This is a genomic window from Herbiconiux sp. L3-i23 (assembly GCF_023734115.1).
In the GTDB taxonomy this organism is placed as follows: domain Bacteria; phylum Actinomycetota; class Actinomycetes; order Actinomycetales; family Microbacteriaceae; genus Naasia.
In genome coordinates, this window is sequence record NZ_AP025737.1 from 2,914,211 (window position 1) to 3,139,861 (window position 225,651).

Genomic DNA, 225,651 nt, shown 5'->3' on the forward strand with positions numbered 1-225,651 from the left:
GGGGGACCTCGTCGAGCACGGTCGGTTCAAAGAAGTAGCCGGCATCGAACGCCCCGCCGGTCACTCGCGATCCGCCCGAGACGAGCCGCGCTCCCTGATCGAGGGCGTCGGCGATGTGCGCCTCGGCGACGCCGATGACGGCGGGCGTCGTGGTCGGGCCGCCCGTGACGCCGTCCTCGACACCGTGACCGAGCGTGATGGCGCGGGCCTGCTCGGAGACCGCGGCGACGAACTCGTCGGCGATGGAGTCGGCGACGAGGATGCGGTTGACCGCGATGCAGATCTGGCCCGCGTTCGAGAACGACCGGCGGGCGGCCGCCGCGGCGGCGTCGCGGATGTCGGCGTCGTCGAGCACCACGAAGGGGCTTTGGCCGCCGAGTTCGAGCGAGACCCGCTTCATGGTGGCCGCGGCGGAGCGCATGATCGCCTGTCCTGTGCGGGTCGACGCGGTCGCGGTGACCATCCCGATTCCGGGGTGCGACGACAGCGCCTCGCCCGCCTCGAGGCCGCCGGGCAGGTCGGCGAGCACGCCCGCCGGGATGCCGGCGTCGTGCAGGCATTGCACGACGAGACCGACCGCGAGCGGCGACTCGAGGGGCGGCTTCACGATGATCGCGTTGCCCGCGGCGAGCGCCGGGCCGATCTTCCACGCGTACAGGTCGACCGGATAGTTCCATGGCACGACCGCACCGACGACGCCGATCGGCGCCCATTCGACGATCGAGCGGATGTCGGGGCGCTGCACCGGGCGGAGGCTGCCGCCGACGCGCTGCCCCTCCTCGGCGTAGTAGTCGAGGACCTCCGCCGCGAAGGCGATCTCCTTGACGCTGTCGGGGATCGGCTTGCCCTGCTCTCTCGTCAGCAGCTCGGCGATGTCGCCGATCCGCTCGCGGATGAGGGCGGCACCGCGGTGCATGATCGTGGCGCGGTCACCGGAGGAGAGTGCCGCCCAGGCACGCTGCGCGGGGATCGCGGCCTCGACCGCCCGGTCGACGTCCTTCGCCGACGCGACAGCCGTGCGGCCGACGAGGTCGCCGGTCGCCGGGTCGGTCACATCGAGCGTCTGGGCGCTCTCGGAGGCGACCCACGCCCCGCCGAGATAGAGCCCGCGGTCGTAGCCGGTGGTGCTCACTTGACGACCGGGGCCGAGAACTCGCGGCTGCGGAGGCGGCGCCACAATTCCGCGTAGTTGCGGTCGTTCTGCTGGTGCGCCTGCTTCGTGCGGTTCGAGTTCGTGTTGATCATGATCATCGGCTCGACGCCGCGCGAGACGAGCTCCGCCGCGGTCGACGCGTTGATCGCGTGCGAGACGGCGACGGCGATCGAGGTGGACGTGGGGCCGACGGGCTCGTCGAGGCCCTCGATGCGCTGCGACGCGTCCTCGAGCGGGATACCGGTGTCGATGGTGACGTCGGCGATCTCGAAGAGGCGCTTGCCGCTCGAGTGCCGGCTCGCGACCTGCGACGAGTGAGGCACGCTCGTGACGCCGATGACCTTGAGGCCGCGTTCCTGGAACTCGGTCGCCATGTCGAGGATCACCGGGTTGATGCCCGAGTGGCTGAACAGGATGATCGAGTCGCCGTCCTTCAGCTGGTGCGAGCGGAGGATGGCCCTGCCGTAGCCCTCCTGCGTGTGCAGGAAGCGGTACTGCGCGGTGCCCTGGTCGCCGAGCACGTGGTGCATGAGCGCGATCGAGGACTCGACGATGGGCCGGAATCCGGTGACACCACCGGTGCGCGGGAAGCTCTCGAGGGCCGCGAAGCCGCCGTGGCCGGTGCCGAAGGTGAAGACGAGGCCGTCTCCCGCGATCGAGTCGGCGCAGATGGCGGCGGCGGCCGTGATGTTCTCGGCCTGGGTGTCGCGCACCCAGGAGACCTTGGCGATGACGTCGTCGAGGTAGGTCTGTGCGATGGTCATGGTTCTTCCTTCTTCTTCGTCTTCTCGGTCGGGAGGGCGCCGCGCGATCGCTCAGACGCCCGCGGGCATGGCGGAGGCGGCGAGGGCGGTGAAGCCGGCCTTCAGCAGTTCCGCCTCGGATCGCACGCGGTCGGCGTGCGCCATCTTCTCGTTGGTGGTTCCCGCGACGCTCGCGAGGCACAGGGATCCGGCTGCGACACCGAGCGCGCGGGCGGCGACGAACAGGGCGCTCGTCTCCATGTCCGCGGCGACGACTCCGACCTTCGCGAGGCGGGCGTAGCGGTCGGCGACCCGTTCCACTCCGACGCCGGTGTCGAACATCTCGGTGTAGAAGCCGTCGTAGGTGGCATAGATGCCCGACCGGGTGGGCTGACCGGCGGCGCGGACGGCGGCCTCCAGCTGGGCGGTGAGGGCGAAGTCGGGCACGGCCGGGTACTCGACCGGCAGGTAGCTCGCCGAGGTCGACTCGCCGCGGATGGCACCGTGCGCGACCACGAGCTCGCCGAGCTGCGTCTCCCCCACCGTCATGACGGTGCCGAGTCGCACAAAACGCTTCACGCCGAGGTCGGCGAGCTCATGCATGACGACGGCGGCGATCGGAGCCCCCATGCCGAAGGCGCTCACGGTGATGCGCTCGCCCTCGTAGTAGCCGGTCGCGGTGGTGAGCCCCCGGTCCTCGTTGAGCAGGACGGAACCCTCCATCAGCTCCGCGGCGAGGTGGACACGGCCGCGATCGCCGACGAGGACGGCCGATGCTCCGACCTCGTCCGCGCTGCAGCGCAGGTACCAGGCGTTCTTGCTCGACATCAGAGGGTCTCCTTCAGTGGTGCACCGACCGTCGGGCCGGAGGTTGACCGGCTGCGGAGAAGATCCCCCGCGGCTCGGGACGATGAGGTGATGAGCGCGGCGACGTCCTCGTCGCTCTGCGAAACGAGGGGCCCGGACTGGGCGGCGAGACCGGCGAGCGTGCCGATGAAGGTGTCGCCCGCGCCGGTGGTGTCGTCGGCGGCGACCGGTTCGACCGGGATCGACCCGGCGCGCACGGCGCCGTCCGCCGATGCGAAGGCCCACGCGACACCGCGGGAGCCCCGTGTCTCGACGACCAGGGTGCCGGGCGTCGCGCGACGCTCGGGCGCGACGCCGTCCTGGCTCACGTAGGAGCGCTCGCCCTCGCTGAAGCTGATGACGTCGGCGCGATCGAGGAGGCGCGCGATGAGTTCCGCCGTGTAGGCGTCGTCGTCGTGCTTGACGGCCCAGATGAGCGTCGCCGTCTCGGGCACCGCGTCGAGGACCTGCTCGGTGAGGCGGCGGGGCGAGACGGTGAGGATGACGCAGGTGCTGGCCGCGAGGGCGTCGAGCTGCCCCGGCGTCAGGGAGTCGGGGTGGCAGTCGGCGGGATCGAACAGGCAGATCGTGCCGCCCGTCCCGATCTCGATGAGGGTCGCGCTCGGCGACCGGCTGCCGGTGACCGACACTCCCGCGGTGCCGCCGCCGGAGGCGATGAGGCCCTCTCGCCACCGCGAGCCGAGCGAGTCGGGGCCGACCCAACTGATCGCCTCGGTGTCCGCTCCGGTGGCCGTCGCGGCGCGCACGATGTGGGCGATACCGCCGACTCCCGGTTCGACCGAGGCGATGCCGCGATGCAGGATGCTCGTCGCATCGACGCCGCGGAAGTCGGCGGTCGACGTCGAATAGTCGAGGCTGGCGTAGCCGACGACGGCGAGGGTCACAGGCTCGCCTTCGCTTCGGCGAACGTCGGAACGCGGCCGATGTAACGCTCGATGTCCTCGAGGCTCGCCTCGGCGAGATGCGGTCGGTTCGAGTTGGTCGTCTCGCGCGGCACCCAGACCTCGAACCCGCCGGCGAAGGCGTCCTGCGCGCTGGCGCGGATGCAGACGTTGGTCTTCACGCCGACGAGGATCACGCGGCGGATGCCCTGCTCGCGCAGCAGCAGGTCGAGGTCCGTCGCGTAGAAGGCGGAGAAGCGGCGCTTGCCGACCTCGACCTCGCGTCCCGATGCGATCGGCTCGAAGCCGGGCACGTAGGCGGCGTCGCTCGCGCCGATCTGGTGGTGGCGGGGCAGCTTGCCGAACTCGAAGTCCTCGAGCCCCGGGTAGTGGCGCTCCACCGCGTGGATGACGAGGGTGCCCTTCTCGCGGGCGGTCTCGAGCAGCTCTCGGATCGGATCGAGCACGTCGAGGGCGGCCGGGTAGAAGTTGGCCTCCTTCGGGTCGAAGAACGACGCGATGACGTCGACGAGGACGAGCGCGGTGGGGACCGCCGGGTCGGGTGTCGTCTCCGGCGTGTGCTCGTCGGTGAGGGAGTCGGTGTTCATGGTGGAGTCGGTGTCGATGGCGCGGTCGGTGATCATGCTCAGCTCAGGGTGCGGGCGCCGCGGTAGTGCTGGCGGATGCCCGTGAGGGCCAGCACCACCACGACGGCGATGTACGGGAGGGTCGAGATGATGTCGGCGTTGAATCCGCCGGTCGTCTGCAGACGGATCTGCAGCGCGTCGAAGAAGCCGAAGAGCACGCACGCGAGGGCTGTGGGGAGCGGCTTCGACCGACCGAAGTAGAACGCGGCGAGCGCCACGTACCCGCGGCCGGCGGTCATGTTCTCGTTGAACAGTCCGACGGTGCCGAGACTCAAGGCCACACCGCCGAGAGCGGCGAGGGCGCCCGCGACGATGCCGGCGCCGTCGCGGATCGCGAGCGTGCGCAGTCCGAGCGAGGCGCTCGCGCTCTCGGAGGCGCCGGTGGCGCGGAGTCGCACACCCCAGCGGGTGGAGCGGAGCATCCAGGCGAGGACGGGGATGAGCACGATGCAGAGCCAGAACAGCGGGTCCTTGCCCGAGATCAGCGCGCCGAGGATCGGCACGTCGGCGACGCCCGGGATGACGAGCTTCGGCATCCGCTCGAGGCCCGGCACCTGCAGCGTGCCCGAGACGCCGAGGGTGGCGCGGAGCACGTAACCGATGACGCCGAACATCACGATGTTGTAGCCGAGGCCGACGATGATCTCGTTGCCTTTGAGACGCGTGATGATGACGTTCATCAGCAGGCCCGAGATGCCGCCCGCGACGAGGCCGGCGAGCGCGCCAACCGCCCAGTTGCCGGTCAGGCCGCTGAACACGGCACCCATCAGGGCGCCGAGGATCATGTGCGCCTCGAGGCCGATGTTGACGATGCCCGCGCGGCGGTGGATCGCACCGCCCAGCGCCGCGAGGACGAGCGGGACCGACAGGGTGATCGCCGAGGCGAGTAGGAGATCGATCACGAGCGCTTCCTCTCGACGCGGGCGGCCCGGAGTCGGCGGAGCCGCGGGAAGGCGAAGACGGCGACCGCGAAGATCATGACCGTGCCCTGCAGCACGTCGATGATCTGCACGGGCAGGTCGATGAACAGCTGAACGGTGGCGCCGGCGGCGTTGAGGGCACCGAACAGGATCGCGCCGACGAGGATGCCGATGGGGTTGAACCGGGCGAGCAACGCGATCGCGATGCCGGTGAAGCCGAAGTCGGCCGAGAAGCCTTCGGAGTACCGGTGCACGAGGCCGAGGGTGTGGGCGGAGCCGCCGACGCCGCCGATGAGACCGGCCCCGATCAGGGCGGTCAGCAGGACGGTACGGACGCGGAGGCCCTGCGCGACGGAGAACCGGGGTGCACTGCCGACCGCGCGGAACTCGAAACCGAGGGTCGAGTACCGCATCCACAGGGCGTAGGCGACCAGCAGGACGAGCGCGATAACGAGGCCGACGCTGGTCTGCCCGGGTGGGGCGAGCGCCGGGAGTTCGGCGTTCTCCGCCACGTACTCGGTGCTGGAGTTGGCCTGGCCCTTCGCGAGGAAGAAGGACTGCACCGCCCAGCCCGCCAGGCCGGCGACGATGAAGTTGAACATCAGCGTGGTGACGACCTCGTCGACCCGCCAGAACGCGCGGAGCACCGCGGGAACCAGGGCGACGAGGCCGCCGGCGACGGTGCCGCCGAGCAGCGGCAGCAGCACCGACAGGACCGGCGGCATGTCCGCCATGCCCGAGCCGATGACCGCGGCGACCAGGCCGCCGAGCACGAAGCTGCCTTCGACGCCGACGGTGAAGACGCCCGCCCGATACGCGAACGCGGCCGCGATGCCGGTGAAAAGGATGGGGGTGGTGGCGGCGAGAGTCGCGTTGATGCGGCTCGGGGTGCCGAAGGCCTCTTCGACGAGGCGCCCATACACGTCGACGGGGTCGTTGCCGGTGACGAGCAGCACGATCGCGCCGACGACCAGTGCGATGAGGACCGGCAGCCCCGCGGTCTTGAGCACGCGGAGGGCCGCGTCGATCACGCGTCGGCCGAGCGGGGTGCCCGACTCGGTCTGCGCCGGCGCGACCGGCGCCTCGTGGGTGGGGGTGGTCGTCATGCGGAGGGTGCCTCCCCTGTCCGATCGGTGGAGCGGTCGGTGTGGCCGAGCATGAGCTCGCCGATCTCGGCGCGGCTGCTCTCGCCCGGCAGGACCCCCGCTACGCGTCCGCGGTGAAGGACGACGATGCGGTCGGACAGCTCGCGCAGCTCGTCGAGCTCCTCGCTGAACAGGACGATCGATGCGCCTTCGTCGCGGGCCTGGCGGAGCAGTTCGTGGATGTAGCCGATGCCGCGGATGTCGACGCCGCGGGTCGGCTGGCTTGCGATGAGCACCCGCGGCTTGCCGATCGTCTCGCGGCCGAGGACGACCCGCTGCTGGTTGCCGCCGGACAGCGACGACGCCGGGTCCGACGCCGATCCGAAGCGGACGGCGGCGCGGCCGAGGACGGAGGTGACGAAGGCTCCGACGGTGCGGGGGCGCAGCCACCCGGCTCGCGCGAGCACGGAGAGCTTCGGGGTCGCGATCGAGTTGTCGGCGAGTGAGAGGCCGAGGGCGAGGCCCTCGACCTTGCGGTCGGCGGAGACGTAGCCGACGCCCGCGCGACGCCGCGCCCGCACCGACTTCCGCGTGATGGACATGCCGTCGAGGGTGAGCTCGCCCGACGAGACGCCGCGGATGCCGATCAGCACCTCCGCGAGCTCCTCCTGCCCGTTGCCGGCGACTGCCGCGACGCCGAGGATCTCGCCGGATCGGGCTTCGAAGCCGACACCGTCGAGTCGGGTGATACCCCTGTCGTCCTTGGCGGAGAGCGCGTCGGCGACGAGGACCACGTCGCCCGGGATGCCGCGCGTGACGGTGGTCGCCGCCCGCTCGCCGTCGCCGACGATGAGGGCCGCGAGGCCGGGACGGTCGATCTGCCCGCGCTCGACCTCGGTGATGGTGCGGCCGGAGCGCAGCACCGAGATGCGGTCGGCGACGCCGAGCACCTCGTCGAGCTTGTGCGAGATGAAGAGGACGGTGCGCCCCGCGTCGCGGAGCGACTTCAGCAGGCGGAGGAGTTCGTCGGCCTGCGCCGGAGCGAGCACGGCGGTCGGTTCGTCGAGGATCAGCACGTCGGCGCCCCGGTAGACCAGCCGAAGGATTTCGACCTGCTGTTGGATCGCGATCGACGTGCGCGCGGCGCTCGCGTTCCAGTCGATGTCGACGCCGACGGAGGAGCTCAGCTCGCGGGCCCGTTCGAGGGCCTTCTTCCAGTCGATGCGGCCGAGGGTCGCGGGCTCGTCGCCGAGCACCAGGTTCTCGAGGAGGGTGAGCTCGGGGATGATCGCCAGCTCCTGCTGCACCAGACCGATGCGACGTTCGATCGCGGCGCGCGGGCTGCTGAGGACGATCTCCTCGTCATCGATGACGACGGATCCCGAGTCGGGCTGATCGAGCCCGTAGAGCATCCGCATCAGGGTGCTCTTGCCTGCGCCGTTCTCGCCGACGATGGCGTGCACCGTGCCGGGACGCACCGACAGGGTCACGTCGACGTTGGCACGCACCGGGCCGAAGGAGCGGCTGATGCCCCGTGCCCCGATGCGGCAGCTCACGGCCGCCGGGTCGGGCCCCGGAACCCGCTCGGCACTCGCTGTAGTCATGCGTGGATCTCTTCCTCGGTCCGCTTCGAGAGGGGTCCCGGCGCCTCGCCTCGAGGGCGAGGCGCCGGGTGGGATGGTGCTCAGCTACCGGAGTAGTAGTCCGGGTAGCCGTCGGCGACCACGTTCCAGACCGTGATGTCGCCGTCGATGATCTGCTGCTTCAGCTCCTCGATGCGGTCGAGGGTCTCCTGGCCGATCGCGTCCTTCGTGTTCGCGAAGTCCGAGAGGCCGACGCCGTCTTCGGCGAGACCGAGGTTCAGGGTCTCGCCGCCCGGGAAGTCGCCGTCCTTGTACGCCTTGAGGAGGGTGTCCATGGCGACGTCGGTGCGCTTCAGCATCGTGGTGAGCACGAAGCCGGGGGCCACGTCGTCCTGGTTGGCGTCGACGCCGATCGCGTAGTGGTTGTTGTCCTCCGCCGCCTGGATGACGCCGGCGCCGGTGCCGCCGGCGACCGCGTAGACGATGTCCGCACCCTGGTCGAACATCGACTGCGCGAGCTGCTGACCCTTGGTCGGGTCCGCGAAGTCGTTCGAGTAGGCGGTGAGCACCGTGACCTCGGGGTCGGTGTCGCGAGCGCCCTGGATGTAGCCGACCAGGAACTTGTCGATGCCGGCGCTCTGCGCACCGCCGATGACGCCGATCACCTTGTCGGAGTTGATCTTCGGGTCACTGGTGTTGCTCGTCTGGATCGCGGCGAGCGCACCGGCGAGGTACGAGCCCTCCTGCTCCTGGAAGAGCACCGAGGCGACGTTGTCGCCCGCGGCCTCCGCGTTGACGAGCGCCCAGAAGGTGTCGGGGTAGTCCGCGGCGACCTGCGGAAGGATCTCGGCGTGCGAGTACTCGAGGTCGATCACGAGACCGAGCCCCTCGTCACCGGCGCGGCGCAGCACCTGCTCGCCCTGACCGACGATGTCGTCCGACTCGATCGGGGTTCCCTCGAGACCGTTGTCGGCGAGGCCCTTCTCGAAGCCCGTGTAGGCGTAGTCGTTGTAGGACTCGTCGCCGAGGCCTCCCTGCGCGACGACGAGAGCCGTCGACGCGAGCGAGTCGCCGTCGCCGCCGCTGGCGGAGCCGTCGCTACTCGCGCCCGAGCAGGCGGTCAGCAGCAGCAGCGAGGCCGCCACCGGAGCGAAGACCAGCGCGTGTCGTTTCTTCATGGTTTCCTCCATGGGGTTGGGGGGCGAATGTGATGTGGTACAGGTACTGCGTCCCGAGGTACCGGGCTCGGACGACCTCGACGAGGCGTCCGGTTGCGTCCCGCGAAGAGCGGACGATTTCGATGAGCGCGGTGCCCTCCTCGACTCCGAGGAGTTCGGCTTCGCGCTCGTCGGCGTTGATGGCGCGCAGCGTCTCCTCGCCGGAGGTGAGGTAGACGCCGCCCTGTCGGAGCGCCTCGTAGAGCGACCAGCCGCTGTCGGCGGCGACCGGCTCGGTGAGACCGATCCGGTCGGCCACGTCGGCGGCGATGAGGGCGCGCTGAATGCCGACGTGCTCCTTGCCGACGGTGCGCAGTCGCTCGAGGCGGACGAGGTCCTGCTCGTCGCCGGGCTCTCCGTCGAAGGCGGAGGCGGGACGGGCGGGGTCGCCCGCCGCCAGCATCTCGAAGGACAGCAGCGTGCTTCCGGGGGCGAGGCCGAGTCCGTGGACATGCTCGGAGAAGCTCGACAGGTCGGGGAGCTGGCGCTCCATCGGGCGCGCACTGACGAAGGTGCCGCGCCCCTGACGGCGGGTGACGACGCCCCGGTCGACGAGTGTGTCGAAGGCCTTGATGACGGTGGCGCGGCTCAGACGGTTCTCCGCCGCGAGCACCGTCTCGCTCGGAAGCAGGTCACCGGGCTTCAGCTCTTCGAGAGCGATGAAGTCTTCGATCGCGCGAGCGAGCTGCACATACAACGGCTGTCCGCCGCGTGCGTGGTCGAGTTCAACTCGCATGGTCAAAGATCTCCGTCGTTCGAATGACCGCTTGTCCGGTCAAGTGAACGCTAGGGGACGGCGTGGAGTCAAGGCCCTCTTTTCACAGGACCGTTACGCGCGGAAACGAGACGTTTACAAAAGCCCACCAAGCCGGGCCCGGCGGTGGTATCACCGCCTCACACCGATGCGTCGGGCGGATGGGTGGGCGCTCGGGTGAGTCCATGGGCGGCGGGCTTACGGTTGGGGCATGTCGACGGTCGCGCCCGCAGTGTCAACGACGCGGGTCTTCGCCATCGACCTCGGCCGGTTCGCGGCGCTCGCCGGGATGATGGCGGCGCACACCTGGAACCGCACGGCCGACGGCGAGCAGACCCTGATCGGCGAACTCGTCGCAGGTCGGGCCGCCGCGCTCTTCGCGGTGCTCGCGGGCGTCGGAGTCGTCTTCGTCACCCGCCGCGCGCTCGCTGAGGGGAGGCGCGGAATCGCCGCGCGACTTCTCCTCGGCAGAGCGCTCGCGATCTTCGTGATCGGCATGACCCTCGGCCTGCTCGGCACCAACGTGTACGTGATCATCGCCTATTACGGCCTGCTCTTCCTCGCGATGGCGCCCATCGCCGGGCTGCGCTCCCGGTGGCTGATCGGCATCGCCGTGGTCCTCGCCGTGGCGGGGCCGTTCGTCAACGTGTTCGTGCGCGCATCGCTCGGCGTCACCGAAGAGCTCGGCAGCCCGACGTGGGTCGATCTGCTCGACCCCATCGCCCTCGTGCGCGGACTGCTGATCACCGGCATCTACCCGGTCATCACCTGGCTGGTCTACGCGATCGTCGGAATGCTCATCGGTCGCGCGCTCATCCGCGCGGACACCGTCGACCGGGTCCGCCGGCTCGGACTCGTCACCGCCCTCGGAGGCCTGGTCTCCGTGGTGGTCGGATACCTCGTCAGCGCGCTCGTGCTCGACGTGGTCGGCGGACGCGCGGCCCTTGCGGAGCTCTACGGCGCTGACGGCCGCCGCATCGTCGACGAGTTGCTCGTCGACGGCGGAACCGGGTCGCCGCCGCTGCGCAGCCCGTACTGGCTCGCGACCGCCGCACCGCACACGGGCAGCACGCCCGACCTTCTCATCACCGCCGGTATCGCCGCCATCACGATCGGCGTGCTGCTCGCGCTGCTGCCCGCTCCGGGACGGACGCTGCGGAACGTCCTCCTGCCGATCGCCGGAGCGGGGGCGGCGCCGCTGACCGTCTACTCCGTGCACGTCGCGCTGACCGCCCTCGTGCCGCAGACGGCCACCCTGCTGAGCCCCGACGGGTTCGCCCCGTTCGAGTTCCGCTCGAGCCTGCCCCTGTATCTCGCCAACCTGGCCGTCGCGCTCGGCATCGGCACGGTGCTCGGGCTCTTGCGCATCCGCGGCCCGCTCGAGACCGCCGTCACCGCCGCCGGCAGCGCCACGGCTGGCATCCGGCGCTCAGGAAACCGCTCGTAGGCTCGGATTCCGCTGCGAATCGAAGGAGGGCCCTTGACCGCCGACCCCGCACCCTCCTCCCCGTTCGCCGGCGCCCCGTCCACGCGCGTCGACGGTTACGTCCCCCTGCGCGACTACGCCGCGATCGGAGACGGGCGCACCGTCGCGTTGATCGCGAGCGACGGCAGCATCGACTGGCTCCCCATGCCGGCGCTGCACACGCCCCCTGTCTTCGCCGCGCTGGTCGACGCAGCGAAGGGCGGCCGATTCGAACTTCGACCGACCGCCCCCTTCCGTACCGAACGCGCGTATGTCGACGGCACCAACGTCCTCCGCACCCGGTTCACGACGGCGGACGGCGTCGCCGACGTGACCGACGCCCTCGTCACGGGCGTCGCCGGGCGACTGCCCTGGGCGGAGCTCGCCCGACGGATCGACGGAATCTCCGGTGCCGTCGAGTTCGAGTGGAGGGTCGCCCCCGGCGCCGTCTTCGGCGGCGGTGAGGTGGACCGGCTGAACACCGTGCACGGCCCGATCCTGCGCGACGACGACATCAACTTCGCCCTCGTCGGCTTCGAGCACGGCCGCCTCGACGGCGACTCGACGACGGAGCCCGAGTTCTCGGGCCGATTCAGCACCACCGCCGGATCCCGTTCCCTGCTGTGCCTGTGCGGCACCGACGACGAACCCATCCACCTGCCCGATCCGCACATCGTCGACGAGGGCGTCGATCGCAGCATCGAGAGCTGGGCGACCTGGTCGCGCGAGTTCACCTGGGAAGGCCCCTGGCAGGAGTCGGTGCACCGCAGCGCCCTGGCCCTCAAGCTGCTGATCTTCTCGCCCACCGGTGCGATCGCCGCGGCGGCCACCTCGTCGCTGCCGGAGTCGCTCGACGGCGGCAAGAACTGGGACTACCGATTCGCGTGGGTGCGCGACCTCGCCTACACGACCCGGGCGCTCATCCGATTCGGTCTGCGCGAAGAGACGCATGCCGCCGTGTCCTGGATCCTCAAAGCGCTGAAGGACAACGGGCGCGAGATGCACATCTTCTTCGAGCTCGACGGCTCCCTCGCCGACGGCGTGCACGAGGCGAAGGCCGAAGGGTGGCGCGGCATCGGCCCCGTCGTCACGGGCAACCCCGCCGCCGATCAGCTGCAACTCGGCAACTTCGCCGACATCCTCGCCATCATGGCGGGCTACGTGGAGGGCGGGAACATCCTCGACTCCTCGACAAGCGAACTGCTCTGCGGCTTCGCGGACGAGGCCTGCGTGCGCTGGCAGAAGAAGGATGCCGGCATGTGGGAGCTGCCGAAGCAGCAGCACTACACGAGCTCCAAGATGGGTGTCTGGCAGGCGCTGACCGCAGCCATCCGGCTGTCGGAGCTGGGCGAGGTGCACCCGTCGCCGAAGCAGCTCGACCGGTGGAAGAAGAACCGCGACCTCATCGTGCAGTGGATCGATGAGAACGCGTGGGATGAGAAGCGCGGGGCTTACCTGATGTACCCGGGCGCCGACGCGCTCGACACGTCGGTGCTGCTGCACGCGCCGAGCGGGTTCGACCGCGGCGAGCGGATGTCGCGCACCATCGACGCCCTCCGCGCGGAGCTCGGCGTCGGGCCGCTCGTCTACCGGTACACAGGGATGGCCGAGGAGGAGGGAACGTTCGTCTCGAGCGCCTTCTGGGTGGTCTCCGCGCTCACCTGCGTCGGTCGGCGCGACGAGGCGATCGCCCTGATGGACGAACTGGTCGCACAGTCGAACGACGTCGGCATTTACGCGGAGATGATCGCCGAGAACGGCGAGTTCCTCGGCAACCTGCCGCAGGGGCTCAGCCACCTCGCCCTCGTCAACGCCGCCGCCGACATCGTTGCAACCGACCCCGCGCGCGAGGACTAGCCGTCGTCAGAGCGGCGGCCGGGTCACGGAGTCGCGACCGCGAAGGTGTCGCAGGCGGCGGGTCCGCCGTTCAGCCCCTGCGTGAACCACTTCTGGCGCTGGTCGCTCGAGCCGTGAGTCCAGCTCTCCGAGTTCGCCGTCGTGCCCTGGATGCGGTCGTCGCCGACCGCGGCCGCGGCGCTCAACGCGTCGGCGATCTGCGCGTCCGTGACCTCGTCGAGCAGCGGCTCACCATAGGTCCCGGCCGCTTCGGAGGCGGCGGCGACCCAGGCTCCGGCGTAGCAGTCGGCCTGCAGCTCGACCCGGACGCCGTTGGAGTCGGGACCGGTGTCGCCGTCCTGCGCGCGGGCGAGGACGCCGGTGAGATTCTGGATGTGGTGACCCCACTCGTGCGCGGCGACGTACATCTCGGCGAGCGGGCCGCCGCTCGCGCCGTACCGGCCGCGGAGATCGTCGTAGAAGGCGGTGTCGACGTAGATCGAGGTGTCCGGCGGGCAGTAGAACGGGCCGACGGCGCTCGTCGCCTGACCGCATCCGGTGCTCGTCGCGTCGTCGAAGAGGAAGAACTGCGGGTCGACGTAGTCGGTGATGCCGAGGGTCTGCGCCTCGGTCGACCAGTATCCCGACAGCGAGTCGGCGGCGCCCGCCAGGCGGCAGTCGATCGACGCATTGGCGTCGGCGCCCGTCTCGCAGTTCTGCAGCGAGTCGGCCTCCTCGGCTCCGCCGCCGCCGGTCTGCGGTGCGAGCCCGGTGAGGTCGACGCCCAGCACCTGCGAGAGGACGAACAGCCCGATGACCAGGAGGCCACCGCCGCCCGCGGCTCCGACGCCGATGGTGCGGCGGCGCCGCTTCACCTTGCTCGAATCGATCCGCGCGTCGTCGTCGAACGTCATGACGCGACCGTACAGAAATCGACCTGAGAGTGGGGCGAGTCGATGGAAGGATGAACGGGAACCGAGAGAGGGAGGCGATGGGCGGGCTCTACGGTGACGCCATGCTGGTCGTCGGCATGCTCGTGGCCGCATCGACCGTCGTCGCCGCGCTCATCGTGCTGATCCGTCAGCGCCGCGACCGGTGATGCCCGCCGGTGAGGCTCAGCCCGTGATCACGGCGAGGAGCTTCTCGCCGTAGCGGTCGAGCTTCGCCTGGCCGACACCAGTGATGCCGGCGAGGTTCTTCATGCTGGTCGGCCGGACCGTGGCCAACTCGCGCAACGACGCGTCGTTGAAGACGACGTACGCCGGCACTCCCTGCTCCTTGGCCTCGGCGGCACGCCATTCGCGGAGCTCCTCGAAGAGCGGCTGCGCCTCGGGCGGCAACTCGACGACCGCGCGCCGGGCACTGCTCGAGCCGCTCGATCGTCCCGCCCTCGCCGTGTCCTTCCGCATCGCCACTCGCCGCTTGCCCGAGAGCACATCGCCGCTCGTCTCGGAGAGGACGAGGGTGCCGTAGCCGTCGTCCGCGACCGAGAGCAGCCCCTGCGCGAGGAGCTGGCGCAGCACCCCGCGCCACTGCTGGTCGCTGAGATCGGCGCCGATGCCCCACGTGGCGAGCTGCTCGTGGCGGTGCTGCAGGGTGCGGGCGGTCTGCTTACCGCGGAGGATGTCGACGATCTGGCCTCCACCGAAGCGCTGCCCCCGCTCGCGCTGCAGGCGCACGACGGTGGAGAGGAACTTCTGCGCCGGCACCGTGCCGTCCCAGGTCTCGGGCTTCTCGAGGCAGGTGTCGCAGTTGCCGCACGCTTCGGCTCGCTCCTCGCCGAAGTAGGCGAGCACCTGACGGCGGCGGCAGTCGACGGTCTCGCAGAGCGCGAGCATCGCATCGAGATTCGCGGACAGTCGGCGACGGTGGGCGGCGTCGCCCTCGGAGCTCTCGATCATGCGGCGCTGCTGCACCACGTCCTGAAGCCCGTAGGCGAGCCAGGCGGTCGACGGCAGACCGTCTCGGCCCGCGCGGCCGGTCTCCTGGTAGTAGCCCTCGACCGACTTGGGCAGGTCGATGTGGGCGACGAAGCGGACATCGGGCTTGTCGATGCCCATGCCGAACGCGATCGTCGCCACCATGACGATGCCGTCCTCGCGGAGGAACCGGCTCTGGTTCACGGCGCGCACCCGGGCGTCGAGGCCGGCGTGGTACGGCAGCGCGGCGATGCCGTTCGACGCGAGGAACTCGGCGGTCTGCTCGACGCTGTTGCGGGAGAGCGCGTAAACGATGCCCGCATCGCCGGAGTGCTCGCTGCGCAGGAAGGAGAGCAGCTGCTTGCGGGGCTCGTCCTTCGGCACGATGCGGTACTGGATGTTCGGACGGTCGAAGCTCGAGACGAAGTGCTTCGCGCCGTCGAGCTGCAACCGATGGGTGAGCTCGCGGTGCGTGGCCTCTGTCGCGGTCGCCGTGAGGGCGAGGCGCGGCACATCGGGCCAGCGCTCGCCGAGATCGCCGAGGGTCAGGTAGTCGGGACGGAAGTCGTGACCCCACTGCGCCACGCAGTGCGCCTCATCGATGGCGAGCACCGAGAGCCCTGGCCCGCGGTGCACCGAGTCGAGCAGTCGGCGGGTGCTCTCGAGAGCGAGTCGCTCGGGAGCCACGTAGAGCAGGTCGACCTCGCCGGCGAGCAGCGCCTGCTCGACCCGGGCGCGCTCGCCCGAGTCCTGTGTGGAGTTGAGGAACTCGGCCCGCGCACCGACGGCACGCAGCGCCTCGACCTGGTCGTGCATGAGGGCGATGAGCGGTGATACCACCACACCCGTGCCGGGCCTCGCGAGTGCGGGGATCTGGTAGCACAGCGACTTGCCGCCGCCGGTCGGCATGAGCACGATGGCGTCGCCGCCACCCAGCACGTGCTCGACGATCGCGCCCTGCTGGCCTCGGAACTCGTCGTAGCCGAACGTGGACCTGAGTGTGGCGAGTCCGGATTCGAGGGTCAGAGCGGCAGCCACACGCGAAATGGTAACCGCGACCGCGGACAGTGGGGCTGCGTCGGCGAGTCCGGGGACGCGCGCGGGCGATCCGTGAATCGGGAGGAACTGTCGCCGTGCCTCGGCGTCAGGAGGAGGACTTGCGGCGCCGTGGTGCCGCCGACCGGGGTGGGGACGCCCGAAGATGCGTGCGTACCCGGCCGAGCACTCCGGCGAGCGCCTCGACGTCGCCGCCCGACAGCGGCTCGAACAGCAGCTCTTTCAGCACGGCGATGTGGCCGGGGAACACCGCGGCGAGCACGTCTCTGCCCGCGTCGGTGAGGGTGACCGTTGTGCTGCGCTCGTCCTCCCGTGACGGCGCGCGGGTGACGAGGCCGCGCTGCTCGAGGAGCTGCGCTTGGTAGGTGAGCCCGCTGCGGCTGTAGACGACGCCATCGGCCAGGTCGGTCATGCGCGAGCTGCCCGCCGGCGAATCCCCGAGCGTGGCCAACAGCTGGAACTGCACGTAGCTGAGGTCGCCCGCCTCCCGCAGCTGCTGCTCGACCGCGTGCCGCACGAGGCTGCTCACCTCGATGAGCGCGAAATACGCATCGAGCTCGACGGGCGAGAGCTGAGCGGAGTCCTTCGAGGGGGCGTCGGATGTCATGCACCGATCCTACTTGCTTCGAACTCGAAGCAGTGTTACGTTCTCTGCAGATGCTTCAAGTTCGAAGCAAAACAAGAAGGAGACAACGATGAAGGCAGTACGGTTCCACGAGCAGGGCGGCCCCGAGGTCCTTCGCTATGAAGACGTCGAACGACCCGAGCCGGGCGCCGGGCAGGTGCGGATCCGGGTCGCCGGATCGGCGTTCAACGCCGCCGACAACGGGATGCGGGCGGGCACGTTGCCGATCCCGATCGCTCTCCCCCACATCCCCGGGTATGACGTGTCGGGCACGATCGATGCGCTCGGCGAGGGCGTCGACGACATCGCAATCGGAGACCCGGTCGTCGGCTTTCTGCCGATGACCGCCGATGGCGCCGCCGCCGAGTTCGTGGTCGCGCCGCGCGAGGTCGTGGTCGCCGCACCGTCCCGCATCGACCTGTCCGACGCGGCGGCGCTGCCATCGGTGGGCCTCACCGCGTGGCAGGCACTCTTCGAGCACGGCCAGCTCACGGCGGGCCAGCGGGTGCTGATCGTCGGTGCCGGCGGCGCGGTGGGCGGCCACGCCGTCCGTCTCGCCAAGCGGGCCGGCGCCACGGTGATCGCGACGGCGAGCCCGGCGAGCATCGCCGCGGTCACCGCGGGCGGAGCCGATCAGGTCATCGACCACACGAGCGAGCCGGTTCTCGACGCCGTCTCGGAGCAGATCGACGTGCTGCTCAACCTCGCCCCGATCGACCCGGCGGAGTTCACCGCCCTCGTCGCCCTCGTGCGGTCGGGCGGGGTGGTCGTCAGCACCACCGCATGGATGCCCGCCCCCGGCGACGAGGAGCGCGGCGTGCGCGGCGTGGTGGTCTACGTGCACAGCGACGCCGCCCAGCTGGCGGAGCTGGTATCACTCGTCGACTCGGGCGAGCTCGTCGTCGACGTGACCTCCCGCATCCCCCTCCGCGACCTGATCGGGGTCCACGAGCAGGCCGCGCAGGGCCGCATCCGCGGAAAGGTCGTCGTCATCCCGAGCGCCGCGTGAGGACGACCGGTCACCTGGTCGGATCGGCGACCAGGTGACCATGGACCCTGCCGTTCATCCGCCCACCAATAGGCTTGCGGGATGCGACGCTCCACGACTCGGCTGCTGCTGACGTGCGCCGCCATCGGAGTCGCGGGCGGCATCGTGTTCATCCTCGAAGGGCTCGTCAGCGGCACCATCGCCGCGGTCGCGCCCTTCCTCTACGGCGCCACCCTCGGCGTCTACTTCCTGCCCGGCGCGATCGCCATCGCGCTCCTCCGACTGCCGGGGGTCGGTCTGCTCACGGCGACGCTCGCGGGTGTCGTCGTCAGTCCGTTCACCTCCATCTCGTTCCGCGCCATCGGGGCCGCCGCGCTCATCGGGCTGCTGCAGGAACTGCCCTTCGCCGCGACCCTCTACCGCCGCCGCCCCGTCTGGCTCCTCTACGTCGGAGCGGTGCTGGCCGGAGTCGTGCTCGGCTTCGTCGTCTACTTCGCGTTCGCCGTCGCAGCGCTCGCGACGTGGGCGCAGGTCCTCGCGTGGGTCGCCTCGATCGGCTCCCCCGTCATCTTCACCGCCATCGGGCACGCGGTCGCCGACGGGGTGCGGCGCACCGGGGTGGCGCGCGGACTGTCCGCCGCCCCAGAGGCGGTCCGGCCTGGTGGCACGAGGTAGGTAAGGCTAGGCTAAGCGGCGCTTCCTCCGGCTCCACGAAAGGCCCGCCCTGTCCAGCGCACGAGTCCCCCTCTCGCGCTCGGACGTGCAGTCTCCGCCGACATCGGGATCGCCCCTCATCGAGGCCCGCGGAGTCGCGATCCGGCATGACGGCGCCGACCGGAGCACACCGCACTCCCTCGACCTGAGCGTCCGTCCCGGCGAGGTGCTGCTCGTTCTCGGACCGTCGGGATCCGGCAAGTCGACCCTCGCGCTCGCGCTCAACGGGCTCATCCCTCACGCCGTGCCCGCCGAGCTCGACGGCGACGTCTTCGTCGCCGGCCGGTCAACCGCCGACATCACGGTCGCCGAAGCGAGCCGCACCGTCGGCATGGTCTTCCAGGACCCCGACGCGCAGATCGTCACCGGCACCCTCCTCGACGAGGTCTGCTTCGGCCCCGAGAACCTGCTCGTCCCCCGCGACGAGGTGCTTGCCCGCGCCGAAGAAGCCCTGCGGGCGGTCGGCCTGTGGGAACGGCGCGCCGAGAATCCCGACCGACTCTCCGGCGGCGGTCGGCAGCGGCTCGCCATCGCGTGCGCGCTCGCGCTCGGCTCGCCCGTGCTCGTGCTCGACGAACCGACCGCGAATCTCGACCCGACCGGCATCGACGAGGTCTACGCCGTGCTCGCCACCCTCGTGCGCGACTCGTCGCTCTCCGTCGTGCTCATCGAACACAACCTCGACACGGCGGTCGGCCTCGTCGATCGGGTCCTCGTGCTCGATGCGGACGGCGCGCTCGCGATGGACGGCCCTCGGGACATCATCCTCCGCGACCGCGCGGTGGAGGTCCGCGACCTCGGAGTCTGGCTGCCCACCGTGACCCTCGCCGCCCTCGCCCTGCGCGAGCGCGGCATCCCGATCGACGCGCTCCCCCTCAGCGGGCGGGAACTCGCGGCGGCGCTCGACGCCCTCCCCGAACTCCCCGGTCTCGACGACTCCTCGACGCACCAGCGCGACAGTCCGGTGACCGTCGAGGTCTGCGGGCTCACCGTCGCACGGCACGGCCGAACACTGCTCGATCAGGTCGACCTCACCCTGCACGCCGGCGAACTCACGGCGATCATCGGTGTGAACGGGGCCGGCAAGACCACCCTCCTGCAGGCGATCGCCGGTGTCGTCCCGCCGCCACGCGGCACCGTCTTCCTCGATGGGCTCGACCCCGCCCGCGCCGACGTGCGCGCCCTCGCCGCGCGGGTCGGCTTCGTGTTCCAGAACCCCGAGCACCAGTTCCTCGAACCGACCGTCGCAGACGAGCTCGCGCACGGCCTTCGCATTCGCGGACTCGACGCCGCCGAGATCGACGACCGGGTCGACGTGATGCTGCGCCGGTTCGGTCTCGCGGATCTTCGCGACCGGCACCCCTTCCTGCTCTCCGGCGGTCAGAAGCGCCGCCTCTCCGTCGGCACCGCGCTGATCGCCGGAGCCCCGATCCTCGCGCTCGACGAACCCACATTCGGGCAGGACCGGGCGCACGCCGGTGAGCTACTCGACATCCTTGCCGGGCTCCGCGACGACGGCACGACGGTCGTCATCGTGACCCACGACCTGCAGCTCGTCGCCGACTACGCGGACCGCGTCGCCGTCATGGGCGGCGGACGGCTACTCGGCGAGGGTCCGGCGTCGAGCATCCTCGGCTCCGATCTCATGGAGACGGCGGGCCTCCTGCGCCCGCCGCTCGCCCGAGCGATGCAGCGGCTCGAGAACCACCCCGACTGGCGCTCGGTGTCCCGGCTCGCCGACCTCCCCGGCGGCCGGCCATGAGCGCGACCACGATCGACCCGTTCGCCGACCGCTACGACGCGGCCCCCATCCGGTTCCTCTACCGCCTGAACCCGCTCGCGAAGATCGCGGCCCCGCTGCCCGCCATGGTCGCCCTGCTGTTCTCCCGCGACCCCGTCACTCCGGCCGCCTTCATCGCGCTGGCCTGGATCCTGCTGCTCGTCGGCGCCTCCCTGTCGCGCCGCGCGGCTCTCGCGATCTTCCTGCTGCTGCCCCTCGGCATCGCCGTGCTGAGCGGTAGCTTCGCGCTGTGGACCGACCCCGCCGCCGTCGCCGAGACACCGGTGCTGTGGAGCGTCGGCGACTACCGCTTCCACCTCGGCGCGCTCTACATCGGGGCCTCGACCGCGCTGCGGCTCGCGGCGCTGGCGACGCTCGCACTGCTCGGCGGACTCACGACCACCGGCCCCGACCTGGTGCGCGCGATGATCCAGCAACTGCGCGTGCCCTACCGGATCGGCTACACCACCCTCGCCGCGTATCGCTTCGTGCCCCGCTTCGCCCACGAGCTCGACGTCATCCGAGCCGCGCACCGCGTGCGCGGGATGGCGGGAGGACGCGGCCCCGTCCCGGCGCTGCGCCGATGGGTCGGATACGTGGTTCCCCTTCTCGCGAGCGCCATCCGGCACGCCGAACGCGTCGCACTGTCGATGGACTCGCGCGCGTTCGGGGCGCACCCCACGCGCACCGAACGCCACCTCGTGCCCTTCCGCACCCGCGACTACCTCTTCGTGATCGCCTTCTGGGCCGTCACCGCCACCCTCTTCCTCGCCGCCTCGAGCGCGGAGATCCCACCGATCGGAGTCCGATGACCACGCGACAACGCGCCAGCACCCGCTACCTGCTCACCTGCGCCGTGCTCGGCGTCGCCGGCGGGCTGCTCACCGTCGGCATGAACTGGGCGAGCATCGGTCTCGCCGCCGTCGCCCCCGCCTTCATCTCGGTCACCATCGGCGCGTGGATCCTGCCGTCGATGACCGGCATGGCGCTGCTGCAGCGCCCCGGCGCCGGGCTGCTCATCGCGGTGCTCGCCGGCCTCGTCAACGCGCCGCTCACCCCGTTCGGCTTCGCCCAGCTGCCCACCGTGATCATGGCCGGGGTGCTCTCGGAGCTGCCGTTCGCCGTGAGCCTCTACCGGGTGTGGAAGAAGTGGGTGTTCTACTTCGGCTACGTCGTCCTCATCACCGCGTTCTCGACGCTGTGGGTCGTCGCCGTCGATGCGGCGATGAGCTCGACCGCCGTGCTCATCGGCCTCTACGCCGCCACCGCGGTCGCCTCGTTCGCCTTCGTCTGGCTCGCGCTGTTCGTCGCCGCCCGCCTGCGCAAGGCGGGAGTCGGTCTCGCCGTGTCCGGATCCCGACGCCCTCGCGTGCAGCCGAAGTCCGCCGATGTCTAAGGGAGTCGAGCGGCGCATCCAGCCGCAGGAGAAGACGATGATCTTCACCGAGGTCATCCGCAACGAGTCGATCAGCCCGTCGTTCCGCCGCATCACCTTCGCGGGCGAGTCGCTGCGCAACTTCACCCCGCTCGGATTCGACCAGTGGTTCCGGCTCTTCCTGCCGTTGCCAGGGCACGAGGAGATGCGGCTGCCGAAGGACCTCAGCCTGCTCTCGTACGCCCGGTTCCTCACCATCCCGAAGCGGGAACGGCCGATGCTGCGCAACTACACGGTCCGCGCGTACCGCGCCGGCACAGCCGACTCACCGCCCGAACTCGATGTCGACTTCGTCGTGCACGGTGACGAGGGATTCGCGTCGGCGTGGGCGCAGACCGCCGGGCCGGGCGCCCGCGTGGCGATCCTCGACGAGGGCATCCTGTTCGCGCCCCCCGAGGACACCCGCTCGGTGCTCATCGTCAGCGACGAGACCGGTCTGCCCGCCATTGCCGGCATCATCGACTCGCTCGGGCCCGCCGCGGTCGGCGACGTCGTGGTCGAAGTGCCCGACGCGGGCGACCTCGCGCTGCTCGAGTCGCCGCCGATGCTGCGCCTGCACGGACTCGTCCGAGGGCACGACGAGAAGGTCGGGGCGCTCGCCGCGGCCCGCGTGCGGGAACTCGCCATCGCGCCGACCGGCCTGTACGCGTTCGCGATCGGTGAATCCGGCATTGCGACCGGGACGCGCCGGTTCCTCGTGTCGGAACGGGAGGTCCCGAAGACGCACGTCACCTTCTGCGGCTTCTGGCGCGAGGGCCACGCGGGGCGCTGAACAAGCCCTGGCACACTCGTACCGGTGGACGCTTTCGGACGGTTGCGCGACGAGGTCGCCGCGCATCCCTCCAACGCCTGGGCGACGGCGTTGGGCTGGCGGCCGCTGTTCGTCGCCGACCCCGCCGCGCGGGTGCTCATCATCAGCCAGGCGCCCGGTCGCCTCGCGCAGGAGTCCGGCATCCCGTGGAACGACCCGAGCGGTCGGCTGCTGCGGTCGTGGATGGGCGTCACCGACGACGAGTTCTACGACCCCCGCAACGTCGCCGTCCTGCCGATGGATTTCTACTTCCCCGGCAAGGGCACCAGCGGCGACCTTCCGCCGAGGCGCGACTTCGCGCAGCTCTGGCATCCACCGCTGCTCGAGCTGTTGACCGAGGTGCGGCTGACGATCCTCATCGGCTCGTATGCGCAGCGCCGCTACCTCGCCGGGCGTGCGGGGCCGACCCTCACCGACAACGTCCGGGCCGCGCCGAGCCTGCTGCCGCTGTTCCCGATCGTGCACCCGTCGCCGCTCGCCCGCGGCTGGCGCACCCGCAATCCGTGGTTCGCCGACGAGACCGTCCCACTGCTCCGGGCGCAGGTGCGGGAGGCGCTCGACGGCTGGCCGTGAACCGAGACTCGCGTCGCATCGCGACGGGCCTGGCGAATCCCCGGTCGCTGAGCCGCCGCGCAGCGGCCCAGCGATGCGACGAGTCGGCAGAGTGCGCTGAGGCTTCGACCCCGGTGCAAAGTCCCGTCATTTCGCGACGGGCCTGGCGGCCCTCCTCAATGACCAGGCATTCCCGGTCGCTGAGCCGCCGCGCAGCGGCCCTGCGATGCGACTAGTGGGCAGATTGCGGCCGGGTCCTGATGCCGGGGCAATGTCGGTGGTCACTGCTTCACTGTGGGTATGTCGAAGTCGCCCGCACCGCCACTGATGGCTGGTCCTTGGCCTGACTTGGAAGAGTTCGACGACCTCGACACGACCCCCGAGGACGAGTCCCGGCAGCACCTGAACCGACTCGCCGACCGGCTCCTCGACACCAAACGCGCCGAGGCCGCCGCGGCCGCCGACCGGTACAAGGTCGTGGATCAGTTCCGCCGCGAATGGGAGTCCTCCTCCGCGTCGAAAGCGTCCCTCGCGGGCATGCGGGTGAGGGCGATGCGCGCCGAACTCGCCGCCGCCCTCGGACTGTCCGAGCGCACCATCGAATCATTGATCGGCCGCGCCAAAGCGTTGACCACCGACCTTCCCTCGACCCTGATCGCGCTGCAGCGCGGGCAGGTGTCGGATCGGCAGGTGCAGGTCATCGTCGACGAAGCCGCCGGCCTCACCCCCGACGAAACAGCCGTGTTCGAGGCGGCGATCCTCCCCGAAGCCACAGCCTTGTCGGGTCCGAAGTTCGCCCGGAAGGCCCGCACCCTCCGCGAGCACCTCCGCGCAGTGGACCTCACCCAACGACACGCCACCGCGGCCGAGTTCCGCGACCTCGGCCTAGCCGGGCAACGGGACGGCATGGCCGATCTGCTCCTGCACGGCCCGGCTCAGCACTCGGTCGCGATCTACAGCCGGGTCGATCAGATCGCCCGCACCCTTACCGACCCGGAGGACAACCGCACCCTGGCGCAGAAACGCGCCGATGTGTTCATCGCCCTGCTCCTCGACCCCGGTGCCGTGTTCCCGTCCACCGACACCGACGCGGAAAAGGGGCCGCGGCAGCCGGTCTTGCACCGGGGTGTCCGGCCCAACGTGAACGTCACCGTCCCCGCACTGTCCATCCTCGGCAAGTCCGACGAACCCGCGAACCTCGAAGGCTACGGGCCGATCTCGGTCGACACCGCCCGGGAACTCGCCGGGGCGGCGACCGGGTTCCACCGCATCCTCACCCACCCGGAGACCGGCGTGATCCTCTCCTTCGGGCGCGACAAGTACGAAGTTCCCGCCGAGCTGAAGCGTTTCCTGCGGGCGCGGGATGAGACCTGCCGGTTCGTCGGCTGCAACCGGCCCGCCGTCGCGTCGGACCTCGACCACACCGTCGCCTGGGAAGACGGCGGCGGCACCAACGTCTGGAACCTCGGCTGCCTCTGCAAGGGCCACCACCGACTCAAACACAACACCGCCTGGGTGGTAACGCAGGCAAGGGATGGCACGGGCGATTACACCTGGACCTCACCCCTCGGCCGCGACTACACCACCAAACCCGCCATCAGAATCGGCGCCGGCGTCATCACCCAAACCGCCTGGCTCGACAACGACCCACCACCCTTCTGACGTCGCTCCGACAGGCGACCCTGCACACCTGGTCGCTGAGCCGCCGCGCAGCGGCCCTGGCGATGCGACGGGTCGACGGATCACGCTGAGGCTCCGAGCCCAAGCTCCGTTCCCGTCATTTCGCGACGGGCCTGGCGGCCCTCCGGGGTGACCAGGAAACCCCGGTCGCTGAGCCGCCGCGCAGCGGCCCTGCGATGCGACGGGTCGACGAATCGCGCTGAGGCTCCGAGCCCAAGCTCCGTTCCCGTCATTTCGCGACGGGCCTGGCGGCCCTCCGGGGTGACCAGGAAACCCCGGTCGCTGAGCCGCCGCGCAGCGGCCCTGCGATGCGACGGGTCGACGAATCACGCTAAGGCTCCTACCCCAAGCGCAACTCCCGTCATTTCGCGACGGGCCTGGCGGCCCTCCTCAATGACCAGGCGACCGCCGGATGCGGCAGTACGACCGCGCCGCGGTGTCGCGGTATCGCTTCGCTCAACGGGCGGATGCATCGGCCGAAATGTCGAAGTGGGCACCGCACCGAAGCTCCGATGCGAATGCCCACCCGTCTGGTTACTCCGGCTCTAGCGGTCGAGGAGTTCCGAGATGGTCGCGTCGCCCGGGGTCACCGGGGTGGCGGTCGCCGTGATCTCGGCGCGGCCGAGCAGCTCCTCCATCTTGCGGCGGCGGTTCTTGCCGATGAGGGTCACGACGATGCCCTTCTTGCCGGCGCGCCCCGTGCGGCCCGCGCGGTGAAGGTACGTCTTGTACTCCTCCGGCATGTCCGCCTGGATGACGAGGCCGATGTCGTCGACGTGGATTCCACGCGCCGCGACGTCGGTGGCGACGAGGACGTTGACCTTGCCGCTCGTCAGACGCTCGAGGCTGCGGGTGCGCTTCGCCTGGTTGAGGTCGCCGTGAAGGCTCGTCGCCGGCACACCCGCGTCGTCGAGCTCCTCCGCCAGCTGCTCGGCGAAGGCGCGGGTTCGTGCGAACACCAGGGTCTTGCCCGGGCCGCTGGCGAGTTCGGCGACGAGCGCCACCTTGTCGCGCTGCTCGATGAGCAGCAGACGGTGGTCGATGTCGGAGGTCTCCTGATTCTCACCGGCGACCTCGTGCACCGACGGCTCGGGCAGGAACTCGTCGACCAGCGTCGCGACACCCGTGTCGAGCGTCGCGGAGAAGAGCAGGCGCTGACCGTCGGGGCGGGTGAAGCGGAGGATGCGCTGCACCGGCTCGAGGAAGCCGAGGTCGCACATGTGGTCGGCTTCGTCGAGCACGACGATCTCGACGTCCGAGAGGTCGAGGTGCCCCTGCTGCTCGAGGTCTTCGATGCGACCGGGCGTACCGATCACGATGTCGACGCCGCGCTTCAGCGCACCGACCTGCCGGGCCTGCGGGACGCCGCCGTAGATCTGGGTGGTGAAGAGGCCGACGCTGCGGGCGATCGGCTGCACTGTGCGGTCGATCTGCAGGGCCAGCTCACGCGTCGGCGCCAGGATCAGCGCGCGCGGGGCACGACCGACGGCACGCTTGGTGCCACCCGAGTTCTCCATCAGGCGCTCGACGAGAGGCGCTCCGAACGCGATGGTCTTGCCCGAACCGGTGCGGCCGCGGCCGAGCACGTTGCGGTGGGCGAGCACATCGGGGATCGTGGCGGCCTGAATCGGGAACGGCGTCTCGGCGCCCAGCTCTGCGAGGGTGCGCACGATGTTGGTGCCGAGCCCGAGCGAGCCGAAGGTCGTGCCGACGACCTCGTCGGCGGTGATCGCCGACGCCTCGAGACGGTCGAGGACGACGTCCTCGATCTGGCTCATGTCGCGGTCGGGGCGACCGTAGAAGTCGGAGTGCATCGGCGTCGCATCGGTGTCGCGGTGCGGGGCGCGGTCGAAGCGCGGCGCGCGGTCATCGCGGCCGTACCGGGGAGCCCGTTCGTCGCGGTCCCGACGCGGCGCGCGGTCGTCGCGCGAGAACCGATCCTGACGGGGCGCACGGTCGTCGCGGCCGAAGCGCGAGCCGCGGTCGTCACGGTCCTGGCGCGGAGCGCGATCGTCGCGGCCATATCGGGGCGCACGGTCGTCACGGCCGAAGCGCGAACCACGATCGTCACGGTCCTGCCGCGAAGCGCGATCGTCGCGACCGTATCGGGGCGCACGGTCGTCACGGCCGAAGCGCGAACCACGATCGTCACGGTCCTGCCGCGAAGCGCGGTCATCGCGGCCGTACCGAGGAGCGCGGTCATCCCGATCCTGACGCGGAGCACGGTCGTCACGACCGTACCGGGGCGCACGGTCCTCGCGGCCGTAACGGGAACCACGGTCGTCGCGGTCCTGACGGGGCGCACGGTCATCGCGGCCGTAGCGCGAACCGCGGTCATCGCGGTCCTGGCGCGGCGCGCGGTCGTCGCGGTTGTAGCGGTCGCCGCCACGAGGGGCGTCGCCGCGGAAGCGGGAGTTCTGCTCGGCGCGGGCGCGGCGCTGCTGCGACGCGGCGGCTCCGGCGCGCTTCGGGCGGGCCTCCGGCGGAGTCCAGTCAGGACGACCGTCGCTGCGCTCGGACGCCGAGTCGGCTCCACGACGAGGGGCGGACCCGCGAGCCGCGCGCTCGTCGTTGTTCCACCGGTCCTTGCCGCGGGTCTCGGGCTCGGGTCGGTAACCGCGGTGCTTCGGGCTGACACTGCCGGCCTTGCGGCCCGCGGAGGCGCCGGGGCGGCGCGGATTCGAGTTGGAAGAAGGCATGAAGAAGTACTCCTGGAGAAGCCGTACGACGACGGCGGAAAACCCCGGACACCACTCTGGCCGGGCCGATTCGATGGATGATTTCCAGCGATCCGCTGGCGGAACCGGCCCTGCGTGATCACATCCTGAGAACCTCAGGCAGCACCGGCATCACCGGAGCCCTCGTCACGAGCCGACCGGGAAACGTTACCCGATCAGGGCGTATCTGTCACGCGGCCCTGCGGAGGCGTCCTTCGTATCGCTTCGCTCAGGCGGCGGGGGTGGGTGCGGGTTCCTCGGCGGCGGCGCGGGCCGCGCGACGGTCGCGTCGGCGCTCCCGCCCTCCTTCGACCAGCAGGTACAGCACCGGCAGCACGATGAGGGTCAGCGCCGTCGACGACACCAGACCGCCGATCACCACGAGGGCGAGCGGCTGCGAGATGAAGCCGCCACCGCCGGTGAGCCCGACCGCCATCGGCAACAGCGCGAAGATCGTCGCGAGCGCCGTCATGAGGATCGGCCGGAGTCTGCGGCTCGCTCCCTCGACGATCGCCTCCCGCACCTTCAGGCCACGGTCGCGGTACTGGTTGATGAGGTCGACGAGCACGATCGCGTTCGTCACCACGATGCCGATCAGCATGAGCACGCCGATGAGCGAGGCGACACCGAGCGGGATGCCGGTCGCCACCTGCAGCAGGATCGCTCCGGTCGCCGCGAACGGCACCGACACGAGCAGAAGCAGCGGCTGCAGCAGGCTGCGGAAGGTCGCGACCATGACGACGTAGACGATGAGGATCGCGGCGAGCATCGCAAGTCCGAGCTGCGAGAACGCTTCGTTCTGGTCCGCGGTCACACCGCCGAGCTGGGTGCCGACACCGGCCGGCAGATCGAGGTCGTCGAGCGCTCCCTGCACGGCGGCGTTCGCCTCGGCGAGGTTGTCGGAGGCCGGCGTCACCGAGACCGTCGCGTTGCGGGTGCCGTTGTTGGTGGTGACCGTCGCGGGCCCCTCGGTGATATCGACGCTCGCGAGCGTGTCGAGCGGCACGAGTCCGCGGGTCGTCGGCACCGGCAGGGCGGCGAGCTCGTCGCGGGTCGCGGGGCTCGTCTCGGGCTGGATGTAGATCGACAGCTGCTGCTCGTCGATCGTGATGGCCCCGATCGTCGACGGCTGCATCGCCTGCGAGACGAATCCGGCGAGCGCCGCCTCGGTGAATCCGGCCTGCGCTGCCGCTTCACGGTCGACGGCGATCTCGATGAACGGCTGCGCCGCGGCGAGGCTGCTCGTCGCCTCGGCGACGGCGTCGAGGTCGCGCATGGCCGCGAGGACGGTGTCGGTCGCGTCCTGCAGGTCGGACTGAGTGGTCGCGTCGATCTCGACGTCGATCGTGCTCGAGGCACCGAGACCGGCCGACTCGGAGATCGAGAAGTCGCCCGCGCCGTCGAGGCCGTCGAGCCGCTCGCGCACCTCGTCCTGCAGCGCCGCGGTGTCGGCGCCGTCCGCGGTGGTGATCGAGTAGCTCGCCGTGTTCGAGCCGCCGCCGAAACCGAAGCCCGCAGCGAGGCCGCCGCCGCCGATGGTGACCTGGACCGTCTCGATGCCCTCGATCGACTCGAGCTCGGCTTCGGCGCGCTGTGCGGCCTCGTCCTTCACGTCGAGGCTGGTGCCGGGCTCGAACTCCTCGGTCACCGACAGAGTGTTCTGTCCGCTGTCGCCCAGGAAGTTCGTCTTCATGAAGAACGAGAGACAACCGGAGGCGACGAGGATCATGCCCGCGACGATGATCGTGACGACGGGGCGGCCGAGAGTCGCCTTGAGCAGCGGCAGATAGCCGACCTGCAGACGCGACGGACGCTCCTCGCCGTCGGCCTCGGACGCGTGCCGATGCGGTTTCGGTGCCCGCAGGAACCAGTAGGCGAGAACGGGCACGATCGTGAGCGAGACGAGCAGCGACGCGACGAGCGCGATGGTGACCGTGAGGCCGAACGGACGGAACAGCTCACCGACCGACCCGCCGACGAACGAGATGGGCAGGAACACCGCGACGGTCGTGATGGTCGACGCGGTGACCGCGCCCGCGACCTCGCGCACCGCGTTCGCCACCGTCGCCGCCTTGCTCTCGTGGTCGATCGCGAGGTGCCGCTTGATGTTCTCGATGACGACGATGGAGTCGTCGACGACGCGACCGATCGCGATCGTCAGACCGCCGAGGGTCAGGATGTTCAGCGAGTAGCCGGCGAACTGCATCCCCACGAAGGTGATGAGAACCGATGCCGGGATGGAGATCGCCGTGACGAGCGTCGCCCGCACCGAGAGCAGGAAGACCAGGATCACGATGACCGCGAACACCAGGCCGAGCAGCCCCTCGGTCGCGAGCGACTCGATCGACTCCTCGATGTAGGGCGCCTGGTCGAAGACGGTGGTGAAGGTCGCATCGCCCAGTTCCGCCTGGATCTCGGGGAGCGCGTCGTTCACGAGGTGCGACACCTCGACCGTGTTCGCGTCGGGCAGCTTCGTCACCGCAAGGGTGAGCGCGGGCTCGCCGTTGACGCGCGAGATCGAGGTCGCCGGGTTGTCCGTCACCGCGACCGAGGCGACGGCACCGATGGTGGTCTCGCCCGATCCGCCGACGAGCGGCAGCGCGGCGATCTCATCGACCGACGTGAGGCGCGTGCCGCTCTGCACGGACAGGGTCTGGCCGTCTTGGGTGATCTGTCCGGCGGGGATCAGCACCCCGCTGCTGCTGATGGCGTCGCGGATGGCCGAGCTGGTCACTCCCGCCGCCGCGAGCTGCGCCTGGTCGGCGGCGATGGTGACCCGCTGACCAGGCGCACCGGAGACCGTGACACCGCGGACCCCGTCGAGCTCCTCGAGGGGCTGCACGGCGATCTGGTCGAGCCGGTCGGCGAGCGCGGAGGCGTCGTCACCCGACACGGCGAGCTGGATGATCGGGAAGTCGTCGATGCTGCCGCTCAGCACCTGGGGGTCGAGATCGGCGGGGAGGACCGACGCAATGCGGCCGAGGGCGGCGGAGACCTTGTTCTCGGCGGCGGCCAGGTCGGTGCCGTACTCGAAGGTCGCGCTGACGACCGACTGCCCGCTGCTCGAGGTGGCAGAGGTGCTCTCGACGTCGGCGATGCCGCGGATCGCCTGCTCGATCGGAGCGCTGACGCTCTGGTTCACGACCTCGGGCGATGCACCCTGGTAGGGAGTGATCACCGCGATCTGCGGGAACTGGATCGACGGGATCAGCTCCTGCTTCAGCGATGTGAGGGCGATGCCTCCGAACACGGCCGCGACGATCGTCACGAGCGCGATCAGGGCACGGTTCTTGAGGCTTGCGATCGCCAGTACGTGCACAGTGTGGATTATCGCGGACCGCGATATCGGTTCGGTTACGGAACCCTGAGCACTCCGTTTCCCTCCACCGCCGTTCCGACCGCCCTTCAGACCACCGCGGCCAGGGGCTGCTCGAGGCTGCGCGGCGCGTCGGCGACATCCGCCCACACGTCCGCGAGGATGCCGACGGCCTCGACCGCGGCATCCGCGCCGGGGCCGAACGGGATGCGGATGAACCGTTCGAAGGCGCCGTCGAGCCCGAACCACGGCCCCGCCGCGATGCGAAGCCCGCGGGCGCGGGCGCCGATCGCGAGCTGCGAACTCACCGGCGAATCGAAGCGCACCCATGCCGCGAGACCGCCGTCGATCGACGGCACCCGCCAGTCGGGGAGCCGCTCGGCGACCGCGGCGACGATGGCGTCGCGCGCCGCCCCGCTCTCGCGCCGCCGATGCGCGAGCACCGCATCGATGTCGTCGAACAGCTCGGCCGTCACGACCTGGTCGAGCACCGCGGTTCCGAGGTCGCCGATGGGGCGCGTCGCGGCGAGCGCGGCGATCACGTCTTCGGAGGCGCGGATCCATCCGACACGCAAGCCGCCCCACATGGTCTTGCTCGCCGACCCGACCGTGATCACCCGCGATCTGGTCGAGCCGAAACTCGCGAGCGGCGGGAATGATCCGACCCGGTCGATGTCGAGCTCGGCGGTCGTCTCGTCGACGATCACGGTGGCGCCGACATCGTGGGCGGCGCCGATGAACCGTTCACGGCCCTCGACCGACAGCGAGCGTCCCGTCGGGTTGTGGAAGTCGGGCATGAAGTAGGCCAGCGCCGGCGCCGCGCGGCGCAGGAGCTGCTCGCCCTCGCCGATGTCCCAACCGGTGTCCGCGTCGACGGGCAGCGGCAGCAGTCGCGCACCCGCCGCGCGGAGGGCTTCGTGGGCGTGCGGGTAGCCGGGCGTCTCGACGAGGGCGCGGTCGCCGCGGCTCACGAGCGTGCGGGCGAGCAGGGCGAGAGCGGGCTGCGCCCCCGAGGTGACCAGGATCTGCGACGGCCGCGTAGGGAGGCCTCGTCGCACGAAGTGGGCGGCGATCGCCTCGCGCAGCCGCGGCAACCCGATCAGCTCGTACCCCGAGCTCGTCAGCGCGGGGGCGAGCCCGGACAGCGCCCGCGCGGCGGCGGCTTCGAACGCCGGGGTAGCGGGCGACGACGCGGTGGCGAAGTCGAGCGCCGCGCCCTGCGGGGCGAGCTCGGAGCGGCGACCGTCGGGGACTCGGATCGCACTGCCGGAGCCCCGCCGGGTGACGATGTGGCCGGTGGCGCGAAGGTCGTCGAGGGCGGCCGCCAAGGTGGTGCGACTGACGCCGAGAGCGCTTGAGAGCTCGCGTTCCGCCGGAAGCCGCGTTCCGACCGCGATGCGGCCGTCGATCGCCAGCAGTCTGATGCGGTCGGCGAGGGCGCGATAGCCGACACCGTCGGTCGGCCGCCAATCGGACAGAAGCGTTCGCATCTGGTCCGCACTGATCGCCCTCGCCATCAGGCCACCTTATCGAGAGTGGCCCTGGTGGCCTGTACTCGAAGCCGATTGGCTTGCAGGATGCTCCGCTGGACCCACGCCACTCGCCTTCCCGTGCTGATGTTCGGCCTCGCCCTGTACGGCGTCGCCGACGGCATGATCGTGCAGGCAGCCATCGGCATCGGCCCCTGGGACGTCCTCGCGCAGGGCATCTCCCGGTCGACCGGCCTGCTGTACGGCGTGGTGACCATCCTCGTCGGGGCCGTGGTCCTCCTCTTCTGGATCCCTCTGCGCCAGCGGCCCGGCATCGGCACCGCGCTCAACGTCCTGCTCGTGGGCACCTTCGCGCAGTTCGTGCTGTGGCTCGTCCCCACGCCGACCCTCCTCATCGGGCAGATTGCGCTCTTCGCCGGCGGAACCGTCCTCCTGGCGGCGGCCACCGGCATCTACGTCGGCGCCTCCTACGGCGCAGGTCCCCGCGATGGCCTCATGACGGGACTCACCGCCCGGCTCGGCTGGCCCATCTGGCTGTCGCGCGGCCTCGTCGAGGTGACGGTCCTCCTCGCCGGATGGGCCCTGGGAGGGGACGTCGGCGTCGGAACGGTCGCCTTCGCGCTGCTGATCGGCCCGCTCTGCCACGTGACGATCCCGCTCTTCTCGCTCCGTCGTATCGCGCGGGTCGAACCCGAGACAGCGGAGGTCGTCCGGTGATCGCCCTGCTCGACTAAGGGCTTGCGCGTCATCCCGAACGCGATATATCGTGTCTAGCATTCGAGATATATCGCGTTAGGAGACGGTGATGGCTCAGGAGAAATGGCTCGTCGACGGGCCTCGCACGATCGACATCGAATGGGCGACTTCGATCAAGGTCGGCCTCTACGGCGGTCAGATCTCGGTCATCGCACAGGATGAGCCGGGGATCCGCGTTGACATCCACTCGGTGAGCGGCAAGCCGCTCCTCGTCTCGGTCGAGGGCGACGTACTCGAGATCGACCACCCGCAGATCGGCTGGGACAACTTCCTCGACGTCTTCACCTCGGTCCGCGGAACCGCTAAGGCCGACATCACCCTCACCGTCCCGCGCGACGTCGCACTCAAGCTCGGTGTCGTCAGCGCCGAGGCACTCGTGTCCGGGCTCGCGGCGACCGCGTCGCTCAGCACCGTCAGTGGTGACCTGGTGCTCGACTCGCACTCCGGCCCGGTCCAGGTCAATGCGGTGAGCGCCGAGGTGTCGATCCGCGACCATACGGGCGACATCGCAGTGCGCACCGTCAGCGGCGACGTGACCGCCTCCGGCGCCATCGAGAAGCTCAGCCTCGACGGGGTGAGCGGCGACGTGTTCCTCGACCTCGCCGGAGTGCCCGACTCGGTGAGGATCAACACCGTCAGCGGTGGTATCACGGCACGACTCGAGCCCGACGTGCCGATCCGCTATCGCATCAACACCGCGTCCGGGCGTCTGCAGCTCGACGGCGAGCACCTCTCGCGCGTCTACGGCTCCTACGACTCGAGCTTCGGCGCGCTCGACCAGCGGTTCGTCGACTTCCGCGCCAACACCGTGTCGGGCGGCATCTCGGTGCTGCACCAGGTGACGGCATGACCCCCGCCGTCTTCGGCCGCGGCCACCTGCGCCTCTACCTGCTCGCCCTGCTCGACGAGCAGCCGCGGCACGGCTACGAACTGATCCAGGCGCTGACCGATCGATTCGGCGGCACGTACGTGCCGAGCGCCGGCACCATCTACCCGCGGCTCGCGAAGCTCGAGGACGACGGACTCGTCACCCGGACCTCCGACGGGCGCAAGAGCGTCTACGAGATCACCGACGCCGGCCGCGAGGAGCTGCACCGCCGCGCGGGCGAGCTCGAGGGCATCGAAGGGCTCGTGACGGACTCGGTGAGGCACCTCGCCGACGAGGTCCGCCGCTCCGTCGACGACGCTATGAAGTCGCTGCGCGCCGAGCTCGCCGCCTCGACCCGTGAGGCGCGAGCCACCGCCAACGCCGACGCTCGCTCGGTGAAGCGCGACGAGGACGAAGCCCGTGTGGCCAGCCGGGTGCAGCTCCAGCTCGCCGAGGCGGCGCTCGCACGCTTCCGCGCCGAGCTGCGCACCGAGCTCCGGCAGGCCGTCGTGCATGACCGGGTCACCGCCGCGACCGTCGACGTGCTGCGATCCGGGCTCGACCAGGTGATGCGGAGTGTGCGCGAAACCCTGAAATGACGCCGCGAAGACCCCCGATGCGGGGTTCTTGACAGGCAACCGGCGCGGAGTAGTGTTCTCGCTCGTGACTCAGACCCCCGAGGTCGGCGAAGCCGCTGGCGGAAGCACGATCAAGCGCTGGCTGATCGGCGAGAAGCTGCCGAGCGATCAGCTCGAAGGCCAGCTGCTGTCGAAGCGATTCGCGCTTCCGATCTTCGCCAGCGACCCGCTCTCGTCGGTCGCCTACGCGCCCCAGGAACTGCTGATGCTGCTCCTCCTCGGCGGGCTCGCCTTCCTGAGCTTCGCGCCGTGGGTCGCGGCCGCGGTCGTCATCCTGCTCATCGTCGTCGTCGCCTCGTACCGGCAGCTCATCAAGGCCTATCCATCGGGCGGCGGCGACTACGAGGTGGCGAGTAAGAACCTCGGCGAGAAGGCCGGCCTGGTGGTCGCGTCGGCGCTGCTCGTCGACTACGTGATGACCGTCGCCGTGTCGGTGGCATCGGGCGTCGACAACATCATCTCCGCGCTGCCGTTCCTCGCCCCGGCACGCGTCGAGCTGGCCATCTTCTTCGTCATCGTGCTCGCCGCCGTGAATCTCCGCGGGGTGCGGGAGTCGAGCAAGGCGTTCGCGGTGCCGACCTACCTCTTCGTCGGCAGCGTCCTCGTCATGATCGTGACGGCGCTGGTGCGCACCGCTCTCGGCGACGCACCCGTCGCCGAGAGCGCCGACTACACCGTCCAGGCCGAGCAGCTCAGCCAAGCAGGGTTCGTCCTGCTCCTGCTCCGCGCGTTCTCGAGCGGCTGTTCCGCGCTCACCGGCGTGGAGGCGATCTCGAACGGCGTGCCCGCCTTCCGCACCCCCAAGATCCGCAATGCGCAGCTGACTCTCGTCGCGATGGGCGCCATCGCCATCACGCTCTTCGCGGGCCTCACCGCTGTCGCCCTCATCTCCGACGTGCACTACTCCGAGCACACCTGCGACCTCATCGGCTACGCGAACTGCGAGAGCGTGCCGCAACGCAGCCTCATCGCCCAGATCGCGGCGGCGACGTTCGGGGACTTCTCCGTCTTCTTCTTCATCATCCAGGCGACCACCGCGGCGGTGCTGCTGCTCGCCGCCAACACCGCGTTCAACGGATTCCCGCTGCTCGGCTCGATCATCGCCCGCGACGGCTACGCCCCCAAGGCGCTGTCCACCCGCGGCGACCGCCTCATCTTCAGCAACGGAGTGCTGATCCTCGCCCTCGCCGCCGGCGCCATCCTCATCGTCTTCCAGGCGAGCGTCACCGGCCTGATCCAGCTCTACATCATCGGCGTCTTCGTCTCGTTCACCCTCGGCCAGATCGGTATGGTGAAGCACTGGCTGCGCGAGCTACGCAAGCCGGGCGGCAGGGCTGGCTCCATCTGGGGCGGGCTCGCCATCAACGCCATCGGCGCCGCCATGACCGGCGGCGTGCTGCTCGTCGTTACCTACACGAAGTTCATCCACGGCGCGTGGATCGTCTTCGTCATCATGCCCATCCTGTTCCTGCTCATGCTCGGGGTGAACCGCTATTACCGCGACGTCGAACGCGAGGTCGAGGTCGATTCGCACACCACGTTCGGGTCGGCCCACGATCACGCAATCGTGCTCGTCGGGCGCATGCAGAAGCCGACCCTCAAGGCGCTCGACTACGCCATCGCCGCCCGGCACGAGAGCCTCGAGGCGGTGCACGTGTCGATCGACGACGACGCCACCGAACGGCTCGAGCTCGAATGGCAGCAGATGAACATCAAGGTGCCGCTGTGCGTGCTGCGCTCGCCCTACCGCGACATCGGCTGGCCGCTCGTGAAGTACATCCGGAAGCATCAGGAGCACGCCGGCGGCGAGGTCGTCACCGTCTATATGCCGTCGTACATCGTCGGACACTGGTGGGAGCGCCTGCTGCACAACCACAAGGCACGACGCATTCAGCAGAAGCTGGCGCTGCAGCACGGCGTCGCGATCGCGATCGTCCCCTGGTTGCTCGACTCGTCCGACCTCATCTACGGGCGCCGGTCGCGTCCGATCCCCGGTCAGGAGCGCCGCGGTGAGCCCGTGCGCCCGATGCCGCGCCGCCCGTTGCAGCCCGCCAACGACGAGGCCACCCGCTCGGCGGTGGCCACGGCCAACGCCCTCCGGCCGAAGGATCCCGACGTCGAACTGGTGAAGCAGCCCCCGCGCAACAAGCGCCAACCCCGCAAGAAGTAGCCGTTACCCCAGCGAGCGCGGTGTGTTGCTGCGAGCGCGCCTGTTCAGACACCCGCGGTCGGCGCAACACACCGCGCTCGCGAGGGTATAAGGGTTTCGACTCCCAGGCAGTCTGGGAGAATCTCGGGGGTTCGTTGAGAAGCGGTGCCTAGCGTTGGGTGCATGACCGATCTCTACGAGCCCACCGACGTCACCACCAAGTACCCGCAGCCGCCGTTCAAGGCACAGCAGCAGCCGGTGCCCGGCAGCATCTTCGACATGGAGCCGCGCCCCGACCACGGCGAGGACAGCTACACGGGCTCGGGCCGACTGAAGGGCCGCAAGGCGCTCATCACCGGCGGCGACTCGGGCATCGGCCGCGCCGTCGCGATCGCGTTCGGCCGCGAGGGCGCCGACGTCGCCCTCAACTACCTCGACGAGGAGGCCCCCGACGCCGAGGACACCGCGAAGTACGCCGGCGACACCGGCAGCAAGGTCGTCCTCATCCCCGGCGACCTCACCGACGAGGCGTTCAACTCCGAACTGGTGGAGAAGACGGTCGCCGAGCTCGGCGGGCTCGACATCCTCGTGATGATCGGCGGCAAGATGCCGACCGTCTCCGGCATCGACGACTTCGACACCGCGGTGTTCGACGACCTGCTGAAGCTCAACATCCACTCGCTGTTCTGGCTGACGAAGGCCGCGAAGCCGCACCTGAAGCCGGGCGCCGCAATCATCACGACCTCGTCGATCCAGGGCTTCCAGCCCTCGCCGACGCTCGTCGAGTACGCCGTGACGAAGGCGGGCATCGCGAACTGGACCCGCGCCATGGCCGGACAGCTGGCCGAGGACGGCATCCGTGTGAACGGCGTCGCGCCGGGCCCGTTCTGGACTCCGCTGCAGCCGTCGAGCGTGCCGAACGAGAAGATCGAGAGCTTCGGCGAGGAGTCGACCTACGGACGTCCCGGTCAGCCCGTCGAGCTCTCGTCGACCTACGTGTACCTCGCCGAGCAGGCGTCGAGCTACACCAGCGGCGAGACCATCGCCGTCACGGGCGGCACCCCCGTCCACTGACCCACAGTCTCACCGCCATACCCCTGCGAGCGCGGTGTGTTGCATCGAGCGCTGGTGTTTGAACATCCGCGCTCGGAGCAACACACCGCGCTCGCGGGGGTCTATTGCTGTCGGGTGTAGCCGCGTTCCGGGAAGCCGCCGGCGAAGGCGAGGATGCGGGCGCTGACGAACGAACCCGCGTACTGCGAGATCGCCTGGAACTTGTCGGCAACGGCTCCCTCGCGCGCGACGCCCGCCTGCTCATACGCGCCCGTGGCCAGCACGGTGTCAGTCCCCTCCGCCGCCAGCACGCCGATGCCCTTGCCGAGCTGATCGCGACCGAGGTCGAGCGCGCGAGTGAGGATCGTGTCGGATCGGACGCCGACCAGGGCCAGGTTCTCGTCGAGGACGCCGTTGTTGTAGTACTTCTCGATCAGCACCGCATTGCGCGCGTAGTTGACGTAGCCGTAGCCGAGCGCCGCGTAGCTCGCGTTCGGGCTGTCGCCGATGTAGTCCTGGATCGCGGGCAACGACTGCTGTGCCGTGAAGGCGAGGGCGACCTCCAGGTCGACCGACCCGAGCAGGCCTCGGTAGACGTCGTTCGACTCTCCCCGTGACTGCGCCGCGGGCTGGATGACGCCCGTCTCGAACGCCGCCCAGTTGGCGTCGGCGGCGCGGCGGAAGAAGGACGAGATCGCCTCGAGGTCGGCGTCCTCAGCGATCGGCGCGCCGCCGTTGTCACGGCCCACCTCGAAGACGGCCTTCGAGAACTCCAGCTGACCACGCGCGAAGTCGTAGTAGATGAGCGGCATCAACGCGTCGGTGAGGACCTGCTCGGGCGTCGTGTACGCGGCGGACGAAATGCGATCGGCGATGGTCTGCAGCGACGCCGTCGCGTACTGCAGCAGGGCGAAGGCGTCGAACGCGTTGCCGTACGCGGCGATGAGGCCCTCGGCGTCGTTCAGGGTCTCGGGCGAGTAGGTGCCGAGCTGGTCGATGAACGCGTTGAACTCCGCCTCGGCCGTGGCCGACGCGTTGAGACGGCTGCCGATCACGTCGCCACCCTGGGTGAGGAGCTGCTGCAGCGTCGTGAAGGTCTCCGCGACCGCCTGCATGTAGAGCGCGGCGCTCGACGCCTCGAAGAACGCGCCACCCTGCAATCCCTGCGTCTGCAGATCGCGGGCACGATCCGCGTATCCCTGCGCCTCGGCGGGCAGGGTGCCCGCGCCCGCCTGGATGAGCGGATCGAGACCGGCGAAGTCGGCCATCGACCGGTCGAACCGGGCGAGCGCGGCATCGGTCGCGCTGCGGAACTTGTCGTAGCCGACGCCCGCCACCTTCGGCGTCACGCCCGCCTGAGGCGACGGCAGTTCCGCCCCGGTCAGCTGCCGGTACGCCTCGTAGATGTCGGCCACCTCGATGACCTCGACGTCGTTCTGGGCGCCGAGCGCGACGACGTCGACGAGCTCGCCCGCGGCGTTCGGCGAGTTGCGCTGCCCCGCGGGGATCAGGACGCGGGTCAGCTCCCCGGCGTCGATGACGCCCTGCAGCTTCTCCGGGATGCCGCCGACCGTGCCGACCGTACCCGTCGGGTTGATCGTGCCCGTCATCGTCGCCTCGGGGTCGATCTCGTCGCCGTAGAACATCGACAGCACGCCGACCGTGGTGAGCGCACCCGCACTCGGTCCGTCGATGCGACCGTCGAACGCGAAACGGTAGGCGACGTCGATCGGCGCTCCGGTGAGCAGGGTCGCGACCGACACGGCGTTCCACGACGCGGCGCGGGTCATGTCGCCGATGCCGGCGACCTCGTCCTCGGAGATGTCGATCGCGAGTTCGCCGTCGTCGGACTCGCCGACCGAGATGCGCTGGGTCGCCACTCCCCCGGTGTCCCCCGCGGCGTAGAGCACCTTGAGTTCGACCGACTCGCTGCGGTAGCCGCCGTCGCCGCCGCTTCCGCCGAGCAGTTGCGGGATGTTCACGCAACCGGTGAGCGAGACGACGAGGACGGAGGCCAGGACTACGGCGAGGGAACCCCGCTTCGACGTTCGCTTCACTGAGGTGGATCCTCTCGCCGCGCATGCACTGGTGGGTTCGCAGGGCGCGCCAGCGGCTCGCCTGCGACCTCCATCAACCTAAACGGCGATCGGTCGACCGTCCAGCAAATGTCACATGAATGATGCGGGCTATGTGGGCTAGCCCTTCTCGGCGCCGCCGGTGGTGTTCATGATGCGGCGCTGGAAGATGAAGAACAGCACCGCGACCGGGATCGACATCAGGACCGCCGCCGCGAGTTGCAGGGGGTACTGGTTGCCGCTGCCCAGCTGACCCGAGACCAGGGAGGCGACACCCGTCGTCAGGGTGTTGAGGTCGGAGTCCTGGCGCGAGATCACGAAGTGCGCGAACTCGTTCCACGATCCTTGGAAGCTCAGGATGAAGAGCGTGATGATCGCGGGGCGCGCCATCGGCAGCACGATTGTCCAGAACGTCCGGAAGATGCCGGCGCCGTCGATGCGGGCCGCCTCCTCGACGCTCTCGGGGATCGACTCGAAGAACTGCTTCATGATGAAGATCCCGGCCACGTCGATGACGAGCGGCACGATCATGCCCGCGTACGAGTTGTACATGCCGAGCTCTTTGAGGATCAGGAACCGTGGGATCAGCAGCACGACGTTCGGCACCGCCATGATTGCGATGAACGCGGCGAAGATGACGCCGCGGCCGCGGAAGTGCAGGCGCGACAGCGCGTAACCGGCGAGGGAGTCGAAGAAGACACGGCCGAGGGTGACGATGACGGTGATCAGCGCCGAGTTGCCCGTCCACTGCAGCAGCGGGACCTCGGTGAAGAGCCGCTCGTACGCGGCGAACGACCACACCTCCGGCAGGAGGGACAGCGGGTTCTGCGTCGCGTCCGCGTCGGTCTTGACGCTGCTCGCGATGGAGATGAGGAACGGGTAGATGTAGATCAGCGCGAGCGCGATCAGCATCAGATAGCTGAGCAGGGCGGTCGCCCGCAGCTTCGCGGAGATGCCCTTCCGTCGGGGCGACGGGGTCACCGCGTTCTCGCCGATCGCCGCCGTGGTGAGGTTGCTCCCGCCGATCGCCGCGCCGCTCATCGTGCACTCCCCTTACCCGCGGCCGCCAGCTTTCGGAACCTCTCATCCGCGCGCGCGGCCCGCCGGGCACCGGACCGTCCGAGATCCCGGTCGCGCAGCACCCAGCGCTGGAAGAGGGTGAGGGTCACGATGATGCCGAACAGGATGAACGAGATCGCGGCGCCCTGCCCCCACCGGAGATCGCTGAACGAGCGGTCGTAGGCGAGGAACGCGGGCGTCAGCAGTGTCTTGCCGGGAGCGCCGGCGCCGGTCAGGTAGATCTGGTCGAACACCTGCCACGTGCCGATGAGCCCCAACGTCAGCACGGTGAACAGGGTGGGCTTCAGCATGGGCAGCGTCACCGAGAAGAAGCGGCGGAAGGATCCGGCGCCATCGACCATCGCGGCCTCATCGATCTCGGCGCCCACGTTCTGCAGCGCGGCGAGGAACAGCAGCATGAAGGTGCCGGAGGTGGTGAAGATCGCGAGGATGATGAGCACGCACATCGCGACCGACGGGCCGCTCAGCCAGTCCCACCAGGTGAGGCCCAGCAGGTTGCCGGAGTCGAGGAACGCGGGCGCCGACGTCACGCCGAAGGACTTCAGCAGGTTGTGCAGCACTCCGCTCGGGTCGGCGAACCAGTTGGGCCCGGAGACCCCGATCCAGGACAGCACCGCGTTGACCGCGCCGGAGCCGGTGAAGAGGAAGAGGAAGATCGTCGTGATCGCGATCGAGCTCGTCACCGACGGGAAGTAGAAGGCGGTGCGGAAGAATCCGCGGCCGCGGAGGATGCGCCGGTTGACCTGCACCGCGAGGAAGAGCGCGAGCGCGGTCTGCAGCGGCACCACGAGGATCACGTAGTAGAAGTTGTTGCGCAGCGAGACGCCGAAGTCGGTGCGTCCGAGGCCCTCGTCGAGCAGCACCTTCGAATAGTTCTCGCCGCCGACGAACGAGGAGTTCCCGAGCGGCGAGCCGAGCCCGTTCCAGTTCGAGACGCTCACGTAGAGGGCGAGCAGGATCGGGATCGCGAGGAACAAGCCCACGATGATGATGGCCGGCGAGACGAAGAGCCAGCCGTAGAGGCCCTCTTTGCCGCGGATGCCTTTGCTCACTCTCGCTTCGCTCCTTCTCGTGTCCAGGACGGATGGGGTGGGGTTCCGGGCCGGGGCGACGTGTCAGCCCCGGCCCGGAAGTGATCAGCCGTTCGCTTCGTCGAGCGCGGCCTGCAGCGACTCCTGCAGCGACGCGAGGATCGACTGGGCGTCGCCGCCCACGAGTCCTTCGAGCTGCGAGTTGAAGTCGGCGATGACGGTCGCGGAGCCGGCGAAGTTCACCGGGCTCACCGCGTAGTCGTTACCGGTCACGAACGAGGCGTTCTCCGGGTAGTTCTCGGCGTAGGTCGCCGCCGCCGACTCGGTCGACGGGATGACGCCGAACGCGTCCGCGAACTCGAGCTGCTGGTCATCGCCGGTCAGGTACTCGACGAGCGAGGTGGCCTGGTCGGCGGTGTCCGAGTTCGCCGGGATTCCCCAGCAGTTCGTGAAGGTGAAGGTCGACTTGCCCGAGGGCCCCGCCGGCAGCTCGTAGGCCGCGTAGTTGGTGTCGGGGAAGTCGCCCGCGATGCCCTTGATCCACGGACCCTCGATCACCATGGCGGCCTTGCCGGCGCCGAGCGCCTCTCCGGCCCAGCCCGCGTCGAGCTCGGTCGGGAAGCGGAGCGCGCCGCTGTCGTGCAGAGCCTGCACGTACTCGAGGCCTTCGACGTTCTCGGCACTGTCGGCGGTGACGGTGGTGCCGTCCTCGTCGACGAGCGTGCCGCCCGCCTGGTTCATGAACACACCGAGGCGCGCGTACTCGAGACCGAACGACAGGCCGACCGTGTCACCGGTGGTCAGTCGCTGCGCGGTGCTCTGCAGAGTCGCCCAGTCGGTCGGGACATCCGCATCGGTGAGGCCCGCTTCGGCCCACTTGTCGGTGTTGATAATGAGGCCGAGGGTCGAGAAGTCCTTCGGCGCACAGGTGAAGGTGCCGTCGTAGGTGAAGGTGTCCTTCAGCGTCGGGTAGAACGCGTCGGCGTTCGAAAGGTCGTCGCCGTAGGCGTCGAGGTAGCCGTTGCTGGCGTACGTCGAGAACTGGTCCCAGCTCATGTAGAACACGTCAGGGGCGTCGTCGCCCGCGAAGCCCTGGCTGAGCTGCTGCGTGAGGTCGCTGGCCGCGATCACCTCGACGCTCGTGTCGTTGTCCGCCGCCCACGCGTCGGCCGCGGCCTGAACGGCCTGGGTCTCGGCGTCGCCCGACGAACCGATGAGCATCGTGAGGCCGTCGCTCGACGATTCGTCGCCCGATCCTCCTGCGCACCCGGTGAGCGCGACGGCGACGCCGGCGACGAGCGCCAGGCCTCCGAAGCGCAGGGCACGGCGATTGTGCTGCTTCATTGCGGTTTCCTCTCTGGTGTGCTGTGCCGACCGGAGTCGGCGGGTGGTGCGCGCCGGTGTCATCCGGCGGGTGCGTCGTCTCCGACGAGCCCGAGGGACCGACGGACGACGAGTTCGGGGGTGACGAGGCGATGCGCCTCGCCGGGGATGGGTGCGCCGAGGGCGATGTCGCTGCCGGTCGCGCCGAGCAGGAGGTCGAGCACGCCTTCCGCGACGAGGCCGAGCCGCTGCTCGACGCTGGTGAGCCCCACCGCGCGGGCGACGGGGGTGTTGTCGAAGCCGGTCACGGGGATCTCGTCGCGGCCGGCCGCCGAGGCGGCCATGATGGCCCCGAGCGCCAGCGAGTCGCTCGCGCAGACGATGCCGTCGACGTCGTCGTGGGCGTCGAGGTAGGAGGCGACGGCCGCACGCGCGGCGCTGACGTCCTCGGCGGCGAGGATGACGAGGTCGTCGAGCTCGACGTCGGAGATGCCGGCCTCGCGCATCGCGTCGCCCCAGCCGGATCGGCGGTCGTCGCCGGTCGAGGACGGACTCGGCCAGCCCAGATAGGAGATGCGGCGGCGTCCGCCTGCGGTCAGATGCTCGGCGGCCGCGCGAACCCCCGCGCGACCATCGACGTCGACCCAGTGATGCTGGGGGTCGTTCATGTCGTCGTCGCCCCAGGGCCGCCCGAAGGTGACGAAGGGGATCTTCTCGTCGAGCAGGGTGCGGGTTCGCGCGTCGCCGTGCCATGTCGAGGTCAGGACGAACGCGTCGCAGTCGCGGTCGTCGCGGAGCCGCTTGATCTGCTCGAGCTCGGCCGCGTCGTCGTCGGCCGTGAAAAGGAGGACGCGGATGCCGCGGGTGTGCGCGCCTTCGGTGAGCGCGTGCAGGAACTGGTCGAGCACCGAGCCCGAGATGCCGTCGCTCATGGGAGAAAGGCGGATGCCGATCGTCGAGGACTTCTGGCTGCGCAGCCGCCTCGCCGACGCGTTCGGCCGGTATCCGAGCTGCGCGATCGCGTCCTCGACGCGGGCGCGGGTCTCGGGCCGCACCACCTCGGGCGAGTTGATGACGTTCGACACGGTCTGGCGGGAGACGAGTGCGACGCGGGCGACGTCGTCGACCGTCGGCATGTGGGACATCCGGCCTCCTCGCCTCGCTCGCACCGCATTTGATCGTTCAAACGCGGGTCTACGATAACTCCCGATCGACTCGTGTCAACTCGGCTCGATGTGCGATTCGCGGGCGATTCGCAGATTGCCCTTTCATCACACATTTGGGTTTGGATCGTTCAAATGGGGCTGGGTAGAGTGGTGCGCGGATCGGGCGCACCGGTTTCACACCCCTTTGACGGACGTATCGACGAGGAGCCCGCCGTGACCGGTCTTCAACCGCTGCTCGACCAGGCCACGGTCGCCCTCTCCGCTCCTGCGCAGGCGTGGTCGACGGACTCCGGCGCGTTCAGCGGGCGCGGCATCCACGGCTTCTACGTCGGCGATCGTCGGATCATCTCGGTGCTCGACGTGAGCGTCGACGGGGCGGATCCCGAGACGATCTCGACCGCGACGTCCGGCGCCGATCGCGCCGAATTCGTCTCGTTGCTGCGCGGAGTCGACGACAGCTCGGCCGACCCTCGGGTGCGCCTTCGCCACTCCCGGCTCGTCGCGCCGTCGTCGTTGCGCGACACCTACCTGCTCGAGTCGACCCTGTCCTCCGCCGTCACCGCGACGCTCACGGTTCGACTCGGCGTGGACTTCGCCGAGATGGACGCGGTCAAGGCGGGCCTCGCCGAGCACGGCGCCGCCATCGAGGCGGTCGTCGACGGCGACGGGTCCGCGACCTGGACAGGAGACGGCATCGAGGCGCGTCTCACCGCGGCCGGAGCGTCGCTCTCCTCGGATGCGGGGCTTCTCGTCCTGTCGTGGCCCGTCGAGATCCCGGCGAAGGGGAGCACGAGCGTCACCCTCGAGGTCTCCGCCCTCGTCGCCGACGCCGTCGTCGGGCCGCCGGTGTCGCCGTCGCCGTGGAGCGAGGTGACGCTCGAGGCCGAGGACGTCCGACTGCGCCGGTGGGTGGAGCGGGCCCTCGACGACCTCGCCGCCCTGAGGATGAGCGTCGCGTCGGTCGACGACGCCGTCTTCCTCGCCGCCGGGGCGCCGTGGTTCTTCACCCTCTTCGGCCGCGACTCGATCTGGGCGGCGCGCATGCTGCTGCCGCTCGGCACCGGTCTCGCCGCGGACACGCTCCGTGTGCTCGCGACCATGCAGGGGACGAAGCGCGACCCCGAGACGGCCGAACAGCCGGGCAAGATCATGCACGAGCTGCGCGCCGCCGCGCTCGAGATCCCCGCGGAAGGCGTCGTACTGCCGCCGCTCTACTACGGCACGGTCGATGCGACGGCGCTCTGGGTGAACCTGCTGCACGACGCGTGGCGGTGGGGTCTCGCCGACGAGGAGATCGAGCCGCTGCTCTCGCACCTCGAAGCGGCGCTCGCGTGGCTTCGCGACTACGGCGACTCCGACGGAGACGGCTTCCTCGAGTACATCGACGAGAGCGGCCGCGGCCTCGCGAACCAGGGGTGGAAGGACTCCGGCGACTCGGTCCAGTGGAACGACGGCCGCCTCGCCGACGGTCCCATCGCTCTCTGCGAGGTCCAGGCCTACGCGTACGAGGCCGCGATGGGCGGCGCCGCCCTGCTCGACCACTTCGACCGCCCCGGCGCTGCCGAGTGGCGGTCGTGGGCGGCGGAGCTCAAGCGCAAGTTCTCGGAGCAGTTCTGGGTCGACGGGCCCGACGGCGCCTATCCCGCGATCGCGCTCGACGCGGCCAAGAAGCCCGTCGACTCGTTGACGAGCAACATCGGCCACCTCCTCGGCACGGGCATCCTCGGCCGCGAGCAGGCCAACCTCGTGGCCTCGCACCTGGTGTCGTCGAAGCTCAGCTCGGGCTACGGACTGCGCACCATGTCGACCGACGCGGCCGGATACTGGCCGCTCAGCTACCACGGCGGGTCGGTGTGGGCGCATGACACCGCCATCGCGGTGCTGGGCCTTCAGCGCGAGGGGTTCGCCATCGAGGCGGCGACCCTCAGCGAAGGGCTGCTCGCCGCGGCGGAGGGCTTCGGCTATCGCATGCCGGAGCTGCACTCGGGCGACTCGGCCGCCGACACGTCCCGGCCAATCCCCTATCCCGCCGCCTGCCGCCCGCAGGCGTGGTCGGCCGCCGCCGCCATCGCGGTCCTGACCGCCTCGCTCGGGCTCGCCCCCGAGGACCGCGAGTCGCTCGCCGTCGATGCATCGGGCTCGACCATCGCCCGCGGCGTGCGCTTCTCGGGCGCGCGCGTCGGTGAGGCGGAGTACACGGTCGAGGTCACCGCTGACGGACGGGTTTCCGCTCGCAGCAACTGACCGACCTCGCGGTCCAGGCCTGTGCACGGATCAGGATGAACGCCCCGGACTGTCGGCGTGTCGGGGCCATCCGGTCCTGATCCGTACGCGAACTCCTGATCCGCGGACAATCTCCTGATCCGTGCACACCCGAGTGTCAGCGGCCGAGTGTCGGGGTGCGCCGGGGTTCAGGCGGGCGGGGTGACGCGGGAGGCGAGGAGCAGCCACGACGAGGCGCCGCGGTCGACCGTGATACCACCGGCCAGCTCAGCACCGGTCACCGTCGTCGGCGCGATCGCTCCCGTCAGATCCTCGACGATGAAGGAGTCGTCGTCGCCGAGTCCGGTCCAGCACAGGGTGGGCGCTTCGTCGTTCGAGTCGAGCGCGAACGCGGCGACGAGGTGACGGTCGCCCGCGTCGAGCTGGAAGACCGGCACCCTCTCGCCCGATCCGCCGCGCTGCGGCGCCGCGGACAGCCGCCGCAGCACGCCGGTCCGGATCAGCGGAGCGAGACGTTCGCGGTAGAGGCTCACGTGCTCGGCGACCCGGGCCAGCAGATGCGGGGGCAGCTGCGTCAGCTTCATCGAGATCCCGAATCGGTGCAGCATCGCCGCCCGCAGCATGGTGTCGAACCGCTCGGACGACAGGGGGCCGAAGTCGACCGCCTGGTCGGGGTTGTCGCCCCGCCACTCGGACCAGCTCCAGTGCAGCATCGCGGCGGGAGGAAGCATGAGGCTCGCTCCCCACAGCACCTGCAGGTGGTGTTCGCTCCAGTCCGGGTCGGAGAGGAAGCTGCAGTGCACGTGCCGGGCGAGCCCGAGGTCGAGGCGCAGCCCGCCCGACGAGCAGGCCTCGAGCACGACCTCGGGGTGGCGCTCGCGGAACCGATCGAGAGTGTCGTACAGGCCCTGATAGTGACGGAAGAGCCCGTCACCGGCGCCGTGTCCGTGGTCGGTGCGGTCGCAGCCGGCTCCGGGATCGATGTTGAAGTCGAGCTTCAGCCAGCGCGCACCCGTCGATCCGACCGCGGAGTCGAGGGCGTCCGACACGAATTCGCGCGCCGCCGGCGAACCGAGGCAGAGGTAGCCGAGGAAGGTCGGATCATCCGGGTCGAGCGACACGGTGATGTTCGGGAACGACGGGACGGGACTCGATCGCAGGGCGAGCAGCTCCGGTCGCTCGCGGCGCAGACGGGAGGACGCCCCGACGGCCTCCGCTTCGAGCCAGATGCCGAACTCCGGTCCCTTCTCCCGTACACGGTCGGCGAGGGCGGGCAACCCCGACGGGAAGCGTGCGGTGTTGACCTCGGCCCAATCGCCGCGCTCCGCCTGCCAGTCGCTCGACGCCTCGGGTCGGCCGAACCAGCCGGCGTCGAGGGTCGCCACCTCGAGCCCCACCGACGCGGCGGCCTCCGCCTCGGCGACGACGATCGCCTCGTCGATGTCGGTGTCCTCATAGGGCCACCAGTGGTTCCACTCGGTGGGCAGGGAGTCGGACCATTCCGTGCGCGGCAGAAGCGCCTCGCCGACCGCTGCGGCGAGCCGGCGCCCCGCGTCGTCGATGTCGGCACCCACCGCGACCACGACGCTCGGGAGCTCGACGCTCTCACCCGGCGCGAGCGTCACCGAGAAGTGCTCCGCCGAGAGGCCCGCGCCGATGCGTCGCGACCCGTCCACGTCGATGTGCCAGTTGCCGCTCCAGGCGACAGTCACGATCAGGGCCGCTCCGTCGCGGTCGAGCGCGAGGAAGGGGTGCAGGCCGTGCGACGAGCGACCCGCGGTGCCGACCAGCGAGAGGGGCGAGGGGAGCGGTCCGTCCACGGGCTCGAACTCGGCTCCCCACCTCGAACGGAAGTGCAGGCTCGACCACCGCGCGTCGGCGAGCACTCCCGAGAACGCGTCACCGGACCCCACCTCGACCGGTCCCGATGAGGTGTTCGTGAGGGTGAGGCAGAACTCCCACACGCCGCCGCCGGTGCCGAGCGCGACCGCTCGCCGGTCGACGTTCACACCCGCGGCGATGGGAGGTGCGGGGGCCACGGTGACGACGGGGAGCGCACCGAAGCGCAGCTCCCCGTCGTCGATCGTCGGAAGAGTCATCGACCGAAGCTCGCTCCGAGTCCGCTCATCACGTACTTCGCAGCGAACGACAGCAGCAGCAGTGGCGGCAGCGCGGTGAGGATCAGTCCGACGGCGACGAACGGCTGATCGTTGGTGAACCGGCCGCCGATCTGCGCGAGCGCGGGGGTGATGAGCCGCAGCTGGTCGTTCGGCAACAGGATGTAGGCGAACAGCAGCTCGTTCCACATCGAGATGAACTGCAGCACCAGCAGGGTCGCGATCCCAGGTACCGCCATCGGGCTCGCGACGCTGAAGAAGGTGCGCCAGAAGCCCGCCCCGTCGACCCGGGCCGCTTCGAGCACCGCGGTGTCGAGCGAGCGGTAGGTGACCGTCATGAAGAACACCGCGAACGGCAGCCCCGTGGCGACGTAGACGAGTATCAGGCCGGGCAGCGACCCCACCAGTCCGATGCGCGAGAGCAGCAGGTAGATCGGGATGATCAGCACCTGCGCCGGGATGAGCATCACCGAGACCAGGGTGCCCGAGATGTACTTCGCCCCCGGCACCGGGTACTTCGCCAGGCCGAAGCCGGCGAGCCCCGCGATGAGCAGCTGGATCGCGAGTCCGAACGCCACCACGATCACGGTGTTCAGCAGTGCGCGGCCGATGCCGTAGTTGTTCCAGACGGCGACGAAGTTCTGCAGCGTCAGCTCGCTCGGCAGACCGAACGGGTTGGCCAGGTAGTCGGCCCTCGTCCGGAACGCCGTGAAGGCGAGGTAGAGGATCGGGTACGCGATCGAGATCCCGACGAGGACGAGCACCACGAAGATCGGCACGCGTGCCTTGCGCGGCAGAGTCGCGCTCACATTCGACATCAGTCATCCTCCGATGCTCTGAAGAAGCGGAGCTGCACAGCGGTGAGGGTGCCGATCAGCAGGAACACCATGACGGCCAGCGCCGAGCCCTCGCCCAGTCGAGTCGACGAGAAGGCGAGCGTGTAGATCAGGTAGTCGAGCGTCGTGGTGTCGTAGCCGGGTCCACCGGCGGTCATCACGAAGATGAAGCCGAAGAGCGCCGTGAACGTGTAGAGCACGTTGAGGATCGAGACGAGCGCGAGGACACCGCGGATGTTGGGCAGCGTGATGTACCAGAGGCGCTTCCACCAGCCGGCACCGTCGACCGTGGCGGCCTCGAAGATCTCGGGGTTGATGGAGCTGAGGCCGCTCAACAGGATGATCGTCTGATAGCCGAAGCCCGACCAGACGAGCGCGATGATGATGACGAAGATCGCGGATCCCGCACCGGAGAAGAAGTCGACCGGCGGGATGCCGAACTGCTGCAGCACCGCGTTGATGGGGCCGCGGTACGAGAACAGCGACTTGAACATGAGGCCGATGACGGCGGTCGAGAGCACGTTCGGAACGAAGAAGAGCACCCGGAACAGACGCCAACCGCGGATGCGCTCGTAGAGCAGCACCGAGCAGACGAGGGCCGCGAGGATGACGAGCGGCACCGAGATGAGGAAGATCAGGTTTGTCAGGAAGACCTTGTGCAGCAGCGGGTCGGCGAGCAGCTTGGTGTAGTTGTCGAGGCCGACGAAGTCGAAGCGCACGCCGTTGGTCTTGTTGAACGAGATCCAGACGGCGTACGCGACCGGGTACACCATGAACCCGAGGACGAGCACGATCGCCGGGGCGACGGCCGCGAGCCCGATGAGCTTCTCGCGGCGCCGCCACGGTGCGGAGCGAGGGGGCCGCCCCCCGGTCGTCGACGCGTCAGCGGCGACGACCGGGGCGGCGGCGACGACCGGAGTCGTCATCCGCGCTCGCTGTCATAGGCGTCCTGCAGCTGCTGCACCGCGTCCTCGGGGTTGGTCTGCCCCGTGTACACGGTGTTGTTCAGCCGGTAGAACAGGTCGATGACCGACTGCGGCATCACGTTGTCGAACGGGTAGACGACCTCTTCGCCCGCCTCGGCCACGTACGCCGCCTCGCTCTTGAGGTAGTAGTTCGTGATCACCGACTGGTCGGCCTGCGCGCTGTTCGACGGCTCCGTCTGGAACAGCTCGACGTACTCGTCGATCGTCGACGGCTCGGCCAGCTCGTTGAGGAACTCCTTGGCGAGGTCCTCGTTCTGCGAGTAGTTCGTGATCGCGACGCTGACGTTGGGGCCGCCCGCGACCGTGTTCGGGTAGGCCGCGCCCTCCATCATCGGGATGGGGAAGACGCCCGCGTCCTCGCCGAGGGCCTCCGCGAGCGCGCCGTTCTCCCAGGCGCCCGAGATCATGAAGATGCCGTTGCCCTGGATGAAGCCGGGGAGCAGGTCGGCGTTGCCGATGCTGCCCGCGTCGGGGTTGGTGAGGCCGCGGGAGTACAGCTGCGAGTACGCCTCGTAGGCCTTCACCATGGCCGGGTCGGTGAGGTCGGTGTCGCCGTTGTACATGTCGGTGAACGCGGTCGGGCCGAGTTCGCCGCCGACGAGGGCCGCGACGGCCCACGCTCCGACGTAGCCCTCCTGGTTCGGGGTCCAGAACGGCACGGCGTCGGTCTTGCCGAGGGCGTCCTCGCCGAGGGCCACGAGCTCTTCCCAGGTCTCGGGCGGGGTCGACAGGTCGAGACCGGCCTCGTCGGCGAGAGCCTTGTTGTAGAAGACGTAGAAGTACGAGCCGCCGCCGTAGGGCAGCGCGAGAAGGGCGCCGTCTTCGGAGTAGCCCTCGCGGACGGTGTTCCACCCGGTGAGGTCGCTCATGGTCTCGTCGCTGAAGGTGCCGTCGAGGTCGAGCAGGAAGTCGGCGTAGTCGACGGTGTTGCCGCCGGTGTAGCCGATGCGGATGTCGGGGCCGTTGCCCGCGATCGACGCGGCCTGGAACTGGGCGGCGTCGGCGGCGATGTCGCCCGAGGTGCTCACGATGTCGACGGTGACACCCTCGTGGTCGGCCTCGAACCGCTCGGCGACCTTGTGGAGGAACGAGTTGTCCGCGACCGAGCCGTCGTCGGTCTTGCGGGTCAGCTGGCCTCCGTCCCAGATGGTCAGAGTCGTGCCGCCGCCACTGCCTCCGTCGGAGCAGGCCGCGAGGCCCGCCACGAGTCCGGCGGCCACCACGATGGCCCCGATACGGGTTGCTTTCATTGCTGGTCCTTCCTGTGCTGCGTTGCGATTGCGGTTCGGCTGCCGGTGCGGCAGCCGCTTGGTGCGGCGGTTCCGGGGCGGCGCGTCGACGTCGACGGCCGTCGGAGCATCCGACGTTTGAACGATCCAAGAGCGGGCGCGGCCATCAGAAGGTCGCCGTCAATCCGCCGTCGACCGGGATGATCGCCCCCGTGACATAGGTGTTGTCCGCGGAGACGAAGAACTCGGCCGCCATCGCCACCTCGTGCGGCGACGCGGGCCGCCGCAGCGGGATGCGGGCGTGCTCGACGTAGACCGACTGGAACCACTCGGTCTCGTACTCGGTGCGCCCATCGGCCATCACGGCCATCGGGGTGTCGACGAAGCCCGGCGCCAGCGCGTTGACCAGGATCCTGTCCGACGCCAGGTCGACGGCCAGCGCACGGGTGAGGCTGTGGACGCCGCCCTTGCTGGCGGAGTAGGCCGCAGCGCCGGCCGCCGAGACGGCGCCCTGCACGGAGCCGATGTTGAGCACCCGGGGCGCCGGGGAGCGCCGCAGCAGGGGAAGCGCCGCGGCGGTGACGACGGCCGTGCCGACCAGATTGACCTCGAGCGCGCGCCGGAGGAGCGGCAGCTCGTCGATCGGCCCTTCGGGTGCGATGCCGGCGCAGTTGACGACCGCATCGAGTGAGGGGAGAGCGCGGATCGCCTCGGATGCGGCGGCCTCGTCGGTCACGTCGAACTTCAGCGCGATGCCGTCCACCTCGGTGGCGAGCGCCGAGACCGCCGCTCCCGGTCGGTCGGCGGCCACGACGGAGTAGCCGACGGCTGCCAGCCTGCGGGCGATGGCTGCGCCGATGCCGCTGGCAGCACCCGTGACGAGCACGGTGCGGGCGGGTCCGGGCATCTGCATCCTGTCGGAACGTCAGTGGTCTCAGGGGGTGGGCGCCGGCGCCGGCCGTGACCCGCGAGTCACTCTAGCGCCTCGACGGCAAAGATAATACCTTTCGTGGACAGGTCAACCCGTTTCGCGCTGTGTCTTTGATATGACGTAACGGCCGCGTGCTCACGACGCTAGGCCGGCGCAACTGGGGAGATCGTCCTTAACGTATGATCTAACGACTTCCGTCGCCGTAAGAGAGGACCGCCCGTGCGCATCGACTCCGTCGACTTCTTCTACGCGAGCATGCCCGACGTCACACTCGAGGCCGACGGAAGTCAGGACGCGCTCCTGGTCCGCGTCACCACCGACGACGGCCATGTCGGATGGGGCGAGTGCGAGGCGTCACCACTGGTCTCGGTCGCCGCGTTCGTCACTCCGCGATCGCACGGGGTGTGCCAGCCCGTGTCCGCTTCGGTGCTCGGCGAGCGTCTCGACGGTCCCACGGACATCGCTCGCATCGCCTCCCTCGTCGAGCGCAACAGCATGGATCTGCTGCAGGCGCCGCACACGTTCTCGGGAATCGAGATCGCGCTGTGGGACCTTCTCGGCAGGGCCCGCGAGGTGCCGGTCTGGTCGCTTCTCGGCTACGAGAGGAGCGAGCCGAAGCTCCCCTACGCCTCGATGCTGTTCGGCGCGACCCCGGCTGAGACGTTCGAGCGGGGAACGGCGGTCGTCGCCCGCGGATTCCGCGCGGTGAAGTTCGGGTGGGGTCCCTTCGGCACGGCCGGTGCAGGGATCGACGCGGAGCATCTCGACGCCGCCCGCGCGGCCCTGGGGCCCGACCGTCACCTGCTCGTCGACGCCGGCCAGATCTGGAACCGCGACGTCGACGCCGCCGCCGAACGTCTCGACGCGTTGGAGCGCAACGGCGTGACCTGGCTCGAGGAGCCGTTCGGCGCCTCCGAGTACGACGCCTACGCCGACCTCGCCGCTCGGGCCGCGACGGTGCGCATCGCCGGTGGGGAGGGCGCCCACGAGGAGGCCATGGCGCGCAACCTCATCCGCTTCGGCGGGGTGGGCTTCCTTCAGATCGACACCGGGCGCATCGGCGGCATCGGCCCGGCCAAACGAGTGGCGGATGTCGCGGTGGCCTCCGGCGTCACCTACGTCAACCACACCTTCACGTCGCATCTCGCGCTGTCGGCCTCGCTCCAGCCGTACGCGGGCCTCGCGGAGCACCGCATCTGCGAGTACCCCGCCGATCCGAAGCAGTTGGCCGTCGACATCACCCGCAACCATCTGCTGCCCGACGCGAACGGCGAGATCGCCGCGCCCGACTCCCCCGGTCTCGGCATGGAGGTCGATCTGGCGGCGATCGAGCCGTACCTCCGCACGGTCGAGCTCACCGTCGACGGCGAGACGCTGTACTCTAGCCCGCAGCCAGGGCCTGTTCTGCTGGCCTGAAAAGTACCGTCGGAGGCACCGTGAGCAGTCCTGCCGTTCCGCCGGACATCCAGTCCGGGTACTCGATGCGGGGCCGCCAGGGCCACGTCATCGAGGCGATCGGCCGGGCCATCGTCGGCGGCGTCTACCGCCCAGGCGATCTGCTGCCGCGCGAGGCGGAGTTGACCGCGGAGTACGCCGTCAGCCGCACCTCGGTGCGCGAGGCGATGAAGGTGCTGGCGGCGAAGGGCCTCGTCGACATCCGCCCGAAGATCGGCACCCGGGTCCGGTCGCAGGAGCTGTGGAACACCTTCGACTCCGACCTGCTCTCGTGGACCCACAGCGAGGGGCGCGGCACCGAGCTGATGCAGGATCTGGTGGAGCTGAGACAGATCGTCGAACCGAACGCGGCACGCCTCGCCGCCGGCCGCGCCTCGATGAGCGACCTCGGCGCACTCGAACGGATCGCGCAGGCGATGGCGGCGAGCGCCACCGACCATGTGGCGTACGCCGAGTGGGACGTCGCCTTCCATCTCGCCGTCTACTCCGCATCGCACAACGCGCTCCTCGCCCGTTTCGGGATGCTCGTCGCCGACTTCATGAAGCTCGCCTTCGACATGCAGCAGGCGGCCGCGAGCGAGTCGCTCGACTTCGCCGATGACGCGGCCCGTCACCTCGCGGTGTTCGAGGCCATCAACAGAGGGGACGCCGAGGGCGCATCGGCGGCGATGCTGGCGGTGGTCCTCGACGGTAAGAGCGCGCTGATCGCGGCCCTCGCAGACCCGGCCCGCGGGGTGACCGCCGAGTGACGGCGGAGCTGTCTGGGCCGGCGCAGTCGGCGGCCGACTGGTTCGTCTGCCCGATCTGCGGCCGCGACCTCGCCGCGATCGCCCCGTCGACCCTGGGCTGCCCCACCGGCCACTCCTTCGAGGTGAGCCGACGCGGCTACTTCGCGTTGGCGAGCGGATCATCGGGCCTGATGCGCAGCGAACCCGCCGACGCCCTCGACGCCATCGACCGACGGTGGAGCGCCGACCGCGCGCCGGTGCTCGAGGCCCTCGACGCGGCGACCCCGACGGCGACGGGCCGACGAGTCCTCGACGTCGGTTCCGATCTCGGCCACGCGCTGTCGCGGGTGCTGGGCGGTCGTCCGGGATGGCGCGCCCTCCACGCCGGACCGTCGCCCGCGGGCGTGGCACGCACGATCGCGAACGCCGGCTGCGACGGCCTTCTTCTCGATCCGATCCGGCCCTGGCCGATCCGCGACGGTGCCGCCGACGTGGCGCTCGCCGTGGGCGGGGTCCCGTCACCGGTGGAACTGCATCGGATCCTCGCGCCTGGTGGAGTGCTCGTCACCGCGATCGATGGCGGCGACGTCGACCCGGCGCAGGTGATCGACGATCTCTTCCCCTGGTTCGAGCACGATCAGACGCGATCGGTCTCCGGCGGGGTGGTGCTCCGCCTGCGCCGCCGACGTCGGGTCTGGCATTGACGCCGCCGCTGTCGCGAAGGCCTCGGTCAGACGGCTTCGCGGACCCGGACCCAGCCATCGCCGTGCCGCTCGATCGCCCCCGCAGCGGCGAAGCGCGAGATCCAGCCCTCCATCGGCCAGACCTCCCACCGATCGGCGAAGAGCCGGCCGTTGCGGAGGATGTCGTCGAGGTGCTGCCACGGGGGCGATGACGTCGGATGATGCTGGTGGTAAGCGTGGGCCCCGCCCACCCACACCAACGGGACGCCGCGTTCGTGCGCGGTGAATGCGTAATCGGTGTCCTCGCCGCCGTAGCCCTCGAACCGGTCGTCGAAGCCGCCGAGGTCGCGCCAGGTGGTCGCCGTCACTGCGAACGACAGTGACCAGAACAGCGGGTACTCGTCCGAACCCGCGACGACGGTCGTGCCGGACGGCGGAGCGGGCCTCGCCGGATGCGGGGCGGTGGCCGCGCGGAGATCCGTCTCGTCGCTCGGAACCGACCCCTCCGGGAGGTACGTGACGGGCCCGCAGAGGAGTGCGGGGGAATGGATCGCCGCGGCGGCGGAGTACAGCCCGATCATGTCTGGTCCGGGGATGCAGTCGGCGTCGAGGAAGACCAGCAGATCGGCCCCGGTGTCGAGCGCGGCGTCGGCGCCGGCGTTGCGCCCGGCGGCGAGCCGCAGACCGTCCGCCCCGGGCGGCAGATGCAGGATGGTCGCACCGTCGAGCCCGTCGATGTGCGGTGGCGCGTCGGCATCGAGCCACACGAGGATCCGCAGACCGACCTCGGGACGGTCGCGGAGCTGCGACTGCTGCCGCAGCACGTGGGCGATGCGAGTCGCCGAGAAGAGCGTGACGGTCGCGATCACCGCCGCGCCGCCACAGCCGTGATCACCGCGGCCGCTCGGGCCGCCGCACCGCGCACCTGCCATTGCGACCATCGCGGGGTGAGCGCGCGGGCCCGGTCGAGGAGACCGCCCCACAGCGCGTCGGACGGCCAGGTGTCGTGCACGACCGCGAGTCCCTTCGCGGCGAGATGGCGACCGGTGGCGTACTGCTCGTCGAACGGTCGTCGCTGCGGGATGACGACCGCTCGCGCGTCCGCCGCCGCCAGGTCGGCCACGCTGTTCTGCCCCGCCGCCGACACGACGACCTCGGCGCTGTGCAGCACCTCCCACGGGTCGTCGACCCAGGAACCGTTCGAGACTCCGACACCGTGCCAGAGCGAGCCCGGTGTCGCCGCCGCGGCGCGGGACAGCAGCTCTGACGCGCCCGACCGGTCTTCCGGCGCGCCGAGCACCAGCACCGAGCCGGGCTCGGGCTCGTGCGCTCTGCGGCGCGAATCGAATCGGGAGATGCCGCCCACCTCGATGACCCGCTCGGCCACGCGGTCGAGCGCAGCGGACCGGTGGGCGCCCGCCGGCCAGGGGGCGATGATGCGTTCGGCGACGTCGTAGGCGAGACGGTGAGCCGCGTCGGTGCGCTCGCCCGGCTGCGTCATCACGATCGGAGGCACGCCGAGCAGACGGACGAAGAGGGCCACCTCGACCGAGACGTCGACGACGAACGCCGCGAACGTCCGGGCGGCGAGGTGCGACGCGATGGCCGCCAGGCGGCCGGTGTGCCCGGGGTGTCCCAGCGGCGCCCAGTGCAGCATGCCGCGCACGGTCGGCTCGGCGTCCTGCGGGGAACGCATCGTCCCGTCGGCGTCCCGCGTCGGGTCGTCGTCGCGGGCGAGCTGCACCCAGGTGGTCGCTGCGGGAAGGGCGGCCGGAGCCGCCAGCGAGCTGAAGACGACCACCTCGTGGTCGAGGTGGGGGCGGATGGCGAGGAACCGGGTGAGGTGGCCGTGTCCGTGATGGTGCACGTACCAGCCGACGACGCTCATGCTCCCACCGCCGCGCGCACCGCCGGCGACGAGGCGACCGACCGCAGCAGGCTCTCGAGTTCGTCGGAGCGGCGCTCGATGGAGAATCGGGCCAGCGCATCCCGCCTCGTCCGGCGTCGCGTCGACGCCCGGATCCCCGCGGTGTCCGCAAGCGCCGTCACGGCCTCGGCGAGCGCATCCACGTCGCGGACCGGGACCAGCCGGCACGCGCCCGAGTCGCCCGTCACCTCGGCGACGCCGCCGATGTCGAACGCGGCGACGGGCGTGCCCGTGGCCAGCGCTTCGGCGATGACCATGCCGAACGGCTCCTCCCAGACGGGTGTGACGAGCGCCGCAGCGCTGCCGCCGACGAGCTCGGCGAGAGCGGGTTGCCGCAGCGCCCCGACGTAGCGGATGTCCGCGTCGAGCTGCGGCGCGATCAGCTGCTCGAAGTAGTCTGCGTCGCCTACCCGTCCCGCGATGTTGAGACGGCGTCCTGCCGCCCTCGCTGCAGCGATCGCGAGATGCGTGCCCTTCTCGGGCACGATCCGCCCGAACCAGACGAGGTCGATGCCGCCGGACCCGAGAGTCCAGCGCGCGGGATCCACCGAGTTCGGCAGCACCGGCGCCGAGACACCGGCGGCGGCCCACTCGGATGCCGTGTGCGCGCTGACCGCCGAGAAGAGGCTCCCGCCGCCGCTCGCGTGCGCGCCGAGCATGTCGTCGAGTGGCGGCGTGTGCAGCGTCGTCAGCATCGGCACTCCGAGCCGACCCGCGCGGGCGAGCGGCGGTGCGTGCAGGCAGTGGTTGTCGATCACGTCGAACGAGGCGGCGTTGTCGGCGATGAAGTCGAGCGCTCCCTCCAGCGCGGCGAGGGCACGCTCGAGGTGGCCGGGCGGATAGGTGGTGTCGGTCGCGAGCTCGGCAATCGGCCACACGGCGGCGGGGAGCACGAACTCGTCGGGTCCGCCGTCGAGGAAGTCCGACCCTTCGACCGCGCAGAGCACGACGCGGTGCCCGCGAGCGCGCAGCGACCGCACCCGATCCCACACCGCCGCCTCGAGACCACCCGCGTGCGGTTCGCGGATCGGGTGCCGCAGCGGCGCGAGCACCGCGATCGTGAGCGGGGCGGAATCGCGCGTCACGCGCGCACCCCCGCCGACAGCGCACGGGCGTAGGCGTCGGCGTGCTGGCGGGCCACGCGTTCGCGTTCGACGACCCGGGCCGCACGACGCTCGCGCACCAGAGTCGCGCGCCGCTCACCGCCCGGGCGGCTGCCCTGCCGCGAGCGCAGTTCGAGAGCGGCAGCGGCCAACGAATCGCCGTCGTCGAGGTCGAAGGAGGCGAGATCCTCGGGATGCTGCTCCGCGATGAATCCCACCCGAGGAGCGGCGACCGGAACGCCGAGGTCGAAGCACAGTTCGACCCACCCGGAGTGGGTGCCGAAACGGTAGGGCAGCACCGAGACGTCCAGTTCCGCAAGCGACAGCGCGAGCTCCTCGTCGCTGAATCGCGGGGACCGCACCAGGGTCACGTCGGATCCCGCGGCATCGACGATCAGGGCGATGCGCCGGGCGGCCTCCTCGTCGCGAACGGCTTCTCGCAGATGCACACGCGCTTCGGCCGGGACGCCCGCCCGTTGCAGGGCGGCGACCGCGTCGACCAGCGCGAGGGTGGTCGCCACCCCGTCGATGTTCGGGCGCAGGTCGCGCAGGTGAGCACCCAGCACGAGCTGCTCGCGCGGCCCTGCGACCGGCGCTTCGAGCTCGAGCGGCCACAGATGGGGATGCGAGACGACGGCGGGCCGCCGCCCCCAGCCCCTCTCGACGGCATCCGCGGCACCCGGGGTGAGCGTGAGCAGCTCGTCGGCGGCCGGGATGAGGAGATCGAGGTGAGCGCGATGCGGTTCCTGGTCGACGAGCTGCGGGTTCGTCAGATCGTGCACCGTATAGACGAGCCCTTTGCCGTTGGCCTTCACGGCACTGACGACCTCGGCGAGCCGCTCCGCGGAGAAGGACTCGGCGCCGAAGTGCAGGTGCAGCACGTCGAAGTCGTTCGCGTTGGCATCGATCCACGCCGGGTCCAGCATGACGGGCGGCCACCACTGACCCGCGGGAGCGCCGGGCGGGGTCGGGTCCGGCAGCAGCACCAGCTCGGCGTCCGCACGGGACACCGTCGAGTTGACGACGTACAAGTGGCCCGACGGGACCGATGCCACACGGATGGCGGGGTGCAGGGCGTTCACGGGCAAGGGCCTCCACGGCGTGGGGAAAGACAGGACAGGTGCCGGGCGGGGGCCGATGCGGAGCCTGACGGCGACGTCGGTCGGCGAGATGCGGGCGATGGGAGCGCCCGTTGGTGAGAATATCGCCCTTCTCGCTTCGAAATCGCCGTGAACGCAGCGCCGCCACTTGCCCCGATTCGCGAGGAGCCGGTCGACCCTGCACAGTTGACCCGTGCCGCCCGTCCCCTCACCCGACCCGTCGGACCCCCGCACCCGCCACTTCGGCACGTTCTACGGTCTCGACGACGTCGCGACCGACGCAGATGACGACCGCCCTGTCGCACTCGTCATCGGCAACTGTCAGGCCGAATCGCTGCGCATCATGCTCGATGCCGGTGACCTCGTCACCGTGCGCGTTCCTGCGGTGCACGAGTTGACGGAGCACGACCTCCCCCATCTCGACCGCTGGCTCGCTCGCACCGACCTGCTCATCTCGCAGCCGATCCGCGACGACTACCACTCGCTGCCGCTCGGCACCCGCCAGCTCGCCGCCCGTCTCCCCACAGGGGGCCGCCTGCTGCGCGTGCCCGTCGTGCGCTTCGCCGGGCTGTACCCGTGGCACGTGATCGTGCGGCCTCCGTCCGACCCGGGTCTCACGCCGCCGGTAGTCGAGTATCACGACGTCCGACTGCTCCTCGAAGCGGCGGGCGAAGCCGCGCTTCCGCCCCTCGACCGGCGCCGCGTGCTCGGGATCGCGGAGGCGTCCCTCGAACACCTGGCCCGCCGCGAGCAGGCGCACGGCACGATCGTGCTGTCGGACCTGTTCGCTCGCCCCCGCTTCGAGCAGATGCGCACCCTCAACCATCCGGGCAACTCCGTCTGGACGGCCGCCGCAGCGCGTGTTCGCGACGTGGCGGGACTTCCCGAGAACGACGTCGACCCGGGCCGGCCACTACTCGACTCGGTGCATGCTCCCCGTGACCCCGCCGTGGTCGACGCCTTCGCTCTCGGGGACGAGCCGACGCGGCACTGGCTCGTCGGAGGCACTCGCATCGACCTCGCCGACGTGCGGGAGGCTCACCTCGAGTGGTACGCCCGAAATCCGGAGGCCGTCCGCGCGGGACTCGATCGCCACGTCGACACCCTTCGGGTCCTCGCCGCATGAGCGCGTCTCGACTCCCCGCTCTCGCCCTGCTGGGCGACCCCCGCCACGGGGTCGCCATCGCCGCCCGCTCGATCGCGGACGCCGTGGTTCGGATCGACCCCGAGGTGGCGATCGTCGACCTGGGCCCCCGCGACGAAGCCCCCGCTTCTCGGGTGCATGTGCATTTCACCGACCGGCTTTGGGCCTCCTCACCCGAGGCCGCCGCCGAGCGATTCGAGACCTTCGCCGCCCGGTCGGCGGTCACGGTCACCCTGCACGATGTTCCGCAGCCGAGCGACGGGCCGCGCAACCTCCCCCGCCGCACCGAGGCCTACCGTCGCGTCGTCGCCGCCGCACGCGGAGTGGTCGTCAATTCCGAGCACGAAGCCGCCCTGCTCGACGAGGCGGGCATCGTCGCCGGCTCCTCGGCCGTCATCCCTCTCGCGGTCGACATGGTGCCCGGAACCGTGGACATCGACGGACTCGATGGCACGGTCGGTGTGCTCGGCTTCTTCTACCCCGGCAAGGGGCACGCCGAGGTGGTGGAGGCCCTGGCCGGCATGGAACGCGGCCCTGCGCCGCGCTCCATGGTGTCGATCGGCGGTGTGTCGCCGGGACACGAAGAAGAGCTCGCCGACCTGATCGAGACGGCGTCGTCACGCTCCGTCAGCGTGGAGGTCACGGGCTTCCTCCCTGACGCGGAGCTGCATCGGCGCTGTCGCGCCGTCTCGGTGCCGGTCGTCGCTCACCGTCACTTCTCGGCGTCGGCGTCGCTCGCCACCTGGATCGCGACGGGCCGCCGCCCGATCGTCGTCTCATCCCGGTATGCCCGGGAGATGGACCGGCTGCGCCCGGGCACGATGACCCTCGTCGGCTCGGTCGGACTCGCCGACGCGATCGCCCGCGCGATCGCGGAGCCGGCCTCGACCGTCCTGGCGGAAGACGCCGTCCTCGCCCCGGCGCCGGAGGACACCGCTGCGGCGTATCTCGGCTGGTGGAGAGGTGACACCCCGTGATGCCCGGCCGCTCGGTGCCCGGGAACCGCTTCGACCTGCTCGACGGTGTCGCTCCCGAGCGCGCCCCGTCGGTCTCGGTGGTCGTCGTGCATTACCGGCAGCAGCGGGAGCTCGATCGCACCCTCGCCGCGCTCGTGCGCCAGACCCACCCGGCCGACCGACTCGAGATCGTGGTCGTCGACGACGGATCGCCCGAACCTCCGAAAGTGCCCGACGGGGTACGACTCGTGCGGCAGGAGGACGACGGGTTCCGGCTCGCGGCCGCGCGCAATCTCGGGGTCCGCGAGTCGACCGGCGACGTACTCTGCTTCCTCGACGCGGACACCGTGCCCGAGCCCTCCTACGTCGAGCGGATCACCCGCCTGCCGGCGCTCCTCCCCGAGGCGGTGACCGTGGGGCGGCGACGTCACGCCGCGCTCGACGGCCATCCCACCGAGGCTCCGATCGAGCAGATAGGGCCACTCTCGGAGCTGCCCGAACCGGGGTGGCTGATCGACGAGTACCGGCGTTCGAGGAATCTGCTCGATGCCGATCATCGGTCGTACCGCTTCATGATCGGCGCGGTGATCGCCTGCAGCCGCTGGCTGTTCGAGCGCACCGGCGGGTTCGACGAGTCGTTCCGCGCCTACGGCGGCGAGGACTGGGAGTGGGCGCACCGCGCCTGGCTCGAGGCGGCGATCTTCGCTCACGAGCCGGAGGCCGTCGCCTGGCACGACGGCGCCGAGTGGTCGAGCCGCGACGTCGCGAGCGACAGGGCCCGCAAGAACGACGAGACACTGCGGCTCGCAGGGCGGATCCCGGTGACGGGCTCCCGCGGGTGGGCTGTGCGCAGCGGCGTGGCCGACGTGCTGGTGCGTCTGCTTTCGGCTCCGTCCGACGCTGCCGCCTACGTCTGCGTCGACTCGGTGCTGGCTGCGCTCCCCTCGGCCCAGGTCGTCGTTCCCGACGACGTGCTGCGGGTGTTCGCCGACGACGACCGCGTGCTCGGCGCCGATGACCCGAAGCTCACCCCGCGACCGCGCGTGGTGATCGACCTGCCAACCCCAATGCGAGTGCGGCGCGGGTCGACGGAGCTCGTCGCAGCGACCGATGAGGTCGGCTGCGGAGATCTCGGGAGGGTGGAGTTGTCGACCGAGGCGGGAGTCGCGGCCGTTGTCCGATCGCGGCGCGGCGATCTCCGGAGCGACAGGTGGGGCGACGGACTGTTCCGCACGGAACGTCGCGGTGCCCCCTGGCTCCGCGAGGTCCCGGAGGATCCAGGGCTCGCCGCGTACCTCGGCGGCTGGGACGGCGACTGACCGCCGGCGTCCGGGTTGCGCTCCTACGATGTGCGTCGAGGCGAGGAGGCTGCGGATGAGCGAGCGGTTGTCGATCGGATCGATCGTGTGGGGCGTCAAGGACGTGCCCCGCGCGATGCGGTTCTGGATGTCCGCGCTCGACTACGTCCCCCGCGACGAGCCGGACGACGACTGGGTCGTCCTGATCCCGCGCGAGGGCGTCGGCGCGCAGATGGCTCTCATGCAGGTGAAGGCGGACGCCGGCGAGCGGCGGCGCCACCACCTCGACCTGTACACGTTCCATCAGGCCGTCGAGGTCGAGCGTCTACTCGGGCTCGGGGCCGCCGAGGTTCCCGACTGGGTCTACGAGCCCGACGCCGATTACGTCGTGCTCGCAGACCCGGACGGCAACTACTTCTGCGTCGCTCAGCGCTGACGCGCCGTTCGCCTCGAGGTCAGGCGAATTTGACGGCCGTGCCGTAGGCGACGACCTCCTGGAAGTTCTGGGCGACCTCGCTGGCGTCGAAGCGCATCGCGATGACCGCGTCGGCACCCATCGCGGTGGCGGCTTCGACGAGGCGCTGCTTCGCCTCGTCACGGCTCTCGGTGAGCTGCTTGGTGAGGCCGGCGAGTTCGCCGCCGACGATCGCCTTGAGGCCGGCGCCGAACTGGGCGCCGATGTTGCGGGAGCGGACGGTGAGACCGGTCACCTCGCCGAGGACTTCGGAGATCTGGCGGCCGGGGACATCGTTCATGGTGGAGATGAGCATGCGACGAGTATCGAGCGGGCGTGCCGCGCGTCGACAGTTCCCAACCCGGGTGCCACTCGGTCAGGTGACGTGGCGCACCGCGAAGTCGATCGCGTCCGCGGCGATCTCCGGTGTGAGGGTGTGGCGGACCCCCGGGTACTCGTGCAGCTCGACTGCGGTGTGGCGCTCGAGCCACCGCTGCGCCGAAACGATCATTCGACGGGGGATCACCTCGTCGTCGGTGCCGATGCCGTAGCGGACGGGGATCCGACGAGACGCGAGACCGCTGTGATCGCGCAGTTCCCAGACGAACCCGCCGGCCATGGAGACCGCGGCGAATCGGTCGGGCCGCGGTCGCGCGAGATGGATCGCCATCGCCGCACCCTGAGACCAGCCGACCAGGGCGACACGCTGTCGCGCCACCCCGTCGAGCCAAGCGTGCACGCCGCGACCGGACGCGCTGAACGCACCGATGCCCTCTTCACCGAAATGCGCCCACGCCCATCGGTCGCCGAGCGCCCGAGGTGCGCGTATCGCAGCCGCCGAGACACCGTCGGGAACCATCGGCAGGTACGGGGTCCAGTCGTGCTCGTTCCCGCCGAATCCGTGCAGGAACACGAGGAGCGGTGAGTCGACGGACCGCGATCCGCTCCACACGACGGCGTCGGCATCGATGTCACGAATCGGGCGCATGGGGACCTCAGCCGTGCGCGAGCAGCTCGAGTGCCACCACCAGGACGCCGAGCGCCACCTCGACGCCGAGGACGAGCAGCTTCTGCCAGCCGGGGATGCGCACCCGCCGGACCGCGAGGAATCCCCCGACACCGAGGGTCGTGATCAGCGCGATGCTCGAGGCGCGGAGGGCGCCGTCGACGGTCCAGATGTCGAACCCCGCCAGCGCCATGAAGATGAGCGGCAGCACCGCGGCGCCGAGTGCGCCGAAGGCGACCTGCAGCATGTGCCGCACCTCCCCCGCGGACGGAAGCGACCCGTGGGCGACGAGGTGCGACACGAAATCCGCGACCAGGATGGCGAGCAGGGCACCCACGACCGAGATCACCAGGGTGAGAGCCGCCGACCCGGCTGTCAACTCGTCGGCGTGCGAACGCAGCGCCAGGACCACGGCGAGCGCCGTGAACGTGATGTAGACCCGCTCCTTCAGCCGTTCCGCTCGTAGTTCCGCGTCGGATCCGGTCTGTTCCGCCGCCGTGTCGCCCACCTCAGCACCCTACGGCGCGACGGGACGCGAGAAACGCGTCGCCGCCGGCGATGCGCTCGTGGAAGTATCCGGAGTATGACGGCGCTGCCTGCAGACGCGCACGTGCACAGCGAGTGGTCGTGGGACACGGGCGGGCACGCCCACGCGCCAGGGCGCATGGCGCTCGCCTGCGAGCGGGCGCTCGCCATCGGAGTTCCCAGCATCGTGTTCACCGAGCACGTCGAGTACGAGCAGCGATGGCGCAGTGATGTCGAAGATCTCATGCCGCATCAGCGCCACCTGCTCGACGCCGACGGCTACGTGCGGCCGCCCGCTTTCGACGTCAACCGCTATCTGGCCGCTGTCGAGGAGTGCCGAGCGCGGTTCCCCCAACTGCGGATCCTCACCGGCGTCGAGCTCAGTGAACCGCATCGGCACATCGCCGAGTCCCACCGACTGTCCGCCGTCGTAGACCGCGTGAACGGCTCGGTGCATACGCTCCCGACCGGCGGGCACGACGACCGGAGCGAACCGAACACGATGTTGCGCGACACCGATCCCGACGAAGTCGTCATTCGCTACCTAATGGAAGTCGTCGCGCTCGCCGAGTCCGCCGCCGCGTTCGCGACACTCACTCACATCGACTATGCCGCCCGCGCGTGGCCGGCAGATCGCGGCCGCTTCGACGCGAGACGCTTCGAAGGCCACTTCCGAGCCGCAATGCTGGCCCTCGCTCGCAGCGGCAGAGCCCTCGAACTGAACACCCGACGCTTGGAGCCGTGGGTTCCGCTCTGGTGGGCCGAGGAAGGCGGACGTGCCATCACGTTCGGGCGCGACGCCCACGAGCCATCGGAGGTCGGTGCGCATTTCTCAGCTGCGACCGCGATGGCTGCCGCCGCCGGGTTCGCTCCGGGACCCGAGCCGCATGACTTCTGGACCCGCTGACCACACTACGACGGGGAGCCCCGACGCGGGGGCTCAGCCCATGGGTGGGGAGATTCAGTCGTCGGCGAAGAAGCGGGACAGGATCGAGACTCCGTCGTCGGCTGCTGCGGTCTCCGCGGAGCCCGCGGGATCGCCCACCGGGGCGGGCGGCGTGAAGCTGGCTCGGGACGCCATCGGCTCCGAGTAGCGGTTCTCGCCGATCGCCGCGAACACCTGCCGCGCCACGGTACGACCCGCCCGGTTCGCCCCGATGGTGCTCGCCGTGGGGCCGTATCCGGCGAAGAAGATGCGCGGATCGCGTTCCGCCGCTCCCGTCGACACGGTGATACCGCCCTCCTTCTCGTGCAGGTGGAGAGGGCTCAGGTGTCGGACGTCGGGCCGGAACCCCGTCGCCCAGATGATGGCGTCGATCTTCTCCGTCGACCCGTCGGGCCACACCACCCCGTCCTCGGTGAGCCGGGTGAACATCGGCCGGGCGTCGAGAATCCCTCGCTCGATGCCGGCGGCGATCCGTCGCGTCTTCGGCACACCCGTGCCGCTCACGATGCTCGGCAACGCGAGGCCGCGCCTCGCGGCCTCATCCTGTTGGGCCACCGCGTTAACGGCGTCCTCCAAGTCGAGGGCTCCGTGATCGAGGTAGTCGATCGGCCGCCGCGAGGTCCAGTAGGTCTTGGCCGCAACGCCTTCCAGCTCGAGGAGGAAGCCGATGGCGGAGGTGCCGCCGCCGACCACGAGGACCCGCTTGTTGCGGAACTGCTCCGCCGACACGTAGGTCGACGTGTGCACCTGCGTTCCCGTGAACTGCCAGGCACCCGGGTAGTAGGGCACGAACGGCGCACCCCAGGTGCCCGTCGCGTTCACGACGGCCGACGCGGTGAGCTCGCCCTCGGAGGTGCGGAGCACGAGGTCCGCCCCGCGGTCGTAGACGGCGGCGACGGAGACCGGGCGACGCACGCGCAGGTCGTAATGCTGCTCGTACTGCCGATAGTAGTCGGCGACGACGTCCTTCGCCGGCAGCGAGCGGTCGGCCGTGTCGAAGCTGATGCCTAGATTACGCATGCCTGGAAGGTCATGAACGCGATGCGCGGATCCGAGCCGCAGCGATTCCCAGCGGTGCTGCCAGGCTCCGCCGGCGTCCGGTCCGCGGTCGAGGACGACGAGGTCGAGCCCTGGTTTGAGGCCGAGCTTCTGCAGGTAATAGGCGACCGAGAGACCCGATTGGCCGGCCCCGATCACGACGACCGAGGCGCCTGAATACTGAGACATCGTCCACCTCCACCGTTCGAGTGATGCTCACGAGCATCCACCCCATCGTGCCGCATCCCGCCCGTGCTAAAGTAGGCGCGAGTTTTTCGCATTCCCTGTTGAAGTCTGCCGAGGCATCTGAAGCCCGGCGAAGAGTGGTGAGGGGGTCACGCACATGGGGCGCGGCCGTCAGAAAGCAAAGCACACGAAGGTGGCGCGCGAGCTGAAGTATTTCAGCCCCGCGACCAATTACGACGCGCTCGAGCGCGAGCTCGGGTCGCCGGCTCCGGCACACGACAGCGAATACGACAAGTGGGCCGAATACGCCGACGACGACGCTGACGACCGCGACGAGTCCCGCAGCGCCTGAGCCGCGACTCATGACGAGCCGCCGGTGATCGCCGACTGGTCCGACTTCTTCGTCGCGACGGTCGGAGCCGCCGCGGCGCTCGCCGGCCTCATCATCGTGGCGATGTCGGTCAACATCACGACGATCGTGAAGTCACCGGCGATGCCGTCGCGCGCCGCGCTCACCATTGGAGCACTCATCGCGCTCGTCGTCGTCGGGGTCGCCGGCCTCATCCCGGCCGTGACGGCCCCGGCCCTTGGCGCGGTGACGTCGATCGGCGGAGTCGGGCTGCTTGCCCTCTCGATCCACTCAGCACGGCTACTGATGAGCTACCGCGCCGACGCTCCGACCGGGGCCAACCTTGCGAAGTCCGTCGTCGGGCTGCTGCAGGTCCTCCCCTTCCTCATCGGCGGTCCGCTCCTGATCGTCGGCTACGGCGCCGCCGGGCTGGTGAGCGTCGCGGTCGGCTTCCTGCTCGTGTTCGTCGTCTCCGCGTTCAACGCCTGGGTACTGCTCGTCGAGGTGCTGCGCTGATCGGTATCCGTCACCGCCCGGTTTAGAATCGTTCTCAATATGGCGGCGCCGAACCGGAGCATCGTGCGATCACCACGATCGCCCCTTCCCGGCGACCCCGGGCCTCGGCGCAGCCGGTGGAAGACCGGACTCGGCATCGGCGTGCTCGCCTTCGCGCTCGCGATGGCCCTCCGCGCCACGGCCCCCGAATCGACCGGCGAACTGCTCGGAGTCGCGGCCCGAGACGCGGTGACACTGGCGATCAGCGTCATCATCGAGTCGCTGCCGTTCGTCTTCCTCGGTATCGTCCTGTCGATCGTCGTGCAGGTCTGGCTGCCGCCCCAGCTCCTTCTGCGGAGGCTCCCGCGCAACCCGGTGCTGCGCCGCGCGACGCTGTCCCTGCTCGGTGTCCTGCTCCCCGTCTGCGAATGCGGCAACCTGCCGCTCGCGCGTGGATTGATGTCGCGCGGGCTCTCGGTCTCGGACTCGATGACCTTCCTGCTGGCGGCGCCCATCCTGAACCCGGTCACGATCATCACCACCTACCAGGCGTTCGGATGGTCGGACGGCATCCTCGCGAGCCGCATCCTCGGCGGCTTCGTCGTCGCGAACCTGATCGGCTGGCTCTACAGCCGCAATCCACGACCCGAGAGCATGCTGACGAGACAGTTCCAGGACGTCTGAGCGGTGGAGCGTGCGACGCCGAAGAGCGGCGACCGGGTGCGGCGCTCGGTGCGACTCTTCGCCGACGAGACCTCCGCGATGCTCCCCGCCCTGTTCGTCGGATCGGCCATCGCCGGCATCATCCAGGTCGCGGTGTCGCGCGATCTCCTCGTGACCCTCGGCGGCAACCCGGTCTGGTCGGTCTTCGCCCTCATGCTGCTCGCGTTCGTCGTGGCGCTCTGCTCGAACGTCGACGCCTTCTTCATCCTCGCCCTCGGGTCGGCCTTCACGCCCGGCGCCGTCATCGCCTTCCTCCTGTTCGGACCCATGATCGACATCAAGATGCTCGCCATGATGCGCACCACCTTCACGACGCGCACCCTCGTGCAACTGACCGCGCTGGTGGCGCTGCTCGTCGCCGCGATCGGGCTGGGGGTGAATCTCCTTGCTTGAGCGCATCGTGTTCCGCTGGCGCGGAGTGCTGCTGAGCCTCGTCGGCATCGCCGCCACCCTCTGGCTGGGCTGGTCGGGCCAGCTGGGGCTGTACATCCACCCCCGCTACTTCGTCTTCACGATGGTCGCCGCGACGGTGGCCGGAGTCCTCGTCGTCGCCGCATTCGCGTTCGTCCCGCTCGCACGCGACGAGACGCACGACGAGGAGACCGACGAGCATCTGCATGAGCAGCGTCGGTGGCCGCTGCTCGCCGCCGTCGCGAGCGGCGCCCTGATCATCGCCGCGACGGTGAGCCTGCTCGTGCTGCCTCCGACCAGCCTCAGCACCGGTGGTGTGAGCGCGGCCGACCTCAGCACCGGAACCGCGGTGGGAGCGTCGCTGGAGAATCCGGAGACCCTCGTCGGTGGCGACTACGCGTCGTTCACGGTGAAGGACTGGTCGGCGCTGCTGCGGCAGGGCGTCGACGAGCAGTTCCTCGCCGGCAAGGAGGCCGACGTCATCGGCTTCGTGACCCCCGACGAGAGCAACCCCGAGAACCTCTTCTACCTCGCCCGTTTCGCCGTCACCTGCTGCGCCGTCGACGCCCAACCCGTCGGCATCGCCGTGCACTCTCCGGGCTGGAGCGAGGACTTCGCCGCCGGAGACTGGGTGCAGGTGGCCGGCGGCTTCGTGACCAACCCGAGCACGTCGAGCGCGACGCCGATCGTGCTCGACGCCGCGGAGATCGCGGTCATCGACGAGCCGAGCGAGCCGTATGTCTATTGAGCGGTCGTCTGCCGATCACCCGTCGATCGTCGTCGTCTCCGTCGAGCACCGGGATGTTGATGCGGCGCCGCCGAGGCGCTTCGGACGGTGGATCGCCGCCGCCACCGCGATCCTCGTCGTGCTCGTCGGTGCGCTCGCGGTGGTGAACTCGGTGCAGGGGCCGCGCATCAGAACCGCCGAGCTGAACCCCGCCGCGCTCGTCGACCGGTCGGGCGGGCGCATCGTGCTGACGCTCAGCCAGCGGCTCTCCTCCGAGTCGCTCGACCGCCTCTCGATCGAGCCGGCCGTGCCGATGACCGCGACGGCGGCGGGCAACACCGTCGACGTCGCGCTCGACGACACCCTCGCCTACGGCACCGCATACACGATCGGGCTGCCGGACGCCGTCGGCGTCTACACCGCGAACCGGTCCGATCTGAGCTACACGTTCACCACGCCCGACGCCGATCTCTACACGCTGCTTCGCGATTCCCGCCTCGGCGACGACGGCCTGAAGCGCGACGACACGATCCGGCGCGAGTCGCTCGATGCGAGCGTCGAGGCGACCGTCGTGCTAAGCGCGCCGCGGATCGAGGAGTACACGACGCTGCCGCAGCATCTGGCCGCGGTCGTGCTCGCCGACGACGGCAGCGCGTCGGTGGTCGCCGCCGACGCCGACGGAGGCGGTGCGCACTCGGTGCTTCTCCCGGGCGTCGGGACCGTCCGCCAGCTCTACGGATCAGGACGCAGCGAGCTGATCGGGTTCTCCTACACGGGCAGCACCCCCGACTCCTCCATCGAGAACGTCCTCCTGCTCTACGACCCCCGCGACGGTTCGGGGGTCGCTCGACCGGTCACCGGGCTCGACGGCGGGGCGCTGCAGGTCATGGACTGGGCGTTCGTCCCCGGCTCCACCTCGCTCGTCGCCCAGAGCTACGACGGCTCGCTGTACCTGGTCGATGCCCTCTCCGCCACCACGCTGAGCGCGCTCGGCCAGCACGGCGAGCTGCGGGGATTCCTGCCCGGTTCGAGCCGCCTCGTCGTCGCGGATCCCGACGGCGACGCGGTGCTCGACCTCGCCGGGGGCGAGACCGCGCCGCTCGAACCGGCACGTCCGGCAGAAGGTGCGGGAACCTATCCCGGCCCGCGCATCTACCTCGACGACGAGCGCGCGACCGCGCAGCTGTTCACCTCGCCCGTCGGCGACACCGCCGAGAGCCGGTTCTCATCTCGGATCGCGGTCACGGATACCGCCGGGACGCGCGTCGTCTACGAGCCCGCCCTGCCCGACACCCGCATCCGCGACTTCTGCGCCTCACCGAACGGTCAGTACCTCGCCGTCGAGACGGCACCGGCGGAGGCGACGCTCGACGATTATCCGTCGGTCGCGGCCTACTCGGGGATGACGACGGCGATAGTGGAGGTCGCGACGGGGGACACCGTCCGAACCGTCTACGGCTTCCTCCCCGGCTGGTGCCGCTGAGCGTCGGGGTCGCATCCGCTCACCCGTCGTGCGAACATCGACGCGTGACGACAGGCCACCGGCGAGAGACCGACGGTTGCGTGTTCTGCGACATCGTTCGGCATGATCGCAGCAATCAGATCTTCGACTCGGATGATGACACGGTCGCTTTCCTCGACATCGCGCCCGCTGCGCGAGGGCATTCGCTGGTCGTCCCTCGACGCCATGCGCAAGACATCTTCGACATGTCCGCAGTCGAGTACTCCGTCGCGGCACGCGCAGTGCACCGCGTTGCGAACAAGCTCGAGCGATTGCTGCACCCCGAAGGGCTGACCGTCTTCCAAAGCAATCGATCGGCGGGCTGGCAGGACGTCATGCACCTGCACTTCCACGTGGTTCCCCGCTTCGCCGACGATTCACTAATGCGACCATGGACGGTGTCGGCCGGGTCGGCCCATGACCTGGCAACGCTCACCGAATCGCTGCGCGAGCCCGGGTGATCACGGGGTCGGCATGCCGCCGTTCACGTTGAGGGTCTCGCCGATGACGAAGCTCGACTCGGGTGAGGCGAGGAAGACGTACGCGGGGGCGATCTCCGCCGGCTGACCGGCACGGCCGATCGGCGCCTCGCTCGAACCGAACTCCGGCAGGGTCTCGGGGTCGACGCCGCGGGTGACCTGCAGCACCGTCCAGGTCGGGCCGGGCGCGACGACGTTGACCCGGATACCCTTCGGCGCCAGCTGTTGGGCGAGCCCCTTCGAGAAGTTGTTGATCGCCCCCTTCGTGCTGGCGTAATCGAGTCGGTCCGGGGCCGGGGAGTAGGCCTCGGCCGATGCGGTGTTGATGATCGTCGATCCCGGGCCGAGGTGCGGCAGCGCGGCTTTGATGATCCAGAACGGCGCGAACACGTTCGTCCTGTAGGTCGCCTCGAACTGCTCGTCGGTGATGTCGCCGATCTCGGTCTGCCAGACCTGCTTGCCTGCCACGTTGACGACGGTGTCCAGGCCGCCGAGACCCTCGACCGCGCCGGCGACGAGGGCGCGGCAGTACTCGGCGTCGGTGAGGTCGCCGGGCAGCGGCACGGCCGTGCGGCCCTCCGCCTCGATCAGCTCGATGACGTGGCGGGCGTCCGACTCCTCCTCGGGGAGGTAGGACAGGGCGATGTCGGCGCCCTCCCGCGCGAACGCGATGGCGACGGCGGCACCGATCCCCGAGTCGGCGCCCGTGATCAGGGCACGGCGCCCGGTGAGCTTGCCGATTCCTCGATACGACTGCTCGCCGAGGTCGGGCACCGGCTCCATGCGCGATTGGACGCCCGGCTCCGGCTGCTGCTGCACCGGCGGTTCGATCTTCGGGTAACGGGTGACGGGATCACCGAAGGTGTACTGGTCGTCGGCCATGGTCGTCCTTCTTCCTCCGGCTCTCGGTGAGCGTTCGACGCCACTCAACCCCGACGACCTGGGAGGCGGATGGCCGGATGTCGGCGGCGAGGCGTACCGTCGGCACCGGATGAAGGGAGCGAAGCGATGAGGCTCGCCGTCACGACCCCTACCGGCAACGTCGGATCCCGCGTGATCCGGCTCCTGGTGCAGGCTGGAGCACGTCCACTCGCGCTCATGCGCGACCCCTCGCGTCTCGATGCCGACCTCGCGCCGTTCGTCGACGCCGTCGCCGTCGATCAGGCCGACGCTGACGCGGTCGTCGCGGCGACGCGCGGGGTCGAGGCCCTGTACTGGGTCGACCCGACCACCGATCACGACGATCCGCTCGACGGGTACGCCGCGATGACTCGCAGCGTCGAGCGGGCGGTGCTCGAGAACGGCATCGCCCGTGTGGTGTTCCAGTCGAGCGTCGGTGCCGAGAAGCGGCACGGTGCCGGCGAGATCGACGGTCTGGCGCTCACCGAGGTCGCGCTCGAGCGCACCACCGCCTCCGTCACGCATCTGCGCTGCGGCTACTTCTTCACGAATCTGCTGATGTCGATCGACTCGCTTCGCGAGGGCGTCATCATGACGACGTTGCCGCCCGACCGGCCGCAGGCGTGGGTCGCTCCCCGCGACATCGAGGATATCGCTGCCGCGCGGCTGCTCGACCAGAACTGGGCGGGCACCACCACGCAGGGCGTGCTCGGTCCCGCCGACCTCACGTACACCGAGGTCGCCGAGATCCTCACCGAGACGACCGGCCGCGCGATCGAAGCCGTGCAGATCAGCGACGACGAATTCCGGGCGGGCCTGCTCTCCGTCGGGATGACGCCGGCGCAGGCCGACGGGTTCGTCGGCATGTCCGCGGGACTGCGCGACGACTTCACTCCCGAGAACGCGCGGGATGCCCTCAGCACGACGCCGACGACGCTCGCCGAATGGGCGTGGGCGACCCTGCGCCCCGCGCTCTGACGAGATCCGTCAGGCGCTGAAACGCTGGAGCGCGGCGATCACCGGGGCGTCGAGTCCGACGCCATGGCCCGCCTCGTCGATGTGGAGCTCCGAGCCTGGCCACCGGCGGTGGAGATCCCAGGCGATGCGCACCGGGCTGCTGACGTCGTGCCTGCCGTGCACGAGAACCGCGGGGATGTCCGCGATGGCGTCCACCCCGGCGAGCAGCTCACCATCTCGGCGCCAGGCAGCGTGCGACCAGTAATGGGTCACGAGCCGCGCGAAAACGGCACGGAAGGACGGGTCGTCGAAGCGAACGTCATGCCGATAGCCGGGGGCGAGCGAGACGTGAGTGTCCTCCCATTCGCACCAGCGGAGCGCTGCCGGCTCCCTGACCGACGGATCGGAGTGGGCCAGGAGGCGCGCATAGGCGCCGGCGATGTCTCCCGCTTCGCGGACCTGCGGCACGAGTTCGATGAACCGCTCCCACTCGTCGGGGAAGAGCCGGCTCATCTCACGTGTGATCCATTGCACCTCGTCGCGCGTGGTGGTCGTCACGCTGAAGAGCACGATCTCCGACACTCGTCCCGGATGCGCCTGCGCGTATGCGAGCGCAAGGGTCGCCCCCCCCCCCCCCCCCCCACGAGGCCCCCAGCACCAACCAGCTGTCCACACCGATCAGGGCGCGCAGCGCCTCGATGTCGGCGATCAGGTGGTCGGTGGTGTTGCGGGTGAGATCGGTTTCGGGGTCACCGGCCGACGGGAGGCTCCGACCGCAGCCCCGCTGGTCGAAGACGGTGACGTCGTACCGCTCGAGGTCGAACAAGCGAGTCCACCCCGTACCGGCACCCGATCCCGGGCCGCCGTGCAAGACCACCGCTGCCTTGCCGGACGGGTTGCCGTGGCGCTCCCAGTGGATGAGCTGACCGTCGTCGGTCGAGAGGACACCCGAGCTTCGCGGACCCTGCCCTGACATCAGCCCGCGTAGGCGCCGATCAGTCTGACCGCGCCGCCGTCGACGCCCTTCGCGCCCTGCTCGAAGCCGGCGAAGTCGCGGGCGGCGGTCGAGACCGTCCCGACCTGCCATGTCTCGATGCCGTGGGCCGCGAGACTGCCCGCGGCGGCTCCGGCGAGATCGGAGTCGACGATCGCGAACATGCCGATTCCGAGGTTCCACGTCGCCTCGTGGTCGCCGACGCGGCTGCCGCCGAGGTCGCTCAGCACCTGGAAGACGGTGGGCGGAGTCCAGGTCGACCGGTCGACCTCGACCCACGCGCCGCGCGGGAGCACCCGCGCGAGGTTCGCGGCGATCCCACCGCCCGTCACGTGACTGAACGCGTGAACTCCCGGCCCTGCGACCGAGTCGGCGAGCAGGTCGAGCAGGGCGGCCGTGTAGAGGCGAGTCGGCTCGAGCAGGGCGAGGCCGACCGGTCCGCCCAGTTCATCGACCGTGTCGCCGTACTTCAGACCCGCGTCGGCGAGGATCTTGCGCACCAGCGAGAACCCGTTGCTATGCAGCCCCGACGAGGCGAGGGCGAGGACGGTGTCGCCGTCGCGCACCCGATCGGGCCCAAGGAGGGCGTCGGCTTCGACGACACCGACCGCGGCGCCGGCGAGGTCGTACTCGTCCACCCCGAGCAGGCCGGGGTGCTCGGCCGTCTCGCCGCCGACCAGTGCCGTTCCGGTCGCTTCGCACGCGCGTGCGACGCCGGCGACGATCTCGGCGATCCGCTCGGGGACGAGCTTGCCGCACGCGATGTAGTCGGTGAGGAACAGCGGCTTCGCGCCGACCACGACGATGTCGTCGACGATCATGCCCACCAGGTCTTGCCCGACCGTGTCGTGCTTGTCGAGGGCCTGCGCGATCGCGACCTTGGTGCCCACCCCGTCGGTGCCGGACGCGAGCAGCGGCTTGCGGTAGCCGAGCAGAGCGGACGCGTCGAACAGGCCGGCGAAACCGCCGACTCCGCCGAGCACCTCGGGACCGTGCGTGCGGGCGACGGCCGCCTTCATCAGTTCGACGGCGCGATCACCGGCAGCGGTGTCGACTCCGGCTTCGGCGTAGCTGTTCGCCATCGGGGAAGCTCTCCATTCGCCTCGACCCTCACGGGTCATGGCAGACTTGCGCGGTAAGCCACCACTCTACGGTCTGGAGCACCCGCCTCAATGTGCGGCATCGTCGGCATCGTCTCGTCCGAGCCGGTCAACCAACTCGTCTACGACTCCCTCCTCCTCCTGCAGCACCGCGGCCAGGATTCGACAGGAATCGCCACTGTCGACGGCAGCACCCTGCACATGGTCAAAGCGAAGGGCCAGGTGCGCGAGGCGTATCGCACCCGCGACATGCGTGCGCTGCCCGGAACCTTGGGTCTCGGTCATGTCCGTTACGCGACCAAGGGCTCCGCCGCCAACGAGGAGGAGACACAGCCGTTCTACGTGAACGCGCCGTACGGCATCGTCCTCGTGCACAACGGCAACCTCACGAACACGCGGGAGCTCACCGACGAGCTGTATCGCGTCGATCGTCGTCACCTGAACACGACGAGCGACACCGAGCTGCTGATCAACATCCTCGCCAACGAGCTGCAGGCGCAGATCGGCCCCGGTGACCTCGACCCCGACCAGCTGTTCACCGCCGTCTCGCGAGTGCACGAGCGCGTCGAGGGCTCGTACGCGACCATCGCGCTGATCGCGGGTCACGGGCTGCTCGCGTTCCGCGACCCCTACGGCATCCGCCCGCTGGTGCTCGGTCGGCGCCCGTTGGGCTTCGTCGGGTTCGAGTGGATCGTCGCCTCCGAGACCGTCGCGCTCGAGAGCCAGGGGTTCGAGTTCGTCCGCGACGTCGAGCCCGGCGAGGCGATTTTCATCACGATGGCCGGCGAGCTGTTCTCGCGCCAGTGCGCGTCGAACCCGACCCTCATCCCGTGCTCGTTCGAGTACGTGTACCTCGCCCGTCCCGACTCCGTCATCAACGGCATCTCGGTCTACGAAGCGCGCCTGCGTCTCGGCGACCGACTCGCGGACACCGTCGCCGCGTACACGCCGATGGGCGACATCGACGTTGTCATGCCCATCCCCGACTCGTCGCGTCCCGCCGCGATGCAGGTGGCGCAGAAGCTCGGCATCGAGTACCGCGAGGGCTTCTACAAGAACCGGTACGTGGGCCGCACGTTCATCATGCCGGGGCAGGCGCAGCGCAAGAAGAGCGTGCGTCAGAAGCTCAACGCGATGAGCTCCGAGTTCAAGGGCAAGAACATTCTCATCGTCGACGACTCGATCGTGCGCGGCACCACGTCGAAAGAGATCGTCGACATGGCTCGCCAGGCCGGCGCCAACAAGGTGACCTTCAGCTCGGCCGCTCCCCCGGTGCGCTTCCCGCACGTGTACGGCATCAACATGCCGAGCCGCAAGGAACTCGTCGCGTTCGACCGCAAGATTCCCGAGATCGCCCGCGAGATCGGCTCCGACTACCTGATCTATCAGGAGATCGAGGACATGCAGTCCGCGATCCTGCAGGGCTCGAACGTCGCCGACCTCGAGAGGAGCTGCTTCGACGGCCGCTACATCACCGGCACCGTCACCGAGGAGTACCTCCGCTGGGTCGAGCAGACCCAGCTCTCCTAAGATCCGATATTCCGGGCACAGACGCACGTTCCGGCGGGCCACTCTGCCCGGAACGTGCGTTCTCGAGCGGCGGCACCGAGCCACCCTGCGCGAGATCCGACCCGTACAGGGCAGGATGCGAGAGTGACCCGACCTGAGTCGTCGTCTAGCGGAAGCGTGCTTCTGCGATCCGCGGGCGTCGCGATCGGAATCGTCGTGCCGGGATTGGCCGCCCGGTTCCTGCTCCCGGATCCTGCTGGCGACCTCGCTGGCGGGGTGCTCTACGCGGTCCTCGTGACTCTGATCGTCGACTTCGCGCTGCGTCCAGTGCGTCCGCTCGTCGTCGCCGTGATCGCCTTCGGATGCTGCGCGCTGATCGAGTTCACTCAACTCGCCGGCGTCGCCTCCGACCTTGCCTCCGTCTTCCCTCCAGCCGCTCTCGTCCTAGGCACCGGCTACTCCGCGGTCGACCTGGCCGCGTACGCGATCGGCGCCCTGACCGGAGCAGCAGTGCTTCCGCCGCTCCTCGGCCGAAACGGACGTAAAGGGGCGATTACCGTGTCAGGCCCGCCGCTCACGTTCCGGATCCGCCTCGGCGTCGCAATTTTCTTCGGCGCCGCGACCGCCGGGCTCGGCGGCATCCTCTTTCTTCGCGCGGCGGCTGCCAAGGATGGCTACGGCGCGGGGTGCCGTATGTCTGGCCCTGCGCCGCGGACACTCAGTCCCGAAGCGGAGGTCACCGGCGGTTTCTCGTGGTGGCCGGTCGGGCGCTCCTGCTTGTGGACCGACACCGGGCAAGGGACCGTGCTCTCACTCCCCGAGTCCTTCGTGCCGACCGTGGTGATCTACGGACTGATCATCCTCGCTGTGTCGGGTGCTGCCGCCGCAGTCTTCGCGGCCCATCGGCACCGCCGCGCGCGATGACTAGTGCCGTCTCCTCAGCGGGAATCGAGCTCACGAAAACGCACGTTCCGGGCTTGTGCGCCCGCCGGAACGTGCGTTCTAGCCCGCAATATCGGATCTGCGGCGGAGGTTCACGGCGGTGACCGCGGCGGCGCCGGCGAGCATCAGGAGGGCCGCGAGCGAGCCGAACCCGATGATGTCGAAGCCCGTGTCGGGGAGGCGGGGTGCGCCGGTCGGGGCGGCCGGATCGGCGGCGCGGTAGGCGCCGATCCCGTGGCGGTTCGCCGATGCGATCTCGACCGTATAGCGCTGCGCAGGGTCGAGGCCGGTGATGTCGGTGCTCGTGGCGCCACCCGCGAGGTTGAAGCGCTGCACCACCGCGCCGGAGGAATCGCGGACCCGTACGAGACGGTCGGTGACGGAGGTCGACTCGAGGTCGGACCACAGCGCGGTGAGCGCGCCCGCGATCGTGGAGGCGACGCTCACCGTCGCAGGAGCGGCCGGAACGGTGCCGTTCGTCGTCACCCGGATCTGTCCGGTCGCGTAGTCGTAGCCGACCGTGCGGTCGAGGAAGAACCGGTTGCCGGTGTTGAGGTGACCGTCGGTGATCGTGTTGTAGTACGAGAACGAGCCGGGACCCGAGTCGACCGCGAGCCAGCTGGCGAACGGGGCGGCCCCGCTCGCGGTCGCGAACGCCACCGACGTGCCCGAGTGCAGGTGCCCGATCCGAGTCTGCGTGGTCGCCGTCGTCGGGGACGTGACGTGCGCGTACGGAGCGAAGGCGACTCCCGCGACGATGCCGCCAGGCGCGCCGGTGTCGATCGTCGTCGCCTGGCAGACGGAGGACTCCTCGACCTGCCAGCACAGGTCGATCGGCTTCTCGTACACCGTGTAGCCCGCGGTGTTCGGATACACGTTCGCGGTCGTCGCAGCCTGCAGCACCGCAGTCGACGACCCTGCGGCGGCGGGTGCGCCGAGTGTCAGCGTTCCGCTCGTCTGCGTGAAGGCGAGAGTGTGCCCCGCCGAGAGCGTGGTGTCGTCGAACTGGAGCAGCGGGCTGTACCACTCGACGGTCGTCGAGGTCGACGAGTCGGTCCACCGGTCGAGGCCCTGACCGATGCCGAGGATGCCGTCCACCCCGGCGAGCGCGCATCCGGTGCAGCCGCTGCCGTCGAGGAAGTTGACGGCCGTCGCCGTGTTGCCGCCGATCGAGAAGTCCGCGGTCGACACGGTGCCGGTGACACTGGATCCGACGTAGTTCACCGTCGCGGTGGCGGGCGTCGCCGTCGCACCGGCAACCGGTGCGTACATGACGAGCGCCTCCGATCCGGTGTCGAGGATCACGGTGTACGGGTCGGGATCGCTGCCGAGCTGGATCTGCACCGTCGGCTGGAACTCGCCACCGCTGCCCGCGGTGAGGAACGTGACCGGGATGGGTGCGGGCGCCGCGGTGGCAGGCGCCGTGGTCGCGACCGCGGAACCGGCGACGATCACCGCCCCCAGCACTGCAGCGGACACACGCGCGACACGGCGCTTCGACATCATGGCGATTCCCCCGGCCCGCGCCCCCGCGGACATCTGCGCCCGGAACCGTTCTCGGGCGCTCGTCACGCTAGCAGCGCCCCAACGGGGGCATCGCGCAGCGACACGGCCCGCCGACGCCCCGCCCGGCCGACGGCGGTCGGTGGCACCGATCTCGTGAAAGAGGGCTCAGTCCCGCCCGGAGGCCTGCCCGGTAGGCGCCCGCGATCCCGGTCGACCACAGCGCCCAGAGAACGAGCAACGGCTGGAAGGGGAGCCGCAGCAGCCGCTTGCGGTCGGTGTCGAGGCCGAACGCACTGATCTTGCGCCGCCACTGTGAGATATTGCCGGGGAAGATGGCGGCGAAGAAGACGGCGGCGGCGATGCCGGCCAGCTCCCCGCGGCGCCGAGCCGCGATCAGGGCGCTGCCGAGGCCGATCTCGACGACTCCCGAGGCGAGCACCACCGTGTCGTCGCTGGCGGGCACCCACGGCGGCACCTGGGCGGTGAACGCTTTCCTCGCGAAGGTGAGGTGGCTGATCCCTGCGAAGACCAAGGTCGCGCCCAGGACGATCCGGCCGACGGTGCGGGCAGTGCTCATGGATCGCCTCTCATTACGAGGGTCGTGACCCTCACTCGTCGGGGTCGGTTCCGATCACCGTCTCACGGTCGACCTCGATTTCACGTGCGCGTCGGCGGGATCGACGGTCGACGACGAGTGCGACGACGGCGCCGAGAGCTCCGAAGACGACGCCGATGAAGAGGAACAAGAAGCCGAAGATCTGCGGCGCCGTGAACTCGCCCTCGATGGGGAAGGCGAAAGTGAGGATCAGCGCGACGACGGCGCCGACGATCACGCCGGCGAGGACGAAGTTCCAGATGCGCGGCGAGCGCCGCACCCGCACGGTTTCGTGGCGCTCGGGCGGCGGCGCCTGTTCGTCGGTCATGATGGGTCTCCTCCACGGGGCAAGCCGGGCAGCGGCAGCACGGCGGACAGGTCGGCTCGCGTGCCCGACGCCGTCACGATGGCGTCGTCGACCGCGTCGGCGAAGCGAATGCGTCCCGTCGCGAGCCCGAGCCAGGTGGCGGCGTCCATCTCAACGACGTTGGGCGGCGTGCCGCGCGTGTGGCGGGGGCCGGGGATGCATTGGACGGCTCCGAACGGCGGCACCCTCACCTCGACGGTGTTGCCTTCGGCGCGCTCGGCCAGGAGCTGCAGCGTGTACCGCACCGCCGTGGCGAGCACGGGACGCGCCGGCGGTGTGGCGCCGACGGCGGCGGCGACGGCCGAGAGGCCCTCGTCGTCTGCGATGCGTACTCGTGCCACCCCTCAACGGTACCCTCCGCCCGCCGATAGCCTGGTCGGGTGCGAATACTCGTCCTCGGCACCGGCGCCCGCGAACACGCGATCGCCGACGCGCTCCTGACCACTCCCGGCGGCCACGACGTGGTGGTGTCCCCCGGCAACGACGGCATCGCCGAGACGACGTCCCTCGTGCGCCTGTCGGACATCACCGACGGGGACGCGGTCTCGGAGTTCGCGTTGGCGAACGACATCGACCTCATCGTCGTCGGACCCGAGGCGCCGCTGATCGAGGGAGTCGCCGACGCCCCCCGTGAACGCGGCATCCCGGTCTTCGGCCCCGGTCGCGCGGCCGCGCAGATCGAGGGCAGCAAGGCGTTCGCGAAGCGGATCATGGAACTCGCCGGAGTCCCGACGGGGCGGGCGGAGCGGGCCGGCACCCTCGCAGAGGCGGAGGCCGCGCTCGACGATCACGGGGCCCCCTACGTGGTGAAGGCCGACGGACTCGCCGCGGGCAAGGGCGTGCTGGTCACGGAGGACCGCGACGCGGCGCTCGGTCACGTGCGGCACTGGCTGCCGTCGGGACCGGTACTGATCGAGGAGTTCCTCACCGGCGACGAGGTGTCGCTGTTCTTCCTGAGCGACGGCCACGACGTGCTGCCCCTGTCGCCGGCGCAGGACTATAAGCGCCTGCGCGACGGCGACCTCGGCCCCAACACCGGAGGGATGGGCGCCTACTCCCCCCTCCCCTGGCTCGCCGACCGCTTCGGCAGCGAACGCGCTTTCGTGCAGCGGGTGCTCGACGAGGTCGCGCAGCCGGTAGTCCGTCAGCTGGAAGACGAGGGCACGCCCTTCATCGGCCTGCTTTACTGCGGCCTCATCCTCGACGGCGACCGCATCAGCGTCATCGAGTTCAACGCCCGCTTCGGCGACCCCGAGACCCAGGTCGTGCTGCCCCGCCTTCGCTCCCCGCTCGGCGAGCTGCTGCACGCGGCCGCGTCCGGGGAGCTCGGCGGCCGCGACTGGCCCGAGTTCGACGACAGCGTCGCCGTAGGGGTGGTGCTCGCGAGCGAGGGCTATCCGGAAGCGCCGGTCGTCGGCCGACCGATCACCGGCTTCCGCGAGGCCCTCGAGGTGCCCGGCACCCGGATCGACCACGCGGCCACCGCGTGGAGCGACGATCATGAGGCCATGGTCAGCGCGGGCGGACGGGTGCTCACCGTCGTCGCGGTCGGCGACGACTTCCGAGCGGCCCGGGACCGCGCCTACCAGTCGATCTCGCATCTGCGGCTCGAGGGCGCCCAGTACCGACACGACATCGCCGAGAAGGTGACCCGATGAGCGCAGAGATCCCCGGATGGGAGCACATCTACTCGGGCAAGGTCCGCGACCTGTACCGCCCCGACGGGCATCTCGACGGTGACGGCGCCCCGCTGCTCGTCGTCGCGAGCGACCGCGTCAGCGCCTTCGATCATGTGCTCGAACCCGGCATCCCCGGCAAGGGCGACCTTCTCACCACCCTCAGCCTCTGGTGGTTCGCGCATCTCGGGGTCCCCAACCACCTCCTCGACGAGCAGCAGGTGCCCAGCGAGGTCGCCGGGCGCGCGATGCTGGTGCGCGACCTCGAGATGTTCCCCATCGAGTGCGTCGTCCGCGGGTATCTGTCCGGCAGCGGCTGGGCCGAGTACCAGCAGACCCAGAGCGTGTGCGGCGTCGCACTGCCCGCCGGGCTCCGCAACGGCGACCGTCTTCCCGAGCCGATCTACACGCCCGCCTACAAGGCCCCGCTCGGCGAGCACGACGAGAACATCACCTTCGAGCGCACGGCCGAACTGGTCGGAACCGAGGTCGCGTCCGAGCTGCGGCGACTCTCGCTCGAGATCTTCCGCGCCGCGTCGACGACCGCGGCCGCGCGGGGCGTGATCCTCGCCGACACGAAGTTCGAGTTCGGTCGCGACGCGGACGGAGTCATCCGCCTCGCCGACGAGGTGCTGACGAGCGACTCGAGCCGGTTCTGGGACGAGGAGGCCTGGCTCGCCGGCGTCCGCGATCAGAGCTTCGACAAGCAGATCGTGCGCGATTGGCTGAAGGCGCACTGGGACGGCACCGGGCAGCCGCCCGCGCTTCCCGCCGAGATCGTGGAGCGCACCTCCGCGCGGTACGCCGAACTGATCGACCGCATCACCGCCTGACCGTCCTGGTTCCGGCACTCAATCACTCGCTCGCCAGGTCGCCCGCGGATCATTGGCCGACTTGCCGTCCCACTTCACCAGTCCTTCATCTCGTAGCGCGTTCAGCTGCTTGATGAGGGTGGGTCGGCTAAGGCCAGTGAGCTGACGGAGTTCACCAGTGCCGAGAGCTGATGCTTCCCGGCGCAACACTGCTAGCGTCTCGAGGGAGTTGCGGGGCAGCCGCTCGATAACGTCTGCCGAGATCCTTGATACCGCCGACAAGGTGAGATGTACTCCCCCGCTGGTCTGCACGTAGGCCGGATCGGTTAGTCCCCGGGAACGCATCTCATCGAACATTCGTCGGATCCCCTCCCCCATCTCCTGAGTGATGCGAAGATCAGTGCACACCCGAGCGATGCGCGGATTTCGTGCGTAGCGACTGATATCCAGGGGATTCCTCGGATCGGCGAGTCCCGGAAATCGACCGGGACTCGACACTTCGATCCTGTTCGGGAATATCTCGACTCGAACGTGGTCGCCGACAAGGCTGTAAGAGCGGTGCACAACGGCGTTCACAAGTCCTTCCAACCAAGCATCTCGGGGCACAATCGGAATGTCATCGAAGCGACCGTCGTCACTCAGCGCGCGACGTTTGGGCTGCCAGTCGTCGATCACACGCCGGGCCTCTTCAATCACGTACGGGATTGGTCCCTCGACCCTCACGTCATATCCCGCATCGACGTTCATATCCGCGCCTGACCCTCTTCGCTCGTCTCGATAACGAAGGATGCGGACATACGCCTGTGGGAACCGCTCACTCGGATTCGGCGAGAACAGCAGATATCCGGCCACAGTGACGACACCGTCGGCCGTAAGCAGCCCCCTGTTACGCAACATCTGGGTGTGAGTTCCCGAGAAACCCGCGCTGCCCCGGTAGTGGCCGAGCAGATCGGCGTCTAGGTCTTTCACCCCGACGCTCGCGACGGATGTACCGTCGAATTGGGAAGCTCCACGATCGAAGTGCAGCTCCTGTCGCTGAGCGAAACCGAGTTTTCGAGATTCGTCGCCGACACGCAGATAGCAGTCGCCGTTCCTCAACTCGTGCACCATTTCGCCCGGCTCGACCCGGAAGGCTAGGAGCACGTCGGTCTCCCCCTGCTGGTTGATGCACGCGACCTGGCTCGCGTGTACCCGAACGGGAGGCGAGGTGAAGTCGATCGACGCCTGCCGCAGCGCGTTGGTCTTCTGTGGATCTGACTTGGTCCCTTCGACAACTCCGTCGTGGACACCTACAAGCACAGTGCCTCCCTCCGCGTTCGCTAGAGCCACCAGTGCCACAGCCAAGTCGCGGGGTTGGATTCGCGCTGATTTCCGCTCAAACCATTGATCCTCGATGAGGGCTATCACAGCGGGCCCCGTCTCGCGGATTGATGCCCCTAGGGCTCGATCCACCTCGTTGGAAGACATGCAGGTACTCTAAAACCTTTACAGTACGAGCGAGCTGCCAGCATCGGCGTGGCGCAAAGCGCATCACCCGCCGACCGCTTTCGCGGTGTGCGCCTCGGGCGCGATCAGCCCTTCACCGCCTGCAGTGTGTAGGTCAGCGGGATGCTCGGCCGTTCGGGGATGAGCGCGAACTCGTCGAACTCCTCCCTCTCGACCATCTGCCCGGGCAAGGCGAGCCAGGGCACCGTGTCGTGCTCGATGAGCATGGTGAGTCGCATGCCGTGCCGCAGCAGGGCGGTGACGATCTCGCCGATGCCGTGATTCCACTCGTACGTCTTCGTCGCGGTGAGCGGACGATCGGTCTCGACGTAGCTCTCGTCGCCGTCGAAGATCAGCGGCTCCTCCCGTTCGAAGTAGGGGTACCCGAACGCGAGGACATCGGAGCGCGAGTCGTCGAGTGCCCACAGCACCGGATGTCCTTCGCGGATGAAGAGCCTGCCGCCCGGCTTCAGCAGCGCCGCGACCGTCTGCGCCCACCGGTCGATGTCCGGCAACCAGCAGAGCGCACCGACCCCGGTGTAGACGAGGTCGAAGGACCCGGGCTCGAGCAGGTCGGTCGCCGCATAGACGTCGGACTGCACGAACTCGACCGGGTCACCCGTGCGAGACACCAGAGCCCGCGCCGCCTGCACCGCCTCGCCCGAGAAGTCGAGGCCGACGACATCGGCGCCGAGTCGCGCGAGGGAGAGGGTGTCGGTGCCGATGTGGCACTGCAGATGCACCGTTCGCGCCCCGCGGATGTCGCCCAACCGTCCACGGTCGAACCGCACCACATCGGAGAGCAGCGACGGATCGTCGGCGAAGCGCCCGACACGGTAGCCGGAGTCATCCGACGCGGAATGCAGCACCGCCCGGTCGTCCCAGTTTGCGCGGTTCGTCTGCTGATACGTGTCGTCCCACTGGCTGTCCACGGCGATCCCTCCGCCCGGGCGCCTCCGCGTACCGAGCCGACCAGAATACCGGGGCGGCTCCGATCCGGCGAGGGTCAATTCATTCAGCTTCTTAGCGAATTCGCCCCGTATGGTGAGCGCGACCGGAAGGACTGCAATGCTCCGACAGATCGCCGTGGCCGTCAGCGCGGCCGTCGCCCTCATCGCCTCGTTCATCGGCTCGGGAGCCGCGGGCGGGACGCCGATCGCCGAAGCGGCCGGAGGCGCCTTGGCCGCCGACGCCACCGTGATCGCACCCGGCGGCCCCGCCTTCGGCATCTGGAGCGTCATCTACGCGGGCCTCGTCGCCTACGCGGTGTGGCAGCTTCTGCCCGGCCACCGAGACGACCTCCGGCAGCGACGGCTCGCACCGTGGGCGATCGCGTCACTGCTGCTCAACGGGGCGTGGATCCTCTGCGTGCAGTTCGATCTGCTCTGGCTGACCGTTCCCGTGATCGCGGCTCTCCTCGTCGTGCTCGCCCGCATCTTCCTGCTGCTCGTCTCCTCGCATCCGAGCAGCAGAATCGAGGCCGTGCTGGTCGACGGCACCTTCGGGCTCTATCTCGGCTGGGTGAGCGTCGCGACCATCGCGAACGTCGCCGCCGCGCTCACCGCAGCGGGCTTCGACGGCTTCGGGTTCCCCGCGGACGCGTGGGGAACCGCGGTCGCGCTCGTCGCCGGCACGGTCGGCGTTCTCCTGGCGGTCCGCGGCCGAGGTCGATTGGCTCCCGCACTGTCGCTGTCCTGGGGACTCGTCTGGGTCGCCGTCGCGCGACTGACCGACGCGCCGGAGGCGCCGCTCACCGCGATCGCCGCTCTCGTCGCCGTCGCGGCGACGCTCCTCAGCACCGTCGCGATCCGCGCGCGTGCCGGCTGGATCGCGCCGCCGACGCCCGTCGCCCGCCCTTCCGAGAGGTCGAGCACGCGCGTACAATAAGTGACGTGTCAACCAAATCCGGAGCGGACTCGCTCGCCTCTGCCACCGATGTCGGCGCCGTCACCCTCAAGGTCGCCGATCTCGACGCCATGATCGGGTACTACCGCGACGGCGTCGGTCTCGAGCTGCTCGAGCAGCAGGGCGACGGCGCCGTGCTCGGTCGCGGCGAGCGCCGCGCACTGGTCCTGCAGCAGGACCGCACGCTCCGTCACGCATCCCCCAGTCAGGCCGGGCTCTATCACACCGCCTTCCTCTTCCCGGAGGCGAGCGAGCTGGCTGCGTCGGTGTACTCGGTGGCCCGCAAGTACGGCACCTCGTTCACTGGCAGCTCCGATCACCTCGTCTCGAAGGCGCTGTACTTCAACGACGTGGAGGGCAACGGCGTCGAGCTCTACTGGGACCGGCCGCGCGACGAGTGGCAGTGGGACGGCGACACCGTGCGCATGGGCACCGTGTACCTCGACCCCAACCGCTTCCTCCAGGAGAACCTGACCGAGGCCGGCTCGGTGCAAGGCGTCCAGGGCGACGCCGGAGTCGGCCACGTGCACCTGAAGGTCGGCGATATCGCGACCGCGAAGGCCTTCTACGTGGACACCCTCGGCTTCGATGTCACCGCCGAGTTCGGCGCGCAGGCCTTATTCGTCTCCGCCGGCGGCTACCACCACCACCTCGGCATGAACACGTGGGAGAGCGCGGGTGCCGGCCAGCGCACTCCCGCCCTCGGACTCGGCGAGATCAGCATCGAGGTTCCGTCGGCCGACGACCTCGGAGCGTTGCGCGAACGGCTCGGCTCCCGCGGTGTCGCGATCCGCGAGGTGGGCGACGCCGTCCGGTTCGACGACCCGTGGGCGAACCAGATCACGGTGCGGTCAGCGGCGAGCTAGCCGGAAGGCGCAGACCCTCGACGATCCTCACTGCGGTCAGAGCGTCTTGACGAGCCCTCCGTCGATGAGGAAGTCCGCGCCGTTGACATTGCCGGCACGGCCACTCGCTAGTAGCAGGACGAGGTCGGCGACCTCACCGGGCTCGGTGAAGCGTCCGGTGCTGAACCCGCCCTGACTCTCGACGACTCGCGCCTTCGCGGTCTCGAAGTCGACGCCCAGGTTTCTGGCGGCGGTCGCGGCGACACCGGAGTCACCGAGCCAGAGGTCGGTGGCGACCGGCCCGGGGCTGATGCTGTTGAAGCGGATGCCGCTCGGGCCGAACTCCTTCGACAGCGCCTTGGTCAGGTTCCACAGCGCCGCCTTCGCCGCGCTGTAGTCGATGACGCCGGGGTCTGGAAGAAACGCGTTCACCGACCCGATGGTGACCACCGTGCCGCCGCCGCGGGCGCGTATCGCCGGGATCGCGGCGCGGGTGGATCTCAGTGCCGAGAGGAAGCTGAGGTTGAGGGTCGAGAGCCACTCTTCGTCGGAGATCGCGAGGAACCCTCGTTGCGCACCGTCACCGCCCCGACGTTGTTGACCAGCACGTCGAGCCCACCTAATGAGTCGACGGCAGCGTCGACCAGCCGCGCCGGACCGGCCGGGTCGGAGAAATCGACGGGGACGAAAACGACCCGGCCTCCTTCGACCAGCTCCGTGATCGCGGCCGTCTCGGACCGAGCTCCGGCGACGACGACCGCGCCCTCGTCGACCAGCGCCCGGACGACGGCGAGCCGATGCCCTTGCTCGCGCCCGTGACGATGGCGATCTTGTCGGTCAGACCCAGATCCATCAGTCGACCGCGTTCGTGAGTTCTGCTCGAATACCGATCATGGCGGTGACGATAGAGCACCCTGCCGCCCGCGGAAAGGGCCGACCGTCCCCGACCGCCGACATCGCTCACGGCGCAATATCGGCGTCGACACTGTCAGCGGAGCGGGGCACACTGGGGGCGTGCCAGAACTCCCCGAAGTGCAGGCGCTCGTCACCGACCTCGACGGCCGCCTCCGTGGACGCGTCATCGACCGCGTCGACATCGTGTCGTTCGCCGTGCTGAAGACCTTCGATCCGCCGGTGTCGGCTCTCGCAGGCGGCGTCGTCACCGGGGTCACCCGCCACGGCAAGTTCCTCGATATCGAGGTCGGCGAGCTGCACCTGATCACGCATCTGGCGCGTGCCGGCTGGCTGCGGTGGCGCTCCGCCGCACCCGCCCCGATGACGCGGCCGGGCAAGGGGCCGCTCGCCGCGCGCCTCGTGCTCGATGACGGATCCGGATTCGACATCACCGAAGCGGGGACGAAGAAATCGCTGGCGATGTACGTCACCCGCGACCCGGCGTCGGTGCCCGGCATCGAGCGACTCGGCCCCGATCCGCTCCAGCCGGAGTTCACCGAGGAGGTCTTCGCCGGCATCCTCGCCGCCGCGGGGCGCGCGCAGATCAAAGGCGTACTGCGCAACCAGTCGAACATCGCCGGAATCGGCAACGCCTACTCCGACGAGATCCTGCACGTCGCGCGGATGTCCCCGTTCAAGCCGGCGTCGATGGGCGCCGACGAGGTGCACCAGCTCTACCTCGCCCTGCAGGACACCCTGCGGCAGGCTGTCGCTCGCGCCGACGGGGTCGCCGCCTCCGAACTGAAGAAGGAGAAGAAGGAGGGCCTGCGGGTACACGGCCGCACCGGGCAGGCGTGCCCGGTCTGCGGTGACACCATCCGTCAGGTCATCTACTCCGACTCGACCTTCCAGTACTGCCCCACCTGTCAGACCGGCGGCAAGCCGCTCGCCGACCGGGTGCTGTCGCGCCTGCTCAAGTAGCGCTCACCCGGCCCTGCCGAGTCGTGGGCGTCCGATCGCGAACCACAACACCGCGCCGACCACCGGCACGATGAGGACGACGAGCACCCAGATGGCGCGCTCCGCACCCGAGATGCCGTCCGCGCGCGCGATGCTGACGAATGCCAGAACCCAGACGGCCGCGAGGGCGAGGACCGCCAGGATGATGAGCAGGTGCCATCCGGCGAGATTCGAGAACATGCACGACAGTCTCGCCGGGGCCGCGTACTGTCGACAACCTCGCGGCGACACGGTCGGACGCGCTCGCTAGGGTCGAGGTCATGGCTGCACCTCGCGTTCTGTTCATCGGCGGCAAAGGGATCATCAGCACCGCCGCCGGCCGCCTCGCCGTCGAGAGGGGCATGGACCTCACACTCCTCAACCGCGGAAAGGACACCACCCGCGCCGTCGCCGACGGGGTGAAGCAGATCATCGGCGACGCCACCGACCCCGATTCCATGCGCGCGGCCATCGGCTCCGACGAATACGACGTCGTCGTCAACTTCCACTCCTTCACCCCGCAACAGGCGGCCGCTGACGTCGAGCTGTTCTCGGGCCGCGTCGGCCACTACGTCTACATCTCCTCGGCGTCGGCGTACCAGAAGCCCGTCGAGCACCTTCCGATCACCGAGTCGACGCCGCTGCGCAACCCGTACTGGCAGTACTCTCGCGACAAGATCGCGAGCGAAGAGGTACTCACCGCCGCCTACCGTGAGTCCGCGTTCCCGGTCACCGTCGTGCGCCCCTCGCACACGTACGACCGCACTTCGATCCCGATCGTCGGGCACTGGACCGCGGTCGATCGCATCCGACGAGGCAAGCCCGTGATCGTGCCGGGCGATGGCACCAGCCTCTGGACCCTCACCCACACCGACGACTTCGCTCGCGCGTTCGTCGGGCTGCTCGGTGAGACTCGAGCGGTCGGCGAGGCGGTGCACATCACCTCCGACGAAGCGCTGACCTGGAACCAGATCACCACCCTCGTCGCGCGCGCAGCCGGGCGCGAGCCCGAGCTCGTCCACATCGCCAGCGAGTCGATCGGCGCCGAGCTGCCCGACATCGGCCCCGGCCTGGTCGGCGACAAGTCGAACTCCGTGATCTTCGACAACAGCAAGATCAAGTCGCTGGTGCCCGGCTGGGTCGCGACCATCCCCTATCGCGTCGGGGTGCACGAGGCGATCGACTGGCACGACGCCGACGAGTCCCGCCGCGAGGTCGACCCCGAGCTCGACGCCGCGTTCGACCGCCTCGTCGAGCGCCACACCCGCTGAGCCGACCGCACCGTCTCGTAGACTGGTGCGGTTCGCAACGAGAGCCCGCTCTGAGAGGTGGCCAGTGCCCACGATCGTCGTCGAAGTCATGCCCAAGGCCGAGCTCCTCGACCCGCAGGGCAAGGCGGTGACCGGAGCGCTGCACCGCCTCGGCAAGGCCGAGTTCACCGGTGTCCGCATCGGCAAGCGCTTCGAGCTGACGGTCGACGGGCCGGTCGATGACGCGGTGCTCGCCGAGGTGCGCGGGATCGCCGAGAGCCTGCTCTCCAACTCCGTCATCGAAGACGTCGTCGCGGTCCGCGAGCTGGAGCGCGTCTGATGCGCATCGGCGTGATCACCTTCCCCGGGTCGCTCGACGACCGGGATGCGCAGCGCGCGATCCGCATCGCCGGAGGCACTCCAGTTCCGCTCTGGCACGGCGACCACGACCTGCAGGGGGTCGACGCGATCGTGCTGCCCGGCGGGTTCAGCTACGGCGACTACCTGCGCTGCGGCGCGATCGCCGCGGTGTCGCCCATCATGACCGAGGTCATCGCCGGCGCGAACGCGGGTCTGCCGGTGCTCGGCATCTGCAACGGCTTCCAGATGCTCACCGAGACCCACCTGCTGCCCGGCGGCTTGATCCGCAACGAGGCCGGGCACTTCGTCTGCCGCGACCAGACCCTGCGGGTCGAGAATGCATCGACGACCTGGACCAACGGGTTCACCGAGGGCGACGAGATCGTGATCCCGCTGAAGAACGGCGAGGGCGGCTACATCGCCGACGCCGAGACCGTCGCCCGTCTCGAAGGCGAAGGCCGCGTGGTCTTCCGCTACCTCGGCGCGAACCCGAACGGGTCGGTCAACGACATCGCGGGAGTGAGCAACGAGCGCGGCAACGTCGTGGGCCTGATGCCGCATCCCGAGCACGCCGTCGAACCGGGATTCGGTCCCGACACCAGCGCGGCGATGCGGTCGGGCGTCGACGGCCTCACGCTCTTCCGCTCCGCCCTCGAGAGCGTCCTGGCCGTCTGATGTCGTTCCAGGCGTACCTCGACAACATCGAGACGAAGACCGGCCTGACACCGCGACAGTTCGTCGAGCTGGCGCACGAGCGCGGACTCGATGCCCCCGGCACCAAGGCCGGCGCGATCGTCGAATGGCTGGCCGCCGACTACGAGCTCGGTCGCGGCCACGCGATGGCGCTCGTGCACGTCATTCAGAAGGGGCCGAAGATCTCGGCCAAGCACGTCGGTCGTCCGGGTACCCACGCCGACGAGACGGACGAGCTGTGGCTCGACGGGCAGGCCACCCGCCCCTGGTGAGCCACGTGCGCTGACTCCCGAGATCCGATATTGCGGGCAGGAACGTACGTTCCGGACCGTCCTCGCGCCCGGAACGTGCGTTCTCAGCGGCGTGGACGCCGGCGTACGCGGGCTGACGCCCGTCAGGCGGTGCCGGCGGAAGTCGTCGGTGCACCATCCGCCGACTCCGTCGCTGCGGCGACCACGTTGCGCACCAGGGTTTCGAGCACGGCGATGTCGACGTCCTCGAGCCGCTTGAGGTACACGCACCCCTTGCCCGTCGTATAGGTGCCGAGCTGTTCGAACAGCGGGTCGGGTTCGTCGTCGTAGGCCGAGTACAGGCCGTAGAGCGTGAGCTGCGTCTTGCGCGGGGAGAACCCGACGAGGAACGTGTCCCCCTCGCGCCCGCTGGCGTATTTGTAGTGAACGGCGCCGAAGCCGACCATGCTGGGACCCCACATCACCGCGGGCAGGCCCGTCACGTGCTCGAAGAGGTCCTTGAGTCGGAATCCTTCAGCCCTGCGGCGTTCGTCCGGAACCGCGCGGAGGAACTCGTCGACGTCGACCGGGGTCGGGGCGGTGGCCGCACTCATGGGCGAAAGGGTAGACCCCCGCGCCGAACGTCGCCAGATTCGGCGCGATCGTCGCGAGGGTCATTCACCGTGCTCATTCGGCGAGAGTGCCGTACATCTCCTTGCGGAGAGCGTCCAGCTTGCCCGCGAACGCGGTGCGCTGCTCGGGAGTCGCCTCCGTGTAGAACTGCTTGGTCGCCTTGGCGAGCTTCATGAACGCCGTCCAGAACTCGTCGACGTCGCCGTCGCGGCCGGGAAGGCCACCCAGTGCGGCCTCGACCGCCTCGGCGTTGTCGGCGAGGAAGGCGCGGCCTTCGTCGGTGAGGGAGTAGACATCGCCGCGGCCGGAACCGGCGCCGGTGACGAGGCCCTCGTCGACCAGCTGCTGCAGCGTGGGGTAGACCGAGCCCGGGCTCGGGCGCCAGCGTCCCTCCGTCTTCTCGGAGATGGCCCGGATGAGTCCGTAGCCGTTGGACTCCTGCTCGCCGAGGAGCGAGAGAATCACGAGGCGGACATCACCGCGACGGGCGCGCGACCGGCCTCGAGGGCCGCCGAACGGACCGAAGTCAGGGCCGAAACCTCCGAAGCCAGGGCCGAAGCCCCCGGGGAAACCGTGGCCGTGCGGGCCCCGGTGAGCGAAACGTGCGCCACGTCGGGCGTCTTTCTGAGTGTTGGGGTCGAACATCGCGTTCTTCCTTCCTGATCTGTTGTGATACATAACGATATATCGGAACAGTCGGAAGTGCAAGAGGTCTTCTCCTCCAGCCGCCGCAGTGGTTGAGTACCCGTGAGAACCGCACGGCGACGATCGACGGAGGCGACCATGGAGATCTCGGCCGGAACGACCCTCAGCGCGACGCCCGCGGGCGTCGACCTCGTGCTCGTGCGCGGTGTGGCCCGTCCCATCCAGGACGTGTGGCGCGGCGTCACCGAGCCCGACCGGACCGCCGCCTGGTTCGGCACATGGCGCGGCGACGCCCGGCCCGGCGAGGCCATCGAGGTGCAGATGGCCTTCGAGGAGGGGGCACCCTGGACCCGAGTCATTATCGAGCGATGCGATGCGCCGCACCTGCTCGCGGTGGAGACGGAGCCCGAGGTCGGGGGCTGGAAGCTCGAACTGCAGCTGACGGAGATCGATGCCGGCACCGAGGTGCGCTTCATCCACCATCTCGCGTCGTCCGACGGCATCGGCGAGATCGGGCCGGGATGGGAGTACTACCTGGATCTGCTCGCCGCCTCGTTCACGGGAGTTCCGCGGCGGACGTTCGACGACTACTACCCGGCATTGCAGGGCGACTACGAGGCCCTCGCGCGGAGCACCCCCGACGCCTCGTAGACTCGACTGGTTCGGCGTTCGCGAGCCCCGAGGAGCACCTGCCACCGTGACCGGATCCGCCCCCACCACCGTCGTCGACTCGGTCGAGAATGCGCAGAGGACTCCTGAGAAGGAGCAGCCGTACGCCGCCCTCGGCCTGAAGGACGACGAATTCGCGAAGATCCGCGAGATCCTCGGCCGCCGTCCCACGAGCGGCGAGCTCGCGATGTACTCGGTGATGTGGAGCGAGCACTGCTCGTACAAGAGCAGCAAGGTGTGGCTGCGGCAGTTCGGGCAGAAGGTCAGCCCCGCCATGAAGAAGGACCTCATGGTCGGCATGGGCGAGAACGCCGGCGTCGTCGATGTCGGCGGCGGCTGGGCCGTCACCTTCAAGATCGAGAGCCACAACCACCCGAGCTACATCGAGCCGTTCCAGGGCGCGGCCACCGGCGTCGGCGGCATCGTGCGCGACATCATCTCCATGGGCGCGCGCCCGGTCGCCGTCATGGATGCGCTGCGTTTCGGCGCGATCGACGACCCCGACACCGCCCGCGTCGTGCATGGCGTGACGAGTGGTATCAGCTTCTACGGCAACTGCCTCGGCCTGCCGAACATCGGCGGCGAGACCTACTTCGACCCGGTGTACCAGGCGAACCCGCTGGTCAACGCGCTCGCGGTCGGCGTCCTCCGCCACGAGGACCTGCACCTCGCGAACGCGCGCGGTGTCGGCAACAAGGTCGTGCTCTTCGGGGCTCGCACCGGCGGCGACGGCATCGGCGGCGCGTCCATCCTCGCCTCCGACACCTTCGCCGAGGGCGGCCCCACCAAGCGTCCCGCCGTGCAGGTCGGCGACCCCTTCGCCGAGAAGGTGCTCATCGAGTGCTGCCTCGAGCTGTTCGCGGGCGACCTCGTCGAGGGCATCCAGGACCTCGGCGCCGCCGGCATCAGCTGCGCGACGAGCGAGCTGGCCTCGAACGGCGACGGCGGCATGTCCGTCGACCTCGACTCCGTGCTTCTTCGCGACCCCACGCTCACGGCTGAGGAGATCCTCATGTCCGAGAGCCAGGAGCGCATGATGGCCATCGTCAAGCCCGAGAAGCTCGCCGGATTCATGGCGGTCGTCGAGAAGTGGGATGTCGAGACCAGCGTGCTCGGGGAGGTCACCGACACCGGTCGTCTCGAGATCCGCTGGCGCGGCGAGAAGATCGTCGACGTCGACCCGCGCACCGTCGCCGTCGACGGGCCGGTCTACGAGCGACCCATCAGCTACCCGACCTGGCTCGACGCACTGCAGGCCGACAGCGCCGCAGGGCTCACCCGCCCCACTGACGGCGACGAGCTGCGCGAGCAGATCATCCGTCTCACCGCGAGCCCGAACCTGGCCGACAAGAGCTGGATCACCGACCAGTACGACCGATACGTGCTCGGCAACACGGCGCTCAGCTTCCCCGACGACGGCGGCATGGTGCGCGTCGACGAGGAGAGCGGGCTCGGCTTCGCCGTCGCGACCGACGCGAACGGCCGCTACTGCCAGCTCGACCCGCGTCGGGGAGCGCAGCTCGCGCTCGCTGAGGCGTACCGCAACGTCGCCGTCACCGGCGCGACCCCGGTCGCCGTCTCCGACTGCCTCAACTTCGGCTCACCCGAGAACCCCGAGGTGATGTGGCAGTTCTCGCAGTCGGTCGAGGGTCTCGCCGACGGCTGCCTCGAGCTCGAGATCCCCGTCACGGGCGGCAACGTGTCGTTCTACAACCAGACCGGTACGCAGCCCATCCACCCGACGCCCGTCGTCGGTGTGCTCGGCGTCATCGACGACGTGGCCCGTCGCGTTCCGTCGGGATGGCAGGACGAGGGCCACAACATCTACCTGCTCGGCACGACCGCGCTCGAGCTCGACGGCTCGGCGTGGGCGGGCACCGTGCACGGCCACCTCGGCGGACGTCCGCCGGCCGTCGACCTGCCGCGGGAGAAGCGCCTCGCCGGGCTGCTCGCCGCGGGTGCGAAGGAGGGCCTGCTCGGCTCGGCGCACGACCTCGCCGACGGCGGCCTCGCGCAGGCCATCGTCGAGTCGTCGCTGCGTTTCGGTGTCGGTGCGCGGATCTGGCTGACCGAGCTGTGCGAGCGCGACGGCATCGACGCGGCGACCGCGCTGTTCAGCGAGTCGACGGGACGCGTGCTCGTCTCGGTGCCGCGTGAGGACGATGTCCGCTTCGTCGGGCTCTGCGAGGCCCGTGGTTACCCGGTGCTGCGCATCGGCGTGACCGACGGGGGTGCGGGCGACGACCCGGCCATCGAGATCCAGGGCCTCTGCGGCATCGGCCTAGACGAACTGCGTACCGCCTCCGAGGCCACCCTCCCCACCCACTTCGCCTAGGTAGGGCGTTCCGGGCTAGGCCGAATCCCGGGCTCATCAGACCCGCTCGGTCCTTCTCCGGTCGTCGGGCTTCTCGCGATGGATGCTACGCGCACGTTCCGGCGCGAATACCGCGTCAGAACGTGCGCGCTCGCCCGGAACGCCCTACATGCCTGGGGCAGGGACGTGAGAACGCACGTTCCGGGCTTATGTGCCCGCCGGAACGTGCGTTCGTGCCCGCAATATCGGATTCAGCGGGTCGGATCTAGTGGGTGGCGGCGGCCGATGAGGTGTCCTGGGTCCAGGACTCCGAGGCGTTCTGCTTGGGCTTCGCGAAGAAGGCCACGATCAGTGCGCCTACCAAAGCGATCGCCGCCGGCAGCAGCAGGGTCTGGCCCATCGCGGTCGCGAAGCCGGCCTGCAGCGCCTCGGGCAGGGCGCCCGACCCGAACTCGGCGTTCGCAGAGCCGCCCGACGCTCCCGCGGGAAGCTCGGCCGCGAGGCGCGACTCGATGAGCACCGCGATCGAGGCGCTGCCGAGCACTGCCCCGATCTGACGGGTCGTGTTGAACACGCCCGACCCCGCACCCGCGGAGCGCGGCGGGAGGTTGCGCGTCGCCGTGTTCGAGATCGGCGCCCAGATGCCGGCGTTCGCGAGGCCGAGGACGGCGCTCGGGAACAGCAGCGCCCAGATCGGGGTGTCCGGAGTGAGGATCAGCGAGTACCAGCCGAGCGCGACCGCGAGCAGCACCAGACCGGTCACCGCGAGGTTGCGCGGGTTGATGCGGTCGATGAGGCGGCCGACGACCGGTGCGAGGCCCGCCGAGATGACGGCCATCGGCACGAGCATCAGCGACGACTCGGTCGGGGTGAGGCCCCGGACGGTCTGGAAGTAGAACACCAGCGGCAGCGACATGCTCGTGATCGCGAAGCCGACCGCGGTGATACCGGCGTTCGCGAGCGAGAAGTTGCGGTCGCGGAACAGACCCAGCGGCAGCAGCGGCTCACCCTTGCCGACGCGCTGCCAGACCACGAACGCGGCGAGCACGACGACGCCCGCGATGATCAGCGACCAGACGGAGATCGGGCCGGCGATGGTGCCCCAGTCGTAGGTCTCGCCCTCCTGGATGCCGAAGACGAGCAGGAACATGCCGACCGCGCTTAGCACGACGCCGAGGATGTCGAACTTGTGCGAGTGGGTCGCGAGCTTCGGCACATTGCGGGCCACCAGCACGAAGGCGACGATGCCGACGGGCACGTTGATGAAGAAGATCCACTCCCAGCCGAAGCCGTCGACCAGCAGGCCGCCGAGGATCGGGCCGACGAGCGTCGCCACACCGGCGGTCGCTCCCCAGACGCCCATGGCCGCGCCGCGGTTGTTCGGCGGGAAGATGCGGGTGATGACGGCCATCGTCTGCGGCGTCATCAGCGCCGCGCCGAGTCCCTGCACCACGCGCGCGGTGATCAGCATGCCGATGTCCCCGGCGAAGCCGCACCACGCGGACGCCGCGGTGAAGACGACGAGCCCGGCGAGGTAGAGGTTCTTCGGCCCGAATCGGTCGCCGAGGCGGCCCGTGATGAGCAGGGGCACCGCGTAGGGGAGGAGGTAGGCGCTCGTCACCCAGATGACCGCGTTGATGTCGGTGTCGAGGCCGCGGAGGATGGCCGGGTTCGCCACCGACACGATCGTGGTGTCGATCAGGATCATGAAGAATCCGAGCACCAGCGACCAGAGCGCCGGCCAGGGACGGACACCGGGGGCGATGTCGGGGGTGGGGGACGCGGTCGTCCCGGTCTTGTCACTCATCGAACGTGTCTTTCGTAGAAGGGGTGTGAAGGAGGAAGGCGTGTGTGAGCGCTGGCGGCGCAGGCGTCACCAGGCGATATCGCCGGATTCGATGCGGGCGAGCGTGGCATCGATCCAGTCGACCTGTGCGCGCAGCATGGACCGGCGGTAGGTGAGGTCGATCCAGATCTTCTCGTCGAGCGATTTCTGCCGCACGGCGGCGATCCCGTGGTCGATCGTGGCGAGCTCCTCGTCGATCCGCCGGATGCGGGAACGCAGCAGCAGCACCACGTCGGTGGCGGGAAGCAGATTCGCCTCGCTCAGGGCGAGGGCGAACTCGGGGAACTCGACGGCGGGAGTGGCGAGCATCGACGCGATCGCCGCGTCGAGTTCCTCCCTGCCGCGCTCGGTGATGCGATACGTGGTGCGTTCGGGCCGGTTGCCCTCACGGTCGACCCCCACCTCGTCGGCGAGCCCGTCGGTGTTGAGCCGTTCGATGGTTCGGTAGAGGGTTCCCGCCGAGACTCGAACGACCCTGTCCTCGCGCCGCTTCAGCATGAGCTGGAACATCTCGTAGGGGTGCATCGGCCGCTCGCTGAGAAAGGCGAGCGCCGCGACGGCGAGGGTGGGGAGGGACATTGCGTCTTCCGGTCGAACTATTCCGCATGGAATATACCCGTGGAAGCCGACGATGTCGACACCCCGCGCCTAGGCTCGGAGCGTGCGACTCGACACCATCCACCACATCGCGATCATCGCGAGCGACTACGAGCGCTCGAAGGACTTCTACACACGGGTACTCGGGCTCGAGCTCATCGAGGAGTTCTACCGCGCCGAGCGCGACTCATGGATGGGCAAGCTCGCCGTCGGCGGACGCTACCTGGTCGAGCTCTTCTCATTCCCGTCCCCGCCGCCGCGGGCGACGTGGCCCGAGACCACAGGGCTGCGCCATTTGGCGTTCGAGGTCGACGATGTGGAATCGACGCTCGCCGAACTCGACGAGGCCGGAGTGCGCCACGAAGAGCTGCGGACCGACCCGCACACGGGCAAGAAGATGGCGTTCTTCTTCGACCCCGACGATCAACCGCTCGAGCTCTACGAGCGCTAGCGCTCCTCGCCCGCGGCGATGCGCTCGTGGTGGTGGATGACCTCGGCCACCACGAAGTTGAACCACTTCTCGGCGAACACCGGGTCGAGGTTCGCCGTCGACGCGAGCGCCTTGAGTCGCGCGATCTGCTGACGCTCCCGGTCGGGATCCGCCGGGGGCAGCCCCCGCGCGGCCTTCAGCTCGCCGACCTTCTGGGTGGCCTTGAACCGCTCGGCCAGGAGGTGGATCAGCGCGGCGTCGATGTTGTCGATGCTCTGCCGCAGCGACAGCAGCTCATCGATGGCGAACTGATCCTCGGGCGACAACGGCTGATCCGACAGGCTCATGCTCCGAGGTTACTGGCAGGTGCGATGCGGAAAACTCGGAACTCCGCGCGCCTGAATGTCGGCCGTAGGAGAAGTGAAGGACTGCTATGACAACCGATGCGACCGAGTCGGAGACCGACACCAAGCTCAAGAAGGGCATCACCGGGCTGCTGCTGTTCGTCTTCATCCTCGGAGACGTGCTCGGCGCGGGGATCTATGCACTGATGGGCGTGCTCTCCGCCGAGGTCGGCGGCGCCCTGTGGGCACCCCTGCTCGCCGCGCTCCTCCTGGCCCTCCTGACCGCCGGCTCCTATGCCGAGCTCGCGACGAAGTACCCGCGAGCCGGAGGAGCCGCGGTCTTCGCCGAGCGGGCGTTCAAACTGCTGTGGCTGTCGTTCCTCGTCGGCTTCTCGATGCTCGCCGCCGGCGTCACCAGCGCGGCGGGACTCGCCCTCGCGTTCTCGGGCGACTACCTCTCGACCTTCATCGACGTGCCACCGGTGCTCGCCGCGATCGTCTTCCTCGCCGCCGTCGGCGCACTGAACGCGCGCGGCATCTCCGAGTCGATGCGCACGAACCTCGTCATGACGGTCATCGAGCTGAGCGGCCTCGTCATCGTGGTGATCGCGGGGGCGGTCGCGCTCGGCGGCGGCACCGGCGACGTCAGCCGTGTCGGCGAATTCCCGTCCGGGGTGAGCCCGGCCCTCGCCGTGCTGGGCGGCGCGATCATCGCCTACTACTCGTTCGTCGGGTTCGAGACGTCGGCCAACGTGATCGAAGAGGTCCGCAATCCGTCGAAGGTCTACCCTCGGGCACTGTTCGGCTCGTTGCTCGTCGCGGGCGCCGTGTACATCCTCGTGGGTCTCGCCAGTTCCATCGTGCTGCCGACGGAAGAACTGCAGGACTCGAGTGGCCCGCTGCTCGAGGTGGTCGCCGCGAGCGGTATCGCGGTCCCCGACTGGCTGTTCAGCGCGATCGCACTCGTGGCGGTGGCGAACGGCGCCCTCCTCACGATGATCATGGCCAGCCGTCTCGCGTTCGGCATGGGCGAGCAGGGGCTCCTGCCCGAGGTCTTCGGCCGTGTCCTTCCGAAGCGGCGCACCCCGTGGGTCGCGATCCTCGTGACCACCCTCGTCGCAATGGGACTCACCGCCGTCGGCGACCTCTCCACCCTCGCCGAGACCGTCGTGCTTCTGCTGCTCTTCGTGTTCCTGAGCACCAACATCGCGGTGCTCGTGCTGCGCCGCGACACGGTGGAGCACAAGCACTTCAAAGTCTGGAGCTTCGTCCCGGTCCTGGGCGCACTGTCCTGCGTCGGCCTGCTGACGCAGCAGGCGCCCCACGTCTGGCTGTTCGGCGGCATCCTCCTCGCCGTGGGCTTCGTCCTCTACCTCGTCGCACGATTCGCCCGGCGGAAGAGCACCGCGGAATGACGAGTGGCCCGGACTCCGCGAGTCCGGGCCACCGTCTCGTCGTCAGGAGACGACGGTGAGTGTCACGTCGATGTTGCCCCGCGTCGCGTTCGAGTAGGGGCAGATCTGATGCGCGGCCTCGGCGAGCTGCTGCGCCTGCTCCTCCGACACGTTCGGCACGTAGACGTCGAGTTCGACGGCGAGGCCGAAGCCGCCCTCGCCGTTGCTGCCGATGCTGCCGATGCTGACGCTCGCCGACACCGAGGCATCGGTGGTGTCGAGCTTCTCCTGGCGGCCCGCCGCGTGCAGAGCGCCGAGGAAGCACGCGGAGTAGCCGGCGGCGAAGAGCTGCTCGGGGTTGGTCCCGTCGCCGGATCCGCCCATCTCCTTGGGCGGTCGGGTGTCGAAGTCGAGTCGGTCGTCTTCGCTGCGGATATGACCGTCGCGGCCTCCGCCGGTGGCGTGGGCGATCGCGGTGTAGATGGCTTCCATTCGCGTCACCCTAATACCGTCCGGCAGTCGCCTTTCTGAGAGCCCGCACGGGATGGGACGCCACCGTCAGGCGCGCAGCGCGTCGATCCGGGACACCAGATTCGCGCGCACCTCGGGCCATTCGTCGACGATGATCGAGAAGACCGCGGAGTCGCGCCACGTGCCGTCGGCGCGGATCTTGTCGCGGCGCGCGACGCCCTCGAAAGTGGCCCCGAGCTTCGCGATCGCGGCGCGCGAGTGCGTGTTCACCATGTCCGCCTGCAGCTTGACCCGTCCGAAGCCGTGCGCGAACGCGTGGTCGAGCATCAGCAGCTTCGCCTCGGGATTGACGGCGGTGCCCCACACGGAGGGCGCCCACGCCGTCCAACCGAGGTGCACGGCCTCGCCCACGAGATCGAGGTCGCTGAGCGTCGACGTGCCGACGACCTCGCCCGATTCGACCGCTCGCGCGACGAATGTGGTGCCCGGGCCACCCCAGACGTAGTATTCGTGTGCGAAGTCGACGAAGCCCTCGAGGGTGTCGCGGTAGCCTGCCGGCCCTCCGCCGTAGCCGCTCGCGAACACTTCGGGACGCCCGATGGCGGCGTAGAGCTGTAAAAGATCCGTTTCGGCGATCGGCGACAACTCGATGACCCGCCCCCGCAGGACGGCGGGTTCGGGGATGCGGGCCGTCATGTCAGTCGAGCAGGTCGTGCCGGACGACGATCTCGTCACGTCCGGGTCCGACGCCGATGGCCGACATCCGCGATCCGCTCATCTCCTCGAGGGCGAGGACGTACTCCTGCGCCGCCCTCGGCAGGTCTGAGAACTCGCGTGCGCCGGTGATGTCCTCGTCCCACCCGGGAAGCTCTTCGTAGATGGGAACCGCGTGGTGGAAGTCGGTCTGCGAGACGGGGACCTCGTCGACACGGGTGCCGTCGACGTCATAGGCGACGCAGACGGGGATCTTCTCGAGCCCGGTGAGCACGTCGAGCTTCGTCAGGACGAAGTCGGTGACCCCGTTGATACGGGCCGAGTAGCGGGCGATCGGCGCGTCGTACCAGCCGGTGCGACGGGGGCGGCCGGTGGTGGTGCCGAACTCGAAGCCGCGGGCGCGCAGCCACTCGCCCGACGCGTCGAACAGCTCGGTCGGGAAGGGTCCGGCGCCGACGCGGGTCGTGTAGGCCTTGACCACGGCGATGACGCGGTCGATGCGGTTGGGGGCGACTCCCGAGCCGGTGGCGGCGCCGCCGCTCGTCGCGTTCGACGAGGTGACGAACGGGTAGGTGCCGTGGTCGACGTCGAGCATCGTCGCCTGGCCGCCCTCGAAGAGGACGGTCTTGCCGTCCTCGAGTGCGCGGTTCAGCTCGAGCGACGTGTCGGCCACCATGGGGCGCAGGCGATCGGCGTAGCTCAGCAGGTCGTCGACGATCTCGTCGGCCGAGATCGCGCGACGGTTGTAGACCTTCACGAGCAGGTGGTTCTTCTGATCGAGGGCGCCCTCGACCTTCTGGCGGAGGATGCCCTCGTCGAAGATGTCCTGGATGCGGATGCCGACCCGGTTGATCTTGTCGGCATAAGTGGGGCCGATGCCGCGCCCGGTGGTACCGATCTGCCGATTGCCGAGGAACCTCTCCGTCACCTTGTCGATCGTGCGGTGGTAATGGGTGATGACGTGCGCGTTGGCGCTCACCAGCAGACGCGAGACGTCGACACCGCGGGCACTCAGCGCGTCGAGCTCGGAGAACAGGACCTCGATGTCGACGACGACGCCGTTCGCGATCACCGGGGTGACTCCGGGGCTGAGGATGCCCGAGGGCAGCAGGTGCAGCGCGTACTTCTTGTCGCCGACCACGACCGTGTGGCCCGCGTTGTTGCCGCCGTTGAACTTCACGACGTAGTCGACGCGGCTGCCGAGGAGGTCGGTCGCCTTGCCTTTGCCTTCATCGCCCCACTGGGCGCCGATCAGCACGATGGCCGGCATGGGCCTCCCCTTCCGGTCTGGTCCGTGTACACCTGATCTTACCGAGCGCCCACCGACCATCCGTATAACTTGCACACCGCTGTGCAAGTTAGGTGTATCGTTGGCCGGTGCCCGCCTCCTCTCCGCCTCGTCCGCTGCGACGCGACGCCGCCGCGAACCGCGACGCGCTTCTCCTCGCGGCGCGCCGCGTGCTCGCCGCCGATCCCGAGGCGCCGCTCGAGGCGATCGTCGCCGACGCCTCCCTCACGCGTCGAGCCTTCTACGGCCACTTCCCCTCGCGAGACGCGCTGCTCGTCGAGCTCGCCCGCCGCGGGGCCTCCCGCGTGGCCGACGCGGTGCGCGACGTCGAACGCGATGACACCCGCCTCACCATCGCGCTGCTCGCCGCCCGCCTCTGGCGCGAAGTCGCCGATGTGCGTGTACTGACCCAGCGCACCCTGCACGGCCCGCTCGCGGCGGAGATCGCCGAGCCCCTCGCCCCGGTGCGTGCGCTCCTCGTCCGCACCGTCGAGCGCGGCATCGCGAACGGCGAGCTCCGCCGCGACATCCCCGCCGAGACGCTCGCCCGCCTGCTCGAATCGGCCGCCCTCGCGGTGCTGGACGAGGCGGCGACCACCGGCATGGCGAGCGACGACGCCCGGACGCTCGCGATGCGATCGACTCTGTCGACCGCCGGCCTTTCGTGGGCCGAGGCCGCGTCGTTGCTCGAAACGACCCCCGAGCTACAGGAGGATGCGTAACCGATGCGTATCACCGCCGACGAGATCGCGATCGGCAGCGGGATCGCCGCCGCCCTCCCTCCGACCAGCTTCAGCTTCGCCGACGGCGAGCCGATGAGCGTCGCCGTCGACACCGCCGACCGCCCGACCGTGCTCGCCCTCGCGACGACGGGACGGATGCGGCTCGACCGGGGCAGGATGCTGGTCGACGGGCGCGTGCAGGCCTCCGAGCTGCGCCGCGCGAGTGCGATCGTCGACGCCCCGTCCGTCGCGGAACCGTCCGACGCCGTCAGCACCCGGCATGTGGTGCACGAGGAACTCGTGATCTCGGGGCAGCCGAACTCACGCGGCGACGTCGACGCCCTCCTCGACCGCGCGGGCGCTCTCGACTACGCCGACGCCCCCCTCGGCGCCCTCCCCGGGGCGCTGCGCATCCGGCTGCTCGCCGAGTCCGCCGCGTCACGTCCGGGGGTGCGTGCCCTGGTGCTCACCTCGCCGGAACGACACGGCGGCGATCCTCGGGACCTCGCCGGGCTCGTCGCCGAGCTCTCCGACCGCGGCTTCGCCGTGCTCACCCTCACCTCGGCCGTCGCCGCCCGAGCCCTCTCCTGAACCAGCACGACTTAGGAATCGACGGATGACGATCCTCAATCTGATCGGCGCCGAGCTGCGCCGTCTTCTCGCGACCCCGCTCGCTCGCCTCGCGTTCGTGGCGCTGATGATCGTGCCGCTCATCTACGGCGGCCTCTATCTCTGGGCGAACCGCGACCCCTACTCGGCGCTCGACCGGGTGCCTGCCGCGCTCGTCGTCGAAGACACCGGCACCACCGTCGACGGGGAGGCCGTCGACTACGGCGCCGACATCGCCTCGACCGTGGTCGACGGCGGCGACTTCGACTGGACGCAGACCTCGGCCGAGGACGCCGCGGCGGGAGTGCGAAGCGGCGACTACGACTTCAGCATCACGCTGCCCGCCGACTTCTCGCGCGACCTCGCCTCCGCTTCGACCGACGATCCCACGCAGGCGCGGGTGGTGCTCACCACGAGTGATACCAACAGCTACCTCACCAGCACCATCGCGGGTCAGGCGGCGCAGACCATCCGCACCCAGATCGCCGAGCAGGTCGGCGAGGAGGCCGCGGACCGCTTCCTGGTCGGCTTCGCGACGATCCGCGAGGACCTCGGCACGGCGCTCAACGGCGCGACTCGGCTGGCCGACGGTCTGAACCAGAGCGCGGCGGGCGCGTCGACGCTCGCCGACGGCACCGTCGCCCTTTCCGACGGGGCGGCGCAGCTCGCAGGCGGGCTCGACGCGCTCGACGACGCGACGGCCGGACTGCCGGCGAGCGCGAACCAGCTGTCCTCCGGCGCCGCGCAGGTCGCCGCGGGCAATGCGGAGCTGGCGACGCGCGGATCCGCCGTGGCGGCCGCGTCGGCGCAGGCCGCGGCACGGGTGCCGCAGGCGCGCGCCGACCTCGTCGCGCTTCTCGATGCGACGGATCTGACCGCCGACCAGAAGGCCGAGATCCTCGCGGCGGTCGATCCGATCGGAACGGATGTGGAGACCGCGAACGCGGCGATCCAGACGGTGAACGGCCAGCTCGGAGCGCTCGCGGCGGGAAGCACAGCCGTCGCCCAGGGCGCCCGGCAATTGGCGGCGCAGGCGCCCGCACTGGCCGACGGGATCGGCTCCGCCGCGTCCGGCGCCGACGATCTGGCTTCGGGTGCGGCGAGCGCCCGCGATGGCGCGGCACAGCTCTCGACCGGGACCGCTCAGTTGGCAACGGGTGCCGCCGAGCTGCGCGACGGGCTCTCCTCCGGACTCTCGGCGATCCCGGACGCCGACGACGCCACCCGCACCGCGCAGGCGTCGACGATCGGCGACCCGGTCGACCTCGCCACCGACGATCTCGCGAAGGCGACCGATTACGGCGCCGGGCTCGCCCCCTTCTTCCTCAGCCTTGCCGCATGGATCGGGCTCTACGCCCTGTTCCTCATCATCAAGCCGCTCTCGAGGCGCGCGATCACCGCCCTGACCGCGCCGTGGAAGGTCACGCTCGCCGGCTGGTTGACTCCCGGGCTGCTGGGTGTGGTGCAGTCCGCGATGCTCGTCACCCTTGCGGGAGCGGTGCTCGGTTTCGGCATCGTCGAGCCGCTCGGGATGTTCGGCTTCGCCGCACTGGTATCACTCACGTTCGCCGCGATCCTGCTCGCCCTCAACGCCCTGCTCGGGTCGGTGGGCCAGTTCATCGGACTCGTCCTGATGGTCGTGCAGCTGGTCACCGCGGGCGGTACCTTCCCCTGGCAGACGCTGCTCGAACCGCTCGCGTGGCTGCACCGGCTGCTGCCCATGAGCTACTCGGTCGACGGCTTCCGGCACTTGATGTACGGGGGCTCGACGGGCGCGGTCGTCGGCGACATCGCCGTGCTCCTCGGCTGGCTGCTCGTCAGCCTGCTCGCCACCTACCTCACGGCGTCCCGCATGACGCGGTTCCGCACGCTGCGGGACCTGCGCCCGTCGCTGATCGGCTGACCTCCCCTTCTTGCCGGTTCGGCAAGAAGGGGCTGCCGGGCGCCGCGCGATTCGTACTCTGACGTCGGAGGTACGAGATGGACGAGCGGCACGAGCACGGGGCGAGCGGGGCGAGCGGCGAGGCGACGGAGATGTTCGAGCCCGAGGCGTGGGAGCAGCGCTACTCCGGCGACGAGGCGGTGTGGAGCGGCCGTCCGAACCCTCAGCTGGTCGCCGAAGCGGAGAAGCTGGACACGGGCACCGCGCTCGACGTCGGCTGCGGCGAGGGCGGCGACGTCATCTGGCTCGCCGCCCGCGGCTGGCGGGTGACCGGAGCGGACTTCTCGGCCAACGGCTTGGCCCGAGCCGCCCGCAATGCCGAGGCCGCCGGTGTCGCCGACCGCACCGACTGGTGGCAGGTCGACGCTCGCGAGTTCGACGCGGCGGGGCGCTCGTTCGACCTCGTCACGACCCATTTCCTTCATCCGCCGTCGGGCGGGATGGTCGAGGTCACCCGCCGTCTCGCGACCGCCGTCGCGCCCGGCGGACACCTGCTCGTCGTCGGTCACGCCCCGTCAGCGAGCTTCACGGGGCTGAGCGCACGGCACCGCGACGCGATGTTCGTCGCCGAGGATCTACTGCCCGCGCTGCCCGAGGACTTCGAGCCGCTCGTCGTCGAGCAGCGGCTGCGGACCGCCGTGCGCGACGGCGTCAGCATGGACGTCCACGACTCGACCCTGCTCGCCCGGCGTCGCCCCTGACTCCGCGACCGGTCAGGGCGTGGCGTGCTGCACGATCCAGGTGTGCATCACGATCGCGGCCGCGGCGGAGGCGTTGATCGACCGCGTCGACCCGAACTGGCGGATCTCGACGGCCAGGTCCGCGGCCGCCAGCGCCTCGGCGCTGAGCCCTGGCCCCTCCTGGCCGAACAGCAGGACGCACCGCTCGGGCAGTGTCATCGTCTCGATGGGCACCGACCCGGGCAGGTTGTCGACGGCGACGATCGGCAGATCCCTCTCCCGAGCCCAGGCCACGAGATCGTCGATGGTCTCGTGGTGCAGCACGTGCTGGTAGCGGTCGGTGACCATGGCTCCGCGCTTGTTCCACCGCCGCCGACCCACGATGTGCACCGTCTCGGCGAGGAACGCGTTGGCGCTGCGCACGATCGAGCCGATGTTGAGGTCGTGCTGCCAATTCTCGATGGCGACGTGGAACGGGTGCCGGCGGCGATCGAGGTCGGCGACGATCGCCTCCATCGTCCAGTAGCGGTACCGGTCGATCACGTTGCGGGTGTCGCCGTGGGCGAGGAGCTCGCGATCGAAGCGGGGGTCGTCGGGCAGCTCGCCGGGCCAGGGGCCGACTCCGTGCGTGCTCAGCTCGGGGGTTGCGGGCGTGCCGTCGTCGATGCGCTCGCCCTCCACGAGCGTCAGGTTAGCGGAAGCGGACGCACGGCTGAGTCGGGTGCACCGCGTAGCGTTGACGGTATGGCGAGGGAACGTGGTCTTCAGGCTCCGAAGCTGCACCCGCTCCCCGGGTTCGAGCTCGAGGAGGTCGACGGCGACCGGCTCGCCGCCGAGGAGAGCGTCGACCGAGCCCGGCTGCGATTCGGCGCACGCGGTGAGGCCCGACTCGATTTCGCCGCACTGACCGAGTGCGACCTGCCCGAACCGCGTCTCGAGTCGCTGTCCACCCGGGGCGCGCGGTTGAACGAGGTGCGCCTGAGCGACGTCGACATCGTCACCTGGCACAGCCGCGATGCGTCCTGGCGGGACGTCGAGCTCGGACCCGGTCGCGTCGGATCGCTCGATCTGTCCGACGGCGAGGTGCGCGCCGCGACCGTCTCCGGGTTGCGGATCGGCTACATCGACCTCCGCGCGGCGACGCTCTCGGACGTGCTCTTCGAGGGGTGCAGCATCGGCTCGCTCGACCTGCCTTCGGCATCGCTCACTCGAGTGCGTTTCGTGGACTGCACCGTCGATGAGCTCGACCTGCGGATGGCGCAGTGCTCGTCCGTCGATATCCGCGGCCTGACGATCGGCGCCCGATTCGAGATCTCCGGCCGGGCCGGCCGACCACCGCTCGAGGGTCTCTACGCGACGCCCGAGCAGGCGGCCGAACTGGCGCCAGTACTCGCTCGCACGGTAGGCCTCACCCTTCTCTGACGACTGCTCGGGCTACCCATACCGTTCTCGGCATGTGAGCCGCGGGCACGCCTCGGTCGTACGCTGGCGGGACACGACGGCCCGGGAGGTACCGATGCGCGCAGTCTCCGTCTCCGAGTACGGCGGCCCCGACGCCCTTCATCTCGTCGACCGCGGCGAACCGACGCCGGGTCGCGACGAGGTCCTCGTGCGCACCGACGCGACCGGCGTCAACTTCATCGAGACCTACCAGCGCAGCGGCATCTATCGAGTCCCGCTGCCCTTCACCCCCGGCGCTGAAGCGAGCGGAACCGTCATCGCCGCCGGCGACGACGTGACGACCTTCTCCGTCGGAGATCGCATCACCACGGCGGAGGCGCGGGCGACCTACGCCGACGCATTCGTCGTCGAGGCGTCCAAAGCCGTCCGCGTTCCCGACGGCGTCGATGCCGAGACCGCGGCGGCCCTCCCCCTGCAGGGCCTCACCGCGCATTACCTCTCCCGCTCCGTCTTCCGCGCGGGCCCGGAGCATACGGTGCTGCTGCACGCGGGCGCAGGCGGCGTCGGCCTGCTGCTCACCCAGCTGCTGACCGCGGTCGGCGCACGGGTCATCACGACCGTGGGCGACGACGCCAAGGCAGAACTGTCGCGCCAGGCGGGCGCCGACGTCGTCCTCGGATACGACGGCGTCGCCGATCGGGTGCGGTCGCTGACCGACGGGCGCGGCGTCGATGTCGTCTACGACGGCGTCGGTCGTGCGACGTTCGACGACTCCCTCGCCTCGCTCGCGGTGCGGGGAACGATGGTGCTCTTCGGCGCATCGTCGGGCCCGGTGCCTCCGTTCGACCCTCAGCGCCTCAATGCCGGCGGGTCGCTGCTGCTCACCCGCCCGACGATGGGTCACTTCCTCCGCACCCCCGAGGAACGCGCGAGCCGGTATCGCGACCTGTTCGACGCGGTCGCCGGCGGTCGACTGCGCGTGCGAGTCGGCGAGCGCTTCCCGCTCGCGGAGGCATCCCACGCGCACCGCGCCCTCGAGTCGCGGGCGACGACCGGCAAGGTCCTCCTCCTGCCCTGACCGACGCGGCCCAGCGCATAGGAGCCACCCCCGTGCCCATGCCCGCTAGCGTTGACCGGAAGCGGGACCGTTCCCGCCATTCGATGAAGGCGGGAACCGTGGCACGCGAGGACATCGACTGCTGGCTCACCGACATGGACGGCGTGCTGGTTCACGAGAACCGCGCCATCCCCGGTGCGGCCGAACTGCTCGAGCAGTGGTCGAACCAGGGCGCCCCCTTCCTGGTGCTCACCAACAACTCGATCTTCACCCCGCGCGACCTCAGCGCCCGGCTACGCGCCTCGGGTCTGATCGTGCCCGAAGAGGCGATCTGGACCTCCGCACTTGCGACCGCCGACTTCTGCGCGTCGCAGATCCCGGGCGGCAGCGCCTTCGTGATCGGCGAGGCCGGTCTCACGACGGCCATGCACGAGGCCGGCTTCATCATGACCGAGACCGACCCCGACTACGTGGTCGTCGGCGAGACCCGCAACTACTCGTTCGAGGCGATCACCAAGGCGATCCGCCTCATCGGCAACGGCGCGCGCTTCATCGTCACCAACCCCGATGCGACCGGACCGAGCCAGGAGGGTCCGCTGCCGGCCACCGGCGCGATCGCCGCACTCATCGCCAAGGCGACCGGCCGCGACCCGTACGTCGTCGGCAAGCCGAACCCGATGATGTTCCGGTCGGCGATGAACCGCATCGGAGCCCACTCCGAGAACACGGCGATGATCGGCGACCGCATGGACACCGACATCATCGCCGGCATCGAAGCGGGCCTCCACACCATCCTCGTGATGACCGGCATCAGCGACCAGGCCGAGATCGAGCGGTACCCGTTCCGTCCCGACGAGGTCCTCGGTTCCGTCGCCGAACTCGTCCTCGCCACCCCTCAGGAGACCGAGCTCTGACCTCCCAGCGGTACCCTGAGGGGGTATCGGAGGACACCATGAGCGAGCACGACCACGCCGGCCACGGCTATATCCAGAACAAGGACGACTACCTCAAGCGCCTCCGGCGCATCGAGGGTCAGGCGCGCGGTCTGCAGGGCATGGTCGATGACGAGAAGTACTGCATCGACATCCTCACCCAGGTCTCGGCCATGACGAAGGCGCTCGAGTCGGTCGCCCTCGGCCTCCTGGAAGACCATCTCGCGCACTGCGTGAAGGAGGCGGTCGCCGCCGGGGGCGACGAAGCCGACGCGAAGATCGCCGAAGCGTCCGCCGCGATCGCCCGCCTCGTGCGCAGCTAGCGCGGAACCGCGATGCTGCCCGTGATCGCACCGCCGCCGGCGAGCGAGGCGAAGCAGAAGTAGTCGCGGTCGCCGGCCACCCACCGCTGCTCGTTCGCCGGGTACGACGCCTGCAGTTGCACGTCGGGGTAGGCGCCCGCGAGCCCGTAGTCGATGACGCTCGGCGCCGAGCAGAGCAGATTGAGCTGCGCCACGAGGGCCGGTTCGCCCGGGTACGGCGCCGCCGGATCCGCCCCGTAGCTCCCGCGAGCGACCAGCTGCGCCGGATGCGGGACGGCGCAGTCGACCACGGTGAACGTCCGTTCCCACGGAGAGACGTAGGGGTCGATGCACTCGCCGCCGCCGAGCGCATCCCAATCGTGCTCCCCGGGAGCGACCGGTCCGACGATGGCCACGGGCGTGGGGGTCGGAGTCGGAGTGGGGGTCGGTGTCGCCGTCGGCGTGGGAGAGGGCGCCGGCGCGGGCGTCGAGCCGAGGATCGAGCCGAGGAAGAATGCGAGGGCGATGCCGAGCACGGCGATGGCCGCCACCGACACGATGATCACCGTCCGCCGGCGTCGATCCCCCTCGTCGGATGTCGCAGCGGGCGGTTCGGTCTCGTTCGCTCCCGGTTCGGGCGCGAGCGAGCTCTCGGCCGAGGCCGGCCGGTCCGCCTCCCCCGGGTGGGTCACGTCACGCGAGTCCGAGATCGGAGAGATCGATCGCCGCGTAGTACGGGTATCCGGCCGCTTCGATGATCTCCTTCGCGCCCGTCGCGCGGTCGACGACGACGGCGACCCCGGCGATCTCGGCACCGGCAGCGATCAGTGCGTCGATCGCCTTCAGCGGCGACCCGCCGGTGGTGGAGGTGTCTTCGACCACGATGACACGCTTGCCGGCGACGTCGGGCCCTTCGACCTGCTTGCCGCGGCCGTGGTCCTTCGGCTCTTTGCGCACGACGAACGCGTCGTAGGCGAGCCCGCGAGCGGCGCCCTGGTGCAGGATCGACGAGGCGATCGGATCGGCACCCATGGTGAGCCCTCCGACGGCGTCGACCTCGGGGATGTCGACGATCAGGTCGAGCATGACCTGCCCGATGAGCGGGGCGACGCGGTGGTCGAGGCTCACGCGGCGCAGGTCGACGTAGTAGGTCGCCTTCTTGCCGCTGGTGAGCGTGAAATCGCCGTGGAAGACGGCGTCGGACTTGATGAAGTCGATGAGTTCTGCGCGCGCGTCGGTCACGAACGACAAGCCTAGTTCGCCGCCCTGAAATGGAACTCCCCCGTCACGGCGGGGAGCGCGTGACGGGGGAGGGTCGGATCCGAGGAGTGTCGTCTCGGAGGATCAGGCGGCGTCGGTACCCGCGAGGTCGGCCTCGGCCTGCTTCTCCTTGGCCATGCGGCGCAGCAGCGTCGCGACCCAGGGCAGGTAGACGAGGGCGAGCAGGGACACGATGCCGTAGAACAGGTCCGGCCCGCCACGCCAGGTCGCGATGAGCACGATGCCGCGGGCGAGGTCGAGGACGGCCGCCGCGTAGAGGACCCAGCTGATGGTCAGCAGGGTCTTCGCGCTGCGGCTGTTGATCATCCGGTACGCCGGAGTCTTCTTGTAGATGTCGGTGAGCGCCATGGGACAAGCCAATCGCGCACGACCTGACGGCGGCAGCCCCACTGCGTGTGCCACTCGGTCGGGGGTGTCGGCGCGAGTGGATATCGTGGAGCCATGCGGGTGGCCACGTGGAACGTGAATTCGATCCGAGCACGAGTCGACCGCGTGGTCGACTGGCTGGTGCGCGAGGACATCGACGTTCTGGGCATGCAGGAGATCAAGTGCAAGCCCGAACAGTTCCCGGTGCAGCAGTTCCACGACGCCGGATACGAGCTCGAGATCCACGGCGCCAACCAGTGGAACGGCGTCGCGTTCGCGAGCCGACTGCCGATGACGGACGTCGAGCAGGGGTTCCAGCACATCCCCGGATTCGGCAAGCCGCATGAGGACGGCTCGCTCCCCGTCGAGGCGCGTGCGCTCGGGGTGACCGTCGAAGGCCTTCGCCTCTGGAGCCTGTACGTCCCGAACGGTCGCGCGATCGGCGACCCGCACTACGACTACAAGCTCGACTGGCTCGGTCGCCTCGCCGCCGAGACGACGGCGTGGCTCGCCGCCCACTCCGATGTCCCGCTGGCGCTGATGGGCGACTGGAACATCGCCCCGACCGACGAGGACGTGTGGGACATGTCCGTCTTCGAGGGCTCGACGCATGTGACCGCACCCGAGCGCGCGGCGTTCGCAGCGTTCGGCGAGCTCGGCCTCACCGACGTCGTCCGCGACAGGGTGCCCGTGGGGTACACGTACTGGGACTACAAGCAGCTCCGCTTCCCCCGCAACGAGGGCATGCGCATCGACTTCATCCTCGGATCGAAGCCGTTCGCCGACCTCGTCACCGACGCGAGCATCCACCGCAACGAGCGCAAGGGAACCGCCCCGAGCGACCACGTGCCGGTCGTGGTCGACCTCGATGTGCCGACGAGCCTCGACGACGACCGCCCGATGATCTTCTGACGCGTCCGGGGAGATGCCACCCCGGGGAGCCTCGTGATTCACAGAGCTCTCACATTTCGACCCATGATTCCTCCGGTTCGGTCGCGTACGGTCCTGCCGTATGGCCGTCACTCGACCACAGTCCTTCTCGCCCGTCATGCCTGCTCACCGCCTCGAAACCCCGCACCTGCGCGAAATCATCAGCAACACGCGCTCGATGCTCGGCTTGCGTCGTCCGCGGTTCCTGCGTGGCCCGCGCCTGCCGAAGCCGGCGGTCGCGCCGATCGTGGCGACCGAGCGGCTGCGGCTGCGTCCGCACGAGATGAAGGATGCGGGCGACTGGCTGCAGATCCAATCGAACCCCGACGTCGTGCGGTACCTCGACTGGCCGGTCAGGAACGCCGTCGAGTCGCGTCGCCACCTGAAGCACCGCACCCGTCACACCGTGCTGCTGCAGGCCGACGACTTCCTCGCGCTCGCGGTGGAGCGCGAGGGCCAGGTCATCGGCGACGTCTCGCTGCACCTGCGCGATGTGCACTCGAAGATCGTCGAGATGGGCTGGGTGCTCAACCCCGCGCACGGACGCCACGGCTACGCGACGGAGGCGGCCGCCGCGCTGGCGATCTTCGCGTTCGAGCACCTCGGGGCCTGCGAGATCACGGCGGTCATCCACGAGAAGAACGAGCGCTCGATCGCGCTCGCGAAACGGCTCGGCTTCGTCGGCGACCCGCAGCGGATGCTGCTGACCCGCGAGCGCTTCGACAGCAGGCCCGCTCTGGCGTACCTCACCGACGAGACCGAGCGCGTGACGACCGGTCAGATCCCGATAGTCTGGCCGCAACCCATCGCCGAGTAGCACCCCGTCTCGCCAGCGCTGTCGAGGCGCCCAGATCTGCGGGTCTGAGCGCTGAAACACCCGCAGAAGTGGGCACCTCGCGCTGGGCGTCAGGCCGCGGCCACCGCGGTGACCTCGATCTCGATGCGCGCCGTCGCCGGCACCATCGCGTCGACCTGCAGCAGAGTGCTCGCAGGCCGGGCCACACCGAAGGCGCGCGCGTGGACAGGGGCGATCAGGTCGTAGTCGCCGAGGTCGACGAGGTACACGACGCAGCGCACCACATCGTCGAGCGACGAACCGAGTTCGGCGAGCGCCGCCGCGATGTGCTCGAGCGCGTCCACCATCTGCGTCGCGGTATCACCCTCGAGGGCATCGCCCCGCGCCGTCGTACCGGAGACGTAGATGTGGTCGCCGGCGCGCACGGCACGGGAGTAGCCGTACTCCTCCTCGAACCGATAACCCGAGGACAATCGCCGTCGCTGCATGTCTCCCTCTCGTGGACGTCCTGCGTAGGCTACCGGCACTGCCGCCGCCGCTCCTGACGCCCTCTGTCGGGGGCGGCTGGTAGACCAGAGGGATGAGCGCACAGGTCGACCGACGGCGAGCGCTGGTCGACATCCACCGGATCTACGCCGAGCCGGCGGCGGCCGAGTCGCCACGGGGACAAGAGATCCTGGCCCGGTGGCCCGACGCCGAGGTCGTGCCGGTCGAGTCGCACTGGCAGATCCCCGAAGTGCACGGGGATGAGCGGAACGTCTCGCGGTGGGTGCGTATCAAGTCCGAGGCGCTGGTGCTGGGGGTGAAGAAATCGGTCGTCACCCGGCCGAACGGCCGATCGGCCGACTTCATCGCTCCATCGACCGCGAACGGCTGCGCGATGGCGTGCGCCTACTGCTACGTGCCGCGCCGCAAGGGGTACAGCAACCCCGTGACCGTGTTCACCAACATCGAGCAGGTCACCCGGCACCTCGCGCGGCACGTGCACAAGCAGGGCCCGAAGACCGAGCCGAACCAGTGCGACCCCGAAGCGTGGGTTTACGACATCGGCGAGAACAGCGACTGCTCCGTCGACGCGATGCTGAGCGACAACGTGCGAGACCTCTGCGAGCTGTTCCGCATGACTCCGACCGCCAAGGCCTCGTTCGCCACGAAATACGTCAACCGAGACCTCCTCGATTGGGATCCGCTCGGCCGCACCCGCATCCGCTTCTCCCTGATGCCGCACGACATCGCGAAGGTGACCGACATCCGCACCTCGCCGGTGGCCGAGCGCATCGCGGCGATCAACGACTTCGTCGAGGCGGGCTACGAAGTGCACGTCAACTTCGCCCCCGTGATCATCGCGCCCGGGTGGATGGAGGCCTGGGCGGAGCTCCTGCACGAGCTCGACGACACGTTGACCGAGCCCTCGAAGGCGCAGCTCGCCGCCGAGGTGATCTTCCTCACCCACAACGAGCGTCTGCACGAGGTGAACCTGGGCTGGCACCCGAAGGCCGAGGACCTGCTGTGGCGTCCCGACCTGCAGGAGCAGAAGCTGTCGCAGAACGGCATGGTCAACGTCCGCTACCGGGCCGAGATGAAGAGGCGACACATCGACGACTTAACCGCGCTGGTGGCGAGCATCGCCCCCTACTGCCGCATCCGCTACGCATTCTGAGCGGTGCGGTGCTGTGCTGTACGGCGTCAGGTCAAGTCGTCGAAGTCGCCGCGCGCCCAGGCGGCGTGACGCTCGGCCGAGGTCGAGATGACCTGCTTGGCGCTGTCCGCGATGACGTTGTCGAAGTTGCCGTAGAGCCGGTCGAAGTCGAGCCGGTTCAGAGAGTCGGCGATGCGGAGCGCGACCGGTCCCGAGAGCGGGATGCGGTTCGGGTAGCTGCGCATGAAGCTCACCGATGTACGGTCCGGATTCGGGAAAATGGTGTCGCCGACGAGTAGTGCACCTCGACCCTCCGCGCCGTCGCGCCACTGCAGCACCGCGCTGCCGGGGAAATGCCCGCCGATTTGATGCAGCGTGAGGCCGGGCGCGATCTCGACTTCTCCGCTCCAGATCTCGATGACGGGGTCGTCCCGCCGCACCCAGTGCGCGTCGGCCTCGGCGATGAGTACGGGAGCGTCACCGAGCCGCCGACTCCACTCGACCTGCACCCCGTACATGTGCGGGTGGCTGGCCGCGATCGCGAGGACGGGCCCGTGCGAGGCGATGCGCTCGACGGCGCTGTCGTCGAGGTAGCCGATCGGATCCCAGAGCACCGAGCCCTCGGCAGTGGTCACCAGTTTCGACCACTGTCCGATGCCGACGTTCGGCGAGGAGGTGATGCCGATCAGTCCCGGCTCGAGGTCGACGACGCGGGTCTGCTCGCCGCGGGCGGCGAGCTCCTCGAGGGTCGTCCACTTCTGACCGGACTCGGGCACCCATTGGCGCTCGTCGGCGCAGATGTCGCACACGGCGGTCCGCTCGGCGTGCTCGACGCCGCAGGTCGCGCAGATCCAGAACCTCATCGATACGCTCCTCGCATCCTCGCCACACTCATCGTCGAGCCAGGGAACGACGCACCGCAAGCCTTCAGCGTCGACCATTAGCTTCCGAGCCATGCGAAAACTGATCGTCTCCGTGCTCACCTCGCTGGACGGCTACTACGAGGGGCCCGACAAGCGGCTCGACGGTATGCCGTTCGAGGACGCGTTCAACGACCACAATCTCCGCCTGCTCCGCGAGGCCGACACCCTCGTGTACGGCAGTACCTGGTTCCGCGACAACTGGGAGCACTGGTCGGACGTCGCCGCCGATCCGAGCCAGGGCGAGCGTGACCGGGACATCGCCGCCCAGGTGCTGTCGAAGGAGATACTCATCATCAGCGACTCGATGACGATCGATCCGGACGCCCCATGGGCATCGGCTGCCGCGGTCGTCGCCCGAGCCGACGCTGTGGCGGAAATCACTCGCCGCAAGCAGGGCGGCGGCGGCACCCTGCTCATGTTCGGCAGCTCCACCACGTGGAACCCGCTGCTCGAGGCGGGAGTCGTCGACGAACTCATCGTCTTGGTCGGGGCGGCCCTGCTCGGTGACGGGTCGAAGGTCTACGACGGCGCTCGCGCACCTCTGCACCTGCTCGGGGCGGACGTCCTCGACGGTTCGCAGCTCGTCGCACTCCGCTACGGCGTCGGCGACCGCCAGGAGTGACGCGGAACGACGAAGCCCCCGCCGACCCGGTGGTCGGCAGGGGCTCCTTCAAGTGAACGCTCGAACGCGCTTAGAACTCCCAGTCCTCGTCCTCGGTGGCGACCGCCTTGCCGATGACGTAGCTGGAGCCCGAACCGCTGAAGAAGTCGTGATTCTCGTCGGCGTTGGGCGACAGCGCGGAGAGGATCGCCGGGTTGACGTCGGTCACGGTGCTCGGGAAGAGCGACTCGTAGCCGAGGTTCATCAGCGCCTTGTTCGCGTTGTAGTGCAGGAACTTCTTGACGTCCTCGGAGAGGCCGACGGTGTCGTAGAGGCTCTCGGTGTACGCGGCTTCGTTGTCGTAGAGCTCGTACAGCAGCGAGAAGGTGTAGTCCTTGATCTCCTCGCGCTTCGACTCGGAGACCTTCTCGAGCCCCTTCTGGAACTTGTACCCGATGTAGTAGCCGTGCACGGCCTCGTCACGGATGATGAGGCGGATCATGTCGGCGGTGTTGGTGAGCTGCGCGCGGCTCGACCAGTACATCGGCAGGTAGAAGCCCGAGTAGAACAGGAACGACTCGAGCAGCGTCGAGGCGACCTTGCGCTTCAGCGGATCGTCACCGTGGTAGTACTCGAGGACGATCGCCGCCTTCTTCTGCAGGAACTCGTTCTCCTCCGACCAGCGGAACGCCTCGTCGATCTCGCGCGACGACGCGAGGGTCGAGAAGATCTGCGAGTAGCTCTTCGCGTGCACCGACTCCATGAACGCGATGTTCGTGTAGACCGCCTCCTCGTGCGGGGTGATCGCGTCGGGGATCAGCGACACCGCGCCGACCGTGCCCTGGATGGTGTCGAGCAGGGTGAGGCCGGTGAAGACGCGCATGGTGAGTTCGCGCTCTTCGGGCTTCAGCCGCGCCCACGACTGCACGTCGTTCGAGATCGGCACCTTCTCGGGCAGCCAGAAGTTGTTCGTCAGACGGTTCCAGACCTCGAGGTCCTTATCGTCGTGGATGCGGTTCCAGTTGATCGCGCTCACGCGATCGATGAGCTTCAGCTTCTCGGTCATCTTCTTCGTTCGTGTGTGAGAGGGTCGGCGGGCGTCACAGCATGCAGCTGACGCAGCCCTCGACCTCGGTGCCCTCGAGCGCCATCTGACGGATGCGGACGTAGTAGATGGTCTTGATGCCCTTCTTCCACGCGTAGATCTGGGCCTTGTTCACGTCGCGGGTGGTGGCGGTGTCCTTGAAGAACAGCGTCAGCGACAGCCCCTGGTCGACGTGCTGCGTCGCCGCAGCGTAGGTGTCGATGATCTTCTCGGGGCCGATCTCGTACGCGTCCTGGTAGTAGTCCAGGTTCTCGTTCGTCATGAACGGCGCCGGGTAGTAGACGCGACCCAGCTTGCCTTCCTTGCGGATCTCGATCTTCGAGGCGATCGGGTGGATCGACGAGGTCGAGTTGTTGATGTAGCTGATCGACCCGGTCGGCGGCACCGCCTGGAGGTTCTGGTTGTAGATGCCGTGCTCCATGACGCTCGCCTTGAGAGCCTCCCAGTCGGACTGGGTGGGGATCTCGATGCCGGCGTTCGCGAACAGCTGGGCAACGCGCTCGGTGGCGGGAGCCCAGACCTGGTTCGTGTACTTGTCGAAGAACTCGCCCGACGCGTACTTCGAGTTCTCGAAGTTGTCGAACGTCGACCCCGTCTCGATCGACAGGTTGTTCGAGGCGCGCAGCGCGTGGAAAAGGACCGAGTAGAAGTAGATGTTCGTGAAGTCAATGCCCTCGTCGCTGCCGTAGTGGATGTGCTCGCGGGCGAGGTAGCCGTGCAGGTTCATCTGGCCGAGGCCGATCGCGTGGCTGCGGCGGTTGCCGGCGGCGACCGAGGGGACGGCCTGGATGTCGCTCGCGACCGAGACGGCCGTGAGCGCGCGGATCGCGGTCTCGACCGTGCGGCCGAGGTTGCCGCCGTCCATCGCGAGGGCGATGTTCATCGAGCCCAGGTTGCAGGAGATGTCCTTGCCGGTCTCGAGGTAGCCGAGGTCCTCGCCGAGGGTGCTCGGGGTGTTGACCTGCAGGATCTCGGAGCAGAGGTTGCTCATGTTGATCCGGCCCTCGATCGGGTTCTCCTTGTTGACCGTGTCCTCGAACACGACGTACGGGTAGCCCGACTCGAACTGCAGCTCCGCGAGGGTCTGGAAGAACTCGCGGGCGTTGATCTTGGTCTTGCGGATGCCGGGGTTGTCGACCATCTCCCGGTACTTCTCGCTGACCGAGATGTCGGCGAACGGCTTGCCGTAGATGCGCTCGACGTCGTACGGCGAGAACAGGTACATCGGCTCGTTGTTCTTCGCGAGCTCGAAGGTGATGTCGGGGATGACGACACCGAGCGAGAGGGTCTTGATGCGGATCTTCTCGTCGGCGTTCTCACGCTTGGTGTCGAGGAAGCGCATGATGTCGGGGTGGTGGGCCGACAGGTACACCGCGCCGGCACCCTGGCGGGCACCGAGCTGGTTGGCGTAGGAGAAGGAGTCCTCGAGGAGCTTCATCACGGGGATGACACCGGACGACTGGTTCTCGATCTTCTTGATCGGGGCGCCGTACTCGCGGATGTTGCTGAGCAGCAGGGCCACGCCGCCACCGCGCTTGCTGAGCTGCAGCGCGGAGTTGATGCCGCGGCCGATCGACTCCATGTCGTCTTCGAGACGGAGCAGGAAGCAGGAGACCAGCTCGCCGCGCTGGGCCTTGCCGGCGTTGAGGAAAGTGGGGGTCGCGGGCTGGAAGCGGCCCGAGACCATCTCGTCGACGAGTTCGTTCGCGAGCTGCTCGTTGCCGGCGGCGAGGGTCAGCGCGGTCATGACGACGCGGTCCTCGAAGCGCTCGAGGTAGCGGGTGCCGTCGAAGGTCTTCAGCGTGTAGCTGGTGTAGTACTTGAACGCGCCGAGGAAGGTCGAGAAGCGGAACTTCGCGGCGTACGCGCGGTCGTTGAGCGCGGCGATGAAGTCGAACGCGTACTGGTCGAGCACGGCCTTCTCGTAGTAGTCGTTCTCGACCAGGTAGTCGAGACGCTCCTTGAGGCTGTGGAAGAAGACCGTGTTCTGGTTGACGTGCTGCAGGAAGTACTGACGAGCGGCCTGTCGGTCGGCGTCGAACTGGATCTGACCGTTCGCGTCGTACAGGTTCAGCATCGCGTTCAGCGTGTGGTAGTCGAGCTGAACCGGCGCCACCGTGGGGGCGGGCAGTGTCGTGCTCACAGGGTCTCCATTCCTTCCCTGACGACGCGCACGTCGTCGGGGGTTCCGAAAAGTTCGAAGCGGTAGAGGTGGGGCACCGCGCACTTCGCGGCGATGATGTCGCCCGCGAGTCCGTATGTCTCACCGAAGTTGGTGTTGCCGGCGCCGATGACGCCGCGGATGAGAGCGCGATTGCTCTCGTTGTTGAGGAAGCGGATGACCTGCTTGGGCACCGCCCCGTTGCCGTTGCCGCCTCCGTAGGTCGGCACGATCAGCACGTAGGGCCGATCGACCAGCAACGGCTCATCCCGCGCGTAGAGCGGGATGCGCCGTGCCGGCAGGTCGAGCTTCTCGGCGAATCGGTGCGTGTTGCCCGATGCGCTCGAGAAATACACGACCTCGTTCATGACTGTGGCCTCGTGATGGACGCTCGCGACGCGGGACCCGAGGGTCACGCGATCTTCGCGGCGAGCTCCTCGATGCGGTCGGGGCGGAAGCCGGACCAGTGGTCGTCGTCGGTCACGACGACGGGAGCCTGCATGTAGCCGAGCTCCTTGACTGCCTGAAGCGCCTTCTCGTCGATCGACACATCGAAGATCTCGTACTCGAGACCCTTCTTGTCGAGCGCGCGGTAGGTCGCGGTGCACTGAACGCAAGACGGCTTGCTGTAGACGGTGATGGCCACTCTGGGCGCCTCTCTCCCCTTTGGTGTCCGAGCTGCCGAACCTTCGACAGGTGTCTTCAGGTACAACATCTCGGACTCCACCCGTATGCCCGATCAGCCGACCGGACAGCGGCTCCCCAGCCGCAGATCGATACTACATATGCGCACCGACATTGGATGGGACCACAAGATGATGTGGTCGGCGTGTCGCACCTCGGCGCCCCCTCTGTGGAAGGAACCTGCCCTTCGGTCAGGGCTTTCTTCCTGCTGGGGACAGGTTTGTCCACAGGGGTCAGTATCTGTGGAGGGCGTTTCGGCGGCGTGTCGCCCCCACATGGACACAATGTCTTGTGGTCGGGATGAGTCGTGTCGTCGGAACGAGCGGAAGACGCGAGGACCTGGGCGGCGACGCCGGGGCCGACGGCCTCGTCACGTGGCGACTGGCCGGGGTGGCGGTCTGCGTCGCGCCCGACGCCGATCTCGCGGGTGGCTCTGTCGATCGGCTCGGCCTCGAAGAACGCATCCGCGACGAGTCGACCCCGTCCGACCGCAGGCCCGCTTACCGCGCCGGTCGGCTGCTGCTCCGCCACGCCGTCGCGCAGCTCGGCGAGGACCCGGGGGAACTCGCTCTCTCGGCGCGGTGCGAGACCTGCGGCGGACTGCACGGCCGTCCGCGGGTGACGCATCCCGTCGCGCTCCGCCACCTGTCCCTGTCGGTGAGCCATTCCCAGGGGGTCACGGCGGTCGCCGCCGCGACCGGCCGCGCGATCGGCATCGACCTCGAGGCCCGAAGCGATGCCGGCGTCCCGGCGATGCCCGACGGGTTCTCGACACTCGCCGAGTGGACCCGCGCGGAAGCGGTGCTGAAGGCCGACGGCCGCGGGCTGCGGGTCGACCCGCTCGCGGTGGCCGTGATCGAGGACGCCGAGGGGGTCCACGCCACCATCGGAAGCGATCGGCGACGCTACCGGCTCGTCGAGCCCGCACTCCTCGCGACTCACCACCTCGCCGTGGCGCTCGCGATCGACCCGCCGTCGGGCTAGCGCGGCAACCGGGGCAGAGCCGTGCGGAACAGCCAGAGGTCGAAGAACGCCGCGGCGCCCGACCCGTGCCCGTCGAGGCCGTGCCGCCCGGCGAGCTCGACGAAGTCGGCGGTGGAGGCGACGCCGTGCCGGTGCGACCGCGTCCACTCCTGCACCAGCGCCCAGAAGGCGTCGTCGCCGATCGTCAGGCGGAGAGCGTGCAGCGTGAGCGCGCCTCGCTTGTAGACGCGGTCGTCGAACATGTCTGCGCTGCCGGGGTCGCCGATCAGGATGTCGGCCGGCAGTGAGCGCAGCGCCACCGCGAAGCGGCGCGCCAGCGCGTCGGCGGTCGGTCCGCCGGCGTGCTCCGACCAGACCCACTCCGCGTAGCAGGCGAAGCCCTCGTTCAGCCAGATGTCCCGCCATTGCGCGACGCCCACACTGTTGCCGAACCACTGGTGGGCGAGCTCGTGCGCGATGAGGCGCTCGGAACCGGACCGTCCGTCGACGTGGTTCGCCCCGAAGATGGCCATCGACTGCGCCTCAAGGGGGATCTCGAGCGGATCGGCGGTGACGACAGCGGTGAACTGCTCGAACGGGTAGGGCCCGAAGCGCGAGGAGAAGTGGCGGATCATCTCGGGCAGGGGGGCGAAATCGTGCTCGACGCGGCGCAGCAGAGCCGTCGGATGCACGATGCGCACCCCCACTCCGTCGACGTCGTCGCGTCGAGACACGTAGCGTCCGATCTGCACGGTCGCGAGATAGGCGCTGGTCGGCTCGGGCTGCTCGTAGAGCCGCGAGATCCGGCCGCCCCGGTCGGAGGATTCGCGGAGGTAGCCGTTCGCGACCGCGTCGTATCCGGCGTCGGTGCGGATGCGGATCCGATATGCGGACTTCTCGGCCGGATGGTCGTTGCAGGGGAACCAGGTCGACGCGCCCGAGGGCTGGGCGGCCACGAGCACCCCGTCCTCGAGCTCCTCCCAGCCGAGCGGGCCCCACGGGGACCGGCGCGGAGCGGGAGAACCCCAGTACTCGACGACGACGACGACCTTCTCGCCGTCGGGCAACGGGGTCGCCGGGCGCAGGACGAGCTTGTGACCGGTGTGCCTCACACCGGCCGGGCGCTCGCCGTCGATGGTGACCTTCGCGACCCGAAGTCCGGAGAAGTCGAGCGAGAGCTCGTCGACCGTCCGCCGAGGGAGGATCGTCAGTCGCGCGACGGCCTGCAACCGGTTGCCGCGGACCCGGTAGTCGAGATCGAGGTCGTAGCCGACCACGTGGTAGCCGTCGTCGCCCATGCCGGGCAGATAGCCGTCCACCGGCGACGAGGCGGACGCGCCGGTCACGCCGTCCGAGCCGACCGGGCCGATGCATCGCGGTACTCGCGCACCCGCACCTCCCGCCACGGACCGATCGGATTGCCGCTCCACCTGGTGCCCTGCGGCACGAGTTCGCCGCGCATGACGAGGGACGCGGGACCGACCACCGCCGAGCGTCCCACCGTCGCGGCGGGCAGCACGACGCTGTGCGGACCGAGCGTGGCGCCGGGCTCGAGTACTGCTTCGTCGATCGTCATGATCCGATCATGGAACAGATGCGTCTGAACGACGCATCCGCGCCCCACACTGGAGCCGGCTCCCAGCGTCACGAGGTCCGCCTCGGGCAGCCAGTAGGTCTCGCACCAGACCCCCGCCCCGATGCGCGCACCGAGGCTCCGCAGCCACCAGACGAGCGCCGGCGTGCCGCCCGCACTGTTCGCGAACCACGGGGCGGCGACCGTCTCGACGAAGGTGTCGGCGAGTTCGCTGCGCCAGATGAACGACGACCACAGCGGGTGCTCGCCCGCGCGGATGCGACCGACGAGCAGCCACTTCGCCGCGGTCGTCACGGCCGCGGCAGCGGCCCCGGCGCCGATCAGGACGAGGCCCGAGAGCAGCGCGGCGAGCCAGGGCGACACGGTGGCGAGCCCGACCAGGGCGGCGACCGCGAGCACGCCGATGGCCCACGACGCGAACACGGGGACGATGCGCAGCGCTTCCCATCCGCCCCGGGCCAGACGCAGCGACGGGGTCGGCCGGTAGGTGCGCGACGCCTCCCCCTCGGTGGGCGTGCGGCGCAGCCGCACCGGCGGGGACCCCATCCACGACGACCCCGGCTTGCTCTTCACCGGCGCCGACGACAGCACCGCGACCAGGCCGTCCTTCGGCACGATGTGGCCGGCGCCCGCCATGCCGGAGTTGCCGACGAAGGCCCGCTTGCCGACTTCGGCGCGAGCGACGCGCACGTAGCCGCCGCCCAGGTCGTAGCCCGCGACCATGGTGTCGTCGGCGAGGAAGGCGCCGTCCTTCACCGTGGTCATCGCGGGGATGAGCAGCACGGTCGACGCTTCGACGTCGCGGCCGACCTGCGCGCCGAGCAGACGCAACCACGTCGGGGTGAACCACCCCGAATAGAGCGGGAAGAGCAGAGTGCGCGAGAGGTCGAGCAGCCGCTCGGTCGCCCACACCTGCCACCCGACGCGGCCGCGGACGGGGAACACGCCCTCCGACAGACCGATGCCGAGCAGGCGGACCAGTCCGACGACGAGAGCGGCGAGCACGGCGCCGGCGACCAGTACCGCGGGTGCCACGGCGAGCAGCGCAGGGCCTAACGCAGCGGCGGCGTCGGGTGCCGGGCGCACCGCGGCGAGGATCACGGCGGCTCCCGCGATCAGCGCGAGCACCGGCACCAGCGAGATACCGACCGAAGCGCCCGCGTAGGCGGCGATCCACCGCCGGCGGCGCGCGGGACGCTCGGCGGGCCACCACGGCTCCGCCGACCCGATGCGCGCCGCCGGCGACCCCGCCCACCGCTGTCCCGCCCGCACCCGGCCGAAGACCGCGGATCCGGGATCGATCTCCGCCCGCTTGCCGATGCGCGTGCCGGGGAGGAGGGTCGATCGGGCGCCGACCCGGGCATCGGCACCGATGCGGATCGCTCCGAGTCGGAGGGTGTCGCCGTCGATCCACCACCCCGACAGGTCGACCTCGGGCTCGATCGAAGCGTGTGCGCCGACGCTCAGCATGCCGGTGATGGGCGGCAGCGAGTGGAGGTCGGCGTCGTCGCCGATCTTCGCCCCCAACGCCCGCGCGTAGTAGACGATCCATGGCGCTCCGGCGAGGGAGGCGGCGCCGACCGCCGCCGCGATCGATTCGGCGGCCCAGAGGCGCAGATGCACCGATCCGCCGCGCGGATGGTCGCCCGCACGCACGCCGAGAAGCAGCAGCCGGGCGGCGACGACCGCGATCGCCATCCGCCCGAACGGCGTGCCGAGCAGGACGAAGGCGGGCGCGAGCAGCCACCAGGAGGCCTGCGGCAGGAAGTCGAAGCCGAGTGGCGCGAGCAGCGTGCCCGCCGCCAGGAGATAGACGAGGTAGCGCAGGCCCTCGACGGTGCGGATGAGCACGCTGGAGATGGTCTGCAGCACCTGGGCGCGCACCGGCACCGGGTCGACCCTTTCGACCTCGACGGGCGCGGCCACGGTCGACGCGCGAGATCGGAGGTAGTCGAGCATCGCGCCGAAGCGCGGGTGGGCGTAGATCTCGGCGACCGCGAACTCGGGGTCGCGTTCGCGGAGGCGGGCGACGAGACCGGCGGCCGCGAGCGAGCCGCCGCCGAGGTCGAAGAAGTTGGCGTCGGGGCCGTCGACGGGCACACCGAGCACGATCTGCCACTCCGCCCGCAGCCAGGATTCGTCCTCATCGGCCGACTCGGCCCCGGGTTCGGCAGGCAGCGGCCACGGCAGCGCCGCCCGGTCGACCTTGCCGGAGGTGCGGACGGGCAGCGAGTCGACGACGGCGAGCACGGGCACGAGCGCCGCGGGGAGTTCGCTGCGGAGGCGGGTGAGGGCGTCGGCGCGGTCGAAGGCGAGCGGATCGGGGAGGGCGAGATAGCCGACCAGCACCTGGTGCCCGGCGGCGGTGGTGCGCACCGCGGCGGCGGCACCGGAGACGCCCGGAAGATTCTGCAGCGCGTTCTCGACCTCGCCGAGCTCGATGCGCCGCCCGCCGACCTTCACCTGATCATCGGCGCGCCCCTGGAAGATCAGCCCCTCGCGATCGAAGCGGACGAGGTCGCCGCTGCGGTAGGCGCGATCCCAGCCGAGGGTCGGCGCCGGGGCGTACTTCTCGGCATCCTTCGCGGGATCGAGGTAGCGGGCGAGCCCGACACCACCGATGACCAGTTCGCCGATCCCGCCGTCGGCGACCGGCTGCCCGTCGGGGTCGACGACCGCGAGCTCCCACCCGTCGAGCGGCAGACCGATGCGGACCGGCCGGCCGGGGAAGAGGCGGGCGCCGCAGGCGACGACCGTCGCCTCGGTCGGACCGTAGGTGTTCCACACCTCGCGGTCGTCGGTGGCGAGGCGGTCCGCGAGCTCGGGAGGGCAGGCCTCGCCGCCGAAGATGAGGAGCCGCACGTTCTCGAGCGATTCGGCCGGCCACAGGGCGGCGAGCGTGGGCACGGTCGAGACGACGTTGATGCGCCGGGTGGTCAGCCACGGGCCGAGGTCCATCCCACTGCGCACGAGGTCGCGCGGCGCGGGCACCAGGCAGGCGCCGTGCCTCCAGGCGAGCCACATCTCCTCGCACGACGCGTCGAAGGCCACCGAGAGACCGGCGAGGACCCGGTCGCCGGGCCCCAGCGGCGCGTCTTGGAGGAACATCCCGGCTTCGGCGTCGACGAAGGCGGCGGCCGAGCGGTGCGTCACCGCGACGCCCTTCGGGGTTCCCGTCGAGCCGGAGGTGAAGATGATCCAGGCGTCGTCGCCGACCTCTGGGGCGGACACGGACACGACGCCACGGCGGTCCCGCTCGGAGAAGAGAGGCGTCGCGCCTCGTCCCGGTTCGCTCGGCACGAAGTCGCCGCCGCCGAGGATCACCCCGGTGACGCCCGCTTCGCCGAAGACGAGGAGGGCCCGTTCGTCGGGATCGTCGACATCGACGGGCACGTAGGCGGCACCGGCCGCGAGGACTCCGAGGATGGAGAGGTAGAGCTCCCGGCGGCCGGAAACCATGCGCACTCCGACACGGTCGCCCCGGCCGACCCCCGCACCGTGCAGCGCGGCGGCGACCGCGTCGACCTCGGCGATCAGCTCGCGGTAGCTGAGCGCCCCGCGGTCGTCTTCGAGAGCCGAGGATTCGGGATGCGCTTTCGCCGTCGATCGGAGGATGTCGAGCAGGGTGCGCGGCGCGGGCGTCGGACCTGCACCCCGGAGGATGCTCGTGCTGTCGTCGATGTCCGGGTCCTCCGTCGCCTGTGGCCGCGCGCCGGACGAGGTGGGCGCGCGGGGCCACAGGGTAACGGCGGCAGGTTAACGACGAGTGCCTCAGCTCGCGTCGGTGTCGGCCTGGCCGTCGGTCTGCCCGCCCGGCGCGCCCGGGAACCCGCCGTCGGGCATCTGCCCGCCTCCTGGCCCGAACCCGGTCTGTGACGAGCCGACGCCGGAACCGCCGAGTGCGAAGCCGATGGCACCGCCCGCGATGGCCCCGATGCCGATGCCGGCCACGAGGGTGGCGGCGATCGCCACCGGAAGCAGCCAGCGGGGCCGCACGCTGCGCGGGTTCGCCCCCGACGCCCGTCCCGCCGGCGGGCTGGCGTGGACGTCGGCGGCGGAAGCCGAGGTGGGATGCTGCGGGGTGGCAGGTCCGTGTGCCGCGTCGGTCTTTACTGGTGTCGTCATGTCGTTCTCTCCTGATCCGGCTCGCGCCTTCGGTGGAGGGTCGACGGTAGAACCCGCGTCTCGCAGCGGCCCGGCAGAGCGCGAAGAGCCGGCGATGCGTCCCCTCGCAGGCGAGCCGGAGCACGCCATGAGGATCCGATGCCGCTCAAGCGAGCAGCAGCGAGACCACGAGAAGCACCGGCAGCGATCCGACGGTCGTGACGAACACCGAGTCGCGGGCGATGACCTCGCCGCGTCCGTAGCGCTGGGCGAAGTTGAAGACGTTCTGGGCGCACGGGAGCGCGGCGAGCACAACGACGGCTCGCAGGGTCGGTGCGTCGAGGGCGAGCAGGGTGCCGACGATCCATGCGATGACCGGCATGATCGCGAGCTTGATGGTGGACGCGAGGATCACATCCCGGCGGTCGGTGCCCGGCGCGAGGACGCGTTGACCGTGCAACGACATGCCGTAGCCGATCAGCACGACCGGGACGGCGGCGGCGCCGATGATGCGGAACGGCTCCATCACCGGCTCGGGGATCGGCAGGCCCGTCACCGAGACCAGCACTCCCAGTGCCGAGCCGATCAGGATCGGGTTCGTGAGCGGCTGGAGCAGGATGCGGCGCGGCGACACGTTGCCCGAGGTGGTGAGGTCGAGCAGGGTGAGCGAGATCGGCGCGAGCACGAGCAGCTGCAGCAGGAGCACGGGCGCGGCGAACGCCGGGTCGCCGAGCACGTACACCGCGACCGGGATGCCGATGTTGTTGGCGTTGACGTAGCCGGCGGCGAGCGACCCGACGATCGCCTCGGGCAGCTTCCGCCGGAACACCAGCAGCGCGATCCCGACGAACAGCAGAGAGCAGGTGATCGCGGCGACGGCGGCGACCACGAGGCTTGTGGAGAAGAGGCTGTGCACCTCGGCATCGGCCAGCACGGTGAAGAGCAGGCAGGGCGAGAGGACGAAGAAGACGAGCCGGCTGAGCGCCCGCGGAGCGTCGGGACCGAGCAGGCCGATGCGGCCGACGAGGTAACCGATGCCGATGACGACGGCGATGATCCCGAAGCCCGTCAGCACACCCGCCACGGTCATAGTCTGCCGGACGCCGCTCCGATGCCCTCCCGGGCCTTTCTCCCGCGGGCGCGGGTGCCTACAGTCGGAGCGTGAGCACCCGCACCGCCGCCGAACCGGTGTCGACGAGGCGCCCGGTGAAGATCTGGGACCTCGTCCTCACCATCGTGCTCGTGCTGCCGCTCCCGGTGCTCGGCGTGCTGACCGCGATCATGGCGGGCCTGCTCGTCATGGTGAGCGACCCGTGCACCGCGCAGACCTGCGACTACGCGCGCATCGATGCCGGGGTGATCGTCGCCTTCATCGCGCCCATCGTGATCATCGTCCTCGGCGTCGCCGCCTCCATCATCGTGCTGGTGCTGCGCCGACTGGCCTTCTGGATTCCGCTCACGACCGCGCTCCTCGCCGTCGCGGCGTGGTTCGGCGGCTTCCTCCTCGCCGGAAGCGGTGTGCCCGACTTCTTCTGATCCGGCACACCGCTCCCCTGACCGATCAGCCGTCGATCACCGCGAACCCCTGCGCGGGCAGCAGCACCTGCCGAGACCGGTCGAGCGCGCGCTCGCGAACGAGCGTCCCGTTCGCGTCGTAGATCCGCACCACGGAGGCGCGGTCCTCGAACCCCGCCGGGGTGGGAACCGGGACCCCCATCCCGTTGACGAGGAGCACCGACCGCTGGTCCCCACCCGTGGTCTCGAGACGGGAGACCGCGGGGCGCACGAGGATGCCGTCGAGGTCGACCACCCCCTCGATCGCTCGCACCTCGACGGAGGCGCGCGCCCCGGGCAACGGGAGTGTCAGGCGCTGCGGCAGCAGCGCGCCCGACGCCCCGGTCACGCCCTGCGCGCCGACCTCGTGTCGCAGCAGGCCGAGAGGCAGAGACTTGCTGCGCCACAACGATGACGCCGAGGGATCGACGCCCGACTCGGGGTTCCAGGTGACCGGCTCGAGGATGCGGACTCCATCGGCCTCGCCCAGGTCGAACGTCGCGGTCCGTCCGCGGTCGAGCCGCAGGAAGTCCCCGTTCCAGGACGACTCCTCCGTCCACGACGACTCGGGGGTGACGATCTCGCCGTCGGTCGACACCGCGTCCTCCGCCTGGACGAAGGCGAGTCCTTTCCGCGCGGTCTCGGTGGTCAGGGTCTGCGCCCGCGCCGCGACGTCGGGGTGCGCGTCGAGCGCCAGCATCGCGAGCAGTCCGTGGATCGTGCTCTCTGCTCCGGAGTTGCGGTTGATGCGGCCGTCCGCCTCGATGCCGTCGAAGGTGACCCCCGTGGCGCTGTCGTAGACCGCCTCCCTCGCAGGGTTCTGGCCGAAGAACCATGCGCCCTGCAGTGCGGCGAGGTCGGTGAAGGCGCTCGACCCGGTCGCGTCGGCGAGCGCGAGAGACACTTGCAGCCGCGAGTCGGCGCCGTAGGCGATCTGCACGCGCTCGGTCGGGCTCGGATACCAGCCGTTCTGCGGGCCGCCGGCGGCGAGGAGGATCGGGGCGAAGCGAGCCCCTTCGACGATCGCAGGCTGGAGCAGCTCCGGGTCGCCGAGTGCGGTCGACGAGGCGACGAGAGCGGTCGCCATCTGCGACGACCACGCGTGCCACATGCTGCGCGATTGTGCCCACGGGAGCGCTGCACCGTACGGCCACTGGGTGGTGGCCGCGTCGGTGGTCGTGCGAGCGAGCGACGCCACACCGTCGGCGAGCTTCGCTGTGGTCGCCCGTACCGCCTCGTCGTCGGGCTCGGCGACGACGTAGGCGGAGAGACCGAGCAGCGATTCGGCGGTCGCGTCGGCGCCGTCGGCGATCAGCCATCCCGGCACCTCGACGCCGTCGGCGATGTCGTACTCGCCGTACCGGGTGAGCACCTCGCGCTCTACCGCACCCGTCGAGAGACGCAGGCGCTCCTGCAGGAACGCGGCGAACTTCGGGTCGGCGTCGCGGAATGCCGCATAGCCCTCGCCGAGCGCCCACAGGGTGCGGGCGAGCCAGTAGCTGTCGGCGGAGTCGCTCGGGTCGGGGAGCTCGACCGGTTCGGCGCTCGGGTTGAGCGTGCCGTCGGTCTGCATCCAGAGCACGACGTTGCCCGCATCCTCGCCGGTGGTGGTCTGGAAGTAGGCGAGCGCGCGCAGCACTTCGTATGCCTTCTCCCGGCTCCCCTCGTCGCCCGTCTGCTGCCAGTGCCGCAGGTAGACGACGGCGGCTCGCGCGACATCGTCGGTGTTGTAGGCGCCCTGAGCGTAGTCGCCGGTCGCCTCGTCGAGCGGTCCGCCGCCGATGCGCTCGAAGGCGCCTCCGTCGCGGGCGTCGGCGTAGGTCCACGGCAGGGTGATGGACGGCTCCTCCGCGAGCCGGTAGGTCGTGTGTCCGTCGACCGCCGGAGGAGCGGCGGTGTCGAGCAGGAAGTCGAGGTGGGCGGTGTTGGTGAGCGGGGCCGCCTCATCGGTGGCGTGGGCGGGCACCGCGACGGCGGTGAGCAGCGCCGCGGTCACGGCGGTGATGGCAGCGGCTGCGGTGCCGCGGCGTAGGACGTTCGCCATCGAACGTCTCCTTTCGTCGGAAGTCTCGTCTCGTCGGGGTCTCATCGGGTGCGCGGTCGGCCGGGCGGAGGATCAGGTCGCGGTCCTCCGCCCGGCCGGGCGCGGCGATCATCCGGTGGTGCGGATGAGGCGGGCTGCGCCGATCTTCGAGTCGGCCATGCCGTAGAAGACGAAGTGCTGCCCGTCGATCTCCTCGATCGCGGTCGGGAAAACGACGTTCGGCACGATGCCGCTGCGCTCGTCCTCGGTCTCGGCGCTGAGCAGCGGCTCGGACGTGCGGGCGAGCACCTTCGAGGGGTCGTCGCCGTCGAGCAGGATGGCACCCGCCGCGTAGTTGACCTTCTGCTGTTGCGCGAACGCGCTGTCGATGACGCCGGTCACTCCGTGGTGCAGCAGCAGCCAGCCTTCGGGCACCCGCAGAGGGGCGGGGCCGCCGCCGATCTTGACCTCCTCGAACGGGAACTCAGGGCCGACGAGGAAGCGGTGCCGGGTCCAGCGGGTGAGGTTCGCGAGGTCGCGTTCGACCTCCTCCACCGGCACGTAGCTGATCCATATGCTCTGTCGGGAATCCTCGATGCCGGCCGGCAGCCGCACCCCTTCACCCGGCTTGGTTTCGCCGATGTCCCACATCGGTCGATGCAGCACCGCATACGATCGCGTGCCGTCCGGCGCGGTCACCTGCTCGGGGAAGAACACGGTGTCCTTGTTGTGGAACAGGTTGAGGTCCATGTCCAAGGTGTCGTCGTAGGCGAAGGACACCGGGCCGAGTCGCGTCCATTCGCGCAGGTCGGAGGAGACGGCGATCGCGGTGCGGGGCCCGAGCGGGCCGTAGGCGACGTAGGTCATGACGTGCAGCCCGAGGTCGTCGAGGAACGTCACGCGTGGATCCTCGACGCCGGCGTTGTTCGCGCCCCGTTCCCATCCGCGATCCGGCTCGAGCACGACCGCCTCGCGTTCGACCGCGACGGGCGCCCCGTTCTCGACGACGACACGGGCGAGTCCCACCCGGGAGACGTTGCCGTCCGCGACGAGACGAGGAAGCAGATACACCTCGCCGTCGGGGCCGCGGCCGCTGCCGGGGTTCAGCACCCCCTCCGCTTCGAACGGGTTGCCGGGCTCCGGCTCCATCACGACTCCCGCGCGCTCGAGGCGGTAGGGGACGGTGGTGGGATCGGTCATGGTCATCCTTTCACTCCGGAACCGAGGTCGGTCGAGACGAAGTAGCGCTGGAACACGATGAACAGCACCACCACGGGGACGGCGAGCACGACCGCGCCCGCCAGGATCGCTCCGAACGGGTTGTCGGTCGACGACGCGACGTTCGAGATGTAGTTGGCGAGGGAGACGGCGAGCGGCTGCTTCGTCGCGTCCTTGGTGATAAGGAACGGCCAGAGGAACTCGTTCCAGGGGCCGATGAAGGTGAGCAAAAGCCCGGTGACGAGCGCCGGGCGCACCAGCGGCAGCGCGACGCTCCACAGCAGCTTCAGCTCGCCGGCGCCGTCGATGCGGGCGGCTTCGAACAGCTCCTTGGGCAGCTGCAGGAAGTACTGCCGGAAGATGATCACCGCTGTCGAGTTGATGAGGAACGGCAGGATCATGCCGAGGTGGTTGTCGGCGAGCCCGTAGTCGCGGGCGATCAGCACGTACAGCGGGATCTGCAGCAGCTGGAACGGGATCACCTGCACTAGGAGCACCAGCGCGAAGGTCGCCGAGCGGCCGCGCCACTGCAGCATCGCGAGCGCGTACCCCGCGAGCACCCCGAACACCACGGTGCCGAGCAGCACCCCGCCGGTGAAGATGCCCGAATTGACGAGCCCCGACACCAGGTTGATGCGGTCGTTGACGTTCGCGTAGTTCTCGAGCGTCAGGTTCGACGGGTTGGGCACGGCGCCGGCGATGGTCGGATCGGGGTCGGTCTGCAGCGAGCCGATGACCATGTAATAGAACGGGAAGAGGAACGCGGCGGCACCGAGACCGAGCACCACCCCTCGCAGGACGACCTGGAATCGGGTCATCCCAGCCGGCCGGCGGCGCGGTGCGGCCGACCCGCGGTCCGGTGAGAGCGCGGCGGTCTGCGTCTGCGCGGTCATGACTCCCTCTCCCCCGCGAAGCGGTTCTGCAACCAGGCGACGATGAGCACCGCGATGACGAGGACGACTCCGATCGCGGAGGCGACATCGGGCTGCCCCTGCTGGATCCCGAGCTGGTACATCAGCAGCACGGGCGACGCCGACGCTCCGTTCGGTCCTCCTCCGCCGGTCAGCAGGTAGGGCTCCGTGAAGAGATTCGCCCCGGTGACGGTCGAGACGAGCAGCACCAGCACGGTCGCCGGCCGCACGCCGGGCACGGTCACCGAGAAGAACTGCCGGAGCTTGCCCGCCCCGTCCGTCGACGCCGACTCGTACAGCTCCTTCGGCACGTTCTGCAGCGCCGCGAGGTACAGCAGGATGTAGAAGCCGAGCTGCTTCCAGGTCACGTAGAGCGCGATCACCGGCATCGCCAGCTGCTCGTTGATCAGCCAGCTCGGGTCGGGTGCGAGCGGACCGAGGATGCTGTTGACCAGGCCGTTGCCGTTGAAGAGGAACAGCCAGACCGCGACGACCGCGACGCTCGCCGTGACGTAGGGGACGTAGAAGCTGACCCGCAGGAAGGTGCGGGCGTGCACGACCTTGTTGAGCGCGGCGGCCAACACGATCGACAGCACCACGGTGAGCGGCACGTTGATGATCAGGAAGATGCCGATGTTGCCGAACGATCGGAGGACCTGCGGGTTCGAGAAGGCGGCGACGAAGTTGTCGAAGCCGACGAACGGCCGGTCCACCTGCGCACCGGGCGCCGCGAAGAAGAAGTCGTGGAACGAGATCCACACCGCGTAGACGATCGGGAACGCGAAGACCAGGATGACGAACGCCAGGTAAGGCGTGCTGAACAGCAGTCCGAGCGGCTGCCGACCGAACACGCGTCTCAGCAGACCGTGCTTCGCGACGGGCGGCTCCGGTGCCCCGGCGCGCTGCGGCGCCGGGGCCTTCGGAGAGGGGGCGAGGGTGCTCATGGGGTCACTGCTGTCCGGCCAGGTCGGTGACCTCCTGCGCCGCGCCGTCGAGCGCCTCCTGCGGGTCGCCCTCGCCGAAGATCACCGACTCGCTCCACGCGTCGCGCACCGCCTGCAGCATCTGCACGGTGTTGGGCCCGGACGGGACCTCGATCGTGCGTGCCGCCTGGGCGCCGAATGCCTCATAGGCGGGGTTGGCCGAGAAGTAGTCGGCGTAGGTCTCCTGCAGGTTCTGCCGCAGCGGCATCTGCCCGGTGGTCTCGAGGAGCGCGCCGTCCAGCTCCTCGCTAGTGGCGAACTTCAGCACCTCCCACGCGGTGCCCTTGTTCTCGCAGGCGGTGAAGAGTCCGACGTTCTTCGCGTCGCTGAAGGTCCAGGTGTCCTCCGCCGGGGTGCCGTCCGGGGTGGGCACGGCCACCGAGCCCCAATCGATGTCGTCGTAGACCGAGATCGCCCACGGTCCCACAATCGCCATCGCCGCCTGGGTGTCGGCGAACGCGTCGCCCTGCCACTGCTCGCGCCCCGCGAGTCCCTCGTCGTAGAGGGTCTTCCAGAAGTCGGCGACGCCGTAGCCGGCCTCATCGGCGAAGGTCGCCTCGCCGTCGACGACGAGTCCCTCTCCGCCGGTCGCGGCCGCGTAGAGCGGCATGAAGTCGAACTGGGTCTGGAAGAACTCGCTGGTGGGCGCGGGCCAGATCGCGTACTGCGCCGCGCCCGAGTCGACGATGGTCTTCGAGGTCGCGAGGAAGTCGTCGTAGGTCGACAGGGCCGGGTTCTCGGCGTCGAGACCCGCCTGCTGGAAGATGGCCTTGTTGTAGAAGATCTGCACCGGGTTGCTCTTCCACGGCATCTGGAAGTACTCGCCGTCGGCGTTCTGATACTGCTCCGCGAGGTCTCCGCTGCGTTCCTCGATGTACGAGGCGCCGTCCTCGAAGTCGGAGAGGTTCACGAGGCCGCCCTGGCGCTCGAACTGGCCGACCGCGCTCGGGGCGGTGTTGAAGACGAGGCACGGGGCGTTGCCCGCGGTGATCGCCGCGCCGATGACCTCCTCGCTGCTCTTGCCCGCGGGGATCTCCTGGCCGGTGATCTGCTCATCCGGGTGCTCGGCGTTCCAGGCTTCGACCATGGCCTCACCCCACTCGACCTCCTGCTCGTTGTTCGAGTACCAGATGGTGATGGGCCCAGTGGCGGTCAGGTCGGTCGACGCAGCGCCGCCCCCGCCGCACGCGGTGAGGCCCAGCAGGCCGACGGTGGCGAGGCCCGCTCCGGCCAGCCACCTCGTCTTCGAGGAAGTAATCACTGTCTCTCCTTCTGTCGAACTTCTTCGCTGAAAGGCGGCGGCGACGCCGCCTTCGTCGGTCACGACCGCGGCGGTGCGGTCGAGTTCCTGACGACGAGCCCCGCGGGGGGCAGGTCGAGGTCGGGTGCGGCGCCGTGGTCGACCAGCTGCAGCAGGGTCGCCGCGGCCGCCTCGCCCCACTGGCCAGGTCGAGTGCGCACCGAGGTCAGCGCGGGGTAGATGTAATCCGCGATGTCCGAGTCGTCGAAGCCGGTGATCGACAGGTCCGTCGGCAGGTCGAGGCCGCGGCGGTGCGCGACCCCGAGACCGGCGATCGCCATCGGGTCGTTCGCGTAGACGATCGCGGTGGGGCGGTCGTCGAGATCGAGCAGCGCCGCCGTGGCGGCCGCACCGTCGGCGGCGCTGAAGTCGGTCTCGACCACGAGGGTCCCGGGAAGCCCCTGCTCGGCCGACGCCGCGAGGAACGCGTCGCGCCGGTGGAGGGCGTGCAGCATCCGGGCGGGGCCCGCCACGTGCGCGATACGGCGGTGTCCGAGGCCCGCGAGATGACGGACGGCGTCGGTGATGCCCGGCGTGTCGTCGAGCGTCACCGCGGCCATCGGTCCGCCGCCGTCGACCCTGCCGAGGGAGACGGCCGGAAGCCCCAGCTGCTCGAGCAGCGCCGGGCGGAAATCGTCGGTGCGGAGGTCGGTCAGGAAGACGCCGTCCACCCGCTGGTCGGCCGCCAAGGTGCGGTAGGTCTCGGCCTCGGCCTCGTCGTCGGGGACGAAGCTCAGCACCAGCGCCCGGCCTCGCTGCGCCAGCACCTGCTCGACGCCCGAGATGAAGCCGGGGAAGAAGGGGTCGGCGGCGATGACGTCCGGGTTCCTCGCGACGACCAGCCCGAGCGCGAACGAGGTGCGCGTGGACAACGAGCGGGCGGCGATGCTGCGGCGGTATCCGAGTTCGTCGGCCGCGTCGAGGATGCGCTGACGGGTTCCCGCTGCGACGCCCGGGCGGTCGTTGAGCGCGAACGAGACGAGTCCCTTGCTGACACCGGCGGCGCGGGCGACGTCGAGGATGGTCGGTTTGCGCGCCATCGCCGTCACCTCGCTCATCGTCGAACTCGTGGACCGGTCGAACTGAACCGGTTTAGTCGACGGTAAGAAGGGAACCTCAGTTTTCCCTGTGAAGAATCGCGACGTGTCGCTTCGGAATCAGCGCGCCGAGCGCACGGTGTCACCGATTCCAGGCGGAGCGGCGGCCAGCAGCTGATCGACGGTCACCAGGGTGAAGCCTCGTGCGTGGAGGCCGTCGAGGATGGCGGGCACCATGCGGGCGGTGTTCTCGTGGATGTCGTGGCAGAGCACGATGTCGCCCGGGACCGGCCGGTCGACCGTGCGCTCGAGCAGCGTGGCGTCATCCGGGATCCGCCAGTCCTCGGGATCGACGCTCCAGAGGATCGCCGGCATGCCGGCGAGGCGCTGCACGCGATCGTCGATGTCGCCGTAGGGCGGCCGGTAGGTCATCGAGCGCTGGCCGGTGATCGCGACGATCGCCGCGGTGGTCTCGCCGAGCTCGCGTCGGACGTCGGCGTCGCTCAACCCGGTCAGGTGCGGGTGCGCCCAGGTGTGGTTGCCGATCTGGTGGCCCTCGTCGAACGCCCGGCGCACGAGGTCCTCGTCGCCGCCGATGTTCACCCCCTGCACGAAGAAGGTGGCGGCGTCCCGGCGGGAGCGGAGCTCGTCGAGCACGCCCGACGTGTAGCGTCCCGGGCCGTCGTCGAAGGTGAGCGCGACGCAGGCGAAGAACGCACAGTCGACCGGTTCTCGGCCGCGCGCCTCGGCGGCGGGAAGGTCGAGGGGCGCGCCCACGGCCAGTGCCGCCGCGATCTCGGTGCCGCGCGGCGTCAGGTACTGACCGGCCGATACCGCCGGCACGGTGACCACCAGCGGCGGGTCGTCGGGAAGGGCTCCGAGGGCATCCAGCTCGTCGGTGCGAAAGTCCCTCGGCAGCCGCACGACGAGCGACCCGTCCGGTGTCAGCTCGACATCCGTGAAGAGGGCGGTCAGCCGGTCGGGCGGCCATCCAGAGGGATCCTCTTGCATCGCGGGCTCGAACGCGCCGGCAGCGATCTTCAGGGTCTCGACGATCGAGCGCAGCAGCTGCGGCGTCTGCCCTGCGTCGAGGAGGTCGGCGGGCTCCGCCACAAAAGCGCCGTGGGTGTCGGCGTAGAGCGTGCGGACGGTGTCCGTCTGCACCTCGGCGCCGTCAGCGACCACGATCCGGATCTTCTGCACGACCAGACGGCCGGTGGCGGCAACGATCTCGCAGACGACGCTCACGGAACGCCCGTCGCCCGGCGCCGTCGAGACCGGGTCGGCGAGCAGCTCCCCCACCGGGCCGCTGGCCGAGCCCGGCTGACAGACGACGCCAGCGCCGGAGCGAGGTCCGTCGGCGCGCGGCACGTAGGCGACGCCCGTCGCGGCGGCGTTCTCGTCGATGAGTCGCCGGACCTCGCCGCGCAGGAGGGAGTTGAGGACGTCATTGCCTGGGATCTCGATCCAGCGCGCCGCGATGCGAGCGCCGGGGGCGTCCGAGTAAATGACGCGAGTCTCGAGTCCGAGGGCGGGCGCGTCGGGTGCGAACTCCGCGGAATTCGGTACGCCTGCGTCGTTTCCCGCATCTGCCTCGGGGCCCGCGGCGAGCGCCACCGCCCCAGTGGCCGCCGGACGGGGATGCCAGGTCGGGTCGGCGAGGTCGACCTTGCATCCGGAGAGCGCGACCAGCACGCCCGCGGCGAGCGCCGTCGCGGCGAGAACCGGCGCGGCCGGCCGCCTCACGGCGTCACCTCCATCGACGCGACGATGGCGGCGACCTCGGTGCGATAGCCGTCGGGGTCGGTGCCGCGGATCTCGGCGACGACGGCGATGGGGACGCGGTGACCGGGGATCTCGACGACGGCGAGGATCGATCCGCCGCCGTCCTCGTCCTTCCGGGTCGTGTGCTGGACTCGCGCGCCGCTCGACAGCGTCTCGGTGCGCCACCGCGGCTCCGTCCCATCCGAGAGGTCGGCCGGCAGGTCGTCGCCGCGGTCGTTCAGCGACAGTGTGACGTGCATCCGGTCGTCGGGTGAGGCGAGCAGCACGCGCGAGGGGTCGGGCAGCAGGCCGAGGCGCGCCCATCCCTCGTCGACGGCGACGCCGATCCTGTCGTGTCCGTCATCGAGCGTGAGCACCGCCGCCCGATCGAATCGCTCGACGGGGAACCCGGCCAGAGGTCCCGCGGCGAGCAGGAACGCGCCTCCCGCGAGGATTCCGGCGCCGGCGGCCACCCCGCCGACAACGACCGCCGCCCGGCGCCCGCGGCGGGAGCGCTGGAGCCGGTCGCGACCGTGCGAATCGTCCATCGAGCGCACGTTAGCGCTCGGTTCGCAACGAATCGGCGCAGCGCGCAGCAAAGCTGCGCATCGGTGCAATCATCCACCCGCCCGACGCTCCATAGTCTCGGAAGGCAGCAGTCTCGGAAGGGAGCGGGTGCGGCGCCATGCCGGACACCCGGACACCAGACGCAGGACATCGAACACAGGAACTAGGGCCAAAGGAGGCGAACACATGACGGATGCAGTGCGCACGGCGATCATCGGTGAACCCGAGGTCGTCGAGGACAGGGTCGTCGAGGACAGTGACGAGCTGCCCGCCGACTGGTTCTCCCTCAAGGCCGCCGCCACCGCGTTCCAGAGCCTGCAACGCCACGACGGCGCACTCGACGACGGCGCCGATCCGGCGGAGGCGTCACGCCTCCTCGACCGGGTGGTCTCGTCGGTGCAGGCCCTCGCGCCGCTGTTCCCGCACGACGCGGCGTATCTCGACGCCCTGGTGACGGATCTCGGGGCGTGGCGGGACGGCGGATTCGGGGTTCCCGACTTCCTCGACTCGCTGGTCGCCTTCCAGCCGCAGCTCGACCGGCGCGACGGGGTTCGCCACCTCGTGGTGTTCCCCATGTACACGCAGAACGGCAGCACCGACCGACTGCTCGAAGCGGTTCTCGTCGAGACGCTGTGGCCGGACTTCGTCGACGCGCTCGAGTCGGGCCCGTACTCGAACGCCCTCTTCGTCCCCATCCGGTTCCTCGACTTCACGCCCGGGTACGACACCAACTCGGCGGTGCTGTTCCCCGAGACGGTCGCGATGCGGGCCGTGCCGGCGTTCACATGGGGTGCGATCTTCGCCGACCGCGAGGCGGCTAGGTTCCGGGTCGTGACGCGCGCGGCGGCGCGGATCACGAAGCTCGGGCTTCCCGCCGACACCGAGCGGCTCCTCGCCGACCAGCGCCTGGCGGAGGAGACGTTCGTCATGTGGGACCTCATCCACGACCGCACCCACATGCGCGGGGACCTGCCGTTCGACCCATTCATGATCAAGCAGCGGATGCCGTACTTCCTCTACTCGCTCGAGGAACTGCGGTGCGACCTCACCGCGTTCCGCGAGTCGGTGCGGCTCATGCGCGACCCGGGCACCGACGAGCTGACGCGCGACCGGGCGCGGCTCGTGCAGTACGCGGTGCTCTTCGACCGTCTCTTCCGCTTCCCGCTCACCGGCACGCGGGTGCGCAACTACGACGGGCTGGGCGGTCAATTGCTGTTCGCCTGGCTGCACCAGCGTCGCGTGCTGCACTGGACCGACACGGCGCTCGCGTTCGACTGGGAGGCGGTGCCCGACGCGGTCGTCGCGCTCTCGGACGCGATCGACGAGTTGTACTGGAGTTCGATCGACCGGCCGAAGACGGTGCACTGGCTGGCGGCGTACGACCTGGTGCGGTCGGTGCTCGCCCCTCATCCGGCGTCGGCGTGGGCTCGCGGCTTGTCGGACGAGATCCTGTCGGGTCCGCCCAAGGGGATGACGGACGCCGTCCTCGACGACGAGTTCCCCCTGTCGATGTTCTACGAGGCTCTGGCGAAGAAGATGACCGGCGTCATCGAGAGCACTGCCGGCCTCCGCCCCTAGGTCGGATATTACGGGCACAGACGCACGTTCCGGCGCGGCGTGTCGCCCGGAACGTGCGTTTCCGCGTCGAGTGCTCGGGTGAGGCGTCTCCCGTAGGCGAAGAGCGTGGCGATGGCGCGGTCATCGGAGAATGAAGCATCCTGCCGGGGTCACTAGCGCGGGTACGCACGTTCCGGGCGAAGTGGCCCGCCGGAACGTGCGTTCCTGCCCGCAATATCCGACCTGGGAGGATGTGGGGGTGAGTCTGCATGATGCCGAGAGTCGTACGTTCGCTTCCGACAACTACGCGGGGGTGCATCCCGAGGTGCTCGCGGCCCTGGCTGCGGCGAACGGCGGACACCAGGTCGCGTACGGCGGCGACGTCTACACCGCCCGGCTCCAGCAGGTCGTGCGCGAGCACTTCGGCGAATCGGCCGAGACGTTCCCCGTATTCAACGGCACCGGCGCGAACGTCGTCGCCCTGACGTCGATGATGCCGCGGTGGGGCGCCGTCATCGCCGCCGACACCGCGCACATCAACACCGACGAAGCCGGTGCGCCCGAGCGGGTGAGCGGACTCAAGCTCCTCACCGTGCCGACGCCCGACGGCAAGCTCACCCCCGACCTCGTCGCCACCGAGGCGTGGGGCTGGGGCGACGAGCACCGCGCCCAGCCGCTCGCCGTGAGCATCACGCAGACCACCGAACTCGGAACCCTGTACTCGCCCACCGAGGTGCGGGCCATCGCCGACTACGCCCACGACAACGGCATGGCCGTGCACATGGACGGGGCGCGCATCTGGAACGCCGCCGCTGCCCTCGGCGTCGACTTCCGTGCGTTCACCGCCGACGCCGGCGTCGACGTGCTGAGCTTCGGCGGCACCAAGAACGGTCTCCTCGGCGCCGAGGCGATCGTCGTACTCGACCCCGCCCGAGCCACCGGACTCACCTATCTGCGCAAACTCAGCATGCAGCTGACCAGCAAGATGCGCTTCGCGAGCGCCCAACTGCTCGCCCTGTTCGACGACGACCTCGGCATCCGCTCCGCAGCCCACGCGAACGCCATGGCAGCCCGCCTCCGCGCCGCCATCGAGGATGTTCCCGGCCTCTCGTTCAGTCAGAGCACCGACGCGAACGCCGTGTTCGCCGTGCTCGACAACGCCGCCGCCGATCGGATCCGCGAGCGGTACCGCTTCTACGACTGGGACCGGGCCGCCGGGCAGGTCCGGTGGATGTGCGCGTTCGACACCACCGAAGCGGATGTCGACGCCTTCGCCGCCGCGATCCGGGAGGAGCTCGAGCGCTAAGCCGCGGGCCCGCGCAGACTCCGCATCCGCTGGGAGGCCGATGGACGCACGCCGGAAAACAGGGTGATACCAGCTCCCGCTTCCTAGCGTGATGGCATGCGCACCTCCCGTCTCTCCCTGGTTCCGCTCGCCCTCGCCGCCACGCTGCTCGCCGGCTGCACGGGGCAGAACGCACAGCCCGTCGGCGCCCAGACGCCGGAGCCGATCGACGACGACGCCCTGCTCGTCGCGCTCGAGGACATCGCGCCGGGACTCGGCGGCGAGGGCTCCATCGAGGCCGCCGACGCGATCTGCGCGGCGATCGACGACGGCGACGACAGCGAGGCGGTCGACGAGCTCGCGCTCGAAGAACTCGGCGGGGTCGCGGACGAAGAGCTCACGGAGGAGCAGGTGCAGTCGGCGGTGCGGTACATCGCCACCGAGTACTGCGCGTAACGACAGGCTCAGAAGGTTCAGCCGGTCAGGGCCGACCGGCGCGCCGCCGTGCTCAGCGCTGGGATAGCGGGAGGAGACGGGCGAAATCGACGGCCACCGGCAGAATCCTGTGAATCAGCCGGAGATTGGGGTTGACCCCCGTTCGCGGAGTGTTTGCTGTTGCCCAGCTGAGAGCGGCCTCGGTACGTCGGCCCTCGACGCTCGGCGCTGCACCGGGGTGACCCGCCCCGGTGGCCGGACCCCCACCCCTACCCCGAAGGCCACACCCATGACCCTCTCCCGCCCCTGGCGGGGCGCCCTCGTCGTGCCCGCCACCGCTCTTCTCACGCTCGGAGGCGCGCTCTTCGCGGCGCCCGCGCACGCCGAATCCGAGCCGTCCACCAGCTCGATCGTCGTCGAGACCTCCCCCACCGGCGCAGAGGCCGACGAGTCGACCGAGGCCGAAGGCACCGCCCCGGCTGACACGACCGAGCAGCAGGACGAGACCACTCCGTCGGGCGAGTCCACTCAGCCCGAGGCGACCGCGCCGTCGGAAGAGGACGCGCAGAGCCCCGAGGCCGCTCCGGCGGACGACACCGACCAGGCCGACGACGGCGGACAGCAGGGCGTCGACGACTCTGAGTCCACTCCCGTCCCCGCCGGCACCATCGAGATCACGAGCCCGCTCGAGGGCGACACCGCGGACACCCGCACGGTGACCTACACCGGAACGGCGCCCCTCGGGTCGAGCATCACGGCGACAACGGAGTACCCCCTGCTCGGCGACCTGGCGCTGGGACCGATCCCCGTCGATGCGGACGGCGAATTCGTCGTCATCATCCCCTTCGCGCCCGCCACCGAGAACCCGGTGAGCGTCACCTTCTCGGGCACCGACGCGACCGGAACGGCGCTCGAGCCGGTGACCGTCTCGATTGATCTCCCCGATCCGGTCGACACCCCGGTCATCACCGCTCCGACCGCGACGAGCATCGTCGGCACCTCCGTGACCTTCTCCGGTACCGGGATCCCTGGCAACGGCATCGCGATCGTCATCGTCCCGGCCGACGAGGCGAGCCTCGCCGCGCTCGCCACGGTCGACCCGCTCAGCCTCGCGGCGCCGATTCTCGTGCAGCCCGACGGGACGTGGACGGCCACGTACACGCTCGCGCTCGGCACCTTCGCGGTGACCGCCGTGCACATCAGCGACCCGAGCACCTCGCTGATCCCAGAGATCCTGTCCCTGCCCTCGGCGCCGGTGACCTTCAGCCTCGTCGCACCGCCGATCGTCACCTCGTCGATCAACACGACGCCCGTGGCGCCCGTCCTCCCCGACACCGGTCCCTCCGAAGCGGCGCTGATGGGTCCGCTGGCCCTCGCGCTGCTCGCGGTGGGCGCGATCATGCTCGGGGCACGCCGCCGCCTGGCAAAGGTCGCCGCGCGCTGACCGAACGAGGTGCCCGGTTCTGCGGGTCTCGAGCGCCGAGAACCCGCAGAACTGGGCACCTCGGTGTCAGCGGTCGAGGTCGGTCAGGGCGCGCTCCGCTTTCGCCAGCGCGTCGGCCGCCGCCGCCCTCGCCGCGACCAGGTCCTCGAGCTTCTCCTCCTGCGCCTCCAGCGCGTCGGCGACCTCGTCGAGGCGGCGCTGCAGGTCGGACTGCTGATCGAGCAGGTCGTCGCGCTCCGCTCGGGCGGCGTCACGGGCGGTCTTCGCCTCGGCGAGCGCCGCAGCCGCGTCATCGCGTGCACGCGTCGCCTCCGCTCGGCGCTGTTCGAGTTCCCGCCGCTCGGCCTCGGCCCGCTCGTCGTCCCGTTTGCGCCGCGCCGCGTCGAGGTCGTCGACCCGAGCTCCGCCACCCTTCGTCCGCCGAGCCCGCGGCGCCGGCGGCGCGTCGCCCAACGCCACGGCGCCCGCGAGGTCGACGGCATCGAAGCCCGTCGAGCTGATCGCCCGGATGAGTCGACCGGAGCGGACGGCGGCTCCGGCGTCCTCGTCGGCGAGCGCCGCAAGGAGGGTCTGCTCGATCTCATCGCGCGCGGACGGCCCCACCTTCTGGCCGAGTTCGGCGCCGAGCGCCTCGGCCTGGTCGGCGAGCTGCTCGACGACCTTGCGCCGCTGCGCGGTCAGTTGGCGCAGCGCGGTGGCGTCGAGGTCGTCCTGCGCGCTCCGGAGCGTCTCGCCGAGTTCGAGGAACGAGGCGATGTGGTCGGCGCGGTGCCGCGCCAGCATGTTCACCGCCCACGCCGAGACCGACGGCTTGCCGAGGCGGGCGATCTCCGCGGAGGCCTCCCGGTCGCCGTCGGCCTTCGCGCGCTTCGCGGCGGCTCCCCGCTCGGCGATGAACCGGGCGGGGAGCTGTGCGTAGAGGGTGTCGGCGATTGCGCCGAGATCGGCCACGGTCAGGCCAGGGCGCTCTCGAACTTGACGACGTCGAGTCCGTCGCCGTCGGCGCCGACATCGACGCGCACGGTGTCGCCGTCGCGGATGGCGCCCGCGAGCAGTGCGTTCGCGAGCCGGTCGTCGATCTCGTGCTGCATGAGGCGGCGCAGCGGCCGCGCGCCGTACACCGGGTCGTAGCCGCGCTCGGCGAGCCAGGTGCGGGCGTCGGGCGTGACGGCGAGCTGCAGACGACGCCCGGAGAGGCGCCTCTCGAGCCGGTCGATGTAGAGAGACACGATCGAGCCGAGGTCGTCGGCGGACAGCGCCTGGAACACGACGATGTCGTCGAGACGGTTGACGAACTCGGGCTTGAAGGCCTGACGGACCACCGCCTGCACCGCCTCCTCCTTCTGCTCGCTCGTCAGCGACTGGTCGACGAGGAACTGGCTGCCGAGGTTCGAGGTGAGGATCAGGATCGTGTTGCGGAAGTCGACCGTCCGCCCCTGACCGTCGGTGAGACGTCCGTCGTCGAGCACCTGGAGCAGGATGTCGAAGACCTCGGGATGCGCCTTCTCGACCTCGTCGAGCAGCACCACCGAGTACGGGCGACGGCGGACCGCTTCGGTGAGCTGGCCGCCCTGCTCGTATCCGACGTAGCCGGGAGGAGCGCCGACGAGGCGCGAGACGGCGAACTTCTCGCCGTACTCGCTCATGTCGATGCGCACCATGGCCTTCTCGTCGTCGAAGAGGAATTCGGCGAGCGCCCGCGCCAGCTCGGTCTTGCCGACGCCGGTCGGTCCGAGGAAGAGGAACGATCCGGTCGGACGATCGGGGTCGGAGATGCCCGCGCGGGTGCGGCGGACGGCGTCGGCGACGGCGTGGACTGCCTTCTTCTGGCCGATGAGCCGCTTGCCGAGCTCCGCCTCGAGGTTCAGGAGCTTCTCGGTCTCGCCCTGCAGCAGACGCCCCATCGGGATGCCCGTCCACGCGGCGACGACGGCGGCGATGTCCTCGTCGGTGACCTGGTCGTTCACCATCCGCGGCTCGGCCGGCTCGGCTTCGGCGCGCTCCGCCTCGGCGAGCTCACGCTCGATGACCGGCAGCTCGCCGTAGAGCAGGCGGGACGCCTCTTCGAGGTTGCCCTCGCGCTGCGCCCGCTCGGCCCGCATCTGCAGGGCCTCCACACGCTCCTTGAGGTTTCCGACCCGGTTGAGGTCGGCCCGCTCGCGCTCCCACCGCCGCTCGAGTTCGGCGAGCCTCGCCTGACGCTCCGCAAGATCTTCGCGCAGCTTCTCGAGCCGCTCCTTGGACGCGTCGTCCTTCTCGCGCTTCAACGCGAGCTCCTCGAGCTTCAGCCGGTCGACGGAGCGGCGGAGCTCGTCGATCTCGACCGGTGCCGAGTCGATCTCCATGCGCAGTCGCGACGCGGCCTCGTCGATCAAGTCGATGGCCTTGTCGGGCAGCTGACGGGCGGTGATGTAGCGGTTGGACAGCGACGCCGCCGCGACGAGCGCCGAGTCGGCGATCGCCACCTTGTGGTGCGCCTCGTAGCGCGGCTTCAGCCCGCGGAGGATCGCGACGCTGTCCTCGACGCTCGGCTCGCCGACGAAGACCTGCTGGAAGCGCCGCTCGAGCGCGGCGTCCTTCTCGATGTACTGGCGGTACTCGTCGAGCGTGGTCGCGCCGATCATCCGCAGCTCGCCGCGAGCGAGCATCGGCTTCAGCATGTTCGCGGCGGCCACGGAGCCCTCGCCGCCGCCCGCGCCCATCAGGGTGTGCAGCTCGTCGATGAAGGTGATGACCTGGCCGTCGGAGTCGTTGATCTCCTTGAGGACCGCCTTGAGGCGCTCCTCGAACTCGCCCCGGTACTTCGCTCCGGCGATGAGCGCCGAGATGTCGAGGGCGACGAGCTGCTTGTCCTTCAGCGAGTCGGCGACGTCGCCCGCGACGATGCGCTGGGCGAGGCCCTCGACGACGGCCGTCTTGCCGACGCCGGGCTCGCCGATGAGGACGGGGTTGTTCTTGGTGCGGCGGGTCAGCACCTGGCTGACGCGCCGGATCTCGGAATCGCGTCCGATGACGGGATCGAGCTTGCCGCTGCGGGCGATCTCGGTGAGGTTGATGCCGTACTGCTCGAGGGCAGACTTCGGCTGCTCGTCGCTCGAGGGGGCACCCTGCATCCGTGCCATCGATACCTCCTGATCTTGTCGACCGATGACGATAAGTTGAGTCTTGGTGACTCAAGTTTATTGCTCAGGTGCCCCGGGGCGCTAGAGGTTCGCGCCCGGCCGCGCTCGCCCTCAGCGAACCGGCTCCTCCATGGCGTCGATCAGACCGGACTGCAGCCAGCCGAGCCAGCCGTAGATCTCACCGGTGGCACCGAGGTCGGAGGCCTCGAGCCGCTCCGGTCCGATGCGCTCGGCGAGGGCGAGGCGGATGTCGTTGAGCGCGAGCAGCCAGTCCTGCGCCTCCTGGGGGCCCAGAGCGAGGAAGTCGGCGCGCTCGAGGCCGGCGGTCAGCGCGGCGAGCCGTTGGCGCTTCGCGTCGAGAATCCGCTCACGGGTGAACTCGGCGAACTCCGCCGACGCCTCGGGGTCATCGGCGCCGTAGGCGTCGGGCACCAGGCGGGCGAGGACCGGGTCGCCCGCCTCGGCCTGGGACACGGTGCGGTCGAGGCCCTCGGCGAGGCCGCGCAGCACCCGGATCTCGTCTTCCGAGAACGCCCGGTAGATGCCGTCGCCCCGCCGGACGAATCCCGCGGTCACTCCTCGGACCGGCGAAGCGTCGCCCAGAGTCCGTAGCCGTGCAGCGCTTCCACGTGCCTCTCCATCTCTTCGCGCACCCCGGACGCGACGACCGCCTTGCCGTCGTTGTGCACCTGCAGCATCAGCCGCTCCGCTCGGTCCCTCTGCATGCCGAAGTAGCTCGTGAACACCCAGGTGACGTAGGTCATGAGGTTGACCGGGTCGTCCCAGACGATCACGACCCACGGCGACCCGAGCGAGAGCTCCTCGTCGAGGACCACCTCTTCGACGCCCGTCGGTTCGATCCGGGTCCCCTCCAGGACGTCGCTCATCTCTGCACCCTCATGTCTCCACCCTCACATCTCAACCCTGTCACGGTCGACCTCGGGGCGGGCCTCGCCGTCGGGCGGCTTCGGCGGGTAGACCCAGGTGACGAGCACGACCGACACGATCATCAGCAGGAACCAGGAGACCAGCTTCGACGCCGATACGGGCTCCCACCCGTCGACCTGATCGGGATACGCCCACGCACCCGCCCACGTCGCGACGTTCTCGGCGATCCAGATGACCGCCGCGAGTCCCGCGAACGCGGCGAGAAGCGGAAGTCGGAAGCTGCTGCGCAATGACCGCACCACCATCGTGGTCCGCCACCACAGCACGGCGACCAGCACGAGGAGGAGGTAGCGGAGATCGACGACGAAGTGGTGGCTGAAGAAGTTCAGGTAGATCGCGGCGGCGACCACCGCGGTGGCCCAGACCGGCGGGTAGCGCACGAAGCGCAGGTCGAACAGCCGGTAGACGCGCACCATGTACGACCCGACCGCGGCGTACATGAAGCCGCTGAACAGGGGAACCGCGGCGATGCGGAGCACGCCGCCCTCGTCGTAGTTCCACGACCCGACGTCGGTCTTGAACAGCTCCATCACGGTGCCGACGACGTGGAAGAGCACGATGACCCGGAGTTCGCGCGCGGTCTCGAGGCCGGTGGCCACCATGAGGATCTGGATGATCACCGCCACGACCGTGAGCACGTCGTTGCGGGCGATCGCCGCGTCGTCGGGGTGGAGCAGCCGGGCGAGCACCAGGGCGACCAGCAGCAGGAAGCCGAACACCGACGACCACGCCTGCTTGGCGACGAACGCTGCGAACTCGATCAGCCATGCGCGCACGCCGCGGTCGGCCGCACGGTCGAGCAGCTCGCGGGCCCAGGCATCGAGGCGGGCCTCGAGGCGCGTGAAGCCGAACCGTCGTCCCCCGCTCGCCGCCTCGCCCACCGACAGCAGGCTACGTCGTCGGCTCCCGCGTCGGCGCGAGCGCGGGTGGATCGCGGGCCGGGTTCAGGCGCGCGACTGAGTGATTCGCAGCATGTTGCCCGACGGGTCGCGGAAGGCGCAGTCCCGCATTCCGTAGGGCTGGTCCACCGGTTCCTGCAGCACCTCTCCACCGGCGGCGCGCACCTGTTCGAACGCGGCATCCACGTCGGCCGCGGTGAAAATGGCGCCCCGGAGCAGCCCCTTCGCGAGCATCTCCGCCATGGTCTGCTTGTCCGCGTCGGAAGCGGTGGGGTCGGCGAGCGGCGGTTCGAGCACGATGGAGACGTCGGGCTGGGCGGGCGAGCCGAGCGTCACCCAGCGCATGCCCTCGAAGCCGACGTCGTTGCGGACCTCGAGTCCGAGGGCATCGCGGTAGAACGCGAGCGCCTGATCGAAATCGGAAGTGGCGATGAAGCTCTGCGAAAGCGTGATATCCATGGTCGCCACGTTAGGCAGGCCGGTCGGCCGACGCTTCTCGGATCCTGACCGGTCTCGTCGCGACCTTCGCGACGCAGGCGGGGATGTCGGCGCCGGCGTCATGGGCACGCGACCGGTAGACGCTCGGACTGACGCCGACCAGTTCGGTGAACCGCGTGCTGAACGACCCGAGCGACGTGGCGCCGACGGCGACGCACACCTCGGTCACCGACAGGTCACCACGACGCAGCAGCGCCTTGGCCCGCTCGATACGCCTCGTCATCAGGTAGTTGTACGGAGTCTCGCCGTAGGCGGCGCGGAAGCTGCGGGAGAAGTGCCCGGGCGACATCAGCGCGGTCCGCGCAAGGGCGGGGACATCGAGCGGCTCCGCGTACTCGCGGTCCATCCGGTCGCGCGCCCGCCGCAGCCGTACGAGGTCGTCGAGATCCACGCGACCACCATCCCACAGGCGGATCCGCACCGGAACAGGGGCGTCTCAGACCATCCGGTAGGTCAGACCATCCGATACGACTGGGGGCCGTTCGCCGCGGGGCGGGACGAGGCGGTCGCCTCTGCGGCGGCGAGCCGCTTGCGGGCCTTCAGATACCAGCGGATCGCGGCCCCGAGCATCCCGAGCAGGCCGAGGAGACCCGCGCCACCGGCGAGGACCTCGGTCGGGGCGGTCGCCGCGGCGGGAGCGGGCTGCGCGGCGGCGGCATCGGGGGCCGCAGCGGCGGCGATCGTGCCGCTGTCGGTGACCGACGAGGTCCCCCCGGACACCGTCACCGTGTTCGTGCGCGCCCCGGATCGCGTCTCGGCGGAGGCGGCAGCGGTGGCCGCAGCGGAGCCCATCGACGCGGTCGTGCCGCGGGTGACGAGTACCGAGGTCCCCGTGGAGGTGACGGTGGTGACGAGCTCGATGAGAGGTTCCTCGGGGGCGGCGCTCGGCGGCGCGGGCTCGGCCGTCGGTGCGGCCGCGACCGGGGGCCGCAGGGGTGCGATGCTCCCCGCGGTCGTCACCCAGGCGCTCGTGCCGGTTCCGTTCGCCGCTCGGACCCGGACGGTGTAGCCCTGATCGCTGGTCAGACCGCCGAGGCGGAAGACGTTCCCGGCGAGCTCTTCGGCGCCGACCGAGCGCCACACGCCCGCACCGGGTCCGCTCGTGGCGGCGACCTGCCAGCCGACGGCGACGACCGGCCGATCGACGCTCGAGGTCGCAGCGAGTCGCACGGTGAGGGCGGCGATCCCCGGTTCGGCGGCGACGATGATCGGGGCGACCGGGGACGACACCGGAGTCGTGGGCTCGGAATTCGTCGAGACGGTGCTGCCCGTCGGGTTGGTCGCCACCACCCGCACGGAGTAGGCGGCACCGTTGGTGAGGCCCGAGAAGACGTAGCGGCCGCCGACGATGGTCGGGGTGGCGTCGGACCAGGAGCCGATGCTCGTCACCCAGCCGTAGGGCGGTGCGGCGATCGCCGCCCCGGATCGCAGCTTGCCCTGGGTTGCGGGACCGTTCGGGCTGCCCTCACCCGCGGCGGTCGCGGGCGCGAAGTGGACGGCGGCGATCTGCCAGACGGCGCCTGCGAGCGGCGCGGCGGCCGTGTCGGGCAGGACGGCCTCGATGCTGAGGCGCCCGTCGCCGGGGATGACCCGACCGATCGCGGGCGTCGTCGGTGCGGCGATCGGTCGGAAGGCGGCCGGCGAGGTCCATGCGGAGACGCCGTAGGCGTTGGTGGAAGCGACCCGCAGCAGGTAGTCAGTACCGTTCTGCAGGCCCGCGAGCACGAACCCGCCCGCGCTGACGGCGACGACCTGCGCCGTGGACCAGTCGTCGGGGTCGGCGGCCCTCGCGACCTGCCAGATCGCGTCCGCCTCGTCGGCGGGTCGACCGTCGGTGGACGGGAAGTCCACGGTGAGGTCGGCACCGGAGGACTTCGGCGTGACGACCGGTGCGGTCGGCGGCGTCGGCGCTCCGACCGCGAGGAAGGCGGAGGATTGCGTCCACGCGCTCGCACCGACGTCGTTGCTCGCCCGGACGCGCACACGGTAGGTCGTTCCCGACTCGAGGCCGTCGAAGAGGATCGAGCCGCCGTCGGAGGTGGGCACGACGTCGGTCCACGCGTCGCCGGATCCGTCGGTCACGGCGGCGAGCTGCCATGAGGTGCTCGCGACCGGCGCGGCGGCAGACGACGGGACCGTCACGTCGATCCGCGCGGAAGAGTCTGCTCGCGTGATCGCGCCGAGTGCGGGCGCGGCGGGTGCGGCGACGGGAGTGACGAGGACCCACGCGCTGGCCGGCGCCTCGCCGATCTCGTTCGCCGCCGTCACGCGGATCCGCTGCGCGACGCCGTTCTCGAGGCCGGTGACCGTCCAGGTGTCGGCGGCGCCGGTCGCCGGGACGACGCGCCAGGACCCTCCGGAGTCGGTCGACACCTCCCACACCGCGTCGGCGCCGAGGCTCGGCCGCGCTGGCATGGAGCGGAAGTCGACGACCGCGGTGACGCCGCCGTCGACGCGCGTCGTCGTGCCGATCACGGCGCGCGAGGGGCGGTCGATGGTGCGCACGGCACCGCTCTCGGACCAGGCGCTGAGGCCGACCTGGTTCGTGGATGCGGCGCGCAGTCGGTACTCGACACCGGTGGTCAATCCGCTGACGGTGTAGCGACCGGCGCCGGACGTCGCGGGGAAGACGGGCGTCCAGCTCGTTCCGGACGGGCCGACCGTGCCGAGCTGCCAGAAAGTGCTGGTCACGGGTGCCGCGACGGTGCCGCCGAAGTCGGCGACGATGCTGATCGAATCCGGGGTGCGGGCGACGCTGCCGAGGACCGGAGCGGCGGGCGCGGCGATCGGGGTGATCGCCGTCTCGACCGTCGCGCTCTCGCCGATGCGGTTGACGGCGCGAGCGCGGAGCGCGTAAGGGGTCCCGTTGACCAGTCCGGAGAAGGTCCACGAGGAACCCGTTCGGATGGGGGCGACGCGCACCCAGTCGGTGGTGCCGGCAGGAGCGAGGTCGAATAGCGCCGATGCCGGGTCGCTCGGCGCCGCATCGGTGCTGACGAACGTCGGAGACCAGATGGCGCCCCCGTTCAGCGGGACAGGGGTGGCGTTCGCGGGAGCGGCGGGAAGACCGATCGGGCGACCGGATACGGCCTCGGAGGTCTCGTGCTCCACTCCCGCGACGATCGTGGTGACCGTGAAAACGTAGTCCTGACCGTCGACGAGTCCGCCGACATCGGCCTGAGCGGTCGTGCCGCCGCCGATGTTCACGGGCGTCCAGGTGGCCGATCCGAGGGCCCGCCACTTCACCCGGTAGCCGGTTCCCGGCGCGATGACGGCGGGAGGCGTCCAGGTGAGACGCACCACACCCGCAGCGAGAGGCGCCGCGGCCACACCGGTCGGCGCCCGGTAGCCCAGGTAGCGGGTCTCGGTGACCAGGTCGAACCGGGTCGACTCGACGCCCCACTGACGCTCTTCCACCCAGACCCGGTAGTTGCCGAGCGGGAGGCCGGTCATGCTGAGGGTCGCTCCGGTCCAGCCGACGGAGTTGTCGAGGGTGACGCTGCGCTGGTCGGTGGCGTTGGTCGCGAGGTTCAGATACCTCAGTCGGTACTCCCACTTGCCACCGACCTGGGCACCGAGCGCGATCTCCGCACTGAAGCCGGTCTGGCCGATGGTTGTGATCGTGGCGGTCGAGGCGGCCGCGTTGGCAGCGGGTGCGGGCGCGACGACGATCATCGCCAGCACACCGATGACGGCGAGACCGGCGACGAGCAGAGAGCGTGCCCGCCGGATCACCCGGCGCCCCGCACCTTGGCGACGAGGTCGAGGATGCCGCCGAGGACTCCCTTTCCGCCGCCGCTTCCCGTTCCCGGGTATTCGAGGTCGAGCAGGCGGGTGAGCTTGAGGCGTCGGATGCGGATGCTGACGCTCGCCGCGGCTCCGGCGACCGCGCCGGTCGCGGCGGTGGCCGCGACGGCGCCTCCGACGAGGTACGGCACGGCGGCGTCGCCCTGCAAGGCGAGGATCTCGGCGAGCCCGCCCTCGTCGGTCGGCGCCGGGGCGACCGGTGCGACGACGGCCTCGTCGGCCGCCGCCTCGATGGTGATGGTGTACTCGCCGGTCGCGGTGCCGCCCGCGAGGTCGGTGCCGGTGAAGACGAGGGTGTGCTGCCCTGGGGCGAGGTCCGCGGGGAGCGGGAACTGCGCGTCGACGGCGCCGCTGTCATCGGTCGTCCCCTCGACGAGCTTCGTCTCGGCGATCGACAGCCGCACGTTGAAGGGCGTCGACGGGGCGAGCGAGGCGCCGGTGACGCGGACGCCGGCGCCCACGATCGTTCCATCGGGCCCCGGAACGAGCGAGAACGAGAGTTGAGCTGCCGCTGCCGCGGTGGCCGCGGGCGTCGGCGCTGCGGCCGTCGGGGCCGGGGCGATGGGGGCAGGAGCGGACGGTTGCGATGCACCGGAGTCTCCCGTGACGGAGATCCAGACGGGTACCGCCGAGGACCGGGCTCCCCCGGCGATGGCGACGACCGAGGCGCTCCACGAGCCGGGCCGCTGACCGATGAAGGTCATCGAGGCCTGCGAGGCGGGCGCGGTGCGAGTGGAGACGGCACCGGCCGCGTCCGTTGCGGTGACTTCGACGGTGTCGACGTCGGCGGTGGTGTACCAGTCGAGGTAGACGGCGCCGTTCTCTCCGTGGGTGGAGGCGGAGACGATCGGTTCGTCGACCATGACCGCGGCGGCCGCGGCGGTCGGCGCGAACAGCGCGACGAAGCTCAGCGCCAGCACGGCGATGAACGCGTTGAACGGTCGCTTCACGACTCCCCTTCCCGCGGACAATCCTGACGGGCGCCGCGAGAATGCGCCTCCCCCCTTACGGGACGGTGTTCGCTGAGCGAACACCGGGCTCGCTGAGGGGCGGGCCCGCCCGTTGAGCGGAGCGATACGAAGGGACCCGCTCCCCCTGCTCGCTGAGGAGGCCCGCCAGGGCCGTCGCGAAGCGAGGAACCGCCCATCCAGCCGAACTTCGAGCCCACCGACCAACCCGCGTCGCATCGCGACGGCCGTGAACGGCCTCCTCAGCGACCAAGTGTCAGCCGCCCGTTGAGCGGAGCGATACGAAGGGACCCGGTCGCCCTGCTCGCTGAGGAGGCCCGCCAGGGCCGTCGCGAAGCGAAGAACCACCCCATCCGGCCGAACTTCGGGCCCACCGATCAACTCGCGTCGCATCGCGACGGCCGTGAACGGCCTCCTCAGCGACCAGGTGAACGAAGCGCGTCGACCTCGGCGCTGCGCTCTCGATACGCTCGTTCCTCGCTACTCGAGCCGTCTCGATACGGCGCTGGCGCGCCTACTCGACGACCGGTGGCGCACCCATCCGCCCGTTGAGCGGAGCGATACGAAGGGACCCGCTCCCCCTGCTCGCTGAGGAGGCCCGCCAGGGCCGTCGCGAAGCGAGGACCGGACTTCGAGCCCGGTCAGCGCTCGAGGGGGCGCCAGACCACGACGGCGTTCTGCTTGCGCACGCGCGCCCCCGCCCTGAGCGAGATGACGTCGCCCTCGGTGCCGGCGGCGAACACGCGGCTGCCGGGTCGACGCAGCAGCTCGTCGGCGAGCGCCGACTCGAGCTCGCGCACCCGTCCGCGCAGGCTGCTGACCTCGTTCTCGAGTTCGAGGATGCGCCGTATGCCTTCCAGGCTGATGCCCTCGGCGCCGAGACGGGCGACTTCGCGCAGCTGCACGATGTCGCGCATCGAGTAGCGGCGGGACTTGCCGGCGGTGCGGGTCGGGGAGACGAGGCCGATGCGGTCGTACTGGCGGAGCGTCTGCGGGTGCATGCCCGCGAGCTCGGCCGCGGCGGCGATGGCGAACAGCGGCGCCTCGATCATGTCGTCCATCCCCTCCCCCGTCACGCCGTTCTGGCCTTGCTGAGCAGGTCGTCGCGCGGGTTCTCGCTCGGGCCGGCGGCCTCGAACGCTTCGAGCGCCTCGCGTTGGGCGTCGGTGAGTCGGTTCGGCACCGCGACCTCGATGCGGGCGAGGAGGTCGCCGGTGCCCTTGCTGGTGGTGACGCCGCGGTCCTTGACCCGCAGCACCTTGCCGCTCGAGGTGCCGGGCGCGACGCGCAGCTTGACGGGGTCGCCGCCGAGCGTCGGCACCTCGATGGTGGCGCCGAGCGCCGCCTCCGCGTAGGTCACCGGCACGGTGATGCGCAGGTTGAGGCCGTCGCGTTCGAAGACCGGGTGCTTGCGCACGGTGACGGTGAGGACCAAGTCACCGGCCTCGCCGCCGTCGGGGCTCGGTTCGCCCTTGCCGCGCAGCTTGATCTTCTGGCCGTCGCTGACCCCCGCCGGGATCTTGACGTTGATCGGCTTGCCGTCGGCGCCCTGCAGGCGCACGGTGTCGCCCTTCGTCGCCGTCAGGAAGTCGATGATGGTGGTCGCCGAGACATCGCGACCCGGAGTCGGGCCGCCGAACCCGCGATAGCCACCGCTGGTCTGGCCGAAGCCGCCCTGGCCGAAGCGCCCGTTGCCGGGTGCTCCCCCGCCGAACATCGAGAAGATGTCGCCGAAGTCGGCCTGCGAGTATCCCGCGCCCGGTCGTCCGCCCCCGCCGCCCCCGAACATGCCGCCGAAGACGTCCTCGAACCCGCCCTGGCCTCCGCCGCCCGCGGTGAAGCGAGCGCCGGAGCCCATGGCGCGGATCTGGTCGTACTCGGCGCGCTGCGTCGAGTCGGAGAGCACCGAGTAGGCCTCGGAGATCTCCTTGAACTTCGCCTCAGCCGCGTCGTTGCCGGGATTCGAGTCGGGATGGAACTGCCGCGCGAGCTTGCGGTAGGCCTTCTTCACCGCCTGCTCGTCGGCGTCCTTGGACACGCCGAGCACCTTGTAGAAGTCCTTGTCGAACCAGTCTTGGCTTGCCAATGGCGTCCTGTGTGCTTTCTGACGTGGGCGTCGAGCCCGTGCGAGTTACGGGGACCCGATGCTATTCGGAAGGGGTGTCGACGACGACCTTCGCCGCCCGGAGGGTGACATCGCCGATGCGGTAGCCGCGTTCGACGACGTCGGCGACCGTCGGTGCGGTCACCTCGGGGTTGGGCTTCTGGAAGATCGCCTCGTGCTGGGTGGGGTCGAACGCTTCGCCCGGCTCGCCGAATCCGACGAGACCGATGCGCTCGGTGGATCCGCGCAGCTTCGACGCGATCGTGGTGAGCGGTCCGCCCTCGGCGAGGTCGCCGTGCTTCTCGGCACGGTCGAGGTCGTCGAGCACCGGGAGCAGTAGCTTCACGACGTCGCCGACCGCACGGTCGCGCTCGATCTGCCGGTTCGCCTCGGTGCGGCGGCGGTAGTTGGCGTACTCCGCCGACACGCGCTTCAAGTCGGCGAGGTGTACGCTCTCGGCCGACTCTGCCTCTTCGGCGCTCGCGGTGCCGGAGGACACGTCCTCGAGGAAGGACAGGTCCTCCTGCGAGAATCCGCCGTCCTCGTCGGCGCCGCCCGCATCGGGCGCGGCTCCGCCGGTGGGGGTCTCGATGTCGGGTCCCTCCATCGAGACGAAACCGGGCTCGGCCGGAGCCGACGAGGCGGTGTTTTCCGCGTCGTCGGCTCCGTCCTGCTGCGGGCTGCGGTCCTTCGGGTCTTCTTCTTCCTTGGGGGCCATCTGCAGCGGTTCCTTACTTCTTGTCGTCTTCGTCGTCGACGACCTCGGCGTCGACGATGTCCTCGTCGTTGCCGCTCGACTCGCCCGCCGGCGCACCGTCGGCCGGAGCCTGCTGGTCTGCCTGCGGCTGCGAGTAGATCGCCTGACCGATCTTCGTCTGGCTCTCTGCGAGCTTGTCGGCAGCGGTCTTCACCGCATCGTCGTCGTCGCCTGCGAGCGCCGTCTTCAGAGCGTCGACGTCGGCCTGCACCTCGGTCTTGACGTCCTCGGGCAGCTTGTCGTCGTTCTCCTTGATGAGCTTCTCGATCGAGTAGACCATCTGCTCGGCGCTGTTGCGGACCTCGGCGGCCTCGCGGCGGCGCTTGTCCTCGGCCGCGTGCTCCTCCGCCTCGCGGACCATGCGCTCGATGTCCTCCTTGGGCAGCGACGAGCCGCCCGAGATGGTGATGGTCTGCTCCTTGCCGGTGCCCTTGTCCTTCGCGGAGACCTGCACGATGCCGTTGGCGTCGATGTCGAAGGTCACCTCGACCTGCGGCACGCCGCGGGGGGCCGGAGCGATGCCGGTGAGCTCGAAGGTGCCGAGCGGCTTGTTGTCGCGGGTGAACTCGCGCTCGCCCTGGAAGACCTGGATGGCGACCGACGGCTGGTTGTCGTCGGCGGTCGTGAAGGTCTCGCTGCGCTTGGTGGGGATGGCGGTGTTGCGCTCGATGAGCTTCGTCATGATGCCGCCCTTGGTCTCGATGCCGAGCGACAGCGGGGTGACGTCGATGAGGAGGACGTCCTTGCGCTCGCCCTTCAGCACACCGGCCTGCAGGGCGGCGCCGACGGCGACGACCTCGTCAGGGTTGACGCCCTTGTTGGGCTCCTTGCCGGTCTCCTGCTTCACGAGCTCGCTGACGGCGGGCATACGGGTCGAGCCACCGACGAGCACCACGTGGGCGATGTCGCCCACCTTGATGCCGGCCTCCTTGATGACGTCCTCGAACGGCTTCTTGGTGCGGTCGAGGAGGTCCTTGGTGAGGTCCTCGAACTTGGCACGGGTGAGGGTCTCGTCGAGGTTGGCGGGGCCGTTCTCGGTGAGCGAGAGGTAGGGCAGCTGAATGCTCGTCGAGGTCGAGCTCGACAGCTCCTTCTTCGCCTGCTCCGCGGCCTCCTTGAGGCGCTGCAGCGCGATCTTGTCCTTCGAGACGTCGACACCGGTCGAGTCCTTGAACCGCTGGATCAGCCACTCGACGACGCGCTGGTCCCAGTCGTCGCCGCCGAGGCGGTTGTCACCGGCCGTGGCACGGACCTGGATGGTCGAGAAGTCGTCGTCCTTGCCCACTTCGAGCAGCGAGACGTCGAAGGTTCCGCCACCGAGGTCGAAGACGAGGATGAGCTCGTCCTCCTTGCCGCGGTCGAGGCCGTAGGCGAGGGCGGCCGCGGTGGGCTCGTTGATGATGCGCAGGACGTTGAGTCCCGCGACCTCGCCGGCCTCCTTGGTGGCCTGACGCTCGGCGTCGTTGAAGTAGGCGGGGACGGTGATGACCGCGTCGGTCACCGTGTCGCCGAGGTACTGCTCGGCGTCGCGCTTGAGCTTGCCGAGGATGCGAGCCGAGATCTCCTGCGGGGTGTACTTCTTGCCGTCGATCTCGGTGGTCCAGTCGGTGCCCATGTGGCGCTTGACGCTCGAGATGGTGCGGTCGACGTTGGTGACCGCCTGACGCTTGGCGGTCTCGCCGACAAGGACGTCGCCGTCCTTCGTGAAGGCGACGACGGAGGGGGTGGTGCGGAAGCCCTCGGCGTTCGCGATGACGACGGGCTCGCCGCCTTCGAGGACCGAGACCACCGAGTTGGTGGTTCCGAGGTCGATGCCTACTGCACGTGCCATGTTGTGTGTTTCTCCTTCTGTGGCCTTCGAGGCCGTCGGTCTTTCGGTCGGAGCGACCCGGGGGTCGCGGAAGTCGGATCGGGCACGAGCCTGACGGGCAGACTTGAGCCTTGATGACTCAACGCTAGTACGCGACCGTTTCCGGGTCAAGACGAGGAGCGAAAAACTTGAGTCGGGCGGACTCAAGTCGAGTCGAGTCGGGCATACGGCGGAGGCCCCGCACCACGCCGACGCGGTACGGGGCCTCTCGAGGATGCGCTCCGATCAGATCTGCTGCTTGCGGCGGGTGCGCGCGGCACCGATCCACCACGCGGCTGCGCCGAACAGGGCCATCAGGATCAGGAGTCCGATTCCCCCGGTCACCAGCATGTCGGTCGCGCTCGTCGCCGAGGACGCGGGCGATGCCGCGGCGTCGTCCGCCGACTCGTCGCTCGACCCCGCCGACTCGTCGTCCGCCGTGTCGGTGCCGATGACGGTTCCCTTCACCGGGGCGGCCAGTGTCGAGGCTGCCGCGGCGGGGGCCGCCTCGACGAGAGCGCGGGTGCCACGTCCACCGTTCGAGCCTGAGCCGCTGCCCGACCCGCTGCCGGAGTTCGAGCCGTTGCCGGTGCCGTTGCCGTTGCCGTTACCGTTGCCGCCGCCGTTTCCGGTGGCCGGGTTCGGGCCGGTGGGAGTGCTGTCGCTGACGTCGGGCGTGCCGTCGTTGTCGTCGTCGGGATCCGTGATGTTCGGGATCCCATCGCCGTCGACGTCCGGGTCCGACGCGTTCGGGATTCCGTCGCCGTCGATGTCGGTGTCGAGCTCGTTGGGGATGCCGTCGCCGTCGATGTCACCGGGGGTGCCGATGCCGTTCGGGGTCTCGTCGGAGCCGTTCGGGATGCCGTCGCCATCGGCGTCGGAATCGGAGCCGTTCGGCACACCGTCACCATCCACATCGGGGTCGAAGACGTTGTTCACGCCATCGCCGTCCACGTCCGGGTCCTGCCCGTTCGGGATGCCGTCACCGTCCACATCGGGATCGGATCCGTTCGGGATGCCGTCGCCGTCCACGTCCGGGTCGAGTCCGTTCGGGATGCCGTCGCCGTCCACGTCCGGGTCCTGCCCGTTCGGGATGCCGTCGCCGTCCACGTCGGGGTCGGATCCGTTCGGGATGCCGTCGCCGTCGATGTCGTCTGAGGTGCCCACACCGGTGTCGCCGGGCTGCGAGCCCGGGCCGGCAGGCGTCGGGTCGGACCCGTTCGGAACGCCGTCCCCGTCGATGTCGTCGTCGTTCGCGTTGTTGCGTCCGTCGCCGTCGATGTCGGAGTCCTGGTCGTTCGGGATGCCGTCGCCGTCGATGTCGCCGGGCGTGCCGATGCCGTTCGGGGTCTCGTCGGAGCCGTTCGGGATGCCGTCGCCGTCGGCGTCGGGGTCCGAGGCGTTCGGAACGCCGTCACCATCCACGTCGGGATCGAAGACGTTGTTGATGCCGTCGCCGTCCACATCCGGGTCGGAGCCGTTGGGGATGCCGTCGCCGTCCACATCCGGGTCGGAGCCGTTGGGGATGCCGTCGCCGTCCACATCCGGGTCCGAGCCGTTCGGAAGGCCGTCGCCGTCCACATCCGGGTCCTGCCCGTTGGGAATGCCGTCACCGTCCACATCCGGGTCCGAGCCGTTCGGAAGACCGTCGCCGTCCACATCCGGGTCCTGCCCGTTCGGGATGCCGTCACCGTCCACGTCGGGGTCGACGCCGTTGGGGATTCCGTCGCCGTCGATGTCGTCGTCGATCGCGTCGGGGATGCCGTCGCCGTCGATGTCACCGGGGCGACCGGGGCCCGTGCCGGTGGGCTGCGAGCCGGGGCCGGCAGGCGTCGGGTCCGAGGCGTTCGGGATTCCGTCGCCGTCGATGTCGTCGTCGAAGACGTTGTTCACGCCGTCGCCGTCCATGTCGGCGTCGTCCTCGTTGCGGATGCCGTCACCGTCGATGTCCTCGGGGGTACCGATGCCATGCGGGGTGCTGTCGGACCCGTTCGGGATCCCGTCGCCGTCGGCGTCCGCGTCGTCCTCGTTGCGGATTCCGTCGCCGTCGATGTCGTCGTCGAAGACGTTGTTCACGCCGTCGCCGTCGATGTCGGGGTCGAGCTCGTTCGGGATGCCGTCACCGTCGATGTCGGAAACCGTGCCGGTGCCCGTGCCGCCCGGCTGCGAGCCGGGGCCCGCAGGCGTCGGGTCCGAGGCGTTCGGGATTCCGTCGCCGTCGATGTCGTCGTCGAACACGTTGTTCACGCCGTCGCCGTCCATGTCGGCGTCATCCTCGTTGCGGATGCCGTCGCCGTCGATGTCCTCGGGGGTGCCGAGACCGTTCGGGGTGCTGTCGGAGGCGTTGGGGATGGCGTCGCCGTCCGCGTCGGAGTCGGATCCGTTCGGGATGCCGTCGCCGTCGATGTCGTCGTCGAACACATTGTTCACGCCGTCGCCGTCGATGTCGGGGTCGTCCTCGTTGCGGATCCCGTCGCCGTCGAGGTCGTCGGAGGTGCCGAGACCGGCGTCCCCGGGCTGTGAGCCAGGGCCGGCAGGAGTCTCGTCGGAGGCGTTCGGGATTCCGTCGCCGTCGATGTCGTCGTCGTTCGCGTTGTTGCGACCGTCGCCGTCCATATCGACGTCGTCCTCGTTCGGGATGCCGTCACCGTCGATGTCGCCGGGCGTGCCGATGCCGTTCGGGGTGCTGTCCGATCCGTTCGGGATGCCGTCGCCGTCGGCGTCGGAATCGATCCCGTTGGGGATGCCGTCGCCATCGATGTCGTCGTCGAACACGTTGTTCACGCCGTCGCCGTCGACATCGGGGTCGATGCCGTTCGGGATGCCGTCGCCATCGAGGTCGCCGGTGTCGCCGAGGCCGTTCGGGGTCTCGTCGGAGCCGTTCGGCGACCCGTCGCCGTCGGCGTCGTCGTCGTCCTCGTTGCGGACGCCGTCACCGTCGATGTCGTCGTCGACCGCGTTGTTGCGCCCGTCGCCGTCGATGTCGGCGTCATTCTCATTCGGGATGCCGTCGCCGTCGATGTCACCGGGCGTGCCGATGCCGTTCGGGGTCTCGTCGTCCTCATTCGGGATTCCGTCGCCGTCAGCGTCGGGGTCGGAGGCGTTCGGAACGCCGTCGCCATCCACATCGGGGTCGAAGACGTTGTTCACGCCGTCACCGTCGACGTCGGGGTCGGTGCCGTTCGGGATGCCGTCGCCGTCGATGTCGGGGTCGATCGCGTTGGGGATGCCGTCACCGTCGGTGTCGGGTCCTGTGGCGGGCGTCGGGTCCGTCGCCGGCAGATGGTCGGGAGTGGTCGCCGCGCTGGGCGTGACGGTGCTGTTCCACGCCGTCCACGAGCTCGCGCCCATCGCATTGCGGGTGCGAACGCGCAGCTGGTAGCCGGCGCCGTTCTCGAGGCCGTCGATGCGGAAGGCGTTGTACTCGATCGAGGAGACGCCGTTGTGGTCGACCAGGACGGTGCCCACGTCGGTCGCCGATGCGGCGGTCCAACGTCCGGCCGTCGCGCCCGTTGTGCGGGCGATCTGCCACTCGAGCGACGTGACGGGCCGCGCCGCGGTCGACGTGCCGGCGAGGCTCGACACGATCGCGCCGTCCTGCGGGCCGGCGATGACGAATCGCGGAGCGTCGGGAGCGGCGATGGGAGCCACGGTGCCCGAGGTGGAGCGAGTCGTGTCCACCCGGTTGGTGGCTCGGACGCGCACACGGTAGGTCTCGCCGTTGGTCAGCCCGCTGAAGACGTAGGTGCCGCCGATGAGAGTCGGGGTGGCCACGACCCAGCTCCCGGAGTGCGTCCAGCCCCCGTCGTGTGCGGGCGAGGCGCCGCCCTGCAGCAGACCCGGGCTGGCGGGCGCGGGCTGGCTGTTCGGCGAGGGGACCGGCTGGAAGTTCAGGCGCGTGATCTCCCAGGTCAGCGAATCGATCGGAGCGGCATCGGTCGCGTGGGGGTCGATCGTGACCGACAGGGTCGAGTCGCCGGCGGTCATCGAGGTGAACTCCGGCCCCTCCGGCGCGGTGATCGGTCGGAAGGAGGAGGTCTGCGCCCACGCGCTCGGACCGCTCGCGTTGTTCGCGCGAACGCGGACCAGATAGTCGGTCCCGTCGATGAGCGGCTGGATGGAGAACAGGCCCGATCCCGAGGTCGGGGTGACGCTCTGCCAGGTCGGGTTCGACCCCGCAACGGCGTACTCCCACTCGGCGTCGGCGGCTGCGCTCGGGTTCGCGGCGGACGTCGGGAAGGTCACCTGCAGGCGCACCTCTCCGTTCGCCGCGGCGACCGTGCCGATCACAGGGGTTCCCGCGGCGGCGATGGGGCGCAGCGTGGCGGTCTCGACCCACGAGCCGGCGCCCGACTGGTTGATCGAGCGGACGCGCAGTCGGTAGTCGGTGCCGTTGGCCAGGCCGGAGAAGGTCGACAGGCCGGACGCCACGGTGGGAGTGACGGCGGCGTAGGTGCCGACGACGCCCGACGTGACGGTGGCGATCTGCCACTCGACGCCGGTCGAGGGCGCCGCAGCGCTGCTCGGCACCGTGATCCGCGCCGACAACGAGGCGTCGCCGCGCGTCGCCGAGACGACGACCGGTGCTCCCGGCAATTCGACCGGGGTGACGGGAGCTGCGGCGTATCGCCACTGGCTTCCCGCGACGGAGTTCATCGAATAGACGCGCAGGCGGTAGGCCGTGCCGTTGTCGAGGCCGCTGATGACCCAGACTCCGTCGGTGAGCACCGGGTACACCCGGCTCCACGAGGTGACGCCGTCGGTGGTGGTTCCCACGTGCCAGACGGCGGCGTTCGCGTTGCTCGGGTTCGCGTCGGTGGATGGGAAGGAGACATCGGCGAGGATCCGGCCGTCCGCGGGGGTCAGCGAGCCGATCACCGGCTGCGCCGGCTCTGCGATGGCGCGGACGGTGGACGACTCGGTCCAGGCGCCGGCTCCTGCCGAGTTGATGGCGCGGGTGCGCACCCGGTACTCGGTGCCGGCGGTGAGGTTGTCGAAGGTGCGGGTGACGCCGTCCGCCGAGACGGCGGGCGTGATGGCGGTCCAGCCGACGGGGCTGCCCGCCACCATCTCGGTGATCTGCCACTCGTTCGAGACGACGGGTGCCTGCGTGGTGCCGGTGTAGACGGCGGAGACGGTGAACGCCCGCAGCCACTGCAGGGGCGTGCTCACCGTCGGCGCCGCGGGCGCGGCGACGGGACGCAGCACACCGCTCGTCACCCACGCGCTCGAACCCATGCCGTTCTTGGCACGTACGCGGAAGCGGTAATCCGTTCCATTGGTGAGGCCGGAGATTTGGAACGGGTCTGACCCGCTCACGGTGGCCGCAGTCCACGTATTCGTGGAAGTCGGCGCGTACTGCCACTCGGCGGCGGAGTACTGGCTCGGCTGAGCCGCCGAGGTCGGGAAGGTGACGCTGGTGAGAATACGACCGTTGTCGCCAGAGCTGAGACCGATGACGGGCGCGGCGGGTGCGCCGTAGGGCGTGGCCGAGGCGACGGAGGAGGTGGTCTGCTCTCCGCCCGCGTCGAGGGTGGTCACCGAGAAGTCGTAGGGCGTGCCGTTGGTCAGACCCGTGACGGAGGCCGTGGTGCCGGTCACGTCGCCGAAGGTGCTCCACGAGGCGTCGGAGCTCTTCTTGTACTTGACCCGGTACGACGGCGTCGTCGGGGCGGGCGACGGAGCCGCCCAGGCCAGCGAAGCGCTCGAGTCGCCGGCGGTCGCGACGACGGAGGTCGGGGCGCCGAAGACCATGCGCATGGTGCTCGAGACGACCTCGGTGGGCCCGAAGGTCTGGTAGCCCCAGACCCGGCCCCGGTAGCCCATGGACACGGTGTAGGTCTCGCCGGAGACGAACGACGAGGCCGGAACCGTCACGGTGGTCGGGTTGCTGGCGACCCCGACGTTCGAGGCCGCGATCGTCGGATTCGACGGGTTGCTCGGGACGAACGAGTAGTTGAAGGTCGTGTCGCTGGTCCCCGGATTCGGGAAGTTCATCACGACGGAGCCGTTCGCCTGCTTCACTGCGGTGGGCGCCCAGTTGTCGGTGCTGATCACCTGCGAGCTCTGCACGACGCCGTTTTTCAGCAGCTCCACGGTCCAGTTGCCGTCGACCGGGAAGCCGAGGCCCGACTCCCAGGTGCCGACGAACTGGTCGAAGGCGTAGCTGGTGGTCAAGACCTGTCCCTGAGGTCCGGTCGCACGCACCGTGAAGGTCTGCGGCGTCCCGTAGTCGTTGCTCACCCAGAACGAGAGCAGCTGCGGGTAGATCGACATGATGCGCGTGTCGTAGGCGAACGCGACGTTCGTCGGGATGACGGCGGCGACCACGGCGATGAATGCGGTGAGCACGGCGGCGAGCTTGAGCCGCAGTCGACCGCGGCTGGTCGCGCGGTCGGTCGTTGTCGTTGTCATGTGAAGCTGATTCCCCCATTGCTGCAGATCAGGGAGCACAGCCACCCGCGGGCGCCTTGAAGCGCGTCCACGAAATGCCCCCTGTTGCTCGAACGGTCCCCCCGGACCTGTGGTGCTCGAGCAGAGCTATTCCACTAGAACGGTGCCACCCCCCGCTAATCCCCGAAAGAGTGCGCCTGACTCGGGGGGCACCGGATGTTCGCTCACCGAACGTTCGCCGCGTACCGTCGGCCCGAAACGACGGAAACAGCCGCCGACGCGGCGCGGTAACCCCCGGTTCACCGCTCGGACACCGGGTGCGGTCTAGCCTTCAACGCATGACAGCACCGAGCAGCGACGCTCCCCCCACGCCTCTTGCGGCGACCTCGGCGAGCGCCGCGAGCGTGTTCGCCACCGGCGGCTCCGTACCCCGCTCGAAGGTCTTCGCCTGGGCGCTGTGGGACTGGGCGACGCAGCCGTTCAACACGGTCATCAACACCTTCGTCTTCACCGCTCTGTATCTGCTCACGGAGGCCTTCACCTCCGACGGCGTGAGCGTCGACGATCTCTCCGCGCAACTGGGCCTCGCTGTGGGCCTCGCCGGTGTCGTCGTCGCCGTGCTCGCACCGGTGCTCGGGCGCCGCACCGATGCGGGCGGCAACCGCAAGCGCTGGCTGATGGTGTGGACGGCGCTGCTCGCGGTGGCGATGGGCGCGATGTTCTTCGTGGAGGAGAGCCCATCGTTCTTCCTGCTCGGTGCGATCCTCGTCGCGGTCGCCGGCGTCTTCTCCGAGCTCGCCGCCGTCAACTACAACGCGATGATCGTGCAGGTCGCCACCCCGCGCACCCTCGGCAAGGTCAGCGGCCTCGGCTGGGGCTTCGGCTACATCGGCGGCATCATCACACTCGTCCTCGTCATCGTCGCGCAGCTCTCCAGCTGGTTCGGCATCCCCGACGAGAACGGACTGCCGCTGCGTCTCGTCGCCGTCATGTGCGCCGTGTGGACCGTCGTGTTCTCGATCCCGCTCTTCCTCGCGATCCCCGAGATCCCGCCGGTCCCCAGTGCGAAGCGCTCGTCGTTCTTCGGCAGTTACGTCGACCTCGCCCGCGACGTCGCCCGCATCTTCCGCGAGGACCGTCCGCTGTTCTGGTTCCTCCTCGCTAGCGCGATCTACCGCGACGGACTGTCGGCGGTGTTCGCCTTCGGCGGGGCGATCGCGAGCGTCACCTTCGGCTTCGAGTTCATGGAGGTCGTCGTCTTCGGCGTGGCCGGCAATCTCGTGGCGGGTCTCAGCACGATCATCGCCGGCCGCCTCGACGACCGGTTCGGGCCTCGAGCCGTCATCATCGGCTCGATCGCGGGCCTCGTCGTGTCGGGTCTCGGTGTGTTCCTGCTGCGCGACGCCGGCACCGCGCCCTTCTGGGTGGGCGGCCTCCTGCTCTGCCTCTTCGTCGGGCCCGCCCAGGCGGCGAGCCGCTCCTACCTTGCTCGGGCCACTCCCCCGGGTCACGAGGGCGAGCTCTTCGGCCTCTACGCCACGACCGGTCGGGCGGCGAGCTTCATCGCGCCCCTCGCGTTCTCGGGCTTCATCGCCTGGTTCGGCGCCCAGGCCTTCGGCATCATCGGCATCGTCCTCGTCCTCGCGGTGGGCGGCGGGCTGATGTTCCTCATCCGCACGCCGCGGTCGGCGGCGAACTCGGTCGACTGATCCCTCGACTCGTGAACGACGAAAGGCCCTCGGGAACGATCCCGAGGGCCTTTCGTGTCATGGACGCGTCCTAGTCGGCGCCCTGCTCCTTCCGTCGCTGTCGAGCGATCAGCAGCCAGATCCCTGCCAGGAGGAGAAGCAGCAGGGCGCCTCCGGACAGCACGAGGGTGATGGTGGGCGAGGCGATCGTCCGCTCGCCCTCTGCTTCGGCCCCGGCCGAGGCCGCCGCGTCATCCTCCTCCGAGGCCAGGATGCGTTCGGTCACGCCGGTGTCCGACGTCGATGTGTCCGCGTCGTCCGTGTCGGACGCGGGAGCCCCGTCGACCGCGATGCCGGACCCCGCAGGGCCCTGGCCTGCGGGCCGCGATGCGGTCCCCGGCGTTCCGGCCCCCTCGGAGGGTCCGCCCGGCCGACCGCCGCCGCCCTGAGGCAGTGGCAGGTCGCGGACGGGTCCCGCCGGGCTGGGGTCGCTGAAGTTCGGCACCCCGTCGCCGTCCATGTCCGAGTCCCGCTCGTTCGGGACGCCGTCACCATCGATGTCTCCGTCCCGGTCGTTCGGGATGCCGTCACCGTCGATGTCACCGTCCCGATCGTTCGGGATGCCGTCACCGTCGATGTCGTCGATGGTGCCGATCCCATTCGGGGTCGGGTCGAGGCCGTTGGGGACGCCGTCGCCGTCACGGTCGGTGTCGGTTCCGTTCGGGATCCCGTCGCCGTCGATGTCCGGGTCGAACACGTTCGCGATGCCGTCACCGTCCACGTCGGGGTCCGACCCGTTCGGGATGCCGTCGCCGTCGATATCGGGGTCGGACCCGTTGGGGATGCCGTCACCGTCCACATCGGGGTCGAGACCGTTGGGGATGCCGTCACCGTCCACGTCGGGGTCCTGCCCGTTGGGGATGCCGTCACCGTCCACATCCGGGTCGGACCCGTTGGGGATGCCGTCGCCGTCGGTGTCGGTGTCGGTGCCCGCTCCGGTGTCTCCGGGCTGGGTTCCGGGGCCGGCCGGAGTGCCGTCCTGGTCGTTGGGGATACCGTCGCCGTCGATGTCATCGTCGCTCGAGTTGTTGCGCCCGTCGCCGTCGATGTCGGTGTCGTCCTCGTTGGGGACACCGTCGCCGTCGATGTCCTGCTCGGTACCGATGCCGCGCGGAGTGGTGTCGTCGGCGTTCGGGATTCCGTCGCCGTCGATGTCGGGATCCGACCCGTTCGGCAGTCCATCGCCGTCGACGTCGGGGTCGAAGACGTTGGCGATGCCGTCACCGTCCACGTCGGGATCCGAGCCGTTCGGAACACCGTCACCGTCCACATCGGGGTCGGAGGCGTTCGGCACGCCGTCGCCATCGACATCGGGGTCGAGACCGTTCGGAATGCCATCGCCATCCACGTCCGGGTCGAGACCGTTCGGAATGCCATCGCCATCCACGTCCGGGTCGAGACCGTTCGGAATGCCATCGCCATCCACGTCCGGGTCGAGACCGTTCGGAATACCGTCACCATCCACGTCCGGGTCGAGACCGTTCGGAACGCCGTCACCGTCGATGTCGTCGTCGATCTGATCGGGGATGCCGTCGCCGTCGATATCGCCGGGACGTCCGGGCCCGGTGCTGCCGGGTCCCGTTCCGGGCCCTGCCGGGGTGGGATCGGCGGCGTTGGGGATTCCGTCGCCGTCGATGTCGGGATCCGACACGTTCGCGATTCCGTCACCGTCCATGTCCGGGTCGTCCTCATTGCGGATGCCGTCACCGTCGATGTCCTCGGCGGTGCCGATACCAAGCGGGGTGCCATCGGAGCCGTTGGCCGTTCCATCGCCATCGGCGTCGGGGTCCGACCCGTTCGGGATGCCGTCCCCGTCCACATCCGGGTCGAAGACGTTCGCGATACCGTCGCCGTCCACATCGGGGTCGGTCGCGTTCGGGATGCCGTCACCGTCGATGTCGTCTGCCGTGCCGACGCCGGTGTCTCCCGGGCTCGATCCGGGGCCCGCGGGCGTCGAATCGGTGGCGTTCGGGACGCCGTCGCCGTCGATGTCGGGGTCCGACACGTTCGCTACGCCGTCGCCATCCATGTCCGGGTCGTCCTCGTTGCGGACCCCGTCACCGTCGATGTCCTCGAGCGTGCCGATGCCGTTCGGCGTCGAATCGACCCCGCTCGCCGTCCCATCGCCGTCAGCGTCGGGGTCCGACCCATTCGGGATGCCGTCACCGTCCACATCCGGGTCGAAGACGTTCGCGATACCGTCGCCGTCGACATCGGGGTCGATGGCGTTGGGGATCCCGTCGCCATCGATGTCGTCGAAGGTCCCGACGCCGGTGTTGCCCGGCTGCGAGCCCGGCCCGGCCGGAGTGTCGTCGTCCGCGTTCGGGACGCCGTCGCCATCGATGTCGGGGTCCGACACGTTCGCGACCCCGTCGCCGTCCATGTCGGAGTCGTCCTCGTTGCGGACGCCGTCACCGTCGATGTCCTCGAGGGTGCCGATACCGTTCGGAGTGGCATCGCTGCCGTTCGGCAGGCGGTCGCCGTCCGCGTCGGGGTCCGACCCGTTCGGGATGCCGTCACCGTCCACATCCGGGTCGAAGACGTTCGCGATACCGTCGCCGTCCACATCAGGGTCGACCCCGTTCGGGATGCCGTCGCCGTCGATGTCGTCAGCCGTGCCGACGCCGGTGTCCCCCGGCTGCGAGCCCGGACCGGCGGGCGTCGGGTCGGTGGCGTTCGGGATCCCGTCACCGTCGATGTCGGGATCCGACACATTCGCGACCCCGTCGCCGTCCATGTCCGGGTCGTCCTCGTTGCGGACGCCGTCACCGTCGATGTCCTCGAGGGTGCCGATGCCGTTCGGAGTGGCATCGCTGCCGTTCGGCAGGCGGTCGCCGTCGGCGTCGGGGTCCGACCCGTTCGGGATGCCGTCACCGTCAACATCCGGGTCGAAGACGTTCGCGATACCGTCGCCGTCCACATCGGGGTCGGTCGCGTTCGGGATGCCGTCGCCGTCGACGTCCGGGTCGATGGAGTTGGGTACCCCGTCGCCGTCGGTGTCGGGATCGGTCGCGGGAGGATTCGGGTCGGCCGGGATCGGGTCGGCCGCAGCGGTCGCCGACGGGGTGAGAGTGCCGTTCCACGCCGCCCACGGGCTGACGCCCGCGGCGTTGCGCGCCCGGACCTGCAACTGGTACGCGGTTCCGTTGTCGAGCCCGTCGATGCGGTACGCGTCCGGTACGGTCCGGGCCGAGCCTCCCTCTCCGACCGAGACGGAGCCGAGCTCGGTCACCGTGGCGGGCCTCCACGCTCCAGCGCGCGAACCCGCGACCTCCGACACCTGCCAGTCGAGCGAGTCGACGGGATTGGCGCGGGTCGAGGTCGCTCCGAGGGCGGTGACCAGCGAGCCGTCGCGACCGGCGGCGACCACGAACTCGGGCGCGAGCGGGGCGTCGATCGGGGTGACCGTGTCGCTGACCGCCCACCCCGAGGCGCCAGACGTGTTGCTCGTACGGACGCGCAGCACGTAGCTCGATCCGGCGGAGAGGCCGCGCACCACGTATCGCCCGTCGAGCTGCTCGGGTGTGACGGCGACCGGGACACCGGCGGAGGAAGTCCACCACCGCACGGGCGTCGCACCTCCGGTCAGAAGATTTTGCGAGGGCGGCACGTCGGAGTCCGAGGCGCCGGGGACACCGGCGGTCGCGGGAGAGTAGGTGATCTCCACGAGCTCCCACGCGAGGTCGGTGACGGGAGCCGCGGTGGTCGAGCCGAGGTCGACGGCGACGGAGATTCCGCCCGCGATCACTCGCGACGACGTGATGGCCGGTGTCACCGGTGCCGCGATCGGGCGGATCGAGGTGCTCACGACGGTCGTCTCGCCGAACGCGTTGCTCGCGGTGACGCGCACTCGGTAGTCGGTGCCGTTCTCGAGACCGTCGATGCGGAAGACTCCGCCGCCGAGCGAGGTCGAATCGGCGGGGGTCCACTCGGGGATCGGTCCCGCGACGGCGATCTCCCAGATCGCGTCGGCGGCGAGGCTCGGTCGGCCTGCGGTGACCGGGAAGTCGGCGGTCAGCTCGACTGCGCCGTCGCGCGGGGTGAGCGCGGACAGCGTCGGAACGGCAGGGGCGCCTCCCGCGGCGACGGCGGACGAGATGACCCAACTGCTGGTGCCGGCCGGGTTGACCGACCGCGCCTGCACTCGGTACTCGCCGCCCGACTCCAGTCCGGAGAAGGTGACGACGCCATCGGTGAGTGTCGGCGAGACGGACGCCCAGCTCGTCCACGCGCCCGCGACGCGACGCGAGAGCTGCCATTCGACCGACGCGGTCGGTGCCGACGCGACGCTCGTCGTCGTGAGGCGCAGAGCCACTCCGGCGGCGGTCGAAGCAGGGGCGCCGAGGGTCGGCGGGATGGGGCGGTTGACGGGTGTCGCGGGTCCGAACACCGTCGAGATTCCCGCGGGGCTCACCGGGTTCGACGACGTGGCGCGTATCAGGTACGGATACCCGGTGGACAATCCTCCTAGCCGGTACACGCCGGCCGAAACGAAGGTGGCCGTCTTGGCCTGCCAGCTCAGTCCGCCGTTCATCGACACCTGCCAGGAGACGGTCGACGCGGGACGCGCGGCCGTGCTCGGGACGGCGACCTCGACATCGATGGAGTCGGAGGCGACCGCCTTCACGGTTCCCGTCGGCGCGGCCGGCGCGGTGATGACCGTTGTGGTTCCGAGCGTGTTGGCGCCGAGCGCGCCGCTCGGTCCGGACGCGTTCACGGCGCGCACGTCGACCCGGTAGGGCACGCCGAGCTCGAGGCCGTCTCCGGCGCCGAGATCGAGGGTGCCGCCGCCCCAATTCGCGCGGACCGTCGTCCACGGACCGGCGGTGGCGTAGGTCTCTTCGGGACGCACGCTGACGATGTAGTAGTCGGCGGGGCGGGCCGGATCGGTGGGCGCGGCCACCGTGATACGCAGGCCGGAGTCGATCTGGCTGACGCTGTGCGTCGGAACGGCGGGGATGGCCACGGGGCGCACGACGTCGCTGGTGATCCACCCACTCGTGCCTGTCGCGTCGGTCACCCGGACCCGGATCAGGTGGTCGCGACCGTTGGTGAGACCGCCGAGGACGTACGGGCCGCTGCCCGTGGCCGTGGCCGGGATCCATGTCGACCCGCCGTCGGTGCTCGTCTCCCAGGCGAACCCGTAGGGGGCTGCGGCGGTCGTCTCGACGGAGACGGTGAGAGTGCGATCGCCGATCACGATCCTGCCGAGCACCGGGGTCCGGGGTCCGGCGGACGGAGCGGTCGCCGCCGTCGTCGTCCAGGCGCTCGAGCCGTTGGCGTTGACCGCCTTGGCACGGACCCGGTAAAGGGTGCCGTTCTCGAGTCCGGACAGCCGGTACCGGCCAGGGGCGACGAGCGCGACGGGGGCACTCGACCACGACGAGGTGCCGTCGACGGCGTACTCCCACACGGCCGCCGCCGCGTTGCTCGGCCGCAGAGCGGAGCTGGGGAAGGTCGCGTCGATCTCGATCCAGCCGTTTCCGAAGGCCGAGGCGACGAGGACGGGGGCGGCGGGCACTCCGGTGAGGCGCATGTCCGTCGACGACACCCAGCCGCTGACTCCCGCGGCGTTGGCCGTCTGCACCCGCACGCGGTACATCTGTCCCTGGGTGAGGCTCCCGAAGGTGACGGTGGAGCCGGAGATGGTCGGCGTCGCGGCGGTCCAGGCGCCGAGGACACCGTCGGTGACGACCGCGATCTCCCAGCTGGTGTTCGTCACGGGCTTCGCGGCGGTGGTCGGTCGATCGACGTGGACCGACAGGCTGTCGTCGCCCTCGTCGTAGGCCCCGAACGTCGGAGCATCCGGCACCGCGATCGGAGTCACCGGGCCGCGGGTCGCGCTCGGTGACGTTCCGACCGCATTGCGCGCGACGACACGGAAGTCGTAGGCGGTCCCGTTGGTGAGACCGCCGACCACGACGGTACCCGCGGTCTGACCCGCGGTGACCGAGGCGGGAGTCCAGTTTCCCGACCCGGCGGGCGCGTACTCCCACTGCAGCGCGCCGTCGACCGGAGCGCCGGTCGAGGAGGCCGAGGTGAAACCGAGCGTGACCGAGCGGTCCGCGACCGTCGCGCCGGTGATACTCGGCGCGACCGGGGCGACGATCGCCCGATTGAGTCCGCTCTGCACCCAGTTCGACGGCCCGGTCGCATTGAAGGACTGGACCTGGATGACGTAGTCGCCTCCGGCGACGAGGCCCCGGAACTCGTAGCGTCCGCCGACCCGGGTCGGCGTCGCCGCGGTCCAGGCGCCCGTGACGCCGCCCGTGACCCGGGCGATCTGCCAGGACAGCCCCGTGGATTCGGCGCCGGTGGCCGAGGGGACGGTGATGTCGGCCGAGAGGCCGCCGGGGATCTGGCTGATCCCGCGGATGGTCGGGTCGAGCGGCGACCCCGTCATCCGGTCCGGAAGGGTGAGCGGGACCCAAGAGCTGGTTCCGGCTTCGTTCTTTGCGCGGGTCTGCACCGAGTAATACGTGCCGGCGACGAGGTTGCCGAAGGTGTAGCGGCCGGCGGCTACCGACGGCGCCACCGTCGTCCACGTGATCGGGCCGCCCTGAGTGGACGATGAACCGATCTGCCATTCGGCGTCGGCGGCGATGCTCGGTGCGAGCGCGGCGGTCGGGTACGTGGCATCTACGGCGAGCGATCGGTTCCCCGCGGCCAGCGCGGAGAGGCTCGGTGCTGACGGCGGGCCGAACGGCGACGCCAGCACCACGCCGGTGGTGCTGTGCTCATAGCTCACTCCTCCGACCCGATTCAGCGTCGTGACGGTGAACTCGTAGACGGATCCGCCCGTGACGGTGCCGATGAAGCCGGATGTCGACGAGGTGTCGACGACGTTCCAGGTGGAGGTGCCCTGAACCCGGTAGCGGATCCGCAGCCCCATGTCCGTTGGGCGGTTTCCGGGCAGGGTCATGTGCAGCGAGATGTTGTTGTTCGGCAGGGTGATCGAGAAGTTCTCGGGAGCCGGATAGATCGGAACCACCGCGCCGAACACGGTCGTACCGCTCGTGACGCGGCCCTGCGGGATGCTGGTGCTGTACGAGGCCGTGAAGATGTAGCCGACGTCCGAGCGGAAGCGCGACTTCGGTAGCACCAGAGAGCTGGACGAAGTGGTGCCGGTGAAGTCGGCCGTGTCCATGGAACCGTCGGTCGCGTAGACGCTGTAGGAGTACACCGTGCTCGAACCGGACGGGCTCGGGAAGTCGAGGGTCACGCTGCCGTCGGGACCGGCGGTGGCCGTCGGCGAGAACGCGGCGACGGTGTACACGACCGAGGCGGTGCCGTTGACGGTCGTCGCCGTGAAGGTGTGAGAGCCGCTGCTGTTCAGCGGAAGCGCGAGGGTGCAGCTCGTCCAGGTGGAACCCGGCGTGCACGAGGCGGTGGTACTGCCGCCGCTCGAGTTCGCCGCACGCACCGTCGCCGTCGAGACGCCGATGCTGTCGGTGACCGTCACGATCGCGACCTGCGGACGGGACACATCGACCGTGATGCCCACCGACCCCGCCGCCGTGGCGGGCATCGCGGGCAGGAGAGCTGCGAGCACGGCGGTCACCGCGCCGACGGCCACTCCCGTCACCAGACCCCGGCCGCGCCGCAGTCCCTTGCGTTCTGCGGTCGCGCGAGTCCGATCGGACCTGTTCACGATGTACTCCCCATTCGTCTGATGCCACGAAGAGGACGCACGCGAGCGACGCGATGCGATGCACCGCGCGCGATCCCCCCGTCGCGCGACATGTTTCCCCCACGTCGCGCGAGCAGAGTCAGTCAACAGTGCAGGGGTCGGGCGGGATAAATCCCAGTACGGGGGGCGAAAAGGGCCAGAAGGCTCGGAAGTGTTCGGTCAGCGAACATCTCGGCGGCCCGCCTGCGGATCGGATCAGCGCAGGAAGGAGTACCAGATCAGGAGCATGGTGACGAGGAAGCCGACGACGAAGTTGATGGCGAGAAAGCGTCGCCACCCGCTGTTGGCGTCTTCCGATCGCTCGTCGGTGATGCGCAGGAACGGCGCCGTCATCGCGGCGTACGGCAGCACGAGCGCCGCGGCCAGCGGTCCCGGCCAGTCGGCGAACAGCAGCAGCACCCCTGCGAGCAGGTAGCCGGCGAACGCCAACCGCACGGTGGTGCGGGCGCCGAGGGCGGTGGCGATCGATCCGATGCCCGCCTCGCGGTCCGCGATGACGTCCTGCACGGCACCGAACGCGTGCGACGCCATGCCCCAGAGGAAGTAGGCGGCGAGCAGTGCCAGGAGCGGACCGTCGACTGCGGCACCGGCGAGCACGAGCCCGTAGACGGCCGGGGAGACGAAGTGGGTGCTCGAGGTGATCGAGTCGAGGAACGGGCGCTCCTTGAAGCGGAGCACCGGGGCGCTGTAGGCGACCACCGCGAACAGGCTGACCGCGAGGATCACCCAGGACGCCACGGACCCGAGGAGGACCAACGCGATGATGAACGGGACGTTCGTGACGACGACGGCGACAAGGGTGGTGCGGTGGAGGCTGCGGTCGAGCACCGCCCCCTCCACGCCGCCCTTCCGCGGGTTGCGCAGGTCGGACTCGTAGTCGAACACGTCGTTGATGCCGTACATCGCGAGGTTGTACGGGACGAGGAAGTAGAGGGTTCCGAGCACCAGGGCGACATCGATGCGCCCCGCCGCGAGCAGGTAGGCGGCGGCGAACGGGAACGCGGTGTTCACCCACGACAGCGGCCGGGACGAGACGAAGAGCTGTCGGATCACGCCCGCTCCCCCGTCGGGCGGCGCTTCGTCGGCGGCAGCAGCAGCCAGAGCGCCGGGAGGCCGAGAGCCGCCGCCACCGCGTAGGCGAAGTCCTCGATCGGGGCCACCCCGATGGTGATACCACTCGTCGTCGACGAGTCGTACGCGACGATGCCGAGCCCGATGATGACGTTGTCGAACACGGCCGTGAGCAGCAGCAGCGCCGCCAGCGTCACGAGGAACGCGCCCGCGATCACCCGACCTCCGCGCCTCCGGAGGGCCACCGCCACCACCGCGGCGGCGACCGCGCCGAGGAACGGCAGGTTCACGAGGAGATACGTCATCTACGCCTCCTCTGCACGGCGGGTGACCGCGCCGAAGACATCCATCGCCGAGTAGATGAGCAGCGACAGGAAGAACAACTCCTCGAGCGGCAGCTCGGGGCCGACGAGGATCCCGGTCAGCACCTCCGTCTCTCCACGGAAGAACACGCCGGCCCCGATGCCGACGAGATCCCAGACGAGGAAGAACGCGAGCCCTGCGACGAAGACGATGCTCGCCCTCCTGGCGTCGCGCCAGAAGAAGAGCCGGAAGCGGCGGTCGAGCACCACCATGCCGGTGAGCGAGACGGCGAGGGCGGCGAGGTAGATCAGCCCCACGGCGCGGCCTCCAACGGCTCCGGCAGAGGACCCGCGCTCACGTCGCCGGCGACGCGTTTGACGACCAGTTCCGCGCTGATGAGGCACATGGGCAGACCGATCCCCGGGATCGTCGACCCGCCCGCGTAGTACAGACCGTCGACCCGCTTGCTGACGTTGCCTGCCCGGAAGAACGCGCTCTGCCGCAGCGTGTGAGCGGGTCCGAGCGCCGAGCCCATCCACGCCCCGAGATCGGCTTCGAGGTCGGCGGGTCCCATCGTGCGTCGCACGACGACCCGGTCGGCGAGATCCGGGACGCCCGACCACTCCGCCAACTGGGCGATGGCCCGATCGGCGGCGTCTTCGATGGTGCGGGAGCCGTCGCCGTCGTAGCCGCCCGCGCCGAGCTCGGGGTCGGCGGGGACCGGAACGAGGATGAAGACGTTCTCGTGGCCTTCGGGCGCGACCGATGCATCGGTGGCGCTCGGCTTGCAGACGTAAATGGATGCCGGATCGGGAATGGACGCGTCCGCGCCGAAGATCGACTCGAAGTTGCCGCGCCAGTCGTCGACGAAGAGCAGGTTGTGGTGCTGCAGCTGCGGGAGTTCGCCCTTCACACCGAGGTAGACGAGCACGGCGCCCGGCCCGGGGGTGCGCTTGTCCCACCACGACTGCGGGTAGGTCTGCAGGTCGGAGGAAAGCAGGCCGGTCTCGGCCGCCTGCAGATCGCACGCGGCGACGACGGTGCCGGCGGAGTGCAGCACCGTGTCGCCGTTCTCGTCCCGGTACTCGACGCCGACCACGCTCGGCTTTCCGCCGCCGACGGGTTTGGTGACGATCCGGGTTACCGGCGATCCGGTGCGGATGGTGACCCCTTCGGCGAGCGCCACCCCTTCGATGGCGTCGATGACGGTGTGCAGCCCGCCCTGCGGGTAGAGCACGCCGCCTTCGAGGTCGAGCGAGCTCATGAGGTGGTACATGCTCGGCACATCGAAGGGTGAGCCTCCGAGGAAGACCGCGGGGTAGCCGAGGATCCGGCGGATGCGCTCATTCGCGAAGCTCGAGCGGATGAACGGGTCGAGCGGCTGCAGCAGCAGTCGGGCCAGGCGGGCTCCATGACGGAGGATGCCGCGGGCGAAGACGGGTCGGAGGTCGGCGAAGGTGCTGTACAGGAAGCGTTCCTTCGCGAGTCGGTAGGTGAGCCCTGCGGAGTCGAGGTAGCGCTCGAGCGCGCGACCCGCGCCGGGCTCGAGGCTCTCGAACAGGTCGATGTTGCGCTGACGGTCCGCCGCGATGTCGACAGGCCCGTGCCGCCCGTCGGATGAGGGCGGGAAGAACACCCGGTAGCCGGGATCGAGTCGGTCGAGGTCGAGCTCGCTCGCGGCATCGGTGCCGAGGAGCTTGAAGAAGTGGTCGAACACTTCGGGCATCAGGTACCAGGACGGCCCGGTGTCGAAGCGGAACCCGTCCTTCTCCCAGAGGCCCGCACGGCCGCCCAGCTGGTCGCGTGCCTCGAACAGTGTCACGTCGTAGCCGCGGCGTGCCATGAGCGCCGCGGTCGCGATCCCGCTGATCCCCCCGCCGATGACCGCTAGCCGCTTCACTCGGACCTCCCCGTCGCCGCCGCGCGAGCGACGATCTTCAGCTTCACGGCGGTCGGCACGCTGATCCGCGTCGTCCGCAGCCGCGCCGCCGGCGTGTCCGCTATCCGGCGTGACAGAGCGGCGAAGAGCCCGTGAGCGGCGGCGACCGCGCGTCTGCTCCCCCGTGGGAGCTGCGGGATCACCGCGGCCGCTTGAGCGAGATCGGCGTCGAGGTCGTCGAGCAGGCGAGCCTTGTCGGCCTCGTCGAGACGCGGCACGTCGATGCCGGGGAAGTAGCTCCGCCCGAGCCGCGAGTAGTCGGCGGCGAGATCGCGCAGGAAGTTGACCTTCTGGAAGGCGGCGCCCAAGGCTCGCGCGCCGCTCTCGAACCGGGCGCGCTGAGCCTTCGACGGGTTATGCCCATCGAGGAATGCGGCGAGGCACATCAGTCCGACGACCTCGGCCGAGCCGTAGACGTAATCGTTGAAGCTCGCGTCGTCGTGCTCGGCGCGCACCAGATCCGAGCGCATGGAGCGGAAGAACGGCGCGGTGTAGTTCCGGCCGAAGCCGACCCGCCGAGCGGTCGCGGCGAATGCGTGCACGACGAGGTCGGTGCTGTAGCCCGTGTCGAGCGCGCGATCGAGTTCCCGTTCGAGCTCGTCGAGCCGCTCCCCCACCTCGTCCGTCGACAGGCCGGCCTCGGCGGCGACCCCGTCGACGATCTCGTCGGCGACCCGCACCAGCGCGTAGATGTTGGCGACGTGGCGGCGTTCCTCCCGTCCGAGCAGCCGCGAGGCGGCACCGAAGGACGTCGAGTACCGGCCGATGACGACGCGGGCAGCGGCTTCGGCGGCGGAGAGATACAGTTCGCTGCCGGTCTCGGCGGTCACCGGTCGCGCTCCAGCGCCTGCGCCGCGAAGGGGCGAAGCAGCGGCGCCACGGCGGAGGGCAGCTCGTCGAGCAGCGCGACCGCCGCGGCCGCGTGACGTGAGGCGAGGGCGCGGGTGTGCGTGTCGGCACCGCTGGCGATCAGCAGCTCGCGGGCGGTCTGCGCCTCGGCGTCGCTCAGATCGGGCTTGCCGAGGAACGGCGTCAGTTCGGCCCAGTGCGGGCTGGCTGCCGCGAACGCAATGGGGAGGCTGCTCTTGCCTTCGCGGAGATCTCCGAGCGTCGACTTGCCGGTCGCGCGCTCATCGCCGAAGAGGCCGAGGAGGTCGTCCATCGCCTGGTAGGCGATGCCGATCTCGCAGCCGAACCGTCCGAGCAGGGTGAGGTCGTGGGCCGGGGCTCCGGCGAGCACCGCACCGGCCTTGAGCGGGGTCTCGAAGGTGTAGACGGCGGTCTTCAGCCGGCACATGGCGACGACCTGATCGACCGTGGGCGGCTCCGCGACCATGGAGAAGTCGACATCGGCCAGCTCCCCGGCGGCGGAGGCGAACACGGCCTCGTCGAGCTGTTCGAGCACCGCGTCGCGCACGTCGGAGGCGAGGCCGGCTCCTTCGACGATGCGGAATGCCCCGGTCAGCGCGAGGTCGCCGGCGATGACGGCGGCCGATTGACCGCGATGCTCGGCCGCCGGGATGGGGATGCCCGCGGTGGTGGCGATGTCGCGGTAGCTGCCCGAGACGTTCGGCAACCCGCGCCGCGTGAAGTCCCGGTCGATGACGTCGTCGTGGACGATGAGCGCGGTGTGCAGCAGTTCGAACGCAGCGCCGACGTGCGCCGCCGCGGCGAGGTCGTCGCCCCCGTACGCCTGATAGGCGGAGAGCACGAGCCGCGGCCGGAACCGCTTGCCCCCGCTGGCGCTCGACTCGAGCCGACGCCAGAGTGCTGCATAGGAGTCGCCGATCCGTCCGGCTCGGCGGGCGGATAGGCTGAAGTAGTCGCTCAACACGGCGTCAACGGCCGCTGCGCCCTCGACGTCGAGTCGCGCGTCGCCTGGCGTCGATGGTCGGCGTGAGGCATTCACAGCGGTCAGTGTTACACAGGCGAGATGACGAGAACTGAGAGCGACGAGCAAGTCGTTCTGCTTGATGCGGCGGGCTCCCCGATCGGCATCGCACCGAAGGCGTCGGTGCACGACGACGCGACCCCGCTGCACCTCGCGTTCTCCTGCCATGTGAGCGATGCGGAGGGCCGGCTGCTGGTCACCCGGCGCGCCCTGCACAAGCGCACCTGGCCCGGTGTGTGGACGAACTCCTTCTGCGGTCATCCGGGACCGGACGAGGCCATGGAGGACGCCGTCCGGCGGCGTGGACGCGACGAACTCGGCATCGAACTCGAGGACCTCCGACTCGTTCTCCCCGACTTCCGCTACCGGGCGGTCGACGCGAGCGGCGTCGTCGAGAACGAGGTCTGCCCGGTGTATCGCGCCCGGATCGCCACCCCGCTCTCGCCGAACCACCTCGAGGTGATGGATTACGAGTGGGTCGACGAGCGCGAGTTCGCGCCCGTGGTCGCCGCCGCGACGTTCGCGTTCAGCCCATGGCTGGCGTTGCAGTTCCCCGAACTGGCAGCGGCCGAGGCGCTCGCCCGCGAGTAGGGGTACCGGAGATCAGGCGCCAGGGCTGCCCGCGTCCGTGACGGTGACGTCGGTGCGGTGGAAGTTCTGGAAGGACCGCGACGCGGTCGGCCCCCGCTGGCCGTGATACCGCGACTGGTAGCCGGCGGAGCCGTACGGCTGCTCGGCGGGGCTGCTCAGCTGGAAGAAGCAGAGCTGGCCGATCTTCATGCCGGGCCACAGCTTGATGGGCAGGGTCGCCACGTTGCTCAGTTCGAGGGTGACGTGACCGGAGAAGCCGGGATCGATGAACCCCGCGGTCGAATGGGTCAGCAGGCCGAGACGGCCGAGCGAGCTCTTGCCCTCGAGGCGGGCGGCGACGTCGTCGGGCAACGTGACCCGCTCGAAGGTCGACCCGAGCACGAATTCCCCCGGATGAAGGATGAAGGCCTGATCCGACTTCGCCTCGACGAGCCGGGTCAGCTCGGGCTGATCCTCGGCGGGGTCGATGAAGGGGTACTTGTGGTTGTCGAACAGCCGGAAATACCGGTCGATTCGCACATCGAAGCTCGACGGCTGCAGCAACTCGGGCGAATACGGCTCGAGTCCGATGCGACCGGATTCGATCTGGGCACGGATATCGCGGTCCGAGAGCAGCACGAGGGCCACTGTATCGGGCGGCGGTGTCAGGCGGCGAGCGCCACCTCTCCCTTGGTCGAGAGCGCAGCGGCACTGGAGGACAGCCGAGCGGCGGCGCCGAGGGCGAGGTCGAGGAGCGACCGGTCGAGCGAAGCGGCGAGGGCGCCGACGATCTCGCTCGAGGGCTCCTTCACGCCCCGCTCGAGCTCCGACAGGTACTGGGCTGAGACACCGGCCCTCTGTCCGACAGCGGCCAGCGTCTCTCCTCGCGCGCGGCGAAGACCGCGCAGCTCAGCGCCGAGGACTTCGCGCCACAGCGGACCCGCCGCCGGCTTTCCCGATGGCGTGGGGTCGGCGTCGGACGGCGATCGGCTCACTCCCCCACTCAACAGGACTGAGGGGCTCGGTGCCGCGTCGTTCCGCTCACAGCGGACCCGTGCGGAACCGGCTCATCGGACGAGCATGGCCTCGATCTGGGCGACCACGAGGTCGGGCCGGGAGAGGAAGGGGTGATGGCCGGTGGGGAGCTCGACCGCGCGCGTCGCCTTCGCGGCATGGAAGCGCTGCAGCTCGATCGAGGTGCTGCGGTCGTCCGCGCAGACGAGGTAGGTGGAGGGGACGCCCTCCACCCTTCTCGACTGGTCGGCGTGACGAACGCCGCTGCCGACTGGGCGGTCACACGGCTCCAGCCCTCGCGCTGGATCTCGGGGTCGGCGTCGTGCAGGAAGCGGGCGGCGAACCCGGCCGAGTCGTATCCCGCGACCGCGAGCCTGCCACCGCCCGCATCGGCGATCGTCACCGGATCCGGCTCGGCGCTCATGATGCCGGCCTGGGTCTCCCCGAGTTCGGGCAGGTAGGAGGAGATGAGGAGCACGCCGGCGACGGCCGGGTGGTGCCCTGCTTCGGCGATGACGGTGCCGCCGTAGGAGTGACCGACGACGACGGCACGGTCGACGGCGTCGAGCACCGAACGGAGCGCCTCCGCGTCGGCGATCAGGCCGGCCTGCACGTCGGCCTGATCGCCCTCGCCGCAGGACGGCAGCTCGACCGCTCGACTGCGGATGCCGGTGCGCTCGAAGAGCAGCTCCGCGACAGGCCGCCACCACCACTCGCCGTCTCGAACGAGTGCGCCGTGAACGAAGACCGCTTCCATGCCGATGACGCTAACCCGGCACGCAGCGGCCCGGAGCGATATCCGCTCACAGCAGCGAACACGATCGGGTCATGCTAGGAGGTGCGGCCCTTGATACCTCCGCCCGCGGTCCGTCAGTGGTCGCGGAACCAGTCGAGGAGCCACCGGGCGCGGGAAACGGTCCCCCAGCGCCCGATCCCGCTCCTGCTCGTGCCGAAGACGTCATCGAAGCCGGGGATGTCACGGAGGTCGGCATCCGTCACCGATCGAAAGCCCATCGTCCAATCGGCGAACTCGCGGCGTGCGATCGTCCGTTCGAGCACCGGTGTCACACCGCCATGTCGCCGGTCCGCGGCGATGACAGCGAGCCGCTCCCGCACTGCGCCATCGGGCCCTTCGAGAGCCTGCATGAACTGGCCGTCCTTGTAGACCAGCAGGCCGGTGAGGCCGAGGGCCGAGTTGTTGCTCCGACTCGTCGTCAGGAGCGCCTGAAGCTGCGCGTCCGAGAACGCAGTGACGGCGGTGCTGACGTACACGACGGACTGCATGCGGCCTCCCTGCCACCCCCGGAACCGGCGGGCGACGAAAGACTAGTGCCGTCTCGACGAATGCAAGGGCAGGGGAGGTCCGTGTTGTGGAGCGGATGACGGGAATCGAACCCGCGCTATCAGCTTGGGAAGCTGAAGTTCTGCCATTGAACTACATCCGCGCACTCCGCCGTGCGGAGCGCCTCCCATTGTAGAGGCCAGTCCCGGCCGTCCGCTCGCCCGCTATCCTCACCTGCGTGCACACCTTCCCCGACGACGTCGTGACCGCGGTACTCCGCCATATGAACGACGACCACAACGACGACAGCCTGGTGATCGTCCGCGCCAACGGCGCGCCCGACGCCTCTCGGGCTCGTATGACGAGGATCGACGGCGAGGCGGGCACCTGGGTGGTCACGACTCCGAAGGGCGAACGCGAGTTGCGGGTCGCGTGGTCCACTCCGATCACCAAACGCGCCGAGATCCGTCGGGAGATCGTGCTCCTGCACGAAGAAGCCCTGATCAGCTGACATAAAGTGAGGTGTGTCAGCGGTTTTCTGGCATTGCTCGGTAAGTCGGCTGTGAGCCGGCCCGGCTGGCACGATCGGTCCTGACCAAACCATTAGCGTCGCCTTCACGAACACCAAGAGACGCGGCACCTGGTCGCGCCTTCATCGATGGAGGAACAGCCACGAGCACCGTCCGCACGTCCCTGACCCATTCGCCCAACCGCATCGTCGCCACGGCCTTCGGAGCGGTCTACCTGCTGGTCGGCCTGCTCGGCTACCTCGTCGCGGGCGGCAACACCGGATTCATCTCCACCGACGGTCCCCTGCTGCTCGGCATCTTCCAGATCAACCACCTGCACAACACCGCACACCTGCTGATCGGTGCGGCGCTCCTGATCGCCGGACTCAGCAACGTGGCGGCCGCCAAGACCGTCAACGGCGTCGTCGGTGCGGCCTACCTGCTGCTCGGTATCGTCGGGTTCTTCATCGTCGACACCCCGGCGAACCTCCTCGCCCTGAACCTGCCCGACCACTTCCTGCACCTCGGCAGCGCTGTCATCCTGGGTGGCGTGGCGCTCGGCGCGGACAAGTCCACCGCGGGCGGCGTCGCGCACGCCTGATCCCTCGCCATCCGGGTCGAGCCTCGCTCGGACCCGGTCACGGCGGCGGGGCCGAGAAGGCTCCGCCGCCGTCCCACGAATCGAAGGAGGCGACATGCGCCAGCTGTTCCGCACCTGGGTCGCCATGGCCGTCTTCGGCGCCGGCCTCATCCACCTCGCCGTCGCGGCGGCGGCGCCGGTCCCCCTCCTCGCGGCCTTCGCGGTGCTCGGTGCGGCGGAACTCGTCTGGGCCGTGGTCACCCTGGCCCGCGGGCGCTACGTCCTCAGTGCCGCTGCTCCCCTGTTCACCCTCGCGCCGATCGTCGTGTGGGGTTCGGGCATCGCCGCCGGCGTCGACTCGGCGCAGATCCCGCCGATCGCTCTTGCCGCCGGCACGCTGCTCGACCTGATCGCAACGATCGCCGTGGCCCTCGAACGTCGCCGCGGCACCGCACGAAAGACCGCCGACTCCCCCGCCGCCGGTCGCCTCGTCCTCGGCTTCGTCGCGGGCGCCTTCGCGATGGCAGCCATCACCTTGCCGGCGCTCGGCCAGACCGCGGCGGGTATCGCGGCGAGCAACGGACCCCACTCGCATCAGGCGCCGAGTCTCGAAATCGAGGTCGACCATCCGGGGCACTGACCCCTAAGCTTAGGCTCACCTAACCATCAAGGAGTCCCGGTGAGCGTCCTGCCCTTCTCGCAAGCACTGCGCGAGCGAACCCGCACCGACCATTCGTCGAGCGAAGGGGCCGGCTTCATGACCGACCTCATGGCGGGCAAGGGCAGCCGCGACGACTACGTCGCTCTCGTCGAACAGCACTACTTCATCTACGAGGCCATCGAATCGGCAGCCCACGCGATGGCCGACGACCCGGTCGCGCGCCACTTCATCGCGCGCGAACTCACCCGGCTTCCCGCCCTGGAGCAGGATCTCGCCTTCCTCGTGGGGGAGGACTGGCGCGACCGCATCTCACCGCTGCCCACCACGTCGCGGTACGTCGCCCGCATCGAAGAGGTATGCCACGACTGGGCGGGCGGCTTCGTCGCCCACCACTACACCCGCTACCTCGGCGACCTTTCCGGTGGGCAGATCATCCGCACCCTCATGCAGCGCCAGTTCGGCTTCGAGACCAACGGTGTCGGCTTCTACCTGTTCGACCAGATCGCCAAGCCGCGCGAGTTCAAGGACCGCTACCGCGAGCAACTCGACAGCGTCGGCTGGGACGCGTCCGAGCAGCAGCGGGTCATCGACGAGGTCGTCCTCGCCTACCGCTTCAACACCGAGCTGTTCGCCGACCTGGCGGACAACCGGTCATTTCGGAGCGCCGCCGTCGGCTGACCGCTCGATCGCGACCTTCTCGGCTCCGGTGAGGAAGCGGATCACATCGCGGTCGACGATGATGTCGCTCGGTCGCAGCGGGCGCGTCAGGTACAGACCGTCGATGCTCGTCAGCCGCGACAGCGCGACATAGGTCTGACCCGCTGAGAACACGCGCGTGCCGAGGTCGATCACGGCGGCGTCGTAGGTCTTGCCCTGCGACTTGTGGATCGTCACCGCCCAGGCGAGCCGCAGCGGGAACTGGGTGAACTCGGCGACGACTTCGCGCTTCAGCGCCTTCGTGCCCGAGTCGTAGCTGTACCGGTGCCGCTCCCAGGTGGAGGGATAGACCTCGTGCGTCTCGCCGTCGATCTCGACGACGACGGTGTCCTTGATGCGCGCCACGGTGCCGATGCTGCCGTTCACCCAGCGCCCGTCCGGGTCGTTGCGCAGGAACATCACCTGCGCACCCTTCTTCAGCTCGAGCCGCTCGTCGGCGGGGAAGGTGCGCCCCCCGAAGTCGCCGTTCAGCTCGGCGACCGAGGCCTTCGCCTTACCGGGGAGGGCTTCGAGACTGCGCGAGTTGATGCGGTTGACGCTGTCGTTGCGCGTGGCCAACGTGATCGGCGCCTCCGCCGGCACCGGACGGGCGCCCGCGGTGTTGAGCCGGTGTGCGATCTCGGCGGTCACGCGGCCGTGCCGCACCGCGGTCAGCATCGTCTTGAACTCCGCGTCGGTCTGGCGATGGATCTCGCGCAGTTCGACGACCGAGAGGGACGCCTCATCCCACACCTTGGCGTCGAAGAACCACATCGATCGGTAGTGGTCGCGGAAGTAGGCGCGCTCGTCCGGATCGCCCGGCACGGGGGCGAGCTGGAAGGGGTCACCGAAGAGGGCGACCTGGACACCGCCGAACGGCTCGCGACGCGCCCGCGCCTGCCGCAGCGCACGATCGACGGCATCGAGGAGGTCGGCGTTCACCATCGACACCTCGTCGATCACGAGCAGCTCGACAGCGCCGAGCAGCTTCCGCAGGTCGGCGTCCTGTTCGAGCTCGCGATCGGCGATGACTCCGATCGGCAGCTTGAAGAGGGAGTGGATGGTCTGACCGCCCACGTTGAGGGCCGCGACCCCGGTGGGCGCGCAGATCACCAGCTGCTTGCTGCTGTGCCAGGACAGGTGGTTGAGCAGGGTCGACTTGCCGGTTCCCGCACGGCCGGTGACGAGGACGTGGCGGGTGGTGTTCTCGAGCAGCTCGAACACCGAACGCTGTTCGACGGAGAGCTCGGGCACCGCAACAGACTAGGCCGTGACAGGGGCCTCGCTTGCCTAGGATTGCGGCATGACGACGCCTTCGCCGCCGCTGCGCTCCGATGCCGCCGTCACGCCGGGGGAGCGCCGCGCACGTCGATCGCGTCGTCGCGCCCCGTCGCCGCGACGGGCGCTCGCACTGTGGATCGCCGGCCTCGTCCTCACCCTCCTCGGTTTCGTCGGCGTGGTACTGCTCGCGAACTCGACGATCTACAGCGCCTCCGGTTTCGTGGACCGCTACCTCGACGCGATCGAGAGGCGCGACCTCGCGACGCTGCTCGAGACGCCCGGCGTCGACATCCCGACCGGAACCGACGAGCAGGCTCTCGTCCGCGCCGCTCTGCGCCCCGTCGACAGCGCGAACGTCGTCGGCACATCACCGGGTGCCGACGGCGGTACGGCGGTCGAGGTCGAATGGGCGGACGGCGATCAGACGGGGACCCTGCGCTTCGACGTGGCTCCCGCTCCCGCGATCGGCGGCATCTTCACCGACTGGCGTTTCGCCTCATCCCCCGTGCAGAGCGTCGCCGTCGAGCTCCTGCACGCCGCGGATCTGCGGGTGAACGGCGTCGACGTCACACCCGTTCCGGCGGGTGACGGCGCGCCGATCGGCCTCGCCGCGTTCGCGCCGAGCCGGCTGGTGCTCGATCACGACAGCCGCTACCTGACCGCTGAACCCGTCACCGTCGTCGCTGGCGGCGCAACGGATCCCGCCGTCGTCGACGTGCAGGCCAACACGGCGTTCGTCGACACGGTGCAGAGCGAACTGGACGGCTTCCTCGACACCTGCGCCGAGCAGGAAGTGCTGCTCCCCGCCGGCTGCCCGTTCGGCACCTTCGTCGAGAACCGTCTGGTGAATCCGCCGGCATGGCAGATCGTCGACTATCCGGTGGTCGCCGTCGAGCCGGGAACGGAGGCGGGGGTATGGCATGTGCCGCCCACCCCGGGCACCGCCCGGGTGACCGCCGAGGTCATCTCGCTCTTCGACGGGTCGCGGTCCGCGCTCGATGAGAGCGTCCCGTTCCAGGTCGAGTACCGGATCGAGATCGACGCCGGGGGAGCGCTGCGCATCATCGGCGACAGCTGAGCGTCACCGTCCGCGACCGAGCCGCTCGAGCATCGCGTTGTACTGAGTGAGGTCGGCGTCTCCGGTGCGGTCCGCGGCCCTGTCGCGACGCTTCGTCTCGCGATCGTCGCTGCGCGACCACTGGATCGCGACCGAGATGGCGAGGATGAGGGTCGGGATCTCTCCGACGCTCCACGCGATGCCGCCACCGGTGTGCTGATCCTCGATCGCGGGCGTCGACCATCCCATGGCGCCGTACCAGTCGGCGAGGAGCAGCGCGTCGCCGGTCATCAGCGCCAGCCCGAAGAAGGCGTGGAAGGCCATCGTCGCGAGCAGCATCAGGAGCCTGATCGGGTACGGGAAGCGGAACGGGACCGGGTCGACGCCCACCAGCGACTGGACGAAGAGATACCCGGCGAGCAGGAAGTGGGCAATCATCCACTCGTGACCGATGTGGTCGAGGGTCGCCCATCGGAACAGCGGCGTGTAGTAGAAGACGAGCAATGACGCCGCGAAGACGACCGCCGCCACGATCGGGTTGGCGACGATCTGGCCGAACCGCGAATGCACGGCGGTGAGGATCCACTCGCGACCGCCGCGACTGCCGTCCGAGCGCTTGCGGATGGCTCGCGCCGCGAGGGTGACCGGGGCGCCGAAGACCAGCAGCAGCGGCACCATCATGCCGAGCGCCATGTGGGCGAGCATGTGCGCGCTGAAGAGGTAGCGCTCGTAGACGTTGATGCCGCCGCTCGTGAGGTAGGCGAGCAGCAGCAGCCCGGCGACCCAGAGGACGGTGCGGTGGACGGGCCAGCGGTCGCCACGACGGCGGAGGCGGCGGGCACCGGCGAGGTAGAAGAAGATCCCGAACCCGCAGAGCAGGATCCACAGCAGATCGGGCCGCCAGAGGGTGACGAGCGTCAGCGGGTCCATCGGCGGGGGCAGGGGAGCCCCGGTGAGGATCTCGGCCGGCGTGGGACTCGACGACACGAGCGGCTCGTCGGGGACGGGGGAGGCGGTGCGGGCGAGGCCGGCCGCCGTGCCCGACGCGATGCCCATGAAGGCGAGTTCGACGAGCGCCAACTGCCAGAACCAGCGCCCACGACGCGGATCGTCGGCCATCCGGGTGAGCACGTAGCGTCGGTGGACGGCACCGATCACGCCGAGCACGACGAGAGCGGCCACCTTGACGAGCACCAGCGCCCCGTAGGCACTCGCGAGCCGGTCGAGGGACCCGATGCGGATCTCGGCGCTCACGTAGCCGGAGACCGCGACGACCACGAAGCAGACCAGAGCGGCGGTCGAGTAGCGCCCGATCGTCGTCGTCAGATCCTCGATGCGGTCGATGCTGCGCAGCACGACGATGACGAGGAGGCCACCGAGCCAGACGGCCGCGAAGACGATGTGCAGCCACAGCGCGGTCACCGCCGCGTCGTGGTCGGAGGCGGTCGCGCTGTGCCCCTGCTGCGCGAGCGGATACAGCCCGGCCGCGGCGAGCACCAGTACGAAGAGAGTGACCGTCTGGTTGCGCACCGCGAAGCAGAGCACCGTGACGGCCGCGGCGGCCAGCGTGGAGAACACCCACGTGGTGCCGGCCTCGATCTCGGTGAGGAAGTAGCCGAGCTGCTCGCCGAAGCGCGCGTCGAACGAGAGCGGCACTCCGGTGACGCTGAGGAAGCTGAACAGGGCGGACCCCGCCGAGGCGACGGCCCACACTCCGGCGGCCGCGGCGGCGAGGTCGAGTGCGATCGAATACGCACGGCTGGTCGAACTCAGCGCGAAGACGGCGAGTAGCAGCGCGCCGAGCGCCACGGCGGCGCTCAGGTTGACGATCATCTTGACCGTCGGCAGCCCGAAGCGCACGAGCGCGCCGGGGTCGTCGATCGCCGGCGACGCCGCACCGCCGCCGACCGCGAGTGCGACGACGAGCGAGAGCAGCGCCGCGATCAGGAGGATCGCGGGCCCGGTGATCTTGAGTGTGCGGGACACCTGCAAAGCCTAAGCGCGGAGGATCGGAGCGTCGGACAGCACGAAGGGGAGGTGCGCTCGCGCGCACCTCCCCTTCGGAAGGAAGTCGAAGACTAGGACTTGACGGCGGCCTTCAGCTTGCTGCCGGCGCTGATCTTGACGCCCTTGCTCGCGGCGATCTCGATCGGCTCGCCGGTCTGAGGGTTGCGGCCGGTGCGCGCGGCGCGGGCGGTCTGCTCGACTGCGAGCCAACCCGGGATCGTCACCTTGGTGCCCTCGGCCACCGACTTGGCGAGGGTCGAGAAGAGAGCGTCGAGCACTCCGTTGACCGAAGCCTGGCTCTGGCCAGACTCGGCAGCGACTGCAGCGACCAGGTCAGTGCGGTTCAGTGATGCCATTGGTGTCCTCCTCGGACGTTCGCCGCCGTTGATCGACGGCATTCAATTATCTCGTGGTGAGTACAGACTCGTGAGAGTCGGTCCGTCATGTTCCGGGGTGAAAACCCCGGAAACATGCGGAACCGGGCAGTAACTTACCAGCTGGACTTCGTGATGCCAGGCAATTCGCCCCGATGAGCCATGTCACGGAAGCGAACGCGCGAGATTCCGAACTTCGAGAGGTTGCCTCGGGGGCGACCGTCGACGGCGTCGCGGTTGCGCAGACGGACCGGCGATGCGTCGCGCGGGAGCTTCTGCAGACCGACGCGGGCGGCCTCACGGGACTCGTCGGTGCCGTTCGGGTCGACGAGCGCCTTCTTCAGCTCGAGACGCTGCGCGGCGTAACGCTCGACGATGGCCTCGCGCTGGTGGTTACGGGCGATCTTGCTCTTCTTGGCCATGTTCTTAGCGCTCCTCTCGGAATTCGACGTGCTTGCGGACCACGGGGTCGTACTTCTTGAGCACGATGCGGTCGGGGTTGTTGCGACGGTTCTTACGGGTCACGTAGGTGTACCCGGTGCCCGCCGTGGAACGGAGCTTGATGATCGGACGGACGTCCTGCTGCTTCGCCATCTCAGATCTTCTCCCCACGGGCCAGGATGTCCTTGACGACCGACTCGATTCCGCGGGCGTCGATGACCTTGATTCCCTTGGCGCTCACGTTGAGCGTCACGCTGCGGCGCAGCGACGGGACGAAATAGGTGCGCTTCTGCACGTTCGGGTCGAAGCGACGCTTCGTCCGGCGGTGCGAGTGCGAGATGTTGTGCCCGAAACCGGGGACTTTCCCGGTCACTTGGCAAACGGCTGCCATGATCTTTCCTCCGATACCGTGACACCGGACGGTGTCACCCAAGATCTCTTGTCTGCGACGTCCGGTGACGCGAAGTGCCACCGTGCCGCGGCACGTCGGGAGGAGCCCGACGGCCAGCGGTCTACACTACGGGGCGACGGGGCCGGGCGCAAGCGGGCCGTCGGCCGCCAGACGGCTGCAGGCGGCGCAGAGGCCGAAGATGTCGACGACGTGACGGGGCTGAGTGAAGCCGTGCGCCGCGGCGGTCGCCGCCGCCCACTGTTCGACCGCATCCGCCTCGATCTCGACGGTCGTGCCGCAGTTGCGGCAGATGAGGTGGTGGTGGTGACCCGGCGTGGAGCAGGCGCGATAGAGGCTCTCGCCATCGACCGAGTGCAGGGAGTCGGCGTCGCCCTCGACCGCGAGGTCGGCCAGCGCGCGGTAGACGGTGGCGAGACCGATCGAGGATCCGCCCTGACGCAGGTTGGCGTGCAGGTCCTGCGCGCTCACGAAGCCGGGAGCGGAGTCGAGTGCTTCGCGCACCGCTTGGCGCTGCCACGTGTTCCGCTTCACGGCGCCTATTGTAAGCGCGCCCGGGCGGGCGCCGGCCGTACCCGGTCGCGGCGTCCGACGAGGCGGCAGACGAGGTAGATCGCGAACGACAGCGTGGTGACGTAGGGGCTGATCGGCACCGACGAGCCAAGCGCGAGTAGGATCCCGCCGACCGTCGACACGGTCGCGAAGAGCACGCTGAGTCCGACGACGACGGGCGGCGAGGTGGCGACCCGCAGAGCCGCGGCGGCCGGCGTCACGAGCAGGGCGAGCACCAGCAGTGCGCCGACGATGTGCAGCGACACCGCGGTCGCGAGACCGAGGAGCACCATGAAGGCGATCGAGAGCGCGCGCACCGGCACTCCGCGGGCGGCCGCGACCTCTTCGTCGAAGCTCGCGAACAGCAGCGGGCGCCACAGCACCACGAGCCCGATGAGGACGATCGCGGCGACCACGATGAGCGCGCCGAGCTGGGGGTTGTCGACCGCCACGATCTGACCCGTGAGCAGCCCGAACTTGTTCGAACTTCGCCCCGGGTAGAGCGCGAGGAAGAGGATGCCGAGTCCGAGGCCGAACGGCATCAGCACCCCGATGATCGAGTTGCGTTCCCGTGCGCGGGATCCGAGCAGACCGATCAGCAGCGCGGCGATGAGCGAGCCGATCAACGAGCCCGCGACGACGTTGATCCCGAGGAGGAGCGCGGCGGACGCTCCGGCGAAGGAGAGCTCGCTGATGCCGTGCACCGCGAAGGCGAGGTCCCTCGCCATCACGAAGTAGCCGATCACCCCTCCCAGCACGCCGAGCACCGCTCCGGCGATGACGGAGTTGCGCAGCAGATCGAGCAGCGCGGCGTAGTCGGTGAAGTCGAACAGCGTCGACCACAGTTCGTCGAGGCTCACGGGTGCGCCTCCTGCACCGGCACGGTGTGCGTCTCCTCGATCTCGCCGTCGTCCGCGACGACGAGGATGCGGCCGTGGACGTCGAGCACGTCGACGTGGACCCCGTAGAGCTCGGAGAGCACGTCGCCGGTGAGGACTTCTGCGACGGGCCCGATGCGGTGACCGCCCGGCGCGAGGTAGAGCACCCGGTCGACCATGCGCAGCAGCGGGTTGATGTCGTGGGTCACGAGGAGCACAGCGGCCTTCTCGCGGATGCGGTATCCGTCGATCGCATCGAGGACCGCGCGCTGGTGGGCGAGGTCGAGCGAGAGCAGCGGCTCATCGGCGAGGAGGAGGCGAGGGGAGGAGACGAGGGCCTGAGCGATGCGGAGGCGCTGCTGCTCGCCTCCCGACAGGGTGCCGACGGCCTGGCGACGGTAGCCGCCGGCGCCGACCGCGTCGAGTGCGGCGGCGATGGCCGCGGAACGGGGGCGCCGGGGCAGGGGAGGGCCGTAGAGGTTGCCGTCGAGCCCGAAGCCGACGAGGTCGTTCGCCCGCACCGAGACACCGCGGTCGAAGAGCTTCTGCTGCGGCACGTACCCGATGCGGGCTCCGCGCCGCCCGGGAGCGGCGCCGAGGACCCGGACGTCGCCGGAGAGCGGCAGCTGGCCGAGCAGGGCGCGGATGAGACTGCTCTTGCCCGCGCCGTTCGGACCGAGGACCGCGACGAGCTCACCCGGATGCAACTCGAGATCGAGTCCCGACCACAGCGTGCGCCCGCCGACCGCAGCGCTTGCTCCCCTGAGGGAGACGAGCGGCTGCTCGGGTTCGGTGCTCACCGGGGAATGATAGCCGCCGCCCGACGCGGCGCTCACACGCCCAAGGCGTCGGCGACCCGCTGCACGTTGTCCTTCATCCACGCGGCGTAATCCATGCCGTCGGGCAGCGTCTCGGTGAAGTCGACGACGGGGACGCCCGCCTCGTCGGCGGCGTCCCGCACCCGCTCGGTCTGCGCCGTCGCGGTCTGCTCGTTGTAGGCGACGAGGGAGATCCCGCCGCCGGAGATGAGGTCGAGCACCCGCTGCAGCGACGCCGCGGGCACGTCCGAGTCCTCCTCCACCGCCTCGGTGAACTCGTCGGGGGAGACGTTCTCGAGTCCGAGCTCGGCGAAGAGCCAGGCGGGCACGGGCTCGGTGACGATCACTTCGCGTCCCTCGAGCACCTCGTGCAGCGCGTGCGCCTGCTCGATGGTCGGGTCGAGCCCGGCGAGGAACGCATCGAGACGCTCCTCGTAGCCGGCCGCCCCGTCGGGGTCGAGGTCCGAGAGCTGGTGCGCGATCTCCTCGGCGACCGCCTCGGCGGTGTGCAGGTCGTACCAGACGTGCTCGTTGAAGCCCTCGATGTGCCCGTGGCCGTCATGCTCGTCCTCGGACGACGATGCGGCCGCGTCGCCGTGGGCGTCGTCCTCCGCGTGGTCGTGGTCGTGGTCGACCTCGCCGCCCTCGGCGAGACCCGACACCTCGACCGCGTCGATCACGGCCGGGTCGGAGTCCGACGCGGAGAGGAGCGTGTCGATGAACGGGTCGTACCCGCCCCCGTTCTCGATCACGAGATCGGCGCGGCTGAGGGCGAGCTGGTCGCGGGCCGTCGCCTCGTACTCGTGCGGGTCCTTGTCGGGGCTGTCGATGATGGAGGTCACCTCCACCGCGTCGCCGCCGATACTCGACGCGATGTCTCCCCAGACGTCGGTCGACGCGACGACCGACAGTGCATCTCGCGACGCAGCATCGCCGTCGGAGCCGGCCGGCGACGCGGCGCAGGACGAGAGGACGAGCGCCGCAGGGAGAGCGAGGACGAGCGCGGGGACGAGGGCACGGGATCGGAGCACGGCTCGACCCTAGGACTTATTGATAACGATTGTCAAAACCGTTCAACTGCGACTTCTGTCAGTCGAGCAGCAGCGCCGGCTCTTCCATCACGCTCGCGACGTCGGCGAGGAAGCGGCTCGCCACGTCGCCGTCCACCACGCGGTGGTCGAAGCTCGCGCCGATCGTCGTCACGTAGCGGGGGAGCACCTCGCCATCGACGACCCACGGCTTCTGCTTGATCGTGCCGAGCACGACGATGGCGACCTCGCCCGGGTTGAGGATCGGGGTGCCGGTGTCCATGCCGAAGACGCCGATGTTGGTGATCGAGATGGTGCCGGAGGCCATGTCGGCCGGCTGCGTCTTGCCCTCGCGAGCGGTGATCGTCAGCTGCTCCAAGGCGGTCGCCAGTTCGAGGAGCGACATCGACTGCGCGTCCTTGACGTTCGGCACGATGAGGCCACGCGGGGTCGCGGCGGCGATGCCGAGGTTCACGAAGTGGTGCACGATGATCTCGGTGTCGGTCCAGGTCGAGTTGACCGTGGGGTTGCGGCGGACCGCCCACATGATGGCCTTCGCCATGATGAGCAGAGGCGACACCCGGACGCCTGCGAAATCGGGCGAGTTCTTCAGCCGCTTGACGAACTCCATGGTGCGGGTCGCGTCGATGTCGACGAAGAGGCTGACGTGCGGCGCGGTGAACGCACTCGTCACCATCGCGGTCGCGATCGCCTTGCGCACGCCCTTGACGGGGATGCGGTCCTCGCGGTCGTCCGGCCACTGGGGCGTCTGGATGTTGCGGAACACGCTCGCCTGCTGGGCGTGGCGGAGTACGTCGTCGCGGGTCGCCTCGCCACGGGCGCCGGTCGCCACCACGGTCGACAGTTCGACGCCGAGCTCTTTCGCGAGCCGGCGCACGGGAGGCTTGGCGATGACGGGACCGCCGGAGGCGGTACCGGCGGCGGCGGGCTGCGCCTTCGGCCGCCCGCCGGTCCTGCGGGTCGCCGCGTGACCGCCGGTGCCGTAGCCGACGAGCACCGTGCCGGGCTTCGCCTCCTCGGCGGACTCGATCGACGCGGCCTCGACCTGCACCTCGGTGGGCAGGGCGGCCTGCGCGGGAGTGGTCAGCGGACCGGCCAGCATCGACGCGCCCTCCGACTCGACGGTGATGATCGCGGAACCGACCTCGACCGTGTCACCCTCGGCGACCAGCAGCTCGCCGACGACCCCGGCGAACGGCGACGGCAGTTCGACCAGCGACTTGGCGGTCTCGATCTCGACGATGATCTGGTTGACCTCGATCGGCTCGCCGGGGGCGACCTTCCAGGCGACGATCTCGGCCTCGGTCAGACCTTCGCCGACGTCGGGGAGGTTGAAACGTGCGGTGCTCATCGGATCCTCGTTCTCGTCAGTAGGCCAGTGAGCGGTCGACCGCTTCGAGCACGCGATCCGCATCGGGCAGGTAGGTGGATTCGAGCTTGGCGGGCGGGAAGGGCACGTCGAAGCCGTTGACCCGCAGAACCGGGGCCTCCAGCGAGAAGAACGCGCGTTCCGCCACGGTCGCCGCGATCTCGGAGGCGATGCTCGCGAAGCCGGGCGACTCGGCGGCGATGACGACGTGGCCGGTCTTCTCCGCCGACGCGACGAGCGGTCCGTAGTCCACCGGCGACAGCGAGCGGATGTCGACGACCTCGATGCTGGTCCCCTCCGATGCGGCGATCTCGGCCGCCGTGAGCGCGACGCTCACCATCGGTCCGTAGGCGGCGACGGTGCATTCCGTGCCGACGCGGACCACGCGCGACGAGTGCAGCCCGGCGGCGGGGGAGTCGAGATCGACCTCGCCCTTGGGCCAATACCTGCTCTTCGGCTCGAAGAACATGACGGGGTCATCGCTCTCGATGGCCTGACGCAGCATCCAGTAGGCGTCGTTCGGCGTGCTCGGCGACACCACGCGGAGCCCGGCGGTGTGGGCGAAGTACGCCTCGGGGCTCTCCTGGTGGTGCTCGACCGCTCCGATGTGGCCGCCGAACGGCACGCGGATGACGATCGGGAACCTCGCCGACCCCTCGTGCCGGTTGGTCAACTTCGCGAGCTGCGAGGTGATCTGGTCGAAGGCGGGGTAGATGAAGCCGTCGAACTGGATCTCGCACACGGGGCGGTACCCGCGCATGGCCAGTCCGATCGCGGTCCCGACGATGCCCGACTCGGCGAGCGGCGTGTCGAGGACGCGGTCGGTGCCGAAGTCGGTCACGAGGTTCTCGGTGACGCGGAAGACGCCGCCGAGCGGGCCGACGTCCTCGCCCATCACGAGCACCTTGTCGTCCGCCGCCATGGCGTCGCGCAACGCGGTGTTGAGGGCTTTCGCCATCGTCAGGACCGTCATGAGCCGACCTCCTCGAAGCCGGCCTCGTAGGCGGCGAGCCACTCCTTCTGCGAATCGGGCACCGGGTGCTCCTCGGAGTAGACGTGGTCGAACATGAGCCCGGCCGGCGGCTGGGGGAGGGCGAGCACACGGCGCCGGATGTCGGCGGCGAAATCGGCCGCCTCGGTGTCGACGTCGGCGAAGAACTCGGAGCCGACCCCCTCGCCCTCGAGGTACTTGCGATACCTCGTGATCGGGTCGCGCGACTCCCACAGCGCGAGCTCGTCGCCGCCGCGGTAGCGGGTGGGGTCGTCGGAGGTGGTGTGCGCGCCGATGCGGTAGGTCATCGCCTCGATGAAGGCGGGTCCCGCGCCGCCGCGCGCGTCGTCGAGCAGAGTGCGGGTCACCGCGTAGCTCGCGAGGACGTCGTTGCCGTCGATCTGCACGGCGGGCATGCCGAATCCGGCCGCGCGGTCGACGAGGGGCGTTCGGGACTGGCGGGTCACCGGCACCGAGATGGCCCAGTGGTTGTTCTGCAGGAAGAACACCTGCGGCGCCTGATAGCTGGTGGCCCAGATCATCGCCTCGTTGGTGTCGCCCTGCGAGGTCGCCCCGTCGCCGAAGTAGACGACGACCGCTTCGTCACGGGAGACGTCCCCGGTCGGAGCGCCGTCGAGACGGATACCCATCGCGTATCCGGTGGCGTGCAGCGTCTGCGAGCCGATGACGAGCGTGTAGAGCCGGAAGTTACCGACCTCTGCCGGGTTCCAGCCTCCGTGGGTCACCCCGCGCAGCAACCGCAGCACATCGAGCAGGTCGACTCCGCGGATGCGGGCGACGGCGTGCTCCCGGTACGAGGGGAAAATGGTGTCCTGCGCCCGTGCCGCCCGACCGGAACCGACCTGCGCGGCCTCCTGGCCCTGGCTCGGCACCCACAGCCCGAGCTGTCCCTGCCGCTGCAGGTGCCCGGCCTCGATGTCGAACCGACGCACCACCGCCATGTCGCGGTAGAACTCGAGCTTGTCCGACTCGGTGATCCGGTCGAGCTCGGCGGCGAACCGCTCGGCGGGAGCAGTGGGGGCGAAGCGTCCGTCGGCGTCCAGGAAGCGGACTGTGTTCTTCGCTCCGGCGATGTCGTCGGTCGAGGTCCCGGATCGGGCCACGTTCACCATCCGATCGTTTCGGTTCGTGGGCGACAGGGAGCGAAGGAACGCGGCCTCGTCCGCCCGAGAGTTGCGGGCGGAGCCGAGTGCTTCCACGGGGCCGCCCTGTGCCCAATCTACCGGGAGGCTTCGACGGCCCCCGGTAGGTTTCGCACAATCTCCTCGCCGGCTCTTAGGAGTTCATCCACCGATTCGGCCTCTCCGATCGAGATCCGTACGCCCTCTCCGGCGAAGACACGGGCGACGATGGCGTGCTCCTCCAGGATGCGGGCAGCGGCCGCGGTGTGCTCGCCGAGGCCGAGCCAGACGAAGTTGCCGTGCGACTCGGGGACGGCGAGTCCGACCGCACGGAGGCCTGCCAGCACGGCGTCCCGGCGGGCGACGATGTGATCGACCCGCGCGAAAAGGTCGGTCTCGTGCGAGAGCGCGGCAAGCCCTGCGGCTTGAGCCTGACCGGTGACGGAGAGCGGCAACGCGGCGGCGCGCGCGGCATCGAGCACGTGCTCGGGACCGACGGCGTAGCCGAGTCGCAGCCCGGCGAGACCCCAGGCCTTGGAGAAGGTGCGGAGCACGACCAGGTTCGGATAGCGGCCGAAGAGCGTCGCGCCGTCGACTGCGGCGTCGTCGCGGACGAACTCGGCGTACGCCTCGTCGAGCAGGACGAGCAGGTCGCCGGGGATCCGGCGCATGAACTCCTCGAACTCCGCGGCCGTCACCACGACGCCGGTCGGGTTGTTCGGGGTGCACACCAGCACGACACGGGTGCGGTCGTTCACCGCGGCGGCCATCGCGTCGAGGTCGTGGCCGCCGTCCGGGCGAAGGGGGACCGGCACGGCGGTCGCGCCCGCGACGGTGACCTGGCCGGGGTACGCCTCGAACGAGCGCCAGGGGTGGATCACCTCGTCGCCGTGGCCGGCGGCCGCGGTGATGAACTGGGTGATGAGGGCGACGGATCCCGCCCCCACGTGCACCTCGTCGGCGGTGACGCCGAAGCGGGCGGCGAGCGCCTCGCGCAGGGCGAAGGCCGAGGCGTCGGGATACCGGTTGATGTCCGACGCCTCGTTCATCGCGGCGAGCACCGCGGCGTGCGGCGGGAAGGGGTTCTCGTTGGAGGAGAGCTTGTAGCCGCCCGCGGCGGCCGGCTTGCCCTGCTTGTAGGCGGGCAGCGCCGCGATCTCGGGGCGGAGGCGGACGGGCGGCGGCACCTGCTCGGGCATCGAGACATCGTATCGACGCGGAAAAGAGCGCGTGGTGCCGGAGCCCGTCGCAATGGGATAGTGGTCGCATGCGCAGATTCCTCGTCTCGGTGCTCGGCAACGCGGCCGCCCTCTGGCTCACGACGCTGATCGTCGCCGGGACGACGGTGACGCCGTACGCCCCGGGCGGGGTCCTCGAGACGGTGCTCACCTACCTGCTGCTGGGCCTGCTCTTCGGCATCGTGAACGGCGTGATCGGCACGGCCATCCGCATCGTCGCGTTCCCGCTCTACATCCTGACGCTCGGGCTGATCGCCCTCATCGTCAACGGACTGCTGTTCCTCCTCGTCGGGTGGATCAGCACGCTGCTCGGTTTCGGGCTCTCGGTCGAAGGCTTCTGGTGGGGCGTCCTCGCCGCGCTGGTCATGGCGATCTTCAACTGGATCATCGGTTTGATCCTGCGTCCGCTCGCGGGCCGTCAGCGCTGACGCGCGTCGCCGTCCAGCCGTCGGCCCCGACCCCGCGGGTGCCGGCGAGACCGCCGAGGACCTCGGCGCGCACCATCGCCAGCGCGGGGTCGCTGCTCGAGTCGGCCTGCGCCGCCGTCTCGCGGTAGTCGCCGAGGCCATGCCCCGCGAGCATTCCGCCTCCTGACCCACCGTCGACCACCGAGCGCGACACGACGACGGTGTGCTGCTCGGCCGTCGACCTTCCGTCGGTTCCTCCGAGGGCCACGATGACGTCCTCGTCGTGCTCGAGAGCGACGACCGGTACACCGTGCGGCACCGGGGTGGCGCCGCCGGGCGAGCCGGCCGTCACGAGCCCCGCCGTGTTCCACTCGCCCGACTCGACGAGGCGGCCGGCCACCAGGCCGCCCTGCGAGTACCCGACGAAGACGACGGGATCATCGCGCCCGATCCCCGCCTCGCGCATCGCCGCCTCGGTGGCCCGCACCGAACCGGCGTCGGCACCGGCGACCGCGGCCACATTCGAGGTCATGTCCCACGGCTGCGCCTGCGAGTCCCGCGTTCCGCCGACGTAGACGACGGCGTGCACTCTGCCGTCGCCGTCGGCGTACCGCTCGATGACGATCTGCTCGTCCCCGCCGTGGGGGACCCGCTCGACAAGGTCCTCGAGACTCGCGGGCGGACGCGGCGACTCCCGCGGCCGTCGGTCGATGGCCACGGCTCCGCCTCCGAGCACCCCGGCCGTCGTGAGGGCGGCGAGCAGCATGCCCGCAACCGCCTCACGGCCGAGGACTCCGCTTCCGCCGTCACCGGCGAGCGCCGCGATCGGCAGGGGCAGCAGTAGGGCGCCCTGGGTGAACTCGTCGAGCGATCCGCTGACGGTCCTGATGAGATCGATCACCGCGGCGTCCGCGAGAACCGCCCCGAGCAGGTCCTGGGCGCTCGCGTCGGCGCCGACCGACTCGGCGGCGCGCAGTACGGCGGGCACGAGCACCAGCGCGGCGGCCGGCAGGAGTGAGAACGGCGCGACGGCGGTGGCCGCGCCCATCGTGTGCGCCGCGACTCGACCCCCGGCGGATCGTGCGCCCGCGAGCGCCTGCTCGAGCGCGGTGTAGAGATCGGTCGCCGTGCGCAGTGCGCCTCTCGCCGCCTCGAGACGATCGGTGGCGAGGACGAGACGATGGCGTGCCAGCCGGGCTTCGATCGCCGCCTGCTGCTCGGCGTCGACCGTGGTGCGCGGCCGGATCGCGCTCAGCGGGCGGGTGAGCTCGTCGGCGTCGAGCGCCACCGCCCGAAGCGCCGCCACGACGGCGGTGCAGTCCGCGAAGGCGGCGTCCATCGACGCCGTCGCCACCGCGATGACGGCGCCCCCGGAGATCTCGATGGTCATGACGCGCTCGCCTCGGACAGCATCGCCGCGCTCAGGTCGAACGCCGCCCGCACCGACCGCAGCTCGCCTCGGATGTCGTCGAGGGTCCGACGGAAGGCTTCTGCGGCGGGGGAGGACCATTCGAGCTCGCGGAGGGCCGCGATCCGCGCGTCGATCCGGAGGAGGTCCTCGACGAGCGCGTCGGTCCTTCGTCGACGCAGAAGCAGTTCGGCGTGCTGCGCCGGATCGGTGACGGTAGGGGCCATGCCCCGATGGTGGGCGGCACGCGCCGCCCCGCAGACCCGCGGACGGCGCTCCGTGGGATCGGTCGCGCACGGAGCGGCTGGGGAGGAATCCGTGCGCTGGGGAAGAATGGGGGCATGGCCGCTCCAGTGCACCCCTCTTCCGCTCCGCACGACGACGCCGCGGGGCTTCGCGGGCAGCCCCTCAGCCCCCTCGACGGGCGCTACCGTCCCGCGGTGGACGGGCTCGGCGCCTTCCTGTCCGAGGCGGGCCTCAACCGGGCGCGGGTGCACGTCGAAGTCGAGTGGCTGATCTTCCTCACCGACAACGGACTGTTCGGGACGACGCGCCTCACCGAAGACCAGTCGCGCAGCCTCCGGGCGACCGTCACCGGTTTCGGCGCCGCCGACATCGCGGAACTCGCCGAGTTCGAGGCCACGACGCGGCATGACGTGAAGGCCGTCGAGTACTACGTGCGCCGCCGACTCGACGCGCTCGGTCTCGGCGCCATCGCCGAACTCACCCACTTCGCGGCGACGAGCGAGGACGTCAACAACCTCGCCTACGCGATCACCGTGCAGCAGGCGGTGCGCGAGGTGTGGCGGCCCGCCTTCGTCGATGTGCTCGAGAAGCTGCGCGCACTGGCCGTCCAGCACCGCGCGGCACCGATGCTCGCACGCACCCACGGCCAGCCGGCCACGCCGACCACGATGGGCAAGGAGCTCGCCGTGTTCGCGCACCGTCTCGACCGGCAGCTCGCGAGACTCGACTCCCAGGACTACCTCGGCAAGTTCAACGGTGCGACGGGCACCTACGCCGCGCACCTGTCCGCAGGGCCCGACCTCGACTGGCCCGAGCTGTCGCGGCGCTTCGTGACCTCGCTCGGTCTCGAGTGGAACCCGCTGACGACGCAGATCGAGTCGCACGACTGGCAGGCGGAGTTGTACGGGACACTGGTGCACATCGGCCGGATCCTGCACAACCTGTGCACCGACGTGTGGACCTACATCTCGCTCGGCTACTTCCGCCAGATCCCGGTCGCCGGTGCGACGGGCTCGTCGACGATGCCGCACAAGGTGAACCCGATCCGGTTCGAGAACGCCGAGGCCAACCTCGAACTGTCGGCCGCCGTGCTCGAGAGTCTCGCCTCGACCCTCGTCACCTCCCGGCTGCAGCGCGACCTCACCGACTCGACCACCCAGCGCAACATCGGCGTGGGGCTCGGCCACTCGCTGCTGGCGCTCGACAACATCGGTCGCGGCCTCGGCGAGATCGCGCTCGCCCCCGACGTCCTCGCCGCCGACCTCGACCGCAACTGGGAGGTGCTCGCCGAGGCCATCCAGACGGTCATCCGGGCGGAGGTCACGGCCGGCCGGAGCACGATCGCGAACCCGTACGAGCTGCTCAAGGAGCTCACGCGGGGGCGGAGGGTCGACTCCGCGGCCCTCGCGGAGTTCGTCGGCGGTCTCGACCTCACCGACGAGGCGAAGGCGCGTCTCACGGCGCTGACCCCGGAAGGCTATGCGGGGCTCGCCGACGCGCTCGTCGACGTCATCCGGCGCGACTAGCGGCCGGACGGTCCGCCCGTCGCGTCGTCGGGCGACGGCCCGTCCGCGGTCGACCCGGCTGAGGATCCGCCGTCGCGCGTCGGGTCGAGCGGCGGGCCCGGCTCCGGGCGGGGCGCCGCGGGATCTTCGCCGCGGAGACTCGTCTCGGTGCCGATCGGCCCTGCGGCGAGGGCGAGCATGGCGAGCAGCACGAGTGCCACGACGAAGGCACCGCCGAGGAAGATGACCGCCACCGTGAAGTCACGGGTCGAGATGAAGGCGACGACGCCGACGAAGACGGCGACGACGAGGGCGAATCCGATGAGTTCGGCGGGCCGGAACCGGTCCGCGCGTGAGGGGCGGGCCATCAGCTTCCGACAGCCGATCCGGACTTCTCGGACGCCGTGTCCCACTTGAGGGTGAACGCGGCGATGCCGAGATAGACCGCGACGATGGCGGCATAGGCGCCGAAAGATCCGACGAGGAAGATCGCGTCGTCGCGCCCGAGGAGGTACACGCCGCCGAGCAGCAGGGTCGCGACGCCGACGACGAGATGATCCCGGGACGCGGGGCCGTGGTCGGCCTTGCGCAGACCGATCGCCAGCTCCAGTCCGCCGGTCGCAACCGCCCACAGCACGACGAGGACGGCGAGGGAGGCGAGGGGAGCAGCCTGCGCGAAGGCGAGGACGGCGGCGAGGCCGAACGCGAACGACACGACGCCCTGCACCACGGTGAGGATCGTGCCGATCGTGCTGCGCCGACCGAGACGCGAGGTGCTCGCGAGGGCGATGCCGTGCGCACAGGCGAAGAGGCCGAACACGGCGAGGCCGAACACGGGGGAGTGGTCCGACGAGAAGGTCACGACGATGGCGGCGACGGCGGCGATCGCGGCGCGCAGAAGCGGGACCGGCCAGTACCGTGCGCGGAAGCGCGCCGAATCGTCCGACATACTGCTCCCTGCTGTGCGTACGCCCGCCTCGGACGACCCGTCCAGCCTACGCCACGTCGTGGAAGTGGTCGGGCGCCGTCGGGATCAGGCGCCGTCCGCCGGCCGGCGCTCGTCGGGTGCGGACTCGGCCACGGGCATCGGGCCCGCCGCAGCGTCCGCGGCAGGGGACTCGGACGAGGTCGACGCGTCGTCGACCTCGTGCATCGTGTCGGCGGGCGCCCGTTGCGCCCTGCTGAGCAGGACGAAGGGCACGGCCGCCACGGAGATGATCCCGCTCACGAACATCGACGCCCCGTACCCGCCCACATCGGCGGTGCGCCCGAGGATCGGCTGGAAGACCACCCCGCCTCCGGACCCCAGGAGGGAGTCGAACGACAGCACCGTCGCGCGCTGCTTCGACGGGATCATGTCGTTGAGGTAGGCGCGGTGCACGGGGTCGTCGATCGCGGACGCGACGCCCCACAGCGCGATCAGCGCCACCGCGAGCCAGAACTCTCGGATCACGCCGAGGGCCAGCAGCACGCCGATGCTCGCCACGGTGGCGAGCAGGATCGACGACGTGCGCCGATGGAACAGCCGTCGCACCCACGGCGACAGCGCCCCGCCGACGATGGATGCCCCGGACAGCAGCGCCGCTGCGAGACCCGCGATGGAGTAGGCCTCTTCATCGCCCCACAGCTCCAACAGATAGGGCTGGAGGGCGTAGAAGACGTAGACGCCGACCCCGGCGGTGAACGGGCTCGCGAGCATGAGCCAGCGCACCGGGGCGTCCCCGAGTCCGTACCGGATGGACGCGGCGAACACCGTGCGGGTGGCCCGCAGAGGACCCTCGCCGCGGTCGGGGGTGAAGCCGATGTCGTGCATGAGCGCCGCCGCGACCACGAGCATGACCACGAGGATGCCGGCGCGCAGGACGAACGGCATCCCGAGGTCGGAGAGCTGGGCGACCACTCCGCCGAGTACCGAACCGGCGAGCATCGCCGCCCCTCCGACGATCTGCGCGCGACCGAACACCTTCTCGAGGCTGCCGTGGTAATCCGTCGCCTTCAAAGCGTCGACGAGCCACGCGTCGACCGCGCCCGAGAAGAACGTGAAACCCAGTCCGAGCAGCACTGAGACGATCGCCCACGCCCAGAACGGCGCCTGCCAGACCCAGAGCAACCAGTAGAGGACGGTCGTCACCGCGAGAGTCGCCGTGCCCAGCAGGTAGGAGGCGCGGCGGCCGACCGTGTCGGCGACGACGCCGGTGGGAATCTCGAAGATCAGCATCCCCGCGGTGAAGAAGGCGTTCGCCGCGAAGGCTTCGAGGTTCGACAGTCCGGCGTCGAGCAGGAACAGCGTGTTGACGCCCCAGATGAACGACGCCGCGAGCGTGTTGCCGAGCATCAGGACGTAGTAGGTGCCCTGCACCCGGCGCGCTGACGGGCCTGCGACGTCACTGACGATGGCGGCACCTCTTCTCGTGGCGGTACGAGGAACGCTTCGCCCGCGACCCTACGCCTCCGGCCCGCTCGCCGACAGAGGCGGACGACGGGTGACGACGCACGCTGCGCCGCGCGCGCTCAACGGAGGCGGTCGGGCGAGTCGAGCCACTCGTCGAAGGTGAGGGTGCCCTGTCGCCGCGGGCCGTCGCCGCCGCGGAGAGCACCGGAGGTGAGCCCGCGCCCGTATGCGCCGGGGAACCGGACATCGATCACCCTGCGCCGCACGCCGTCGTGGGCGCTCATCCGGCGGATCATCCCGGCGAGCGTCTCGTCGCGGGGCCCGACGAGATCCGGCGCCCGCCCGGCCGGAGGCGCGGTCGCGACGTCGACCAGGTGCTCCGCCACCTCGGCGGCCGCGACCGGTCGGGAGAGGGTCCGAGGCACCAGGGCGATCGGGCCGAACGAGGTCTGCGCCGCGATCTGCTCGGCGAACTCGTGGAACTGCGTCGCCCGAGCGATGGTGTGGGGGACTCGGGAGCCGGCGACGAGGCGCTCCTGTGCGAGTTTGCCGGCGTAGTAGGAGGTGTCGATGCCGTCGATGCCCACGATCGACAGGGCGACGTGATGTCCGACCCCGGCTCGCTCCTCGGCGTCGAGCAGTGACTGCGTCGCCGCCGTGAAGAACCCGACCGACTTCGCCGTCGCCAGCGTCGTGCGGTTCAGCACGTCGATCACCGCCTCGACGCCGACGAGCGACCGGTCGAGGTTCGTGCCCGAGACGACGTCCACGCCGTCGGAGCGGGACAGCGCGACGACATCGTGTCCGCGCCGCCTCGCAGCGCCGACCACATGACGCCCCACCGTGCCGGATCCACCGGCGATCGCGATCCTCATACAGTTCCTCCTCGTCGTGCACGGCAGCCGTGCCGCCGGGGGCATGCCGCGCTCACAGTATGACGATGCGGCGTGCCGGGGTGTGAGGTCGCGCGACGTCGGCTCGCGGTCAGTGTCCGGGCGGGAGGTCCGCGAAGCGGGAGTAGTGGCCGTGGAATCCGACGGTCAGCGTGCGGGTGGGGCCGTTACGGTGCTTGGCGACGATCAGATCGGCCTCGCCCGCGCGCGGGCTGTCCTTCTCGTACACGCTCTCGCGGTGCAGCAGGATCACCATGTCGGCGTCCTGCTCGATCGAGCCGGATTCGCGGAGATCGGAGATGGCGGGCAGCTTGTCGGCTCGCTGCTCGGAGCCACGGTTCAGCTGCGACAGGGCGATGACCGGCACCTGCAGCTCCTTGGCCAGCAGCTTCAGCGAACGCGAGAACTCGGAGACCTCCTGCTGGCGGCTCTCGACCTTCTTGCCCGAGGTCATCAGCTGCAGGTAGTCGATGATGACCATGCGCAGCCCCGCCTTCTGCTTCAGGCGGCGGGCCTTCGCTCGGATCTCGACGAGCGTCATGTTGGGGCTGTCGTCGATGTAGAAGGGCGCGTCGTTGATGCGGCCACGGGTCTGCGCCAGCTTGGTCCAGTCATCGGGCTGCAGGTTGCCCTTGCGCATGTGGTGCAGCGGCAGCGACGCCTCGGCCGAGAGCAGGCGCATCGCGATCTCGCTTCGCCCCATCTCGAGCGAGAAGAAGATGCTCGGCTGGTGGTTCTTGACCGATGCCGCGCGGGCGAAGTCGAGCGCCAGCGTCGACTTGCCCATGGCGGGACGGGCGGCGACCACGATCATCTGGCCGGGGTGGAATCCGTTGGTCAGCTCGTCGAGCTCGGCGAACCCGGTGGGCACGCCCGACATGCTGCCGTCCTTATGCTGGGCGGCGTCGATCTCGTCGATGGCGGTGGTTACTGCGTCGGCGAGAGGCACGTAGTCCTCGGCCTCGGTCTCCCGCGTGACGGCGTAGATCTCGGCCTGAGCGTTGTTGACGAGGTCGGTGACCTCGCCCTCGCTGGCGTACCCCATCTGCACGATGCGGGTGCCCGCCTCGACGAGTCGGCGGAGGACCGCCCGCTCGGCCACGATCTCGGCGTAGAACCCGGCGTTCGCCGCCGTCGGAACGATGCCCGTGAGGGTGTGCAGGTAGTCGGCGCCGCCGGCACGCGAGAGCTCACCGCTCTTGGTCAGGGCGTCGGTGACCGTGATCACGTCGGTCGGCTCGCCCATCGCGTAGAGGCTGAGGACGGCTTCGAAGATGACCTCGTGCTTCGGCACGTAGAAGTCGACGCCCTTGACGGTTTCGACGACGTCGGCGACCGCGTCCTTGCTCAGCAGCATGCCGCCGAGGGCGCTCTGCTCGGCGAGGAGATCGTGCGGCGGGGTGCGGTCGCGGTCGCGGTACTCGCCCTGCTCACGCGAGTCGCCGGCGATGCCCAGATGAGCGATCGACATGTGTTCTCCCCTTCTGACCGCCGCGCATGCGTGCGAGGGCATGCGGTGGCGATGTGCGCACCCGGTCCGCGGATCTCCCGTGCTCGGGAATTCAACCGCGGGCCACCGACATCGACGCTGTCGAGTGGAGCCCCCACGACTGCTCGCAGGCGTCGATCGATGAAGTCAGAGGCTACCGCGAGATGGACTTTTCGGGGTTGTGGATGAATCTGTGGAAACTGTGGAGAACAACGGCGTGTCGGCCTCATCCGCTGTGGGTAGATCGGTTGATCCAACGTCCGCCAAGCCGAGAAACGCGGAGTGCATCAGCGTTTCCGTTATTCACACCGAGTTCTGGGGAAAAGACGCTTCAACCTTTGGTCGAGAGTTGACAACAGGTGGACAACCCTGTGGGTAACTGATCGTGCGGCCCGCCGGGGACGGGAAAAGGGGCGGCCGGGCACATGCCCGACCGCCCCTTCAGCGGTGTCCTACGGCGCCTCAGCGCACGGCGACCACCGAGAGCGAGATCGTCGCTGCGACGTCGTCGCGCAGACGCACCGTCGCCTCGTGCGATCCGGTCGCCTTGATGGCGCTCGGGATCTCGATCTTGCGCTTGTCGATCTGTCCGAGACCGGCCGCCGCGACGGCGTCCGCCACGTCGGAGGTCTTGACCGAACCGAAGAGGCGTCCGCCGTTGCCGGCCTTGACGCGCAAGGTGACGACCGACTGCTCGAGCGTCGCCTTGAGCTGCTGCGCCTCTTCGAGGGTGGCGAGCTCGCGGGCCGCACGGGCCGCCTTGATCGACTCGATCTGCTTCTCGCCGCCACGCGACCACGCCACGGCGAAGCCGGACGGGATCAGGTAGTTGCGGGCGTAACCGGCCTTGACGTCGACGACGTCACCGGGAGCACCGAGGCCGGTCACCTCGTGGGTGAGAATGAGCTTCGACATGGGTGCCTCCTACCGGCCCGAGCCCGCGTAGGGCAGGAGCGCCATTTCGCGCGCGTTCTTGACCGCACGGGCGATCAGACGCTGCTCCTGCACCGAGACGCCGGTGATGCGACGGGCGCGGATCTTGCCGCGCTCCGAGATGAACTTGCGAAGCGTGGCGACGTCCTTGTAATCGATGACGCCAACGCGGATGGACTTCGCGGGGGCCGCCGACTTGGCGCCCTTGCCACGAAGCGGCTTGCGGCGGTCGCCGCTCGACTTTCCAGCCATTTACGTGTCCTTAGTGTGAAGAGTTGAAGTGTTGGTGCCGACCCGGTGAGGGATCAGAACGGGGTGTCGTCGTCGTAGCCGCCGCCCGGAGTGTTCCAGACGTCGCCACCACCGGACGAAGAGGATCCGCCGCCACCACCGAAGTTGCCCTGGCCGCCGCCGAAGTTGCCCTGGCCGCCACCCGAGTTGCCCCACGGCTCGTCGCCGCCGCCACCCTGGGAGACGCCACGGCCGCCACCGCCGCCGCCACCCGACGAGCGGGTGACCTGCGCGGTCGCGTAGCGCAGCGAGGGACCGATCTCGTCGACCTCAAGCTCGATCGAGGTGCGCTTCTCGCCCTCTTTCGTCTCGTAGGAGCGCTGCTTGAGACGACCGGTCGCAATGACACGGGATCCCTTGCTCAGCGAACCGGCGACGTGCTCGGCGAACTCGCGCCAGACGGAGGCCCGGAGGAACAGCGCTTCGCCGTCCTTCCAGTCGTTCGACTGACGGTCGAAGCTACGCGGAGTGGATGCGATGGTGAAGTTCGCGACCGCGAGCCCGTTCTGCGTGTAGCGCAGCTCGGGATCGGCGGTGAGGTTGCCGACGACCGTGATGATCGTTTCGCCGGCCACGGCTCAGCGGCTCTCTTCGGTCTGCGCGGACTCGGCAGCGGCTGCCGCAGCAGCGGCGACGCGCGCGACGGCCTCTTCGGCCCGCAGCACCTTGGTGCGCAGGACGGCCTCGGAGAGGTTCAGCTGGCGGTCGAGCTCCTTGGTGGAGTCGCTCGTCGCAGTCAGATTCACGACGGCGTAGATGCCTTCGCTCTTCTTCTTGATCTCATAGGCGAGACGACGACGGCCCCAGATGTCCACGCTGTCGACGGTGCCACCGTCGTTGCGGATCACGTTGAGGAACTTGTCGAGGCTGGGAGCCACGGTGCGCTCGTCGATCTCGGGATCGAGGATGACCATCAGTTCGTACTTGTGCGTCACTGACCCACCTCCTTCGGACTAGAACGGTTGCAGACGATCTGCAACAGGAGGGTGTGTGCACGTGTCCGGACGAGCCGGACAACCGCAGTAGCTTAGCGGATCGAGCGGACCGGGCTCAACCGCGCGGTTCGGAGGGGTCGTTCCTCTGCTGCCACCATGCGAGGAGGCGCTCGCGGGCGGCGTCCTCGCCGAGGGGTCCCTCATCGAGCCGGAGCTCGAGCAGGAATCGGTAGGCCGCGCCCACGTCCGGCCCCGCGGCGATGCCGAGGGCCGCCATGATCTGATCACCCGACAGGTCGGGGCGCACCGCGGCGAGCTCCTCCTGCTCCTGCAACTCCTCGATGCGGGCCTCGAGGTCGTCGTAGGCCGCCGCGAGCCGGGTCGCCTTGCGACGGTTGCGGGTGGTGACGTCCGCGCGGGTCAAGATGTGGAGGCGCTCGAGATCGTCGCCCGCGTCGCGGACGTAGCGCCGCACCGCGGAGTCGGTCCAACCCCCCTCGGTGTATCCGTAGAAACGCTGATGCAGCTCGATGAGGTGCGCGACGTGATCGACGGTCTCGTTGTCGAACCGCAGCGCGCGCAGCCGCTTGCGCACGAGCTTCGCGCCGACGACGTCGTGATGGTGGAAGGTGACCGTCCCGCCCTGCTCGAATCGGCGGGTCGCGGGCTTGCCGATGTCGTGCAGCAGCGCGGCGAGCCGCACCACCACGTCCGGTTCGGCGCCGCCGTCCGAGCGCGAGCGCTCGAGATCGATCGCCTGATCGAGGACGGTCAGCGAGTGCTCGTACACGTCCTTATGCCGGTGCTCGCCGTCGACCGTGAGCTTCATGGCCGGCAGTTCGGGCAGCACGAGTTCTGCGATGCCGGTGTCGACGAGCAGTTGGAGGCCGGTGCGCGGGGTCGACGAGCGGAGCAGCTTGACCAGCTCGTCGCGCACCCGTTCGGCCGAGATGATCGAGATCCGCTCGCGCAACACGATCATGGCGCTCTTCGCGGACTCGTCGATCTCGAAGCCGAGGGCGCCGACGAAGCGGGCCGCGCGCATCATCCGCAGAGGATCGTCGGCGAACGAGGTCGTGGCCTCCGCGGCCGTGCGCAGCCGTCCGGCGAGCAGGTCGTCGAGGCCGCCGGTCGGATCGACGAGGACGCGTTCGGGCAGCCGGAGCGCCATCGCGTTGATGGTGAAGTCGCGGCGACCGAGGTCGCCTTCGAGCGAGTCTCCGAACACCACCTCCGGTTTGCGGGAGGACGGGTCGTACTCGTCGGCCCGGTAGGTGGTCACCTCGACGGTCTCGCCCGCCACCCGAGCGCCGATGGTGCCGAACGCGCGGCCGATGTCCCACTGCGCGGAGGAGATCGGCTTCACGACGCGCAGGATCTCGTCGGGCGAGGCGTCGGTGGTGAAGTCGAGATCCGGTGCCGCTCGACCGAGGAAGGCGTCGCGGACGGGCCCGCCGACGAGGGCGAGTTCGTGTCCGGCGTCGGCGAAGGCCCGGCTCAGCCGCGCGACGGGCTTCGACTCCGCCGTCACGGCGAGGCGCTCGAGGGCGTCCGCCACGCTGGTCATGGTGCTCAATGCTAGAGGTGCGCCGCCGTGCGCCACGGCCGCGCAGGTGCTTCGCCCTAGACTTTCGAAGCATGGGAGCGAGCACGATCGAGCGCGCGCCGGAAGCCTCGTGAGCCGCTCGCGGGTGCTTGCCGCGGCCGTCGTCGCGACGATCACGATGCTGTCGGGTTTCGTCGCCGCACCGGCCGCGACCGCGGCCGACGGTTCTCTCGGGTTGGTCTTCGCGCCCGAGAACTCCGGACTCTCGCGGCCGGGGGAGCCGCTGGTCGTGTCGGGCACCGTCACGAACCAGTCCGACCGTCCGCTCGCGCCGAGTGTCATCGAGGTCGGCGTCGTGGCCGACACGGTGGGTCGGGACGGCCTCGACGAGGCGTACGCGGAGCCGGCCGGGGCTCGGACGGAGATGATCGCGACGATCGAGACCCCGCCCCTTCCCGTTGCGGGAAGCGCTCAGCTCAGCGTGACCGTACCCCCGGAGACCCTCGACGCGGTGCTCGCCGGCACCGGCTGGGGCGCACACCCGGTGGTCACGAGCGTGCAGGGCGACTCCGAGAACGCGAGCGTGTCCGCGCTCGTGCGACTCGACGGAGAGGGTCCGCGCGCCGAGATCTCGATCGTGCTGCCGATCACCGCGCCTCCCGGTGTCGACGGCATCATCGCGGCCGAGACCCTCGAGGAGTACACGGGCCCGAGCGGGGTGCTGACCCGGAAACTCGACGCGGCCGCCGATCCGCGGGTGGCGCTCGCCCTCGATCCGCGCATCCTCGCCTCCATCCGAGTGCTCGGCACGCGCGCCCCGGCGAGCGCCGTCGAGTGGCTGCAGCGACTGGAATCGCTGTCGAACGAGGTGTTCCCGTTGCAGTACGGCGACGCCGACGTCTCACTCGAGCGCGCGGCCGGTTCTCCGTCGGTGCTGCAGCCCACGTCGTTCGCCTCGGTGCTCGATCCGGCGGACTTCCCGGCGGGGCCGGCGACACCGACCCCCACTCAGACCGGTACCCCGACCCCGACCCCGTCCGTCTCGCCGACGGAGGGGGCGCCGCAACCCACCCTGCCGACCGTCGACGAGCTCTTCGCCTTCGACTACACGGCCACCGACATCGCCTGGCCGGCGGCCGGGATCGTCGGCGCGGACGACCTCTCCTTCGCCGGGCAGGCGGGATACGACCGCTCCATCGTGTCGGCCGAGCAGCTCGACGACCCCGCCGCCGGTCCCGTCGTCGCCGTCGACGGCAGCACCGTCCTCGTCGCCGACACCGCCTCGACCGACCTCTCCGATGCCGTCTTCGCGCTCGGCAGCGCCGACGGCCGGTTCACCGCGAGCCGCGCCGCCGCGTCGCTCGCGGTGTCGGCGCAGGACAGCGGCAGCGGCGCCCTTCTGCTGCCGCTCAGCCGCTCGGCCTCGACGACGACCGACATCGAAGGCGCGCTGAGGGCCATGCTCGCTCTCCCGTGGCTCGCCTCGGTGAACTTCGAGTCCCTGGTCGCGTCGCCCGGTCCTGACACCGCCCTCGCACCCCTCGAGGATCCGCGTGTGGAGACCGCGAGGACCCTGCTCGCCGAAGAGGCGGCGGTGTCGTCGTTCTCCAGCGTGCTGGCCCAGCCCGACCTGCTGACCGGCGCAGCCCGCCTCGACCTGATGACGGCGCTCGGCGCCGGCTGGGCCGACGATCCCGACGGCTGGCGCACCGCGGTGGGCACTCTCCGCAGCCGCACCAGCGAGATCCTCGGCGCGATCTCGATCGACCCGAGCAGCCAGATCAACGTCGCCGGCTTCACCGCCGACACCCCGATCTACATCTCCAATGCGCTGCCCTACCCGGTCACAGTCCAGGTCCAGCCGCGCTCCAGCAACGGACGTCTCGTCATCTCGGGCGCCACCGCGACGATCGACGCCGGTTCCACCCAGCGCGTGCCGCTGCAGGCCCGCGCGATCGGAAACGGCCGAGTCACCGTCGAGGTGCGCATGACCAGCCCGACGGGGGTGGAGATCGGGACCACCCGCTTCATCCAGCTCGACGTGCAGCCGTATTGGGAGACCGCCGGCATCGCCGTCATGGGCGTGCTGGTCGCCGGGCTGCTCGGCTTCGGCACCTATCGCAGCATCCGCCGCCGGCGCTCCGCCACCGCGGCGGCGCCCGCCGGAGACGACGGCGCGGGCGACCCGGCGGACCGGACGTGAGCGGTATCGGGAGGGCGAGCGCCTTCCTCGCCTCGGGCACCGTCGTCTCGCGGCTGCTCGGATTCGTCAAGATCTTCGTGCTCGCCCAGGCGATCGGCGTCGTGAGCGTCAGCGGCGACGCGTTCAGCACCGCGACGATGGTGCCGAACAGCATCTACGCCATCATCGGCGGCGGTCTGCTGAGCGCCATCCTGGTACCGCAGATCGTCCGAGCGAGCAGGGCGGAGGACGGCGGCGCCGCCTACATCAACAAGTTGGTCACCGCCGCTCTCGTCGCATTCATCGTGGTGACCGTCATCGCGACGGCGTGCGCTCCTCTGCTGGTGTCGCTGTTCGGGGCCAAGAGCGCGGGGCTCGCCACCGCCTTCGCCTACTGGAGCATCCCGCAGGTCTTCTTCCTCGGTCTCTACGCCGTCCTCGGCGAGGTCCTCAACGCCCGCCGCTCCTTCGGTCCGTTCACCTGGGCACCGGTCGCCAACAACATCGTCGGCATCGGCGCTACCCTCGCCTTCATCGCCCTGTACGGCTCCGACGCGGGCGGGCTCCGCACCGCCGGGGAGTGGACCCCGGACATGGCCGCCGTCCTCGCCGGAGGCGCGACCCTCGGCATCGCCGCGCAGGCCCTTCTGCTGTTCTTCTTCTGGCGCCGGATCGGGCTGCACTACCGCCCCGACTTCCGCTGGCGCGGTGTCGGCCTCCGCTCGGCTGGCACCGCCGCGGGATGGACGCTCGGGATGCTGATCGCCACCCAGGTCGCCGGAATCATTGAGACCCGGGTCGCGAACATCGCGTCCGGCGATGGAGCCAGCGTCTTCGCCCTCTCCACCGCCTGGCTCATCTTCATGCTGCCGCACTCCATCATCACCGTCTCGGTGGTGACCGCCTTCTACACGCGGATGAGCGAGCACGCGGCCCGCGACGACATCGCCGCGCTGAAGCGGGACGCCGCGCTCGCCCTTCGGTCGGTGTCGGTGCTGCTGGTTCTCGCCTCCGCCGGAGTCGTCGTCGTGGCCATGCCCTTCGCCCGCGTCTTCACCACCTCATTCGGCGATGTGTCGCAGCTGGCCGCCGTCGTCATGGCCTACGGGGTCGGTCTCGTCCCGTTCTCGCTCCTCTTCGTCGTGCAACGGGTGTTCTACTCGCTCGGCGACACCCGCACTCCCTTCGTGTTCACGATCGTGCAGGTGATCGTGGTCATCGCCGGCGTGCTCGGCTGCGCCCTCCTCCCTGGAGACCGCATCGCCGTCGGGATCGCCGCCGTCGTCTCCGGAGCGACCCTGATCCAGCTGATCGTCGCGTCCGTCCTGCTGCACCGTCGCATCGGCTGGGCGGCAGTGGGGGTGCCTCGCGCCCTGCTCACCGACCTCGGAGCGGCGCTTCCGGCCGCCGTCGCCGGATACCTCCTTCTCGTCCAGCTCGGCGGCACGACGTCGTCGGGATTCGCGATGAGCTCGATCCCCGCCGCCATCGCCACGATGATCGCAGTCGGAGCCGCGATGAGCGTCGTCTACGGGCTGTTCCTGGTGGTCCTGCGGTCACCGGAACTCCGAACCGTGCTCGCCGTGCTGCCCGGTCGTCGGCGACCCTGAGAGAGCCCCGCACCCGGCCCGGGGTGTGGAATAGGCGGTCGGTAGAATCCGTTTCATCGGGTGGGTCCGAGAGGGCCCTGATCCCCGGCCGCGAGGCCGTCGGGACAAGTGGTTCAGAACAAGGAGTTCGCATGCGTCAGATGATCATCATCGGATCGGGCCCTGCCGGGTTCACCGCCGCTGTCTACGCGGCGCGCGCGGAGCTCGAGCCGCTCGTGATCGCCAGCTCGGTCGAGATCGGCGGTGAGCTGATGAACACCACCGAGGTCGAGAACTTCCCTGGATTCCCCGAGGGCATCATGGGGCCCGACCTGATGGAGAAGATGCAGGCCCAAGCCGAGCGCTTCGGCGCCGAGATCGTCTACGACGACGTCACCTCCGTCGACCTGACCGGCGAGGTCAAGAAGGTCACGCTCGGCTCCGGCGAGGTCCACGAGGCCCTCTCCGTCATCGTCGCGACCGGATCCGCCTACCGCAAGCTCGGCCTCGAGCACGAGGACCGCCTGAGCGGCTACGGCATCTCCTGGTGCGCCACCTGCGACGGGGCGTTCTTCCGCAAGCACGAGATCGCCGTCGTCGGCGGTGGCGACTCCGCGATGGAGGAGGCCAACTTCCTCACCCGCTTCGCCGACAAGGTCTACGTGATCCACCGTCGCGACTCGCTGCGCGCATCGAAGATCATGCAGCAGCGCTCGTTCGACAACCCGAAGATCGAGTTCCTCTGGAACAGCGAGGTCGCCGCCATCCACGGCGACACCCAGCTGAGCGGACTTACCCTCCGCGACACCCAGGACGGCAGCGAGCGCGAGCTCGAGGTCACCGGCCTGTTCATCGCAGTCGGCAACGACCCGCGGGTGCACCTGTTCCACCAGCAGCTCGACCTCACCGTCGAGGGCACCATCGCGGTCGAGGGGCGCTCGTCGAAGACGAACCTGCCCGGTGTGTTCGCCGCCGGCGACGTGATCGACCCGACCTACCGTCAGGCCGTCACCGCTGCCGCATCGGGCACCGTCGCCGCCCTCGACGCCGAGCACTACCTCGCGTCGCTGCCCGAGGAGCTCCTGAAGAGCGCGGTCGGCGCCGTCGACGAGGGATCCGCTCCCGTCGCGGGCAGCACCGTCGACACCGAGGGCGAGCTCGTCGCCCGCGCGTAACCTTCCGAACCATCGCCGTGCAGGGCACGGCTATACACTGAGCCAGTCGCAAGGAGAGAAATACACATGTCCAGCCTCAAAGAGGTTTCCGACCAGACGTTCGACCAGGACGTCCTGAACTCGGGCAAGACCGTCATCGTCGACTTCTGGGCCGAATGGTGCGGCCCCTGTCGTGCGGTGGGCCCGATCCTCGAGCAGATCGCCGTCGAGAACAGCGACAAGATCGAGATCGTCAAGCTCAACGTCGATGACAACCCTCAGACGGCGGCGAAGTACCACATCACCTCCATCCCCGCGATGAAGGTGTATCAGGGCGGCGAGGTCGTGAAGAGCGTCATCGGCGCGAAGCCCAAGCCTGCACTCGAGTCGGAACTGGCAGCATTCCTGGCCTGACCGACGGTAGCTTTCGACCCGCTCGGCATCAGCCGAGCGGGTCTTTTCTTTTCTATCCGCCCACTATCGTCGTGAAGAGGCCCTGCGGTCAGCCCGCAGGCCCTTCGCCTGAATCGAGGAGACCGTGTCCGACACCGCCGGCAGTCGTGGAACCAATCTCGACCCCTGGTACGACCTCTACGCAGAGCGCACGTCCGGTCTCGCGGCATCCGAGGTGCGTGCGCTCTTCGCCGTCGCATCGCGGCCCGAAGTGGTCTCCCTCGCCGGTGGCATGCCCTATGTCTCCGCACTGCCGGATTCCCTGATCAGGGGCGCTTTTTCCAGCGTGATGACGGATGTGGGCCCGACGGCGCTGCAGTATGGCTCGGGGCAGGGCGTGCCCGCGCTGCGTGAGCGCATCCTTGACGTCATGGCCGAGGAGAGCATCTCGGCGAGCGTCGACGACGTGGTGACGAGCACCGGTTCGCAGCAGGCCATCGACATGGTCGCGAAACTGTTCCTCGACCCCGGTGACGTCGTTCTGGCCGAGGCTCCGAGTTACGTCGGTGCGATCGGAGTGTTCCGCTCGTACCAGGCGAAGACCGTCCACGTCGCGATGGATCAGGACGGCCTCATCCCCGAGGCGCTCCGCGAGGCGATCGCGCAGCAACGGGCCCTCGGGCGCACGATCAAGTTCCTCTACACGATCCCCAACTTCCACAACCCGGCCGGGGTGACCCTGTCGGCCGAGCGCAGGGTCGAGATCCTCGAGATCGCGCGCTCGAACGGCATCCTCGTCATCGAGGACAACCCGTACGGCCTCCTGTACTTCGACGAGGCGCCCCCGCCGCCGATCCGGTCACTGGACGAGGAGGGCGTCGTCTATCTCGGCTCGTTCTCGAAGACGCTCGCACCCGGCTTCCGAGTCGGGTGGGCGGTCGCACCGCATGCGATCAAGGAGAAGCTGGTGCTCGCCGCCGAGTCGGCCATCCTCTCGCCGAGCTCCTTCAACCAGCTGGTGGTCAGTCGCTATCTCGAGACGGCGGACTGGCGCGCGCAGATCGACACCTTCCGCGGCGTCTACCGTGAGCGCAAAGAGGCCATGATCGGCGCCCTGGGGGAGTTCCTGCCGGAGCTGTCGTGGAACGACCCGTCCGGTGGCTTCTACGTGTGGGTGACCCTGCCCGAGGAGCTCGACTCGAAGCAGATGCTGCCGCGCGCGGTCACCGAGCTCGTCGCCTACACACCGGGCACCGCCTTCTTCGCCGACGGGACGGGACGCAACGCGATGCGCCTGTCGTTCTGCCACCCGACCCCTGACCGGATCCGTCTCGGAATCCGGCGCCTCGCCAACGTCGTCGGCGGTGAGCTGTCGCTGCTCGACGCCTTCTCGGGCACCGGGTCGCTTCGTGTCGTCGACGACGAGCGCCATGTCGTCAGCCCGCCGCCGGACCTCGGCTGAGAGAGAGATCACCGATGCCAACACCTGCACGTCGCGCCTTCGTCCTCGCCGGCGGGATCTCGCACGAGCGCGAGGTCTCGTTGCGCTCCGGCCGTCGAGTCGCCGACGCTCTGACGAGCGCCGGTTGGCACGTCGAGATCCTCGAGCCCGACGCCGGACTCCTCGGACGCATCACCGACGAGCGCCCTGACGTCGTATGGCCAGCACTGCACGGCGCGAGCGGCGAGGACGGCGCCCTCCGCGCGCTACTCGCGACCACCGGCGTCCCCTTCGTCGGCTCCGATCACCGCGCCGCTCGGCTGGCGTGGGACAAGCCGGTCGCGAAGACCGTCGTCGCGAACGCCGGGGGAGTGACGCCCATCGGTGTCGCGCTCTCGCGGGACAGCTTCCGTGAACTCGGTGCCCCGTCGGTGCTCGAGGTCGTGCGTCGCAGCTTCCCGATGCCGCTCGTCGTCAAGCCCGCCCGCGGCGGATCCTCGCAAGGCGTCACCATCGTCCGGGACGCCGATGCGCTCTCCCGCGCGATGGTCGAGGCGTACACCTACGGCGACGACGCGCTGGTGGAGCAGTTCGTCCCGGGAGTCGAGATCGCGGTCGGCGTGATCGACACGGCAGACGGCGCACGCGCGCTGCCGGCGGTCGAGATCGCGCCGGTCGACGGTGAGTACGACTTCGAGGCTCGCTACAACGCGGGGGAGACCCGCTTCTACACTCCGGCCCGTATCTCCGAAGCAGCGGCCACCTCGGCGTCGGAGCTGGCGTTGCTGGCGCACCGGAGCCTGGGGCTGCGACATCTCTCCCGAGTGGACATGATCGTCGGCGAAGACGGCAAGGTCTGGTTCCTCGAAGCGAACGTCTTCCCCGGTCTCACCGAAACATCGACAGTGCCGCAGGCGATCAGAGCGACCGGTGCTCAGCTCGCCGACGTCTACAGCCGTATCGCGGAGTCGGCCATCACGAACCTGTGACACGTTTCACGTGAAACGTCGCCTCAGCTGTGAGTCGAGGCGACGTCGGTGCGAACCGGGCGCTGACGAACTCGATGCGCTCCTTCGTGGCTACGCAACCCCATCTGGTCATTGAGAAGGCGGTCTACGGCCGTCGCGAAGTGACGACCTGCAGCTTCCCACACCGCCGCACCCGGAGCTCATGTCGCATCGTGACGGGCCTGGCGGCCCTCCTCAGCGACCGGGGGAGCCCGCTCGTTGAGCGAAGCGATACGCAAGGCGAGACGCGCTGCATCCGGTCATTGAGGAGGCCGCCCACGGCCATCGCAAAATGACATGAGCTGCAGATCTCCAGGCGTCGCACCCTGGAAACTCGTGTCGCATCGCGGCCGGCCTGACGGCCCTCCTCCGCGACCAGGGAAACCCGCTCGTTGAGCGAAGCGATACGCAAGGCGAGACGCGCTGCATCCGGTCATTGAGGAGGCCGTCCACGGCCGTCGCGAAATGACGACAGCTGCAGCTCTCCGCGGCCGCGCACCCGAATTCAGGTCGCATCCCGACCGGCCTGCCGGCCCTCCTCGGCGACCAAGGAAGCCCGCTCGTTGAGCGAAGCGATGCGCAGGGCGACGCGCGGTGCCTAGGTATCGCTTCGCTCAACGGGCGGCAGAGCGCGCATCCGGTGATTGAGGAGGCCGTCCACGGCCGTCGCGAAATGACATGACCTGCAGCTCCCCACACCGGCGCACCGGAGACTGATGTCGCATCGCGACGGGCCTGGCGGCCCTCCTCAGCGACCAAGGGGAGCTCGGCACGCACCTGGTTACTGAGGACCCGTTCACGGCCGTCGCGAAATGACGGGAGCTGCAGATTCCCACAGTGGCGCATTCCGGGAACTCGCGTCGCATCGCGGCCGGCCTGGCGGCCCTCCTCAGCGACCAAGGGGATACCCGCTCGTTGGTCATACAGGGGGCCGCCCGCGGCCGTCGCGAAACGACATGACCTGCAGTTCCCCACACCGGTGAAAGCGAGACTCATGTCGCATCGCGACGGGCCTGGCGGCCCTCCTCAGCGACCAAGGGGATACCCGCTCGTTGAGGGAAGCGATGCGGAGGGCGAGGCGCGGTGCCTACGGATCGCTTCGCTCAACGGGCGGCCGGGTGCATGCGGTCATTGAGGAGGCCGTCAACGGCCGTCTCGAAATAACATGACCTGCACTTCCCCACACCGACGCACCCGGAGACTCACGTCGCGTCGCGACGGGCCTGGCCGCCCTCCTCAGCGACCAAGGGGATCCCGGCGCGCACCTGGTCATTGAAGAGGCCGCCAACGGCCGTCAGGAAATGACATGACCTGCAGATCTCCGCGGCGGCGCATCCTTCAGCTCGTGTCGCATCGCAACCGGCCTGGCGGCCCTCCTCAGCGACCAGGGGAGCCCGCTCGCTGAGCGGAGCGATACCGAGTGAGGGGCGCGCGGCCCGCGTATCGCTTCGCTTAACGAGCGGCAGCGTGCACCCGGTCATTGAGGAGGCCGTCTGCGGCCGTGATCGGTCGCTTTCGCATCGCGACGAGCCTGATGGCCCTCCTCAGCGACCAGACGTCGGGTAGCCCGCTAGCGCGCAGCGGGAGCGCAGTGCACATGGTCGCGGACGGCCGGTGACAGGTGCACCAGCATGGCTGCGGTGCGTCCGGGGAGTGGCGCCCGGTTTCACGTGAAACACCGCAGCCCGACAGGGGGGCGAGGCGCGTTTCACGTGAAACGTCAGGCCGGGAAGCCGTCGTCGCCGAGTTCGCGGAGGATGCGGTTGAGGTCGGCGACGGTGGCGAAGTCGATGACCACACGACCGCGATTCGCACCGAGCGTGACCTTCACCCGGGTGTCGAGACGATCGCCGAGTCGCTCGCCGATCTCATCGAGCTGCGCATGCCGCTTGCCGGCAGCGGTCGTCGCCTTCTTCGGCTTCGCCTCCCGTGACGCGGTCGCCTCGGTCGCTCGCACGGACAGATCCTCGTTGACGATCTTGTCGGCCAGCTCGGTCATCGCCTGCTCGTCGTCTCCGAGGGAGAGGATCGCGCGCGCGTGACCCGCCGTCAGCACGCCGGAGGCGACGCGACGCTGCACCGGCTCCGGAAGGCGAAGCAGGCGGATGGTGTTGGTGATCTGCGGCCGCGAACGACCGATGCGCGTGGCCAGCTGATCCTGAGTGATCCCGAAGTCGGCGAGCAGCTGCTGATACGCCGAAGCCTCTTCGAGGGGATTCAACTGCGAGCGGTGCAGGTTCTCGAGTAGAGCGTCCTGCAGCATCGCGTCGTCGGAGGTCTCGCGCACGACCGCGGGGATGGTGCGCAGACCCGCGCGCTTCGATGCGCGGAGGCGACGCTCGCCCATGACCAGCTCGTACTTCGAGTCGCCTTCGACGCTGGCCCGGACGACGATCGGCTGAAGCACACCGTTCTCGCGCACCGAGATGACCAGCTCATCGAGCGCCTCAGGGTCGAACTCCTTGCGCGGCTGCAACGCGTTCGGGCGGATCTCGTCGACGGGAATGCTGGCGAGGCGAGCACCCGGCACCGCCACGAGCTGCTCGCCCGGCTCCGAGGCCGCCTTGTCCGAGGAGGGGAAGAACACGTCGACCGGGCGCGCTGCACCTTCGTCGCTGGTGGGGATGAGGGCGCCGATTCCGCGGCCGAGGCCGGTTCGCTTCGGTGTTGCCATCAGGATGTTGCTCCTCGTCGTGCGATTTCGGCTGCGGCCTCGAGATAGGACAGCGAGCCGGGGGAGTTGGTGTCGTAGCTGATCACGCTCTGGCCGTAGCTCGGAGCCTCCGAGATGCGCACGGACCGCGGGATGATCGTCGCCAGCGTCTCCTTCGGGAAGTGCTCGCGCACATCCTGTGCGACCTGGTTGGCGAGGTTGGTTCGCGCGTCGTACATCGTGAGCAGAATGGTCGACACCCGCAGACGCGGGTTGAGGTGCCGTTCGATCAGCTCGATGTTGCGCAGGAGCTGGCTCAGCCCTTCGAGTGCGTAGTACTCGCACTGGATCGGAATGAGCACCTCGCGTGCGGCGACGAACGCGTTGATCGTGAGCAGACCGAGCGACGGCGGGCAGTCAATGAAGACGTAGTCGTACATGCCATCCTCTTCGAGGTAAGCATGCAGGGCGGTGCGCAAACGCTGCTCGCGGGCGACCAGTGAGACGAGTTCGATCTCTGCGCCGGCCAGGTGAATGGTCGCCGGAACACAGAACAAACCGGGGAACTCGGGGCTGCGCTGCACGACCTCGTCGATGGAGGCGTCGTTGACGATCACGTCGTACACGCTCACCGTGTCGGCCCGGTGCTCGACTCCGAGCGCGGTCGACGCGTTGCCCTGCGGATCGAGGTCGATCACCAGCACGCGGGCGCCCGAGCGCGCAAGCGCTGCCGCGAGATTGACGGTGGTGGTCGTCTTACCGACGCCGCCCTTCTGGTTCGCGACGGTGAAGATGCGCGTCTCAGCCGGCTTCGGCAGCGTCCCGACCTCGAGAGCCTGACGGCGCCGGGTGATATCGGCGAGCTCGCGAGCAAGCGGTGTACTGCTGTCGAAAGCAGCGGGGGAGGCAGCACCGAGCGCGCCGGAATCGGATTGTTTCACGTGAAACCCTTGGCGGTGAGAAGAAGAGCTGGGGGTCCGAGCCGAGTCGCCGGAGTCAGTCCACTCTAGCTCTGAACACCCGCGTCGACTCGATCGGCGTTCCGTCGCCCAGCACTTCCACGCGAGGATCGGACAGGCGGTGGCGGGAGATGACCTTGGCGGCTTTCGCGACCTCCTGGTCCACTGCCGCGCCTTTCAGAAGCACCAGCTCACCACCCGGGCGAACCAGGGGAGCGGTGATCGGAATGAGCTTGGACAGCGCGCCGACGGCCCGGGCGGTGACGACATCGAAGGAGCGGCTGACCCCGAGGTCTTCGGCGCGCGCTCGACGCACGTCGACGTTCTCGAGTCCGAGCGACTGCACCTGCTCGCTCAACCAGTCGGTGCGACGCTCCATCGGTTCCACCAACGTGAAGTGCACGTCGGGTCGCGCGATGGCTAGTACGAGACCGGGCAGTCCGCCACCGCTGCCGATATCCGCTACAGAGCCCTGCATCAGCGGGGCGAGGAGGGCGGAGTTGAGAACGTGCCGCGACCAGAGTCGGGGGAGTTCGAGGGGACCGATCAAACCGCGGAGCTCACCCTGATCGGCGAGGTTATCGGTGAAGCCGCGCGCGACGTCGATCCGCTCGCCGAACATCTCAGCGGCGTAACGCGGCTCCGCCTCGAGCGTTTCACGTGAAACCACTCGGCGCTCAGCGAGTGAGGACGATGTGCCGGTCGCGCGACTCGCCTTCGGACTCCGAGGTCAGACCACGTTCGGCAATGAGGTCATGCACGATCTTGCGCTCGTAGGAGGTCATCGGATCGAAGTCCACGCGAGCTTCGCCTGCATCGAGGCGGGAGATAGCGTCGTCGACCAGCAGGGAGAGCTCGCGACGACGGGCCTCTCGGCTGCCGCCGATGTCGAGCACCAGACGGGAGTACTCACCCGTGCGGGCCTGAACCACGAGACGCGTGAGCTCCTGCAGAGCGGCCACCGCATCGGGAGTCGCCAGCACGGCGAGCTCAGCCGGTGACTCGGATTCGACACTGATGGTCGTCCGCCCGTCAGTGACATCGATGTCGATGTCGCCGCCGAGGTCGCAGATGTCGAGCAGTTCTTCGATGTAGTCGGCGGCGATGTCGCCTTCGTCCACGGTCGTGGGGGCTTCGGTCACTTCTTGGCTCCAGACTTCTTCGCGCGGTTCTTGCCGACCGGCTGCTGACGCTGCGCCGGCTTCGGCGCCACGATCACCTCGGCCTCGGTGGTCTCGCCCTTGGGCAGCTTGCCCTTCTTCGCGAGGCGAGCCTCGCGCGCCTTGGCTGCGTCGGAGCCAGGCGTCGGCATGTTGCGGATGACGAGGAACTGCTGGCCCATCGTCCAGAAGTTCGAGGTGAGCCAATAGAACATCACGCCGAGGGGGAAGCTGACACCCGAGACGGCGAAGACGAGGGGGAGGATGTAGAGGAGGATGCGCTGCTGACGGAACATCGGGCTGTTCTTCGCCTCGGGCGCCATGTTCTTCGAAACGATCTGAAGCTGGGTGATGAACTGGGAGGCCGTCATCAACACGATCATGACCACGGCCACGACCCGGACTTCCCAGCTGGACGTGCCGACGAAGGTATCGTGCAGAGGAGCCACCCCGAACAGTGTGGCGTCACCGAACTGCCGCGCGAGGTTCTCGTTGAGGAACCCCACGCCGACCTTCGAGTTCTGCGCATCGTTGAGCACGGAGAAGAGACCGAAGAAGATCGGCATCTGCAGCAGCAGCGGCAGGCAGGAGCTCAGCGGGTTGGTACCGGTCTTGCGGTACAGCTCCATGGTCTCGCGGGACATCGCCTCGCGGGAGAACTGGTCGCGCTTGCCCTTGTACTTGTCCTGGATCTTCTTCAGCTGCGGCGCCACCTCGAGCATCCGCCGCTGGCTCTTGATCTGCCGCACGAAGATCGGGATGAGCGCGGCGCGCACGACGATCACGAGACCGACGATCGACAGCACCCACGTCAGTCCGGCCGCGGGGTCGAGACCGAATGCCGACCACATCGCGTGGAACGCCACAAGCAGGAGCTCGATCACCCACTTGATCGGCCACAGGATGATGGAAATGGGATCCACGGGTCAGACCTTTCTCGTGGCACCGACGACGAAGCCGAACGGCGTTACTTGGTAGCGGAAGCGCCGCCTACGGGGGACATCGTCGACGCCGCCGGCTGCCCACGGATGGCAGCGGCATACGCGGGCGGCGGCGAGTGCGGAACCGGCGATGGCGCCGTGTTCCTGCACGGACTCGAGGGCGTACCTCGAGCAGGAGGGGTAGTAGCGGCACACATCGCCGTACAGCGGCGAGATGGCGGCGCGGTAACCCCGCAGAAGCAGGACGAGCAGGTTGCGGGGGAGAAGGATCGCCCCAACGGCGACCCTTCTCATCGTGATCTCCCTAGTGCCACAGCCGATACCTCGTCCTGAAGGCTAGTCCAGTCCGCTGTGACGGAGGAGGGAAGAGCGCGCACCACGATGTCGGCCGGCGGCATGCCTTGGTCGACCAGGGAACGGGCGATCGCCTTCAGACGGCGGCGTACCCGGTTGCGCACCACGGCGCCACCGAGCTTCCGCGTGACGATGAACCCGAAGCGGGCGTCGTCGGTGGTCGCCGCAGCGACGGAGATCACGGTGAACCGACCGGCACTGCGGCGACCCCGGCGTGAGACACGACGGTAGTCAGCGCCGGTGATGATCCGGTTCGCCCGCGGCAACAACTACGCGGAGAGTTCGGTGCGGCCCTTGCGACGACGCGCGGCGAGGATGGCGCGGCCGGCGCGGGTGCGCATGCGCAGACGGAAGCCGTGGACCTTCGCGCGGCGACGGTTGTTCGGCTGGAAGGTTCTCTTGCTCATAGCGGTGCTCCAACAGGATCGGGAAAGTTCGTGGGCGCCCGCGTACGCAATCCGGGAGACCCTGCCCGGCGGCAGCTCCTAAGAAGAGCAGGCCCGGCGCGGACAACTGGTTAAAAATACGCGCTCGAGCGCTCGTGGTCAAACGACACCACCGCGAGAGATCGAGCCTAGGCCTCGAGCCCCCGACCTCCCGGCTGCGACCCGCCGTATTCCTCGAGGAGGATTTGATTAGCGCCGCATGCCTGATTAGCGTGAAACAGCACGCCGAAGCGCGTCCGACGAGCAACCGTGTGCGAGC

Annotated in this window: 215 protein-coding genes, 1 tRNA gene and 1 pseudogene (1 of these 217 running past the window's edge); 80 read left to right on the forward strand and 137 right to left on the reverse strand. The window is 69.8% G+C overall.

From position 1 onward, the window contains the following. From NGH83_RS13925 to NGH83_RS13970, 10 genes are all read right to left on the reverse strand, one after another. On the reverse strand, positions 1 to 1,132 hold the 5' portion of the coding sequence (locus NGH83_RS13925; protein WP_251856848.1) for an aldehyde dehydrogenase. Its footprint begins 332 nt before the window's first position; the window shows 1,132 of its 1,464 coding nt (coding positions 1-1,132); its start codon is at positions 1,130 to 1,132; the stop codon falls past the left edge of the window. Further along, positions 1,129 to 1,917 carry a sugar isomerase domain-containing protein gene (locus NGH83_RS13930; RefSeq protein WP_251856849.1) on the reverse strand — a complete coding sequence of 263 codons (789 nt, stop codon included), beginning with the start codon at positions 1,915 to 1,917 and terminating at the stop codon, positions 1,129 to 1,131. Before NGH83_RS13930 ends, NGH83_RS13925 begins: the two co-directional genes overlap by 4 nt. Before the next feature lie 51 nt (positions 1,918 to 1,968). Then, a complete protein-coding gene (locus tag NGH83_RS13935) occupies positions 1,969 to 2,724 on the reverse strand; it encodes a nucleoside phosphorylase (protein ID WP_251856850.1) in 756 nt (251 codons plus the stop codon). Further along, entirely contained in the window at positions 2,724 to 3,647 is a 924-nt protein-coding gene (locus NGH83_RS13940) for a carbohydrate kinase family protein (protein ID WP_251856851.1), read from the reverse strand. Before NGH83_RS13940 ends, NGH83_RS13935 begins: the two co-directional genes overlap by 1 nt. Then, positions 3,644 to 4,288 carry a cysteine hydrolase family protein gene (locus NGH83_RS13945; protein WP_251856852.1) on the reverse strand — a complete coding sequence of 215 codons (645 nt, stop codon included), beginning with the start codon at positions 4,286 to 4,288 and terminating at the stop codon, positions 3,644 to 3,646. The genes NGH83_RS13940 and NGH83_RS13945 overlap by 4 nt, the downstream gene beginning before the upstream one ends. Positions 4,289 to 4,290: 2 nt before the next feature. Then, a complete protein-coding gene (locus tag NGH83_RS13950; RefSeq protein ID WP_251856853.1) occupies positions 4,291 to 5,193 on the reverse strand; it encodes an ABC transporter permease in 903 nt (300 codons plus the stop codon). Beyond that, positions 5,190 to 6,317, reverse strand: a complete 1,128-nt coding sequence (locus NGH83_RS13955) for an ABC transporter permease (protein ID WP_251856854.1) — start codon at positions 6,315 to 6,317, stop codon at positions 5,190 to 5,192. The genes NGH83_RS13950 and NGH83_RS13955 overlap by 4 nt, the downstream gene beginning before the upstream one ends. Beyond that, positions 6,314 to 7,900 (reverse strand): ABC transporter ATP-binding protein, encoded by a 1,587-nt coding sequence (locus NGH83_RS13960; RefSeq protein WP_251856855.1) that lies wholly within the window; start codon positions 7,898 to 7,900, stop codon positions 6,314 to 6,316. The genes NGH83_RS13955 and NGH83_RS13960 overlap by 4 nt, the downstream gene beginning before the upstream one ends. An 80-nt stretch (positions 7,901 to 7,980) precedes the next feature. Next, a complete protein-coding gene (locus NGH83_RS13965) occupies positions 7,981 to 9,057 on the reverse strand; it encodes a BMP family protein (protein ID WP_251856856.1) in 1,077 nt (358 codons plus the stop codon). Next, the gene (locus NGH83_RS13970) at positions 8,978 to 9,832 is read right to left on the reverse strand and encodes a GntR family transcriptional regulator (RefSeq protein WP_251856857.1); all 855 of its coding nucleotides are present in this window, start codon (positions 9,830 to 9,832) and stop codon (positions 8,978 to 8,980) included. The genes NGH83_RS13965 and NGH83_RS13970 overlap by 80 nt, the downstream gene beginning before the upstream one ends. A gap of 229 nt (positions 9,833 to 10,061) precedes the next feature. Between NGH83_RS13970 and NGH83_RS13975 the strand changes: the two genes are divergently transcribed. Both NGH83_RS13975 and NGH83_RS13980 read left to right on the forward strand, forming a co-directional pair. After that, a complete protein-coding gene (locus NGH83_RS13975; protein ID WP_251856858.1) occupies positions 10,062 to 11,297 on the forward strand; it encodes a heparan-alpha-glucosaminide N-acetyltransferase domain-containing protein in 1,236 nt (411 codons plus the stop codon). Between the two features lie 33 nt (positions 11,298 to 11,330). Next, complete coding sequence (locus NGH83_RS13980) at positions 11,331 to 13,172, forward strand: glycoside hydrolase family 15 protein (RefSeq protein ID WP_251856859.1); 1,842 nt, start codon at positions 11,331 to 11,333, stop codon at positions 13,170 to 13,172. Between the two features lie 23 nt (positions 13,173 to 13,195). On the opposite strand, the gene NGH83_RS13985 is transcribed toward NGH83_RS13980, so the two are convergent. Beyond that, positions 13,196 to 14,065, reverse strand: a complete 870-nt coding sequence (locus tag NGH83_RS13985) for a neutral zinc metallopeptidase (RefSeq protein ID WP_251856860.1) — start codon at positions 14,063 to 14,065, stop codon at positions 13,196 to 13,198. A 50-nt stretch (positions 14,066 to 14,115) separates the two neighbouring features. Here NGH83_RS13985 and NGH83_RS15285 point away from each other — a divergent pair, with 50 nt between their 5' ends. Then, positions 14,116 to 14,250, forward strand: a complete 135-nt coding sequence (locus NGH83_RS15285) for a hypothetical protein (protein WP_256470105.1) — start codon at positions 14,116 to 14,118, stop codon at positions 14,248 to 14,250. 16 nt (positions 14,251 to 14,266) lie between these two features. Here the strand turns inward: NGH83_RS15285 and recQ are convergent, their stop codons facing one another. Together recQ and NGH83_RS13995 are read right to left on the reverse strand one after the other, a co-directional pair. After that, positions 14,267 to 16,108 carry a DNA helicase RecQ gene (gene recQ, locus NGH83_RS13990; RefSeq protein WP_251856861.1) on the reverse strand — a complete coding sequence of 614 codons (1,842 nt, stop codon included), beginning with the start codon at positions 16,106 to 16,108 and terminating at the stop codon, positions 14,267 to 14,269. Positions 16,109 to 16,214: 106 nt separating this feature from the next. Further along, complete coding sequence (locus NGH83_RS13995; RefSeq protein WP_251856862.1) at positions 16,215 to 16,733, reverse strand: MarR family winged helix-turn-helix transcriptional regulator; 519 nt, start codon at positions 16,731 to 16,733, stop codon at positions 16,215 to 16,217. Positions 16,734 to 16,821: 88 nt separating this feature from the next. On the opposite strand from NGH83_RS13995, the gene NGH83_RS14000 reads away from it, so the two are divergent. The 8 genes from NGH83_RS14000 to NGH83_RS14035 all read left to right on the forward strand — a co-directional run bounded on the left by NGH83_RS14000 (position 16,822) and on the right by NGH83_RS14035 (position 24,693). Further along, the gene (locus NGH83_RS14000; RefSeq protein ID WP_251856863.1) at positions 16,822 to 17,760 is read left to right on the forward strand and encodes an NADP-dependent oxidoreductase; all 939 of its coding nucleotides are present in this window, start codon (positions 16,822 to 16,824) and stop codon (positions 17,758 to 17,760) included. Positions 17,761 to 17,841: 81 nt separating this feature from the next. Beyond that, entirely contained in the window at positions 17,842 to 18,414 is a 573-nt protein-coding gene (locus NGH83_RS14005; protein WP_251856864.1) for an ECF transporter S component, read from the forward strand. An 85-nt stretch (positions 18,415 to 18,499) separates the two neighbouring features. Continuing rightward, on the forward strand, positions 18,500 to 20,215 hold the full coding sequence (locus NGH83_RS14010; protein WP_251856865.1) for an ABC transporter ATP-binding protein: 1,716 nt from the start codon (positions 18,500 to 18,502) through the stop codon (positions 20,213 to 20,215). Further along, positions 20,212 to 21,045, forward strand: coding sequence for an energy-coupling factor transporter transmembrane protein EcfT (locus NGH83_RS14015; protein WP_251856866.1), 834 nt, complete (start codon positions 20,212 to 20,214; stop codon positions 21,043 to 21,045). Before NGH83_RS14010 ends, NGH83_RS14015 begins: the two co-directional genes overlap by 4 nt. Continuing rightward, positions 21,042 to 21,629, forward strand: coding sequence for an ECF transporter S component (locus NGH83_RS14020; protein WP_251856867.1), 588 nt, complete (start codon positions 21,042 to 21,044; stop codon positions 21,627 to 21,629). The genes NGH83_RS14015 and NGH83_RS14020 overlap by 4 nt, the downstream gene beginning before the upstream one ends. Beyond that, positions 21,622 to 22,440 (forward strand): siderophore-interacting protein, encoded by an 819-nt coding sequence (locus NGH83_RS14025; protein WP_251856868.1) that lies wholly within the window; start codon positions 21,622 to 21,624, stop codon positions 22,438 to 22,440. Before NGH83_RS14020 ends, NGH83_RS14025 begins: the two co-directional genes overlap by 8 nt. A gap of 24 nt (positions 22,441 to 22,464) precedes the next feature. Continuing rightward, on the forward strand, positions 22,465 to 23,052 hold the full coding sequence (locus NGH83_RS14030) for a uracil-DNA glycosylase family protein (protein WP_251856869.1): 588 nt from the start codon (positions 22,465 to 22,467) through the stop codon (positions 23,050 to 23,052). A 327-nt stretch (positions 23,053 to 23,379) separates the two neighbouring features. Further along, complete coding sequence (locus NGH83_RS14035) at positions 23,380 to 24,693, forward strand: HNH endonuclease signature motif containing protein (RefSeq protein WP_251856870.1); 1,314 nt, start codon at positions 23,380 to 23,382, stop codon at positions 24,691 to 24,693. A gap of 563 nt (positions 24,694 to 25,256) precedes the next feature. On the opposite strand, the gene NGH83_RS14040 is transcribed toward NGH83_RS14035, so the two are convergent. The 3 genes from NGH83_RS14040 to NGH83_RS14050 all read right to left on the reverse strand — a co-directional run bounded on the left by NGH83_RS14040 (position 25,257) and on the right by NGH83_RS14050 (position 32,234). After that, positions 25,257 to 27,410: a DEAD/DEAH box helicase gene (locus tag NGH83_RS14040; protein WP_251856871.1), complete on the reverse strand. Its 2,154-nt coding sequence runs from the start codon at positions 27,408 to 27,410 to the stop codon at positions 25,257 to 25,259. A 247-nt stretch (positions 27,411 to 27,657) separates the two neighbouring features. Further along, entirely contained in the window at positions 27,658 to 30,747 is a 3,090-nt protein-coding gene (locus NGH83_RS14045; protein WP_251856872.1) for an efflux RND transporter permease subunit, read from the reverse strand. An 86-nt stretch (positions 30,748 to 30,833) separates the two neighbouring features. Beyond that, positions 30,834 to 32,234, reverse strand: coding sequence for a PLP-dependent aminotransferase family protein (locus tag NGH83_RS14050; protein ID WP_251856873.1), 1,401 nt, complete (start codon positions 32,232 to 32,234; stop codon positions 30,834 to 30,836). An 87-nt stretch (positions 32,235 to 32,321) separates the two neighbouring features. Here NGH83_RS14050 and NGH83_RS14055 point away from each other — a divergent pair, with 87 nt between their 5' ends. From NGH83_RS14055 to NGH83_RS14075, 5 genes are all read left to right on the forward strand, one after another. Beyond that, positions 32,322 to 32,951 (forward strand): YitT family protein, encoded by a 630-nt coding sequence (locus tag NGH83_RS14055; protein WP_251856874.1) that lies wholly within the window; start codon positions 32,322 to 32,324, stop codon positions 32,949 to 32,951. 88 nt (positions 32,952 to 33,039) lie between these two features. Beyond that, positions 33,040 to 33,840, forward strand: coding sequence for a DUF4097 family beta strand repeat-containing protein (locus NGH83_RS14060; RefSeq protein WP_251856875.1), 801 nt, complete (start codon positions 33,040 to 33,042; stop codon positions 33,838 to 33,840). Further along, positions 33,837 to 34,457 (forward strand): PadR family transcriptional regulator, encoded by a 621-nt coding sequence (locus NGH83_RS14065; RefSeq protein WP_251856876.1) that lies wholly within the window; start codon positions 33,837 to 33,839, stop codon positions 34,455 to 34,457. Before NGH83_RS14060 ends, NGH83_RS14065 begins: the two co-directional genes overlap by 4 nt. A gap of 64 nt (positions 34,458 to 34,521) precedes the next feature. Beyond that, positions 34,522 to 36,666 (forward strand): amino acid permease, encoded by a 2,145-nt coding sequence (locus NGH83_RS14070; RefSeq protein WP_251856877.1) that lies wholly within the window; start codon positions 34,522 to 34,524, stop codon positions 36,664 to 36,666. A gap of 162 nt (positions 36,667 to 36,828) precedes the next feature. Next, positions 36,829 to 37,719 carry an SDR family oxidoreductase gene (locus NGH83_RS14075; RefSeq protein ID WP_251856878.1) on the forward strand — a complete coding sequence of 297 codons (891 nt, stop codon included), beginning with the start codon at positions 36,829 to 36,831 and terminating at the stop codon, positions 37,717 to 37,719. 101 nt (positions 37,720 to 37,820) lie between these two features. Here the strand turns inward: NGH83_RS14075 and NGH83_RS14080 are convergent, their stop codons facing one another. From NGH83_RS14080 to NGH83_RS14100, 5 genes are all read right to left on the reverse strand, one after another. Next, a complete protein-coding gene (locus tag NGH83_RS14080) occupies positions 37,821 to 39,755 on the reverse strand; it encodes a S16 family serine protease (protein WP_251856879.1) in 1,935 nt (644 codons plus the stop codon). A gap of 138 nt (positions 39,756 to 39,893) precedes the next feature. Then, positions 39,894 to 40,814, reverse strand: coding sequence for a carbohydrate ABC transporter permease (locus tag NGH83_RS14085; protein ID WP_371872689.1), 921 nt, complete (start codon positions 40,812 to 40,814; stop codon positions 39,894 to 39,896). After that, complete coding sequence (locus NGH83_RS14090; RefSeq protein ID WP_251856880.1) at positions 40,811 to 41,905, reverse strand: carbohydrate ABC transporter permease; 1,095 nt, start codon at positions 41,903 to 41,905, stop codon at positions 40,811 to 40,813. The genes NGH83_RS14085 and NGH83_RS14090 overlap by 4 nt, the downstream gene beginning before the upstream one ends. A gap of 84 nt (positions 41,906 to 41,989) precedes the next feature. Continuing rightward, a complete protein-coding gene (locus NGH83_RS14095; protein ID WP_251856881.1) occupies positions 41,990 to 43,228 on the reverse strand; it encodes an extracellular solute-binding protein in 1,239 nt (412 codons plus the stop codon). 59 nt (positions 43,229 to 43,287) lie between these two features. Beyond that, complete coding sequence (locus NGH83_RS14100; protein WP_251856882.1) at positions 43,288 to 44,352, reverse strand: LacI family DNA-binding transcriptional regulator; 1,065 nt, start codon at positions 44,350 to 44,352, stop codon at positions 43,288 to 43,290. Positions 44,353 to 44,586: 234 nt separating this feature from the next. On the opposite strand from NGH83_RS14100, the gene NGH83_RS14105 reads away from it, so the two are divergent. Further along, a complete protein-coding gene (locus tag NGH83_RS14105) occupies positions 44,587 to 46,617 on the forward strand; it encodes a glycogen debranching N-terminal domain-containing protein (RefSeq protein WP_371872690.1) in 2,031 nt (676 codons plus the stop codon). Between the two features lie 167 nt (positions 46,618 to 46,784). On the opposite strand, the gene NGH83_RS14110 is transcribed toward NGH83_RS14105, so the two are convergent. The 5 genes from NGH83_RS14110 to NGH83_RS14130 all read right to left on the reverse strand — a co-directional run bounded on the left by NGH83_RS14110 (position 46,785) and on the right by NGH83_RS14130 (position 52,671). Then, positions 46,785 to 48,695: an alpha-galactosidase gene (locus NGH83_RS14110; RefSeq protein WP_251856884.1), complete on the reverse strand. Its 1,911-nt coding sequence runs from the start codon at positions 48,693 to 48,695 to the stop codon at positions 46,785 to 46,787. After that, positions 48,692 to 49,531, reverse strand: a complete 840-nt coding sequence (locus NGH83_RS14115) for a carbohydrate ABC transporter permease (protein ID WP_251856885.1) — start codon at positions 49,529 to 49,531, stop codon at positions 48,692 to 48,694. The genes NGH83_RS14110 and NGH83_RS14115 overlap by 4 nt, the downstream gene beginning before the upstream one ends. Continuing rightward, positions 49,531 to 50,475, reverse strand: a complete 945-nt coding sequence (locus tag NGH83_RS14120; RefSeq protein ID WP_251856886.1) for a carbohydrate ABC transporter permease — start codon at positions 50,473 to 50,475, stop codon at positions 49,531 to 49,533. Before NGH83_RS14120 ends, NGH83_RS14115 begins: the two co-directional genes overlap by 1 nt. Beyond that, positions 50,472 to 51,785 carry an ABC transporter substrate-binding protein gene (locus tag NGH83_RS14125; RefSeq protein ID WP_251856887.1) on the reverse strand — a complete coding sequence of 438 codons (1,314 nt, stop codon included), beginning with the start codon at positions 51,783 to 51,785 and terminating at the stop codon, positions 50,472 to 50,474. Before NGH83_RS14125 ends, NGH83_RS14120 begins: the two co-directional genes overlap by 4 nt. Positions 51,786 to 51,930: 145 nt before the next feature. Beyond that, positions 51,931 to 52,671, reverse strand: coding sequence for an SDR family NAD(P)-dependent oxidoreductase (locus NGH83_RS14130; protein ID WP_251856888.1), 741 nt, complete (start codon positions 52,669 to 52,671; stop codon positions 51,931 to 51,933). 243 nt (positions 52,672 to 52,914) lie between these two features. Between NGH83_RS14130 and NGH83_RS14135 the strand changes: the two genes are divergently transcribed. Genes NGH83_RS14135 through NGH83_RS14145 form a run of 3 tightly spaced genes read left to right on the forward strand, consistent with a single transcriptional unit; the run spans position 52,915 to position 55,582 of the window. Continuing rightward, positions 52,915 to 54,111: a mandelate racemase/muconate lactonizing enzyme family protein gene (locus NGH83_RS14135; protein ID WP_251856889.1), complete on the forward strand. Its 1,197-nt coding sequence runs from the start codon at positions 52,915 to 52,917 to the stop codon at positions 54,109 to 54,111. A 20-nt stretch (positions 54,112 to 54,131) separates the two neighbouring features. Then, complete coding sequence (locus NGH83_RS14140) at positions 54,132 to 54,899, forward strand: FadR/GntR family transcriptional regulator (protein ID WP_251856890.1); 768 nt, start codon at positions 54,132 to 54,134, stop codon at positions 54,897 to 54,899. Continuing rightward, complete coding sequence (locus tag NGH83_RS14145) at positions 54,896 to 55,582, forward strand: class I SAM-dependent methyltransferase (protein ID WP_251856891.1); 687 nt, start codon at positions 54,896 to 54,898, stop codon at positions 55,580 to 55,582. Before NGH83_RS14140 ends, NGH83_RS14145 begins: the two co-directional genes overlap by 4 nt. Positions 55,583 to 55,608: 26 nt before the next feature. Here the strand turns inward: NGH83_RS14145 and NGH83_RS14150 are convergent, their stop codons facing one another. From NGH83_RS14150 to NGH83_RS14165, 4 genes are read right to left on the reverse strand one after another with little or no spacing between them, the layout of a single operon-like run. Then, positions 55,609 to 56,430 carry a glycosyltransferase family 2 protein gene (locus tag NGH83_RS14150; protein ID WP_251856892.1) on the reverse strand — a complete coding sequence of 274 codons (822 nt, stop codon included), beginning with the start codon at positions 56,428 to 56,430 and terminating at the stop codon, positions 55,609 to 55,611. Further along, the gene (locus NGH83_RS14155; RefSeq protein WP_251856893.1) at positions 56,427 to 57,449 is read right to left on the reverse strand and encodes a glycosyltransferase; all 1,023 of its coding nucleotides are present in this window, start codon (positions 57,447 to 57,449) and stop codon (positions 56,427 to 56,429) included. Before NGH83_RS14155 ends, NGH83_RS14150 begins: the two co-directional genes overlap by 4 nt. Continuing rightward, positions 57,446 to 58,573, reverse strand: a complete 1,128-nt coding sequence (locus tag NGH83_RS14160; RefSeq protein ID WP_251856894.1) for a glycosyltransferase — start codon at positions 58,571 to 58,573, stop codon at positions 57,446 to 57,448. Before NGH83_RS14160 ends, NGH83_RS14155 begins: the two co-directional genes overlap by 4 nt. Continuing rightward, entirely contained in the window at positions 58,570 to 59,673 is a 1,104-nt protein-coding gene (locus NGH83_RS14165; protein WP_251856895.1) for a hypothetical protein, read from the reverse strand. Before NGH83_RS14165 ends, NGH83_RS14160 begins: the two co-directional genes overlap by 4 nt. Before the next feature lie 211 nt (positions 59,674 to 59,884). Between NGH83_RS14165 and NGH83_RS14170 the strand changes: the two genes are divergently transcribed. The 4 genes from NGH83_RS14170 to NGH83_RS14185 are packed head-to-tail and all read left to right on the forward strand — an operon-like array spanning position 59,885 to position 63,525. Then, the gene (locus NGH83_RS14170; protein ID WP_251856896.1) at positions 59,885 to 60,817 is read left to right on the forward strand and encodes a WcbI family polysaccharide biosynthesis putative acetyltransferase; all 933 of its coding nucleotides are present in this window, start codon (positions 59,885 to 59,887) and stop codon (positions 60,815 to 60,817) included. Then, a complete protein-coding gene (locus NGH83_RS14175) occupies positions 60,814 to 61,812 on the forward strand; it encodes a hypothetical protein (RefSeq protein ID WP_251856897.1) in 999 nt (332 codons plus the stop codon). The genes NGH83_RS14170 and NGH83_RS14175 overlap by 4 nt, the downstream gene beginning before the upstream one ends. Further along, positions 61,812 to 63,110: a glycosyltransferase family 2 protein gene (locus tag NGH83_RS14180; protein WP_251858541.1), complete on the forward strand. Its 1,299-nt coding sequence runs from the start codon at positions 61,812 to 61,814 to the stop codon at positions 63,108 to 63,110. Before NGH83_RS14175 ends, NGH83_RS14180 begins: the two co-directional genes overlap by 1 nt. 55 nt (positions 63,111 to 63,165) lie before the next feature. Next, entirely contained in the window at positions 63,166 to 63,525 is a 360-nt protein-coding gene (locus tag NGH83_RS14185; RefSeq protein WP_251856898.1) for a VOC family protein, read from the forward strand. Between the two features lie 19 nt (positions 63,526 to 63,544). Here NGH83_RS14185 and NGH83_RS14190 read toward each other — a convergent pair whose 3' ends face one another. From NGH83_RS14190 to NGH83_RS14200, 3 genes are read right to left on the reverse strand one after another with little or no spacing between them, the layout of a single operon-like run. Beyond that, entirely contained in the window at positions 63,545 to 63,859 is a 315-nt protein-coding gene (locus NGH83_RS14190) for a heavy metal-binding domain-containing protein (RefSeq protein ID WP_251856899.1), read from the reverse strand. Positions 63,860 to 63,919: 60 nt separating this feature from the next. Then, a complete protein-coding gene (locus NGH83_RS14195) occupies positions 63,920 to 64,531 on the reverse strand; it encodes an alpha/beta hydrolase (protein ID WP_251856900.1) in 612 nt (203 codons plus the stop codon). A gap of 7 nt (positions 64,532 to 64,538) precedes the next feature. Then, a complete protein-coding gene (locus NGH83_RS14200) occupies positions 64,539 to 65,057 on the reverse strand; it encodes a hypothetical protein (RefSeq protein ID WP_251856901.1) in 519 nt (172 codons plus the stop codon). Positions 65,058 to 65,132: 75 nt separating this feature from the next. On the opposite strand from NGH83_RS14200, the gene NGH83_RS14205 reads away from it, so the two are divergent. Then, on the forward strand, positions 65,133 to 65,981 hold the full coding sequence (locus NGH83_RS14205) for a PHP domain-containing protein (RefSeq protein ID WP_251856902.1): 849 nt from the start codon (positions 65,133 to 65,135) through the stop codon (positions 65,979 to 65,981). A 54-nt stretch (positions 65,982 to 66,035) separates the two neighbouring features. Here the strand turns inward: NGH83_RS14205 and NGH83_RS14210 are convergent, their stop codons facing one another. Next, positions 66,036 to 67,247, reverse strand: a complete 1,212-nt coding sequence (locus tag NGH83_RS14210) for an FAD-dependent oxidoreductase (protein WP_251856903.1) — start codon at positions 67,245 to 67,247, stop codon at positions 66,036 to 66,038. 154 nt (positions 67,248 to 67,401) lie between these two features. Here NGH83_RS14210 and NGH83_RS14215 point away from each other — a divergent pair, with 154 nt between their 5' ends. The 6 genes and pseudogenes from NGH83_RS14215 to NGH83_RS14240 all read left to right on the forward strand — a co-directional run bounded on the left by NGH83_RS14215 (position 67,402) and on the right by NGH83_RS14240 (position 71,911). Continuing rightward, positions 67,402 to 67,596 carry a DUF3073 domain-containing protein gene (locus NGH83_RS14215; protein ID WP_251856904.1) on the forward strand — a complete coding sequence of 65 codons (195 nt, stop codon included), beginning with the start codon at positions 67,402 to 67,404 and terminating at the stop codon, positions 67,594 to 67,596. Positions 67,597 to 67,620: 24 nt separating this feature from the next. Further along, a complete protein-coding gene (locus NGH83_RS14220) occupies positions 67,621 to 68,109 on the forward strand; it encodes a hypothetical protein (protein WP_251856905.1) in 489 nt (162 codons plus the stop codon). A 162-nt stretch (positions 68,110 to 68,271) separates the two neighbouring features. Continuing rightward, positions 68,272 to 69,204 (forward strand): annotated as a pseudogene (locus NGH83_RS14225) (permease). Next, positions 69,197 to 69,970 (forward strand): TIGR03943 family protein, encoded by a 774-nt coding sequence (locus NGH83_RS14230; RefSeq protein ID WP_251856906.1) that lies wholly within the window; start codon positions 69,197 to 69,199, stop codon positions 69,968 to 69,970. The pseudogene NGH83_RS14225 and the gene NGH83_RS14230 overlap by 8 nt, the downstream one beginning before the upstream one ends. Then, positions 69,960 to 71,432 (forward strand): hypothetical protein, encoded by a 1,473-nt coding sequence (locus tag NGH83_RS14235; RefSeq protein ID WP_251856907.1) that lies wholly within the window; start codon positions 69,960 to 69,962, stop codon positions 71,430 to 71,432. The genes NGH83_RS14230 and NGH83_RS14235 overlap by 11 nt, the downstream gene beginning before the upstream one ends. A gap of 80 nt (positions 71,433 to 71,512) precedes the next feature. Next, positions 71,513 to 71,911, forward strand: coding sequence for an HIT family protein (locus tag NGH83_RS14240; protein WP_251856908.1), 399 nt, complete (start codon positions 71,513 to 71,515; stop codon positions 71,909 to 71,911). Here the strand turns inward: NGH83_RS14240 and NGH83_RS14245 are convergent, their stop codons facing one another. Then, positions 71,912 to 72,811 (reverse strand): SDR family oxidoreductase, encoded by a 900-nt coding sequence (locus tag NGH83_RS14245; RefSeq protein WP_251856909.1) that lies wholly within the window; start codon positions 72,809 to 72,811, stop codon positions 71,912 to 71,914. 126 nt (positions 72,812 to 72,937) lie between these two features. Here NGH83_RS14245 and NGH83_RS14250 point away from each other — a divergent pair, with 126 nt between their 5' ends. Continuing rightward, positions 72,938 to 73,807 (forward strand): NAD(P)H-binding protein, encoded by an 870-nt coding sequence (locus tag NGH83_RS14250; RefSeq protein ID WP_251856910.1) that lies wholly within the window; start codon positions 72,938 to 72,940, stop codon positions 73,805 to 73,807. 9 nt (positions 73,808 to 73,816) lie between these two features. Here the strand turns inward: NGH83_RS14250 and NGH83_RS14255 are convergent, their stop codons facing one another. Genes NGH83_RS14255 through purM form a run of 3 tightly spaced genes read right to left on the reverse strand, consistent with a single transcriptional unit; the run spans position 73,817 to position 75,862 of the window. Then, on the reverse strand, positions 73,817 to 74,344 hold the full coding sequence (locus NGH83_RS14255) for a hypothetical protein (RefSeq protein WP_371872692.1): 528 nt from the start codon (positions 74,342 to 74,344) through the stop codon (positions 73,817 to 73,819). Continuing rightward, the gene (locus NGH83_RS14260) at positions 74,301 to 74,873 is read right to left on the reverse strand and encodes an alpha/beta fold hydrolase (protein ID WP_371872693.1); all 573 of its coding nucleotides are present in this window, start codon (positions 74,871 to 74,873) and stop codon (positions 74,301 to 74,303) included. Before NGH83_RS14260 ends, NGH83_RS14255 begins: the two co-directional genes overlap by 44 nt. Beyond that, positions 74,762 to 75,862 carry a phosphoribosylformylglycinamidine cyclo-ligase gene (gene purM / locus NGH83_RS14265; protein ID WP_251856913.1) on the reverse strand — a complete coding sequence of 367 codons (1,101 nt, stop codon included), beginning with the start codon at positions 75,860 to 75,862 and terminating at the stop codon, positions 74,762 to 74,764. Before purM ends, NGH83_RS14260 begins: the two co-directional genes overlap by 112 nt. A 90-nt stretch (positions 75,863 to 75,952) precedes the next feature. On the opposite strand from purM, the gene purF reads away from it, so the two are divergent. Both purF and NGH83_RS14275 read left to right on the forward strand, forming a co-directional pair. Then, entirely contained in the window at positions 75,953 to 77,410 is a 1,458-nt protein-coding gene (gene purF, locus NGH83_RS14270; RefSeq protein ID WP_251856914.1) for an amidophosphoribosyltransferase, read from the forward strand. Between the two features lie 156 nt (positions 77,411 to 77,566). Further along, positions 77,567 to 78,313 carry a DUF2809 domain-containing protein gene (locus NGH83_RS14275; RefSeq protein ID WP_251856915.1) on the forward strand — a complete coding sequence of 249 codons (747 nt, stop codon included), beginning with the start codon at positions 77,567 to 77,569 and terminating at the stop codon, positions 78,311 to 78,313. A 78-nt stretch (positions 78,314 to 78,391) separates the two neighbouring features. Here NGH83_RS14275 and NGH83_RS14280 read toward each other — a convergent pair whose 3' ends face one another. From NGH83_RS14280 to NGH83_RS14295, 4 genes are read right to left on the reverse strand one after another with little or no spacing between them, the layout of a single operon-like run. After that, the gene (locus tag NGH83_RS14280) at positions 78,392 to 79,903 is read right to left on the reverse strand and encodes a fibronectin type III domain-containing protein (RefSeq protein ID WP_251856916.1); all 1,512 of its coding nucleotides are present in this window, start codon (positions 79,901 to 79,903) and stop codon (positions 78,392 to 78,394) included. Position 79,904: 1 nt separating this feature from the next. Further along, positions 79,905 to 80,414, reverse strand: coding sequence for a hypothetical protein (locus tag NGH83_RS14285; protein ID WP_371872694.1), 510 nt, complete (start codon positions 80,412 to 80,414; stop codon positions 79,905 to 79,907). A 31-nt stretch (positions 80,415 to 80,445) separates the two neighbouring features. Continuing rightward, complete coding sequence (locus NGH83_RS14290) at positions 80,446 to 80,760, reverse strand: hypothetical protein (protein ID WP_251856917.1); 315 nt, start codon at positions 80,758 to 80,760, stop codon at positions 80,446 to 80,448. Continuing rightward, complete coding sequence (locus NGH83_RS14295; RefSeq protein ID WP_251856918.1) at positions 80,757 to 81,140, reverse strand: sterol carrier family protein; 384 nt, start codon at positions 81,138 to 81,140, stop codon at positions 80,757 to 80,759. The genes NGH83_RS14290 and NGH83_RS14295 overlap by 4 nt, the downstream gene beginning before the upstream one ends. A 39-nt stretch (positions 81,141 to 81,179) precedes the next feature. On the opposite strand from NGH83_RS14295, the gene purD reads away from it, so the two are divergent. Together purD and NGH83_RS14305 are read left to right on the forward strand one after the other, a co-directional pair. Then, positions 81,180 to 82,457 carry a phosphoribosylamine--glycine ligase gene (gene purD, locus NGH83_RS14300; RefSeq protein WP_251856919.1) on the forward strand — a complete coding sequence of 426 codons (1,278 nt, stop codon included), beginning with the start codon at positions 81,180 to 81,182 and terminating at the stop codon, positions 82,455 to 82,457. After that, a complete protein-coding gene (locus NGH83_RS14305) occupies positions 82,454 to 83,308 on the forward strand; it encodes a phosphoribosylaminoimidazolesuccinocarboxamide synthase (RefSeq protein WP_251856920.1) in 855 nt (284 codons plus the stop codon). The genes purD and NGH83_RS14305 overlap by 4 nt, the downstream gene beginning before the upstream one ends. Positions 83,309 to 83,326: 18 nt before the next feature. On the opposite strand, the gene NGH83_RS14310 is transcribed toward NGH83_RS14305, so the two are convergent. Both NGH83_RS14310 and NGH83_RS14315 read right to left on the reverse strand, forming a co-directional pair. Then, positions 83,327 to 84,754 carry an ATP-binding protein gene (locus tag NGH83_RS14310; protein WP_251856921.1) on the reverse strand — a complete coding sequence of 476 codons (1,428 nt, stop codon included), beginning with the start codon at positions 84,752 to 84,754 and terminating at the stop codon, positions 83,327 to 83,329. Positions 84,755 to 84,858: 104 nt separating this feature from the next. Next, positions 84,859 to 85,704 carry a bifunctional 2-polyprenyl-6-hydroxyphenol methylase/3-demethylubiquinol 3-O-methyltransferase UbiG gene (locus NGH83_RS14315; RefSeq protein ID WP_251856922.1) on the reverse strand — a complete coding sequence of 282 codons (846 nt, stop codon included), beginning with the start codon at positions 85,702 to 85,704 and terminating at the stop codon, positions 84,859 to 84,861. A 136-nt stretch (positions 85,705 to 85,840) separates the two neighbouring features. On the opposite strand from NGH83_RS14315, the gene NGH83_RS14320 reads away from it, so the two are divergent. Beyond that, complete coding sequence (locus tag NGH83_RS14320; RefSeq protein ID WP_251856923.1) at positions 85,841 to 86,659, forward strand: TspO/MBR family protein; 819 nt, start codon at positions 85,841 to 85,843, stop codon at positions 86,657 to 86,659. 5 nt (positions 86,660 to 86,664) lie between these two features. Further along, positions 86,665 to 87,543: a VOC family protein gene (locus NGH83_RS14325; protein ID WP_251856924.1), complete on the forward strand. Its 879-nt coding sequence runs from the start codon at positions 86,665 to 86,667 to the stop codon at positions 87,541 to 87,543. 36 nt (positions 87,544 to 87,579) lie between these two features. On the opposite strand, the gene NGH83_RS14330 is transcribed toward NGH83_RS14325, so the two are convergent. Together NGH83_RS14330 and NGH83_RS15360 are read right to left on the reverse strand one after the other, a co-directional pair. Beyond that, positions 87,580 to 88,077 (reverse strand): SDR family oxidoreductase, encoded by a 498-nt coding sequence (locus NGH83_RS14330; protein ID WP_251858542.1) that lies wholly within the window; start codon positions 88,075 to 88,077, stop codon positions 87,580 to 87,582. Continuing rightward, positions 88,023 to 88,298, reverse strand: a complete 276-nt coding sequence (locus NGH83_RS15360; RefSeq protein WP_371872802.1) for an SDR family NAD(P)-dependent oxidoreductase — start codon at positions 88,296 to 88,298, stop codon at positions 88,023 to 88,025. The genes NGH83_RS14330 and NGH83_RS15360 overlap by 55 nt, the downstream gene beginning before the upstream one ends. Positions 88,299 to 88,536: 238 nt before the next feature. On the opposite strand from NGH83_RS15360, the gene NGH83_RS14335 reads away from it, so the two are divergent. Next, positions 88,537 to 89,397, forward strand: a complete 861-nt coding sequence (locus tag NGH83_RS14335) for an Fpg/Nei family DNA glycosylase (RefSeq protein ID WP_251856925.1) — start codon at positions 88,537 to 88,539, stop codon at positions 89,395 to 89,397. Between the two features lie 3 nt (positions 89,398 to 89,400). On the opposite strand, the gene NGH83_RS14340 is transcribed toward NGH83_RS14335, so the two are convergent. Beyond that, positions 89,401 to 89,616, reverse strand: a complete 216-nt coding sequence (locus tag NGH83_RS14340) for a PLDc N-terminal domain-containing protein (protein ID WP_251856926.1) — start codon at positions 89,614 to 89,616, stop codon at positions 89,401 to 89,403. 80 nt (positions 89,617 to 89,696) lie between these two features. Here NGH83_RS14340 and NGH83_RS14345 point away from each other — a divergent pair, with 80 nt between their 5' ends. The 4 genes from NGH83_RS14345 to NGH83_RS14360 all read left to right on the forward strand — a co-directional run bounded on the left by NGH83_RS14345 (position 89,697) and on the right by NGH83_RS14360 (position 91,990). Next, a complete protein-coding gene (locus tag NGH83_RS14345) occupies positions 89,697 to 90,686 on the forward strand; it encodes an NAD-dependent epimerase/dehydratase family protein (protein WP_251856927.1) in 990 nt (329 codons plus the stop codon). Positions 90,687 to 90,750: 64 nt separating this feature from the next. Next, on the forward strand, positions 90,751 to 91,005 hold the full coding sequence (gene purS, locus NGH83_RS14350; RefSeq protein WP_251856928.1) for a phosphoribosylformylglycinamidine synthase subunit PurS: 255 nt from the start codon (positions 90,751 to 90,753) through the stop codon (positions 91,003 to 91,005). Further along, complete coding sequence (purQ, locus tag NGH83_RS14355; protein ID WP_251856929.1) at positions 91,005 to 91,700, forward strand: phosphoribosylformylglycinamidine synthase subunit PurQ; 696 nt, start codon at positions 91,005 to 91,007, stop codon at positions 91,698 to 91,700. The genes purS and purQ overlap by 1 nt, the downstream gene beginning before the upstream one ends. After that, positions 91,700 to 91,990 (forward strand): DUF4287 domain-containing protein, encoded by a 291-nt coding sequence (locus NGH83_RS14360; protein ID WP_251856930.1) that lies wholly within the window; start codon positions 91,700 to 91,702, stop codon positions 91,988 to 91,990. Before purQ ends, NGH83_RS14360 begins: the two co-directional genes overlap by 1 nt. Before the next feature lie 122 nt (positions 91,991 to 92,112). Here NGH83_RS14360 and NGH83_RS14365 read toward each other — a convergent pair whose 3' ends face one another. Next, a complete protein-coding gene (locus tag NGH83_RS14365) occupies positions 92,113 to 92,562 on the reverse strand; it encodes a DUF1801 domain-containing protein (RefSeq protein ID WP_251856931.1) in 450 nt (149 codons plus the stop codon). Between the two features lie 73 nt (positions 92,563 to 92,635). Next, a complete protein-coding gene (locus NGH83_RS14370) occupies positions 92,636 to 93,046 on the reverse strand; it encodes a PadR family transcriptional regulator (RefSeq protein WP_251856932.1) in 411 nt (136 codons plus the stop codon). Positions 93,047 to 93,364: 318 nt separating this feature from the next. Here NGH83_RS14370 and NGH83_RS14375 point away from each other — a divergent pair, with 318 nt between their 5' ends. Together NGH83_RS14375 and purL are read left to right on the forward strand one after the other, a co-directional pair. Beyond that, positions 93,365 to 93,877 carry an SRPBCC family protein gene (locus NGH83_RS14375; protein WP_251856933.1) on the forward strand — a complete coding sequence of 171 codons (513 nt, stop codon included), beginning with the start codon at positions 93,365 to 93,367 and terminating at the stop codon, positions 93,875 to 93,877. A gap of 46 nt (positions 93,878 to 93,923) precedes the next feature. Further along, on the forward strand, positions 93,924 to 96,230 hold the full coding sequence (gene purL / locus NGH83_RS14380; RefSeq protein WP_251856934.1) for a phosphoribosylformylglycinamidine synthase subunit PurL: 2,307 nt from the start codon (positions 93,924 to 93,926) through the stop codon (positions 96,228 to 96,230). Positions 96,231 to 96,474: 244 nt separating this feature from the next. On the opposite strand, the gene NGH83_RS14385 is transcribed toward purL, so the two are convergent. Further along, on the reverse strand, positions 96,475 to 98,016 hold the full coding sequence (locus tag NGH83_RS14385; RefSeq protein WP_251856935.1) for a DHA2 family efflux MFS transporter permease subunit: 1,542 nt from the start codon (positions 98,014 to 98,016) through the stop codon (positions 96,475 to 96,477). A gap of 66 nt (positions 98,017 to 98,082) precedes the next feature. Continuing rightward, positions 98,083 to 98,634, reverse strand: a complete 552-nt coding sequence (locus NGH83_RS14390) for a PadR family transcriptional regulator (protein ID WP_251856936.1) — start codon at positions 98,632 to 98,634, stop codon at positions 98,083 to 98,085. Positions 98,635 to 98,716: 82 nt separating this feature from the next. Between NGH83_RS14390 and NGH83_RS14395 the strand changes: the two genes are divergently transcribed. Next, a complete protein-coding gene (locus tag NGH83_RS14395; RefSeq protein WP_251856937.1) occupies positions 98,717 to 99,103 on the forward strand; it encodes a VOC family protein in 387 nt (128 codons plus the stop codon). On the opposite strand, the gene NGH83_RS14400 is transcribed toward NGH83_RS14395, so the two are convergent. Beyond that, positions 99,100 to 99,429 (reverse strand): chorismate mutase, encoded by a 330-nt coding sequence (locus NGH83_RS14400; protein WP_251856938.1) that lies wholly within the window; start codon positions 99,427 to 99,429, stop codon positions 99,100 to 99,102. The genes NGH83_RS14395 and NGH83_RS14400 overlap by 4 nt on opposite strands. A gap of 86 nt (positions 99,430 to 99,515) precedes the next feature. On the opposite strand from NGH83_RS14400, the gene NGH83_RS14405 reads away from it, so the two are divergent. After that, entirely contained in the window at positions 99,516 to 100,841 is a 1,326-nt protein-coding gene (locus tag NGH83_RS14405) for an APC family permease (RefSeq protein WP_251856939.1), read from the forward strand. Between the two features lie 42 nt (positions 100,842 to 100,883). On the opposite strand, the gene NGH83_RS14410 is transcribed toward NGH83_RS14405, so the two are convergent. The 3 genes from NGH83_RS14410 to NGH83_RS14420 form a co-directional block, all read right to left on the reverse strand. Then, entirely contained in the window at positions 100,884 to 101,312 is a 429-nt protein-coding gene (locus NGH83_RS14410; protein ID WP_305881787.1) for an organic hydroperoxide resistance protein, read from the reverse strand. Positions 101,313 to 101,378: 66 nt separating this feature from the next. After that, entirely contained in the window at positions 101,379 to 102,026 is a 648-nt protein-coding gene (locus tag NGH83_RS14415; protein ID WP_251856941.1) for a GNAT family N-acetyltransferase, read from the reverse strand. Further along, complete coding sequence (locus tag NGH83_RS14420) at positions 101,989 to 103,275, reverse strand: adenylosuccinate synthase (RefSeq protein WP_251856942.1); 1,287 nt, start codon at positions 103,273 to 103,275, stop codon at positions 101,989 to 101,991. The genes NGH83_RS14415 and NGH83_RS14420 overlap by 38 nt, the downstream gene beginning before the upstream one ends. A gap of 107 nt (positions 103,276 to 103,382) precedes the next feature. On the opposite strand from NGH83_RS14420, the gene NGH83_RS14425 reads away from it, so the two are divergent. From NGH83_RS14425 to NGH83_RS14440, 4 genes are all read left to right on the forward strand, one after another. Further along, on the forward strand, positions 103,383 to 104,015 hold the full coding sequence (locus NGH83_RS14425) for a TetR/AcrR family transcriptional regulator (RefSeq protein ID WP_251856943.1): 633 nt from the start codon (positions 103,383 to 103,385) through the stop codon (positions 104,013 to 104,015). Positions 104,016 to 104,018: 3 nt separating this feature from the next. After that, on the forward strand, positions 104,019 to 104,606 hold the full coding sequence (locus NGH83_RS14430; RefSeq protein ID WP_251856944.1) for a hypothetical protein: 588 nt from the start codon (positions 104,019 to 104,021) through the stop codon (positions 104,604 to 104,606). A 25-nt stretch (positions 104,607 to 104,631) separates the two neighbouring features. Then, the gene (locus tag NGH83_RS14435; RefSeq protein ID WP_251856945.1) at positions 104,632 to 106,527 is read left to right on the forward strand and encodes a YhgE/Pip family protein; all 1,896 of its coding nucleotides are present in this window, start codon (positions 104,632 to 104,634) and stop codon (positions 106,525 to 106,527) included. Between the two features lie 77 nt (positions 106,528 to 106,604). Beyond that, positions 106,605 to 107,267 carry a bifunctional 2-polyprenyl-6-hydroxyphenol methylase/3-demethylubiquinol 3-O-methyltransferase UbiG gene (locus NGH83_RS14440; RefSeq protein WP_251856946.1) on the forward strand — a complete coding sequence of 221 codons (663 nt, stop codon included), beginning with the start codon at positions 106,605 to 106,607 and terminating at the stop codon, positions 107,265 to 107,267. A gap of 12 nt (positions 107,268 to 107,279) precedes the next feature. Here the strand turns inward: NGH83_RS14440 and NGH83_RS14445 are convergent, their stop codons facing one another. Continuing rightward, complete coding sequence (locus NGH83_RS14445) at positions 107,280 to 107,927, reverse strand: TrmH family RNA methyltransferase (protein ID WP_251856947.1); 648 nt, start codon at positions 107,925 to 107,927, stop codon at positions 107,280 to 107,282. A gap of 63 nt (positions 107,928 to 107,990) precedes the next feature. On the opposite strand from NGH83_RS14445, the gene NGH83_RS14450 reads away from it, so the two are divergent. From NGH83_RS14450 to NGH83_RS14465, 4 genes are all read left to right on the forward strand, one after another. After that, the gene (locus NGH83_RS14450) at positions 107,991 to 108,668 is read left to right on the forward strand and encodes a pentapeptide repeat-containing protein (protein WP_251856948.1); all 678 of its coding nucleotides are present in this window, start codon (positions 107,991 to 107,993) and stop codon (positions 108,666 to 108,668) included. 94 nt (positions 108,669 to 108,762) lie between these two features. After that, on the forward strand, positions 108,763 to 109,725 hold the full coding sequence (locus NGH83_RS14455) for a quinone oxidoreductase (protein WP_251856949.1): 963 nt from the start codon (positions 108,763 to 108,765) through the stop codon (positions 109,723 to 109,725). A gap of 98 nt (positions 109,726 to 109,823) precedes the next feature. Further along, positions 109,824 to 110,618, forward strand: coding sequence for an HAD-IIA family hydrolase (locus NGH83_RS14460; protein ID WP_256470106.1), 795 nt, complete (start codon positions 109,824 to 109,826; stop codon positions 110,616 to 110,618). Positions 110,619 to 110,656: 38 nt separating this feature from the next. Further along, positions 110,657 to 110,959: a metal-sensitive transcriptional regulator gene (locus NGH83_RS14465; RefSeq protein ID WP_251856950.1), complete on the forward strand. Its 303-nt coding sequence runs from the start codon at positions 110,657 to 110,659 to the stop codon at positions 110,957 to 110,959. Here NGH83_RS14465 and NGH83_RS14470 read toward each other — a convergent pair. The 3 genes from NGH83_RS14470 to NGH83_RS14480 form a co-directional block, all read right to left on the reverse strand. Next, positions 110,956 to 111,630 (reverse strand): septum formation family protein, encoded by a 675-nt coding sequence (locus tag NGH83_RS14470; protein WP_251856951.1) that lies wholly within the window; start codon positions 111,628 to 111,630, stop codon positions 110,956 to 110,958. The two genes, NGH83_RS14465 and NGH83_RS14470, sit on opposite strands and share 4 nt — an antisense overlap. A 1-nt stretch (position 111,631) precedes the next feature. Further along, positions 111,632 to 112,180: an orotate phosphoribosyltransferase gene (gene pyrE, locus NGH83_RS14475; RefSeq protein WP_251856952.1), complete on the reverse strand. Its 549-nt coding sequence runs from the start codon at positions 112,178 to 112,180 to the stop codon at positions 111,632 to 111,634. 102 nt (positions 112,181 to 112,282) lie between these two features. Then, the gene (locus NGH83_RS14480; protein ID WP_251856953.1) at positions 112,283 to 112,567 is read right to left on the reverse strand and encodes a hypothetical protein; all 285 of its coding nucleotides are present in this window, start codon (positions 112,565 to 112,567) and stop codon (positions 112,283 to 112,285) included. A 93-nt stretch (positions 112,568 to 112,660) separates the two neighbouring features. Between NGH83_RS14480 and NGH83_RS14485 the strand changes: the two genes are divergently transcribed. Continuing rightward, positions 112,661 to 113,497: an exodeoxyribonuclease III gene (locus tag NGH83_RS14485; RefSeq protein WP_251856954.1), complete on the forward strand. Its 837-nt coding sequence runs from the start codon at positions 112,661 to 112,663 to the stop codon at positions 113,495 to 113,497. Between the two features lie 136 nt (positions 113,498 to 113,633). Then, on the forward strand, positions 113,634 to 114,332 hold the full coding sequence (locus tag NGH83_RS14490) for a GNAT family N-acetyltransferase (protein WP_251856955.1): 699 nt from the start codon (positions 113,634 to 113,636) through the stop codon (positions 114,330 to 114,332). A gap of 89 nt (positions 114,333 to 114,421) precedes the next feature. On the opposite strand, the gene NGH83_RS14495 is transcribed toward NGH83_RS14490, so the two are convergent. Then, entirely contained in the window at positions 114,422 to 114,799 is a 378-nt protein-coding gene (locus tag NGH83_RS14495) for a Rid family hydrolase (protein ID WP_251856956.1), read from the reverse strand. 92 nt (positions 114,800 to 114,891) lie between these two features. Between NGH83_RS14495 and NGH83_RS14500 the strand changes: the two genes are divergently transcribed. Then, the gene (locus NGH83_RS14500) at positions 114,892 to 115,971 is read left to right on the forward strand and encodes a spore photoproduct lyase family protein (RefSeq protein ID WP_251856957.1); all 1,080 of its coding nucleotides are present in this window, start codon (positions 114,892 to 114,894) and stop codon (positions 115,969 to 115,971) included. 26 nt (positions 115,972 to 115,997) lie between these two features. Here NGH83_RS14500 and NGH83_RS14505 read toward each other — a convergent pair whose 3' ends face one another. After that, positions 115,998 to 116,813: a hydrolase gene (locus NGH83_RS14505; RefSeq protein WP_251856958.1), complete on the reverse strand. Its 816-nt coding sequence runs from the start codon at positions 116,811 to 116,813 to the stop codon at positions 115,998 to 116,000. 91 nt (positions 116,814 to 116,904) lie between these two features. On the opposite strand from NGH83_RS14505, the gene NGH83_RS14510 reads away from it, so the two are divergent. After that, a complete protein-coding gene (locus tag NGH83_RS14510) occupies positions 116,905 to 117,495 on the forward strand; it encodes a dihydrofolate reductase family protein (protein ID WP_251856959.1) in 591 nt (196 codons plus the stop codon). A gap of 70 nt (positions 117,496 to 117,565) precedes the next feature. On the opposite strand, the gene nrdF is transcribed toward NGH83_RS14510, so the two are convergent. The 4 genes from nrdF to nrdH are packed head-to-tail and all read right to left on the reverse strand — an operon-like array spanning position 117,566 to position 121,386. Continuing rightward, on the reverse strand, positions 117,566 to 118,540 hold the full coding sequence (gene nrdF, locus NGH83_RS14515) for a class 1b ribonucleoside-diphosphate reductase subunit beta (protein ID WP_251856960.1): 975 nt from the start codon (positions 118,538 to 118,540) through the stop codon (positions 117,566 to 117,568). Positions 118,541 to 118,574: 34 nt separating this feature from the next. Further along, entirely contained in the window at positions 118,575 to 120,722 is a 2,148-nt protein-coding gene (gene nrdE / locus NGH83_RS14520) for a class 1b ribonucleoside-diphosphate reductase subunit alpha (protein WP_256470107.1), read from the reverse strand. Then, entirely contained in the window at positions 120,719 to 121,108 is a 390-nt protein-coding gene (gene nrdI / locus NGH83_RS14525) for a class Ib ribonucleoside-diphosphate reductase assembly flavoprotein NrdI (RefSeq protein WP_251856961.1), read from the reverse strand. The genes nrdE and nrdI overlap by 4 nt, the downstream gene beginning before the upstream one ends. A gap of 44 nt (positions 121,109 to 121,152) precedes the next feature. Then, a complete protein-coding gene (gene nrdH, locus NGH83_RS14530) occupies positions 121,153 to 121,386 on the reverse strand; it encodes a glutaredoxin-like protein NrdH (protein WP_251856962.1) in 234 nt (77 codons plus the stop codon). Between the two features lie 338 nt (positions 121,387 to 121,724). Between nrdH and NGH83_RS14535 the strand changes: the two genes are divergently transcribed. Beyond that, entirely contained in the window at positions 121,725 to 122,408 is a 684-nt protein-coding gene (locus NGH83_RS14535) for a 4'-phosphopantetheinyl transferase superfamily protein (protein ID WP_251856963.1), read from the forward strand. Here NGH83_RS14535 and NGH83_RS14540 read toward each other — a convergent pair. The 4 genes from NGH83_RS14540 to NGH83_RS14555 form a co-directional block, all read right to left on the reverse strand. Further along, a complete protein-coding gene (locus tag NGH83_RS14540) occupies positions 122,405 to 123,733 on the reverse strand; it encodes a M1 family metallopeptidase (RefSeq protein ID WP_251856964.1) in 1,329 nt (442 codons plus the stop codon). The two genes, NGH83_RS14535 and NGH83_RS14540, sit on opposite strands and share 4 nt — an antisense overlap. Beyond that, complete coding sequence (locus tag NGH83_RS14545) at positions 123,730 to 127,662, reverse strand: Pls/PosA family non-ribosomal peptide synthetase (protein ID WP_251858545.1); 3,933 nt, start codon at positions 127,660 to 127,662, stop codon at positions 123,730 to 123,732. Before NGH83_RS14545 ends, NGH83_RS14540 begins: the two co-directional genes overlap by 4 nt. 90 nt (positions 127,663 to 127,752) lie before the next feature. Continuing rightward, positions 127,753 to 128,106, reverse strand: a complete 354-nt coding sequence (locus NGH83_RS14550) for a hypothetical protein (protein WP_251856965.1) — start codon at positions 128,104 to 128,106, stop codon at positions 127,753 to 127,755. A gap of 145 nt (positions 128,107 to 128,251) precedes the next feature. Continuing rightward, positions 128,252 to 129,175 carry an AEC family transporter gene (locus NGH83_RS14555; protein ID WP_371872696.1) on the reverse strand — a complete coding sequence of 308 codons (924 nt, stop codon included), beginning with the start codon at positions 129,173 to 129,175 and terminating at the stop codon, positions 128,252 to 128,254. A gap of 71 nt (positions 129,176 to 129,246) precedes the next feature. Between NGH83_RS14555 and NGH83_RS14560 the strand changes: the two genes are divergently transcribed. Then, the gene (locus NGH83_RS14560; RefSeq protein ID WP_251856967.1) at positions 129,247 to 129,621 is read left to right on the forward strand and encodes a hypothetical protein; all 375 of its coding nucleotides are present in this window, start codon (positions 129,247 to 129,249) and stop codon (positions 129,619 to 129,621) included. Between the two features lie 25 nt (positions 129,622 to 129,646). On the opposite strand, the gene NGH83_RS14565 is transcribed toward NGH83_RS14560, so the two are convergent. The 8 genes from NGH83_RS14565 to NGH83_RS14600 all read right to left on the reverse strand — a co-directional run bounded on the left by NGH83_RS14565 (position 129,647) and on the right by NGH83_RS14600 (position 139,423). After that, entirely contained in the window at positions 129,647 to 131,683 is a 2,037-nt protein-coding gene (locus NGH83_RS14565) for a hypothetical protein (RefSeq protein ID WP_251856968.1), read from the reverse strand. 108 nt (positions 131,684 to 131,791) lie between these two features. Beyond that, a complete protein-coding gene (locus NGH83_RS14570; protein ID WP_251856969.1) occupies positions 131,792 to 132,862 on the reverse strand; it encodes a glycosidase in 1,071 nt (356 codons plus the stop codon). Positions 132,863 to 132,864: 2 nt separating this feature from the next. Then, positions 132,865 to 133,698, reverse strand: coding sequence for a carbohydrate ABC transporter permease (locus NGH83_RS14575; protein WP_371872803.1), 834 nt, complete (start codon positions 133,696 to 133,698; stop codon positions 132,865 to 132,867). 71 nt (positions 133,699 to 133,769) lie between these two features. Continuing rightward, complete coding sequence (locus NGH83_RS14580; RefSeq protein WP_251856971.1) at positions 133,770 to 134,735, reverse strand: carbohydrate ABC transporter permease; 966 nt, start codon at positions 134,733 to 134,735, stop codon at positions 133,770 to 133,772. A 4-nt stretch (positions 134,736 to 134,739) separates the two neighbouring features. Next, positions 134,740 to 136,035 (reverse strand): extracellular solute-binding protein, encoded by a 1,296-nt coding sequence (locus NGH83_RS14585; RefSeq protein WP_251856972.1) that lies wholly within the window; start codon positions 136,033 to 136,035, stop codon positions 134,740 to 134,742. A gap of 59 nt (positions 136,036 to 136,094) precedes the next feature. Next, positions 136,095 to 137,132, reverse strand: coding sequence for a LacI family DNA-binding transcriptional regulator (locus tag NGH83_RS14590; RefSeq protein WP_251856973.1), 1,038 nt, complete (start codon positions 137,130 to 137,132; stop codon positions 136,095 to 136,097). Between the two features lie 99 nt (positions 137,133 to 137,231). After that, a complete protein-coding gene (locus NGH83_RS14595) occupies positions 137,232 to 138,857 on the reverse strand; it encodes a polysaccharide deacetylase family protein (protein WP_251856974.1) in 1,626 nt (541 codons plus the stop codon). Continuing rightward, a complete protein-coding gene (locus NGH83_RS14600; RefSeq protein WP_251856975.1) occupies positions 138,854 to 139,423 on the reverse strand; it encodes a hypothetical protein in 570 nt (189 codons plus the stop codon). Before NGH83_RS14600 ends, NGH83_RS14595 begins: the two co-directional genes overlap by 4 nt. 205 nt (positions 139,424 to 139,628) lie before the next feature. On the opposite strand from NGH83_RS14600, the gene NGH83_RS14605 reads away from it, so the two are divergent. From NGH83_RS14605 to NGH83_RS14620, 4 genes are all read left to right on the forward strand, one after another. Further along, positions 139,629 to 141,020 carry a DUF6421 family protein gene (locus tag NGH83_RS14605; RefSeq protein WP_251856976.1) on the forward strand — a complete coding sequence of 464 codons (1,392 nt, stop codon included), beginning with the start codon at positions 139,629 to 139,631 and terminating at the stop codon, positions 141,018 to 141,020. 238 nt (positions 141,021 to 141,258) lie between these two features. Next, entirely contained in the window at positions 141,259 to 142,305 is a 1,047-nt protein-coding gene (locus tag NGH83_RS14610) for a low specificity L-threonine aldolase (protein ID WP_251856977.1), read from the forward strand. Positions 142,306 to 142,401: 96 nt separating this feature from the next. Continuing rightward, positions 142,402 to 142,740, forward strand: coding sequence for a hypothetical protein (locus NGH83_RS14615; RefSeq protein WP_251856978.1), 339 nt, complete (start codon positions 142,402 to 142,404; stop codon positions 142,738 to 142,740). A 268-nt stretch (positions 142,741 to 143,008) separates the two neighbouring features. Further along, positions 143,009 to 144,163, forward strand: coding sequence for a hypothetical protein (locus NGH83_RS14620; protein WP_251856979.1), 1,155 nt, complete (start codon positions 143,009 to 143,011; stop codon positions 144,161 to 144,163). A 66-nt stretch (positions 144,164 to 144,229) separates the two neighbouring features. Here the strand turns inward: NGH83_RS14620 and NGH83_RS14625 are convergent, their stop codons facing one another. From NGH83_RS14625 to NGH83_RS14690, 14 genes are all read right to left on the reverse strand, one after another. Next, complete coding sequence (locus NGH83_RS14625) at positions 144,230 to 145,114, reverse strand: hypothetical protein (protein ID WP_251856980.1); 885 nt, start codon at positions 145,112 to 145,114, stop codon at positions 144,230 to 144,232. A 2-nt stretch (positions 145,115 to 145,116) separates the two neighbouring features. Further along, positions 145,117 to 147,285, reverse strand: coding sequence for an ATP-dependent Clp protease ATP-binding subunit (locus NGH83_RS14630; RefSeq protein WP_251856981.1), 2,169 nt, complete (start codon positions 147,283 to 147,285; stop codon positions 145,117 to 145,119). 111 nt (positions 147,286 to 147,396) lie between these two features. Then, positions 147,397 to 147,861, reverse strand: coding sequence for a DUF2017 family protein (locus NGH83_RS14635; RefSeq protein ID WP_251856982.1), 465 nt, complete (start codon positions 147,859 to 147,861; stop codon positions 147,397 to 147,399). Next, entirely contained in the window at positions 147,858 to 148,172 is a 315-nt protein-coding gene (gene clpS / locus NGH83_RS14640; protein WP_251856983.1) for an ATP-dependent Clp protease adapter ClpS, read from the reverse strand. The genes NGH83_RS14635 and clpS overlap by 4 nt, the downstream gene beginning before the upstream one ends. A 24-nt stretch (positions 148,173 to 148,196) precedes the next feature. After that, the gene (locus tag NGH83_RS14645; RefSeq protein ID WP_251856984.1) at positions 148,197 to 149,114 is read right to left on the reverse strand and encodes a DUF817 family protein; all 918 of its coding nucleotides are present in this window, start codon (positions 149,112 to 149,114) and stop codon (positions 148,197 to 148,199) included. A 63-nt stretch (positions 149,115 to 149,177) separates the two neighbouring features. Next, positions 149,178 to 149,591 (reverse strand): VOC family protein, encoded by a 414-nt coding sequence (locus tag NGH83_RS14650; RefSeq protein WP_251856985.1) that lies wholly within the window; start codon positions 149,589 to 149,591, stop codon positions 149,178 to 149,180. 10 nt (positions 149,592 to 149,601) lie between these two features. Next, entirely contained in the window at positions 149,602 to 149,976 is a 375-nt protein-coding gene (locus tag NGH83_RS14655; protein WP_251858546.1) for a helix-turn-helix transcriptional regulator, read from the reverse strand. Between the two features lie 107 nt (positions 149,977 to 150,083). Beyond that, positions 150,084 to 153,365 (reverse strand): fibronectin type III domain-containing protein, encoded by a 3,282-nt coding sequence (locus NGH83_RS14660; RefSeq protein ID WP_251856986.1) that lies wholly within the window; start codon positions 153,363 to 153,365, stop codon positions 150,084 to 150,086. Continuing rightward, positions 153,362 to 154,387 carry a hypothetical protein gene (locus NGH83_RS14665; RefSeq protein WP_251856987.1) on the reverse strand — a complete coding sequence of 342 codons (1,026 nt, stop codon included), beginning with the start codon at positions 154,385 to 154,387 and terminating at the stop codon, positions 153,362 to 153,364. The genes NGH83_RS14660 and NGH83_RS14665 overlap by 4 nt, the downstream gene beginning before the upstream one ends. 659 nt (positions 154,388 to 155,046) lie before the next feature. After that, positions 155,047 to 155,466, reverse strand: coding sequence for a heat shock protein transcriptional repressor HspR (locus NGH83_RS14670; protein WP_251856988.1), 420 nt, complete (start codon positions 155,464 to 155,466; stop codon positions 155,047 to 155,049). Between the two features lie 11 nt (positions 155,467 to 155,477). Beyond that, the gene (locus tag NGH83_RS14675; protein ID WP_251856989.1) at positions 155,478 to 156,491 is read right to left on the reverse strand and encodes a DnaJ C-terminal domain-containing protein; all 1,014 of its coding nucleotides are present in this window, start codon (positions 156,489 to 156,491) and stop codon (positions 155,478 to 155,480) included. A 61-nt stretch (positions 156,492 to 156,552) separates the two neighbouring features. Beyond that, on the reverse strand, positions 156,553 to 157,227 hold the full coding sequence (locus tag NGH83_RS14680) for a nucleotide exchange factor GrpE (protein ID WP_251856990.1): 675 nt from the start codon (positions 157,225 to 157,227) through the stop codon (positions 156,553 to 156,555). 13 nt (positions 157,228 to 157,240) lie between these two features. Beyond that, positions 157,241 to 159,097, reverse strand: a complete 1,857-nt coding sequence (dnaK, locus tag NGH83_RS14685) for a molecular chaperone DnaK (protein ID WP_251856991.1) — start codon at positions 159,095 to 159,097, stop codon at positions 157,241 to 157,243. A gap of 264 nt (positions 159,098 to 159,361) precedes the next feature. Continuing rightward, positions 159,362 to 165,529: a fibronectin type III domain-containing protein gene (locus NGH83_RS14690; RefSeq protein ID WP_251856992.1), complete on the reverse strand. Its 6,168-nt coding sequence runs from the start codon at positions 165,527 to 165,529 to the stop codon at positions 159,362 to 159,364. Positions 165,530 to 165,846: 317 nt separating this feature from the next. Between NGH83_RS14690 and NGH83_RS14695 the strand changes: the two genes are divergently transcribed. Then, positions 165,847 to 167,217, forward strand: coding sequence for an MFS transporter (locus NGH83_RS14695; protein WP_251856993.1), 1,371 nt, complete (start codon positions 165,847 to 165,849; stop codon positions 167,215 to 167,217). A gap of 70 nt (positions 167,218 to 167,287) precedes the next feature. On the opposite strand, the gene NGH83_RS14700 is transcribed toward NGH83_RS14695, so the two are convergent. The 7 genes from NGH83_RS14700 to NGH83_RS14730 form a co-directional block, all read right to left on the reverse strand. Then, complete coding sequence (locus NGH83_RS14700) at positions 167,288 to 174,907, reverse strand: hypothetical protein (RefSeq protein ID WP_251856994.1); 7,620 nt, start codon at positions 174,905 to 174,907, stop codon at positions 167,288 to 167,290. A 234-nt stretch (positions 174,908 to 175,141) separates the two neighbouring features. Next, positions 175,142 to 175,999, reverse strand: a complete 858-nt coding sequence (locus NGH83_RS14705; protein ID WP_251856995.1) for a prenyltransferase — start codon at positions 175,997 to 175,999, stop codon at positions 175,142 to 175,144. Further along, on the reverse strand, positions 175,996 to 176,322 hold the full coding sequence (locus NGH83_RS14710) for a lycopene cyclase domain-containing protein (protein WP_251856996.1): 327 nt from the start codon (positions 176,320 to 176,322) through the stop codon (positions 175,996 to 175,998). The genes NGH83_RS14705 and NGH83_RS14710 overlap by 4 nt, the downstream gene beginning before the upstream one ends. Beyond that, on the reverse strand, positions 176,323 to 176,637 hold the full coding sequence (locus NGH83_RS14715) for a lycopene cyclase domain-containing protein (protein ID WP_251856997.1): 315 nt from the start codon (positions 176,635 to 176,637) through the stop codon (positions 176,323 to 176,325). Next, positions 176,628 to 178,220, reverse strand: a complete 1,593-nt coding sequence (crtI, locus tag NGH83_RS14720; protein WP_371872699.1) for a phytoene desaturase family protein — start codon at positions 178,218 to 178,220, stop codon at positions 176,628 to 176,630. Before crtI ends, NGH83_RS14715 begins: the two co-directional genes overlap by 10 nt. Further along, the gene (locus tag NGH83_RS14725; protein WP_251856998.1) at positions 178,217 to 179,089 is read right to left on the reverse strand and encodes a squalene/phytoene synthase family protein; all 873 of its coding nucleotides are present in this window, start codon (positions 179,087 to 179,089) and stop codon (positions 178,217 to 178,219) included. Before NGH83_RS14725 ends, crtI begins: the two co-directional genes overlap by 4 nt. Next, positions 179,086 to 180,168, reverse strand: coding sequence for a polyprenyl synthetase family protein (locus NGH83_RS14730; RefSeq protein WP_251856999.1), 1,083 nt, complete (start codon positions 180,166 to 180,168; stop codon positions 179,086 to 179,088). Before NGH83_RS14730 ends, NGH83_RS14725 begins: the two co-directional genes overlap by 4 nt. A 24-nt stretch (positions 180,169 to 180,192) precedes the next feature. Between NGH83_RS14730 and idi the strand changes: the two genes are divergently transcribed. Continuing rightward, complete coding sequence (gene idi, locus NGH83_RS14735) at positions 180,193 to 180,741, forward strand: isopentenyl-diphosphate Delta-isomerase (RefSeq protein ID WP_251857000.1); 549 nt, start codon at positions 180,193 to 180,195, stop codon at positions 180,739 to 180,741. Between the two features lie 12 nt (positions 180,742 to 180,753). On the opposite strand, the gene dcd is transcribed toward idi, so the two are convergent. The 5 genes from dcd to NGH83_RS14760 form a co-directional block, all read right to left on the reverse strand. Then, positions 180,754 to 181,359: a dCTP deaminase gene (gene dcd, locus NGH83_RS14740; RefSeq protein ID WP_251857001.1), complete on the reverse strand. Its 606-nt coding sequence runs from the start codon at positions 181,357 to 181,359 to the stop codon at positions 180,754 to 180,756. 26 nt (positions 181,360 to 181,385) lie between these two features. Next, complete coding sequence (locus tag NGH83_RS14745; protein ID WP_251857002.1) at positions 181,386 to 181,715, reverse strand: helix-turn-helix domain-containing protein; 330 nt, start codon at positions 181,713 to 181,715, stop codon at positions 181,386 to 181,388. A gap of 8 nt (positions 181,716 to 181,723) precedes the next feature. Beyond that, on the reverse strand, positions 181,724 to 182,491 hold the full coding sequence (locus NGH83_RS14750; RefSeq protein WP_251857003.1) for an alpha/beta hydrolase: 768 nt from the start codon (positions 182,489 to 182,491) through the stop codon (positions 181,724 to 181,726). 113 nt (positions 182,492 to 182,604) lie between these two features. Further along, positions 182,605 to 183,018, reverse strand: a complete 414-nt coding sequence (locus NGH83_RS14755; protein WP_251857004.1) for a BLUF domain-containing protein — start codon at positions 183,016 to 183,018, stop codon at positions 182,605 to 182,607. A gap of 87 nt (positions 183,019 to 183,105) precedes the next feature. Then, a tRNA-Gly gene (locus NGH83_RS14760) sits at positions 183,106 to 183,179 on the reverse strand. 75 nt (positions 183,180 to 183,254) lie between these two features. Between NGH83_RS14760 and NGH83_RS14765 the strand changes: the two genes are divergently transcribed. The 4 genes from NGH83_RS14765 to NGH83_RS14780 all read left to right on the forward strand — a co-directional run bounded on the left by NGH83_RS14765 (position 183,255) and on the right by NGH83_RS14780 (position 185,444). Then, complete coding sequence (locus NGH83_RS14765; RefSeq protein WP_251857005.1) at positions 183,255 to 183,527, forward strand: DUF2470 domain-containing protein; 273 nt, start codon at positions 183,255 to 183,257, stop codon at positions 183,525 to 183,527. Between the two features lie 182 nt (positions 183,528 to 183,709). Further along, positions 183,710 to 184,126, forward strand: a complete 417-nt coding sequence (locus NGH83_RS14770) for a DUF4383 domain-containing protein (RefSeq protein WP_251858548.1) — start codon at positions 183,710 to 183,712, stop codon at positions 184,124 to 184,126. 94 nt (positions 184,127 to 184,220) lie between these two features. Further along, positions 184,221 to 184,745, forward strand: a complete 525-nt coding sequence (locus NGH83_RS14775) for a hypothetical protein (protein WP_251857006.1) — start codon at positions 184,221 to 184,223, stop codon at positions 184,743 to 184,745. Positions 184,746 to 184,784: 39 nt separating this feature from the next. Beyond that, complete coding sequence (locus NGH83_RS14780) at positions 184,785 to 185,444, forward strand: heme oxygenase (biliverdin-producing) (RefSeq protein WP_251857007.1); 660 nt, start codon at positions 184,785 to 184,787, stop codon at positions 185,442 to 185,444. Here NGH83_RS14780 and NGH83_RS14785 read toward each other — a convergent pair. Continuing rightward, a complete protein-coding gene (locus NGH83_RS14785; RefSeq protein ID WP_251857008.1) occupies positions 185,418 to 186,716 on the reverse strand; it encodes an ATP-dependent RecD-like DNA helicase in 1,299 nt (432 codons plus the stop codon). The genes NGH83_RS14780 and NGH83_RS14785 overlap by 27 nt on opposite strands. A gap of 49 nt (positions 186,717 to 186,765) precedes the next feature. On the opposite strand from NGH83_RS14785, the gene NGH83_RS14790 reads away from it, so the two are divergent. Next, on the forward strand, positions 186,766 to 187,821 hold the full coding sequence (locus NGH83_RS14790) for a hypothetical protein (protein WP_251857009.1): 1,056 nt from the start codon (positions 186,766 to 186,768) through the stop codon (positions 187,819 to 187,821). 3 nt (positions 187,822 to 187,824) lie between these two features. On the opposite strand, the gene NGH83_RS14795 is transcribed toward NGH83_RS14790, so the two are convergent. The 13 genes from NGH83_RS14795 to NGH83_RS14855 all read right to left on the reverse strand — a co-directional run bounded on the left by NGH83_RS14795 (position 187,825) and on the right by NGH83_RS14855 (position 199,029). Continuing rightward, complete coding sequence (locus NGH83_RS14795) at positions 187,825 to 189,786, reverse strand: cytochrome c oxidase assembly protein (RefSeq protein ID WP_251857010.1); 1,962 nt, start codon at positions 189,784 to 189,786, stop codon at positions 187,825 to 187,827. 92 nt (positions 189,787 to 189,878) lie between these two features. Further along, positions 189,879 to 190,163: an HU family DNA-binding protein gene (locus NGH83_RS14800; RefSeq protein ID WP_251857011.1), complete on the reverse strand. Its 285-nt coding sequence runs from the start codon at positions 190,161 to 190,163 to the stop codon at positions 189,879 to 189,881. A 134-nt stretch (positions 190,164 to 190,297) separates the two neighbouring features. Beyond that, a complete protein-coding gene (gene rpsN, locus NGH83_RS14805; protein ID WP_251857012.1) occupies positions 190,298 to 190,603 on the reverse strand; it encodes a 30S ribosomal protein S14 in 306 nt (101 codons plus the stop codon). Between the two features lie 4 nt (positions 190,604 to 190,607). After that, entirely contained in the window at positions 190,608 to 190,775 is a 168-nt protein-coding gene (rpmG, locus tag NGH83_RS14810; protein ID WP_116755184.1) for a 50S ribosomal protein L33, read from the reverse strand. A gap of 1 nt (position 190,776) precedes the next feature. Beyond that, positions 190,777 to 191,013: a 50S ribosomal protein L28 gene (gene rpmB / locus NGH83_RS14815; RefSeq protein WP_251857013.1), complete on the reverse strand. Its 237-nt coding sequence runs from the start codon at positions 191,011 to 191,013 to the stop codon at positions 190,777 to 190,779. A gap of 126 nt (positions 191,014 to 191,139) precedes the next feature. Continuing rightward, positions 191,140 to 191,565 carry a Fur family transcriptional regulator gene (locus tag NGH83_RS14820; protein ID WP_251857014.1) on the reverse strand — a complete coding sequence of 142 codons (426 nt, stop codon included), beginning with the start codon at positions 191,563 to 191,565 and terminating at the stop codon, positions 191,140 to 191,142. A gap of 5 nt (positions 191,566 to 191,570) precedes the next feature. Continuing rightward, on the reverse strand, positions 191,571 to 192,443 hold the full coding sequence (locus NGH83_RS14825; RefSeq protein ID WP_251857015.1) for a metal ABC transporter permease: 873 nt from the start codon (positions 192,441 to 192,443) through the stop codon (positions 191,571 to 191,573). Further along, positions 192,440 to 193,261 (reverse strand): metal ABC transporter ATP-binding protein, encoded by an 822-nt coding sequence (locus NGH83_RS14830; protein WP_251857016.1) that lies wholly within the window; start codon positions 193,259 to 193,261, stop codon positions 192,440 to 192,442. Before NGH83_RS14830 ends, NGH83_RS14825 begins: the two co-directional genes overlap by 4 nt. Positions 193,262 to 193,293: 32 nt before the next feature. Then, on the reverse strand, positions 193,294 to 194,310 hold the full coding sequence (locus NGH83_RS14835) for a metal ABC transporter solute-binding protein, Zn/Mn family (RefSeq protein WP_251857017.1): 1,017 nt from the start codon (positions 194,308 to 194,310) through the stop codon (positions 193,294 to 193,296). 58 nt (positions 194,311 to 194,368) lie between these two features. After that, positions 194,369 to 195,679, reverse strand: a complete 1,311-nt coding sequence (locus NGH83_RS14840; protein ID WP_251857018.1) for a dihydrolipoamide acetyltransferase family protein — start codon at positions 195,677 to 195,679, stop codon at positions 194,369 to 194,371. 16 nt (positions 195,680 to 195,695) lie between these two features. Next, complete coding sequence (locus NGH83_RS14845; protein WP_251857019.1) at positions 195,696 to 196,670, reverse strand: alpha-ketoacid dehydrogenase subunit beta; 975 nt, start codon at positions 196,668 to 196,670, stop codon at positions 195,696 to 195,698. Further along, complete coding sequence (locus NGH83_RS14850) at positions 196,667 to 197,821, reverse strand: thiamine pyrophosphate-dependent enzyme (RefSeq protein ID WP_371872804.1); 1,155 nt, start codon at positions 197,819 to 197,821, stop codon at positions 196,667 to 196,669. The genes NGH83_RS14845 and NGH83_RS14850 overlap by 4 nt, the downstream gene beginning before the upstream one ends. 107 nt (positions 197,822 to 197,928) lie before the next feature. Next, entirely contained in the window at positions 197,929 to 199,029 is a 1,101-nt protein-coding gene (locus NGH83_RS14855; protein WP_251857021.1) for a histidinol-phosphate transaminase, read from the reverse strand. Between the two features lie 68 nt (positions 199,030 to 199,097). Between NGH83_RS14855 and NGH83_RS14860 the strand changes: the two genes are divergently transcribed. After that, positions 199,098 to 199,496 carry a phage holin family protein gene (locus NGH83_RS14860; RefSeq protein WP_251857022.1) on the forward strand — a complete coding sequence of 133 codons (399 nt, stop codon included), beginning with the start codon at positions 199,098 to 199,100 and terminating at the stop codon, positions 199,494 to 199,496. Here the strand turns inward: NGH83_RS14860 and NGH83_RS14865 are convergent. Both NGH83_RS14865 and NGH83_RS14870 read right to left on the reverse strand, forming a co-directional pair. Further along, positions 199,453 to 200,865 (reverse strand): hypothetical protein, encoded by a 1,413-nt coding sequence (locus NGH83_RS14865; RefSeq protein WP_251857023.1) that lies wholly within the window; start codon positions 200,863 to 200,865, stop codon positions 199,453 to 199,455. The genes NGH83_RS14860 and NGH83_RS14865 overlap by 44 nt on opposite strands. Further along, positions 200,862 to 201,110, reverse strand: coding sequence for a hypothetical protein (locus tag NGH83_RS14870; protein ID WP_251857024.1), 249 nt, complete (start codon positions 201,108 to 201,110; stop codon positions 200,862 to 200,864). The genes NGH83_RS14865 and NGH83_RS14870 overlap by 4 nt, the downstream gene beginning before the upstream one ends. 114 nt (positions 201,111 to 201,224) lie before the next feature. Here NGH83_RS14870 and purB point away from each other — a divergent pair, with 114 nt between their 5' ends. Beyond that, positions 201,225 to 202,655 carry an adenylosuccinate lyase gene (gene purB / locus NGH83_RS14875; RefSeq protein ID WP_251857025.1) on the forward strand — a complete coding sequence of 477 codons (1,431 nt, stop codon included), beginning with the start codon at positions 201,225 to 201,227 and terminating at the stop codon, positions 202,653 to 202,655. Here the strand turns inward: purB and NGH83_RS14880 are convergent. The 10 genes from NGH83_RS14880 to NGH83_RS14925 all read right to left on the reverse strand — a co-directional run bounded on the left by NGH83_RS14880 (position 202,652) and on the right by NGH83_RS14925 (position 211,134). After that, on the reverse strand, positions 202,652 to 203,002 hold the full coding sequence (locus NGH83_RS14880) for a hypothetical protein (protein ID WP_251857026.1): 351 nt from the start codon (positions 203,000 to 203,002) through the stop codon (positions 202,652 to 202,654). The two genes, purB and NGH83_RS14880, sit on opposite strands and share 4 nt — an antisense overlap. Next, on the reverse strand, positions 203,002 to 203,583 hold the full coding sequence (locus tag NGH83_RS14885; RefSeq protein WP_251857027.1) for a hypothetical protein: 582 nt from the start codon (positions 203,581 to 203,583) through the stop codon (positions 203,002 to 203,004). Before NGH83_RS14885 ends, NGH83_RS14880 begins: the two co-directional genes overlap by 1 nt. 84 nt (positions 203,584 to 203,667) lie before the next feature. After that, a complete protein-coding gene (locus tag NGH83_RS14890) occupies positions 203,668 to 204,969 on the reverse strand; it encodes an MFS transporter (RefSeq protein WP_251858549.1) in 1,302 nt (433 codons plus the stop codon). A gap of 176 nt (positions 204,970 to 205,145) precedes the next feature. Beyond that, entirely contained in the window at positions 205,146 to 205,901 is a 756-nt protein-coding gene (locus NGH83_RS14895) for an SDR family oxidoreductase (protein ID WP_251857028.1), read from the reverse strand. 109 nt (positions 205,902 to 206,010) lie between these two features. Beyond that, a complete protein-coding gene (gene dnaB, locus NGH83_RS14900) occupies positions 206,011 to 207,390 on the reverse strand; it encodes a replicative DNA helicase (RefSeq protein WP_251857029.1) in 1,380 nt (459 codons plus the stop codon). A 480-nt stretch (positions 207,391 to 207,870) separates the two neighbouring features. Beyond that, positions 207,871 to 208,323: a 50S ribosomal protein L9 gene (gene rplI, locus NGH83_RS14905; protein ID WP_251857030.1), complete on the reverse strand. Its 453-nt coding sequence runs from the start codon at positions 208,321 to 208,323 to the stop codon at positions 207,871 to 207,873. A 9-nt stretch (positions 208,324 to 208,332) separates the two neighbouring features. Beyond that, positions 208,333 to 208,593, reverse strand: a complete 261-nt coding sequence (gene rpsR, locus NGH83_RS14910) for a 30S ribosomal protein S18 (protein WP_251857031.1) — start codon at positions 208,591 to 208,593, stop codon at positions 208,333 to 208,335. Positions 208,594 to 208,646: 53 nt separating this feature from the next. After that, positions 208,647 to 209,207: a single-stranded DNA-binding protein gene (locus NGH83_RS14915; protein ID WP_251857032.1), complete on the reverse strand. Its 561-nt coding sequence runs from the start codon at positions 209,205 to 209,207 to the stop codon at positions 208,647 to 208,649. 3 nt (positions 209,208 to 209,210) lie between these two features. Next, positions 209,211 to 209,546: a 30S ribosomal protein S6 gene (gene rpsF, locus NGH83_RS14920; RefSeq protein WP_371872805.1), complete on the reverse strand. Its 336-nt coding sequence runs from the start codon at positions 209,544 to 209,546 to the stop codon at positions 209,211 to 209,213. A gap of 136 nt (positions 209,547 to 209,682) precedes the next feature. Continuing rightward, positions 209,683 to 211,134 (reverse strand): CCA tRNA nucleotidyltransferase, encoded by a 1,452-nt coding sequence (locus tag NGH83_RS14925; RefSeq protein ID WP_251857034.1) that lies wholly within the window; start codon positions 211,132 to 211,134, stop codon positions 209,683 to 209,685. A gap of 124 nt (positions 211,135 to 211,258) precedes the next feature. Here NGH83_RS14925 and NGH83_RS14930 point away from each other — a divergent pair, with 124 nt between their 5' ends. The 6 genes from NGH83_RS14930 (at position 211,259) to NGH83_RS14955 (ending at position 218,861) form a co-directional block, all read left to right on the forward strand. Next, a complete protein-coding gene (locus NGH83_RS14930; RefSeq protein ID WP_251857035.1) occupies positions 211,259 to 213,316 on the forward strand; it encodes a DUF6049 family protein in 2,058 nt (685 codons plus the stop codon). After that, positions 213,313 to 214,905, forward strand: coding sequence for a murein biosynthesis integral membrane protein MurJ (murJ, locus tag NGH83_RS14935; protein WP_251857036.1), 1,593 nt, complete (start codon positions 213,313 to 213,315; stop codon positions 214,903 to 214,905). Before NGH83_RS14930 ends, murJ begins: the two co-directional genes overlap by 4 nt. A gap of 131 nt (positions 214,906 to 215,036) precedes the next feature. Continuing rightward, entirely contained in the window at positions 215,037 to 216,059 is a 1,023-nt protein-coding gene (gene trxB / locus NGH83_RS14940) for a thioredoxin-disulfide reductase (RefSeq protein ID WP_251857037.1), read from the forward strand. A gap of 66 nt (positions 216,060 to 216,125) precedes the next feature. Next, positions 216,126 to 216,452, forward strand: coding sequence for a thioredoxin (gene trxA / locus NGH83_RS14945; protein ID WP_251857038.1), 327 nt, complete (start codon positions 216,126 to 216,128; stop codon positions 216,450 to 216,452). 124 nt (positions 216,453 to 216,576) lie between these two features. Then, on the forward strand, positions 216,577 to 217,893 hold the full coding sequence (locus NGH83_RS14950; RefSeq protein WP_251857039.1) for a PLP-dependent aminotransferase family protein: 1,317 nt from the start codon (positions 216,577 to 216,579) through the stop codon (positions 217,891 to 217,893). Between the two features lie 14 nt (positions 217,894 to 217,907). After that, the gene (locus NGH83_RS14955; RefSeq protein WP_251857040.1) at positions 217,908 to 218,861 is read left to right on the forward strand and encodes a D-alanine--D-alanine ligase; all 954 of its coding nucleotides are present in this window, start codon (positions 217,908 to 217,910) and stop codon (positions 218,859 to 218,861) included. Positions 218,862 to 220,599: 1,738 nt separating this feature from the next. Here NGH83_RS14955 and NGH83_RS14960 read toward each other — a convergent pair. Genes NGH83_RS14960 through rpmH form a run of 8 tightly spaced genes read right to left on the reverse strand, consistent with a single transcriptional unit; the run spans position 220,600 to position 225,353 of the window. Continuing rightward, positions 220,600 to 221,553: a ParB/RepB/Spo0J family partition protein gene (locus NGH83_RS14960; protein WP_251857042.1), complete on the reverse strand. Its 954-nt coding sequence runs from the start codon at positions 221,551 to 221,553 to the stop codon at positions 220,600 to 220,602. Next, positions 221,553 to 222,473 carry a ParA family protein gene (locus NGH83_RS14965; protein WP_305881788.1) on the reverse strand — a complete coding sequence of 307 codons (921 nt, stop codon included), beginning with the start codon at positions 222,471 to 222,473 and terminating at the stop codon, positions 221,553 to 221,555. The genes NGH83_RS14960 and NGH83_RS14965 overlap by 1 nt, the downstream gene beginning before the upstream one ends. Before the next feature lie 55 nt (positions 222,474 to 222,528). Then, on the reverse strand, positions 222,529 to 223,113 hold the full coding sequence (rsmG, locus tag NGH83_RS14970) for a 16S rRNA (guanine(527)-N(7))-methyltransferase RsmG (protein ID WP_251858551.1): 585 nt from the start codon (positions 223,111 to 223,113) through the stop codon (positions 222,529 to 222,531). 55 nt (positions 223,114 to 223,168) lie between these two features. Next, positions 223,169 to 223,633 (reverse strand): R3H domain-containing nucleic acid-binding protein, encoded by a 465-nt coding sequence (locus NGH83_RS14975; RefSeq protein WP_251857043.1) that lies wholly within the window; start codon positions 223,631 to 223,633, stop codon positions 223,169 to 223,171. Then, positions 223,630 to 224,574 carry a membrane protein insertase YidC gene (yidC, locus tag NGH83_RS14980; protein WP_251857044.1) on the reverse strand — a complete coding sequence of 315 codons (945 nt, stop codon included), beginning with the start codon at positions 224,572 to 224,574 and terminating at the stop codon, positions 223,630 to 223,632. Before yidC ends, NGH83_RS14975 begins: the two co-directional genes overlap by 4 nt. A 3-nt stretch (positions 224,575 to 224,577) precedes the next feature. Then, positions 224,578 to 224,886 (reverse strand): membrane protein insertion efficiency factor YidD, encoded by a 309-nt coding sequence (yidD, locus tag NGH83_RS14985; protein ID WP_251857045.1) that lies wholly within the window; start codon positions 224,884 to 224,886, stop codon positions 224,578 to 224,580. Further along, entirely contained in the window at positions 224,883 to 225,215 is a 333-nt protein-coding gene (gene rnpA / locus NGH83_RS14990; protein WP_371872700.1) for a ribonuclease P protein component, read from the reverse strand. The genes yidD and rnpA overlap by 4 nt, the downstream gene beginning before the upstream one ends. Continuing rightward, the gene (gene rpmH / locus NGH83_RS14995) at positions 225,216 to 225,353 is read right to left on the reverse strand and encodes a 50S ribosomal protein L34 (protein WP_022881903.1); all 138 of its coding nucleotides are present in this window, start codon (positions 225,351 to 225,353) and stop codon (positions 225,216 to 225,218) included. Positions 225,354 to 225,651 lie beyond the last annotated feature (298 nt).

What these genes read in the sequence shown, in the direction of transcription:
- NGH83_RS14535 (WP_251856963.1), top strand. Translation starts at nt 121,725, where the DNA reads ATGAGTCGTGTCGTCGGAACGAGCGGAAGACGCGAGGACCTGGGCGGC.
- purQ (WP_251856929.1), top strand. Translation starts at nt 91,005, where the DNA reads ATGCGCATCGGCGTGATCACCTTCCCCGGGTCGCTCGACGACCGGGAT.
- NGH83_RS14690 (WP_251856992.1), bottom strand. Translation starts at nt 165,529, where the DNA reads ATGACAACGACAACGACCGACCGCGCGACCAGCCGCGGTCGACTGCGG.
- NGH83_RS14390 (WP_251856936.1), bottom strand. Translation starts at nt 98,634, where the DNA reads ATGTCCCTCCCCACCCTCGCCGTCGCGGCGCTCGCCTTTCTCAGCGAG.
- rplI (WP_251857030.1), bottom strand. Translation starts at nt 208,323, where the DNA reads ATGTCGAAGCTCATTCTCACCCACGAGGTGACCGGCCTCGGTGCTCCC.
- NGH83_RS14565 (WP_251856968.1), bottom strand. Translation starts at nt 131,683, where the DNA reads ATGGCGAACGTCCTACGCCGCGGCACCGCAGCCGCTGCCATCACCGCC.
- NGH83_RS14025 (WP_251856868.1), top strand. Translation starts at nt 21,622, where the DNA reads ATGTCTAAGGGAGTCGAGCGGCGCATCCAGCCGCAGGAGAAGACGATG.
- NGH83_RS14450 (WP_251856948.1), top strand. Translation starts at nt 107,991, where the DNA reads ATGGCGAGGGAACGTGGTCTTCAGGCTCCGAAGCTGCACCCGCTCCCC.
- NGH83_RS14005 (WP_251856864.1), top strand. Translation starts at nt 17,842, where the DNA reads ATGCGACGCTCCACGACTCGGCTGCTGCTGACGTGCGCCGCCATCGGA.
- NGH83_RS14555 (WP_371872696.1), bottom strand. Translation starts at nt 129,175, where the DNA reads ATGACCGTGGCGGGTGTGCTGACGGGCTTCGGGATCATCGCCGTCGTC.
- NGH83_RS14385 (WP_251856935.1), bottom strand. Translation starts at nt 98,016, where the DNA reads ATGAGTGACAAGACCGGGACGACCGCGTCCCCCACCCCCGACATCGCC.
- NGH83_RS14850 (WP_371872804.1), bottom strand. Translation starts at nt 197,821, where the DNA reads ATGGTGAACGTGGCCCGATCCGGGACCTCGACCGACGACATCGCCGGA.
- NGH83_RS14925 (WP_251857034.1), bottom strand. Translation starts at nt 211,134, where the DNA reads ATGACCAGCGTGGCGGACGCCCTCGAGCGCCTCGCCGTGACGGCGGAG.
- NGH83_RS13960 (WP_251856855.1), bottom strand. Translation starts at nt 7,900, where the DNA reads ATGACTACAGCGAGTGCCGAGCGGGTTCCGGGGCCCGACCCGGCGGCC.
- NGH83_RS14290 (WP_251856917.1), bottom strand. Translation starts at nt 80,760, where the DNA reads ATGACCGACGAACAGGCGCCGCCGCCCGAGCGCCACGAAACCGTGCGG.
- NGH83_RS14960 (WP_251857042.1), bottom strand. Translation starts at nt 221,553, where the DNA reads ATGGCAACACCGAAGCGAACCGGCCTCGGCCGCGGAATCGGCGCCCTC.
- nrdF (WP_251856960.1), bottom strand. Translation starts at nt 118,540, where the DNA reads ATGACCGAGAAGCTGAAGCTCATCGATCGCGTGAGCGCGATCAACTGG.
- NGH83_RS15285 (WP_256470105.1), top strand. Translation starts at nt 14,116, where the DNA reads ATGAACGGGAACCGAGAGAGGGAGGCGATGGGCGGGCTCTACGGTGAC.
- NGH83_RS14600 (WP_251856975.1), bottom strand. Translation starts at nt 139,423, where the DNA reads ATGGACGATTCGCACGGTCGCGACCGGCTCCAGCGCTCCCGCCGCGGG.
- NGH83_RS14670 (WP_251856988.1), bottom strand. Translation starts at nt 155,466, where the DNA reads ATGGACGACATGATCGAGGCGCCGCTGTTCGCCATCGCCGCCGCGGCC.
- NGH83_RS14430 (WP_251856944.1), top strand. Translation starts at nt 104,019, where the DNA reads ATGCGTATCACCGCCGACGAGATCGCGATCGGCAGCGGGATCGCCGCC.
- NGH83_RS14175 (WP_251856897.1), top strand. Translation starts at nt 60,814, where the DNA reads ATGAGCGCGTCTCGACTCCCCGCTCTCGCCCTGCTGGGCGACCCCCGC.
- trxB (WP_251857037.1), top strand. Translation starts at nt 215,037, where the DNA reads ATGCGTCAGATGATCATCATCGGATCGGGCCCTGCCGGGTTCACCGCC.
- NGH83_RS14420 (WP_251856942.1), bottom strand. Translation starts at nt 103,275, where the DNA reads ATGCCGGCCATCGTGCTGATCGGCGCCCAGTGGGGCGATGAAGGCAAA.
- NGH83_RS14190 (WP_251856899.1), bottom strand. Translation starts at nt 63,859, where the DNA reads ATGCTCATCTCCACCATGAACGATGTCCCCGGCCGCCAGATCTCCGAA.
- NGH83_RS14615 (WP_251856978.1), top strand. Translation starts at nt 142,402, where the DNA reads ATGCGCACCTCCCGTCTCTCCCTGGTTCCGCTCGCCCTCGCCGCCACG.
- NGH83_RS14880 (WP_251857026.1), bottom strand. Translation starts at nt 203,002, where the DNA reads ATGGCCCGCCCCTCACGCGCGGACCGGTTCCGGCCCGCCGAACTCATC.
- NGH83_RS14790 (WP_251857009.1), top strand. Translation starts at nt 186,766, where the DNA reads ATGACGACGCCTTCGCCGCCGCTGCGCTCCGATGCCGCCGTCACGCCG.
- rpsN (WP_251857012.1), bottom strand. Translation starts at nt 190,603, where the DNA reads ATGGCCAAGAAGAGCAAGATCGCCCGTAACCACCAGCGCGAGGCCATC.
- NGH83_RS14750 (WP_251857003.1), bottom strand. Translation starts at nt 182,491, where the DNA reads ATGGAAGCGGTCTTCGTTCACGGCGCACTCGTTCGAGACGGCGAGTGG.
- NGH83_RS14065 (WP_251856876.1), top strand. Translation starts at nt 33,837, where the DNA reads ATGACCCCCGCCGTCTTCGGCCGCGGCCACCTGCGCCTCTACCTGCTC.
- NGH83_RS13975 (WP_251856858.1), top strand. Translation starts at nt 10,062, where the DNA reads ATGTCGACGGTCGCGCCCGCAGTGTCAACGACGCGGGTCTTCGCCATC.
- NGH83_RS14085 (WP_371872689.1), bottom strand. Translation starts at nt 40,814, where the DNA reads ATGAGCGGCGCGGCGATCGGCGGGAGCAACCTCACCACGGCGGCGATC.
- NGH83_RS13995 (WP_251856862.1), bottom strand. Translation starts at nt 16,733, where the DNA reads ATGACATCCGACGCCCCCTCGAAGGACTCCGCTCAGCTCTCGCCCGTC.
- rpmG (WP_116755184.1), bottom strand. Translation starts at nt 190,775, where the DNA reads ATGGCGAAGCAGCAGGACGTCCGTCCGATCATCAAGCTCCGTTCCACG.
- NGH83_RS14215 (WP_251856904.1), top strand. Translation starts at nt 67,402, where the DNA reads ATGGGGCGCGGCCGTCAGAAAGCAAAGCACACGAAGGTGGCGCGCGAG.
- NGH83_RS13970 (WP_251856857.1), bottom strand. Translation starts at nt 9,832, where the DNA reads ATGCGAGTTGAACTCGACCACGCACGCGGCGGACAGCCGTTGTATGTG.
- NGH83_RS14345 (WP_251856927.1), top strand. Translation starts at nt 89,697, where the DNA reads ATGGCTGCACCTCGCGTTCTGTTCATCGGCGGCAAAGGGATCATCAGC.
- NGH83_RS14095 (WP_251856881.1), bottom strand. Translation starts at nt 43,228, where the DNA reads ATGAAGCAGCACAATCGCCGTGCCCTGCGCTTCGGAGGCCTGGCGCTC.
- NGH83_RS14680 (WP_251856990.1), bottom strand. Translation starts at nt 157,227, where the DNA reads ATGGCCCCCAAGGAAGAAGAAGACCCGAAGGACCGCAGCCCGCAGCAG.
- NGH83_RS14250 (WP_251856910.1), top strand. Translation starts at nt 72,938, where the DNA reads ATGAGGCTCGCCGTCACGACCCCTACCGGCAACGTCGGATCCCGCGTG.
- NGH83_RS14455 (WP_251856949.1), top strand. Translation starts at nt 108,763, where the DNA reads ATGCGCGCAGTCTCCGTCTCCGAGTACGGCGGCCCCGACGCCCTTCAT.
- NGH83_RS14505 (WP_251856958.1), bottom strand. Translation starts at nt 116,813, where the DNA reads ATGAGGTTCTGGATCTGCGCGACCTGCGGCGTCGAGCACGCCGAGCGG.
- NGH83_RS14060 (WP_251856875.1), top strand. Translation starts at nt 33,040, where the DNA reads ATGGCTCAGGAGAAATGGCTCGTCGACGGGCCTCGCACGATCGACATC.
- NGH83_RS14115 (WP_251856885.1), bottom strand. Translation starts at nt 49,531, where the DNA reads ATGTCGAATGTGAGCGCGACTCTGCCGCGCAAGGCACGCGTGCCGATC.
- NGH83_RS14285 (WP_371872694.1), bottom strand. Translation starts at nt 80,414, where the DNA reads ATGAGCACTGCCCGCACCGTCGGCCGGATCGTCCTGGGCGCGACCTTG.
- purB (WP_251857025.1), top strand. Translation starts at nt 201,225, where the DNA reads ATGGCCGCTCCAGTGCACCCCTCTTCCGCTCCGCACGACGACGCCGCG.
- NGH83_RS14340 (WP_251856926.1), bottom strand. Translation starts at nt 89,616, where the DNA reads ATGTTCTCGAATCTCGCCGGATGGCACCTGCTCATCATCCTGGCGGTC.
- NGH83_RS14800 (WP_251857011.1), bottom strand. Translation starts at nt 190,163, where the DNA reads ATGGCATCACTGAACCGCACTGACCTGGTCGCTGCAGTCGCTGCCGAG.
- rpsF (WP_371872805.1), bottom strand. Translation starts at nt 209,546, where the DNA reads ATGGTCATCCTCGATCCCGAGATCGACGAGCGCACCGTGGCTCCCAGC.
- NGH83_RS14375 (WP_251856933.1), top strand. Translation starts at nt 93,365, where the DNA reads ATGGAGATCTCGGCCGGAACGACCCTCAGCGCGACGCCCGCGGGCGTC.
- NGH83_RS14480 (WP_251856953.1), bottom strand. Translation starts at nt 112,567, where the DNA reads ATGGCGCTCACCGACATCTACAAGAAGACTCCGGCGTACCGGATGATC.
- NGH83_RS13935 (WP_251856850.1), bottom strand. Translation starts at nt 2,724, where the DNA reads ATGTCGAGCAAGAACGCCTGGTACCTGCGCTGCAGCGCGGACGAGGTC.
- NGH83_RS14180 (WP_251858541.1), top strand. Translation starts at nt 61,812, where the DNA reads ATGCCCGGCCGCTCGGTGCCCGGGAACCGCTTCGACCTGCTCGACGGT.
- NGH83_RS14015 (WP_251856866.1), top strand. Translation starts at nt 20,212, where the DNA reads ATGAGCGCGACCACGATCGACCCGTTCGCCGACCGCTACGACGCGGCC.
- NGH83_RS14495 (WP_251856956.1), bottom strand. Translation starts at nt 114,799, where the DNA reads ATGCAGCGACGGCGATTGTCCTCGGGTTATCGGTTCGAGGAGGAGTAC.
- NGH83_RS14205 (WP_251856902.1), top strand. Translation starts at nt 65,133, where the DNA reads ATGACGGCGCTGCCTGCAGACGCGCACGTGCACAGCGAGTGGTCGTGG.
- NGH83_RS14570 (WP_251856969.1), bottom strand. Translation starts at nt 132,862, where the DNA reads ATGACCGATCCCACCACCGTCCCCTACCGCCTCGAGCGCGCGGGAGTC.
- NGH83_RS14360 (WP_251856930.1), top strand. Translation starts at nt 91,700, where the DNA reads ATGTCGTTCCAGGCGTACCTCGACAACATCGAGACGAAGACCGGCCTG.
- NGH83_RS14845 (WP_251857019.1), bottom strand. Translation starts at nt 196,670, where the DNA reads ATGACGGTCCTGACGATGGCGAAAGCCCTCAACACCGCGTTGCGCGAC.
- NGH83_RS14195 (WP_251856900.1), bottom strand. Translation starts at nt 64,531, where the DNA reads ATGCGCCCGATTCGTGACATCGATGCCGACGCCGTCGTGTGGAGCGGA.
- NGH83_RS14120 (WP_251856886.1), bottom strand. Translation starts at nt 50,475, where the DNA reads ATGACGACTCCGGTCGTCGCCGCCGCCCCGGTCGTCGCCGCTGACGCG.
- NGH83_RS14125 (WP_251856887.1), bottom strand. Translation starts at nt 51,785, where the DNA reads ATGAAAGCAACCCGTATCGGGGCCATCGTGGTGGCCGCCGGACTCGTG.
- NGH83_RS14860 (WP_251857022.1), top strand. Translation starts at nt 199,098, where the DNA reads ATGCGCAGATTCCTCGTCTCGGTGCTCGGCAACGCGGCCGCCCTCTGG.
- NGH83_RS14075 (WP_251856878.1), top strand. Translation starts at nt 36,829, where the DNA reads ATGACCGATCTCTACGAGCCCACCGACGTCACCACCAAGTACCCGCAG.
- NGH83_RS14410 (WP_305881787.1), bottom strand. Translation starts at nt 101,312, where the DNA reads ATGGAAGCCATCTACACCGCGATCGCCCACGCCACCGGCGGAGGCCGC.
- NGH83_RS13945 (WP_251856852.1), bottom strand. Translation starts at nt 4,288, where the DNA reads ATGATCACCGACCGCGCCATCGACACCGACTCCACCATGAACACCGAC.
- rpmB (WP_251857013.1), bottom strand. Translation starts at nt 191,013, where the DNA reads ATGGCAGCCGTTTGCCAAGTGACCGGGAAAGTCCCCGGTTTCGGGCAC.
- NGH83_RS14130 (WP_251856888.1), bottom strand. Translation starts at nt 52,671, where the DNA reads ATGCCCGGACCCGCCCGCACCGTGCTCGTCACGGGTGCTGCCAGCGGC.
- NGH83_RS14955 (WP_251857040.1), top strand. Translation starts at nt 217,908, where the DNA reads ATGCCAACACCTGCACGTCGCGCCTTCGTCCTCGCCGGCGGGATCTCG.
- idi (WP_251857000.1), top strand. Translation starts at nt 180,193, where the DNA reads ATGACGAGAACTGAGAGCGACGAGCAAGTCGTTCTGCTTGATGCGGCG.
- NGH83_RS13955 (WP_251856854.1), bottom strand. Translation starts at nt 6,317, where the DNA reads ATGACGACCACCCCCACCCACGAGGCGCCGGTCGCGCCGGCGCAGACC.
- NGH83_RS14865 (WP_251857023.1), bottom strand. Translation starts at nt 200,865, where the DNA reads ATGACCATCGAGATCTCCGGGGGCGCCGTCATCGCGGTGGCGACGGCG.
- NGH83_RS14020 (WP_251856867.1), top strand. Translation starts at nt 21,042, where the DNA reads ATGACCACGCGACAACGCGCCAGCACCCGCTACCTGCTCACCTGCGCC.
- NGH83_RS14405 (WP_251856939.1), top strand. Translation starts at nt 99,516, where the DNA reads ATGACAACCGATGCGACCGAGTCGGAGACCGACACCAAGCTCAAGAAG.
- NGH83_RS14620 (WP_251856979.1), top strand. Translation starts at nt 143,009, where the DNA reads ATGACCCTCTCCCGCCCCTGGCGGGGCGCCCTCGTCGTGCCCGCCACC.
- NGH83_RS14440 (WP_251856946.1), top strand. Translation starts at nt 106,605, where the DNA reads ATGGACGAGCGGCACGAGCACGGGGCGAGCGGGGCGAGCGGCGAGGCG.
- rpmH (WP_022881903.1), bottom strand. Translation starts at nt 225,353, where the DNA reads ATGAGCAAGAGAACCTTCCAGCCGAACAACCGTCGCCGCGCGAAGGTC.
- NGH83_RS14100 (WP_251856882.1), bottom strand. Translation starts at nt 44,352, where the DNA reads ATGTCCCACATGCCGACGGTCGACGACGTCGCCCGCGTCGCACTCGTC.
- NGH83_RS14895 (WP_251857028.1), bottom strand. Translation starts at nt 205,901, where the DNA reads ATGAGGATCGCGATCGCCGGTGGATCCGGCACGGTGGGGCGTCATGTG.
- NGH83_RS13985 (WP_251856860.1), bottom strand. Translation starts at nt 14,065, where the DNA reads ATGACGTTCGACGACGACGCGCGGATCGATTCGAGCAAGGTGAAGCGG.
- NGH83_RS14775 (WP_251857006.1), top strand. Translation starts at nt 184,221, where the DNA reads ATGCGCCAGCTGTTCCGCACCTGGGTCGCCATGGCCGTCTTCGGCGCC.
- NGH83_RS14655 (WP_251858546.1), bottom strand. Translation starts at nt 149,976, where the DNA reads ATGGACCGCGAGTACGCGGAGCCGCTCGATGTCCCCGCCCTTGCGCGG.
- NGH83_RS14550 (WP_251856965.1), bottom strand. Translation starts at nt 128,106, where the DNA reads ATGACGACACCAGTAAAGACCGACGCGGCACACGGACCTGCCACCCCG.
- NGH83_RS13965 (WP_251856856.1), bottom strand. Translation starts at nt 9,057, where the DNA reads ATGAAGAAACGACACGCGCTGGTCTTCGCTCCGGTGGCGGCCTCGCTG.
- NGH83_RS14320 (WP_251856923.1), top strand. Translation starts at nt 85,841, where the DNA reads ATGCTCCGACAGATCGCCGTGGCCGTCAGCGCGGCCGTCGCCCTCATC.
- NGH83_RS14695 (WP_251856993.1), top strand. Translation starts at nt 165,847, where the DNA reads ATGACAGCACCGAGCAGCGACGCTCCCCCCACGCCTCTTGCGGCGACC.
- NGH83_RS14855 (WP_251857021.1), bottom strand. Translation starts at nt 199,029, where the DNA reads ATGCCCGAGCAGGTGCCGCCGCCCGTCCGCCTCCGCCCCGAGATCGCG.
- NGH83_RS14435 (WP_251856945.1), top strand. Translation starts at nt 104,632, where the DNA reads ATGACGATCCTCAATCTGATCGGCGCCGAGCTGCGCCGTCTTCTCGCG.
- trxA (WP_251857038.1), top strand. Translation starts at nt 216,126, where the DNA reads ATGTCCAGCCTCAAAGAGGTTTCCGACCAGACGTTCGACCAGGACGTC.
- NGH83_RS14310 (WP_251856921.1), bottom strand. Translation starts at nt 84,754, where the DNA reads ATGTCTTCCAACGAGGTGGATCGAGCCCTAGGGGCATCAATCCGCGAG.
- NGH83_RS14710 (WP_251856996.1), bottom strand. Translation starts at nt 176,322, where the DNA reads ATGACGTATCTCCTCGTGAACCTGCCGTTCCTCGGCGCGGTCGCCGCC.
- purM (WP_251856913.1), bottom strand. Translation starts at nt 75,862, where the DNA reads ATGGCGAACAGCTACGCCGAAGCCGGAGTCGACACCGCTGCCGGTGAT.
- NGH83_RS14650 (WP_251856985.1), bottom strand. Translation starts at nt 149,591, where the DNA reads ATGGATATCACGCTTTCGCAGAGCTTCATCGCCACTTCCGATTTCGAT.
- NGH83_RS14110 (WP_251856884.1), bottom strand. Translation starts at nt 48,695, where the DNA reads ATGACTCTTCCGACGATCGACGACGGGGAGCTGCGCTTCGGTGCGCTC.
- NGH83_RS14400 (WP_251856938.1), bottom strand. Translation starts at nt 99,429, where the DNA reads ATGAGCCTGTCGGATCAGCCGTTGTCGCCCGAGGATCAGTTCGCCATC.
- NGH83_RS14260 (WP_371872693.1), bottom strand. Translation starts at nt 74,873, where the DNA reads ATGGCAGGTCGGGACGGTCTCGACCGCCGCCCGCGACTTCGCCGGCTT.
- NGH83_RS14870 (WP_251857024.1), bottom strand. Translation starts at nt 201,110, where the DNA reads ATGGCCCCTACCGTCACCGATCCGGCGCAGCACGCCGAACTGCTTCTG.
- NGH83_RS14305 (WP_251856920.1), top strand. Translation starts at nt 82,454, where the DNA reads ATGAGCGCAGAGATCCCCGGATGGGAGCACATCTACTCGGGCAAGGTC.
- NGH83_RS14210 (WP_251856903.1), bottom strand. Translation starts at nt 67,247, where the DNA reads ATGTCTCAGTATTCAGGCGCCTCGGTCGTCGTGATCGGGGCCGGCCAA.
- NGH83_RS14885 (WP_251857027.1), bottom strand. Translation starts at nt 203,583, where the DNA reads ATGTCGGACGATTCGGCGCGCTTCCGCGCACGGTACTGGCCGGTCCCG.
- nrdI (WP_251856961.1), bottom strand. Translation starts at nt 121,108, where the DNA reads ATGAACGAGGTCGTGTATTTCTCGAGCGCATCGGGCAACACGCACCGA.
- NGH83_RS13930 (WP_251856849.1), bottom strand. Translation starts at nt 1,917, where the DNA reads ATGACCATCGCACAGACCTACCTCGACGACGTCATCGCCAAGGTCTCC.
- clpS (WP_251856983.1), bottom strand. Translation starts at nt 148,172, where the DNA reads ATGAGCGACGTCCTGGAGGGGACCCGGATCGAACCGACGGGCGTCGAA.
- NGH83_RS14755 (WP_251857004.1), bottom strand. Translation starts at nt 183,018, where the DNA reads ATGCAGTCCGTCGTGTACGTCAGCACCGCCGTCACTGCGTTCTCGGAC.
- dnaB (WP_251857029.1), bottom strand. Translation starts at nt 207,390, where the DNA reads ATGTCGATCGCTCATCTGGGCATCGCCGGCGACTCGCGTGAGCAGGGC.
- yidD (WP_251857045.1), bottom strand. Translation starts at nt 224,886, where the DNA reads ATGAGAAGGGTCGCCGTTGGGGCGATCCTTCTCCCCCGCAACCTGCTC.
- NGH83_RS14465 (WP_251856950.1), top strand. Translation starts at nt 110,657, where the DNA reads ATGAGCGAGCACGACCACGCCGGCCACGGCTATATCCAGAACAAGGAC.
- NGH83_RS14485 (WP_251856954.1), top strand. Translation starts at nt 112,661, where the DNA reads ATGCGGGTGGCCACGTGGAACGTGAATTCGATCCGAGCACGAGTCGAC.
- NGH83_RS14890 (WP_251858549.1), bottom strand. Translation starts at nt 204,969, where the DNA reads ATGCTCGGCAACACGCTCGCGGCGTCGTTCATCTGGGGCGTCAACACG.
- dnaK (WP_251856991.1), bottom strand. Translation starts at nt 159,097, where the DNA reads ATGGCACGTGCAGTAGGCATCGACCTCGGAACCACCAACTCGGTGGTC.
- NGH83_RS14235 (WP_251856907.1), top strand. Translation starts at nt 69,960, where the DNA reads ATGTCTATTGAGCGGTCGTCTGCCGATCACCCGTCGATCGTCGTCGTC.
- purF (WP_251856914.1), top strand. Translation starts at nt 75,953, where the DNA reads ATGTGCGGCATCGTCGGCATCGTCTCGTCCGAGCCGGTCAACCAACTC.
- NGH83_RS14000 (WP_251856863.1), top strand. Translation starts at nt 16,822, where the DNA reads ATGAAGGCAGTACGGTTCCACGAGCAGGGCGGCCCCGAGGTCCTTCGC.
- NGH83_RS14575 (WP_371872803.1), bottom strand. Translation starts at nt 133,698, where the DNA reads ATGACCCGATTCCAGGTCGTCCTGCGAGGGGTGGTGCTCGGTCTCGGT.
- NGH83_RS14245 (WP_251856909.1), bottom strand. Translation starts at nt 72,811, where the DNA reads ATGGCCGACGACCAGTACACCTTCGGTGATCCCGTCACCCGTTACCCG.
- NGH83_RS14365 (WP_251856931.1), bottom strand. Translation starts at nt 92,562, where the DNA reads ATGAGTGCGGCCACCGCCCCGACCCCGGTCGACGTCGACGAGTTCCTC.
- NGH83_RS14840 (WP_251857018.1), bottom strand. Translation starts at nt 195,679, where the DNA reads ATGAGCACCGCACGTTTCAACCTCCCCGACGTCGGCGAAGGTCTGACC.
- NGH83_RS14630 (WP_251856981.1), bottom strand. Translation starts at nt 147,285, where the DNA reads ATGGCACGGATGCAGGGTGCCCCCTCGAGCGACGAGCAGCCGAAGTCT.
- rpsR (WP_251857031.1), bottom strand. Translation starts at nt 208,593, where the DNA reads ATGGCTGGAAAGTCGAGCGGCGACCGCCGCAAGCCGCTTCGTGGCAAG.
- NGH83_RS14580 (WP_251856971.1), bottom strand. Translation starts at nt 134,735, where the DNA reads ATGAGCACCCTCGCCCCCTCTCCGAAGGCCCCGGCGCCGCAGCGCGCC.
- rsmG (WP_251858551.1), bottom strand. Translation starts at nt 223,113, where the DNA reads ATGTTCGGCGAGCGGATCGACGTCGCGCGCGGCTTCACCGATAACCTC.
- NGH83_RS14050 (WP_251856873.1), bottom strand. Translation starts at nt 32,234, where the DNA reads ATGCGAACGCTTCTGTCCGATTGGCGGCCGACCGACGGTGTCGGCTAT.
- NGH83_RS14055 (WP_251856874.1), top strand. Translation starts at nt 32,322, where the DNA reads ATGCTCCGCTGGACCCACGCCACTCGCCTTCCCGTGCTGATGTTCGGC.
- NGH83_RS14500 (WP_251856957.1), top strand. Translation starts at nt 114,892, where the DNA reads ATGAGCGCACAGGTCGACCGACGGCGAGCGCTGGTCGACATCCACCGG.
- NGH83_RS14510 (WP_251856959.1), top strand. Translation starts at nt 116,905, where the DNA reads ATGCGAAAACTGATCGTCTCCGTGCTCACCTCGCTGGACGGCTACTAC.
- NGH83_RS14040 (WP_251856871.1), bottom strand. Translation starts at nt 27,410, where the DNA reads ATGCCTTCTTCCAACTCGAATCCGCGCCGCCCCGGCGCCTCCGCGGGC.
- NGH83_RS14590 (WP_251856973.1), bottom strand. Translation starts at nt 137,132, where the DNA reads ATGAGCGAGGTGACGGCGATGGCGCGCAAACCGACCATCCTCGACGTC.
- NGH83_RS14185 (WP_251856898.1), top strand. Translation starts at nt 63,166, where the DNA reads ATGAGCGAGCGGTTGTCGATCGGATCGATCGTGTGGGGCGTCAAGGAC.
- NGH83_RS14605 (WP_251856976.1), top strand. Translation starts at nt 139,629, where the DNA reads ATGACGGATGCAGTGCGCACGGCGATCATCGGTGAACCCGAGGTCGTC.
- NGH83_RS14155 (WP_251856893.1), bottom strand. Translation starts at nt 57,449, where the DNA reads ATGAGCGTCGTCGGCTGGTACGTGCACCATCACGGACACGGCCACCTC.
- NGH83_RS14490 (WP_251856955.1), top strand. Translation starts at nt 113,634, where the DNA reads ATGCCTGCTCACCGCCTCGAAACCCCGCACCTGCGCGAAATCATCAGC.